Raw genomic sequence first — 225045 nt, 5'->3', positions numbered from 1 at the left:
CAGCGGGTAGAAGGCCGAGTAGCCGAGGCTGAGGGGGAAGTCCGCCTGCGGCGCGAGGAGAGCGACCTTGAACTCGGTCGGGCTCACGACGGTGAGGTCGAGCTGCGAGCTCTTCGCGCCGTCATAGCCCTTGAAGTTCGCGAAGAAGGACGACGCGGTCTGAGCGTTCTTGAGGTCGGCCGCCCAGGCCCACGCCTTCGTGAACGACTCGGCGGTGACCTTCGTGCCGTCGGTGAAGGTCCAGTCGTCGTTGAGCTTGATGTCCCAGTTCTGCTGGTCGTCGGAGGTGATGCTCTTGGCGACCTCGTTGACGATCGCGCCCTTGGCGTCGTAGCTGACCAGTCCGTCGAAGAGCTGCGTGACGATCCTGCCGCCGCCGGTCTCGGTGGTGTCGGACGGGATGAGCGGCTTCTGCGGCTCGGTTCCGTTGGCCGAGATGATCGCGGTCGCGTCGCCGGCCGCGGCCGACTTCGTCGCCGAGTCGCCGCCGGACGAGCTGCAACCGGCGAGGACCATGCTGGCCGCACCCACGATCGCAATGGCGCCGAAGAGCGGGCGCAGACGCTTACCAGTGATTTTCACTGAATGTTCCTCCTGATGGAATGTGACGCACACGAGCCAACGCGCAAGGGGCACGCCGAACGGCTCTGGATAAGAAGACCATAAGTAAACGGTTGCGAAACGCCAAACCGCGAACCAAAGCGTTACGACTTGGAAACACGCGGAGCGCATTTGTTGCGAAGTCGGTCAGTTCCTTGCGTGGATTCGCATTTACGCGCAACAATCCGTCATTTCAGGGAGTATGCAGGTGCGCCCAAGCTTCGCAACTTCCCCGTCATCGTCTGACATCATGGGCCGGTGCCGATCCGCCAGCCGCTGCCATTCCGCCGACCGCTGCCGTTCCCTGTGGCCGAACCGCTGGGCTCCGGAAACACGCGCGGGCGGGTCCGAGCCGAGATCCTCATCGTCCTCGCCCTGTCGCTCGGGGCCAGCGCGGTGTACTCCGTCGTTCAGATCCTCGACCTCCTGACCCGGTCGGCTCCCCTGTCGAACCAGACCGCGCAGCTGAACACCTCGCTCGACAGCCGCGAGATCTTCGACTTCATCTACCAGGTGCTCGGCAACGGCTTCGACCTCGTGCCCGTCGTGCTGGTCGGCTTCCTTCTCTGGAAGACCGCCAGGCCCCACCTCGGGCGTCTCGGCGTCGACTTCTCGCGCTTCGGCAGAGACGCCCTGCTCGGCGCGGCCCTCGCCCTCTCGATCGGCATCCCGGGGCTGGCGCTGTACTTCGCCGGCCGCGCCATCGGGATCACCGTCGACGTCGTTCCCACGAACCTCGCCGCCCACTGGTGGACAGTGCCCGTGCTGCTCTTCTCGGCTCTCCGCTCGGGCATCACCGAGGAGGTCATCGTCGTGGCCTACCTCTTCGCTCGGCTCAAAGATCTGTCGTGGCGGCCGCTCTGGATCCTGCTCGCCGCCGCTCTGCTCCGCGGCACTTACCACCTGTACCAGGGCTTCGGCGCGTTCATCGGCAACGCAGTAATGGGCCTCGTCTTCGGCTGGCTCTACATGCGCTTCGGCAGGATCCTGCCCCTCGTCATCGCGCACTTCCTGATGGATGCGGCGGTGTTCGTCGGCTACCCCTGGGCGGCGGCCGCCTTCCCCGCCCTCTTCGGCAGCTGACACCGCTTTCGCCTCGTGACGCCGGTTATCGCCGGTGTCGCGCGGCGAAAGCGGTGTCGCCCATCGAGTCGGGCGCGCGTCGCTCGGAGCGGTGAGATGCAAGGCGGAGCCCCGGGGGCTATAGCGGAGCTATGCCCCCGGGGCGACAACGTGGCAGATTGCCGCCCCGAGCCTCGCGCGGCGCTAGGCGAAGGCCTCGACCGGTGGGCACGCGCAGAACAGGTTGCGGTCGCCGTAGGCCTGGTCGATACGGCGCACGGGCGGCCAGTACTTCGAGCGGACGAGCGAGCGCACGGGGTAGACGGCCTCCTCACGGCTGTAGGCCTCCGACCACTCGCCGAGGATGACCGACTCGGCCGTGTGCGGGGCGCCGCGCAGCGGTGAGGCGTCGGCTGCCCACTCCCCCGCGCCGACCCGGTCGGCCTCCTCCCTGATGGCGATCATCGCGTCGACGAATCGGTCGATCTCGGCGAGGTCCTCGCTCTCGGTCGGCTCGACCATGAGCGTGCCCGCGACCGGGAACGACATCGTCGGCGCGTGGAACCCGTAGTCGATCAGGCGCTTTGCCACGTCGTCGACGGTCACACCGGTGGCGTCGCGGAGGGGCCGCAGGTCGAGGATGCACTCGTGCGCGACGAGTCCGCCCTCGCCCGAGTAGAGCACCGGGTAGTGGTCGCGGAGGCGCGCAGCCACGTAGTTCGCGGCGAGCACGGCGGCTCCGGTGGCCTCGGTGAGGCCCCGGGTGCCCATCATGCGCACGTAGGCCCACGAGATCGGCAGGATGCTGGGCGAGCCGTACGGCGCCGCCGAGACCGGGACACCGGCGTGGGCGAGCCGCTCCGCGGAGACGCTCCCCGGCCGCCGGTCGGCCTGCTGCGCCAGCGGGTGCCCCGGCAGGAACGGCGCGAGGTGCGCCTTGGCCGCGACCGGGCCGACGCCGGGGCCGCCCCCGCCGTGCGGGATGCAGAACGTCTTGTGGAGGTTCAGGTGCGACACGTCGCCGCCGAACTCGCCGAAGCGCGCGTAGCCGAGCAGCGCGTTGAGGTTGGCGCCGTCGACGTAGACCTGGCCGCCGGCCGAGTGCACGGCGTCGGTGATCTCGCGGATGTCGTGCTCGTACACGCCGTGCGTGGACGGGTACGTGATCATGAGGGCGGCCAGTTCCTGCGCGTGCTCCGACACCTTCGCTCGGAGGTCGGGCAGGTCGACGTTGCCGAGCTCGTCGCACGCGACCACCACGACACGGAGCCCCGCGAGCACGGCGCTGGCGGCGTTGGTGCCGTGCGCCGACTGCGGGATCAGGCAGACCGTGCGCGCGTCGTCACCGCGCGAGAGGTGGTAGCCGCGGATCGCGAGCAGCCCGGCGAGCTCGCCCTGACTGCCGGCGTTGGGCTGCAGCGAGACGGTGTCGTAGCCGGTGACCTCGGCGAGCCAGCCCTCGAGCTGCCCGATGAGGCCGAGGTAGCCCTCGACGTCGGAGGTCGGCGCGAACGGGTGGATGTTCGCGAACTCCGGCCAGGTCACGGCCGCCATCTCGGTCGCCGCGTTGAGCTTCATGGTGCACGAGCCGAGCGGGATCATGCCGCGGTCGAGCGCGTAGTCCTTGTCGGCGAGGTGCTTGAGGTACCGCATCATGCTGGTCTCGCTGCGGTGCGTCCTGAAGACGGGGTGGGTCAGGTAGTCGCTGGTGCGCAGGAACTCGCCCGCCAGCGGCGACTCCGCCCCCGCGGGCACCTCGAACCCGAGCACCTCGCCCAGGGCGGCGAGGTCGTCCGCCGTCGTCGTCTCGTCGGTCGAGATCGCCACCGTGTCGGCGTCGACCTCGAGCAGCAGGTAGCCCCTGTCGTGGGCCGCGGCGACGATGTCGTGCGCGCGACCCGGCACCGTCAGGGTCACCGTGTCGAAGAACACGTCGGAACCGGTGGCGAGCCCTGCGGCTTTCGCCGCCGAGCTCAGGTCGACGGCGTGCTGGTGCGTCCGCCCGGCGATGTGCTTCAGCCCCCACGGCCCGTGGTAGACCGCGTACATCGAGGCCATGACGGCGAGCAGCACCTGCGCGGTGCAGATGTTCGAGGTGGCCTTCTCGCGGCGGATGTGCTGCTCGCGCGTCTGCAGGCTGAGGCGGTAAGCGGGGTTGCCGACGGCGTCCTGCGAGACGCCGACGAGGCGCCCCGGCAGCTGCCGCTCGAGGCCGGTGCGGACGGCCATGTAGCCGGCGTGCGGGCCGCCGAAGCCCATCGGCACGCCGAAGCGCTGAGAGGTGCCGACGGCGACGTCGGCGCCGAACTCGCCGGGGGCGACGAGCAGCGTGAGGGCGAGGAGGTCGGCGGCGACGACGGCGAGTCCGCCGCTCTCGTGCAGCCGGTCGACGATCGCGGCTGGGCTCCACACGCGGCCGGAGGCGCCGGGGTACTGCACGAAGCCGCCGAAGGCCTCGGGCACGTCGGCCGGGTCGACGGACGCGAGCGGCAGCTCGACGAGGCGGATGCCGACGGCGGCCGCGCGGCCGGCGAGGAGCGCCTTCGTCTGCGGGAGGGCGTCGGAGTCGACGACGAACACGTCGGAGGACGCCTTCGAGGCGCGGCGCGCCAGCAGCATGCCCTCGACGACGGCCGTGCCCTCGTCGAGCATGGAGGCGTTCGCCGTCGTCAGGCCGGTCAGCTCGGAGACCATCGTCTGGAAGTTGATGAGCGCCTCGAGGCGGCCCTGCGAGATCTCGGGCTGATAGGGCGTGTACGCGGTGTACCAGCTGGGGTTCTCGAGCACGTTCCGCTGGATGACGGCGGGCGTGATGGTGCCGTAGTAGCCGAGGCCCAGGAAGGAGCGGCTGACCGTGTTGCGCCGTGCGATCTGGCGGAGCTCGGCGAGGGTCTCCTCTTCGGAGGCGGGCTCGGGCAGCGACGTCGAGTCGAGGGCTGCCGCGCGGATGCTGTCGGGGACGGCCGTGCGGACCAGCTCGTCGACGCTCGCGTGGCCGGTGACGGCCAGCATCTGCGCCTGCGCCTCGGGCGTGGTGCCGATGTGGCGGTCGACGAACCCGCTCGCCGCGGTGCCGGGGATCAGGCCGCTCATTCGGCGGTCAGGGCGACGTACTCGTCGCGCGAGAGGAGGGCCGGGAGGTCGCCGGAGAGCGTGATCTTCACGAGCCAGCCGTCGCCGAACGGCGCCGAGTTGACCAGGTCGGGGCTGTCGACGACGGCGTCGTTGATCTCGGTGACGGTGCCGAGCACCGGCGCGAAGAGCTCGCCGACCGACTTCGTCGACTCGATCTCGCCGACGACCTTGCCTGCCTCGACGGCGGTGCCCACGGCGGGGAGGTCGACGTAGACGACGTCGCCGAGCTTGTCGGCGGCGTAGTCGGTGATCCCGACGGTCGCGGTGTCGCCGTCGATCAGGAGCCACTCGTGCTCGGCGGTGTACTGGAGGGAGGTGAGGTCTGACACGGTCGGCACCTTTCAGGAGCGCTTGTAGAAGGGGAGCGCGACGACGGTCGCGGGGATCGTGGTGCCGCGGACGTCGACGCCGAGCGTCGTTCCGACGGCAGAGGCGGACGGGTCGACGTAGGCCATAGCCACGGGATGGCCGAGGGTCGGCGAGAGGGCGCCGCTGGTCACGACGCCGACCTCGGCGCCCGAGTCGTCGAGCACGGGGTACTCGGCGCGCGCGGCACGGCGGCCCTCGAGGGCGAGGCCGACGAGGACGCGAGCACCTTCGGCCGGCTCGACGGCATCGCGGCCGACGAAGACGTCTTTGCCGAGGTCGACGACGCGGCCGAGACCCGCCTGGGCCGGCTTCGTGTCGAGCCCGAGCTCGTGGCCGTAGAGCGGCATGCCGGCCTCGAGGCGGAGCGTGTCGCGGCTGGCGAGCCCGGCCGGGACGACCCCACGCGGAGCACCCGCCTCGGCGAGCGCCTGCCAGAGCGCGGGGGCGTCGTCGACGTCGATGTAGAGCTCGAAGCCGTCTTCGCCGGTGTAGCCGGTGCGGGCCAGGAGCACGGGCACGTCGTCGAAGGTGCCCTGCAGGGCGCGGTAGTAGCGGAGCTCGGAGAGCGGCTCGTCGGGGGCGAGGCGGTCGGAGGTGATCAGCTCGTCGAGCACCCCGGCCGACTCGGGGCCCTGGATGGCGATCAGCGCGGTGTCGTCGCTCTCGTCGTCGACCGTCACGTCGAAGCCGTGGGCGCGCTGCGCGAGCGCGGCGAAGGCCGCCTCGCGGTTGCCGGCGTTGGCGACCACCAGGAAGTCGTGCTCGTCGAGCCGGTAGACGACGAGGTCGTCGACGATGCCGCCCGCCTCGGCGAGCAGGAGCGAGTACTTCGCCCGGCCGATCGCGATCGACGACAGAGTGCCGGCGAGGGCGTGATCGAGGAACGCGCCCGCCTCCGGCCCGACGACGGCGATCTCGGCCATGTGCGAGAGGTCGAACAGCCCCGCGGCCTGGCGCACGGCATGGTGCTCTTGGAGGTCGGAGCTGTACCGGACCGGCATCTGCCAGCCGGCGAAGTCGGTGAAGCTGGCACCCGCCGCGACGTGGACGTCGTGAAGGGGGCTGAATCGGGCCTCCGGCGCGTCCGTGGCTGCGACCTCGGCCAGCAGGTCGTCGTCGCGCGGTTCGGATTCGGAAGGCAGTTCGGGTGCGTCGGACATCTCAGGGCTCCGGATGATCGAGGGCAGACGACCGCGGACTCGCAGTCGTGCTCCCCCTCTGTCATAGGCCTGAGAGCTTCACCGCGTCCGTGGTCGCGACTTTCACCGTGGGCGAGGAGCGTGCGACAGCGCGCTCCTGCTTTTCAGAGTGGCCCACACCGCGCGGTACGTCTACCTGAGAGATTGGCGGGGAAGCTTGCTCCTTCGGTGGCCGGCCGCATGGCCGGGCACTCTCCCGCGCAGTGGAAATGGCCCGATGTTCGATTGTGCGTGAAGCCTAGCAAGAGGCGCCGACACCCGGAGGTGCCGGCGCCGCGGCTCAGAAGTTCGGGATGCCCGACGGGTCGACCTTCTTCGGCGCGGCCGGCTCGCCCGAGCCTCCGGCGCCGGCGGCCGCCTGACCCTGCTCCATCGCCTCGAGCATGCCGCGCACGTCGTGGGCGAGCTGCTGCACGCCCTCGGCGAGCATCTCGAAGCCGGCGGTGTGGCCGGGGTTGACGACGAGGCCGGTCCCCTCGGGGATCGCCTGGACGAGCTCGGCGGCGGGCATCTGCACGGCATAGCCCGCGACCTGCGCGACCTGCTCGGGCACGCGGTCGATGTGCGAGAACACGGCGAGCATGGGCATGCCCTCGCGGTCGAACAGCACGGGCTCGAGCGCGTTGAGGTCGTCGGTCACCTCGGTGGCCGTCGGGACGACGATCAGCGCGTTGACGAACTGGCCGATGACCTCGTTCATGTCGCCCTCGCCGGTCTGCCCCTTCAGGATGGACGCCTCGAGGGGCGTGGCCTCGCGCTCGGGCGCGTCGGTGCCGGTCTCGTCGGTGCTCGTCTCGTCGGTGCTCGTCTCGTCGGCAACGGTCTCATCGGCCGCGAGATCAGGAGTCGTGGGGGTGTCTTCAGAGGAAGTCATCGCACCACTCTGCCCGGGATGGGGGCGGATCGCACAATTTCGCGTCGGGCGCTCAGGTGGTACGGCGGTCCGGAGTTCCTGCGCCGCGTGCAACAACGGAGGCCCCGCCCAGGGTCGGGTGGGTGACTGGACGCCCGGGCCCGACGACGCGCCGCCGCCTCGCGAACCCGAGGAGCCCCGATGCGCCCGCTCGTCCGTCGAAGCCTCACCCTGCCGCTCGCTCTGCTCGCCGGGGCCGTGGTCGCCGCGTGGCTGCTCATCTCGCCCGCCGCCGCGCTGGCCCTGATCGCGCTCGCCGTGCTCGAGATCGCGATGGCGGCCGACTCGTCGGTGCCGATGGCGGGGATCGCGTCGCGGATCCATCACCCGGCGAGACGCATATTCCTGTCGGTGGGGCTGGTCGCCGGAGTGCTGGCGATGCGCCTGATCCTGCCGCCCGCCGCCGTCGCGGTGTCGCTCGCCGAGTCGCCCGCCGACGCGGCCGCCGAAGCCGTGCTGCAGCCCAGCCTGTTCGCGGAGCACCTCGCCATGGCGCGCCCCGGGATCGCGGCCTTCGGCGCCGTCTTCATCTGGCTGGTCTTCTCGGAGTACCTCTTCAACGTCGACCGCGCCCCGCGCCGCGCCTGGCTCGGGAGGTTTGAGGCGGTGCTGGCCGTCGTGAGGTTCCCCCGGATCGCCGCCCTCACGATCGCTGCGGGCGCAGGAACTGCCGCCGCCCTCCTCGGCACCCCCGGCGAGCGCGCCGCCATCGCCGTCGGGGGCGCGACCGGCCTGGCGTCGTACCTCGGCGTCAAGCTCGCTCAGGCCTGGGCGAAGCGCGACGCCGCGCCGCCGTGGCGCCTGCACGTGCACGCCGCCACCGTCGTCTTCGAGCGCGGCCTCACGGTGTTCATGCTGTTCGAGATCCTCGACGGGGCCTACACGCTCTCGTCGCCGTCGCCGGAGTCGGGCCTCAGCCAGGTCGACCAGGCGCTCGTCGCCGCGGGTGGAGTCGGGGTCGGCGCGGTCTTCCTCGCCCGCCTGACGGCCACGGTCGACTCCCACCAGGGGCTCACGCGGCTGCGCTACCTCAAGGCCGGGGCGGCCTACGTGCTGGGTGTGCTGTCGGTGCTGCTGTGGGCGAGCCTCGCCGTGCCGATCCCGGCGGCCGTCGCCGGCTGGTTCGGGAGCCTCATCATCGGGGCGGCGCTGCTGTCGTCGCTCCCGCGTCGGCGCCGCGGGGCCCGTGCCGTCTCCCCCGCCTGACCCTCCCGCACCGGTCAGGGGCGGCCGACGATGAGCCGCAGCGAGCCGTCGAAGGACGGCTGGGTGCGCAGGTGCCCGAAGCGGGCGTCCCAGGCGCCGGACTCGAGGTCGGCCGACAGCCGTTCGACGAAGCGCTCCTCGACGCCGGGCTCGACGAAGCTCCACGCCGAGTTCGCGAGGCGCGCGCCCGGCTCGAGCAGCCGCTCGGGACGCCCGTAGTACGCCTCGCCGAACCCGTCGGTGCAGTCGAGCGGGATCGGCAGGCTCGTGACCGACACGTCTCCGCCGAGCAGCTCGGCGACCGCCGCCGGTGCGGGATACCGCGACCCCTCGACCGCGATCACCTCCGGCGCGTACTCGACGAGCCAGAACCGGTCGAGCGCGGCGGGGTCGCACGACAGCAGCACCACGGGCCCGCGGGTGACGCGCCGCATCTCGGCGAGGCCAGCGCCCAGGTCGCCCCACTGGTGGATCGAGAACGTCGACATCGACGCGTCGAAGGACTCGTCGGCGAACGGCAGGCTCTCGGAGGTCGCGTCGACGGCGGGCGTGAGGTCGGGCGGTCGGTTGGCGCGCATCGCCGCGCTGGGCTCGACGGCGGTCACGCCCGGGCGGCGGGGCTCGTACGAGCCCGCGCCGGCCCCGACGTTGAGGATCGTGGCGGCATCGCCGAGTTCCTGCGCGATGGCTCTCTCGATCTGCGGATCGGGTTGCCGGTAGTCGGTGTACCCGCGGCCGATGCGCCCGTAGTCGGCGTCGCCCGCGCTGCCGTCGATGGCGCGCTCGGTGCTCATGCCCCGACCCTACCGATCCGGCTGAGCTCGCCGCGCAAGCAGGGCGCGTGGGTAGGCTGGAAGCGTGAAGCCCCTGACCGAAGACGACATCCGCTCGTCGTTCGTGAACGCCATGCCGGGCGACCTCGAGCGGCTCCCGATCCCGGGTCTCCACGAGATGCTGTGGGAAGAGCGCGAGTTCCTCGGCTGGCGCGACAGCCAGGCCCACCTGCGCGGCTACATCGTCGTCTGGATGGACGACAAGCCGACGGGTCTCGTGGTCCGCACCTCGTCCACCTCGCTGCGCCCCGGCATCGCCGCGATGTGCTCGCTCTGCCACTCGCCGCAGCCGGCCACTCAGGTGCGTCTCTTCACGGCGCCGCGCGCGGGCGAGGCCGGCCTCAACGGCAACACCGTCGGCACCTACATCTGCGAAGACCTTGCGTGCTCACTGCTGATCCGCGTCGCTCCCCCGCACCTGAACCCTCCCGAGCGCATCGCCGAGCGCGCCGCCGGGCTCCTCGCGCGGGTGCAGAACTTCACCGCCGACATCATGAAGACGGCCTGAGCAGGATCTCCCCGGCGGGCTCGCAGTCTGCGGACGTACCCTTCTCGGAAGTTCGAACAGCGTAAGAAGGTCCTGAGATGAACAAGCAGCTCCGTTGGATCCCCGCGATCGCCGTGCCCGCCCTCGTGGTCGCCGGCGCCGTGGCGGTCCCTGCCATGGCCACTGCGTCGGTCAACCTCCCGCACAAGTCGGCGGCGCAGATCGTCGCCCTGGCGCAGAAGAGCGGCGGGTCGTCCTTCTCGGGCACGGTCGAGCAGACCGCAAATCTCGGCCTTCCCGACCTGTCGTCCCTCCAGGGCGCGCAGGGCGGCAGCGGCGACTCCGGCAGCGTGAGCGACATCGTCAGCCAGCTGTCGGGCACCCACAAGGCCCGCGTGTTCGCCTCGGGCTCGACCAATTCGCGCATCCAGACCCTCGACCAGCTGTCCGAGCGAGACGTGATCCGCAACGGGGACTCCGTCTGGGCCTACGACTCGTCGTCGAAGAAGGCCGTCCACGCGACGATCCCGTCCTCGGGCGACCGCTCGCTGCCGAGCGCCGTCCCCTCCTCGCCCACCGACATCGCCGACCAGGTCCTCGCGCAGATCGACGACTACACGACCGTGACCACCAGCAGCAACGTCCGCGTCGCCGGCCAGAAGGCGTACCAGATCACGCTCACGCCGAAGAACGACACCACCACGCTCGTGGGCGACGTGACACTAGCCGTGGACGCCTCGACCGGCATCCCGCTCCGCGCAGCCATCACAGCCGCGGGCCAGAGCGACCCCGCCTACTCGGTCGCCTTCACGTCGATCGACTACTCGACGCCCTCGGCGTCGACCTTCGCGTTCACGCCGCCGAAGGGCACCGCCGTCAAGACGATCACGGCCCCGACGTCGGCCTCGTCGTCGAAGCACTTCGTCCACCCGGGCGCGGTCTCCCGCGAAGACAGAGTCGCAAAGTCCGAGGCCGAGCCGACGGTGACCGGCACCGGCTGGTCGACCGTCGTGGGGCTCACGCTGCCAGCTGGCGACACCTCGGCGCTGAGCGGGTCTCAGGCCGGGATGCTCGATCAGGTCACGACGGCCGTCGCGGGTGGCCGCCTGCTCCAGACCTCGCTCGTGTCGGTTCTCCTGACCGACGACGGCCACGTCTACGTCGGAGCCGTCAAGCCGTCCGCCCTCGAAGCCGCCGCCGGCGAGTAACTGCGACAGGGGTGCCCGACAGCACAGCGCCGAAGAGCTCGGCGAGCACAGAGGCCGCCATCGAGACGACGGCTCTCACCAAGACGTTCGGTCGGCAGCGCGCCGTCGACGGCGTCGACCTGCGGGTTCCTCGGGGCAGCGTCTTCGGTTTCCTGGGGCCCAACGGGTCGGGTAAGACCTCGACGATCCGCATGCTGCTCGGCCTGACGCAGGCGACGAGCGGCGATATCCGCCTGCTGGGTGCGCCGATGCCCGGCGACCTGCGCCGGGTCCTCCCGCGGGTGGGTGCTCTCGTCGAGGGTCCGGCGTTCGCGCCGTTCCTCTCGGGACGCGCCAATCTGCACCGCCTCGACACCGCCGACCGCGACGCCCCGTCGGCCAGCCGCCGCGACAGAGTCGACGCGGCCCTCGACCGGGTCGGTCTCGGACACGCCGCCGACAAGAAGGCGCACGCGTACTCGCTCGGCATGAAGCAGCGCCTCGGTATCGCCGGCGCCCTGCTGATGCCCCGAGAGCTGCTCATCCTCGACGAGCCCAGCAACGGGCTCGACCCCCAGGGCACGCGCGAGGTCCGGTCGCTGATCGGCTCCCTCGCCGACGACGGCACGACCGTGTTCGTCTCGAGCCACCTGCTCAGCGAGATCGAGCAGATGTGCTCGCACGTCGCCGTCATGAGCGCCGGGCGCCTGCTCACCCAGGGCACTCTCGACGAAGTGCGGCGCCACGGTGTCCAGCGCATCGTCGTCACGACGCCCGACGGCGCCGAGGCCGCCGCAGTCCTGGCGGGGCTGGGGCTCGAAGCCGCGACGACGCCCGCCGGAGTCTCGGCCGAGCTCCCCGTCGACGACACCGAGCCCGAGCGAATCACCGCCGCGCTGGTGGCGGCGGGTGTGCGGGTTCGCGGGCTCCAGGTCACCGGGGCCACTCTCGAGGATCGGTTCGTCGACCTGACCGGGGAGGGGTTCGATGTCGCAGGCTGAGGCGCGGGTTCGGGGTGGGCGGCTCGGCCTCGAGTTCCTGCTGTCCGAGATGAAGACGCTGTTCCGCCGCGCGCGGACCATCGCCATGCTGGGTGCCCTGGCGGCGGTGCCGGTGCTGCTCGCCGTCGCCGTCCGCATCACGACCGGCGGTGAGAGCGGTCGGGGGCCGGCGTTCCTGGGCGACATCACGCAGAACGGGCTGTTCGTCGCCCTGACCTCGCTCGTCGTGGCGATCCCGCTCTTCCTGCCGCTCACGGTCGGCGTGGTCGCCGGCGACACGGTGGCCGGCGAGGCCGGGCTCGGGACGCTGCGGTACCTCCTGGTGGCGCCCGCGGGCCGCGTCCGGCTGCTCGTCGTGAAGTACCTCGCGACGGCGGTGTTCTGCCTCGCGTCGACTCTCGTGATCGTGATCGTCGGGGCGGCGATCGGGGCGATCCTGTTTCCGATCGGGCCCGTGACACTGCTCTCCGGTCAGACGGTCGGGCTGGGCGCCTACTTCGCCCGGCTGCTGCTGCTCGCGCTCTACGTGACGGTGTCGATGCTCGGCCTGTCGGCGATCGGCCTGTTCATCTCGACGATGACGTCGGTGCCGGTCGGAGCGATGGCCGCGACGATCGTGCTCTCGACGGTGGCGCAGATCCTGGGGTCGCTGCCGCAGCTGGAGTTCTTGCACCCGTGGCTGTTCACCGACCACTGGCTGGAGTTCGGCGACCTGCTGCGCGCGCCGATCTCGTGGGAGTCGTTCGGAGACAACGCGCTGCTGCAGGCGGGCTACATCGTCGTGTTCGGGTTCCTGGCGTGGGGCCGGTTCTCGACGAAGGACATCCTGAGCTGAGGGGCGGCCGCCCCGCCGCCGTCAGGCCGACTCGCGGCACAGGCAGAACGGATGCCCCGCCGGGTCGAGGTACACCCGGAACGTGTGCCCCTCTCCTTCGGGCAGCCCCGTCGCAGTCGCGCCCGCCTCGACCACGAACGCCTCGGCCTCGTCGAGATCGACCACGTCGAGATCGAGATGGCTCTGCTGCGGCACGGCCCCGTCGGGCCAGGTCGGTGCGACGTGGTCGGGCGCCAGCTGGAAGGCCATGCCCGGCGCGACGCCCTCGGCGGGCCGGATGGTGATCCAGTCGTCGTCGGCGTCAATGAAGTCCCAGCCGAGGATCGTCCGGTAGAAGTCGGCGAGGCCTGCGATGTCGGCGGCGTCCAGCACCGTCAGGTCGAGGCGGATCGAAGGTCGTGTCGTCATGCCCGCAGGGTACGCCGCGGCACACGCCGACGCCGATGGGCCAGCGAACTTCGACGACCCCCTATCGATCGGCGTGACGAATGCTCATACTTGCGATATGTCCAGCGCCGGACCCGAACCGAAGCGCGGGCCGTCTCGCCGGGCGGTCCTGATCGGCGCGGGCGCGGTCGCGCTGGCCGGGGCCGGCACCGGCGCGGCGTTCGCACTGCGTCCACCGGCCGCCACCGAGCAACCCGCCGAAGCGGCCGAGACGGCAGGGCGCCTGGCCACTCGGCTCCTCGACACCCCGGGGTTCACGGTCGCCCACCACGGCGGATCGCGCGACTGGCCCGAGGAGTCGCTGTACGCCTACAAGCGATCGGTCTCCGCCGGCATCAACGCCCTCGAGGTGTCGCTCGCGCGCTCGTCGGACGGCGTCTGGTTCGGCCTCCACGACACCACCCTCGACCGCACGTCGGGCACCTTCCACATCGACGCGGCCGACTACACCTGGGCCGAGATCAACGCGCTCCGCATCAAGCCGCCGAGCACGGGAACTCCCGGCCAGGCGACCCGCGCGTACGCGCGATTCGAGAGCATCCTCGACGCGCACGCGGCGACGCACACGCTCTTCGTCGACCCGAAGGCAGCCGACCCGTCACGCTTCGGCGAGGTGTTCGCGATCATCGAGAAGCGCGTCTCGGCGCCGACCGAGTCGATCATCGCCAAGGGCTACTGCACGAGCATCCCCTGGGCGACGGAGTCCCGCTCGCGCGGCTACCGCGGCTGGGGGTTCTACTACGCGAACGAGATCGCGGCCAAGCCGTCGCTGCTCGCCGACACTCAGGACTACTGGTCGGTGCTCGGCCTCGACTACGGCGGCGCCTCCGGCCAGTGGGCGGCGGTGCGGTCGATGGGCAAGCCCGTGATCGCTCACGTCGTGCCCTCCCTCGAGGCCGCGCGCGCCGCCCTGGCGCTCGGGGCCGACGGGCTCATGCTGTCGGGGGTGGCGGAGACCGTGCCGCATCTGACGGCGGGCGGTGCTCAGTAAGACGACGAAGCGCTCGTTCCTGCGCCCGCATCGTCACCTGAGGCCAGCAGCGCACGCGTACCCGAGACGCCGAGGCGAGTGGCACCGGCGGCGATGTAGCGGCGTGCGTCAGCGAGGCTCCGCACCCCGCCCGACGCCTTGACGCCGAGTCGGCCTCCGACGGTCTGAGCCATGAGCGCGACGGCGTGCTCGGTGGCGCCGCCTGCGGGGTGGAAACCGGTCGAGGTCTTGACGAAGTCGGCCCCGGCCGCCTCGGCGGCCTTCGAGACGGCGACGATCTCGTCGTCGGTGAGCACGGCCGACTCGATGATCACCTTGAGAACCGTGGGCGCAGGAACTGCCGCCCGCACCGCGGCGATGTCAGCCTCGACGGCGGAGAACTCGCCCGCCTTCGCGGCCCCGACGTCGATGACCATGTCGATCTCGTCGGCGCCGAGACGCACCGACTCGGCGGCCTCGAACGCTTTCACGGCCGACGTGTGCTTGCCGCTCGGGAAGCCGCAGACAACGGCGACCTTCAGCCCGCTGCCCTCCGGCAGGGTGACGGGGAGCATCGACGGCGAGACGCAGATCGAGTACGTGCCCAGGTCGGCCGCCTCGGCGATGAGGGCGTCGACGTCGGCGCGCGTGGCCTCGGGCTTGAGGAGGGTGTGGTCGACGATCCCGGCGACGTCGGCGGGGGTGGGCTCGGTCTCGTGGTTCATGCTCCCAGGGTAGCCGGGGCGGCCGACGCTCTTGCGCGAGGTGGCCGTCCGCGTCGCTTCGCGCTGCCCGGCCGCCCGCGAGATGGCCGTCTGCGTCACCCCGGCCCGAGCGCGCCGACGACAAGGGCCACCTCGCGCGCGACAGCGACGCGGCGCGGACAGCAGCCCCGCCGGCGGGCTGCCCGGCCGCCCGCGAGATGGCCCTCGGCGTCGCCCCGGCCCGGGCCCTCCGACGACGAGGGCCACCTCGCGCGCGCGAGCGGCCAAGCCACCACGGAACACCCAGGTCGGCCCGCGCACACTGGCACGGTGCGTGCCCTCCCGCTGATCGCCCTCGCCTCGTCCGCCCTCCTCCTCGCCGGCTGCACGGCCCCGCCGCCGACCGCGGGCCAGACAATGCCGACCGAGACGACATCGGCCTCGACGACAGCCGCCCCGACCGCATCCCCCAGCGCCGACGCCGCCCCGTTCCGCGCCCTCGAGTCCCGCTACTCCGCCCGGCTCGGCGTCTACGCCGTCGACACGGGCACCGGCCGCACCGTCGAGTACCGCTCCGGCGAGCGCTTCGCCTTCGCGTCGACGTATAAGGCCCTCGCCGCGGGCGTCCTCCTCAAGACGCAGACCGATGCCGAGCTCGACGCGGTGGTCCGGTACTCCGCGAGCGACCTCGTCGACTACTCCCCCGTCACCGAGAAGCACGTCGCCAGCGGAATGACCGTCCGCGCGATCATCGCCGCCGCCCTCCAGTACAGCGACAACACCGCCGCGAACCTTTTGCTCGAGCAGCTCGGCGGCCCGGCGAACCTGACCAGCGCGCTCCGGTCGCTCGGCGACGATGTGACGAACGTCGACCGCACCGAGCCCGACGTGAACACCGCGACGCCGGGCGACCCCCGCGACACGACCACGCCCGCCGCCATCGCCGGCGACCTGCGCGGCTTCGTCCTCGGCGGCACCCTCTCGCGGACCCGGGCGCAGGAACTCCGCGACCTCCTTCTCGGCAACACCACCGGGGCGCCCTGGATCCGCGCCGGGGTCCCCGCCGGGTGGCGGGTCGCCGACAAGACGGGGAACGCCTCCTACGGCACCCGCAACGACATCGCGGTGGTCTACCCGCCGACCGGCGACCCGATCGTGCTCGCCCTCCTCAGCGATCGCGGCGTCGAGGGCGCGGCCAGCGACGACGGCCTGCTCGCTGACGCGACGAAGGCGGTCGTCGAGCAGCTCCGCTGAGCGACGACGTCGGCGATCCCCATCGGATAGCGTCCGCCACCCCGGGCAGCCGGCCTTCCCTACGGGTGCCGGATCCCCTCGCCCGCGAGCACGGCCCGGTAGCCCTCGCGGAACGTCGGGTAGACGAAGCGGAACCCCGTCGACCGGAGCAGCGCGTTGCTGATCCGCTTGTCGCCGGCCCCGCGCAGTTCCTTCCGCGTCTCGTCGGGCGGGGCGACCTGGAGCTCGGCGGCCAGGAAGCGGAAGACGTCGCCGAGGCGCGCGGGCTCGTCGTCGACCGCGAGCACGAGAGGCGGCGCCGCCTCGAGCCCGGCGAGATGGACGAGGGCCGCGGCGATGTCGTCGCGGTGGATCCGGTTCGTGAAGGGCGACGCCTCCGGCACGGACGACGCACCGCTGCGCACCTGATCGATCAGGAACTCGCGCCCGGGCCCGTAGATGCCTCCCACCCGCACCACGACGGGGTGCGCTGCCCGCCGGTTCAGGAGAGCCTCGGCCTCCAGCAGCACTTCGGCGGTCGGCGTCGATGGCTGGGCCTCCGTCGCCTCCGTCACCTCCGATCCGTCGTCCACGCCGTACACGGCTGTCGACGACACCAGCAGGATCCGCGGATCGGCCTCCGATGCGTCCACCGCGTCGAGCACCGCTGCGAGCCCGTCGACATAGGTGGCTCGATACGCTTCCGGCGAGCGCTCCCCCGCGGTCAGAGCCACGACGATGACGGTGGTGTCCGGCGGGACGACGAGCCGATCGCTCCGGAGATCGAGCGACACGGAGTCGAGGGCGGCGGGGAGGAGATCGGCCCGACGTCGCACGGCGACGACGTGCTCGCCCTGCGCGACGAAGCGGAGGCCGACCTCGGTGCCGAGGTCGCCGGCTCCGGCGATGAGGATCGTCATGTCGAGGCGCCTAGGCCGCGGTGATCTCGAGCTCGCCGGCCTCGGCGCCCTCGGCGCCGAAGACGACCCGACGGGTGCCGACCTTCTCGGCGAAGAAGCGGTCGTGCGACACGACGACGACCGCGCCGGGGAAGTGCTCCAGCGCCCGCTCCATCACCTGGGTGCTGGCCAGGTCGAGGTGGTTGGTCGGCTCGTCGAGGAGCAGCACCGACGCTCCCGAGAGCAGGCACTGCGCCATCGCGACGCGGGCGCGCTGCCCGCCGGAGAGGTTCTTGATCCGCGACTGCAGGTCGGCCTCCGAGAACTGGAACATCGCCAGGAACCGGCCGACCGACTTGCGGGTCGCCGTCAGCGCCAGGCTGTCGGGCATCGCGTTGACGGCGTGGGTGACCGTGTCGTCGCCGTCGAGCTCGTCGAGCACGCGGTTGTACGACACGACCTTGGCGCCGGCCGACCAGGTGACCGACCCGCGTTCCTGCGCCTCCTCGCCCGTGAGCACCCGCAGCAGGGTGCTCTTGCCGCTGCCGTTGGCGCCGAGCACGACGATGCGCTCGCGTCGATGGACCTCGAACGACACGTCGCGGAAGAGCGTGCGGTCGCCGTACGACTTGGCAAGACCCTCGACGCGGCCGAGCACGTCTTTGACGTGCAGCCCGCCGTAGATCTCGGTGATGATCTGGTCGACGGGGCGCGGCGTCCGCGACTTCTTGATCTTCGCCAGCTCTTTCGACAGGGTCGTGCCCGCCTTCGCCGCCTTCGCGGCCTCGCGGCGGTCGGCGATCCCCTCGGACTCGAAGGCGAGCAGCTCGGACTCGTGCTGGTACTGCGACTCGAGGGTCTTGAGGCGGAAGGTCTTCTGCGTGATGTATTCGGCGAAGTTGCCCGCGTACTCGTGGAGGTGGAAGTTCTCGACCTCGACGATGCGGGTCGCGATGGCGTCGAGGAAGGACCGGTCGTGCGAGACGACGATCGCGCCGCCGCGGAAGTCGCGGAACCACGCTTCGAGCCACTCCACGCCCGCGACGTCGAGGAAGTTCGTGGGCTCGTCGAGCAGCAGCACGTCGGGCTTCTGCAGCACGAGCTTCGCGAGGGCCGCGCGGTTTCGCCAGCCGCCCGAGAGGTCGTCGATCGGGCTCGTGCGGTGGGCGTCGCTGAAGCCGAGCACGCTGAGGGCCGTGTCGATGTGGCGTCCGTACTCCCAGCCGTCGAGACGGTCCATCTCGGCGAACAGCTCGGCCTGGCGGTCGATGAGGCGCGTCAGCTCGTCGCCCGCATCGGGATCGACGGCGACGACGGCGATGCGGGCGTCGATGGCCGCGAGTTCCTGCTCGATGTCGGTGACGTGGGTGAACAGACCCTCGAGCTCCGCGACGATGGTGTTGGCGCCGTTCAGCTCGGAGAACTGCGAGAAGTAGCCGACGGTGACACCTTGCTCGACCGCGACCGTGCCCTCGTCGGGCTGCACCTGCTCGAGGATCAGCTTGAGCAGCGTCGTCTTGCCCGATCCGTTGCGGCCGATCAGGCCGACTCGATCGCCCTGCTCGAGCTTCAGGAAGGCCTCGCGGAGCACGGGACGGTTCTCGAATCGGACGGTGACGTCGTTCAGGCGGAGCAGGCTCATGGACTCAGTCTGACAGGGAACGTATCGGCCCCGGTGCGTGTTGTAGAGACCAGATACCGACCATTGGAGGCACAGTGTCGAACTCATACAGCAAGACCGACGAGGCCGTGAAGGCCCTGAACGCCGAGCAGTTCCGTGTCACGCAGCGGGGCGGAACCGAGCCGGCGTTCGATAACGAGTTCTGGGACCAGAAGGCGCCCGGCATCTACGTGGACGTCGTGACCGGCGAGCCGCTGTTCTCGTCGACCGACAAGTACGACAGCGGCACCGGCTGGCCGAGCTTCACGAAGCCGATCGCGGCTGAGAGCGTCACCACGAAGACCGATCGCAAGCTGTTCATGAAGCGCACCGAGGTCCGCTCGGCGACGGGCGACAGCCACTTGGGCCACGTCTTCCCGGACGGCCCGACGGCCGCCGGCGGCGAGCGCTACTGCATGAACTCCGCGGCTCTCCGGTTCGTGCCGGCGGGGTCGCTCGAGTCGGAGGGCTACGGCGAGTATTCGCACCTCTTCGAGTCGCCGACCACCCCGATCGGCTCATCGGCGCGTGAGACGGCCGTGCTGGCCGGAGGGTGCTTCTGGGGCGCGCAGCAGCTGCTGCGCCGCCGTCCGGGCATCATCTCGACGCGCGTCGGGTACTCGGGCGGCACGCAGGCCAACGCCACCTACCGGCACCACGCCGGTCACGCGGAGGCAGTCGAGATCGTGTTCGACCCGGCGTTGACGTCGTACCGCGAGATCCTGGAGTTCTTCTTCCAGATCCACGACCCGTCGACGAAGAACCGCCAGGGCAACGATGTCGGCGAGAGCTACCGCTCGGCGATCTTCTTCACGTCCGAGGCGCAGCGCGAGACGGCTCTCGACACCATCGTCGACGTCGATGCGTCCGGTCTCTGGCCGGGCAAGGTCGTCACCGAGGTGACACCGGCGTCGGACTTCTGGGAGGCCGAGGAGGAGCACCAGGACTACCTCGAGAAGGACCCGTACGGGTACACGTGCCACTACGTGCGGCCGGGGTGGCGGCTGCCGGCGCGGGATGCGAGCGTCGCGAGCTAGCGCGCGTCCTTCGCTAAGGAACTTCGAGGGGGCGGTCCTTGTCAGCGGTGCTGGCAGGGGCCGTTCTCCTTGTGGAGCGTGCAGGTAGGCGGCGATCTCCTTGCCAGCGTGCGCGCGGTCCTTATCCAAGGCAGCGACAGGCCCGCCCGCGTCAAGCCCGCACCCCCGCGACCAGCAGGTCGAGCAGCCGCCCGATCTGCTCGGGGTCGTCGCTCGTCGCCGTCGACTGGAACGCGCCGAGCAGCGCCGCCGTGACGTCGTCGGCCAGGATGCCTGCGCGCAGCACTCCCTCGTCGGCTCCTGCCGTCAGGTAGCCGTCGACGACGCCGTTGATTCGCTCGCGCGTCGACGGGGTCGCGATCGAGCCCGACGCCCAGCCCGCGCGGAGGACGTCCATCATCCCCCGCTTGGTGGCGACGAACACGGCGTACCGCTCCATCCACAGGCGCAGCGCCCGGTCGGCCGGCCCGGACGGCAGGGTCGCCGGGTCGGTCAGCGACGACAGCTCGGACTCGTACACCGCCTCGACGAGCGCCTCGCGCGTCGGGAAGTGCCGGTACAGGGTGCCGATGCCGACTCCGGCGGCCTTGGCGATGCCCTCCAGCGACACCGCTCGGCCGTCGGCGGCGGCGAAGGCATCGTGTGCGGCGCTCAGGAGGAGCTCGCGGTTGCGCAGGCCGTCGGCGCGCGAGCGGCGGGGGGTGGCGGGGGTCGACTGGGCGCGGGTCGTCTCGGCTGGCAAGCGGAGGCACCTCCGTTAATGCTACGGTGAACAAACCGGAGGCATCTCCGGAACAGCTTCATCTTCGCACACCACGAGAGGACGCACCATGACCAGCACCTCCACCGGCCGCCTCGGCGACCACACCGTCGGCCGCGTCGGCTACGGAGCGATGCAGCTCGAGAAGCTCCGTGACGACCGCCCCGCCGCGATCGCCCTCCTCGAGCACGCTCTCGCGTACGGCGTCGACCACTTCGACACCGCGGAGTTCTACGGAGACGGCTTCGTCAACGGCCTGCTCCGCGAGACGGCGGCGCGATCCTCCGAGGCCGTCGTCGTCACCAAGGTCGGCGCTGCTCCGAGCCCCGGCGGCCCGATCCCGCTCCGCCCCGCGCAGAGGCCCGACGAGATCCGCGACGCGGTCGAGGCCAACCTCCGCAGCCTGGGCGTCGACCGTCTCGACGTCGTCAACCTGCGCCGCCTCGACGTGGGCCCCGGCATCTCGGCCGAGGGCGATCAGGTCGTCGACGTCGACGACCAGCTCGAAGTGCTCGTCGGCCTGCGCGACTCCGGAGCGATCGGCGCCATCGGCCTCTCCAGCATCACCGCCGACACCCTCCGCCACGCGCTCCCCGCCGGCATCGTCTGCGTGCAGAACAGCTACTCCCTGATCAGCCGCGAGGCCGAAGACCTCCTCGACGTCTGCACCGCGAACGACATCGCCTGGGTGCCGTTCTTCCCGCTCGGCAGCGGGTTTCTGCAGGTGCCCAGGGTCGTCGACCGGCCCGAGGTGATCACCGGGGCGCAGGAACTCGGCCTCACCCCGTCGCAGGTCGGCCTCGCGTGGCTGCTGCAGCACTCCCCCACCACCCTCCTGATCCCGGGCCCCGCCACCGTCGCCCACCTCGACGAGAACCTCGCGGTCGCCGACGTGGTCCTGCCGACGTCGCTCGTCGAGGCGCTCGACGGGATCGCCGGCTCTGCCGCAAACCCGACCTAGGCTGGCGGCATGCGCATCGACGACTTCCCGGGTGGGCGCGTGCTGTTCGCCGACGACGACGGCCCGCCGCTCTCGACGGAGGGCGACGCCGTCGACCTCCTCGGCGAGGCGTTCGGTGCGGAGGCCGAGGTCATCGCCATTCCGGTCGGGCGCTTCGAGCCGGCGTTCTTCGACCTGTCGACACGGCTGGCCGGCCACTTCGCGCAGAAGCTCGTGAACTACCGCGTCCGCCTGGTCGTGCTGGGCGACGTCTCGGCGTTCGAGGCGTCGAGCTCAGCCCTTCGCGACTGGATCCGCGAGTCGAACACCGGTTCGAAGGTGTGGTTCGTGCGCGACGAGGCGGCTCTGGCGGCGCGACTCGCGGGGTGACTGACAAGGATTCAGGCCCTGGCCATCCTTGTGAGGCATGCGGCGCGACCGTCTTCTCCTTGTTGGGCGTGCAGATCCGCGGCCGCATCCCTGTGCGCCCGCGGGGCGTCCTCCGCTGAGGATCCCGCGCCTCAGAACCCCACGCGCCGCTGCTGCTGCGGCGGCGCCTCCGGAAACCCGGGCAACCCGAGCGACGAGAGGTCGGGGAACGGGAACTCCGGCACCGGCGGCACGTCGGCGTCGTTGAGGACGATGGGCGCACCTGGCGTCCAGAACAGCCATGAGGCGCTGCCCTCGGCGTCGATCAGGCTGATCTCGAGCGGCTCGCCCGCGGCTGCGGCCGCGGTGAGCTTGTCTTTCAGGTCGACGAGCTGCGACGACGAGATGGCGGTGCGGACTCCGGCGTAGACGATGTGCGGCATGGTCGGAGCCTATGCCTCGACCTGTGGAGGATTCTTCCCAGTCCGCCCAGGGCAGAACGATTGCCACTGGGCCTGTGGAGAACGCCAGCGGACACCGCCGCTCCGACTCCAGGATCGTCGGCATGGGAATTCGCTACTACGCCTATCCGGTCCTCGCCGACGACATCGCGCTCGCTCGCCAGAACCCTCTCGACTACATGAACAACAATCCGATCGTCGACCACGACGATCCCGACGACGACCGCCTGGTTCTGGAGCTCGACAAGTCCTGGCAGTACTTCCAGCGGCTCTTCGTCTGGCCCCACCGCTACCCCGACGACCCGTGTCTGAAGCTCGTGCAGGGCGAGGTGCAGTATCCCAACGGCTATGCGGAGGGGTACCGCTGCCACTACGCCGTGCTGGAGCCCTCCGAGATAGCCGAGATCGCGCTCTGGATCACTCACGTCGACAAGGTCGACGTCCTCGCGATGTTCCTCGCCTCCGAGCGTTGGCGCGGACGAATGGACGACGACGCGGCCGACCGTCTCCGCGAAGACGTCTCGTACGTGGGGCACTACCTCGAGAAGGCGAAGGAGTTCACGGCGCGGACCGCGGCGGCCGGCCACGGCGTGGTCTATCGCATCGGGTGAGCGGGTGCATCGGGTGAACTGGCGCATCGGGTGCGCGGGCGCATCGGGTGCGCGGGCGCATCGGGTGGACTGGCGCATCGGGTGAGCCCGGGGAGCTGCAGTTCCTGCGCCCGTGGCACGGGTGGGCGGCCTCGACGAGGTGCGCCCACCCGGAGGCGGCTACTCTTCGTTCTTCAGGGCGAGGCCGAGCGCGAAGAACGTCGGCGCCCAGTGGCCGACGAAGATGCCCCAGCGGTCGGACTGCGCCTTGTCGTCGGACTTCTTGCCACGCGACACCAGCCATGCGAGCAGGGCGATGATGATGGAGGCGAAGCCGCCGAGGTACATGTGCTCGCTACGGAAGCCGAGGTCGTGGACGAACTTGACGGGGTTCATGGTGGAGCCTTTCGGTTGAGATGGAGCAAGGAGTTGACCCCAGCACACTCCACCGAAGATGTGCGGCTCACCGGATGTACCCGGCGGTCGTCGCGGTCGCGCTAGTGCTCGCCCTTGATGACGAAGAAGGAGCCGCGGATCGTTCCGGCGAGCTTCGACTTCTGGCGCGCGAACTTGAAGCGCTCGACCAGCTCGTCGGGCACCTCCATGCCGTCGGAGAGCTTGATGCCGACGGCGCGCTTGCCGGCGTCGGCCACCGTGTACATGACGTTGATCGAGAGCCCCGACTCGAAGAAGACATATGCCATGCGCATGCCCTCGACCTCGAACTCGGTGACCTCGAGCGGCTTCGACGCGATCTCGATGTCGCGCTCGGTCTTCAGGATGTCGGTGATCCAGGCAAGCGTCTCGGGAGCCTCGTCGACCGTCGACGTGACGAAGACGTGGTCGTGCTTGTTCTTGAAGTAGCGGGCCTCGTTGGCGCGGAGGCCGGCGAGCGCGTCCGCGACCGGCGACGTCTCGAGGCCGGTCGTGGAGACGTTCACGAAGTCGACGGTGTACGGCATGGGGCTCCTCGGTGTTCTCGGTGGGGCAACGCTAGCGCGCCCCCGTGTCGCCGCGTTTCTCGAATCGCGTCGCGTTTCGCGCGTACCACCTAGGGCTGGCCGACGGTCTCCACGATCTCGCCGCCGACCTGCTGCACATCGAACTGGCGCAGGAACTCGCCGTCGACCTCGAACTTCGTCACGTGCCCCACCCCCGACGCCCGCACGTTCCCGTCCCGCGCGATCCGGATCGCGTAGTCCTCGTTCAGCACCGGGTAGAAGATCGGCTGCTCCGGGAGGCGCGGCGGCCACGCTGACCCTCCTGACTCGCGCACCAGCTCGAGCTCCTCGGGACCAGTCGGTCGCCACAGGGACACGGTTGTCGGCTCGTCCTGCGTCATGCCCCCACCCTGGCACGTCGTCTCGCTACAGATGCGAGGGGCGTCTCTGTCCAAAACAGTCCTCACGCCCGAAGTGAACGGTGGTGAGAAGCCTCACTCGGCGGACCAGAGCTCCTCGGCCTCGAGGACCAGATCGATCAGTTGACGCAGGAGACCCCCCAAGGTCGTCGACCTCAACAGGGTGTAGCTGTCGTAATCACCCAGCGGGGCGATCGCCGCCAGTTGCCAGACGGCTGCGACTGGATCGTCCGAGAGCTTGATGTCGTCATCTGACTGGGGCCCCGCGGCGCGAGCAATCAAGCGGCGGACAGCTGCTTCGGCCTGGTCCCGCAGGGGTGCGAGCTTCTCGGACCACTCGAGATCCGGCAGAATCGAGAGCTCGGCCTGCGGGTACGGATCCTCGTCGACCCAACGTTCGACTGTGAACCGCCGGGTCCCCAGGCCGACGATGAACAGGTCGTCGGCGCCCGCGGCGGCGCTCACGAGACGCGCCATAGTCCCGACGGAGGCGCGCTGGTCGCCACCCCCGGCTTCTGATCCGCGCTCGATGAGGACGACGCCGAACTCGGGTTCATCCTCGTCGAGCAAGCGGCCGACCAACGTGAGATACCGAGGCTCGAAGATACGCAGCTGGATGGGCACGAATGGGAACAGCACTGAACCCAGCGGGAACATCGGTGAGACGGCCATAACCCAGTGAAGCACCGCGGACGACGAGTTCACAGGTGCCCGGAGAGCGCTCGTCCACACCGCGAAGAACGCCTAGTTGTTGAAGCGGAACTCCACCGAGTTTCGCCACAAAGAAACGTCTCAATTGGCGCTTTGAATCATGCTCCTCATGACCACAGGGGACTCGAACTCTGCCAACCGTCAGGCACCCCGACGTGCGAGATGGGAACGATCTGAACCGTTGGGAAGCTCTTCATCACAGCAGGCACCAGTTTGCTGCGTCCGAGGCCCAGGCGGTCAGCAAGGAACTGGACGAGCGTGAGCTGCCCGAACGTGCGGCTCCAGTCCGTGGAAACCGCATCGAGATCGGGATGCCGGCCAAGTCGCGGAAGCTTCGGCGAAATGGTGTGGACGCGGTTGAAGAGACGTCCGTGATGGGCACATGTGTTCCGCACGAGGTTGAGGGCTTTGAACCAGCTGGTCAGCTGTGGAGCGGTGAGTCCGCAGGCATCGGCAACCACGTCTTGCGCGTCGCGGGGAGCGAACCCGTAGAGGTAGGTGAGGCTCCCCCAATCCAGAAGCTCTGTCGCCGCCCACACAGGCAGACGTCCTCCGTACTTCTGATTGTGATGCTCCACGAAGTCCTCACGGGATTGGGCGAGCTCACTTTCGTATCGCTGGGGACTGCTGAGGGTTCGGTTGACTCCAATCGGTAGGGGCATTCGCCCTTGCTGGAAGGATGTTCAACATGGTGAAGGCCTATCCACCGGAGTTCCGACGTGACGTGATCGCGGTCGCCCGCCGAGGCGAGGCATCGCATCGACAAGTCGCGAAAGACTTCGGGATCTCCGAGACGTGCTTGCAACGGTGGCTTCGAGTAGCAGACCGTGACGAGGGACTCGATCCGGCGTCAGCGTCAACCGCAGCAGCAAAGGCGGCCGAGCAAGCGGCGCTGAAAGAGGCGCAGAAACGGATCCGGCTGCTCGAGCAGGAGAACGAGATCCTGCGCCGGGCGGCGGCGTATTTCGCCCAGTCTCAACTCCCAAAATGAGTTACCCGCTGGTCCTTGACCTTGCCGCTGACGGAGTCCCCGTCACGGTGGCCTGCCGGGTGCTCGGCTTCTCCAAGCAGGCGTTCTATCGGTGGAGGAGCAACCCGGTCAGTCAGCGCGATTGGGACGACGCCCATCTCACGAACGCGGCTCTCGATGTTCACGAGGACGACCCGACGTTTGGGTATCGGTTCATCGCCGATGAGTTGAAGGCCGCCGGGCATCGGACATCGGAGCGACGTGTCTGGCGGTTGTGCTCCCAGCAGCGGCTCTGGTCGCTGCACTCGAAGAAACGCGGCCTGAACCGCAAAGCCGGCCCACCGGTGCACGACGACAGGGTCAAACGAGAGTTCACCGCTCCGGATGTGAACCGGCTCTGGCTCTCCGACATCACCGAGCACGAGACGGCCGAGGGCAAGCTCTACCTGTGCGCTGTGAAGGACGCCTGCTCCCGTCGGATCGTGGGCTACTCGATTGACCACCGAATGAAAGCGTCCCTCGCTGTCAACGCACTTCGGATGGCTGTCGACCGCCGGAGCCCGGCCGGCACTGTGGTCCACTCCGATCGGGGCAGCCAGTTCAGGTCCAAGACATACGTCCGCGCTTTGAGCGAGGCGGGGCTGCTCGGCTCGATGGGCAGAGTCGGTGCGTGCGCCGATAACGCTGCGATGGAATCGTTTTTCGCGCTCCTGCAGAAGAACGTTCTGAACCAGCGGAAATGGGCTACAAGGGAGCAGCTGCGGCTGGCGATAATCACCTGGATCGAGGCCAGCTATCACCGGAAAAGGCGCCAACGTGGCCTCGGCAAGCTGACACCGGTCGAGTACGAAGCCATAATCAACCCACAGGCCGCAATCGCGGCCTAGGAAACCGAGTCAACTAAACCCTCAGCAGTCCCCTGCACCCACCTGACGTACTGATCCCCTCGTCGCGCGGTGGGACCAAGCTTGGCGGGCTCGAGGTGAGCACAAGGGTCGATCCGCCCCAGCTCATGCCCCAGCAGCGCACGGACAGCCAACTCAATCGGCATCAGCGCGGTGAACGTCGCTGCACGGAGCCGGGCATCGAAGTCATAGAGAGCGACGACGTCACTGAAGCGCGTGCCAGGGTAGAAGTCATCCTGACGCCCACTCGACGACAGCTTCCGGAAGGGATACCAGTAGCCGCTCAGACGGTAATAATTCACCCTACGTAGGGTCGACATTGCGGAGTCGCGGTCGCCCACGTCCATGCCACGACTTTCGAGAAGCGCCACCTGCTCGGCATACGTTTTGTATGCCTTGACGTCTTCTCTCACGAACACCGCCTGACAAAAATGAGGACCGGCCCTGGACCTACCGAAGTAGGCGGAACCGGTCTTAGTGAGTTCAGCTTACGCGAACGAGACCTGGGCGGGCAACTCAGTCATCGACGACCAAACCGGACAACCGCTGCGGGTAGCCACCTCGCATGGATCCAGCTTTCCAGAGACTCAATTCGAGAAGCGGAACTCCACCACGTCGCCGTCCTGCATGACGTACTCCTTGCCCTCGATGCGGGCCTTGCCGTGGCTGCGCGCCTCGGCGATGGAGCCGGTCTCGACGAGGTCGGAGAACGAGATGACCTCGGCCTTGATGAAGCCCTTCTCGAAGTCGGTGTGGATGACACCGGCGGCCTGCGGGGCCTTCCAGCCCTTGCCGATGGTCCAGGCGCGGGTCTCCTTGGGGCCGGCCGTGAGGTAGGTCTGCAGGCCCAGCGTGTCGAAGCCGATGCGGGCGAGCTGGTCGAGGCCCGACTCCTCCTGACCCGTCGACGCGAGCAGCTCGGCGGCGTCCGCGGGATCGAGGTCGATGAGCTCGGACTCGATCTTCGCGTCGAGGAAGATCGCCTCGGCCGGCGCCACGAGGGCAGAGAGCTCAGCCTGGCGCTCGGGCGAGCCGATGACGGCCTCGTCGACGTTGAACACGTAGATGAAGGGCTTGGCCGTGAGCAGGCCGAGCTCGCGGATCGGCTCGAGGTCGATCGTGGTCGACGAGAGGGCCTCGCCGCGCTGGAGCGCGTCGCGGGCGGCGACCGCGGTGTCGTGCACGATCGGCTCGACGCGCTTGAGGCGGAGCTCCTTCTCGTACCGCACGAGCGCCTTCTCGACGGTCTCGAGGTCGGCGAGGATCAGCTCGGTGTTGATCGTGCCCATGTCGGCCGCCGGGTCGACGACGCCGTCGACGTGGACCACGTCGGGGTCGGCGAATCCGCGGACCACCTCGGCGATGGCGTCGGCCTCGCGGATATTGGCCAGGAACTTGTTGCCGAGCCCCTCGCCCTCCGACGCGCCCTTCACGATGCCGGCGATGTCGACGAACGACACCGGCGCGGGCAGGATCTTCTCGCTGCTGAAGAGGTCGGCGAGCACCTGCAGGCGCGGGTCGGGCAGGTTCACGATGCCGACGTTCGGCTCGATGGTCGCGAACGGGTAGTTCGCCGCCAGCACCTGGTTCTTGGTCAGGGCGTTGAAGAGGGTGGACTTGCCCACATTGGGGAGTCCGACGATCGCGATAGTGAGAGCCACGGTCATAGAGCCTAACCGGAGCCGGCCCGACGGGACGGACGGAGGGCCCGCAGGACAGACGGAGGGCCGACCGCGGGACCGCCCGCGTGGGTTCCGGCAATGTCGGCACCCCGTGACACGATGTCGCCATGCCACTCGACTACGTTGCCATCGACTTCGAGACCGCCAACTCGTCCAGTGCCTCCGCGTGCTCGGTGGGCATGGTGCGGGTCAGCGACGCCCGGGTCGTCGATCGCGCGTACTGGCTGATCAAGCCGCCGCCCGGGCACGACGAGTTCAGCGAGTGGAACACCCGCATCCACGGCATCCGGCAGTCCGACGTCATCGACGCGCTGGGCTGGCACGAGCAGCTCGACGACCTCGTCGAGTTCGCCGGCGACGACGTGCTCGTGGCTCACAACGCGGGCTTCGACATGGGCGTGATCCGCGGCGCGTGCGAGGCCACCGGCCAGGAGCCGCCGGCGTCCCGCTACCTCTGCAGCCTCCAGGTGGCGCGCAAGACGTACGCCCTCGAGTCGTACCGCCTGCCGGTGGCCGCCAGGGCCGCGGGCTTCGAGGAGTTCACGCACCACGACGCCCTGGCCGACGCCGAAGCGTGCGCGGCGATCATCGTGCACGCGGCGAAGCGTCACGGCGCGACGACCGTCGACGAGCTGGCCACGGCCGCGGGCGTCCGCGTCAACCTGCTCGAGCCGAAGCGCACCGTCCGCTTCGTGTAGTCGAGACGAGATGTAGTCGAGACAGGACGGCGTCGACACGAGACGGCTTCCAAACGAGACCGCGTCGGGCTCGCAGCGCCGTCGTCACCGCGTGACGCGGATCGTCCTCGACTCGTAGTCGGCGTTCCCATGCCCGTCGCTGACGCGCGCGTAGAACCGGTACACCCCAGGTGTCGCCGGCGCCTTGACCGTGTAGCGCCCGGGTGTCAGCTTCGTGGCATGCGCGGCCGGCGGGATCCCGTTGGCGCCGATCGCCAGGGGCGTGCGCGTGATCGCGTAGGCGATGGCGTCGCGGTCGGGATCGGTGGCGGGAGCCGCCAGGATGAACGTCTTGCCCGCCTTCACCGCGTACGTCGAGAACTTCATCTGCGACACCACCGGCGGCCGGTTCGCCCCGACGCTCCCACCCCACGCCTTGACGAGCGCGTAGTACGACGCCCGCTTGAGGTCACCGGGGCGGAGGCCGAACCAGATCGCGTTCTGGTCGGTCTCGTTCGAGTAGTGGAACATGGTGCCGCCCAGGGCGACGCCCGGGTCGCCGACGATGGCCTTCCATGCGGCGGTGTAGTCGGCGGCGGCGGCCGCATCGCTTGGCTGCGTCGGCTGACCGTTGCGGTCGGCGGGGACCTCCCAGTAGCCGTCCGTACCCGCTTCGGTGAGGATGTACGGCTTCGTGTACGTTCCTGCGCCCCAGGCCTTCTTTACCGACGTGATGCCGCCGTACGTGTTCAGGGCGAAGAGGTCGAGAGACGGGGCGTACTTCTCGTACGCGGGCCAGAACGACGTCTGCGAGTCGGTCGACGTGACCGGGTGGTCGGGGTCGGCCTTGTGGATCGCCTTCGCGGCCTTCTCGATGAACTTCGCGTAGGCGGCCCGCTGGGCGCTCGACGGGAGGTTCTGCATGACCTCGTTGCCGACGTCCCACATCAGCACGGCGTCGCTGTCCTTGTAGAACGTGACGGTCTTGGTGATCTCGCTGATCATCTGCGACTGGTAGGCCGAGTTCGTGGTCCAGTCCTGGCCGTAGTCGATCCAGAAGCCGGCGATGACGCGCAGGTGGTTGTCTTCGGCGGCGGTGAAGAGGTCGTGGGTGGTCGACGAGATGTCGGTACCCCAGTCGCGCACGGTGTTGGCGCCCATCGCGTGCACGTCGGGCAGGTACTTCGCCGGGGCGTTGACCTTGGGATCGTAGGTGACGCCCTTCACCGTGTACGGCTGATCGTCGACCGTGAGCGACCAGTGGCCCGTCGTGCCGGTGACGTGGACGCCCGTCGTCGCAGCGGCGGCGGGCTGCGCGGCGACGAGAGCGGCGGTCCCGAGTGCGAGGGCCGCGGTCGTCGCGATGGCACGCGCAAGCAGAGGGCGGGGCATGGGGCCTCCAGAGTGATCGGTTGACGACCACGCTACGTGCCGCCCCCTCCCCCGTCAGTCCCCCAAAGAGGGAACCGACAGAACCCCGCGCGTCTGAGAGGCGCGGACCGCACCGGCCGCGCATCGCCGATGATAATGTCTGAACAATCGCGCGACGGCCTCGGGCCGCCGCCTGTACCGGGAAGACTCGATGACCGAACACGATGGCGTGCTGCCGCCCGACCTCTTCATGGACCTCGACCGCTCGGGGCCCATGCCGCTCTACTTCCAGGTCTCGAGCCGCATCGAGAACGCGATCGCCACGGGAGTGCTTCCGGCAGGATCGCGCCTCGAGAACGAGGTCGCCCTCGGCGAGCGCCTCGGCCTGTCGCGCCCCACGATCCGCCGTGCGATCCAGGAGCTCGTCGACAAGGGCCTGCTCGTGCGTCGGCGCGGCATCGGCACGCAGGTCGTGCACGGGCCTGTGAGCCGCAAGGTCGAGCTGACGAGCCTGTTCGATGATCTCCGCTCGGGCGACCAGCACCCGACGACGCGCGTGCTGTCGCACAGCGTCCTCCCCGCCGACGAGCAGATCGCCGAGGCCCTGGGCATCGCGGTGGGCGATCCCGTCACGCACATCCGACGCCTCCGGCTGGCCGACGACGTGCCGGTCGCGCTTCTCGAGAACTACCTGCCGACGGTCGTCGCCGACCTCTCGGCCATCGACTTCGAGGAGTTCGGCCTCTACCAGGTGCTGCGCGGCCGCGGCGTGACGATGCGCGTCGCCAAGCAGACCATCGGGGCTCGGGCCGCCGTCGACGACGAGGCGTCGCTGCTCGAGATCGACGAGCACGGGGCCGTGCTGACCATGAGCCGCACGGCCTACGACGCGTCGGGCCGTGCCGTCGAGGTCGGCTACCACTGCTACCGCCCCGACCTGTACTCGTTCTCGATCACCCTCGTCGAGAAGTAGGGGAGCACTCGGACGCGCAATCTGCGGCGTTGTCGCCCCGCCGGCATAGCTTCGCTATTGCCGGCGGGGCTCCGCCTTGCATCTCACGCACCCGAGCACTCCCGCTGATGGCAGTCGGCTACGCCTTCGGGACGGAGAGCTGGCCGGTCATGTACTGGGCGACGCCGAAGCCGAACGACCAGTCCTGCGGGCCGTTCTCGACGTAGCCGATGAAGACGTTCTCGCCCGCGACGCCGACGGCGGCGAGGCCGGTGGCGATGCGGTCGTAGAGCGCCGCCTTCGTCTCGTCGGTGCGGCCGCGCTGGGTGACGATCTGGATCATGACGACGCCGTCGGTGCGCTCGAAGCCGAGCCCGGCGTCCTGCGCGATGATGCGGCTGGCGGGGAGCTCGGTGATGATCTGGAAGCGGTCGCGCACCGGGATGCCGTAGACCTCCACGATCGCCTCGTGGATGGCGTCGGCGATCGCGGTGACCTCCGAGTCGGGACGGCCGGCGGTGACGTCGATTCTGACGAGGGGCATGCGCGCTCAGACCCCCGGCACGATCACGTCGCGCACGAGTGCGTCGAGCTGGGCGTCGGCGTCGAGGAACTGACGGAGCGTCGTGACGGTGGCGCCGAACCGGTCGAACTCGGCCGGCTCCATGCCGTCGACGTCGTAGGCGCGGGTGAAGTCGGGGATCTTCGCACGGAGCGTCTCGATGATCTCCGGGTCGACCGGCACGTCGATGCGGTTCTCGGCGGGGATCTCGTTCGCGTTGATGTCGACCTGCCACTGGAACGGCGGCGACACGACGAGGTCTCCTCCGACGAGCTCCGACCACTGCATGTAGTTGCGGAACCCGGCCGAGAGCACGCGCGACGAGAAGCCGCGCTCGACGAAGACGTGGTGCGCCTTCTTCAGAGCGGCGACGCCGGCCCACTCCAGGTAGCCCGGATCGATGAGGATCCCGTCGCGCTTGGCGACGACCTTCAGCCAGTCGTCGAGGCGTCCGCCCATGATGGTGACGACGTTGCCGAATTCCGTCTTCTCCGGGTGCAGGGCCGCGGGGAGCACGTCGGCGGCCCGGCGGGCCAGGCCGCGTTCGAGAGCCTCGCCGACGGCGACGGCCTGCGGCACCGTGAACGACACGGTCGCGTTGATCGAGACGCCGCGGTACACGGCCTCCTCCATCGCCTCGATGCCGAGCTTCGTGGCGGGGATCTTCACGATGATGTTCTTCGCGAGACCCGAGAAGGAGACGGCCTGCTCGACGAGGGCGTCCTTGTCGCGGTGGAACCGCGGGTCGGTCTGCATCGACAGACGGCCGTTGCGACCGCCCGACGCCTCGAACGCCGGCTCGAGCAGCTTCGCCGCGCCGATCGAGAGCTCCTCGACGGCCTTCCAGCCCAGCTCGGACTCCCCCATCGTCGGGTTCTCGGCGGCGAGCTCGCGCAGGCGCGGGATCCACGTGCCGGGGTCGTTCTTGATGCAGGTAAGGGCGATGACGGGGTTGCAGGTGGCGCCGACGGCGCCGAACTCGGCGATGGAGCGCGCGAGTTCCTGCGGGTCGGCCGAGTCGTTCCAGAGGCTCGTCGGGGTGTCCTGCGCGGCGCGGAGGGTGCTCGGCCGGGTATCGGCGAGAACTGTCGTCATGAGATGTCTCCTTGATCGTGTGAGTCGACCGCGTGCCGGTTACGACAGCGTCGGGCGAGAGGACTGCGGGGTGCGGGTGGCGGCGATCCGGGCTGCGATCTGCTTGCGCTGGAACTTCGAGACCTCGTCGGCGTTCTCGTCTTCGGCGAACACGCTCGACACGGCCACCGTGTCGTCGCGGTCGAAGAATCCGAGGCCGCCCAGACCGCCGAAGAACTCGGCCCAGTCGACGTCGCCGTGGCCGATCGGCAGGTGCTGATGCACTCGCACGGGATTGCCGGGCGGGTTGGTGATGTAGCGGAGCCCGTGCGACCGGTGGTGGTCGAACGTGTCGGCGATGTGCACGAGGCCGATGGACTGGCCGGCCGCCTCGAAGATCGCCGGGGTCTGGTCGCCGTAGTGGAAGGTGTGGCACGAGACGAACGCCATGCCCACCTGCTTCGAGTTCAGTCCGCGGATCACACGGACGGCCTCCAAGCCGTCCTCGACGAAGTCGTCGGGGTGCGGGTCGATGAGCACCCGGATGCCCTCGCGCTCGAACAGGGGCAGGAGCTCCTCCATCGACCAGTAGAACTGGCGCTCGGACTCCTCCTGCAGCTCGGGCCGCCCGGAGAACTCCGTGTTGATGAGGTCGACGCCGAGACGGGCCGTGATGTCGATGACGCGCTTCCACTGCTTGACGGCGGCACGGCGCTCGTCGTCGGACGGACCCGACCAGCGGAGCACCGGCAGCACGGATGCCACCGTCACCCCGGCATTGCGGCAGGCCGCGGCGAAGGCGTCGACGAGGTCGTCGTCGGCCTTCGGGTGCCGGAAGAACGGGATGAAGTCTCTGTGCGGTGTCAGCTGGAGGTGGTCGTACCCGAGGTCGCGGATCTTCTGCGGCAGCTCGAGGAGCGAGTAGTCGTGGTGGAACGGCGTCGGATCGAGGGCGATCTTGACCATCAGGCCGAGACCGCCTCGCGGGCGCCCGTCTCGTAGAAGGCAGGCTTCTCGAGGGCGTATTCGACGACGACCTTCTCGCCCGACGACTGCGCGAGCACACCCGCGTCGGCGACGACGCTGGCGAGGTAGCCGTCCCAGGCCGACGGTCCGTCGATCTCGCCGCGGTGCGCCGCGTCGACCCAGCGCTGGATCTCGACGTCGTAGGCGGCGCCGAAGCGCTCCTTGAACGACGGGGTGACGCTCTGGCCGATCTGGCCCGCGCTGGCGACCTGGATGGTCTCGGCGCGGCCGATCGACGCCACGCCCGACTCGAAGACCGCGTCGGTCGTCACCTGGTAGCCGAACTGGATGTTGACGCTGATCTCGACGATCGCGAGGGTGCCGGACAGCGTCTCGAGCAGGACGAACTGCGGCTCGACCAGGCCGTCGGGCGCGAGCGAGTTGCGACGCGGCTTCTTGACCTCGACCGAGACGATCGGCTCGCCGGCGATGAACGGCACGATGTCGATCTCGTGGATCACCGAGTCGGTGATGAGCGCCGACTCCGAGTAGTTCGGAGGCGTGGACGCGTTGCGATGAGCGCAATGGAGAGCGAGCAGCGACCCGTTGGCTCCCGACCGCACGAGCTCGCGGAGCTGGAGGTAGCCGGCGTCGAAGCGGCGCATGAAGCCCACCTGGATGTGCGGTCGGTCGAGCTTCTGCTCGGCCTCGATGATGCGGAGGCTCGACTCGACGGTGTCGCTCAGTGGCTTCTCGCTCAGGATCGCCAGGCCCTTCTCGAGCGCGGGCAAGATCACCGGCTCGTGCAGGAACCCGGGGGTCGCGATGATGACGGCGTCGATCTCGGTGCCCGCGAGGGCGTCCTCGAAGGCGGCGAACGTCTGGGCGCCGGGCGCGAGGGCCGCGGCGGCGGTGGCGCGGGCGGTGTCGGGGTCGACGACCGCCGTGACGCGGGCGCCGGAGATGCGCTGGGTGATGCGGGCGACGTGGTCGGCGCCCATCATGCCGGCGCCGACGACGGCGACGCGGAGTTCCTGCGTGCTCATGGTTCTCTTCTCTCTCTGGTGCTCTGGATGTCAGCGGGACTAGTTGACTCGGGCGAGGTGGGTGCACCCGAAGATGTGCTCGCGGGTGCGCGTGGCGATGCCGAGCGGCAGGTCGATCGAGGCCACCGGGAACATGTCCTGCTCGACGATCCCGAAGATGTTCGAGTCGAGCTTCGCCACGGCCTCGATGATCGGGGCCAGCGCAGGAACTCCCTTCGGGGGCTCCACCATCACGCCCATCCCGACGGCCTCGCCGAAGGGGATGTCGTTCTTCAGCACCGTGAAGCGGAGGTCGGAGTCGACCTGCTTGAGGTGGAGGTAGCCGATGCGCTCCGGGTACTGCTCGATGAGGCGCACGTTGTCGCCGCCGTAGTAGGCGAAGTGGCCGGTGTCGAGGCACAGGTTGGTGAACTGCTGATCGGTGACCTGCAGGAAGCGCTCGGTCTCCTGGTAGGTGCCGACGTGGCTGTCGGCGTGCGTGTGGAACTGCTGGTGCATGCCGAACTCCTCCAGCAGCGCCTTGCCGAGCTTGTCGTGGCCGGCACCGAGCTTCGCCCACTGCTCGTCGGTCAGGGTGCGCGCCTCGAGCACCTCGTTGGTGGCATCGCTCCGCCAGAGGTCGGGGATGACGACGAGGTGCTCGGCACCGAGCTTGGAGGCGAGGCCGGCGACGTCGAGCGCTTGGTCCCACGCGCGCTTCCACTGCTCCTCGCCCTTGTGGAACCCCGTGAAGACGGTGCCCGCCGAGAGCTTGAGGTCGCGCTTGCCGAGCTCGTCCTCCAGCTGGTGCGGGTCGGTCGGCAGGTAGCCGAACGGCCCCAGCTCGATCCACTCGTAGCCGGCCTTCTGGACCTCGTCGAGGAAGCGGTCCCAGGGGATCTGGCTGGGGTGCTCCGGGAACCACACGCCCCACGAGTCGGGTGCGGTGCCGATGCGGATGCCCTGGGTGTCGGTGACGGTCATGACTGCGCTGTCTCTTTCGTGGTAGGAGGTTGTCGGGGTTCAGCCGAGGAGGGGCCGCTGCTTCGCCTGCTCGACGAGGTAGTCGTCGTAGGCCTTCTGCGTCGAGGGGAGGGTCGAGACCTGAGCGACCGGGACGTCCCACCAGCCGGCGCCGTCGGGCGCGTAGACGAGCGGGTCGCTGTTGATGTGGATCAGGGTCGAGGTCTCGGACGCCTTCGCCGTGGCGAGCGCCGCCGACAGGTCGGCGATCGCGTTCGTCGTCGGCTCGATCTCGATGACGTCGACGCCGTAGCTGCGCGCGTTCATCGCGAGATCGACCGGCAGGATCTCGGAGCCCTGGAAGTCGAGCGTCGCCTTGTCCTGCTTGCGATACAGGGTGCCGAAGCGCTCCGAGCCGACCGTCTCGGAGAGGTGGCCGATCGACGCGTAGCCGTGGTTCTGGATCAGGACGACGATCACCTTGATGCCCTCGGCGACCGCCGTGACCAGCTCGGTGTGCAGCATCAGGTACGAGCCGTCGCCGACCATGATGATGACGTCGCGGTCGGGGGCGCCGCGCTTGACGCCGATGCCGCCGGCGATCTCGTAGCCCATGCACGAGAACGCGTACTCGACGTGGTAGCCGAGGGCGTCGCGGGTGCGCCAGAGCTTGTGCAGGTCGCCCGGGAGCGAGCCCGCGGCCTGGACCACGACGTCGGTCGGGTCGGATGCCGCCTGGACGGCTCCGATGATCTCGGGCTGGCCCGGCAGCGCGAGGCCGCTGGGGAGGAAGGCCTCGTCGACGAGGTCGTCCCACGCGGCCTTCTCGGACGCGATGCGCGCGGCGTAGTCGCTCGAGACGGCGAACTCCGAGAGGCCGTGCGACAGCGCATCGATGCTCTCGCGGGCGTCGGCGATGATCGGCAGCTGCGAGCCGTGCTTGTAGGCGTCGAACGACGCGACGTTGATGTTGACGAAGGTCACGTCGGGGTCCTGGAACGCGGTGCGCGAAGCCGTCGTGAAGTCGCTGTAGCGGGTGCCGATGCCGATCACGACGTCGGCCTCGGCCGCGAGGTCGTTCGCCGCGAGCGAGCCGGTGGCGCCTACGCCGCCGAGGTACTGCGGGTGGTCCCAGTCGAGGGCGCCGCCACCGGCCTGCGTCGTGCCGACCGGGATGCCGGTCGCCGCCGCGAAGGCGCGGAGCTGCTCTTCGGCGCCCGAGTAGAGAACTCCGCCGCCGGCGACGATGAACGGGCGCTCGGCGCCGCGGATCGCGGCGATCGCGCGCTCGAGCGGGCCCTTCTCGGGGACGGGCCGGCGAACGTGCCATTCGCGGGGACGCAGGAACTCGACGGGGACGTCGATCGCCTCGGCCTGCACGTCTTCGGGAAGCGCGATCGTCACCGCTCCCGTCTCGACCGGATCCGTCAGAACGCGCATGGCCGACAGGGCTATCGAGAACAGCTGCTCGGGGCGGACCACCCGGTCGAAGAAGCGGGAGAGCGGCCGGAACGCGTCGTTCACGCTGATCGAGGTGTCGTGGGGCATCTCGATCTGCTGCAGCACCGGGTCGGAGACCCGGGTCGCGAAGGTGTCGCTGGCGAGGAGCAGCGCGGGCAGGCGGTTCGTCGTCGCGAGGGCCGCGGCGGTCAGCATGTTGGCGGCGCCGGGGCCGACCGACGCGGTCGACGCATACGTCGCGCGGCGGCGGTGCATGCGCGCGTACGCGACGGCCTGGTGCACCATGGCCTGCTCGTTGCGGGCCTGGAGGTACGGCATGAGACCGGGCTTGGTCTCGTGCAGCTGCTTGAGCGCCTGGCCGACGCCCGCCACGTTGCCGTGGCCGAAGATGCCGAAGATGCCCGGGATCGTGCGCTCGCGCACATCGCCGTCGACCGTCCACTGGTTGGCGAGGAACTCGACGAGGGCCTGGCCCACGGTCATCCGGATGGTCTGTGCTGGGGAAGTCGTCATCGACCTGATGCTTTCTGGTTGAGCGTGTGCGGCTCTGCGGCGGCGTACGGGAGGCGGGGGTCGGTCTCTTGCTCCGACCATTCGGCGCGGACCCACCCGTGCGCCGGATCGTCGGTGATGTTCCAGACGCGCTCCGGGTCGGGCCCGGCCATCACGTTCAGGTAGTACAGGTCGTAGCCCGGGGCGGCCACGGCAGGGCCGTGGTAGCCGAAGGGCACCAGCGCGATGTCGCCGGTGCGGACCATGGCGTTGATGTCGATCGCACCGGCGGGCGACGAGTAGGTGGCGAACATGCCGAAGGGCTGCGCCTCAGCCGGAGCGGTTGCCCCGCGGGTGACCTCGGACTCGAAGTAGTAGATCTCCTCCAGCCGCGACTCGACGCCGGGCACGGCCTCGTCGTGCTTGTGCGCCGGGTACGACGACCAGTTCTCGGCGGGTGTGATGACCTCGCAGACGATGAGCTTCTGCGCGTGCAGACCCGCGGGCGTGCCGTAGTTGTGCACCTGGCGGGTCGAGCGGCCGGCCCCGCGGATCTCGACCGGGATGTCGGCCCTGCGGAGCACCTGCACCGAGAGCACCTCGGTCGCGGGCGCCTCGGCGACGCCGACCCGGCCCGAGCCGGAGAGGGTCGCCGAGGTGCCGACGCCGAGGTAGGCGACATCGGGCGGACCGTCGAAGACCGAGGCGCGGCCCTCGAGGTCGATCGTGCCGCCGTCGCCGGCGGACGCCCACTCGATGCGGACGTCGCCGGTCAGCGGCACGATCATGCGCTCCCTATCGCCGGCGGTCAGCGTCAGCTCGCCGGCCGCCAGCTCGCCGACCCGGAGGCCGGTGTGCTGCCAGCCTTCGAGGGTGTCGTCGACGACCGACTGCCAGCCATCGCGGGCCAGGCTCTGTGCGGGGTGGAACCAGGTGGTCATGGGTGCGTCACGCCTGGGGGAAGCCGAGGTTGATGCCGCCGTGCGACGGGTCGGACCAGCGCGACGTGATGGCCTTCTCGCGCGTGAAGAAGTGGAACCCCTGCATGCCGTAGGCCTTCGAGTCGCCGAAGATCGAGTCTTTGAACCCGCCGAACGAGTAGTAGGCGACCGGGACGGGGATCGGCACGTTGATGCCGATCATGCCGACCTCGATCTCGTTCTGGAAGCGACGCGCAGCTCCCCCGTCGTTGGTGAAGATCGCCGTGCCGTTGCCGAAGGCGCCCGAGTTGATGAGCTCGACGCCCTCCTCGTAGGTGTCGACGCGGACCACGCTGAGCACTGGTCCGAAGATCTCCTCCGTGTACACGCGGCTGGTCAGCGGCACCCTGTCGATCAGGGTGGGGCCGAACCAGAAGCCGGCCTTGTCGCCGTCGACCTCGATGCCGCGGCCGTCGACGACGACGTCGGCTCCGTCGGCGATCGCGATGTCGACGTACGAGGCGACCTTGTCACGGTGCTGCTCGGTGACCAGAGGGCCCATATCGCAGGATCGCCGACCGTCGCCGATCACGAGCTTCGACATGCGCTCCTTGATCATCGGCACCACCTTGTCGGCTACGTCGCCGACGGCGACGAGAACGCTGATCGCCATGCAGCGCTCGCCGGCCGAGCCGAAGCCCGCGTTGATGGCCGAGTCGGCCACCAGGTCGAGGTCGGCGTCGGGCAGCACGAGCATGTGGTTCTTCGCGCCGCCGAGGGCCTGGACGCGCTTGCCGTTCTTGGCTGCGGTCTCGTAGATGTACTTCGCGATCGGCGTCGAGCCGACGAACGAGATGCTGGCGACGTCGGGGCTGTTCAGCAGGCCGTCGACGGCGAGCTTGTCGCCCTGCAGGACGGTGAAGACGCCGTCGGGCAGACCGGCCTCCTTGAAGAGCTCCGCCAGGAAGATGCTCGACGACGGGTCCTTCTCGCTGGGCTTGAGGACGACCGTGTTGCCGACCGCGATGGCGATCGGGAAGAACCACATCGGCACCATGACCGGGAAGTTGAACGGGCTGATGATGCCCACGACGCCGAGCGGCGACTTGGTCGAGTAGACGTCGACGCCGGTGGACACCTGCTGGCTGAACTCGCCCTTGATGAGGTGCGGGAATCCGGTCGCGAGCTCCAGGACCTCGAGGCCGCGCTGGATCTCGCCCAGCGAGTCGGAGATGACCTTGCCGTGCTCGGCGGTGAGGATCTCGGCGAGCTCGTCCTTGCGCTCGTTGACCAGCTCGCGGAAGCGGAACATGATCTGCTGGCGCTTCGTGATCGACAGGTCGCGCCACTTCGGGAACGCCGCCTTGGCGCTCGCGATGGCGCGGTCGATCTCCTCCTGGCTGGCGAGGGCGACGGTCTTCGTCGCGACGCCGAGCGCGGGGTCGTAGACCGGGGCCGTGCGGCCCGACGAGCCCGAGACGCGCGCTCCGTCGATCCAGTGGGTGATCTCGGGAAGCTCGGTCGCGGTCGCGCCGGCGGTGGGAGCGGTGGTGGTCATCTGCTTCTTCTTTCTGAGCGGAGCGTTCGGTCTAGGCGTTCTGGGCCTGCGCCGGGACAGTGGAGTGGACGAGCCCGGCCGCCGTGTCGACGGCTGCGACGACGTCGTCGTCGGACGGGTAGAGCAGGGTCCGGCCGACGGTGAGGCCGCGCACGCCGGGCTGCGCCAGGGCGGCGCCCCACTTCGCGTAGGTCTCGTCGGGGTTCTCGGCCGGGTCGCCTCCCAGGAGGAGCGTCGGCAGGGTGGTCGCGGCCATCACGCGCTCCATGTCGTCGACGACCGGGAGCTTCAGCCAGCTGTAGGCCGTCGACTCGCCGAGGCCCGACGCGATGGCGACCGACTTGATGACGGCCTCCGTCGAGAGGTCGTTGACGATGCGGCCGTCGACCCAGTTCGACACGAACGGCTCGAGCATGATCGGCAGGTGGAGAGCGGCCGACTCGCTGACGGCACGAGCGGTCGCCTCGATGGTCGTCGCGGTGCCGGCGTCCTCGAGGTTGATGCGCACGAGCAGCTTTGCGAAGTCGAACCCGGCGTCGACGATGCCCCGGGACGAGTAGGCGGTGAAGCGGTCGTCCATCTCGAACGTGGCGCCCTGGAGGCCGCCGCGGTTCATCGAGCCGACGACGACCTTCCCGTCGAGAGCGCCGAGCAGGGCCAGGTCCTCGAGGATGTCGGGGGTGCCGAGCACGCCGTCGACTCCTGGTCGCTCGAGAGCGACTACGAGGCGGCGGAGCAGCTCGCCCCGGTCGGACATCGCCAGCGAGTCGCCGCGGACTCCGAGGGCGCCGCGGGCCGTGTGGTCGGCGGCCACGATGAACAGGCGGCCGTCGCCCTCCAGGAGCGGGCGCCGGACGCGGCTCGCGAGAGCGGCGCCGATCGCCTCCGGCTCGGCGGCGCGGATGTCGCGCAGACGCGCGACCCTGTCGGCGAACGACGAGGATGCGTCAGACATGGAGGGCCTCCTCGAGGACTGCCTCGACCTCGGCCGCGGTGGGCATCGCGGTCGAGCATTCGAAGCGGGTGGCGACGATGCCGCCGGCGGCGTTGGCGAAGCGCAGGACGCGCTCGAGCTCCCAGCCCTGCAGGAGCCCGTGGATGAGGGCGCCGCCGAAGCCGTCGCCCGAGCCGAGGCCGTTGATGACCTTGACCAGGTGGGCGGGTACCTCGATCGACTCGTCGCGCGTCTTGGCGAGGACCCCGCGCGGGCCCCGCTTGACGATCGCGAGCTCGACGCCGCGCTCGAGGAGGGCGTCGGCTGCGCGCTCGGGCTCCGTCTCGCCGACGGCGATCTCGCACTCCTCCCTGTTTCCCACCGCGACCGTGACGTGCTCGAGGGCACGCCCGACCTCGCGGGTGGCCACCTCGGCCGACGACCAGAACATCGGACGGTAGTCGAGGTCGAGGATCGTGAGGGGGCGTCGGCCGCGCGCCTGGTAGGCGACGTGGTGGGCCTATCGGCTGGGCTCCTCGGAGAGGCCTGTGACGGTCGTCCAGAAGACCCGGGCCTGCTCGATGGCGGCGAGGTCGAGCGACTGCACCGTGATCATCAGGTCGGGGGCCTTGGGCGCCCGGTAGAAGTAGAGCGGGAAGTCGTCGGGCGGGAAGATCTCGCAGAACGTGACGGGGGTGTTGAGCCCGGCGACGGTCGAGATGAACTCCGTCGAGACGCCGAGGCGCTCGAGCTCCTTCACGACGTAGCGGCCGAACGGGTCGGCACCGGTGCGGGTGATGACGCCGGACCGGTTGCCGTAGCGCGTGGCCGCGATGGCGACGTTGGTCGCACTGCCGCCGACCGACTTGGAGAACGTCTCGACCTCCTCGAGAGGCACTCCGGCCTGCTGCGGATAGATGTCGACGCCGACCCGGCCCATGGTCACGACGTCGTAGGGGGTACCTGCTGTCTGGGTCATACTCCGATGTACAACTTCCTGTGTGAAGGCGGAACCGTGCTGTGATGTCGAGCGTACACGTCTCTTGCCTTAATGTCAGGACATTAAGCCTCCGGATTGCGAGACCTTTGTCGGTGGGCACTGCCAGACTCCCAGCATGTCCTCCACCGCCGCTCTCTTCCTCGGGCTCCTCGCCGGCGCCGCGCTCGGCATCCTCATCGGCCTCGCGCTGGCGCGCGGCCGCGTCGCCGGCTCCGCGTCGACGGCCGCCGCCCTGCGCGAGCGCCTCGACGCGCAGGAGGCGCAGCACGCCCGGCAGCTCGAGCTGCAGGAGCAACGGGTCGACGAGCTGCACGACCGGCTGATCGCCTCGGCAGAGGCCGAGACGGCGCGTTCGTCGACCGACGGCCGGGTGCTCACCGCCCTGAGCCCCGTGGCCGAGAGCCTCCGTGCCGTGCAGCTCAAGGTCGCCGAGCTCGAGCAGCAGCGCCAACAGCAGCACGGCGAGCTCAGCGAGCAGCTGCGCTCCGCCTCCGAGTCGGAGGAGCGCCTGCGCTCGACGGCCGAGTCGCTGGCGGCGGCCCTCAAGTCGAACAGCACGCGCGGCGTCTGGGGCGAGACGCAGCTCCGCAACGTCGTGCAGGCCGCGGGGCTCCTCGAGCGCGTCGACTTCGACGTCCAGTCGTCGATCGCGGCCGACTCCGGGGCACGCCGCCCCGACATGGTCATCCACCTGCCCGGCGGCAAGAACATCGCCGTCGACGCCAAGGTGCCGTTCACCGCCTACCTCGAGGCATCGACGATCCCGGCCACGGCGACCGGCGCCGACCGTGCACGCCGCGACGACCTGCTCCGCGCGCACGTCAAGGCCGTCCGGGCCCACATCGACGCCCTCGCCGCGAAGGCGTACTGGTCGGGTCTCGACTCGTCGCCCGAGCTCACGATCGCGTTCATCCCGAGCGAGTCGCTCGTGTCTTCGGCGCTCGAGGCCGACCCGTCGATCATGGACTACGCGTTCCAGAAGCGCGTCGCCCTGGCCTCGCCGGTCACCCTGTGGTCGGTGCTGAAGACCATCGCATTCAGCTGGCAGCAGGACGTCGTGACGCAAGAGGCCAAGCAGCTCTTCGACCTCAGTCGCGAGCTGTACGGCCGCCTGTCGACGATGGCCGGGCACGTCGACAAGCTCGGGCGCTCCATCCGCGGCACGGTGACCGACTACAACAGGTTCGTCGGCTCGCTGGAGAGGCAGGTGCTTCCGTCGGCCCGACGGCTGTCGATGCTCGACGAGGCGACTGTGCTGGCACCGGCCGCGCCGATCGACGACCTGCCGCGCGACCTCGCGGCGGTCGAGCTCACTGCCGAGCTCGACCGCGTGCGCGAGAGCTAGAGACCTAGGCCTCGCCGAGCCACTTCGACTCGAGGTGATCGGCGATCACGCGGCGCTGGGTGCCCGAGTGCGAGCGGAGCACCAGCGACTCGGTGCGGATCAGGCCGTTCTTGCGGGAGACACCGGCGACGAGAGCGCCGTCGGTGACGCCGGTCGCGACGAAGTAGGTGTTGTCGCCCGTGACCAGGTCGTCGCCCGTGAGAATGCGGTCGAGGTCGTGGCCGGCGTCGATCGCGCGCTGGCGCTCCGCGTCGTCCTTCGGCTTCAGCTTGCCCTGGATGACGCCGCCGAGCGCCTTGACTGCGCAGGCGGTGATGATGCCCTCGGGGGTGCCGCCGACGCCGACGCACATGTCGATGCGGGACTCGGGGCGGGCGGCGTTGATTCCGCCCGCGACGTCGCCGTCGAGGAGGAGCCGCGTTCCTGCGCCCGCTGCTCGGATGTCGGCGATGAGCTGCTTGTGACGCGGACGGTCGAGGACCGCGATCTGCATCTCTTCGACCGGCATGCCCTTGGCCGCAGCGAGCGCGCGGATGTTGTCGCCGATGGGGAGGCTGAGGTCGATCACGCCGAGGCCCTCGGGGCCGGTCACGATCTTGTCCATGTAGAAGACGGCGCTGGGGTCGTACATCGTGCCGCGGTCCGAGACGGCGATCACGGAGACGGCGTTCATGCGGCCCGTCGCGGTGAGCGAGGTGCCGTCGATCGGGTCGACCGCGATGTCGAACGAGGGGCCGTTGCCGGTGCCGACGTGCTCGCCGTTGAAGAGCATCGGGGCGTCGTCCTTCTCGCCCTCGCCGATCACCACGACGCCGTCGAAGTCGACGGTGCCGAGGAACTTGCGCATCGCATCGACAGCGGCGCCGTCGGCGAGGTTCTTCTCACCGCGGCCGATCCACGGTGCCGCCCGGATGGCCGCGGCCTCCGTCGCCCGCACCAGCTCCATTCCGAGGTTCCGGTCGGGGTGGGTGAACAGGGTGCCAGGATCGCTGATGGTCATGAGGCGAACTTTACCCGGGTCGGAAGTCCGAGCCATTACGCCGTCGCGCGATTGCAGGTGCACACATGTGCAGCGCCGGATCGACCCGGCGAGCGCCCATCGCGCCTCGGTAGAGTGAAACGAGAACGCGCCCGTCATCGAAGGAGAACTCATGCCCGTCGCCACCCCAGAGCAGTACGCCGAGATGCTCGACCGAGCGAAGACGCAGGGGTTCGCCTACCCCGCGATCAACGTCTCGTCGTCGCAGACCATCAACGCCGTGCTGCAGGGTCTCACCGAGGCCGGGTCGGATGGCATCATCCAGGTCACGACCGGAGGCGCCGACTACTTCGCCGGCCAGACGGTCAAGAACCGCGCCGCGGGCGCCATCGCGTTCGCGAAGTTCGCTACCGAGGTCGCCAAGAACTACCCGGTCACGGTCGCCCTCCACACCGACCACTGCCCCAAAGACGCTCTCGACGGCTTCGTCATGCCGCTCATCGCCGCCTCCGAGGAGGAGGTCAAGGCGGGCCGCAACCCCCTCTTCCAGTCGCATATGTGGGACGGCAGCGCGGTGCCCCTCGACGAGAACATCTCGATCGCCGAAGACATGCTCAAGCGCACCAAGGCCATCAACGCGATCCTCGAGGTCGAGATCGGCGTCGTCGGCGGCGAGGAGGACGGCGTCGAGCACGAGGGCACGAACGACGCGCTCTACACGACCGTCGGCGACGTGACCCGCGTGGTCGAGGCGCTCGGCCTGGGCGACAAGGGCCGCTACATCGCCGCTCTCACCTTCGGCAACGTGCACGGCGTGTACAAGCCCGGCAACGTCAAGCTGCGCCCCGAGCTCCTCGGCGAGATCCAGGCCGGCATCGCCGAGAGGTTCGGCACCGCGGCCAAGCCGCTCGAGCTGGTCTTCCACGGCGGATCGGGTTCGTCCGACGCCGAGATCTCAGAGGCCGTGTCGAACGGCGTCGTCAAGATGAACATCGACACCGACACGCAGTACGCGTTCTCGCGCTCGATCGCCGACACCGTGCTCAAGAACTACGACGGGTTCCTCAAGGTCGACGGCGAGGTCGGCAACAAGAAGGTCTACGACCCGCGCTCCTGGGGCAAGATCGCCGAGACCGCCATGGCCGCCCGCGTGCTGGAGGCGACGAAGCAGCTGGGCTCGCACGGCCAGAGCAAGGGCTGATCGCAGGGCTCGTCAGCAGATCCTGCGCAGGATCACGGGGCGGTCGCCACTCGGCGGCCGCCTCGCCTGCGTCCGGTGCGCCCCGTCAGGCCCCGACGAACGACGAGTCGCCCATGACGACGCCCACCACGACCAGTCCGGTCACGACGTTGACGGCGAGTCCGACGATCAGGAGCACGAGCCAGGAGCGCTTGCCCGCCCGGAGCCGGCGGATCGCGACGATCATCGTGATCAGGAAGATCGGCACCGAGGCGGCGGCGCTGACGACCCCGACGAGCTGCAGCGCCGCCGTGCTCTCGAACGCGCCGGAGAGGTACCCGAGGGAGCGGAACTCCGCGACGTAGGTCGTCACGAAGGTGTCGGACTCCAAGGCCGAGCGGACCACGTCGTACAGCCCGTAGACGATGAGACCGAGCGTCGCGAAGCGGTTGAAGGCCGCGTTGCGAAGTGCCTTGGGCGGAGCCCCGGGGACGGGCGCGCCGGTGGGCGGCGGTGCGTCGATGGTCGGAGCACCCGGACGCTGCGGTGCGGCGGAGGCCCTGACTTGCTGCGCCGGTGTCTCGGCTGTGCTCGGCTCAGGCGGCGGAGCGACGGGGCTGACCCAGCCCGGAGGGGCGTACTCGCCGTATTCCGGGGCTGGACGGCCCTCGACCCGGACGGGCTCGGCGGCCGCGGACTGGGGTGTCTCGGCGTGCGCGGTCTGCTCGGGAGGCGTGGTCATCGGGTGCGGCCGCCCAGGGCTCGGGAGTCGACCCCGCCGGTGGAATCCTTGCGCAGCTCTTTCGGGAGCGAGAACATCAGGTCTTCTTCGGCGGTCTTGACCTCGCCCACGTCGGCATAGCCGGCGTCGGAGAGCTCGGCCAGGACCTCGTCGACCAGGACCTCGGGCACGGAGGCGCCGGAGGTGACGCCGACGGTCTCGACGCCGTCGAGCCACTCCTGCTGGATCTCGGAGGAGTAGTCGACGCGGTACGCCGCCTTGGCGCCGTATTCGAGGGCGACTTCGACGAGGCGCACGCTGTTCGAGCTGTTCGCGCTGCCGACGACGATCACCAGATCGGCGTCTCTCGCGACCTTCTTGATCGCGACCTGGCGGTTCTGAGTGGCATAGCAGATGTCGTCGGACGGCGGGTTCTGGATGTTCGGGAAGCGCTGGCGGAGGCGGTTGACCGTCTCCATCGTCTCGTCGACGCTGAGGGTCGTCTGCGACAGCCAGACCAGGTTGTCGGGGTCGTCGACGACGAGCGTGTCTACCTCGCCGGGGTTCTGCACGAGGGTGGTCCGCTCGGGAGCGTGGCCCATGGTGCCCTCGACCTCCTCGTGGCCGGCGTGGCCGATGAGGATGATGTGCTGGTCTTGCTTCGCGAATCGGATGGCCTCGCGGTGCACCTTGGTGACCAGCGGGCAGGTCGCGTCGATGGACAGCAGACCGCGGTCGTCGGCGCCCTTCACGACGGCCGGCGAGACGCCGTGCGCGCTGAAGACGATGTGCGAGCCCTCGGGTACCTCGTCGACCTCGTCGACGAAGATGGCGCCCTGCTGCTCGAGCGTGGCCACGACGTGGACGTTGTGCACGATCTGCTTGCGGACGTAGACCGGCGAGCCGTAGTGCTCGAGGGCCTTCTCGACGGCGATCACGGCGCGGTCGACACCGGCGCAGTAGCCGCGGGGGGCCGCCAGGAGCACGCGTTTGCGCCCGATGACGGGGGTATCCTTTAGCCTGTTGCGCACCGCGGGAACACGCGGTGTCGGAAGGTCGATGGCGAGAGCGCCATTCGTAATTCGGCTCACGGAGTGATTCTAGGCGGGCCTGGTCCGACCGGCCTGAGAGTCTCTCGACGCTGGCGCCCAGGAGGAGCTTCTTTGACGATCGTCACCCCGCCTCCCACAGCCGACGCGCCCTGGCCCGTCGGGCTGCTGGCGGCCAAGGTCCGCGACTGGATCGACCGCCTCGGCACGGCCTGGGTCGAGGGCGAGATCACGCAGTGGAACAGCTCCGGCGGCAACGTCTACGGCAAGCTCAAAGACCTCGAGCAGGACGCCACGGTCTCGTTCTCGATCTGGTCGAGCGTGCGGGGCAAGATCCCCGACGACCTCAAGCAGGGCGACCGGGTCATCGCCGCCATCAAGCCCAACTACTGGGTTAAGGGCGGATCGCTCACCATGCAGGTGTTCGACATGCGGCACGTCGGTCTCGGCGACCTGCTCGAGCGGCTCGAGCGCCTGCGTCGGCAGCTCGCGTCCGAGGGGCTGTTCGATCCGGCTCGGAAGCGGCGACTGCCCTTCCTCCCTCAGTGCATCGGCCTCGTCACCGGCAAGGACAGCGACGCCGAGAAGGACGTGCTCCGCAACGCCCAGCTGCGCTGGCCCTCGGTGCGGTTCAAGACGATCCACGCCGCCGTCCAGGGCGAGCGCATGCCGAGCGAGGTGACCGCGGCGGTGAAGGCGCTCGACGCCGACCCCGAGGTCGACGTCATCATCGTCGCCCGCGGCGGCGGCGACTTCCAGAACCTGCTCGGCTTCAGCGACGAGGGGCTCCTTCGCGCGGCCGCCGCCGCGACGACGCCCATCGTCAGCGCCATCGGCCACGAGGCCGACCGCCCGCTGCTCGACGAGGTCGCCGATCTCCGCGCCTCCACGCCGACCGACGCGGCCAAGCGCGTCGTGCCGGACGTCGGAGAAGAGCTCCTGCGCGTGCAGCAGGCCCGCGGGCGCATGGCCGGCCGCCTCACGCACCTGATCAACGGAGAGATCGACCGGCTAGGCCAGATCCGCAGCCGGCCCGTGCTCGCCCGCCCGCAGACTCTCCTCGACATCCGCGCCGACGAGCTGGTCCGGTACGTCGCCCGGAGCGAAGAGCTCCTGCGACGCGCAATCGAGCGCGCCGGCGTCCGGGTCTCGGAGCTCGCCGCCCAGCTCCGCGCCCTCTCGCCCGAGTCCACGCTCCAGCGCGGCTACTCGATCGCCCAGCTCCCCTCGGGCGCGGTGCTCCGCGACTCGTCCGAGGCGCCGCCCGACACTCCCCTGCTGCTGACCCTCGCCTCCGGCTCGCTCGACACCGTCAGCCGAGGGCCTCGCACCGACGGCGCCTCGGATGGCGCTCCCACCCCCGCTCGATAGGATTTCACCGTGGCAACCTCCCCCGTCTCCGATGTCGCCGATCTCCCCGCCGTCTCCTCGTACACCTACGAGCAGGCTCGCGACGAGCTCGTGACCGTCGTCAACGAGCTCGAGCAGGGCGCTTCGACGCTCGAGCGGTCGCTCGCCCTCTGGGAGCGCGGCGAGGCCCTCGCCGCCCGGTGCGAAGAGTGGCTGCAGGGCGCCAAGGAGCGCCTCGAGAAGGCGCGCTCGAGTGCGGTCGCCGAATGAGCGACATCCCGCCCCCTCCTCTCGGCAAGCAGCGCGCGCCCCGCGTGGTCGCCGAGCTCGGCCGCCCCGAGACCCCCGGCGAGACGGCAGCCCGCAAGGCCGCGAGCTCGCGTGCGCATCGCGAGAACCAGACCGCCTTCAACCTGACCATCGCGATCATCGTCTCGGTGGCCATCGTCGTCCTGCTCGTTCTGGTTGTGCCCCGTGACGACGGCTCGCACCTGCAGGTCGTCGACTACCAGAAGGTGGCCTCCGAGGCGCAGCCCCAGCAGACCGAGAAGCTCGCCGCACCCGCGATGCCCTCGAAGTGGACGTCGAACCGCGCCGAGATCGCGCCCGCGGGCGCCGACGGCGTAGCCACCTGGTACGTCGGCTTCCTCACCCCCGACACGCAGTTCATCGGCCTGACGCAGGGCTTCAAAGCGAATGCGACGTGGGTCAGCAACAAACTCGACGAGGCACGCAAGACCTCCGAGAAGACCGTCGGCGGCGTGACCTGGACCGTGTACGACCAGCGCGCCGAGAACAACACCGGCAACAACGCGTACGCGATGGTCGCGACCGAGGGCGACTCGACCGTCGTCCTCGCCGGCACCGCCAGCGACACCCAGTTCGACCTTCTCGCCACCCGCGTCGCCGCGCAGCTGGCCGGCTGAGCAGCCGACGAGCCGAGCCCCCCGACCCTCCCGATCCCGACCCCTGGAGAGCCCTCGTGACCGACACCACAGCCACCCCGACCCCCGGCACCGCCTGGAAGGCCATGTCCGCCGGCAACGTGCGGTTCGTCGAGGGCCGCCCCGAGCACCCGCACCAGGACGCCGACCGTCGCTCCCTGGTGGCCTCCGGTCAGAAGCCGATCGCGGCCGTGTTCGGGTGCGCTGACAGCCGCCTCGGCGCCGAGATCATCTTCGACAGCGGTCTCGGCGACCTCTTCGTGGTGAGGAACGCCGGTCAGGTCGTCGGCGACAACGAGATCGGCTCGCTCGAGTTCGCTGTGACCGCTCTGAAGGTGCCGCTGATCGTCGTGCTCGGGCACGACAGCTGCGGTGCCGTGGCCGCCGCCATCGCGTCGATCGATGCTAACTCCGAGTCGCAGTCGTTCTACCTGCAGCGCCTCGTCGACATGATCGTGCCCTCGGTCAAGCGGGCGCACCGCGAGCTCGCGGATGCCGCGGGCGCTCTCGATCCGCGGGAGGTCGGCCGGCTGCACATCGAGGCGTCCGTCGGCGCTCTCCTCGAGCGCTCGATTGTGATCTCGGACGCAGTCGCCAGCGGTAGATTGGCAGTCGTCGGAGCCAACTACGACCTCGCCAACGGCCGAGTCGACTTCCACACGGTCGTCGGCGATCTCTGAGGCCCGACCCGCACACCACACCCCCTGACGGAAGGACCACAGCGACGTGACCACCACCGAGACCACCGCAACGCCCGACTCGACCTCGAGCGGCGCCGCCGGCGAGTTCCGCATCGAGCACGACACGATGGGCGAGGTGAGGGTCCCGGCCAGCGCCCTCTACAGTGCCCAGACGCAGCGCGCCGTCGAGAACTTCCCGATCTCGGGTGCGGGGCTCGAGCCGGCGCAGATCGTCGCCCTCGCGCGCATCAAGCGCGCGGCCGCGATCGTCAACGGCGAGATGGGGATCCTCGAGGGCCCCATCTCAGCGGCGATCGCCGAGGCGGCCGACCTCATCATCGGCGGCTCGCATCACGACCAGTTCCCTGTCGACGTCTATCAGACCGGCAGCGGCACCTCGTCGAACATGAACATGAACGAGGTGCTCGCCACGCTGGCCTCCGGAATCCTCGGCTCGCCGGTTCACCCCAACGACCACGTCAACGCGTCGCAGTCGTCGAACGACGTCTTCCCGACCTCGGTCCACGTGGCCGTCACGGGCGCCCTACTGCACGACCTCGTCCCCGCTCTCGACCACCTCGCCCTCGCCCTCGAGAAGAAGGCCGACGAATGGAAGGGCGTCGTCAAGTCGGGTCGCACCCACCTGATGGACGCCACGCCTGTCACCCTCGGCCAGGAGTTCGGCGGCTACGCCCGCCAGATCCGCCTCGGCATCGAGCGCGTCACCGCGACGCTCCCCCGCGTCGCCGAGGTGCCGCTCGGCGGCACGGCCACCGGCACCGGCATCAACACGCCCATCGGCTTTCCGCAGCGCGTCATCGCGGCCCTCGCGGCCGACTCGGGCCTGCCCGTCACCGAGGCGCTCGACCACTTCGAGGCCCAGGGCGCCCGCGACGGCCTCGTCGAGGCGTCCGGCGCCCTGCGCGTGCTCGCCGTGAGCCTGACCAAGATCAACAACGACCTCCGCTGGATGGGCTCCGGCCCCAACACCGGCCTCGGCGAGCTGCACATCCCCGACCTCCAGCCCGGCTCGTCGATCATGCCCGGCAAGGTCAACCCCGTCATCCCCGAGGCGGTGCTCATGGTGAGCGCCCGCGTCATCGGCAACGACGCCACCATCGCCTGGGCGGGCGCCTCAGGGGCCTTCGAGCTCAACGTCGCCATCCCTGTCATGGGCACCGCGCTGCTCGAATCGATCCGCCTGCTGTCGAACGCGACCGTCGCTCTCGCCGACAAGGCTGTCGACGGGCTGATTGCCAACGTCGAGCACGCCCGCGCCCTCGCCGAGTCCTCGCCGTCGATCGTCACGCCCCTCAACCGCATCGTCGGCTACGAGGCGGCGGCGAAGATCGCCAAGCACTCCGTCAGCGCGAAGATGACCGTGCGCGAGGCCGTCATCGACCTCGGATTCGTCGAACGCGGCGAGGTCACCGAGGAGCAGCTCGACAAGGCGCTCGACGTGCTCAGCATGACCCACCCGGGCTGAGCCGAGCCGTCCCGGAAAGCGCCGCGACCGATGGGCGTCCACTGGGGCTGCCCGTGCGCCCCCGGAACCGCCGTTCCAGGGCACTCCGTCGTCACGGTGCGAGGGCAGCGGCCAGCCAGAAGCCCGCGAGAACGGCCGGGCCGTACGGCACCACGGGCGGCGCCGGGCGCCGGCGCCGGGACACGACGAGGGTGACGAGACCTGCGACGCCGCACCCGACGAGCGCGACGGCGGCCCCGCCCGGCCACGCCGACTGCGCCCCGCAGGCGACGGCGGTGGCCAGCTTGACGTCGCCCATCCCCACGGCGCCGCGGGAGGCCGCCAGGCAGCCGACGGCGGCTGTGGCGACCACGACGCCCAGCGCGACGGCGGCGGCCGACGGCGGCCAGGCGCCCGCGACGACGGCCACCACCCCGCCGACCGGGGCGATTGCCAGAGCAGGATGCGTCACGGCGTTGGGGAGGCGGAGCGACGCGACATCACTCCGCACCAGAAGCGGCGTCGTGAAGGCCAGCCACACGGCCAGCGGAAGCGCCGCCACTGGCAGGGAGACGCTCACGCCGAGCAGGGCGAGGATGACCAGGGCGTCGACGAGGGGATGCATGCGTCGACCGTAGGAGCCGGCGATGCACCCCCGGTCACCCCGGGCTCGATCTGTGGAGAGCGGCCCCTGGTCCTGCCTGTGTGCACACAGTCCTGCTCGTGTGAGCACAGCCCTGCACTGTGCAGGAGACCCGAGGCCGCCCGACGGCGACTAGGCCAGCTCGTTCGACTCCAGCAGCTCGGTGACCAGCGCGGCGATCGCCGACCGCTCCGAACGCGTCAACGTCACGTGGGCGAACAGGGGGTGCCCCTTGAGCGTCTCGATGACCGAGGCGACTCCGTCGTGGCGTCCGACCCGCAGGTTGTCGCGCTGGGCGACGTCGTGCGTGAGCACCACTCGCGAGTTCTGGCCGATGCGCGACAGGACCGTGAGCAGCACGTTGCGCTCGAGCGACTGGGCCTCGTCGACGATCACGAACGCGTCGTGCAGCGAGCGACCGCGGATATGCGTCAGCGGCAGCACCTCGAGAATGCCCCGCTCGACGACCTCGTCGAGAACGTTCTGAGACACGATCGCGCCGAGCGTGTCGAAGACGGCCTGCGCCCACGGGTTCATCTTCTCGCCTGCGTCGCCCGGCAGGAAGCCGAGGTCCTGGCCGCCGACCGCGTACAGCGGCCGGAACACCATGATCTTCTTGTGCTGCTGCTTCTCGAGCACGGCCTCCAGGCCCGCGCAGAGGGCGAGCGCCGACTTGCCGGTGCCGGCGCGGCCGCCGAGCGAGACGATGCCCACCTCGGGGTCGAGGAGCAGGTCGATCGCGAGGCGCTGCTCCGCCGAGCGACCGTGCAGGCCGAAGACGTCGCGGTCGCCGCGCACCAGGCGCACGTGCCCCTTCGAGACCACGCGGCCGAGGGCCGAACCGCGATCGGAGTGCATGACGAGACCCGTGTTGACCGGCTGCTCCGCGGCAGGCGTCGAGATGTGCTCGTCGTCGTACAGCTTCGCCATCTGCTCACTCGAGATGTCGACCTCGGCGAGCCCCGTGTAGCCGGAGTCGACGATCTGCTCGGCCCGGTACTCCTCGGCCGCGAGACCGATCGACGCCGCCTTGACCCGCAGCGGGAGGTCTTTCGACACGACCACGACCTCGAGTCCGTCGTTCGACAGGTTCGACGCGACGGCGAGGATCCGGGAGTCGTTGTCGTCGAGACGGAGCCCCGAGGGCAGCACGGTCATGTTCGAGTGGTTCAGCTCGACGCGGAGCGAACCGCCCTTGCCGACCTCGACCGGAAAATCGAGGCGGTCGTGCTTGACGCGGAGCTCATCGAGCAGGCGGAGAGCTTGACGTGCGAAGTAGCCGAGCTCGGGGTCGTGACGTTTCTTCTCCAGTTCGCCGATGACGACGACCGGGATCACGACCGACTGCTCCGCGAAGCGGAACATCGCCTGCGGATCGCTGAGCAGAACCGAGGTGTCGAGAACGTAGGTCTTCTGGCCGGTCTTCACCCCCTCGGCGCTGGTGGTGGGGGTTTCTGCGACGTCGTATGCGGTCACGACCGACTCCATCTCCGGGTGCGGTGGGCACTCGGTACCTTCCCTCAAGACGGCCGTGGAGCAGTTTCGAAACGAACTTACGTGGCCGTCTCGATCAGGTGCCTTACCTGATGGGTTGAAGCTACGTCAGCCCACCGACATCCCACAAATGCGACACGCTGACGGCGGGGTTACGAGCAGATTAACCCCCGTCACAGGCGTCACAGGGCGCAGGAACTCGCGCCCCGCCGACGCGAGGGCCGGCGTTCCTGCGCGCCCGTCAGTACTGGATCGCCGACCCGTACGAGGTCAGCGCCCCGCGGAGGGCCCCGAGGGTCTCTTCGCCGGTGGACACGTGCACGCTGAGGCGCACGAGCCCGTCGCGCACGGTCGCGGTGACGCCGTGGTTGATGAGGGCGGCGGTGAGGGCGGTGACGTGACCGGCCTCGGGCTGGAGGACGACGATGCCGGCGCGCTCGGTCTCGTCGCGCGACGAAACGACCGGGATGGCGAACTCGTCGGCGATGTCGATCACGGCCGAGACGGTGAGGGCGATGGCGGCGGCGATCTGCCCGACGCCGGCGTCGGCGATGCCCTCGAGTGCGGTCGCGAACCGAGCCTGCGCGATCGGGTCGCAACGGGTCACCTGGAAGGCCGCGGCGCCCTGGAGCGGCGGCGGCACCTCGTCGTACGAGCCGCCGAGCGGGACGATCGTGCCGCTCACGCCGCTGATCAGAGGCACGAGATCGGTCGCGGCACGCTCGCTGAGGCCGAGGAAGCCGGTGCCCCAGCCGGCGCGGACCCACTTCTGGCCCCCGGCGACGACCACGTCGGCCACCTCGTACGGCGCCTCGGTGACGCCGAAGCCCTGGATCGCGTCGACGATGAGCAGGCGGTCGCCGATGACGTCGCGGATGCCCTCGAGATCGACCTTGTAGCCCGTGCGGTAGTCGACGAGGCTGACCGCGACGGCGGTCGTGGCCGGCGTCAGGTTGTCGCGGACGACCGACGGAGTGACGACGCCCGCCGGGGGCTCCATCGTGATCTGGTCGAGCACGTGCAGCGCCTGAGCGGCGCGCTGTGCGGCCACCGGGATGCTCGGGTACTCGCGCGCCGAGTACAGCACCTGGCCCGACAGGCCGAACATCGCGTGGAAGAGGCCGATCGAGGTGTTCGGCTGGAACACGATGCGCTCGGTCGGGAACCCGGTGACGCGGCGAACCGCCTCGCGCACCCGGATGTCCTGTTCGTCGAAGACGTTCGCCGCGCCGTAGCGGGCGCGCACGTGGATCTCGTCGAGGGCCGCCTGCTCCGCCACCACTGCGCGGCCCATGGGGCCGAACGAGGCGAAGTCGAGGTAGCCGGGGTCTTCAGAGAAGCCGTCTCTGTAGTCGTCGATGCTGCTCAATCGGGCTCCTTGCTGAAAACTGAACCTAACTACCGTACCTGCGATGGCGGTTGGCGAAGTCTCGCACGGCTCGGAGGAAGTCGACCTCGCGCAGATCGGGATAGAACGCCTCGACGAAGTAGAACTCGCTGTGGGCGCTCTGCCACAGCATGAAGTCGCTCAGGCGCTGCTCGCCCGAGGTGCGGATCACGAGGTCGGGATCGGGCTGGCCGCCGGTGTAGAGGTGGTCGGCGATGAGCTCGGGGGTGAGCACCTCGGCGAGGTCGTCGATGGTACCGCCGCCCTCTCCGTGAGCGCGCACGATGCTGCGCATCGCGTCGGCGATCTCGCGACGGCCGCCGTAGCCGACGGCGAGGTTGACGTGCAGGCCGGTGTGGTCGGCAGTGCGCGACTCGGCATCGTGGAGGGCGTCGACGAGCGACCCGGGCAGCCCGTCGACGGCTCCGACGTGCTGCACGCGCCAGTCGCCGGTGCGCGAAAGGTCGTGCGCCAGCTCCGAGATGATGTCGACCAGCGCCTCCAGCTCGGCGTCGTGGCGGTTCGTGAGGTTGTCGGCCGACAGGAGGTACAGCGTGACGACCTTGATGCCGAGCTCGTCGCACCAGGTCAGGAACTCGCGGATCTTCGCCGCACCCGCCCGGTGGCCGTGCGCGGCCGTCTCGAGCATCCGCTGCTTCGCCCAGCGCCGGTTGCCGTCGACGATCATGGCGACGTGGTGCGGCAGCTCCAGGCCCGCAAGGCCGCGCCGGATGCGACGCTGGTAGAGGCGGTAGGCGAACCCGCGGCCGACCGGGTTCTCGCCCGCGTCGCCACCCGTGGTTCGTCGCCGTGTCGTCACGAAGCTACGGTAGCCCACCCGCCAGTGAGTCGGCGTCGGCCGTCGGGTGGACCCGGGTCGTCCGTGCGGACCCCCGCGCCGGCACCGCAGCCATTATTGCCGCAGGGCTTCGTGCGGCAGAATCCGCGACGCCCGAGCGGCCGCGAGCACTCCTCCGAGTGCCCCGATCGCCATCCCGCCGAGAACGGCGAGCGGCGCGAGACGGAGGTCGAAGACGGGGATCCACTGCCGTGCGATCGTGATGCCCAGGATCCCGGCCACGCCGACCGCCAGGCCCGCGAGACCGCCGATCGCGCCGATGATCGACGACTCCGCGAGCACCAGCCCGGAGATGTGCACCGGACGCGCCCCGACGGCTCGACGCAGACCGAACTCGGCCCGGCGCTCGAGCACGGACAGCACCATCGAGTTGCCGAGGCCGACCACCGACGCGAGGACCGCGAGTCCCGTGAACGCCAGGAGCGTCGAGCGGACGTCGCTCTGGATGTCGGCCCGCAGCGTCGATGGATCGGGTGGCGCGTCGACCGCGACCGCTGACGGGGTGTACGGATCGATCGCCAGCGAGACCTGCGACGCCACCTGCTGAGCGGCACCGGGCCGCACGGTCACGAACGCGTAGACCTGGCTCGACTCAGCCGGAAGCCCCGCCGAGGTCGGCAGCAGGACGGAGCCGGTGAGTGTCGGGATCCGGGAAGACGAACGCAGGACGCCGACGACGATCGCTCGTCGTCCCGCCACGGTGATCGCCGGCCGCGCGTCCACGCCGGCCAGCTCGAGCTGCGCGGCGAGGTTGCGGCCGATCACCACCTCGCCGTTGTCGAGAGCCCGCGGGTGCCCGTCGGCCCACCGGATCGACGCATCCGTGGCCGACAGCCCGGCGTCCTCCGTGCTGTACCCGCCGGCCTGGAGCATCGGCCGCCGCGGCGATGCCTGGACGTCGACACCCCCGTGGTCCGTGACGATGCCGACGGCATCCACCCCGGCGAGCGCCCGGAGCCGAGCCGGCATTCCGTCGACGTCCGCTGCGGGCGACAGGTCTCCGTCACCCCACGACGCTGTCACAGCGCGGTTCGCGTGGGCGTCGAACGTGTCGGCGACCTGCGATGAGGCCGAGGCGGAGATGCCCAGCGTCGCGACGGCGAGCGCGACGCCGACGGCCACGGCCGCGACGAGGCCTGCCGTGCGGCCGGCCCGCGACAGCACCGACGCGCGGGCGTCGGCGAGGAGGTCGCGAAGCCGCAGGCGCGAAGCCCGTCCCGCCGGCGCGGGCACCTCCGGCAGGTCGCGCCCCGGCGGGGTGGCCCCGCGCTCGGTCAGCTGGCCGTCGTTCATGGTCAGCCGCCGCTCGGCCTCCGCCGCGACCTCGGGCGAGTGCGTCACCAGGACCACCGTCGCGCCCCGCTCGTGCACCGACCGCAGGCTCTCGACGATCCGCTGGCTGTTGGCGCTGTCGAGATTGCCTGTCGGCTCGTCGGCGACGAGCACCGGAGCGTTCGTCGCGAGGGCGCGTGCGATGGCCACCCGCTGGCGCTCGCCGCCGGAGAGGTCGGCAGCGCGCTTGTCGGCGAAGGCGGACAGCCCCACGGCGGCGAGTGCGGCAAGCGCCGCATTACGGCGCTCGGACGGCGTGACCGCTCGGTACAGCAGCCCGAGCTCCACGCTGTCGACGACGGGACGCCGGTCGAGAAGGTGGAAGCTCTGGAAGACGAACGCGAACGTGTCCGACCGGAGCTCGGCCAGCCGCCCCGGCGACGCCGACATCGCATCGATGCCGTCGATCGAGTACGTTCCCGCGTCGGGGCTGTCGAGGAGTCCGAGCGTGTTGAGGAGCGTCGACTTGCCTCCGCCCGACGGCCCCTCGATCGCCACGAACTCTCCCGAGCGGATCACGGCAGAGACACCGGCGAGCGCCTCCGGGCCGCCGGGCTCGTAGCGCCGCCGCACCGAGTGCAGGTCGAGATCGACCACCTCAGTCCACCCGCACGAGGTCGCCGGTCTGCAGCATCCCCCTCGTGGTCGGCACGACAGCGCTCTGGCCGCCGAGCTGCCCGGCCTCGTCGACGGGCACCCGCACGAAGCCGCCGTCGGCGAGGCGCTTGCGGACGTGGCCGCCGGCGGTGCCGCCCGTCACGACGGCCGTGCTGGGAACGAGGAGGGAGTTCCTGCGCACGACTTCGATGTCGAGCCTCAGGAACGCCCTGCCCGCCGCAGAGGAGATGGTCGCACCCGCCGCCGTCGGGGCGAGCTCGATCGTCGACTCGCCCTGTTTCGCGGCGTCGTCGACCCGGGTGACCTTCACGGGAGCGTCTTTCCCGGCCGCCGTCAGCGTGCCGGTCATTCCGGCCCGCACCCGGACGCCGACGGTCGAGGGGACCTCCGCCACCGCGATCATCTCGCCGCGCTCGACGACGATCTCGGTCTCGTCGTCGACGGATGCCCCGACCCCGGGCCCCGTGACGAGGTGGGCGCGATCCGTCGCCATGACGACGAGCTCGGCGCGCGGGATGACGATGTGGGTCGTCGGCGGTGAGGACTCTGCGTCGCTGGCACCCGCGTCGGCCTTCGCCGGGGCCGGGTCGGCGACCTCGTGGGCCGGGTATCCGATCGCACGGTAGAGATCGCGGGCAGCGCGCTCGGTACCCGTGCCGAAGACGCCGTCGGCCGGCACCGCGAAGCCCGCGGCGGTGAGGCCCTGCTGCAGCTGCCGCACGTCGGGCCCGCTCCGTCCGGCTTCGAGGTCGCGGTAGAAGCGGAAGGCTCCGGGCATCGCGACGATCGGGCGACCGTTCACCTCGAGCAGGCTGTGCCCGGCGACGACCTCCTGGCCCGCAGGAACTGGCGTCCCCGTCACCACGGCCGGCGCCTCCGCCGCTGTCAGCGCGAGCCGCTCCCGCGCCGCGCGCCTGACGGTGGCCTCGCTCGTGATCGTGTCGGCCAGGTCGCCCCGCGTGACCGCGGCCGTCACAGGCTGCTTCGGCGGAGCCGATGCCGCCGCTTCCCGCTGGGCGGGCGACTGCACCGCGGATGCCGCCGCCCAGCCGCCGCCGAAGACGGCGGCGGCCACGAGGGTGGTGACGCCCACCCGCGCGAGGCGTCTACTTCGAGGGCGCATGCTCGGCGATGTACTCGTGGACGCGCGCGTTCTTCGCATCGATCTGCGCCTTCACGCGGAGGAGCTTGTCGGCGTTCTTCTCCACTAGCTCCTGCTGAAAGGCCCACTCCGTGTCGTAGATCGTCTTCGCGTAGCCGCTCGACTCCTGGCATCGTGCGTCGAACACCGCGATGCGGATCTCTTCGGCCGAGGCGTCCTCGGTCGGCAGGATGTCGCCGGACAGCCCGAACCTCGCGTTCAACTCATCACTCGGTGGGCCCGACGGCGACGCGTCCAGGCCGCTGATCCCGAGCGGCTTCATGCACTCGCGCCACCGCGCCGTCGCCGCCTTCACCTCGGGGTCGACGAGTGTCGCGTCGTACGCGTCGACGGCGAGCTCCGTCGCGTACTGCTCGATCTGCTGTTCGGTGCCCAGCTCCTCTCGCGCGTCACCCAGGCACTTCGAGAAAAGGCGCTCTCCTTCTGGCGTCAGCTCCGGCCCCTCGAAACCCCGCCGGATCTCCTCGGGAGTCATCCCGCCCGTGCCGACCTGCTGGTGATAGCCGAACTGCCGCGCTGTGCTCTCGTCGAAGAGGAGCCTCGTCACGGTGTTCCAACTGGCATTGCCGTCCTCGCGAAGCGTGCGGTGCTCGACAGGGTACTCGAGCCCCTTCTCTGCGAAGCACTTCGAGATGAACACATTCTCGGCATACATCGTGTTGTCGGACTCGCTGTCGGCATACGCGTCGGTCGGCATGAGGTAACGGGCCTGGTTCTTCTCCGGGTGCTCGAGAGATCTGCCGCCAGACCCGGAGGCGCAGCCGTTGAGCACCCCGGTCGCAATGACGATCGCTGCCACCCCGGCCAGACGTCGTCTCATTGGACGAACATGCTCGAGCTGATCCGGTCGTTGAAAACCTTCTTTACAGTGCCATTGGCATCGGCGAGATTCTTGTCGCCGTTCTGCCGCTCGAGCAGGATCGAAGGACCTGTGAAGTCTTTGTGCTGCCAGAATTTCGCCCTGTTGTACTGACCGTTGTTGTAAAGGGACGACGCGATGTCGTTGGCGTGCCGGTAGCCGACGTCGCCAATGAGAATCGCGGCATAGCTGTCGATTCGGTGCGTGAACGAGATCCGATCTCCGCCGTAGTTCTTGTCGCGCCAGATGCAGGCGGACCCCTTCTTGCACGACGCAGGAGCCGGCGACACGGCCCGGGCTTCCAGGGAGTCCGAGGCAGTCGAGGCGCGAGCTGATTCACTTACCGCGATTGGGCCGGCGACCAGAGCGACGATTGCAGCCACAGCGAGCAGTGGACGTTTCATTGAGGTTCCTTTGGGGGGGGGGAGGAGGATAGAAAGGCAGCGAGATCCGCTACCCCAGCACGAACTGCGCCGAGCTCACCCGGTCGTTGAAGTTGACCGGGACGGTGCCGGTCGAGTTGTTGAGGTTGCTGTCGCCGTAGCCCGGCAGCAGGCGGAACGACGGCCCGTTGTAGTTCTTGTCGGCCCAGAACTGCGCCGTGTGCGTGCGGCCGTTGTTGTACGCCGACGACGTCGTGTTGTCGGCGTTCGCGCTGCCGGGCCCGGCCACGAGAACCTTCCTGAGGTCGGGGATCCCGTACTCGAACGCGACCTGCGTGCCGCCGTAGCTGTGGTCTCGGAACACGCACGCGTAGCCCTTCCCGCAGCTCGCCGGGGCTGCCGAAGGCGCCGCGACTGCTGGTCCGGCGACGAGAACGACTGCGGCGGCAGCAGCCGCCACGGCGATTGCGATTCGGACTGTGTTCATCTACGGCCTCCTGGAGCCTCGGTAGCGGTGGTGCGGGATGGCGCGAGCCGGTCTATGACCCGTGCGATCCGCTTCTTCTTCTCTTCGATCTCGACCCGAGAGCGCTCGAGCTCGTCAGCGTTAGCGAGCACGAGCGACTCCTGCTGGCTCCACTCCCCTGCGTAGTACGCGTCCCGGTACCCGCTCGTGACCCGGCACGTGGCGTCCGCGACCGCCAACTCGACCTCGGCGGAGGAGGGAGCACTGCCTCGGTCGGCCTGGCCCGCCAGGCCGAAGCGCTCCGAGACGGAATCGCTGGGCATGTCGACAGGACGTGTTCCGAGGTCGCTTACCCCGTGCGGGGACATGCACATGGCCCACCGGTCGGATGCCTCCCTCACGGCGGCCGAGGCGGAAGTCGCGTCGCGCGCCTCCGCGACGAGTGCCTGCGCCAGGGGGATCTCCGGATGATCGGTGACGAGAACGGTGCGAGCCTCGTCCAGACATGCCGCGGAGACAGCGTCTCGGGCGGTCTCGCGGCTCGGAGACTCATCGGACCTCGGCGCCTGGTGGTAGCCGAAACGAGCCGCGATCTCCTCGGAGAAAGGCGTCAGCCCGGCCGCACTCGTCGTTCTGGCCTCCGCCGTGGTCGGCGGCCGGGAAGGCACCGGCCGATCGATCCCCTTCGATCTCAGGCACCGCGCGACGAGCAGCGCGTCCGCGTAGCGCTCGTCCGCCGACGAGTCGTCGACGTACCGGTCGAGCGGAAGGCGCCAGCTGTCGACGTCCATCCCGGCAGCCGCAGAAGCGCGTGCCGACGACGCATCCGGGGCGCTGGCCACCACTGCGATCGCGCCACCCACGAGGGCGAGGGCGGCGGCAGAGGCGGCGGCAACGCGAACAGACATATCGATCTCCTAGACAGCCTCGTCGGCGAGGTAGGTCCACACTAGAGAATTCGAAATCTCACATGCAAATGAGACAATGCCTCAGCTGGCAGAGCAAGGCGAACGGCCAGCCGCGCGCCCTACGCTCGGCCCATGACGGTCATCCCCTCCGCCCTCGAGGTCAAGCCCACCTGGCGTGGCTGGATCCACGCCGCCACCTTCCCCGTGGCCATCGCTCTCGGCGTGCTGCTGGTGTGCCTCGCCAACGGCGCTCCCGCCAAGGCCAGCACTGCGATCTACTTCGGCACGTCGCTCCTGCTCTTCGGCATCTCGGCGACGTACCACCGCTTCAACTGGAAGCCCAAGGCCAAGCTGCTGCTCAAGCGGCTCGACCACTCGAACATCTTCCTGCTCATCGCCGGCACCTACACGCCGATCGCCGTGCTGAGCCTCGACCGTCCGCAGGCCACGACGCTCCTCTGGATCGTCTGGAGCGGCGCCCTGGCCGGCATCGCCTTCCGCGTCTTCTGGACCAGCGCACCCCGCTGGCTCTACACGCCGCTCTACGTGCTCCTCGGAGTCGGCGCGCTTCTCTTCGTCCGCGAGATGGTCGCGAACAACCCGGCGTCCATGATCCTGGTGCTGACCGGCGGGCTCCTCTACATCATCGGAGCCGTCTGCTACGGCACGAAGCGCCCCAACCTCGTGCCCGGCGTCTTCGGATTCCACGAGCTGTTCCATGCGCTCACGGTGGCGGCGTTCCTGTGCCACTGGACCGCCGTGCTTCTCGTCGCGATCTGAACCGCGCCGTGAGCGGGCAGTGCCCGATGCGAGAAATCAGGGGCGCAGGAACCGCGACCCCGCCACCTACTTGACGTCGCCCCCGCGCAGCTCGTCGTCGAGCCCCGCCGCAGCGCGTGCGGCCTCGTCGCGCTCCCGCTCGATCTGCTCGCGCACCTCTCCGCGGTACCGCGTGCGGCGCACCCGTCGGGTCATGTCGATGATCAGGAAGACGGTGGCCAGCCCGATCCCGAAGATGGCCAGGAAGCCGATCCAGCCGGGTGTGACGAGGCTGTCGGGCACGGCCTGCCCACTGGGAGACGGGACGCCCGTCTCGGCCAGGACGGTCGTGATCACGGCTGCGAGCATCATTCGGCGATCCCTGCGAACAGGTCGGTCTCGGGCAGCGTCGACTCGACCTTGGAGTCGACGAGCTGGAAGTCCTCGGTCGGCCAGGTGCGGGCCTGGAGATCGCGCGAGTGCAAGAAGAAGAATCCGGTCGGGTCGACCTGGCTGGCGTGGGCGATCAGGGCGGCGTCGCGCTCCGCGAACGAGTCCGCGACGTTCACGTGCGTCGTCGACAGGTCGGGCCGCTCGCCCCAGCGCTCGAACATCTCGTCCATCTGCTTCAGCACCTCGGAGTCGGGCGTCTCGTCTTTGATGACGTCGTAGATCGCGCGCATCTTGGTGGAGTTCATGATGCGGTCGTAGTAGAGCTTCGACGCCTGCCAGGCGGGCCCGGCGTCGGGGTACCTCGCCGGATCGCCGGCGGCCTCGTAGGCGGCGACCGAGACCTCGTGCGTGCGGATGTGGTCGGGGTGCGGGTAGCCGCCGTTCTCGTCGTAGGTGACGATGACGTGCGGCTGGAAGCGGCGGATGATGCGCACCAGGGGCTCGGCCGAGATCTCGACGGGGATCGTGGCGAACGAGTTCGGCGCCAGCGGCTCGCCCTCTCCGGGCAGCCCGGAGTCGGCGTAGCCGAGCCAGATGTGCTCGACGCCCATGACCTCCTGCGCTCGAGCCATCTCGTACACGCGGAGGCCTGCGATGTCGCGCTCGGCGTGGGCCTTCGCCTCGAGGTGCTCGTTCAGGATCGAGCCCTGCTCCCCGCCGGTGCAGCTGACGACGAGAACCTCGGCGCCCCGCTTGCGGTAGTGGGCGTACGTGGCGGCACCCTTGCTCGACTCGTCGTCGGGATGGGCGTGGACTGCCAGCAGGCGCAAGGGCACGGGGTTACCTCGGATCTTGATCACGGCCAGCGTTGCTAACCTTCTCCCAAGGATAATCGGACGGAGTTCCACGGTGGCCCCCACCCCCTCGACTACGAGTGAGCGCGACTCGCGACCCGCCGACTCCGCTCTCGACCGGCGCTACGGGCGCACACGCGCGTTCCGACTGCGTCGTCGCTGGATCGCCGCGATCGTCGGCGGCGCGTTCGTCGTCGTCTTCGGTGCCTGGGTGATCTTCGCCGCGTTCGACGGCACCAGCGCCTCGATCGAGACCGACGACGCTGGCTACGTCATCCACGACGCCCACTCGGCGACCGTTCGCTCCGAAGTCAGCGTCGCGCCGGGTACGAGGGTCGACTGCGCCATCCAGGTACTCAACTCCGGCTTCGACGTGGTGGGCTGGAAGGTCGTCCACTTCCCCGCCTCGACCAGCCAGTCGAACACCTACACGACCGACCTGAACACGATGAACCGCGGTGTCACGGGCTTGATCGACAAGTGCTGGCTGCCATAAGCTCGTCTGATCGACCTCGAGACCGGCCACACGGCCGGTCTCGTTTTTTAGGCCTGGCCTGCAGACTTGCACGCCACGGCAACCGTTTCATGGGAGTACCGATGAGCAACGCCGAATCGACCACCTGGCTCTCGCAGGAGGCCCACGACCGCCTGGTCGCCGAGCTCGAGACCCTGAGCACCTCGGGTCGCGACGAGATCGTCGGCCGCATCTCCGCCGCGCGCGAAGAGGGCGACCTGAAAGAGAACGGCGGCTACCACGCCGCGAAAGACGAGCAGGCCAAGCTCGAAGCGCGCATCCGCACGCTGACCAACCTGCTGAAGACCGCCACCATCTCGGAGGGTGCGGCCGACACCGGCATCGTCGGCCCCGGCATGCTGATCACCGCCACGATCGCCGGCGACGAGTCGACGTTCGTGCTGGGCAGCCGCGAGATCATCGCGCCCGGCAGCGACCTCACCGTGTACAGCCCGACCAGCCCGCTGGGTGAGGCGATCACCGGCAAGAAGTCGGGCGAGAGCACCAGCTACACGGCGCCCAACGGCAAAGACATCGCGGTGTCGATCAGCAGCGTCGAGCCCTACGACGGCTGAGCCGCGCTGACGCGAGAGGGGCCCGGGTTCGCGAACCCGGGCCCCTCTCGCGTCAGCGCGGGTTACGAGTCGACGCGCACCGGCGTGAAGCCCGCGTCGGCGAGCCGGGCGAGCACCTGCTCAGCGTGATCCGGCCCGCGCGTCTCGACGCTGAGCTCGAGCTCGACCTCGCTGATCTGGAGGCCGCGGCCGTGGCGGGTGTGCAGCACCTCGACGACGTTCGCGTTGGCCTCGGAGATCAGTTCCGAGACACGGGTGAGCTGGCCGGGACGATCCGGCAGCATCACCCGGAAGTGCAGGTAGCGGTCGGAGGCCGCGAGGCCCCGGCTGATGACGCGCTCCATCATGAGCGGGTCGATGTTGCCGCCCGAGAGCACGATCACCGTCTTGCCCAGCGCCTGCACCTGCTCGGTCAGCACGGCGGCGACGCCGACGGCACCCGCGGGCTCGACGACCTGCTTGGCGCGCTCGAGCAGCACCAGGATCGCCTTGGCCGTGTCGTCGTCGCCGACGGTGACGACCTCGTCGACCACCTCGCGCACGATCTGCCAGTTGAGCTCGCCGGGCTTGGCGACGGCGATGCCGTCGGCGATGGTCGGGGTCGGCACGACGCCGGTGCGCTCTCCCAGCTTCATCGACACGGCGTAGGGCGCCGAGTTGGCCGCCTGGACGCCGATGATTCGGATGCTTCCGCCGGTCTCGCGCCGCGTCTGCGTGATGGCGCTGGCGACGCCCGAGATGAGGCCGCCGCCGCCGATCGCCATGATGATCGTCTCGACGTCGGGCACCTGGTCGAGGATCTCGAGGCCCAGCGTGCCCTGGCCGGCGATGACGTCGGCGTGGTCGTACGGCGGGATGAAGACGGCGCCGGTCTGCTCCGAGAAGTCCCGCGCGGCGCGGAGGGCGTCTTCGACCGAGTGTCCGCTCAGCACGACGTCGGCGCCGTAGTCGCGCGTGGCCTGCAGCTTCGGCAGGGCGACGCCCACGGGCATGAAGATGGTGGCCGTGATGCCCAGCTCGCGGGCCGCGAGAGCGACGCCCTGAGCGTGGTTGCCGGCCGACGCGGCGACGACGCCGTTGGCCTTCTCATCGGCGCTCAGCTGCGAGAGGCGGTTGTACGCGCCGCGGATCTTGTACGACCCCGTGCGCTGCAGGTTCTCGCACTTCAGATAGACAGGCGTGCAGAGAACGGCGCTCAAGAACGACGAGCTCTCCATGGGCGTCACGTGTGCCACCTGCGAGACGCGTTCCCGCGCCGCATGGAAGTCCGCGAGCGTGGGTCCGGCAAGGATGACGTCAGGCATGGGAAGAGTGTACGGCTCGAAAGGGTGCAGGAACCCCCGCCCGATGTCACTGGTTCCCCCTAGTCTCGGGGCGTGTCGAAGTCCGTCGTCTCCCCCGCCCTCGCCCGTCGCATCGCCCTCGCCGCGCAGGGGTTCGGCCAGACCCCGGCGGCCGCAGTGGGGACGCGTCAGCTCAACCTGGCCATCGACCGCCTGGGCATCGTCCAGATCGACTCCGTCAACGTGTTCGAGCGCAGCCACTACCTCCCGCTGTACGCCCGACTGGGCGCCTACGACCGGTCCCTGCTCGACCGGCTGACCTTCGCACGCGGCGGCCGCTACGTCGAGTACTGGGCGCACGAGGCGGCCTTCCTGCCGACCGAGTCCTGGCCCCTCTGGCGCTGGCGGATGCACGACTACCGGGCGAAATGGGAGGCCGACGAGACGTCCTTCTCGCGCACGAATCGTCCGATGCTCGACTGGCTGCTCGACGAGCTGCGCTCGACGGGGCCGCTGCCGGCGAGTGCCATCGAGGCTGACTTCATGGGGCAGGAGGGTTCGAACGTCCGCCGCGGCCCCTGGTGGGGCTGGAGCGACGTGAAGCGCGGCCTCGAGGTGCTGTTTCGCACCGGCGAGGTCGTGAGCGCCGGTCGCAGCCGATTCGAGCGCGTGTACGGCCTGCCCGAGCAGGTCCTGCCCGCCGAGATCGCGTCGCGGGAGGTGTCGCGGGCCGACGCCCACCGCGAGCTCGTAGCTCGCGCCGCGGCCGCCCACGGCATCGGCACGGCGTCCGACTTTGCCGACTACTACCGGCTCAAGGCCATCGACGTCATCCCCGCGCTCCGCGAGCTCGAAGACGCCGGCATCGTCCAGGAGGTCGAGGTGCCCGGCTGGAAGCGCAAGGCGTTCCTGCACACCGGTGCGCGACTCCCCCGTCGCATCGCCTCCGACGCGCTGCTGTCGCCGTTCGACCCGATCGTGTGGGAGCGCGCTCGCGCCGAGCGGATGTTCGGCTTCCACTACCGGATCGAGATCTACACGCCGCAGCCGAAGCGCGTCTTCGGCTACTACGTGCTGCCTATCCTCCAAGACGAGGCTCTGGTCGGCCGCATCGATCTGAAGTCCGACCGGCAGGCGGGCATCCTGCGCGTCCAGGCCGCGTGGCACGAGGCCGGGCAGGCGGTCGACGTGGAACGGCTCGCGGCGCTCCTCCGGCGTACGGCGGCGTGGCAGGGGCTCGGCGACGTCGAGGTGACCGGGCGCGGCGACCTGGCGCCGGCAGTGGCGTCGGCGCTGCGGGCCGCCTGACGTCGGTACGGCGGGGCTGGGCAGTTCCTGCGCCCTGGTTCTGCGCGTCGCACCGGCCGTGCCAGGCCCGCCGGATCGGCAGGAACCCGCCGTCTGTTCGACGGGAATGCGCCGAATCGGCGGGTGCCCGTCGAATTCGCGGCTAGAAGGTGCCTGCGCTCGACCGCAGCCGCTCGACGCGCTGCTCGATCGGCGGGTGCGTCGAGAAGATGCGCGACATCAGGCCCGGTCGGGCCGGGTCGCTGATCCACAGGTGGGCCATCGACGAGTTCTGCATCAGCATCGGCCGCCCGTAGGCGCCGAGCTTCTCGAGCGCCCGGGCCAGGCCCTCGGGGTAGCGGGTCGTCAGGGCTCCGGTGGCGTCGGCGAGGTACTCGCGCTGGCGCGAGACGGCGGCCTGGACGCCGGCGGCCGCCAGGGGCGCGACGATCATGCCCGCGAGGCCGAGGATGATCATGACGGGGTTGCTTCCGCCCCCGCCCTCGCGCCGGTCGTTGTTGCTCCCGCCGAACATGGCGCCGAAAAACGACATCCGCACGAGGACGTCGGCGAGGAAGCCGACGGCCACCACCAGCCCGAAGACGATCGTCGACACGCGGATGTCGTAGTTCTTGACGTGGCCCATCTCGTGCGCCATGACGCCCTCGAGCTCAGCGTCGTCCATGATCTCGAGCAGGCCGGTCGTGGCGGCGACGACGGCGTGCTGCGGGTCGCGCCCGGTGGCGAAGGCGTTGGGTGCGGGGTCTTGCACGACGTACACCTCGGGCATCGTCATGCCCATCGTGATCGAGAGGTTCTCGACGGTTCGATACAGGCGAGGCTCTGTCGTCGCGTCGATGCGGATGCCGTGGCTCATCGCGATGGCCTGGCGCGAGGCGAAGAAGTACTGCACGAGGGCGTAGAGGGCGGCCACGACCAGGACGGTGAAGCCGATGGAGGGGTTGCTCCAGATGGCGCTGGCGGCGAAGCCGAGACCACCGATGATGACCAGGAAGATCAGGATGATGAAGACGGTGTTGCGCTTGTTCCGCGCGACGGCGTTGTACATGGGGCGTCTCAGCCTCGCGTCAGAACTGGACGCGCGGGGGCTCGGCGATCGCCGACGGCTCGGAGACCTCGAAGAAGTCGCGGTTCGTGAAGCCGAGGCGCTTCGCCACGAGAGTGTTCGGGAAGACGGTCGTCTTCGTGTTGAACTCGCGGACCCCGCCGTTGTAGAAGCGGCGAGCGCCCTGGATCTTGTCTTCGGTGTCGACGAGCTCCGACTGAAGCTGGAGGAAGTTCTGGCTCGCCTGCAGCTGGGGGTAGTTCTCGGCGACGGCGAAGATGCTCTTGAGCGACTTCTGCAGGTGCCCTTCGGCGACAGCGGCCTCGGCGGGCGACGAAGCACTCAGAGTCTCGGCGCGGGCTTTCGTGACGCTTTCGAACACGCCCGACTCGTGCGACGCGTATCCCTTGACCGTGCTGATGATGTTGGGGATCAGGTCGCCTCGTCGCTTCAGCTGCACCGTGATGTCGCTCCACGCCTCGTCGACACGCACCTTCAGCGTGACCATCGAGTTGTAGGTCGCCCAGAAGTAGATGCCGACGATGACGAGCAGCAGGACGACGATGCCTACCGCGATGAGAATGCCGATGAGGGCGGAATCCATGCTCGAGTTGCTCCTTGTTGATTCGGCATTCACTATAAACGGGCGGGGTGCGGCCTTCATGTGGCCTGGGCATTCTCGGAGCCAACTCACGAAGTGGCAGACCGCGCAATCTAACGATTGGTGAAACTTTTCGCGGTTCAGCCCTGGGGTGGATTGACTTGTACCCCGCTCCTTGGCTTACTGGGTGACAGTGCTCACCGACACGACCCCCAGCTCCCGATGCTCCGCGGCCCTCGCCGGTCCGCGTCGTCGCCGTGCCCGAGTGGTCGGCCTCCTCGGCCTCGCAGCTCTCGCCGGCCTCGTCGGGGCACTCGTGCTCGGCCAGTTCCCGGCCATCGCCGAGCCGGCCGCCGGCCCGAACCCGGGTGGCTCGGCGGCTCCCACGCTCTCCCCGGTCACGCCCACGATCACGGTCGCCGACGCTCCGTCATCGACGACGCGCGCGACCGGCACCGCGACCCCCGGAGCGAGCCTCCGCATCCTCGACCCGACGCACCCCGCCTCGTCGCTGTGCACGACCACAGCGGCGAGCGACGGCTCCTGGTACTGCTCGGTGACCGTCTCGAGCGGTGCCGATCAGCGCCTGACCCTCCGCGACCTCACGAACACGCAGTTCGCCGACGTCATCTCCGAGCCGTTCTCGATCCTGGCGGCCCCCGCCGTCTCGACGTCGGCCGGTGTCTCGGTGGGCGCCCGGCTGCAGGGCACGGCGTTCGCCGGCGCGACCGTGACGCTGACCCTCGTCGAGGGCGGCTACAGCACCGAGGTCAGGACGACCGTCGCCTCCGACGGCTCGTGGTCGAGCGTGCTGCCCGCGTCGACCGTCCCGACGGGCACGTACTCGGTCACCGGCGTCCAGTCGTCGACGGCCGTGCCGAAGGTGCCCGTGTCGAGCGCGTCGTCGCCGCTCTCCGTGTCGATCGACCGCGAGGCCCCGCCCGCCCCGCGGCTCCTGCACCCCGCCGCCGGGTCGACGGTCTCGACGCAGCCCCTCACGTTCGACGGCAACGGCCAGAACGGCGCGACCGTCACCACCTACGTCGACAGCAACCCGGTCTGCACCGCGGTCGTGAAGAACGGCTACTGGAGCTGCACCTCGGCCGGGCTCCTGCTTCCCTCCGGTACGCGAAGCGTCCAGGCCGCGCAGCGCGACGCCGCCGGCAACTACGGCGCACCGAGCGCTGCCGTGAAGGTCGACTTCGCCAAGGCCACCCCGTCGTCGACGCCGTCGGCCCCCTCGACGAACACGCCGGGGCAGGCACCGGGCAGCGGCCAGACGCCGAGCGACCCCGGCTCCTCTTCGACCGCCGCACCGAGCGTGCCCGGCGGCGGCGGGTCGACCGGCGGCGGCTCCGGCAGCGCAGGAGGCCCGGGCTCCGGCGGGGCTGTCCCCGGTGACGGCGGCGCAGGAACTCACGGCTCGGCCGCCGCACCGGGCTCCGCCCTGTCCGAGGCCTCCTCCTGGACGGCCTCGACGGGCTTCGGCCGCAGTCTGCCGACCCTCTCGGAGAGCGTGGGCGGCTCCGCGTGGGCGTGGGCGCTCCTTCTCGGGCTGGTCTTCGTCGCCCTGGTGCTCGCTCCGATGAGGCTCGCCGCGTCGGCGCTCGGCGGCCGCCTCGCGATGCGGGCCCGGCACCTCACCGGCCGCAACCGCTCCCGCCGCGACGACTCCGCGCAGCCTGCGCTCTCTCCGGCCGCCGCCGTGGCCACCGCCCTGGCGGCGGGCGCTCTCCTCGTCGCCCTCGCCGCCGGGGTCGACGACCAGGTCCGCTACGTCCGCCTCGCCGTGGCCATCGTCATCGGGCTCGGCCTCATCAACGGGCTCGGCATCGTCCTGCCAACGTGGATCGCCGGGCGCCGACTGGGCCTGCGCCTGCGTCTCACCCTGTCGCCCCGCCTGCTGCTGGCCGCGGCCCTCGCCTGCCTCGCGACGCGCATCCTCGACCTCGACCCGCCGATGGTGCTGGGCGTGCTCCTCGCGGCCGGCCTGGTCGACACCGCCGGGCGCGACCTCGATGAGATCGGCGACGTGCGGCGCGGCGGAATCGTCGCCACCGCGCAGCTCGGCAGCCTCGCCCTCGTCTCGCTCGTCGCCTGGGTCGCCCACGGCCTCGTTCCCGCGGGCAACGCCGTCTTCGCCGTCGAGATCACCCGCGAGACGCTGGCCACCGTGTGCCTGGCGGGCCTCGGGTCGCTCATCGTGCTGCTCGTGCCCGTCGGCAGGCTGCCCGGCCGCGCGCTCTACTCGTGGTCGAAGCCGACCCTCGTCGGGCTCGCGATCGTCGGGGTGGCCGCCGCCACGGTCGTCTACGCCGGGGGCCCTGCCGAGGCCTTCCCCATCGGCCCGCTGGTCGTCGCCGCGATAGCGTTCGCCGTGGTCGCCCTCGGCGCGTGGGCGTGGGTGCGGTTCGTCGAGCCGGCGACCGACGACTACGTCTGACCTCGCGCTCGCGGTGCCCCCGCAGGGGTTCGAACCCTGACTGAAGCGATTTTAAGTCGCCTGCCTCTGCCAATTGGGCTACGGGGGCGCGGGCTTCCAGCGTAGGGGACGCCCGGCCTCCCGCCGCCGCACCACGATCCGGACTCAACACCACCCCGGCCGCGCTTCGACCCACGATCGGGACTCGGCACCACGCGAAGCCGTGGTGCGGAGTCCCGATCGTGGTGCGAGCGGCCGGGGGATGTATCGCACGCAGGAACGCCCCGCCCGACCGATGTCGACGCGGGGCGTTCCGGGAGCTGACAGCTACTCGGCGACCGGAGCCTTCTTGGCGGCGGCCTTGCGGGCCGGAGCCTTCTTCACGGGCGCAGCCTCGGTGGACGAGTCGGCCGGCGTCGCGTATGCGGGACCAGGGGCGTCCTTCGGCGCACCGATCTCGGGCGCCGGAGCAGAGGCCTCGGCCGGGGCGGCCGGCTTCGGGCGCGACGCAAACTCCTCGAAGGCCGCACGCGGCCTGGTCACGTTGTCGAGCGAGGCGATGTCGCGGCCGAGGATCATGTTGTTGGCCCAGCCGGTGACGACGCGAATCTTGCGCTCGAACGACGGCATCGCCATGCCGTGGTAGCCGCGGTGCGCGGCCCAGGCCGGGAAGCCCTTGAGCGCGAACTTGCCGCTCTGGAAGACGCCGATGCCGAGACCCAGGCCCGCGACGGCGCCGAGGTTGTCGTGGCGGTAGTCCTTCGTGTTCTCGCCGCGGAGCACCGCGGTGATGTTCTTAGCGAGCTGCTTGCCCATGCGGACGGCGTGCTGCGCGTTGGGCACGCAGAAGCCGCCGACGCCGGCGCCGGTGAGATCGGGGGTCGCTGCGACATCGCCGCAGGCCCACGCGTCGGGGACGACGGTGCCGTCTTCGGCGACGATGCGGAGGTCGGGCTGCACGGTGATGCGGCCACGGGCCTCGAGCGGGAAGTCGGTGCTGCGGACAACGGGGTTCGCCATGACGCCCGCGGTCCAGATGATGAGGTCGGACTCGAACGACTCGCCGGTGGAGAGCTCGACCTTGCCGCCGACGGCGGACTGGAGCTGCGTGTCGAGGTGCACGATCGCCTGGCGCTCGGCGAGGTTCTTCAGCACCCAGTGGCTGGTCTCGAGGGCGACCTCGGGCATGATCCGGCCCATCGCCTCGACGAGGTGGAAGTGCGTGTCGTCGATGGTGAGGTTCGGGTAGTTCTTGAGGAGGTCGGTCGCGAAGCTGCGGAGCTCGGCGAAGACCTCGATGCCGGCGAAGCCTCCGCCGACGACCACGGTCGTGAGCAGGCGGTCGCGCTCGGGGCCGGCGTCGAGGTTCGCCGCCTTCTGGAAGTTGGTGAGGAGCTTGTCGCGGATCGCCTCGGCCTCTTCGATCGTCTTGAGTCCGATGGCCTCGTCGGCGACACCCGGGATCGGGAAGGTGCGCGACACTGCGCCGGCCGTCATGACGATCTGGTCGTACTCCATCTCCCAGGCGTCGCCGACCTCGGGGGTGATGGTGGCGGTCTTGGAGGCGTGGTCGACCTTGGTCACCTTCGCGGTGACGACGTTGGTGCGCGTGAGGTGACGGCGCAACGACACGATGGCGTGGCGGGGCTCGATCGAGCCGGCGGCGACCTCGGGGAGGAAGGGCTGGTAGGTCATGTACGGCAGGGGGTCGACGACCGTGACATCCGCCTCGCCCTTGCGCAGCCACTTCTCGAGCTTCCAGGCGGTGTAGAAACCGGCGTAGCCGCCGCCGACGATCAGGATTTTGGGCACGAGGGATTGACTCCTTGGTAGGTGTGGACGAGAAACAGGCTAGTGCCTGTTGCGTAAGCGTTTGAAATGCCGAACGGCCCCGATGACGACGGCGATCACACTGACACCGAGACCAGCGTAAACCGCCAGCGGGATGGCAGTGGAGCGCAGCTCCTGGGTTGACGGGGGGAACCCAGCGTTTCCGTCCCTATTGGCGACAGCTGTCGTCGGCGTCGCCGTCACAGGAGCCGAGGGCTCGGGCGACGAGGTCGGGATGGGCGCGGCCTCGGCCCGACGGTGCAGCCGCACCCAGTCGGTCAGGCTGCCGAGAGGGTTCTCGGTGGCGTGGGCGACGTCGCGCGTGACAGCCGCCTCGGCGTTCACCAGTCCGTGCCCGTAGATCGGCCCGGGCGACGGGCTGCCTTTCGGCGTCGCCGTCGAGACGATGCGCTGGATCACGTCATCCGCGCTGATGCCGGGGTGCGCCGCGATCACGAGAGCGGCGATGCCCGAGACGAGCGGGGCCGCACCGCTGGTTCCTGACCAGAGCAGGTACTGCCCACCGGGGCCGACGCCGACGAGGCCTTCGCTCGGTGCGGCCACGCCGATGGTGATGCCCTGGCTCGACGCGTCGAACGAGGCGTTCTGCGACTGGTCGACACCGGCCACGGCGAGCACGCCGGGCATGGTCGCCGGCGCTCCGACCTCGTCCGTGCCGCTCCCCCGGTTGCCTGCGGCAGCCACGACGACGACGTTCTTCTTCATCGCGTAGAGGAACGCGGAGTCCCAGCTCTGCGGCCAGTCCAGCGTGTTGCGCGTCAACGACATGTTGATGACCTTGGCGCCGTGGTCGACGGCCCACCGCACCGCCTTGGCGATCTGGTCGTCGGCGTCCGTGGCCTGGGCGCCGAACCCGACGGAGATGCTGAGCACCTGGGCGTCGGGTGCGACGCCGATCACGCCGGTTCCTGCGCCCGTGCCCCTCCCGACGAGAAGGGAGGCGACGAGCGTGCCGTGCGCGGAGTCGTCGCCGATCGGGGTCTGGCCGTTCGCTCCGCCCGACCCCGAGAAGTCGGTGCCGCCCGCGACGGCGCCCTGCAGCTCTCGGACGCTGCCGTCGACGCCCGAGTCGATGACGGCGATCTTCACCCCCTCGCCGCGGGTCGTCGCCCACGCCTGCTCGATGCCGTAGTCGCTCAGCCAGTACTCGCGGTCGCGGATCGAGTCGGCCGACGCCGCCGAGGCCGGCAGCAGGAGGGCAAGGGCGACTGCGGCGACGAACGCCACGATGGCGCTCCCCCGGCGCATCCGATCAGCTCTCGAGGAGGTAGTCGTCGCAGGTGCAGACGTCAGGGCTCCAGGTCGCGCGCTCGAGGGCGAGGTCGCCGAACGGGTTGACGCCGGGGCCGGCGGCCAGCGCGTGGCCGGCCAGCGCGTGCAGGCACTTGATGCGCTGGGGCATGCCGCCGGCGGTCACGTGCGCGATCTCGTCGACGTGCTCGATGCTCTCGCGGTCGGCGAGGTAGGCCTCGTGCGCCGCGGCATACTGCTGCTTGAGCTCGGGGCTCGATGCCATCTGGTCGGTGAACTCGGCCATGACGCCGTTCGCCTCGAGGGTCGAGATGGCGGCGGTCGCGCCCGGGTGGCACAGGTAGTACAGGGTGGGGAACGGCGTCCCGTCGGCGAGGCGCGGCTTCGTCGAGACCACCGTGGGGTTGCCGCAGACGCACCGCGCTGCGATGCCGATCACGTTGCGCGCGGGGCGGCCGAGCTGGGCGGACACGATCTGGATGTCGCGCTCGGCGACGGCGGCGAAGGGAGGCGTGGTCATTTCGCCACCAAGCCTAAACGCTACTTCTTGCCGCTGATGTCGGGGGCGACCAGCTTCGTCGCCGGCTCGTCGGTCAGCCCCGCATCGAGGATCGACGCCTGCATCGCGCTCACCCAGTCGACCGTCGGGGTCTGGATGTCTCTGGTGATCTTCGTGCCCGTCGACGTGGTCGACGTCGTGCCGCTCGACTTTGAGTCGTCCATCACCAGGTAGCTGTACTCGCCCGGGTAGACGTAGAGCAGGCGGTCGCGGGCCTGCGCCTCGATGTAGGCCGGGTCGTTCCAGCGCGCGACGTCGTCTTTGAGGTCGTCCACGTTCTGCTTCTGCTCGTCGACCTGCCCCTGCAGCTGCGTGATCTGCTGCTGCTGCTGGATGAGCGTGCGCAGGCTCGGGGCCAGGATGACGATGAAGAGCACGATTATCACGAGCATGAGCAGACTGAAGCCGGAGAACCGCATGCCGCGGAGCCACCCGCCGGCGGCGCTCTCCATCGCGGGCAGGCTGACGGGGACGCGCTTGACGGGTGCCCGCCTGTCGGACGCACTGCGGGTGCGGGGTGTCTCGGCCATGCTCCGACCCTAGGCGACCGTTCCGGCTTCTCGAGCCGCTGCGGCGGTGGGTCGCTGAGAGTGATCTGGGCGCAGGAACTGCCACCCCGCCGCCGACACGGCGAAGGCCCGCCCCGCGACGTGCGCGGGGCGGGCCTGCCGGTGCTCGTGACTACGCCGTGAAGCGCGGGAACGCCGACGCGCCGGCGTAGATCGCGGCCTCGCCGAGCTCCTCCTCGATGCGGAGCAGCTGGTTGTACTTCGCGACGCGCTCGGAGCGAGCCGGGGCGCCGGTCTTGATCTGGCCGCCGTCGGTCGCGACCGCGAGGTCGGAGATCGTGGTGTCTTCGGTCTCGCCCGATCGGTGCGACATGACCGTCTTGTAGCCGGAGCGCTGAGCGAGCGCGACGGCGTCGAGGGTCTCGGTCAGCGTGCCGATCTGGTTGACCTTGACGAGCAGCGCGTTGGCGGCGCCGTTCTCGATGCCCTTGGCGAGGCGCGTCGGGTTCGTGACGAACAGGTCGTCGCCCACGATCTGGGTCTTCGAGCCGATGACGGACGTGAGGTGAGCCCAGCCCTCCCAGTCGTCTTCGTCGAGGGGGTCTTCGATGGTGACGAGGGGGTACGAGGCCACGAGCTCCTCGTAGTACGACGACATCTGCTCGGCCGACTTCGCGGAGCCCTCGAAGGTGTACGAGCCGTCCTTGAAGAACTCGCTGGAGGCGACGTCGAGGCCGAGCGCGATGTCTTTGCCGGGGGTGAAGCCGGCGGTCGTGATCGCCTCGACGAGGAGGTCGAGCGCGGCGCGATTGCTCGAGAGGTTGGGCGCGAAGCCGCCCTCGTCGCCCAGGCCGGTCGAGAGACCCTGAGACTTGAGCAGGCCCTTGAGCACGTGGTAGGTCTCGGTGCCCCAGCGGAGCGCCTCGGAGAACGTCGAGGCGCCGATCGGCAGGATCATGAACTCCTGGATGTCGACGTTGCTGTCGGCGTGCGAGCCGCCGTTGATGACGTTCATCATCGGCACGGGCAGCGTGTGCGCGTTCGGGCCGCCGATGTAGCGGAACAGCGGCAGGTCGGCCGAGTCGGCTGCGGCACGGGCGACGGCGAGCGAGACGCCGAGGATGGCGTTGGCGCCGAGGCGGGCCTTGTTGTCGGTGCCGTCGAGGGCGATCATGGCGCCGTCGATGACGCGCTGGTCGGTGGCGTCGAGGCCCTCGATCTCAGGGCCGATCTCGTCGATGACGGCGGCGACGGCCTTGAGCACGCCTTTGCCCTGGTAACGGGCCTTGTCTCCGTCGCGGAGCTCGTACGCCTCGAAGGCACCGGTCGATGCGCCGGACGGCACTGCGGCGCGGGCGACCACGCCGTCGTCGAGCAGGACTTCGACCTCGACCGTGGGGTTGCCCCGCGAGTCGAGGATTTCGCGGGCGCCTACGGCGTCGATTGCTGCCACGGAATTACTCCTTCGGTTGACTGACTACGAGGGCCGCGAGCGTCACCGGCGCTGACCCGGCCCCAATCCTACCCACCGGCCTCATCGGGGAGGAGACGTTCTCCACAGGCCCCGCTCGGCCGTAGCCGCCCCGTCTAGCTGAGCGGCTTCCACTCCAAGGGCGCTGCCGCATCGGCGAGGGTGGCGAAGCGCGTGTAGCCGAGCTCGGCCAGGCCGGCGAGCTGGTTCTTGAGGTTCTTCGCGCGCCTGTCGAGGCGCACCCGGGTGCCGTCGGCGGCGAGCTCGTGCTGGAGGCGCACCAGCTCGGCGGGTGGGACTGTGGCGTCGTAGAGGATGACGGAGCCCTCGGCCGAGCCGCCGGGCAGCTCGACGAGGTCGACGAGCCGCTCGAAGCCGAGCGAGAAGCCGGCCGCCGGCACGTCGGCGCCGAGGAACCGCCCGATCATCCCGTCGTAGCGCCCGCCGCCGCCGAGCGAGTAGCCGAAGTCGGGGTGGGCCACCTCGAAGATGGTGCCCGTGTAGTAGCCCATGCCGCGCACCAGCGTCGGGTCGAACTCGAGCCGGGCGTCCGGAAGCGCCTCGCGCAGCGACAGCAGGTCGCCGAAGGCCTCGGCGTCGAGCCAACGAGCACCCGCCGAGGACTCCCAGGTGGCCCCCGCCAGCTCCGCCAGCTGCGCCGCGAGGTCGTCGGTCGGGACTCCGATCTCGGCCAGCTCGCCGACGACGCCGTCGATCCCGATCTTGTCGAGCTTGTCGATGATCACCAGCGCGGTGTCGAATCGCGCCGTCGGCACCTTCCAGTGCGACAGCAGCCCGAGGAGGATGCGCCGGTCGTTGATTCGGATGGTGGTGCCGACGAGGCCGAGGCGCCCGAGCACCTCGGCGGTCGCGCTGATCAGCTCGATCTCGGCCATCGGGCCGGCTTCGCCGATGATGTCGATGTCGCACTGCACGAACTGGCGGTAGCGACCCTTCTGCGGACGCTCTGCGCGCCACACCGGGGCGATCTGGATGGCGCGGAAGACGGTCGGAAGCGTCGCGCGGTGGGTGGCGTAGAACCGGGCGAGCGGCACGGTGAGGTCGAAGCGGAGGCCGAGATCGGCGAGGTCGAGCGCCGTTTCGGCGCTCTGCAGCTTCTCAGTGCTCAGGCCGCGCTTCATGATCGCGAAGGCGAGCTTCTCGTTGTCTCCGCCGAGCCCGGCATGCAGCCGCGAGCTCTCCTCGACGACGGGCGTCTCGATCTCGTCGAAGCCGTACGAGCGATAGGTCTCGCGGATGGTCCCGAGCACGAGATCGCGCCGTCGCTTGTCGGCCGGGAGGAAGTCGCGCATTCCGCGGGGCGGGTTCACGGGAGAGGGCATGCATCAATCCTCCCAGATGGGCGGATGAAGCCGTGACTTGTCTCCATGTAACATGTCATGTACGCTGGGTGTCGCCCGCATGGCAGAGCAGCAGACACGAGTCGCCCCTTCCTCGTGACTGCTGCTCCCCGAGACCGACGAGCGCGAATCGGGTTGCGCGCTCGTCTGCCTGGCGGCTCGTCCCTTCCCTGCGGCGACGATCCCGGCCAGGCTGGCGGTGCCCCGCGCTAGAGCGCGGGGCACCGTTCATCTCACGGCTGACAGGTCAGACGGCCGCGGCGGCCGTCGCCCGCACTCGTGCCGCGAACGCGCGCACGTGGAGGCGGAACGCCGCCGTTACCCGCTCGGTGTCGCCCGTCGCCAGAGCGTCGTACTGCAGCCCGTAGATCGTGTCGGTGAACAGCCGCGACTCCACGTCGGCGACGTCAACGTCGAGGCCGCGCGCGATGCACCAGTGCTTGGTGAAGGCCTGCCACCGCGACACGGCCGAGCGCGCGATCCCGCCGGCATCGCCGTCGATCATCTCCAGCATCGCCGCCTCGTACTCGAGGCGCATCAGCTGCAGGTTGTACGGCGTCGATACCTCGGCCCAGGCCGTCTCGATGAACTGGAGCCACGCAGGCTCGTCGAGGTCGACCGGGTCGACGGCCAGGAGGGCGTCCTGGCGGGCGACGATCGCGCGCACGATCTCGTCGACGAGCTGCGCCCGGTTGCCGAAGTGGTAGACGAAGACGTACGTGCTGACACCGAGGGCCTCGGCCAGCGTCCGGAACGACACGGTCGCGAGCGTGCGGCCGGCGAGATGCTCGAGAATCCGCCCCAGGAGCTCCGGCTTGCGAGTGGGGTCGGGTTTCCGGGGCACGAGCCGTCCTTCACGATTGCCCGCTTCCGGAGACCCTGCGCCCCCGAGCAAGCTGAATCACGATAACAGAGCAGTCGCACACGAAAACGACCTGGTGAAATACCGAGAATGTTCAGATGACATTTCAGTCTGGTGTAGAGTGATCACGTCGCGCTGAACAAGCGCGATCGGGTCGGCTGATCACTGATCCGGGCGGGGTCCCCTCTATTCGGGTTGTGGGGCGCCCCGCCACTCTTCTTCTCCGCGCAGCGACTTTTCTCGGGTGCGCAGCGACGTTTCTCGGGCACGCAGCGCCTGCTCGCGCTCACGCAGAGCCTCGCGCAGAGCCCGTTCCGCATCCCAGCCGCGAGCCGATGCCTCGTCGACCTCGGCGAGCAGGTGGCGTCCCCAGTCGAGCTCGGTGTCGGCGGCAAAGGTGCCGCGTCGAGTTCCTGCGCCCCTTGCCTCGCCTGCGCGACCCGCGATCTTCTGAACGCGCGACAGCGCCGGGAGTCCGAGAGGGACCCCGTCGAACGCGCTCTCGCGCCCCGCCTTCTCGACGGCCTTCGCCGCCGACCAGAGCCGGACGATGTCATCGACGTCGGCGGCTGTGTCCGGGCCGAACACGTGCGGGTGCCTCCTGCGGATCTTCGCGTCGACGTCGTCGACGACCTCGGCCAGGCCGAAACCCTCCCCCGCGCGCTGGGCGATACCGGCGTGGAGCACCACCTGGTACAGCACGTCGCCGAGCTCCTCGCGGAGATCGTCGGCCGAGCCCGCCTCGATGGCCTCGACCAGCTCGTAGGACTCCTCGAGCAGGTAGGTCACGAGCGAGGCGTGAGTCTGGGCGCGGTTCCACTCGCAGCCGGGCGGGTCGAGCAGATCGTCGACCGTGTGCTGAAGAGCCTCGATGGCCGTGCCCGCGTCGTGGTCCGTCACGTGTCTCCTGTCCCAGCCGATGTCGGTGGTCTCACGATAGAATGCTTCTCGGTGAGTCGGGAAGTCTGGTCGACGCTTCCCCCGTCGACCCCTTCTCAGGGCTCGACCTCATCAGTCAGGACTCCATGAGCTCTCTCTTCCGCTCGGAGCGCGCGTCCGCGGGCATTCTCCTCGGCGCCGCCGTGCTCGGCCTCCTCCTCGCGAACCTCGCCACCGGGCCCGCTCTGCTCGACATCAAGGCCTTCCACTTCGGCTTCCCGTCCATCGGGCTCGACCTGTCGGTGGGGCACTGGATCTCGGACGGCCTCCTCGCCCTCTTCTTCTTCGTCGTCGCCGTCGATCTCAAGCACGAGCTGGTGCGCGGCGACCTCAACTCGGTGTCGAAGGCCCTCGTGCCGGCGATCGCCGCGGTCGGCGGCGTGATCGTCCCGGCCGGCGTCTACCTGCTCGTCACGGCCGGCACCCGGTACTCCTCGGGCTGGCCGGTGCCGACCGCCACCGACATCGCCTTCGCCCTCGGCGTCCTCGCGGTCTTCGGGTCGGCGTTGCCGGGTCGCATCCGGGTGTTCCTGCTGGCGCTCGCCGTGCTCGACGACCTCATCGCCATCCTGATCATCGCGGTGTTCTTCACCCACGGCAGCAACCTGCTGTTTCTCGCGCTCGGCGTCGTGGCCGTGATCGCCACCTTCGCCGCGGGCAAGCTGCTCGGCCGTCGCACGGGCGCCGCCGGCGTCGCCGTCGTCGTGATGATCACCGTCCTGGCCGTCGTCACCTGGTACCTCGTCTACCGCTCGGGCGTGCACGCGACGATCGCCGCGGTCGCCGTCGGCCTGGTGCTGCCGCTCGGTCCGGCCCGCAAGGCCGTCCACGCGCTCGAGCCGTTCACCAACGGCATCGTGCTGCCCGTCTTCGCCTTCGCCGCCGCGGCGGTCGTCGTGCCGAGCGTCGGGCTCGGCGAGCTCAGCCCCGTGTTCTGGGCGATCGTCATCGCGCTCCCCGTCGGCAAGCTCATCGGGATCACTCTCGCCGGCGGGATCGCCTCCCGCATCTTCCGCAACCCCGACCCGGCCCGCCGCAGTCAGACGCTGTCGATGGTCGAGATCGTCACCGTCGCGATGCTGGGCGGCATCGGCTTCACCGTCTCGCTCCTCATGAACGAGCTCGCCTTCAAGCAGTCGGAGGAGATCGTCGACGAGGGCACGCTCGCCGTGCTCCTCGGCTCGGGCATCTCGATCGTCATCGCGGCCGTTCTGGTGAGCATGCTCAAGCGCGCGCACCAACGTCGCGTGCGCTGAGCCCGGCCCGCGCCGCGCCCCGCCGAGCGCCGCCCCTCGCGCCCGCCGCGTTCCTCGCGTCCGCCGCGTTCCTCGCGTCCGCCGCGTTCCTCGCGCCGGCGCGCTCCTCGCGCCCGCCGCACCTCACCGGGCCGCAGGCCGCAGGCCGCAGGCCGCAGGCCGCAGGCCGCAGGCCGCAGGCCGCAGGCCGCAGGCCGCAGCGGCGAGATAGCACTTCTCGTCGCCCGCCGGGTCAGACCCGACGCCAATCGCGATCTCGCGCCCAAGCCAGCCGCGCGGCCGCACCGAGCGCGTGGACTCTGCAGCCGACCGCGTCTCTCCGTGCCGATTCCGAGGGGCAGCCCCGGGCGCAGGAACTCCGGACCCGCCGCCCGACCGCCCCACGACGCGGCCGCGAGATCGCACTTCCCGTCGCCGCCCCGGGTCGGACCCGACGCGGATCGCGATCTAGCGCCCCGCAGGTCGCGCGCCGCCTACCCCGGCGACGGCGCCGCGCTGCCGGCCGGCTTCGCCGGCGCCGCGTCGTAGATCGCGGTGAGCAGCTGCTCGACCCACTCGATCAGCTCGGCGTCCGGCAGGGGCTCGCCGTTCTTCCGCGGCATTGGCACCGACACGGACTTCGTCTGCGCGAAGTAGCGGCCGCCGGGGAACAGCCGGCCGAGGCGGAGCTGGACGGAGTCGGGGAGTTCCTGCGCCGCCACCCGGAGGTTGGAGCCCATGGCGACGACTTCGCTCAAACCCGTCTTCTGGGCCATGCGGCGGAGGCGCGAGACCTCGATGAGCGCGAGCACCTCGGCGGGCGGCTCGCCGTACCGGTCTTTCATCTCGTCGAGGACGGAGTCGATCTGCTCGTCGGTGGAGGTCGGCGACGAGGCGGTGGACAGCTTCTGGTAGGCCTCGAGGCGCAGGCGCTCGCTCTCGACGTAGTCTTCGGGGATGTGGGCGTCGACCGGCAGCTCGAGCCGCAGCTCGGTCTGGCCCTCGGCCACATCGCCGCGGAACGCATTCACGGCCTCGCCGATCATCCGCAGGTAGAGGTCGAAGCCGACACCCGCGATGTGGCCCGACTGCTCGCCGCCGAGCAGGTTTCCGGCGCCTCGGATCTCCAGGTCTTTCAGCGCGACCTGCATGCCCGCGCCGAGCTCGTTGTTGGCGGCGATCGTCTCCAGGCGGTCTTGAGCCGTCTCGCTGAGCGGCTTGTCGGCGTCGAAGAGGAAGTACGCGTAGCCGCGCTCGCGCCCCCGGCCGACGCGGCCGCGGAGCTGGTGCAGCTGCGAGAGGCCGTACCGGTCGGCGCGGTCGATGATCAGGGTGTTCGCGTTGGCGATGTCGAGACCGGTCTCGATGATGGTCGTCGAGACGAGCACGTCGAACTTGCGCTCCCAGAAGTCGACCATGACCTGCTCGAGCGCCGACTCGGGCATCTGCCCGTGAGCGACGGCGATGCGCGCCTCGGGCACGAGCTCGGCGAGCTGGGCGGCGATGCGGTTGATCGACGAGACGCGGTTGTGCACGAAGAAGATCTGACCCTCGCGCAGCAGCTCCCGCCGGATGGCGGCGGCGATCTGGCGGTCGCTGTTCGGCCCCACGAAGGTGAGGATCGGGTGCCGATCTTCGGGTGGCGTCGCCAGCGTCGACATCTCGCGGATTCCCGTGACCGCCATCTCGAGCGTGCGCGGGATCGGCGTCGCGCTCATCGCGAGGATGTCGACGTTGGTCTTGAGCTTCTTCAGCTGGTCTTTGTGCTCCACGCCGAACCGCTGCTCCTCGTCGATGATGACGAGGCCGAGGTCTTTGAACGCGAGGCCCTCGGTCAGGATGCGGTGCGTGCCGATGACGATGTCGACGGTGCCGTCGCCGATGCCCTTGATCGTCTCCTTCGACTCCTTCGCCGACTGGAAGCGGCTGAGGGCGCGCAGGTGCACCGGGAACCCGGCGAAGCGCTCCGAGAAGGTCTCCATGTGCTGCTTCACGAGCAGTGTCGTCGGGACGAGCATGGCGACCTGCTTGCCGTCTTGCACGGCCTTGAAGGCGGCACGGATCGCGACCTCCGTCTTGCCGTAGCCGACGTCGCCCGAGATGAGGCGGTCCATCGGGATGGGCCGCTCCATGTCGGCCTTGATCTCGTCGATGGTCGTGAGCTGGTCGGGCGTCTCGGCGAACGGAAACGCCTCTTCGAGCTCGCGCTGCCACGGGGTGTCGGGGCCGAACGCGTACCCTTTCGAGGCCATGCGCGCGGAGTAGAGCTTCACGAGCTCGACGGCGATGTCGCGGACGGCCTTGCGGGCCTTGCCCTTGGCCTGAGACCAGTCGCTGCCGCCCATCTTGCTGAGCTTCGGGGCCTCGCCGCCGACGTAGCGGCTGAGGAGGTCGAGCTGGTCGGTCGGCACGTAGAGGCGGTCGCCCGCCTGGCCGCGCTTCGACGGCGCGTACTCGAGCACGAGATACTCGCGGTTGTGCTTGACGGCGTTGCGGCCGCCGGTCGACACCTCGCGGCTGGTGAGCTCCAGGAACCTGCCGATGCCGTGCGTGGAGTGCACGACGATGTCTCCGGCCTTGAGCTGCAAGGGGTCGACGACGTTCTTGCGTCGCGAGGCGAGCTTCTTGACCTGCCGCGACTCGTAGCCGGCGGCCCGGCCGAAGAAGTCGGACTCGCTGAGCACGGAGAGCTTCGCCGACGGGATCTCGAAGCCGGCCTCGACGCCGGCGGTGACGAGGTGCGCGACGCCGGGTTCGGGGTCGGCGGGCAGGGACTCCTGAACGCGTGCCGCGACGCCGAGCTCGGCGAGCACGTCGCGGGCGCGGTCGACGAGCCCGGTGCCGCGGGCCGTGACGACGACGGTCCAGCCCTCGGAGACGCGCTCGGCGACGTGCAGGGCGGCGCCCTCGGCGTTGCCGGCGAAGCTGGGGACGGTCTCGGCGTCGACGCGGCGGTAGTCGCCGGCGGCCTCGATCTTCTCTTCGTCGGTGAGCACGAGACCCGAGTCGAAGCCCGAGATCGACCACCAGGCTCGGCCGTCGGCCTTCAGCCGCAGGTCGCCGACGGTGAGGAAGTCGCCCGAGTCGAGGTCGATCGGGGCCTCGGCGCCGGCGGTGGCCGCGATCCAGGCAGCCTGCAAGAACTCGCGGTTCGTCTCGGCCAGGCTCTTCGCCCGCGACACGACTCGCTCAGGAGACAGCACCGCGATGGCCGCACTCTGCGGCAGATAGTGCGTGATCGGCACCAGGCGGTGCACCAGCGCCGGTGCCAGCGACTCCATGCCCTCGACGGGGATCCCCTGGCCGAGCTTCTCGAGCATCTGCGCCAGGCTCGGGAACTCGTGCTGCATCTCGCGCGCACGCTGTCGGACGATTTCGGTGAGCAGCATCTCGCGACTGGGCGGCAACTCGACCTCGGTCACCTCGGAGTCGAGGCTGCGCTGGTCGGCCACGGAGAACGGACGGATCTGGTCGACCTCGTCGCCGAAGAAGTCGACGCGGACGGGGTGCTCGGCTGTCGGCGGGAAGACGTCGAGGATGCCGCCGCGCACGGCGAACTCGCCGCGTCGCGTGACCATGTCGACGCGGGCGTAGGCGAGGTCGACGAGCTGCGTGGCGATGCCCGACAGGTCGTGGCCGCGCGTGCCGGTGGCGAGCACGACGGGGTCGACGTCGGCGAGGTTGTCGGAGAGGGGCTGGAGGGCCGCCCGGACGCCGGCGACGACGACGAGTGGCGGAGTTCCTGCGACCTTCTCGGTCTTCTCCCACTCCGCGAGGCGCCGGAGAGCGCGGATGCGCTTGCCCACGGTCTCGGCGCTCGGGCTGAGGCGCTCGTGGGGCAGGGTCTCCCACGCGGGGAACTCGAGCACCTCGGCCTCGGGGATGTAGGAGGAGATCGCCGAGCGGACTGCCTCGGACTCCCGGCCCGTCGCGGTGATGACGAGGAGGCACTGGGGGGTCTGGCGCTGCGGCCCCTCCCGGCTGGAGAGGAGCCCGGCGAGCAGCGGAACGCGCAGCCCGTCGACCACGGAGAAGTCGCTCGATCTCTCAGCCCCCTCGAGGGCGTCGCCGAACGTCGAGGCGCGCGAAAGCGCAGGAATCAAGCCCTGGAGGATCACTCGTACGAGTGTACGCAGGCCCTCCGACACCGGCCCCTGGCTCGACGGTCAGCGGCTGCACGAGAAAGTGCGGATTTGTGCCCCAAAATGTCCGCATTTTGATGTTGACATCGGCAAATTAGGACACAAGTATTTCCTTTTACATTCGCATTTCACACATAGATCGGATCGAACTTGCTCATGTCAACCCTGACACCCGTCAGTTCTCAACTCCACCAGACCGTAAGAGTCGACAGGGTCGTCTTCCTGATCGTCATCGCAATCGCCATCGTGATCGCCATGGGGTTCATGGCGGCATTCATCTACTACTGCCAGACGAAAGGTGCCTGGCCCGCCTTGGACATGCCCAGCTTCTCGTCCGGTGGCACCTGGAAGCTCTACTGCCGCAAGTGAATCGACCCACCGCCCAGAGGGAAGTCCTCCTCGAGGTCACGCAGCTCGGAAAGCTATACGGAAAGTCGGCGGTTCTCGCCGGCCTCGACCTCACGGTCAGGGCCGGCGAGGTCCACGGCCTGCTCGGGCCGAATGGATCGGGCAAGACCACCGCGCTCCACGCCATGACCGGCCTGGTCGCGGCCGACTCGGGGACCGTGGATGTCGTCTGCGTCCCCATCGCCACGCCTGGTGCGCGGCAGCTGATCGGCTTCGCACCAGACGACCTGCCGCTCCCGCAAGCGATGACTGCCAGCGAATTCCTCGACCTGCACGATGCTCTTCGCAAACGGGATGACCGCGACACAGCCCACAAGATCAGCCGCCTGCTCGACCTGGACATCAGTTCTCGTCGGCTCATCGCCCACTACTCGCACGGTATGAAGCGAAAGCTGCATCTCATCGCGTCGATGATGCACGTCCCCGACGTCCTCTTCCTCGACGAACCGTTCCGCGGCCTGGACCCTCGAACCGGCGCAGTCCTCCGACAGCTCATTACAGCCCTTGCCCACGCTGGCAGCGGCGTAGTCGTCGCGACGCATGACATGCTGCGTGCCGAGCGGGACTGCGACAGCGTGACGATCCTGGCCGACGGCATGGTCCTTGCTAACGGGAATCCCCAGGCGCTCATAGCAGCGTCACCCTCCGCGATCAATCTCGAGGAGGTTTTTCTTGAGAAGACGATTCGCCCCGACGGCTCCGACCAGTCGGCACGGGTCATCGCCTCCCTCTTCGCCGACACCGAAGGACAACCATGCCCCGCACCGCACGCCTAGTGCTGAGCGCACTCACCGGATTGGCCGGTGGCGCCGCGATCGTCTTCCTCGTCGTGATGGCGTGCGTTGTTCTCGCCTTCGGAGCAGAGACGGATGTCGCCTTCCCCGGGTTGTTCCGAGCGTGGTTCAGCACCGAGAACGACCTTCCCGCCATCAACTTCACTCCGAACGGCACTGGCACGATCATTGCCGTCCTTCTGATCGCAGGAGCCACGACGGCGGTGACAGCATGGCGTACGCGACCCCGTCGCCCGGGCGACGACTCCTCGACGATGCGCTGATCGTCGCCGCCTTTATCGCCCGGATGACGATTCGCGAGATCGAAACCGCCCTCTCGGTGACGCGACGGCAGATGGCCGTCGTCGGAACCACGATCGCCTTACTCTGGATAGCGCTCGGCGTGCTCCTCTCCGCCAGCCTCATCGCGCAGATCGATGGTGCCGCCCCCGGCCCACTCCGAACCCAGTTCCTCGCGACGACACTCGCATCCGCCATGGCGACAACCGCGCTCTTCACGACGGTCCTGCGGCTGACGATTCCGGCTCGGACCGACTCTCAGACACTCCTGGCTCTGCTTCCGATCTCCCGTCGCGCCGCCGGTCTCGGCGAGTTGCTACCGCCCGGGGGCGCCGCCGTCCTAGGTAGCTTGGTGCTCGCCTCCCCGTCGTTCGGGGTGGCCTGGCTTGTCGCGGACGAGGGCCACGCTTTCGGCGGAAGCATCGCTGCCATCGTCGCAGTCTGCCTCACCACGGTCGTGGCGACGTTCGTCACATTCTCCGGCCTCGTCGGCCTCCTTGCCGTGTGCCGACTTCCGAACGTCTTCCGACCGGCGATTGCGGGAACCATCCTCATCTCGATCAGCGTGGCTGCAACTGCATCAGAGCTCTTCTCGACCGCTCTCCGACCAGTGTGGAGCAGGCACGATGCCTTCTTCGCAAATCGGGTTGTGGCGCAGCTCGTGGTCGCACCGCGAGATCATGGGATCTGGATCGCTGCCGTCGGATGGGCGGCCGTCGTTATCGCCATGCTCGTCGGGTGGAGCGTCATCCCGAAGGGCAGATCCGAATCGACCTTCCTCCCCCTGCCGCCGCGTCTCCCCCGGCCGCGAGGCCCCCGGCGCGCCCTCGCCACATTCGAATTCGCGTCTTTCGCCCGCAACCCGCAGACGGCCATGACCGTCGTCGCCGCAATCGCGACGGTCATGGCCGCTCTCGGGCTGAGGGTCGATGATCGGATGGCGACCATCAGCGGCGCGTTGCTCGGGGCCGCGCCCGTGATCCCCTTCGCACTTGCCGTGGGGGCAACCGGACGAACACTCACGACACGCTGGCTCCCCACCCAGCTCGGAGCAGATCCTTCTGAGTCCTTGCGCGCAAAGGTCTGGACATACGCCGGCGTCGGTGTCGCCGCCGCCATGACCGTCCTCTTGCTGGAGGTCACTCTCGGCATCCTCCCAGACCTCGCTTGGACGACGATTCCCGCCCGGTGCGGCCTTGCGCTCGGCGGGGGCCTGTTGGCCGGCGCCCTCATCCCGATCAGTGAGACGCAATCGCTGACGACGACCCTCGCCAGCTTCCTGGCCCTCGTCTTGTTCGCGATCCCATCGACCGGAATCGCCTATGTCCCCGAGGGGCTGGCGACCGAGGTCAAAGATCTGACGTTGGCAGGGGTTGGCGCGATCTACCTGATCGGCTTCGCAGCATTGGGTCAGCGAGACACCACGTGGAGCGGCAGTGCAGATCAAGCGTGACGTCCAGCCCAGAGGTGGTGTAGTGGTCATCGGGGCTCATTACGCCGACGAGTCGAAGAAAATGCAAGCGGCTAAGGCGGACCTCGACCTAGCGCGTGAACTCGGCCTCGTGACCGTCACGTGGGGACTGGCGCGACGCGGGCGACGCCCACGCCTCCTTCGGCTCGTTGCAACGCGCAGTGTCGACCTGCCGACAGGGATCCTCCCAGCGGTGGTGACGTCGCTCGCGGTCCAGGCGAGGGGGTCGAGCGCGGCCGCCACGATAGCAGTTCTGACAGCTACCGTAGGACTCCTCACCGGCTTCTTCGGGGTGACGGCATCGGGTATCGCCATGGCCGCACTCGCGGCCTCCGTCATCGTCCACGAGACCGGCCACGTCGTGGTGTACCGACTCGTGGCCCCTATGAACGCCTGGGGCACGATAGTGAGAGGCATAGCGGCCGGCCATCTCGTGCGCATGCCCCTCGGCGCCCGTGCTGACATCCTCGTCGCGTGCGGAGGCGCCGGCGCGGTGGTCGCGGGGACATTGCTGTTCCTCCCACTCGCACTGGTGTCACCCATGATTCCGGTACTGTGGGGTGCGATAGCCGGGGGCCACGCGCTGAGCCTGCTCGTCCCTGTGGGCGACGGGGCGACGATCCGAAAGACATTTGCTCGACCATCGCGGCCACTGGCCGAGGGCGAGCCGAACGGCCGGAACTAGCCCGCAGCGCGGACCTAACTCGCCGTGTGGAACCGGAGCTGCGCCGCAGTCAGACCGTCGGTCGCGATGAGCTCGACCGCGTCGGCCGCCTCGTCGAGGAGGTTGGGGAGCGTCTTGCGCTCGGTGGCGCTGAAGTCATGCAGCACGAAGTCGGCGGCGTCCTGCCGACCGGGGGGACGGCCGATGCCGACCCGCACCCGGAGGAAGTCCTTCGAGCCGCACGCGGAGATGATGTCGCGAAGGCCGTTGTGGCCTCCGTGCCCGCCGCCCTGCTTGATCTTGAGGGTGTCGAACGGGATGTCGAGCTCGTCGTGCACGACGATGAGCCGCGACACGTCGAGGTCGTAGAAGCGCAGCAGGGCCGCCACCGGCGGGCCGGACACGTTCATGAACGTGGTGGGCTTCGCCAGGACGAGCCGAGGGCCGCCGGGGAACGAGCGTCCCTCGGCGACCGTCGCCTGCGTCTTGTGGGTCTTGAAACCCGAGTGAAGCCGGTCAGCGAGCAGCGACAGCACCATCTGGCCGACGTTGTGCCGGGTGGACGCGTAGCCGGGCCCGGGGTTGCCGAGCCCGACCACGAGCCATCTGTTGTCGTCCAGGACTGCGCCCTTCGCTGATCCGCCTTCGGGATGTGCCGTTGCGAGAACCTACTCGGAGCGCTCTTCGTCTTCGATCGAGGGCACGTCGCCCTCGGCAGCGACCTCGTCCTCCGCAGCCACCTCGGCGCGAGGGAGGCTGATGATGACGACGAGCGACTCGGGGTCGCTGATCAGCTTGGCGCCGGACGGTAGCTCCACGGCCGAGGCCAGGATCTGGGCGCCGTCCTCGAGGCCCTCGATCGAGACGACGACGTTCTGCGGGATGTGGGTGGCCTCGACGTCGAGCAGCAGAGTGTTCGACTCGATCACGTGGATCGTGCCGGGGTAAGACTCGCCCTCGATGTGAACGGGGACCTCGACCTCGACGCGCTCGCCGGCGCGGACGATGACGAGGTCGATGTGCTCGATGATCTGGCGGACCGGGTCGCGCTGGATGTCCTTGACGAGGGCGAGCTGCTTGGTGCCCTCGATGTCGAGCTCGAGGACCGAGTTCGAGCGGCGGGTGATCAGCATGGTCTCGTGGCCGGGCATGGTCACGTGGACCGGCTCGGTGCCGTGGCCGTAGATGACGGCGGGGATCTTGTTGACGGCGCGGATCTTGCGGGCCGCGCCCTTGCCGAAGCTCGTGCGGATCTCGACGGACAGCTTGTTGTCGTCAGACATGTGTGTCTCCTTCTGGAAGTGGTGGGCTCTCGTGGAGCCCGGGAATTCAACTCGAACGCATCAATAAGCGTGAGGAAAGACAGGGACTGTCCGCCCACCGCGTCGATAACGGGTGCACCGCACCCCTCGCCGAAGTTCGGGTAGGAGTCTACGGCACGTTCACCGGATGGTCGAACCTCGTACTGCCAGACCCTGGCTGTCCGCCCAGAAGCGTGGATAGATTGTCCGTACTTACTGTGAAGGAGGCACCGTGGCCGAACACGGAGAGACCGCAAAGGCGAACATCGGCGTCGTGGGGCTGGCCGTCATGGGCTCGAACCTCGCCCGCAACCTCGCCAGCCGAGAGGGCAACACCGTTGCCGTCTACAACCGCTCCCCCGAGCGCACCGACCTGCTCATGGACGAGCACGGCGACGCCGGGTTTATCGCGTCGAAGTCGATCGAGGACTTCGTCGCCTCGCTGTCGAAGCCCCGCACGGCGATCATCATGGTCCAGGCGGGCCGTGGCACCGACGCCGTTATCGGCCAGCTCGCCGACCTGTTCGAGGAGGGCGACATCATCGTCGACGGCGGCAACGCCAACTTCCACGACACGATCCGCCGCGAGCACGACCTGAAGGAGAAGGGCCTCAACTTCGTGGGCACCGGCATCTCGGGCGGCGAGGAGGGCGCGCTCAAGGGCCCGTCGATCATGCCGGGCGGCAGCGCCGAGGCCTGGGAGACGCTCGGCCCGATCCTGAAGTCGATCGCCGCGGTCGCCGAGGGCGAGCCGTGCGTGACGCACATCGGCACCGACGGCGCCGGGCACTTCGTCAAGATGATCCACAACGGCATCGAGTACGCCGACATGCAGCTCATCGCCGAGTCGTACGACCTCCTCCGCCGCGTCGGCGGCCACGACCCCGACGCGATCGCCGCCGTGTTCGAGGAGTGGAACAAGGGCGAGCTCGAGTCGTACCTGATCGAGATCACCGCCGAGGTGCTCAAGCAGAAGGACGCCGAGACCGGCACCCCGCTCGTCGACCTCATCCTCGACGAGGCGGGCTCCAAGGGCACCGGCGTCTGGACCGTGCAGAACTCGGTCGGCCTGGGCGTCCCCGTCGGCGGCATCGCCGAGGCCGTGTTCGCGCGCGCCGTGTCGTCCAAGCCCGACCAGCGCGCCGCGGTGCAGAAGACGCTCAAGAACCGTCCCGACATCCAGGAGGCCGGCGAGGGCTTCGAAGACGACGTGCAGAAGGCGCTCTACGCCTCGAAGATGGTCGCCTACGCTCAGGGCTTCGACGCGATCATCGCCGGGGCCAAGGAGTACGGCTGGGACATCGACAAGGGCGCCGTCGCCAAGATCTGGCGGGGCGGCTGCATCATCCGGGCCCAGTTCCTGAACCGCATCGTCGACGCCTACGAGAACGACTCGACCATCGCGACGCTCCTCGAAGACGAGTACTTCGCCAAGGCCGTGGCCGACGGCGAGGATGCCTGGCGGCGAATCGTCGCCAAGGCCGCCCTGTCGGGGATCCCCGTTCCCGGCTTCGCGTCCGCGCTCAGCTACTACGACTCGCTCGCCTCCGAGCGCCTGCCCGCGAGCCTGATCCAGGGCCAGCGCGACTTCTTCGGAGCGCACACCTACAAGCGCATCGACAAGGAGGGCACCTTCCACACGCTGTGGTCGGACGACCGCAGCGAGGTGGCACAGGACCCTTCGACGCACTAGAGGCAGATCAGAGAAGAGCACGGGCGGCGGGCGCAGGAACTGTCCCGCCGCCCGTCCGTCTCACACCCGCGCGAGCAGCTCCGTCGTCGCCCGTGCCGCCGCTTCCGCGACGCCGACCTCGTCCACCGTCGTCAGGCGGCCGTCCGTGACGACGCGGTCGCCGCCGACGAACAGTCCCGCCACCGGCGGCATCGACGCCAGGCCGAGAGCTGCGACCGGGTCGACCAGGCCGGCGAACTCGACGCCCGAGACGTCCCACAGCGCCAGATCGGCCAGCTTGCCGACCTCGATCGAGCCGAGATCGGCGTCTCGTCCGAGCACCCGGGCGCCGCCGATGGTCGCGATGCGGAGTCCGTCGCGCACGCTGAAGCCGTCGGCCCCGGCGCGGAGCCGGTTCATCAGCACGGCCTGGCGGATCTCGGTGCCGAGCTGGCCGGACTCGTTCGAGGCCGAGCCGTCGACGCCGAGGCCGACGGGAGCCCCGGCGGCGAGCAGCTGCGGGATCGGCGCGATCCCCGCGGCGAGGCGCGCGTTGGAGGACGGGCAGTGCGCGCTGCCGGTGCCGGTGGCGCCGAAGCGGGCGATCGCGTGCTCGTCGAGGTGGACGCTGTGCGCCATCCACACGTCGTCGCCGAGCCAGCCGAGATCATCGAGGTACTGGGTCGGCGTCTTTCCGAAGCGCTCCTGGCAGAAGGCGTCCTCTTCGACGGTCTCGGAACCGTGCGTGTGCAGCCGCACCCCGAGCGAGCGCCCGAGCACGGCGGCCTCGCGCAGCAGGTCGGACGTCACCGAGAACGGCGAGCACGGCGCCAGCGCGATCTGCGTCATGGCGTCGGGAGACGCGTCGTGGTACTTCTCGACGGCGACCGCGGACGCCTCGAGGGCGGCGGACGTGGTCTCGACGGCGAAGTCGGGCGGGAGGCCGCCGGCCGAGCGTCCGAGGTCCATCGAGCCGCGGGTGCCGTGGAGCCGGATTCCGACACGGGCCGCCGCCCGGACGATCCCGCCGAGGATGTCGCCGGATCCTGCGGGGAAGACGTAGTGGTGGTCGGCGGCGAGGGTGCAGCCCGATTTGGCGAGGACGGACAGTCCTGCCTCCGCGCCGGCCTCGACGAGCGTCTCGTCGATGCGCGCCCAGGTCGGGTACAGCGCGACCAGCCAGTCGAACAGGATGGAGTCCTGCGCGATGCCGCGCGTGAGCCACTGGTACAGGTGGTGGTGGGTGTTGACGAGTCCGGGCGTCAGGAGACGTCCGCGAGCGTCGATGCGCTCGACGGTCACGCCGCCCGACGCCTGGGCGGCCCACTCCGGGGCGGGCCCGTCGCCCACCGCGACGATGCGCGAGTCGTCGACGACGACGTGGCCCGCCGCGAACTCGGAGCCCGCCGCGTCGACCGTCGCGACATAGGCGCCCTCGAAGACGAGGCGCCGGGTCACGCCAGCCACGCCGCGATGCCGGCGACGGCCTTCTGCTTCACGACCTCGGACGCCCCGCTGCACTCGATCGACGAGAGCGCGCACGCGGCGAGCTCTTCGTCGCTGAGGCCGAGCACATCGCGGCAGAGCTGGTACTCCTCGAGGATTCCGGGGCCGAACAGCACCGGGTCATCCGCGTTGATCGAGCAGCGCACGCCGGCGTCGAGCAGCGTCTTCAGCGGGTGCGCCTCGAGGGTCGGCACCACGCCGAGCAGCAGGTTCGACGTCGGGCAGAGGTCGAGGCAGGTGCCGTCCTGCGCGAGGCGGGCGACGAGCTCGTCGCTCTGCACGGCGGTGGCACCGTGCAGGATGCGGTCGGCACCGAGCACGTCGAGCGCCGACAGGATCTCGTCGGGGCCGGCCAGCTCGCCGGCGTGCGGAGTCGCGAGGAGACCGGCCTCCTTGGCGATGCGGAAGGCCTCCTCGAACTGCGCGGCGGGGTGGCCGCGCTCGTCGTTGGCGAGACCGAACGAGACGACGCCGCGGCCCGCGTAGGGAGCGACCGTCTTCGCGTAGGCCACTGCCTCGTCAGGACTCTCGACGCGGTCGGCCGTGATCATGTAGCCGACCTCGACACCCCACTTGGCGCCGTACTCGCGGGCCTTCTCGATCATGGCGGCCAGGGCCAGCTCGGTCGAGCCGAAGGTGTCGATGTAGAAGTGCGGGCTCGCGCCGAACTCGGCGTAGGCGACGCCGTCGCGAGCGCAGTCCTCGATCGACTCCTCGATCAGGCGGAACAGGTTCTCCTTGATCGACAGCACCTGCAGCATGCCGCGGTAGGTCTGGCTGAAGTCGCTGAAATCGTCGAAGTGATCGGGGACGCTGACGTCGACGCCCTCCGCCGCCCCCATCTCGGCGAGGGTCTCGGGCCGGATGGCCGCCTCGTGGTGGATGTGGAGGTGGGCCTTCGGGAGGTCCTTCAGGTCGCGGACGGCGACGAGGTCGCGGACGGCTGCGGGTGCTTCGGTCATTCGGGTGCTCCTTGGGTGCGAGCCCCGCCGCCGACGAGGGCGTCGAGGAATGCTCGGTGGAATGCGTCGTTGTCGACGGTGAGGACGGCGATCGTGTCGGGGACCTCGTCGATCGCCCACGGCACCGGGGTGCCGTCGGCGGCGGTCATGATGCGCGCCCGGACCGTGAAGCCGTCGTCGGTGATGTTGACGGGCCCGCTCGCCGACTCGGCGATCCACTCGGGGCGGACCGTCAGGGCTGCGGCGAGTCCGTCGTGCACCGGGCTGACGCGGCGACCCCAGGCGAACTGGTAGAAGTCGAGGTACGACTCCAGGATGTCGGCGGCGAAGGTGCCGGTCGGGGTGCCGGAGGCGTGCAGGGCCTTGATGTCGGCCTCGTCGGTGAAGACGGTCCCCGTGGCATTCACTCCCACCATGACCCGGCGGGTGGCCGGTGCGGAGAAGACCGCCTTCGCCGCCTTCGGGTCGTTCTGGATGTTGGCGTCGAACATGTGGCTGGCGCCGAGCTCGGGGAAGGGCCCGCTGCCGCCCATGATCGTGACGGACCGGAACTTCGTCAAGAGCAGGGGATCCTGCGCCAGTGCCAGGGCCAGGTTCGTCAGGGGGCCGAGCGTGAGCAGGTCGACCTCGCCCGGGGCGTCGTTCGCGGACTTCACGAGGTGCTCGGCCGCCGTCAGCTCGAGGAGCACCTCGGGGAGGAGGCGCGTCTCGACGACGTCGCCGAGGCCGTCGTGACCGTGGACGTAGTGCGCGATGTGCGCCTCCGCGGCGAGCGGGCCGGCGGCCCCCCGGGAGACGGGCGTCAGAGGCCGGCCTCCGAGGCGCGTGACGTGGCCGATGTTGCGGAGGGCGTCGTCGACGACGCAGTTGCCGTAGACGGCGCTGATGCCGACGATCTCGACATCCGGCTGCGCGGCGAGGAAGAGCAGGGCCAACGCGTCGTCGATGCCCGTATCGGTATCGACGTGGACGGTGCGGGTCACTTCGTGACGGCCTTTCCGGCGTCAGGGCCCCACTTGGCCAGGACGGCCGTCTCGACGAAGGTCGCGATCGTGTAGAAGAGCACCGACAGGGCCGTGACGATCACGCCGATGGCCCAGATCTGGCCGTAGTCGAACTGCGCCTTGGCGCTGGTGACCGCGGCGCCGAGCCCCTGGTACGTGAAGAGCCACTCGTAGAGCATCGCACCCGTGATCGCACCGGGGACGGCGATCCGCATCGAGGCGAAAAAGTGCGGGAGCGCCGTCGGGATCGCGACGCGGCGCATGATCGTCCAGCGGTTGCCGCCGTAGACGCGGATCAGGTCGACGGACTGCGCGCTGACCGAGTTGAAGCCCAGCGTCAGATTGACCAGGAGCGGGAAGAAGACGACCACGCCGCCGACGAAGGCGGCCGTGACCCAGCCGACGCCGAAGATCAGGAAGATGACGGGGGCCATGGCCAGCAGCGGCACGGTGCGGAGCACCATGGCGATCGGCATGAACATGAACTCGAGCGGGCGGATCAGGGTGAAGGCGATCGCGATGACGACCGACCCCCCGACGCCGAACACGAAGCCGATGAGAGAGTGGAAGAGCGTCTCGCCGCTGAGGCCCACGAGCACCTCGCGGTTCTTCGAGGCGTCGTTCGCGGGGGTGCCCGCGCTGTCCACGAACAGGTAGCGGTACACGTCGAGCGGCGTCTTGGCGATCAGCGGATTGGCGTGCAGCGCAATCAGGGCGAGCTGCCAGGCGATGCAGATGAGGATCAGCGAGATCGCGATCGTCAGCACGGTGCGCCCGACGCGGCGCCCGATGAACCGGGCGGTGGACGCGCTCGCCGTCGTTGTCACGGGAGCGCGACGGGCGGTGGTGAGTGCGGTGGCCATCAGAACCCTCCTCCAGCACGGGCGTCGCCGGCCGACCAGGGCGCCACGAGGCGTCCGATGCGTCCGATGACGAAGTAGGCGAGGCCGGCCACGCCGGCGCTGATGAGCGCGACCGCCCAGAGCTTCACCGAGGCGGCGGTGGCCGTCGCAGCGAGCAGGAGGATGCCGATGCCGGAGTCGACCCCGATGAGGAAGTACTCGCCGAGGACGGCGCCGAGGAACGCCGCGGGCGCCGCGAGCTTGAGGGCGGCCATGATGCTCGGGAGGGCCGCGATGAGGCGCACCTTCACCAGCACGGTGAAGCGCGAGCCGCCGTAGGCGCGGATCACGTCGATCTGAGTCTGGCTGGCGGCGTTCAGGCCGAGGATCGTGCCGACCACCGTCGTGAAGATGACACTGAGCGCCGCCAGGAAGATCGACGTCGTGCGGCTGCCGGCCGGCATCAGCAGGGTGACGATCGGGGCGATCGCAGTCAGCGGGATGCATGTCGTGACCACCGCGAGCTGCGTCGACATGCCCTCGAACCAGGGGAAGACCAGCACGAGCGCGGCGAGCACGAGCGCGATGACGTTGCCCCAGAGGAAGCCCCAGCCGGCGCTGGCCGCGGTCTTGGCGATGGCGTTCCAGTAGACCGAGTCGGTCAGGTCGTGGAAGAGCTGCGCGAAGACGAGGCCGGGCTGCGGCACGCTGCCGGTGACCTTGAAGATCGTGACGGCGACGATCTGCCAGACGATCAGGATCACGACGATGCCGACGACGGCCCCGACCCACGGCGGCATGGCGTGGAACGTGCCCATGACGGAGCGGCGGGTGCGTCTGCTCGTCTCGGCGTCGAGCGCGATGCTCTGCGAGAGATCGCGTTCGTACTCTCTCCTGATGTCAGTCATCGGTCGCCGCCCCGTGCGCTCCGAAGAGGATCTCCGAGATCTGGTCGACGTAGGCGTGGAACTCGGGGGTGCGGGTCAGCTCAGGGAGGCGCGGGCGCGGAAGGTCGATCTCGACGACCTCGGCGATGCGTCCGGGGCGAGCGCTCATGACCGCGACGACGTCGGAGAGGAAGACCGCCTCCGAGATACCGTGCGTCACCATGAGGGTGGTCGAGGGCTTCTCGGTCCAGATGCGGAGGAGCTCGACGTTCATGCGCTGGCGCGTCATGTCGTCGAGGGCGCCGAACGGCTCGTCGAGGAGCATGATCGTCGGCTGCACCGCGAGGCAGCGGGCGATCGACACGCGCTGGCGCATTCCGCCCGAGAGCTGGGCGGGCTTGGCGTTCTCGAAGCCCTTGAGGCCGACGAGGTCGATCAGGTCGTCGATGAGGCCGGGTTCGGGGGTGATGCCGGCCACCTCGAGGGGCAGCCGGATGTTCTTGGCGACCGTGCGCCAGGGCAGCAGCGCGCTGTCCTGGAAGGCGATGCCGGTCTCGTGGCTCTTCTGGACCTCGGCCGACGACTTGCCGTTCACGACGACGGAGCCGGTGGTCGGGGTCTCCAGCCCCGCCAGGATGCGGAGAATCGTCGATTTTCCGCATCCCGACGGGCCGAGGAGCGTGAGGAAGGCATCCTTCTTCGTGCCCAGGTTCACCTCGGACAGCGCCTGCACCGACTTGCGGCCGAGCTGGAACGTCTTGGTGAGTCCCTGAATGTTGATGCCGGTCGCGAGGTCCGGCGAACCGGCCGGGTCGTTCGTGGCGAGGGCGAGCTGAGTACTGGGCATGAAGGACATCTCTACTGGAGCGGAGCTATCAGGAAGCCGGGATCGTGAAGGAGGTGATGAGGTCGGGGTTCTCCTTGTAGACCTCTTTCAGGATCGAGAGGTCGAAGAGCTTGTCGGCCGTGATGGTCGTGCCCATGTCGCCGAGCGACTTGATGGTCTCGGAGACGAGCTCGTCGGTCATCGTGAAGAGGCCGTTCGAGTTGACGTCGTCGGTGAGGACGAGGCTGTTCTGCGCCGTCATCTCCTTGACCTGCTCGGCCTGGTCGAGGTCCTGGTCCTTGCCGTACTTCTCGACGGCGTACTTCGCGCTCTGCTCGGGGTCCTTGACCGCGTCGGTCCAGCCCTGGATCTCGGCCTTGAGGAAGGCCTTGAGGGTGTCGCGCTTGTTGTCGATGGTGTCCTGCGTGACCGTGAAGGTCTCGGCGACGAACGGGAGGCCGTTGTCGGCGAAGCCCAGGGTGACGGGCGTGAAGCCGTCGGCCTCGGCGAGAAGCGGCTCGTTGGTGAGGTACGACATGTGCGCGTCGTACTTGCCGGCCTCGAGGGGGGCGATGTCGTACTGCGTGGTGACGAGCGTCACGTCGGAGGTCGTCAGGCCGTTGGCCTTGAGGAAGCCCTCGAAGGTGGTCTGGTTGCCGCCGGACTGCACGCCGATCTTCTTGCCCTTGAGGTCGGCGACCGTCTTGATCGGCGTCTTCTCCTCGAGCGACAGGAGGCAGAAGGGGTTCTTCTGGTACGTGGTTCCGATGATCTTCAGGGGTGCGCCCTTGAGGATCGCCGGGGCCGTGATCGACGGGCCCGACAGGCCGACGAGCGCCTGGCCGGCGACGAGCGCCTCTTCGGCACCGGTCTGGCCACCACCGGCGAGGAGCGTGACGCCCTTGAAGCCGGCCTTGGTGTAGTAGCCCTTCTCGGTGGCGAAGTACTCGCCGGCGAACTCGATGTTCTTGATCCACGAGAGCTGGACGGCGATGGTGCCGAGGCTTCCGGCGGCGGCGGCTCCGCCCGACGACGAGGTCGACGAGGGGCTGTCGGTGGAGCACGCTGCGAGGAGCGCGGTGGTTCCGGCGACGAGGCCGACGGTTCCGCCGAGGCGGAAGAACGCGCGACGGTCGAGGTCTTTCTTCAGCACGGGCGGGGCAGAGAAGGCGCTCATGGGCACTCCAAGGGGCTAGGTGTCTCGGGAAGTGGGGATCGTTCGGGGCGAGTTTGTTTCCGCTGCATGCCCTGGCATCAATCCGTGATTCTCGGAACGCTAGACGGCGATTGTTACCCCCGTATTTCGGGAGTGTTGCCGTCGTCGCATCCTCGGCGAACCGTTAGCGTCGCTTCCATGAACGAGCACCCGACGCCGGATCCGACCGGGCGCCGCGACGATCTCCTCGCGAAGATCGTCGACCACGTCATCGACCACGGCATCGCGCAGATCACCTTACGCAGTTTGGCGACAGCTGTCGGTTCGAACAACAGGATGCTGCTCTACTACTTCGGCAGCCGCGAGGAGCTCATCGTCACGGCCCTCCACGGCGCCGAGTCGCGCTTCCCGACGATGGCCCGCGTCGCCGAGCTGCTCGACGACCGGTCGCTCTCGCTCGCCGAGCGGATCGGCAGCGCCTGGGACGTCATCGCGCTCCCCGAGAACCTCCCGTTTCACCGGCTCTTCTTCGAGATCTTCGGCCTCGCCGGCTTCGAGCGCGAGAGGTTCGAGGCGCTGCTCGGTCTCATCGGCACCGAGTGGGTGCAGCACGTGGCCGCGGCCTTCGAAGACGCGGGGCTCTCCGCCGACGAGGCCCTCGACGCCGGGCACGAGACGGTCGCCCTGTGGCGCGGACTCCAGGCCTCGCTCCTGAGCCTGGGCGATGGGGCCGTGGTCCGCCGGGCCGCGGCGAACGCTCACGCGGGCCTCGTGGCCCGTGCGACCCGGCCCTGACCCGATGGATTGTTAAGTCTCTGTTTCGTGGCTGGACTTGACCTGAACCACTTGGTTCACTGATCCCATGAAGCAGATCCACCTCGGCGTGTTCGAAGTCGCCTCCCCCCAGGTCGGCGGTACCCGCAGCTGGTTCCACCCCCGCAGCGACTCCGTCCGCTACCGCGAGCTCGACCTCTGGATCGGCATGGCGAAAGTCCTCGACGCCGCCGGCTTCGACTTCCTGTTCTTCGCCGACGGCTTCGGCTATCCGTCGATCGACGGCGACCTCCCCGAGATGGCGGCCCGCGGCGGCATCAACTTCGCCGGCATCGATCCTGCGCTCCTGATCCCCACACTGGCCCGCGAGACCTCGCGCCTCGGCTTCGTCGTCACCGCCGCCACCGGCCTCGACCACCCGCTGCAGACCGCCCGCCGCTTCGCCACGCTCGACCACCTCACCGGCGGCCGCGTCGGCTGGAACATCGTCACGGGCGGCTCGGCCAACACGGTCGCCGAGCTGTTCGGCCACACCGAGATGGTCAAGCACGACGACCGCTACGACCAGGCCGACGAGTACCTCGACCTCGCCATGACCCTCTGGGAGGGATCGTGGGAGGACGACGCCTACATCGGCGACAAGGAGACGCAGGTGCTCGCCGACCGGTCGAAGATCCACCGCATCACCTTCGAGGGCAAGCACTTCCGCTCCGACGGCTACTTCACCTCGACGCCGTCGCCGCAGCGCACCCCGGTGCTGTTCCAGGCCGGCACCTCGGCCCGCGGCCGCGCCTACGCCGCGCGCAACGCCGAGGGCGTGTTCGTGCAGTACACGACCGGGCCCGCGACCAAGGCCAACGTCGCCGACATCCGCGCCAAGGCGGCAGAGAACGGACGCGACCCCGCGTCGATCGTCACCATGATCGGCCTCTCGGTCACCGTCGCCCCGACGAGCGAGGAGGCCCACCGCCTCCGCGCCGAGTTCGACGCCATGCAGAGCGACGAGGTGGTGGCTGTGCTCTACGCCGGCAACACCGGGATCAACCTGCTCGACCTCGACCCGGAGCGCGACCTCACGCAGCTCCGCGACGACGGCGGCCAGATCGGCCAGATCGCGCAGAGCAACATCGACAGGTTCCTCCCCACCGACGGATCGAAGCCGCCGACGGTGCGCGAGATCCTCGACGACCTCAAGGGCAAGGGCACCCGCGGGCTGCAACTCGTCGGAGACCCGATCGAGGTCGCCGACCGGCTCGAGCAGATCATGGACGAGACCGACCTCGACGGCTTCATGATCGAGCCGCTCTTCGGCACGGCCGACTGCGTCGACTTCGCCGAGCTCGTGGTGCCCGAGCTCCGTCGCCGCGGTCGGATGCCCGCCGAGCCGCTGGAGGGAACGCTGCGCGAGCAGGTGCTCGGGCGCCCCGGAGCGCATCTGTCGGCCGACCACCCGGGCCGCCGGTTCAAGGTGACGCCGGCGCCCGTCGGGGCGTAGTCGGCGACGGCGCTGCCGACTTCCCCAGATCGGGGCACCTCGACGCCGCGGTCGCCCAGATCGGGGCAACTCGCCGAGGGCGTCAGACGGTGGCGGCCCAAGCGCGAAGGGGCGCGTACAGCTGCTCGAACGTCGGCGCCCGGTACGACGGCGCGGCCTCGGCGGCGGCGAACCGCTCGATGAGCGCCGTCACCGACCCCTGCTCGGCGGCGGGAGCCAGATCGTTGCGCCAGATGTCGCCGACGCTCAGCAGGCGCTCCGGAGCCTCGGCCAGGCCGTGCGCGGCGCGGAGCCTCGTCAGGATCGGGCCCATGCCCGCGGGCTTGCCAGCGCTGGTGACGATCTCGTCGAACACGCCGTCGAGGCCGAGGTGCACGAGCTGCGCCTCCACGCCGGTCGCCGTCGCGTTCGTGACGAGCACGGTGATCGCGTCGATCTCGCGCAGGAACTCGCCCACCCCCTCGGGGGCCCACGTCTTCAGGCGACCCTCCGCCAGCTCGACGCGGCTGGCCTCGTACGCGGCTCCGAGCTGCGCCGGGGTCGCCCCGAGCTCCGTCGCGAGCGTGGCGGCGGCCGCGTAGCCGTCGGCGGCGTCGACCACGGAGTCGAGGTGAGCGGCGCGAGTTACTGCAGACGAACGCAGCCCTGCAGACGAACGCAGCCCTGCGACCTGCTCATCTGGGCCGCGCAGGAACTGCGCCACCGTCGCCTCGACCACCCGCCGCGGCGCTGGCAGCGCCTCGTCGAGGTGCCGCGCGTAGCTGAGGACGGGGTCGTCGCCGAGGCACACCGTGCCGTCGAAGTCGAGCACGACGAGCTTCGGCAGCGCAGCTTCAGAGGCCACGGGCTAGGCGGCTCCGTCGAACATGGACGTGACCGAGCCGTTGTCGAACACCTCGTGGATCGCCCGCGCGATGAGAGGTGCGATCGGCAGCACGGTCAGCGTCGGGAACTTCTGGTGCTCGGTGAGCGGCAGGGTGTCGGTGACGACGACCGAGTCGATGAACTCGTTGTGGAGGATCTCGGGCGCCGGGTCGGAGAAGACGGCGTGGGTCGCGGCGACGATGACGCCGAGTGCGCCGGCCTTCTTGAGGGCCTCGGCGGCCTTCGCGATCGTGCGGCCCGTGTCGATGAGGTCGTCGACGAGCAGGCACACGCGCCCCTCGACCTGGCCGACGATCTCGTGCACCGAGACCTCGTTCATGACGCGGGGGTCGCGGCGCTTGTGGATGATGGCGAGCGGGGCGCCGAGCTTCTCGCTCCAGATGTCGGCCACCTTGACGCGCCCCATGTCGGGCGAGACGACGGTCAGCGTGCTCGCGTCGAGCTTCTCCTGGAAGTGCTTGAGCAGCACGGGCATCGCGAAGAGGTGGTCGACGGGGCCGTCGAAGAAGCCCTGGATCTGCGGGGCGTGCAGGTCGACGCTCATGATGCGGTGCGCGCCGGCGGCCTTGAACAGGTCGGCGACCAGGCGGGCCGAGATCGGCTCGCGGCCGCGGCCCTTCTTGTCTTGGCGCGCGTAGGGGTAATAGGGAGCGACGACGGTGATCCGCTTGGCCGAGGCGCGCTTGAGGGCGTCGACCATGATGAGCTGCTCCATGAGCCACTCGTTGATCGGGCGGGTGTGCGACTGGATCACGAACGCGTCGGAGCCGCGGACGCTGTCGTCGTAGCGGGCGTAGATCTCGCTCGACGCGAAGGTGCGAGCGTCGGTGTGAGTGAGCTCCGTGCCGAGCTCTCCCGCGATGTCGATCGCGAGCTGAGGGTGTGCGCGGCCTGTCACCAGCACGAGTCGGTTCTCGCCGGTGATCTTGATTCCGGACACGTCACTCGCTCTCTGGCCGTGAGGCCTCGGCACTGGCCCGCTCGGAGGGAACGGCTGCCGATTCGTCGTCTCGTGCGGCGGCTGCGGCCTGGGCCCCAGCCGAACCGGGGTGCTTGGCCTCGGTCCATCCGCTGATGATGCGCTGCGGAGCGACAGTGAGGGCCAGCGAACCCGCCGGCACGTCTTTGCGCACGACTGCTCCGGCCCCGGTCGCCGCTCCGTCGCCAATCCTAACGGGCGCGACGTAGACCGTGTGCGCGCCTCCGTGCACGTGGGAGCCGATGACTGTGCGGTGCTTGTCCACGCCGTCGTAGTTCGCCGTGATCGACCCGGCACCGAGGTTCACGCTCTCTCCGACCTCGGCGTCGCCGACATAGCTGAGGTGCGGCACCTTCGAGCCGCGCCCGATGTCGGCGTTCTTCGTCTCGACGAATGCGCCGATCTTGCCGTCGGCCCCGAGGATCGTGCCGGCCCGCAGATACGAGAACGGACCCACCGTGGCACCGGCGCCGATCACGGCGAGCGTGGCGTCCGTGCGCTTCACGGTCGCGCCCTCGCCCACCTCCGTGTCGACCAGGGTGGTGTCGGGGCCGATGATCGCGCCGGTCTCGACGACGGTCGCCCCCTTCAACTGGGTTCCCGGCAGGATCTCCACATCGGCGGCGAGGCTCACGTCGCGGTCGATCCACGTGGTCTGGGGGTCGAGGATCGTGACGCCCTCGCGCTGCCAGTGCTCGACGATCCGGTCGTTGAGCCGGCGGGCCGCCGCGGCGAGCTGCACGCGGTCGTTGATGCCCTCGACGCGCCACGACTCCGAGACCGGGAGCGCAGCCACGACACCGCCGTTGACCGCGACCAGGCCGACGATGTCGGTGAGGTACTTCTCGTTCTGGGCGTTCGCGGCCGTGACGAACTGGAGGTGCCGGCGGAGCGCGGCGACGGTGAACGCGTACGTGCCCGAGTTGATCTCGGTGACCGCGAGCTCGTCCGCCGATGCGTCCTTCTGCTCGACGATGCGCGTCACCGAGCGGCCCTGGCGGATCACGCGGCCGTAGCCCGTCGGGTCGGCGACGATCGCGCTCAGCAGCGTGACCTCGGCCGCCTGCTCGCGGTGCAGCTCGAGCAGGGCCGAGACGCTGGCGAGGTCGAGGAAGGGGACGTCGGCGCTGACCACGACGACGTCGCCGTCGAAGTCGGCGGGGAGCTGCTCGACGGCCTGCTCGACGGCACGGCCGGTGCCGGGCATCTCGTCCTGGTCGACGAATCGGGCGTGCGGCGCGGCCTCGCGGACGCTCTCGGCGACGACCTCGCGGTCGTGACGCACCACGACGAGCAGGTGCTCCGGCTCCAGCGCGCGGGCGGTCTCGAGCACGTGGTGCACGATCGGCATGCCGGCGAGGCGGTGCAGCACCTTCGGGGTGGAGGACTTCATGCGCGTGCCCTGCCCAGCGGCGAGGACGATGACGGCGAGTGGGGGCACGGTTTCTCCTGAGGTCGTCGGGTTCCGGACGCCGGATCAGCTTACGGCGCGGCGGCCGTGGGGCCGCGCAGGGACGTCGACCTGCAGATCCGGGCCCGGGGCGTCCTGAGCTTCTCCGACCGGGCCGAGCCCGATGGGCCTCCTGTCAAGGGGTAGGCGAGTTCGGCCCGGCGACGAGGGCGACGAGAATGCTGGACCCATGAGCCAGTACGACAAAGTCGACCCCGTTTCCCTCTACCCGGCCCCGCCGTTCCCGAAGCAGGAGCAGTCGCTTCCCGGCGGCGCCTGGAAGATGGACCCGAGACCGGACCACGGCGAGAGCAGCTACGTCGGGCTCGGACGCCTGAAGGGATTCCGCGGCGTGGTCACGGGCGGCGACTCCGGCATCGGACGAGCAGCCGCGATCGCCCTCTCCCGCGAGGGAGCCGACCTCGTCATCGGCTACCTTCCCGACGAGCAGACCGATGCCGAGGAAGTCCGCGATCTCCTCGAGGGCGAGGGGCGCCGGGCGATCCTGTTCCCCGGCGACATCTCGGACGAGCAGTACTGCCACGACCTCGTCGAGAAGGCCGTCTCGGAGCTCGGCGGGCTCGACACCCTCGTGATGGTCGCCGGCCGCATGGACAGCAACGACGACATCCTCACGCTGACCACCGAGGCGTTCGACTCGACCATGAAGACCAACGTGTACTCGCTCCTCTGGCTGTGCCAGGCGGCGATCCCGCACCTGGAGCCCGGCTCCAGCATCGTCACCACCGGGTCCGTCCAAGGCGCGGAGCCGTCTCCCGACAAGATCGACTACGCGGTCACCAAGGGCGCCATCGGAGTCTTCACGGCCGCCCTCGCTCAGCAGCTCGCCCCCAAGGGCATTCGCGTCAACTCCGTCGCGCCCGGCCCCGTCTGGACCCCGCTGCAGCCCGGATCCGACGACGCCGAGACCGTCTCCTCGTTCGGCGAGCAGGCCCCGTACGGTCGTCCGGGACAGCCGGCGGAGCTCGGCGCCGCGTACGTCCACCTCGTCAGCCCCGAATCCAGCTACACCTCCGGGGCCACGATCACCATCGCCGGCGCCACACCCGCCTACTGAGCAGCAGATCTGCAGAGAAGGAAGCCGACGCGATGAGGATCACCTACGACACGGAGACCGACTCGATCTCCGTCCCCGGTCTCGATGCCGAGCAGAACGAGCTCCTGCAGCGTGAGCTGTCTGCCGCCCTGTATCGGAACGAGCCCGTGCAGGCGGTGGCCGCCACAATCATGGCGGCGGCACGGCGCTTTTCCGGCGAGAGCTGACCGCTCGCTCGGCGAGGTGTTCGGCTTATTCGCGGATGCCAGTGGTGGTGCGGATCGCGGATGCCCATGACTCCGGGCATTCCACGGGTATCGGGAAATCATTCCACGCCCCGACTTGGACGCGACGGTGAAGCGCATAGGGGCGGCGGTGGGCACGCTCACCGGTCGAGGGTGGCAGGTGTCGGATGTCGACGAGTCCGGTGTCGGAGCGGCTACACACGGACGAGCTAAAGTCCCTCATCACGAGACTCACCCTGTGGCTCAACGGCGAGGCAGACGTGACCCTCGCCCGGGCATCGTTCGCCGGTCCGATCGACGAGGTGCCGTGGCCCGAACTACTCGGAGAAAGCAGCTCGGAGTTGCTTCGAATCGAGGCGTTTAGGTTCACTGCGGGGCGTTGACCGCGCCGGTGTAGGCGCGGCGGACACCTGTTAGGGCGTTCGACCTCCAGGGCCGAGGCAAGGTCGGTGCGTACGCCTGCGGTCTCGCCGCGCACGCGGCCGTTCGGGTCAGTCCTCGACGTCAGCGGTGAGGGAGACTTCGCTTTCGATGACGATTTCGTCGGCATCTGGCGCGCTGGCGGAGACGGTCCGCCACGCTTTGGGGGCCGGGCCGAATGCGATCCGGCTCGCGCGCACGGCGGTTTCCGCGAGGGCCAGGTTGGCCCCACCACCGATGGCGGCGCCGATCCCGAAGGGCACGACTTTTCCGAGGACGATAATGCCCTGCTTGGACCCGTACTTCGTGACAAAGTTCGTACCGAGAACCCGGTTAATACTTTTGAGCGTCTTCACGGGGATCTTCTCGACGATCGTTTTTGCCCAATGCTTGCCGGTCCGCTCAGACATCTTTCGCACTGTCTCGCCGCCGGAGGTGCCGACCATGATGCCGATGACAATGGTCCGACGACGTTCCAGGTCTGCGATTGGAACGCCGTGGACCTCTGCGACGGAGAGCACGAAAAGGGCCGTCATTTCGAGCGACGTGACCATTTCGCCACCGGCCATCGCGAGGCCAAGACCGAGGCCTACGCCGGGTGCAGCGGCGCCAGCGCCGACCGCGGCACCGGCTCCGGTCTGGGCGGCGCGATACATGCGTTCGAGAGTCCTGATGACATCGGCGGGCGACGCATCGGGATTCCTCTGTCGAGCGCGCCCGATGTTCCGTTGGATCGCGCCGACTTGCAAGTTGAGCGCTCGATCGAGCGCGGACTCAAGCAGCCGGACAGGTGCGATCTTTCGGCCCTCGCCGGACGCACGTTTTTCTTCCGTGCTGCTCATGCTGCCCCGAGTTGACATACGAATACTCCGACCGATCGGTCATTTGCTCCCGAGCCTAACTAAGTGCGCGGACCCACTGCGTGCCGTGAGCACTGCAAAGGGCTTTCGCAACTCCAGCACCGAGACACCGGTTCGGTGCGGCCCGACAGCCCGCAGAGGGTCACAGGCTGAGGACGTCGACCTCGCCCTTGGGGGTGACCCATTCGGTGCGCTCCCACCCGCTGTCGCTGCTCCACATCAGAGCGCCGAGGCCGGGTACGTCGCCTGCGATCCACACGTGGGTGATGCCGTCGGGCAGGGCGGGGTCATCTAGTGGCGGTGAGGGGCGCTCGTGGCGCCAGCCGGGCGCCATCATCACGTCGATTAGGTCGCTCAGGTCGGGGTCTTCGTAGGCAAGCAGGTCCATGGCGTCTGACTCGAACAACAGCGCCCCCAGGACTGCGGCTGCGGAGCCAATCGTCGCCCAGATGAACGCGTGCCGTTCCGGGCCGCCCGCGCGCAGGAGTTTCGGCGCGACGTCGCTCTCGCGTTCGAGGACACCGGTGACCCAAGATGCGACCGAAACCGGGTTCTCCCACGACGCCCATCCCTTCGGGTAGATCCGGATCATCGCCTGGTCATCGTCATCGTCGAGGACGCTGACCGCGGCGACTCCGAGCGCGTCCAGGGCTTTCAGGAGCGGCGCGTTTCCCGACTCCGCAGCCCACCCGTCGGCGGGGAAGACACCACGACTGAACGACTCTGGGTCGACACCGTTCAGGAGGCCGGGCAGGGTGCTGCGGAGCCGCTTGACGTCGGCGTCGTGCCGAACGGAGACGTGCCACCCGGGTTGGCCGGCTTCGAGGTCGAGGATGCGCCCCATCTTCCGAAGCGCGTCGGTCTGTTGCCGGTGATCCACGTCGTTGTCGCTGACCACTTCGATCGGGATGAGCGTGCCGTCGACGTCGTGGATCATGGCGTCGACCTGACCGGGTGCGGTGCCATCGTCGGTTCGCTCAACAGTGGTGTCCAAGTGCTCGGCGACGATCTGCCGCGCCCATCGTTCCTGGCGTCTCTCGGGCCGCGGGGTACTCGTCACAATAGACTCCCGTGGGCCGTCGTCTTAGCGCGCATGGGGTCACCGTAACTCTCGGTCTCGATATAGAGCAGTCATCGCTCACAGAGCATGGGACCAAGGCACGAGGAGGTTGGGCCCGAAGAAATTCTCGACGACTCCTGTCGATGTTCGACGACTCGTTCGGCATCCGTGTCAAAAACCCCTAATCGCCTCGAACTATGAAGTCGACGATTCCTGCATAGAGGCCGAGCTAGGGCGTCTTAGCTAACGCCTCTATGGCGTCGAGCACATCGCTCCATCTGGCGTAGTCGGCCGTCTTGGCGTGTTTCTCTAGCCAAGCGGGGAATTCCGACTTTCCGCGCGGCGTAAAGTCGTACCGATATTCGCCGCCCACTTTAGTTTTAGACTTGAGCACGATCTCCTCGCCAAACGAGTCAACAAACTTCTGCATGAGCGGAGCGGTGAACAGCCATTCACTTTCGGCGTCCTCAAGGCCTCCGAGGTACTTTGAGTATTCGAGAACGAGTTTCTTTTCGAAGCCAAATCGGTTCCGCATGAGGTCACGCGCCGAACGACCTTCCTTGTCCGAATCAAAGAGAGCCGCAATCGTCTGGTTGGCTTCCGCTTTGAAGAGGACCGCTTGAGCCACGGCGGAATGCGCCCCTGTGCACGCAACGACGGCGACCTCGTTAAATATGTCGGTACGACCCATAGATTTCGCGGCCAGTTCGAGGAACCGCTTGTCCGTTTCACCCTCGACCACGAGGAGCACCTTGCTTGCGGCAGGAACTGAGTTGTATCGGTCGAGCAAATCTGGCACGACGGCATCAACGAACAAGCCCGATAGGACCTTGGCGTGTGAATTCGTCCCAGCCGCAGTTCCGAGCACCCTCGAAATTCCGTCACTTACACCTTTTTCCAGAGCGACGACTTGAGAGTTTTCCGACCGGGACACGATAAATGGTGAGTGCGACGTGACGAGAAGCGTGACGTCGTCTCGCTCGGCGAGTTTCTCCAGATCGCCTCGAAGGTTTTCTTGCGCGGCAGGGTGAAGGAATGCTTCCGGCTCTTCGAGAGCGAAGATGATTGACTGCCGGCTCGCCTCACTCAAATATCTGAGGAGCGCCACCAGAACGCCTCCAGCCACTCCAGTTCCTTTAGCGGACAGGTCCGTTTCGACGGAGTCCTTCAGCCTGATACTAATATTTGACAGAGTCTCTTCAAGAGACGTTACCGAAGGGAGAAGGGAGAAGGGAGACGCCTGTTAGTTCGGGAAAGAGCTTCTGACTTAGCACGAGAATCTTCGCGGTCATTGGAGCCAGAAGGCCATCTTGCAATCGTTGCGCGTAATCGACACGAGCCTGCTCAGATTCGGCATACTTGTCACCCAGTTCTTCCCGGAGAACCGAGTGAAGAATCTCGCGGAATTGTCCAACAAGGAGAGCCTCGATACTTTGGCCGCTTTCGACGGCGACAAAGCGCACCATCTTGCGAAATTGCTTTAACGCCCTGTCGTTTAGCGCGGAATCACCACGGCGCCCGCCTGCACCTTTCGCTGCGAAATACTCCTGTCGGACAAGACCAGTATTGCGACTGCCCCGATACGAGACGACAAATCGAACCTCATGATCATCGGCGTAAGTTGCGCTGCCCGCGCCTACTACCGTCTCTTCGTACTCCTGGAGGTAGCGCCTAAGAGTCTTCTCGGAGCTCGTCTTACCATTTGGGACTGCTGAGGGTTCGGTTGACTCCAATCGGTAGGGGCATTCGCCCTTGCTGGAAGGATGTTCAACATGGTGAAGGCCTATCCACCGGAGTTCCGACGTGACGTGATCGCGGTCGCCCGCCGAGGCGAGGCATCGCATCGACAAGTCGCGAAAGACTTCGGGATCTCCGAGACGTGCTTGCAACGGTGGCTTCGAGTAGCAGACCGTGACGAGGGACTCGATCCGGCGTCAGCGTCAACCGCAGCAGCAAAGGCGGCCGAGCAAGCGGCGCTGAAAGAGGCGCAGAAACGGATCCGGCTGCTCGAGCAGGAGAACGAGATCCTGCGCCGGGCGGCGGCGTATTTCGCCCAGTCTCAACTCCCAAAATGAGTTACCCGCTGGTCCTTGACCTTGCCGCTGACGGAGTCCCCGTCACGGTGGCCTGCCGGGTGCTCGGCTTCTCCAAGCAGGCGTTCTATCGGTGGAGGAGCAACCCGGTCAGTCAGCGCGATTGGGACGACGCCCATCTCACGAACGCGGCTCTCGATGTTCACGAGGACGACCCGACGTTTGGGTATCGGTTCATCGCCGATGAGTTGAAGGCCGCCGGGCATCGGACATCGGAGCGACGTGTCTGGCGGTTGTGCTCCCAGCAGCGGCTCTGGTCGCTGCACTCGAAGAAACGCGGCCTGAACCGCAAAGCCGGCCCACCGGTGCACGACGACAGGGTCAAACGAGAGTTCACCGCTCCGGATGTGAACCGGCTCTGGCTCTCCGACATCACCGAGCACGAGACGGCCGAGGGCAAGCTCTACCTGTGCGCTGTGAAGGACGCCTGCTCCCGTCGGATCGTGGGCTACTCGATTGACCACCGAATGAAAGCGTCCCTCGCTGTCAACGCACTTCGGATGGCTGTCGACCGCCGGAGCCCGGCCGGCACTGTGGTCCACTCCGATCGGGGCAGCCAGTTCAGGTCCAAGACATACGTCCGCGCTTTGAGCGAGGCGGGGCTGCTCGGCTCGATGGGCAGAGTCGGTGCGTGCGCCGATAACGCTGCGATGGAATCGTTTTTCGCGCTCCTGCAGAAGAACGTTCTGAACCAGCGGAAATGGGCTACAAGGGAGCAGCTGCGGCTGGCGATAATCACCTGGATCGAGGCCAGCTATCACCGGAAAAGGCGCCAACGTGGCCTCGGCAAGCTGACACCGGTCGAGTACGAAGCCATAATCAACCCACAGGCCGCAATCGCGGCCTAGGAAACCGAGTCAACTAAACCCTCAGCAGTCCCTATCCGATTTGAGTTCTGGTCAACGTGCCCTATTCGGGTGCGGGCGCTACTGCGTCTCGGATAACTAAGGTGGCCTCAACCGGTGGGTGCACTGTTACTCGGCAGGATGAGTGGTGGAGGTGCGTATGGAATACACGGCGGAGCAGGAACAGGCGATCTGGGCGGGCTGGCGGCAGGGTGAGTCGTTCCGGCGGGTGGGCGATCGGGTGGGCCAGCCGGCGCATGCGATTCAGTACTTCCTGCGAGGTCATGGCGGCATCAAGCCGGTGACGTCTCGGCGAGACCATCGTCATCTCACCGGGCACGAGCGGGAGGAGATCTCCCGCGGCATCGCTGCCGGCTGGTCCGTGCGCAGGATCGCTGCGTCTTTGAGGCGTCCGCATTCGACCGTGTCCAGGGAGGTCGCCCGCAACGGTGGGCGGGCCGACTACCGTGCCGCCGCTGCGGACCAAGCAGCCCAGACTCGAACAAGCGGCCCAATCCGACCCGGCTGCGCGAGCGGCCTCAGCTGTTGAAGGTCAGGAAAGCCAAGCTAGAACTGGGTTGGTCGCCTGAGCAGATCGCTGCCTGGCTGAAGCTAACCTTCCCCGACGACCCGACGATGCGCCTGTCCCACGAGGCCATCTACCGGTCGATCTATTACGTCTACCGCCGCAAGCTTGACCGCGGCATGTCGCAGCATCTCCGCTCTGGACGCACCATCCGGCGGCCACGGCGCGGGAAGCGAGTATCGGGCCGAGGGCGGCTGAAGAACATGGTCCCGATCACCGCCCGCCCCGCCGCCGTGGAAGACCGCCTGCAGGCCGGCCACTGGGAGGGTGACCTCGTCATGGGGAAGCGGCCCTCCGCCGTGGCGACACTGGTCGAACGAAGCACCCGCTTCGTGAAGGTCATTCCCCTGCCCGACGGTTACAAAGCGGACGCTGTCCGAGTCGCCGTGACAGCGGCATTCGACGACGTCCCGGAAAGCCTACGGCGGCCACTGACCTGGGACCGACGCCGCGAGATGGCCGAGCATCAACAGCTCGCCACCGACCTCAAAATGGACGTCTACTTCTGCGCCCCAGCCAGCCCCTGGCAACGCGGATCCAACGAAAACACGAACCGTCTGCTTCGCCAATATCTCACGAAGGGATCCGACCTCCGACGGTTCTCCAACGTCGACCTCGAAGCCATTGCAACCCGTCTCAACGATCGGCCCCGGCAAGTCCTCGACTGGGCCAGCTCGAAGGACCGCTACAGGGCCGAATCGTCGCCCGCTACTCTCAAATTAACGAGCGGTGCATCGACCAGTTGTGGCCACCGTCCTCGACAAGTCGGAATGCAGCTCCACGGCGACTTGACGACGTGTCGATGAGCCGCGCCCGTCAGCCGTGGACCGGTGCCTCGCGGTTTCGAATCCGCTAGGCGGACTTCGGTTCACGCCGCCGCGCCGGGCTCTTTCGCCTGGTCCACCGCCCGTCACCTTTCCGATGAGCCGCATTGGACACGTCATGGGAGCATTGCCGGCAGCCGACCGCGCCGCGAGCGATGTGGTTGTCAGGCCGCTGGCCGAAGGCGCCGTGGGTCGGGCAGACGACGGTGATTGGCGACTTCATGTCTATGAACTCCATCAGGGAGTAGTCGAAGCGACCCCCGTGGTGTTCGGCCGCCTGGACCAGGAACTTCGCGCCGCGGGCTTCCGAACTGGCATTAGCGCGTCCTGCGCAGTCACGGCAACCTTGCGCGGCGTGCTGATTCTTGGTCGTCCGTCGGCGGTGTTCGCTGGGCTGCATGCGGAACGGCCCGTGGTGAGGGCAAATGATGGTGACCGGGGTGGATCCGTTCACGTACTGGTCGGCGACGTGCCGGTAGTCGTACCTGCCGTCATGAATCGTCGTGACGGTGGCGATGAAGTCGGCGGCGCGTTCTTCTCGGGTGGCGGTTCGAAAATCCATGGGTGCTCTCCAAGATCGGTTGTCTTGGTGACGTATGCCGCGGCCCCGACACCAGCGGGGAGTCCGCACCTCCGGAGGGGGCGAACGTCTCCGAACCAGCCCCGTCCCGAGCGTTTCACCTGTCGGTCCCGCTCCTGCCGGCGAGCCTGCATAGCGATTGGCATGACACCGATTCATGCCGAAACTTTTGACCATCTCCGGAACGCCACCGTCTCTGCGGGTCTCGTCCAGCCAGACGGATCCGACATCGTCACGGTCACCGACGGCCTCGCGGGTCGCCCGATGGGCGCCGCCTACGGTCGCCCCTTCCTGCGGTCGGGTTTGAGGCCCGATTGTTCCCACCACCGATGCTGGGAGCCGACACCTCTGACCCGACTCACCCCACTCGCCAAGCGCACCGACGGCGACGGCGACGGCCCCTATGTTCGGCAGTTGCGAGACGAACCACGCAGGGCACTAGCCCTGTACCGCCCCGGGATGCCTCCGGAGAGATGGCAGTCCATCCGAGCATTCGTGGATGATGCCGTCGCCATCGCCGCGCCCGCCTGTCACTACCTCGCCGAGCGGCTCCTCGTCGTGTTCGCGCAGTACGTCGACTGGGTCGTCAACGTGTGCGGCTACGCCCTCAACGAAGAGGCGGTGTTCCATCCGGTGATGATCCGCCGGTACGTGTCCCGCACCGACATGTCCTGGAAGGACAAGACCCGGCGCGACTACCGGTCCCTCCTTCTCCGAATCTCCGAGGTCATCGTCCCCGACGCGGGCGCCGTCCCGTTCGCCGCTCTCAACGGACAAGCGGTCACGACTCCGTACACTGACCTGGAGCTGTCGCTGCTCGAGGCGTGGGCGCGTGGTCAGTCCACTGAGGCGCGTCGGCGCGGCGCCGGAGCGGTACTGGCCCTGTGCGCCGGCGCCGGTCTCGAACCCTACGACGTCCAGAACCTTCACCAATCCGACATCCAAGTCAGCAGCCGAGGCGTCACCGTCCGCACCCCGGGGAGCGTTCCGCGGCAGGTCCCCGTCCTTCGCCGGTGGGAGCCGCTCCTGCGGGATGCCATCCGAGCGCTCGACTCGGACGCGTTGGTCCTCGGTAGAGGGGACCGGGACACCACGTTCAACGTGGTGACCGGGTTCCTGCGGAAGACTAGTCGCAGCGCGGAACCCGATCTGATGCCGGTCCGGATGCGGACCACTTGGCTCGTTCACCACCTCGCCGCGAAGACGCCCGCGAACCTCGTCATGGACGCCGCGGGCCTCAGCAAGGCCGAGCACCTTGTCGGGCTGCTGCGCCACGTGCCAGACCTGAACAACACAGTCGAGCGAAAGCGGATAATCGCCGAGACCCGTGTCGGATCGTCGTGCCAGTCATAGGACGCGAAATGGTGCCGATCGAAGGGCGCGTTCGCGCGCGGGATCGAGTCTTCCCGAGCCGGCGAGGCTTCGCTGCAGGGCGACCCATCTACCTAGGCTTACCTCCTCGTGATCGATTGACCGGCGGCGGGGTGCGCGGCCGTGTGTGGCCCAGAAGCGCTGGTGAGCGTCGAAGGACGCCTGCCAGGCGTCGATCCGTGGTCGCCACGAGAACCCTGGAACCGCTTCAAGGCGGCGGCGCTGGTAGGTGCAGAAGGAGTCGGCGATCTGGCGGAAGTATGCCAGCACGTCGACGAGGGTCTGCTCCTCGGTGACGGCTCTTGGCCGGTGAGAGTCGGCGCGCGGGAAGTGGCCCTCGCGGGAGACGAACTCGTCGAGGCTTTTCGCCCGGGCGTTCCAGCGGGCGACGTACGTTTCGGGCTTGTCGTCGTGCCCTGTCTCCGCGAGGTAATAGCTGAGGCCGCGGCGCTGATCGTGGGTCAGGCCAGTGACGCTGATGCCGGCGAGGTGTCGGTACTCGTCGTGCAGGGCTTGGAGGGCGGTGTTCGGGGTAGGCAAGGTGTCCTCTCCGAGACCGGCGGTCGGTCTCGGAGCGGATATGCGCGGATGGCATCGTCATCGGGGAGGCCCTGCGGTGCGTCGATGACTTGAGTCCGCTAACAGGACGACATGCGTCGCCCGGATCACTACGGTTGCCCGGGTCCGCACAGCAGAGAGCAACCCCATTTCCGTGCACACCCACCGGCGCCCCAACACGTCGTCGACGACCGGCAACTCGAGGTGCGCCGAGATGCTCTTTACCCTCAGAACGGGGGGCGAATGGCATGGAGGCGGACAGCGCGATGCTTGTGTTCATGCGGATCGAGGGCCTTCGAATCTGAAATGGACGATCTCAGCTCCCGACAGGGCCGACCGGTCCGGCATAGCCCAGCCATGCACATCATTCACGCCCTCATCCGCACCACCACGCAGCTCCTCCGGCTCCTGGTCGGGCTGCCCATGAGCACCGACTACCGCCCCGCGTTCTCCACCGCACGGTGGGCCGTCATCGAGCGGCTCGTCACCGACGCCGCATCCATGACGTCACTTGCGACCTACCACACCGACCGTGGCCTGATGGCCGTCGCCGCACCCTTCGCCGACTGGGTCGTCAACGTCTCCGGCTACCCTGCGAAAGACATCGTCGTCTTCCACCCCGTCATGGTGCGCCGGTACATCTCCCGCACCGACGTGACCTGGACGGACACCACGCGTCGTTCCTACCGGTCCGTGCTGATGCGCATCTCCGAGACCGTTAACGTCACCGCGAACCCAGTCCCGTTCTCGCCCACCTCCGCGCAAGAGGCTCTCGCCCCCTACACGACCATCGAACTCGACCTCCTCGAAGCATGGGCCCGCGGACAGGCGACCGCCGCGCGCCGCCGTAGCGCCGGAACCGTCCTCGCGCTTTGCGCTGGCGCCGGACTCAAGCCCAACGAGCTCCTCCAGGTTCGACGCCGCGACATCATCATCGACGAGACCGGCATCCAGGTCATCGTCACGCCTAAGCCCCGAATCGTGCCCGTTCTGGCTCGCTTCGAAAATCTGCTCCGCGAAGCCATCGCCGATGTCCCCGACGACGTCTGGGTGTTCGGGTCTCCCAAGCGCACCCGGCACGGCATCAACACCGTCAACATGTTCATCCGCGACACCCAACGCTCCGCCGAACCCGACCCCGTCACCACCCGCATGCGGAACACATGGCTCATCACCCACCTGGCCGCACGCACCGACCTCCGCTCGCTCATGGCAGCCGCCGGCGTAACCAAGTTCGACAACCTCGACCTCCTCACCACCTATGTCCCCGCCCTTGACCCGGCTGAGTACCAGCGTCAGCTCCGCACGGAGGTCGCACGATGACCGCGCCGCTCGCGAAACACCACGATGCCGACAAGGTCGACGAGTGGTTCGAGAAGTCCTTCGGCATGACCATCGTCAAGTGGACCGAGCTCAGCAACAGGCGCCCTGTTTCCCGGGCCCTCAGGGAGGTCGAGCTCATCTTCGACCGTCGAAACATCCAAGGGCTCATCGATGGTTTCAAACGCGAAGTCCTGAAGTCCAACGCCGGCCAAAAGTCGAAGGTCAGCGAGGCAGCGGCCTTGATGTTGCTATTCGTGTCCATCCGCGCCGGCAACAAGATGTCGCTCATGGGTGCCGTCAAGATGTTGATGAACATGTCCCGAAACCAGCGGCGCCGCCTCGGATTCCGCTATTTCAGCGAGGACCATCAGGACCTCATGTACGACCGCGTCTGGGCCGCCCTCGCCCGGTTGCGTCAGCTCCTGGACGATGAACCCGGCAACCGCAATGAAGCGACGCCGGCACCCAAGTACCTCAAAGACGTCGCCGACCGCGACCCCATCGAGATGGCTCGCCGCCGCCGCCGACGCACCATCCTGATGAACGAGCTTCTACAGGGCTCTGTCGACCTCCTCGCCGACGAGGTCCGTGACCGTCACGCTGGCGTCGTCGCCATCGACGCGACGTTCCTTAGCCTCGCCGGACGCCAGAAACTCGCGGAGAACATGGGAGCCGGCGACTCCGCCTGCACGAATCACGGAGGCGGCTGGTACGTACGCGAACGCGACCACAAAGCAACCAGCGCCACTCTCAAGACGGCCCAATACGGAATCGAAATCGAGCTCGCCATCTGGGCGCGCAACAGCCCCGACGCCGACATGGACTTCCCGCTCCTCTTCAGCGCCATCGGCGACCACAAACCCGGTGAGCTCAAAGGCGCCGGCCGCCAGCTCCTCGACATCATGCTCGCAAACGGCATGAAAGTCACCACACTCGGGGCCGACCGCGCCTACACGCCTAACGCCATGCCCGAAGACCTGCAACTCCCCTTCATCCAGCACGGCGTAAACCTCGTCATGGACTACGGCATCAAGCAGCTCGGCATCCAGGCTTACTGGACCGACGGACGACACAGCCTCGTCATGTGCGACGGCTCCTGGTACCCCAACACGATGCCAATGCACCTTCAGCTCTGCGAGGAGACCTACGCGAAAGCAAAGGTCACCGCTGAAAACCTCAAGAAGAATAAGAAACTCGTCGCCGCAGCAACAACGAAAGCCGACGCGCATGACCTCGTCGTGAAGCAACGAGAAGAGCGCGGCAAATTCCGCCTGACGCCCCGTAGCCGCCACGCCGCAGACGGTTCGCGCCAGTACTCCTACCCCCGAACTGAGCGAAGCGGACCGCTACTACGTCAACGAACACGGCGAAGTTATCGAGTACAAGTTCCCCGGAAAGACCGTCAAGGTTCCGGGCGTCATCGGAACGACCCCGAGGGCGAAGAGATTCGCACCCACCTCAAGTACGGCCAGGAGTACGAGTTCAAATCGGAGAAGTGGCGTCGCATCTACGGCCTCCGCAACACCATCGAGTCCGGAAACGCGTCCATCAAAAACGAAGAGGAACTCGCCCTCGGCAACAAGATGCAGCGCCTCGTCCGCGGACCTTGGTTCGCCGCGCTGTGCGCCGCCATGGCCGCCGCATGCGAGAACATCGACCGAATCGTCGACTGGTACCAGGAGCGCCTCGGACTGGCCCACCGGAACCAGAAGAACCGGTCACACCCAAGCGTTTACAAGATTCGCAACTCCGAAGAGTACCGAGCCAGCCGACGCCGCGCCTACAACGCTGTCGAACCGCCCGACGAAGGCATCGCGGCCTGAGCGGCCGCATCCCGAACTGAATAGCACCACCCGCAACCGGCAAAACACCCCGCGCCCGGACCGATGCCCCCTGCCGAATTTCGGTCAGGGGGCATCGTTATGTCTCCGCGCAGTTGCTCTGCCGCCCGACAACGTGCAGATTAACCCGCTGAGGCGCGCATTTACGGCAAACGGAACTGCCCAAAAGCCGTCTTCTCGAATAGACCAAATGGATTTTCGATGAAGACCGAATTGCCCTCGGCTCCGCCTCCAGGACTCGAACCTAGACCTAACAGCTCCAAAGGCTGTCGTGCTGCCATTACACCAAGGCGGATCGCGCGCTCAGGCGCCGAATCAGTCTGCCAGATCGCGCCTGTGCCGGCGCGCGGAGCGGCTCGCGCGGTGTAGGCGGGTGCTGGTCGGTACGGGCACGCCCCCGGAGGCCCGCCCGAGCCGACCGGCACCCGCCGAAGCACCCCGCCGACACGGCGGGCACGGCCATAATGGCAGGATGCTCGAACCCGACGCCGAGGGCACGCACGACGAGGTGGACCGCATCGTCGCCGCGTGGAACCGCGAGCGCCCCGACCTCGACTTCGCGCCCCTCCACGTGCTGTCGCGGGTCGGCCGCATGTCGAAGCACCTCGACCGGGCACGCCGCTCCGCTTTCGCCGCGAGCGAGCTCGAGTCGTGGGAGTTCGACGTGCTCTCCGCCCTTCGCCGCGCCGGCGCCCCCTACGAGCTGTCGCCCAAGGCGCTCCTGACGCAGACCCTGGTGTCCAGCGGCACCATGACGAACCGCATCGACCGCCTGAAGACCCGTGGGCTCGTCGATCGGCGCACCGACCCGAGCGACGGGCGCGGAATCCTCGTGCGGCTCACGCGCGAGGGCGGGCGGGTCGTCGACGCGGCCATCGAGAAGCTGGTCGAGGCAGAGCAGGAACTCCTCGTCGACCTCTCCCCCGACGAGCGGCAGGCGCTGGCGGGGTTGCTCCGGGCGCTGTCGCTGAGCCTCGGGGACTGAGGCCGGCCGTTCCTGCGTCGATTCAGCCCTGTGCAGGGCCAAGCCGCTAGCCCTCGAGCTTCTCGCTGACGGCTAGCCAGGCGAGCTCGAGCTCCTCGGCCTTGGACTCGACCGCGGCGACCTGCTTCTGGAGCTCGCCGAGCCCGGCGTAGTCGTTGGGGTCGTGCGCAGCGAAGGTGTCGAGCAGGGTCTGGCGTTCGACCCCGGCCTTCTTGAGGCGGCGGTCGAGGGAGGCGAGCTCCTTCTCGGCGTTGCGCTTCTCGGCGCCCGACAGCCCGGAGGCCTTCGCGGCGGCGACCACCGAGGCACTGGCCCCCTGGGTGGCGGTGGGCCGGTCGGTCGCCTCGCCCTGACCGTCGACGGCTTCGCGGCGGATAGCCAGGTACTGGTCGACTCCGCCGGGGAGGTGCTGCATGCGTCCGCCGATGACGGCGTACTGCATGTCGGTGACGCGCTCGAGCAGGTACCGGTCGTGCGACACGACGAGGAGAGTGCCCGGCCAGGTGTCGAGCAGGTCTTCCATCGCGGCGAGCATGTCGGTGTCGAGGTCGTTCGTGGGCTCGTCGAGAATCAGGACGTTCGGCTCGTCGAGCAGGATCAGCAGGAGCTGCAGGCGGCGCTTCTGGCCTCCCGACAGGTCTTTGACGGCTGTCTGGAGCTGCGGCGTGGTGAACCCGAGGCGCTCGAGGAGCTGGCCGGGCGTCATCTCCTTGCCGCCCGAGACGTACGAGGTGCGGTAGCGGCCGACCACGGTGTTGACCCGCTCGTCAGCGAACTCGGCCAGGTCGGAGAGCTGCTGGTCGAGAATCGCGAACTTGACCGTCTTGCCGCGCGTGACGCGGCCTGCCGTGGCCTCGACCTCGCCCGTGACGAGCTTGAGCAGCGTCGACTTGCCGGCGCCGTTGACGCCGAGGATGCCGGTGCGCTCCCCCGGTGCGATGCGCCACTCGATGTTCTTCAGGATCTGCCGCTCGCCGTACGACACGTCTGCCTCGATGATGTCGACGACCTGCTTGCCCAGGCGCGACGTCGCCATCTGGCTCAGGGCCACCTTGTCGCGGACGGGCGGCTCGTCGGCGATCAGCGTCTCGGCGGCCTCGATCCGGAACTTCGGCTTCGCCGTGCGGGCCGGAGCACCGCGGCGGAGCCAGGCCAGCTCCTTCTTCATGAGGTTCTGGCGCTTGGCCTCCGTGACCGAGGCCGAGCGGTCGCGCTCCACGCGCTGCAGCACGTACGCCGCGTAGCCGCCCTCGAAGGGCTCGACGATGCCGTCGTGCACCTCCCACGTGTCGGTCGACACCTCGTCGAGGAACCACCGGTCGTGCGTCACGACGACGAGCGCGCCCTGGTTCGACGACCAGCGGCGCTTGAGGTGCTCGGCCAGCCACGCCACGCCCTCGACGTCGAGGTGGTTGGTGGGCTCGTCCAAGAACAGGATGTCCCAGTCGCCGACGAGCAGGGCCGCGAGCGCGACACGGCGGCGCTGGCCGCCGGAGAGGTCGTTGATCGTGGAGCCCCACGGGATGTCGGTCGCGAGACCGGAGATGACGTCGCGGATGCGCGAGTCGCCGGCCCACTCGTGCTCCTCGCGGTCGCCGACGATGACCTCGCTGACGATGGCGTCGAGGGGCAGGATGTCGCGCTGGTCGAGCACGCCCATCGTGACGCCGCGGCGGGTCGTGACCCGGCCGGAGTCGGGTTCGAGCCGCCCCGCGAGGATGGAGAGGAGCGTCGACTTGCCGTCGCCGTTGCGGCCGACGACGCCGATGCGCGAGCCTTCGTCGATGCCGAGGGTGACGCCTTCGAAGACGACGCGGGTCGGGAACTCGAGGTGAAGCGCTTCTGCGCCGAGGAGGTGTGCCACCTGACAAGGGTAGGCGGTATCGGCCGGCGGTCCGACCGGCTGGGCGCTGCGGTGGCGGAACGGGCTCGCGGCCGCGGGGGCTGGGCCCGCTGAATCGGCAGGATCCCGCCCGCGCGACGGCGGGCGCGAGCCGAGACGGCGGGGCTCCGCCCGGCGGCACGGGCTGACGCCGACCCCCGACCTCTCAGCCCAGCGACGCCACCCACTCGCTCGATCCGTCGGCGAAGTCCTGCTTCTTCCAGATCGGCACGCGCTTCTTGATCTCGTCGACCAGGGCGCCGCAGGCCGCGAACGCCTCGGCGCGGTGCGCGCTCGACACGGCGGCGGCGAGCGCGACGTCGCCGATCATCAGCGCGCCGACGCGGTGCTCGACGGCGATGTGCACGCCGGGGTGGGCCTTCGCGACCTCGGCCGCGACCTCTGCCATCACGTGACCGGCCGTCGGATGCGACTCGTACTCGAGCGCCGCCACCTCCCGGCCGCCGTCGTGGTCGCGGACCACGCCCTCGAACGTGACCACGGCACCGGCGTGCGCGCGCCGCACGAGGTCGGCGCAGTCGGAGACGCTCAGCACGTCGGACGTGACGCGAGCCTGCAGGACGGACGATTCAGCCATGGTCGCTCCCGGTGATCTGGTCGAGCAGGTGGTCGAGCACGGTATCGAGCACCGCCAGGCCATCCTTCACCCCGCCGGGCGATCCCGGGAGGTTGACGATCAGCGTGCGCCCCGCGACGCCGACCACGCCGCGGCTCAGCATCGCCGTGGGCGTGACCGCCAGGCCACGGCGCCGCAGCTCCTCCTCGACCCCGGGCAGCCGCTTGTCGAGCAGGGGCAGCGTCATGTCGGGCGTCGCGTCGGTGGGCGTCACGCCGGTGCCGCCGGTCGTGACGACGAGGTCGACAGGCTGCGCGATGCCGGCGATCAGAGCCCGACCGACCGGTTCGCCGTCGGCCACGATGGCCGGCTCGTCGACGGCGAAGCCCCGGTCGCGAAGCCAGCGCAGGATCCCGGGGCCGGTGCGATCCTCAGCCGTCCCGGCCGCTGCCCGCGTCGACGCCACCACCACGAGCGCCGTGCGAGGCTGACCGAGCGGGGTCGCCGGGGTCGACTCGGCGGGGTCGCCCGCCGTCATGCCCGGCTCCAGTCGCCGCTCTTGCCACCCGACTTCTCGAGCACCTTGATCTCGCCGATCTCGGCGAGCTTGTCGACGGCCTTGATCATGTCGTACAGGGTGAGCGCCGCGACGCTGGCGGCGGTGAGCGCCTCCATCTCGACGCCGGTGACCCCGCGCGTCGACACGGTCGCCATGACGGTGACCGAGTCGCCCTCGGAGGTGAAGTCGACGGTTACCGATCCGATGGGCAACGGGTGGCACAGCGGTATCAGCGTCGACGTCTGCTTCGCCGCCATGATCCCGGCGATGCGGGCCGTGCTGAGCGCCTCGCCCTTGGGCAGGCTGCCGTCGACGATCCGGGCGACGACGTCGACGCGGGTGCGGAGCACGGCCTGCGCGGTCGCGATCCGCTTCGTCTCGGCCTTCGCCGTCACGTCGACCATGTGGGCGCTGCCGTCGGCGCGGACGTGCGAGAGGGCGGGCTGCGGCGTTCCGGGAGGCGTGGTGTCAGTCATCGAGCGCCCACACTACGACCTCGTCGCCGGCCTCGACGCGGCCGACGTCGACGGGGATGTGCGCGAGCACGGTGGCCTGCGCGTACTGGTGGAGGAGGTGCGACGACGGGCCGCCGACGAAGTGGACGAGCCCGGCGGCATCGAGGCGGGCTCGACGGAGCTGGTGCTTGCCTGGAGGAGAGTCGGCACCCTCGGCGAGGACCGCCGTCGCGTCGCGTCGCGGGAGCGCCCTGCGGGCCCCGGCGGCGAGAGGCACCCGCAGAAAAGCCTCGAACGAGATCAGTGCGCTGACGGGATTCCCCGGGAAGCACACCACCGGCAGCGAGGCCTCGCCGACGGGGAGGGTACCCCACCCCTGCGGGCCGCCGGGCTGCATGGCGACCGAGCCGAACTCGATGCCACGGGGCTCCAGCGCCTCGCGGACTACCTCGTAGGCACCGGCGCTCACGCCGCCGGTGGTGACGACGAGGTCGAACGCCGGGCCGTCGGCGGTGGCGAACCCGTCGAGCAGCGCCAGGAGGGCGTCGACGGCGTCGGGCACCTGGAACACCTCGACTCGAGCCCCGAGATCGGTGAGGGCGACGCTGAGAGATGCCGCGTTGGCGTCGTGGATCTCAGCGGCGGCGAGCGCGGACGCAGGTGCCGGCCCGGACGCAGGTGCCGGCCCGGACGCAGGTCTCAGTGCGGGTGCCGATGCGGGTGAGGCCTCGACCCGCAGCTCCGACCCCGTCGAGACGACCGCGACGCGCGGCTGGGCGACGACGTCGACGGTGGCGACCCCGGCCGAGGCGAGCACGCCCCAATGAGCCGGGCCGAGCACCGTGCCCGCGGCGAACAGCAGATCGTTTCGGCGGACGTCGGAGCCTGCGGTCCGCACGAACTGCCCGGCGGGCGCGTGCGGGAGCACGACGTCGCCGTGCTCGCCCTCGGGAAGGAACCGCGGCGGGTCGGCGACCTCGATCTGCACGACCGCGTCGGCACCATCGGGGATGGGTGCGCCGGTCATGATCGGGGCGGCGGTGCCGGCCTCCAAGGGTGGGGGTGCGACGCCGGCCGGGATCCTGCGCCCGATCGTCAGGGCTCTCGGCCCGTCGGCGAGCTCGCGGCTGCGAACGGCATAGCCGTCCATCTGCGAGTTGTCGAAGGGAGGGAGGTCGATCGGAGCGACCACGTCTGCCGCGAGGACCCGCCGTCGGGTGGAGCTGTCGCCGCGGGCCAGCAGGTGTGAGTCGACGCTCAGGGTCTCGGTGGAAAGCCCCTCGAACACCCGCGCCACCAGCCCGGCGACGGCCTCGGCGTGCTCTTCGATAGTGCGCACTCGCGCCTCTCTTTCATCTTCGGCCGGGCTGCTCCCGATAGTCTCGCATCCATGACATCGGTGCCTCGTGAGTTATCCACAGACGCCCCGGCGAGCGGCTCCGCGCCGCGCGTCGACATCGCCGTGATCGGCGGATCGGGGTTGTACTCGCTGTTCCCCGAGGCCGAGTCGCACGTGATCGACACCCCGTACGGGCCGACCTCGAGCCCCGTCACGATCGGCGAGATCGGCGGCAGGCGTGTCGCGTTCCTGACCCGGCACGGCGGCGACCACTCGGTGCCGCCGCACCGCATCGGCTATCGCGCCAACATCTGGGCGCTCGCGTCGCTCGGCGCCAGGGCCATCGTCTCGTCGTCTGCCGTCGGCGGCGTCCACCCCGACTACCCGCCGGGAACGCTGGTCGTCACCGACCAGTTCATCGACCGCACCTGGGGACGCGCCGACACCTTCTACGACGAGGGGTCGGTGCAGCATCTCGCGGCGGCCGACCCGTTCGACCCGATGCTCCGGTCGCTCGCGGTCGACGCGCTCGCCGCCGAACTGGGCTCGTTCGCTCCCTCGGGCACCTGCGTCGTGATCCAGGGACCCCGGTTCTCGACGCGCGCCGAGTCGGTGATGTGGCGGCAGCTCGGCGCCCACACCGTCAACATGACGATGGCGCCGGAGGTCCCGCTGGCGGCAGAGCTCAACATCGGCACCGTCAACCTCTCGTTCGTCACGGACAGCGACGCGGGTCTGGCGCCGTCCGACGACGACGAGACCGACGGCGATGCGGTTAGCGCCGAGCTCGTCTTCTCCCGCCTCGCCGACGCGCAGCCGCGCATCGTCGCCGCCATCGAGCGGATCGTCTCGTCGATCCCCGCCGACTACGCGTCGCGCGAGCTGATCGCACCGGCCGCTGTCGCCGAGGTGCTGGCTCGGCCGGTCACGCGCTGATGCTGCTCGTCACCGGCGGCGCCGGGTTCATCGGCAGCACCATCGTCGAGGCGGCCCTCGCCGCGGGGCACAGCGTCCGCGTGCTCGACAGCCTGCGCTCCGACGTTCACGGCGCGAAGCCCGAACCCGACCCGCGCGTCGACTTCGTCGAGGGAGACGTCCGCGACCACGCCGTGGTCGACGCCGCCCTCGACGGCATCGACGCCGTCTGCCACCAGGCCGCGAAGGTCGGGCTCGGCGTCGATTTCCAGGACGCCCCCGACTACGTGTCCTCGAACGACGTCGGCACGGCCGTCGTGCTCGCCGCCATGGACCGTGCCGGCATCGACCGCCTCGTCATCGCGTCGTCGATGGTCGTCTACGGCGAGGGCGCCTACCGCGGGCCGTCCGGCATCGTCCGACCGGCAGCCCGCCGTATCGGCGACCTCGACGCCGGCGTCTTCGACCCCCGAGACGCGGCCGGAGACCTCCTGACGCCCGAGCTCATCAGCGAGGACGCCCCCCTCGACCCCCGCAACGTCTACGCGACGACCAAGCTGGCGCAGGAGCACCTCGCCACCGCCTGGGCCCGCTCCACCGGCGGGCGTGCCATCGCCCTCCGCTACCACAACGTCTACGGGCCCGGCATGCCGCAGAACACGCCGTATGCCGGCGTGGCCAGCCTCTTCCGCTCCGCCATCGAGCGCGGCGAGGCACCGCGCGTCTTCGAAGACGGAGCACAGCGCCGCGACTTCGTGCACGTCCGCGACGTCGCCTCCGCCAACCTCGCCGCGCTCGACGCCACGAAGGCCCAGGAGCCGCGGACCTTCCGTGCCTTCAACGTGGGGTCAGGCGACGTCCACACGATCGGAGAGATGGCAGCCGCCCTGTCGCGGCACAGCGGAGGGCTCCCGCCGGTCACCACAGGTGAGTACCGCGCCGGCGACGTCCGCCACATCACGGCGTCGTCGGCTCGCCTCCGTCGCGAGCTCGGCTGGGCACCGGCGGTCAGCTTCGACGAGGGGATGCGCGAGTTCGCGTCCGCGAGCCTGCGCCCGTAGCCCGGAGTCGTCGTCGCGACTTCGCCGCGGGGTCGTCCGCCGACGCTGCCGACGAGTCGCCCCACAGCAGCGAGCTAGCCTACGACCCGCCGCGGCACGATGAGGTCGAAGCGACAGCCTGCGCCCGTGTTCTGCACCCGCACACGACCGCGATGCGCGGTGATGATTCCCTCGACGATCGCGAGGCCGAGCCCGGCACCGCCGGAGGCCCCGGGCGTCCGAGCCTTGCCGGCCTGCCAGCCGGGCTCGAAGACCCGCCCGAGGTCGGCCTCGTTGATGCCGCCGGCGGCGTCGCTGACCGACAGCACGACGTCGTCGCCGTCGACCGCGACCGCGAGCTCGATCTCAGCGCCGACGGGCGATAGCCGCACGCTGTTCATGATCAGGTTGGCCATCGCCCGGGTGAGCTCGTCGGGGTCGGCGTCGAGGGTGACGTCGGCGACGTCGCGCGCCGCGAGCACGACGCCGCGCGCGCTGGACACGGGTTCGAGCTCGGTCACGATGTCGTCGAGCAGCTCGGTCGTCCGCACCTTCTGCACCGTGAGCTTGAGAGCGCCGGCGTGGATGGTCGACAGCTGGAAGAGGTCGTCGACCATGCCGCCCAGCTTGTCGACCTGGGCGAGCATCTGCTGGTGGTATCGCGCCGGGTCGGCGACGATTCCGTCCTGGAGGGCCTCGGCCATGGCGCGGAGCCCGGCGAGCGGCGTGCGGAGGTCGTGCGAGATCCACGCGACGAGCTCGCGCCGCGCGGACTCGGCGCGGGCCTCGCGATCGCGCGACTCGCGGAGTCGGGAGTCGGAGGCGGCGAGCTCGCGAGCGAGGGCCGCGAACTCGTTGGCCACCGGGGCGGACGCCGGCTCGAGGGAGTCGGCCGAGCCGGACCCGACTCGCTTCGCCTGCGCGATCAGCTCGCGGCTGTTGCGGACCAGCGTGAACCCGAGCACCAGGGCCAGCCCCAGCGAGACGACGCCCGCCACGGCCGCCACCCACAGGAAGAGGTGGAAGTCATGCGCCGAGAGGTACATCTGGTCGGCGGCGACGACCATGCCGCCGACGAGGGATCCGATGGCGGCCACCGCGACGATCGCGATCTGCGCTACGAGCGAGACGCGTCGGAGCAGCCGCAGCACGAGGAGCGCGACGATGCCGACGACGAGGGCGGCGCCCAGAGCCCAGGCGGCGAGGTGGACGAAGTCGAGAGCGGTCACGCCGCGACCGCCGCGTCGGGCACGAAGCGGTAGCCGACGCCCCACACAGTAAGCAGGTGCACGGGTGCAGCAGGGTCGGCCTCGACCTTCTCGCGCAGGCGCCGCACGTGGACGGTGACGGTGGACAGGTCGCCGACCTCCCACTCCCACACCGCCTTGAGCAGCTCCTCGCGGCGGAACACCTGGTCGGGGTGTCGAATCAAGAACGCCAGCAGGTCGAACTCCCGCACGGTGAGCACGAGCCGCCGCCCCTCGACCGAGATCTCGCGCTGCGACACGTCGAGCCGGAAGACGCCCTCCACGACCACGGCCTGAGGCTCGAAGGGCGCAGTCGTGCGGCGCAGCACGGCATCGACCCGGAGCATCAGCTCGCGTGGCGAGAACGGCTTCACGAGGTAGTCGTCGGCCCCGGCCTCGAGCCCGTCGATGCGGTCGGCCTCTTCGCCGAGAGCGGTGAGGATGATCACCGGCACGTCGGTGAACGCGCGGATGCGACGGCACACCTCGAGCCCGTCGACGCCGGGCAGCATGCGGTCGAGCAGGATCAGATCGGGCCGGTTGTCGCGGACCCGGGCCACGGCGGACAACCCGTCGGCGACAAGGGCGGCAGCGTGTCCGCGCGACCGGAGGTACGAGACGACGACCTCCGCGACGATCGGATCGTCTTCGACGACGAGCACACTCCGGCCCGGAGCAGGGGTGACGGCCACGACGGGACTCGGAGCAGAGAAGGACACGTCTGATATTTTACGTCCGCTTCCCGAGAGCAAAGCCGATTTCCGCAGATGTCCAGGTTCTGTAATGATTCCGGCGGCCTTCGGCTCGACAAGACACCTACTGTCAGGGAATGTCCACCATTCCCACCGGAAGCGGGTCGGCTCCGAACTACCACCACGGCGCCACTGGGGGGCCGAGAAGAACCGGAGTTCCCATGAGCACCATCCAGGTCGACGTGATCCTGCCCTGTCTCGACGAAGAAGCGGCGCTGCCATGGGTGCTGTCGCGGCTGCCCGAGGGCTACCGCGCGATCGTCGTCGACAACGGGTCGACCGACCGCTCAGCGGCTGTGGCGCAGGAACTCGGCGCCACCGTCGTCCATGAGCCCCGCCGCGGCTTTGGCGCCGCCGCGCACGCCGGGCTGACTGCCGCGACCGCGCCCTACGTCGCCTTCTGCGACGCCGACGCCTCCATGGACCCCGCCGACCTGCCCGCGCTCGTCGCGCCCGTCGTCACCGGTGCCGCAGACCTCACTCTGGGCCGCCGGCGCCCGACCCGGCGCGGTGCCTGGCCCGTCCACGCCCGCCTCGCCAACTTCGTCCTCGCCCGGCTCATGCGCCGCGCCTCCGGGCTCCGCCTGCACGACCTCGGCCCGATGCGGGCCGCCCGCCGCGACGACCTCCTCGCCCTCGACCTCCGCGACCGCCGCAGCGGCTACCCGCTCGAGATGGTGCTGCGGGCGACCGAGTCCGGCCTGACCGTTCTGGAGCTCGACGCCCCCTACTCGCCGCGCGTGGGCCGCAGCAAGGTGACCGGCACGCTGCGCGGAACGATCCGGGCCGTCCAGGACATGTCTGCGCTCCTGCGCGAGCAGCGCCCCGTCGCCACGGCGCCGGTCCGTGCCGAGTCCCGCGAAGGAGCCCTCCGATGAGCGCGGCCCCACTCATCACGGTCGTCGTGATCGCCAAGGAATGCCTGCCCGGCCGCGTCAAGACCCGCCTGCACCCGCCGCTCAGCCTGGAGGAGGCAGCCGTCCTCGCCTCGGCCAGCCTCTCCGACACGCTCCAGACGGTGGCCGCGCTGCCGGCGGCCCGACGCATCCTCCTCTTCGACGGCGTCACTCCCCCGCCCGACGCCCACGGCTTCGACGTCGTCCCGCAGGCTTCCGGCGGTCTCGACGAGCGCCTCGCCGCGGTCTTCGACCTCGTCGACGGCCCCCTGCTGCTGGTCGGCATGGACACCCCGCAGCTCACCCCGTCGATGCTCGCGCCCGTGTTCGAGCCGTGGCCCGACGGAGTCGACGCGTGGTTCGGCCCCGCCAACGACGGCGGCTTCTGGGGCATCGCCCTGTTCGAGCCGACCGGTGACCTCGTCCGCGGCGTGCCCATGTCGCAAGACGACACCGGCCGCCACCAGCTGGACCGACTCGCCGAGTCCGGCCTCGGAGTGGGCTTCCTGCAGGAACTCACGGACGTCGACACGATCGATGACGCCCGGGCCGTGTCCGCGGCGGCGCCCACCACCCGCTTCGCAGGCACCTTCCGCGATCTGGCGACCACCGCAGTTCCTGCGCCCCTCGCTTTCGCCGACGCCTCGACCGACGGTCGAGCCACCCTGTGAGCATCGCCGAGATCGGCCGCGAGGCCACCTTCGGGGCAGGTGGCTCCGAGCCCTACGCGCATGCCCTGCGCCGCGAGGGCCGGCTTCAGCTGGTGCGCGACGCCGGCGCCGTCATCGACTCGTACGACCTCGGCCGCTGGATGGCCGACGCCGATGCCGTCGACCGCGCACTGCTGGCCGCCGAGGCCGGGCCCGTGCTCGACATCGGCTGCGGCCCCGGGCGCATGGTCGCCGCGGCCGTCGACCTCGGCTTCGTCGCCCTCGGCGTCGACGTGTCGCGTGCAGCCGTCAAGGTCGCACGCCGCGCGGGGCTTCCCGTGCTGGCCCGAAGCGTCTTCGACCGCCTGCCCCGCGAGGGCCACTGGAAGACGGCCCTTCTGATCGACGGCAACATCGGCATCGGCGGCGACCCCGCCGCCCTCCTGGCACGCTGCGCCGAACTGCTCGACCGCCGAGGCGCGGTCGTGGTCGAAGCGCAGCCCGTCGACTCCGTCGACGACGTGTTCACCGCGTCGGTCCGAGACGACGAGGGCCGCACGAGCTCGACGTTCCCGTGGGCCGAGGTCGGCTCCGAGGCGCTCACCCGCCACGCCCACCGCGCGGGCCTCGAGCTCGACGACGTGTGGCGTGCCGACGGCCGCGTCTTCTGCCGCCTCACGCCGACCCGCCGCTGACGCAGGCGCGGCAGGCGCGCCTGCCCCGCCCAGGCTGGTGAGGGGTCGCTACTTGCTCTCGAGGGGGTGCTCGCCGACAACGAGCGACTCTTCACCGCCGGTGGCGGGGGGGGGGGGGGGGGGGGGGCGCCGCGCAGGGGCGCGAGGCGTTGCGCGCGCCACGCCACGACGCGACGTCAGGCCAGCTTGCTCGCACGCCGCGCGCGCACCCGCAGGTACACGATGACGCTCAGCCCGACGATGACGGCGATGGCGGCCCAGAGCAGCGCCAGCCGAGGCGCATAGTCGAAGGGCAGCACGGTCGGGTTCTTCGGGATCTTGGCCTTGCGGATGATCTCCGGTACGACGACGAGGGTGAAGATCGATCCGACCACCACGCCCGCCTGGATGATCGCGAGGACTCCGCCCGGGACCCTGCGCCCGGCTCGCCTCATGACCACGCTGATCGCGACGACTGCCGGAGAGATGATGCCGTCGTGGATGATCACGGCGCCGATCAACCAGGTCAGCAGCCCCCAGATGCTCTTGGGCTTCACGGTGTCGACCATGACCCAGGCCCCCAGCAGGATCGCCAGGGCTCCGGCGATGATGAGCACCGTGCGCACGACACGGGTGCCGCGCCCCACCCTCAGCTCGACGCCGTCGGCCGGTGCGGCGGTCATGCGATCACCTCGATCGAGCTCAGCCATTTGGTCTGCAGGACGCCCGGGCGGCCGGGCGCGATCATGCGTGCGGGATACCCGTGGTCGATGTCGAGCCGCTTGCCGTTGAGCTGGAGCGCCACGAGCGTCGTGGGGTCGTTGACGTATTCGCGACCCATCAGCGTCACGCGGTAGCCGCCCTTCTTCTCGAGGCTGGTGATGCGCAGGCTCTCGGTCTCGGTCGCCCCGACCGCAGCGACAAGGTCGCGGAGGCGGACGCCCGTCCAGTGGCCCATCTGGCTCCAGCCCTCGACGCAGGAGATCGGAAGCGACTCGGCGGACTGCGGCATGGCCTCGAGGTCGTCGAGAGAGAAGGTCGTGGCCTCGCCGTTGCGCATGAGCGTGAGCACCCAGCTCGGGTCGGTCGCCGTCTCGAGCACCTGCGCCGCCTTGGCGGTGCGATTCACGGGCAGGTCGTTCGGACCGATGCCGTTCTTGCGGGGCGCGAAGACGTTGATCGGGCCGAGGGCGGTGATGGACTGGCCGCCCGTCAGAGCGACGAGACCCACGGTCGTGCCGCCGACGGCGGCGATGAAGCCACGCCGGGAAGTCTTCTTCTCGACCTCCGGGGTGCGGTCGATCCAGTCGAAGATGCGCCCGACGAAGCCGCGCGGGGGCCGGGACTCGACGACGGCGCTCGAGATCTCGGCCGGGAACACGACATCGGGGTCGCGAAGCGCGTCGGCGTCGTAGTCGAGGGCGGCGAGGCGCTCGCGGGCGACGTGCTCGCGCGACGCCGGCACGATGTCGTCGGCGAGCGGGATGAAGTCGCCGTTCTCGTCGTAGCTGTCGCGGGCCCGCCAGTAGCGCTGGATGACCGGCAGCTTGACGCCGATGTGGACGGCCAGCGAGCCGATGATCACGTAGGCGAGCGCGTAGTGAACCTGCTTGAACGGGAACGGCCACGGGTAGTACTGGAAGGTGTTGAGCAGGCCGGTGAAGATCTGCACGAGCGAGGCGGCGACGAACAGAGCGATCGACGCGCGCTCGAGCACCTGCAGGGGCGTCTTGATCGGCGGCCACTGGAACAGCTGAGGGAAGACGGCGTAGAGCTTGGCGAAGAGCAGGGGGAAGCAGGCGATGCCGGCGGTGATGTGGATGCCCTGGGTCCAGCGGTAGAGCGAGACGGGACGCGTCGGGAAGCGCATCCACGACGCCGGCTCTTGCAGGAAGTGGCTGTACAGCCCCGTCAGCAGGCAGATCAGGAAGGCGAGGCCCAGGAGTCGACCGACAGCCACGGCCGTCCGCGCGTTGCGGTTCGGCGAGGTCATCGACCGCCGGAGGCCGTACATCAATTCGCGCATGCTGTATCTCACCACGAACGGTCCTCTCGTCGAGCCGATCTGCTCGAAACGTCACCGTCGCGTAAGGAGTTCGGACCCGCGGTCGGACTCGGTAGGGCAGAGTTGTCGCCGTGCGCACCTTCCTCGCCGTCCTGGCCTCTGCGGTCCTCGCGGCGACCGTCGGCTGGGGCGTCACCCACCTCGGCTTCTACGTCGCCGGCGTCGGCCACACCTTCCAGGTCTGGACGCTGGCGTGCTGGGCGCTCTTCGCCGCGGCCCTCCTCCTCCTGCGACGCGTTCCGGCCCGGGCCGCCACCGCGGTCGTCCTCGTCGGCGCCGCCCTGATCGGCGGTGCGGCGATCGCCGGCCCGCCGAACACGAGCACCGACTCCGCCCGCTACGCGTGGGACGGAATCGTTCAGGGCCACGGCATCTCCCCCTTCGCGCACGCTCCCAACTCGGCGGTGACGCGCGACCTCAAGCCCGACTGGCTCTTCCCCGCCCCGACGACGGCCGCCGACGGGACGCAGGAGTGCACCGGCACCCGTGTCTTCACGACGCACGAGAAGGGCACGCACGACCTCCTCTGCACGACGATCAACCGACCCCGCGTGTTCACCATCTACCCGGCAGCGGCCGAGCTGTACTTCGCCGCCGTCCGGGCCGTCGTCCCGGTGACCGCGGAGTACTGGCCGTTCCAGCTCGCGGGCCTGATCCTGAGCCTCGGCGTCACCGTCCTGCTCCTGGCGCTCCTGCGCCGCCGGGGCCTCGACCCGCGCTGGGCCGCCCTCTGGGCCTGGTGCCCCCTGGTCGCGTCCGAGGCCGTGACCAACTCGCACGTCGACCTGCTGGCGGCCGTGGCGGGGCTGGGGGCGACCGCGCTCGTCGCGAGCAACAGGCGATGGCGCGGCGGAGCCGTCCTCGGGGTGGCGATCGCGGTCAAGCTGTTCCCCGTCGTGGCCGCGCCGGCCCTGCTGCGGCGCAGGCCGGTCGGCGTCGTCGTCGGCGCGATCGCCGCTTTCGCACTGCTCTACGTGCCCTACGTCATCTCCACCGGCCCGAAGGTCATCGGCTTCCTGCCCGGCTACCTCATGGAGGAGGGCGTCGACGACGGCTCCCGCTTCGCCCTCGTGTTCCTCTTCGTCCACGGCAAGGCGACGACCGTCGCGGCCGTGCTGATCCTCCTCGTAGTGGCGCTGATCGTCTGGCGCACGACCGACCCCGACAACCCGTGGCTCGGCCAGCTCGTCATGATCGGCGCGTTCCTGCTGGTGCTGAGCCCGCGCTACCCCTGGTACGCCCTGCTGCTCGTGCCGTTCGTCGCGATGACGGGCCGCTTCGAGTGGCTCGGCATCGCGCTGGCGATCTCGATCCGGCAGTTCTGGCCGTACGCGTACGTGCGTGCGTGGACTCTCGGCGCAGCTCTCGTCATCATCGTGGCGATGGCGATCTGGCGGTCCGGCCCGGGCTGGCGGGGCCGTATCCGCGATCGTGCGCGCGACGAGTGGCACCTGCTCCTGCCCGCGCGACTCCAGCGCCGCTAAGGTCGGGCCATGCCACAGATCAGGATCTCCGAGGCCGCCCGCTATCTCGGCGTGAGCGACGACACCGTCCGCCGCTGGATCGACAACGGCACGCTCGACGCCGAGAAGGGCCCGAACGGCCGCACCGTCATCGACGGCCTCGCGCTGGCGAAGCTCGCTCAGAAGAACGCCGTCCTGCCCGAAGACACCTCCGACATCGGCCGCTCCGCGCGCAACCGCTTCATGGGCCTGGTGACGAACATCGTCATGGACACCGTCATGGCTCAGGTCGAGCTGCAGTGCGGGCCGTTCCGCGTCGTCTCGCTGATGAGCAGCGAGGCCGTCCGCGAGCTCGGGCTCGAGCTCGGCTCCGTCGCGATAGCCGTGGTGAAGGCGACGACGGTCATCGTCGAGACCCCGCCGCAGAAAAACTAGCCGGGCGACCAAACCGTTCTCGGGCGGGTGTCGAACTCATCACTGCGAATCACTGATCAGATCGCACCCCTCTCTGCCGGCGAGAGACCCGAAGCCGGCTGACCATCCCAGCAGTACGGAACCACCAGCATCACGGAATCACCAGCAAGACCGCTCCACCAGCGCCACACCGGATCGGTGAACGCCCGGCGGCCCGCAGCGAACAACTCGCGTTGCGGTCCCCGGGCGTTGCTCGTTGACGGGGTGCCGTCTCTTACGACCTCGTGACAAAGATCCCCAGGGCGCAGGAACTTCGACCCGCCTCGTTTAGGCTCATCCAATGGTCGTCTCTCTCGGAATCCCCACCCTCCCCGGGCGGGTGCACGGCGCGACCGACGGGCGCCCCGCGACTCCCGGCCTCGTCGACCGCTTCGGCCGCACAGCGACGGATCTCCGCGTCTCCCTGACCGATCGCTGCAATCTGCGCTGCACCTACTGCATGCCCGCTGACGGCCTGCCCTGGCTCGATCGCGAGCAGGCGCTCAGCGCCGACGAGATCGTCCGCCTCGTCGAGATCGGCGTGCGAGACCTCGGTGTGCGCCAGGTGCGGTTCACCGGCGGCGAGCCGCTGCTCCGCGCCGACCTCGTCGACATCATCGCCCGGTGCGCCGCCCTCGAGCCCCGCCCCGAGCTCTCGCTGACCACCAACGCGATCGGCCTCGCGTCGCGTGCGGAGTCGCTCGCGGCCGCCGGTCTCGACCGGATCAACGTGTCGCTCGATTCGCTCCACGCCGAGACGTTCATGAAGGTGACGAGGAGGCCGTTCCTCGAGCGCGTCCTCGAGGGCGTCGACGCCGCTGCCGCCGCAGGCCTCGGCCCCATCAAGATCAACGCCGTCCTGCTGCCGGGCGTCAACGACCACGAGGCGCCGGCGCTGCTGCGCTGGGCGCTCGAGCAGGGCCACGAGCTGCGCTACATCGAGCAGATGCCCCTCGACGCCGACCACACCTGGAGCCGCTCCAGCATGGTGACGGCGGCCGACGTCCGCGCGCTGCTGGCACCGCACTTCAGCCTCGCCCCCGTCGAAGCGCCGCGCGACGGCGCACCCGCCGAGCGCTTCACCGCGACGGCGACCGACGGCTCGGGCCTGACCGGCACCGTCGGCATCATCGCCTCGGTGACCGAGCCCTTCTGCGTCGACTGCCGCCGCACGCGGCTCACGGCCGAGGGCAGCGTCCGCAGCTGCCTGTTCTCGCACACCGAGACCGACCTCCGCGAGTCGCTGCGCTCCGGCGCCGACGACGCGGCGATCGCCGGGCTGTGGCGCGGCGCGATGTGGCAGAAGCCGGCCGGGCACGGGTTGGACGACCCCTCGTTCGTGCAGCCGGCCCGCTCGATGAGCGCGATCGGCGGCTGAGCGTGGCCGTGACGGTGACCCTGCGGTTCTTCGCCGCGGCCAAGGGAGCGACCGGGCTCGACGAGATCGAGTGCGTGTCGGCGGAGGTCCCGACGCTGGGCGAGCTCGTCGACGCGATCCTGCCCGCGGCCGGCACCGACCCCGACGAGCTGGAGCGCATCTTCACTCGCTGCTCGTTCCTGGTCGACGGTGTGACGACGCGAGATCGGGCACAGCGCGTCCCCGGCGGTGCCGTCGTCGATGTCATGCCGCCCTTCGCCGGAGGCTGAAGCAGACCAACACAGTGCCGGAGGCTGAAGCAGACGAACACAGTGCCGGAGGCTGAAGCAGACGAACACCAGACCGGCACCGGCCCCTCAGCCGCGCAGGTTGGGCCTGAACCCGTCGGGGTCGATGTCGCCGAGCGGCAACGGCACGCGGCCCGTCCCGGCGGTGGGCGAGGCGGCACCGGCGAGGGCGGACGGCCGCAGGGTCCAGCCGAGCATGCCGCGGGTGAGCACCGTGACGTCGTACCCCTCCTGAGCGAGGAGCCGGGCGGCGGCGCGCGAGCGCGGCTCGCGCGCGCAGTACACGACGACGGGAACAGCCGGATCGAGCTCGGGCCGCACCGGCGTGGTCGAGCCGAAGCCGGCGGCGAGCACCGAGCCCGGGATCGCCTCGACGTCGTGCTCCTGCCGCTCGCGCACGTCGACGAGCGCGAAGTCGTCGGTACCGGCCGCTCGGGCGGCCAGGCGAGACTCGAGGGCGTCGGCGGCGATCACGCGCACCTGCGCCTCGGGCTGCGGGGCGGCGTGACGCGGGGTGCCGAGTTCCTGCGCCCTGGTCGCCTGTCGCTCGGGCGAGCGCACGAGGCGGCTCTCGCGCCAGGTGCCGGTGAGCGCGTCGATCGTCGCGATCCGGCCCAGCAGCGGTTCACCCGCTCCGGTCACGAGCTTGAGCACCTCGGACGCCATCACAGACCCCACGGTGCCGCAGAGGGGGCCGAGGACCCCGACGTCGGAGCACGACTCGTCGAACCCGTCAGCCGGGGGCTCGGGGTGCAGGTCGCGGTAGTCGACGCCGCGGCCGTCGGGGGCGGCGTCCCAGAAGACGCCGACCTGGCCGTCGAACCGCGAGACGCTGGCCCAGACGACCGGGAGCCCGCGCTCGGCAGCGGCATCGGCGACGACGTAGCAGGTGTCGAACGAGTCGCTCCCGTCGACGACGATGTCGTAGTCGTCGAAGATGCTCGCAGTTCTCTTCTCGAGCAGGAACGCGTGCACGCGCACGTCGACCGAGGCGTTCGCGGCACGCACCCAGTCGGCCGCCGCCCTCGCCTTCGGTAGCCCCACCTGGTCGGGCCGGTACAGCACCTGCCGCTGCAGGTTCGAGACGTCCACGACGTCGTGGTCGACGATTCCCAGAGTTCTGACACCTGACATCGCGAGATACTGGATGACCGGAGAGCCGAGGCCGCCTGCGCCCACGACCAGGACACGCGCCCGGCCGATGCGCTGCTGGCCGTCGAGACCGATCTCAGCCAGTCGTGATGTGCGTGTGTAGCGTTCGACCTCTGGCAGGCCGCCCGCCGAGGGGCTCGTCTGCTCCGAACGTCCATCATCAGCGCTCGCGCCGTCACCGCCAGCACCCACCAGGGGAGGAAGCCGCACCATGACCGACCTCCTCGACTCGCGGACCGCTGCGACACCCACTGTACGACGCCGGTCGTTGCGTCCTGCTGGGTGGTACCGCGACGTGCGAGCGCGCCGGTTCGGAGACGCCGGGATCGCCGGGGCGTTCGCGTTCCTGCTCTCGGTGGCCTTCTCGTGGGTGCCGTCGGTGTGGTTCGACGAATCGGCCACGGTCGTGTCGGCGACGCGTTCGTACAAGCAGCTCTGGGCCGAGGTGCAGACGGTCGACGCTGTGCACGCCACGTACTACGGGCTGATGCACGGGTGGTTCGACCTCGTCGGCTACACGCCGTTCACGCTGAGGTTTCCGAGTGCTGTCGCCACGGGACTCGCCGCGGCGCTGGTGGTGCTGCTCGCCGCGCGGTTGACCGACAAGCGCACGGGCCTCGTCGCGGGCCTCGTGTTCGCTGTGCTCCCCCGCGTGACGTGGATGGGCGCCGAAGGTCGTTCATACGCGACCGCGACCCTGCTCGCCGTCGCGCTGTCGCTGGTGCTGATGCACGCCACGACGAGGCCGCGGCCGTCGAAGCGTCTCTGGGTGCTCTACGGCGTTCTCGCCCTGGCGGCCGGCATGGTCTTCCTCTACGTCGCGCTCGTCGTCGTCGCGCACGGTCTCACCCTCGCGCTCTGGGCTCTCCGCAGCCGTCTGCACGACCGGGAGACACCGTGGCGCCAGGCCCTCGGCGGCTGGGTGATCGCCTCGGCGGCCGCGGCGCTCGCGCTGATCCCTCTCGCTCACCTCGCCAGCTCGCAGTCGCGCCAGATCAACTGGATCCTGCGGCCCGGCTGGAACGTCTTCCCGAACGTGCTCGGCTGGCAGTGGTTCATGGCCAACTGGCAGCTCACCGCCGTCGCCTGGGCGCTCGTCGTGGTCGGAGTCGTCTCGGTGCTGCGCCGGGGTGCGCGTCATAACGCGCCCAACGTGCTCCAGGTCGTCGTGCCGTGGATGGCTGTGCCGACGGTGGGGCTCATCGCCGTCTCGATGGTCTCGAACCCGGTGTACTCGCCGCGTTACGTGACGTTCGGCGCTCCGGCCGTCGCGATCCTGATCGCCGTCGGGCTCACGGCGCTCAGCCGCCGCCGCTTCATTGCGGCCGGCCTCGTCGTGCTGATCGCCCTGACCGCCCCGAGCTACGTGAGCCAGCGCCAGCCCGAGGCGAAAGACAACTCGTCATGGGCCGAGGTGGCCGACCTCATCGCGCATGAGCGGTCGCTCGAGCCCTCGGGCGGCGACGACGCCATCATCTACGGCCACCTGCGACGCCATGCGGCCGCGTCGGCGCGCAACATCGCGTACACCTACCCCGACGCGTTCGCCGGCCTCACCGACGTCACCCTGAAGAAGCCCGCCGCCGAGACCGGCAAGCTCTGGGAAGACCGGTACGCGCTCGCCGACACGATCGAGCGGGTCGACGGCCACGAGTACGTGTGGCTCGTCACCAGCGACAAGCGCGACATCCGGCCGGCCGTGACGCAGGCGCTGGCCGATGAGGGGTTCCGCATCGAGAAGCAGTGGCACCTGACCTACGTCAACATTGTGCGGTACAAGCTCGGCTGATCGAGTGTCGGTGCCGATCGCGGGTGTTCGTGCCGCCCGCGGCTGTGGGACGCCGAGCCGAGCTAGTCGGCGACGACCCGCGCGCCATGTACCGGCCCCGTCGCCCGCACGACGTCGAGCCCGGAGGCGCTGAGCGCGATCTGCAGCTCGAGGGCTCCGTCGAGGTCGGGCGCCAGGAAGGCGACGGTCGGCCCGGACCCCGAGACGACGCCGGCGAGGGCGCCGTTCTGCTCGCCGAGCTCGAGCACGTCGGCGAGACCGGGCTCGAGGTGCAGCGCGGGCGCCTGGAGGTCGTTGTGCAGGACGTCGGCCAGAAGCGCGGGGTCGCCGGCGCGGAGGGCCTGGAGCACGCCCGACTCCACCCGCGGCGTGCGCACGACCGGGCTGATGTCGGCGCGGTGTCGGTTGCGGTGCTCGTCGAGCTCCCGGTAGACGGCGGGCGTCGAGAGGCCGAAGTCGGCCAGGGCGAGCACCCACTGGAAGCTGCCCTGTGCCAGCGCCGGGCTGAGCTCGTCGCCGCGCCCGGTTCCGATGGCAGTGCCGCCCATCAGGGCGAAGGGGACGTCGGCCCCGAGCTGGGCGCCGAGACGGAGGAGCTCGTCGCGCGAGAGCCCCGTGCCCCACAGGGTGTCGCAGGCGAGCAGCGTCGCGGCCGCGTCGGCGGACCCTCCGCCCATGCCTCCGGCGACGGGGACGTTCTTGTCGATGACGAGCTCGACGCCGCCGCGATGGCCGGTCGCCTTCGCCAGCAGCTTGGCCGCGCGGATCGCCAGGTTGGTGTCGTCGACCGGCACGCCTGACAGGTCGATGCCGGCGTGCACCGACGTGAACCGCACCGTGAAGGCGTCGGCCTCGGCGGCGCGCACGTCTTCGTACAGCGAGACGGCCTGGTAGGCCGTCGCCAGCTCGTGATAGCCGTCGTCTTGCAGGTCGCCGACGCGCAGGTAGACGTTGATCTTGCCTGGCGCACGAGTGTGGACCACAGTCGGGCTCCCCACGGACGTCATACGTCCAACCTACCGGGAGACGGAGGCCTCTCGTGCCGACGGCGACTCCGCACGCACCAGCGGGATGACGTCGCGGGCGAACCGCTCCATCTCCTCGACCTGGGGCGAGAACTGCAGCAGCAGCGTGTCGACGCCGGCGGCCTCGAACTCGAGGATCCGGTCGGCGACCTGACGCGGCGTGCCGATGAAGCCCGGGCGGAGTCCGCGATTCGACACCGAGTAGTCGCGCAGGTCGGGCTCGTGCTCGAGGTGCGACTGGGCGACGAAGTCCTGGTACGACTCGTACGCGGCGCCATGACTCACGTCGGTGATGCGCGCGAGCTCCTGCTCCGCCTCCGCCTCCGTGTCGCGGACGATCGCGTACGCAGCCATGCCGAACGCCTCGAACGGCGTCGCGCCGGCCTCGGCGCGCTTGGCCTTCATGTCGTCGACCTTGGCGCGGAGCTCGTCGACGGTTCCGCCGTGCGTCAGGTAGGCGTCGGCGAACCCGACGATCGCGGCCTTGCCGGCCGGGCTCTCGCCACCGGCGTAGATACGCGGCTGAACGTGGGGCTTCGGCTCGAGGTGGGAGCGCTCGAGGTCGTAGTAGTCGCCGTGGAAGTCGAAGGGCGTCTCGTTCCACAGACCCTTGAGGATCGAGACGAACTCCGACGTGCGAGCGTAGCGATCGTCGTGCTCCGAGAAGATGCCGCCGTACTGCCGGGCCTCCTCGGCCCACCACGCCGAGACGACGTTCAGCGTGAAGCGGCCGTTCGACACCTCGTCGATGGTCGCCGCCTGCTTGGCGGTGACGGCCGGAAGATGGTAGCCGGGGCGCACCGCGACCATCAGCTCGAGCTTCTCGGTCACGGCGGCGATCGACGCCGTCAGCGCCCACGCCTCGAGCGACGGGGCGGCGACGCCCTTGATGTCGTTGAGGTTGAGCTCGGGGATCAGGGTCAGGTCGAACCCGACTCGCTCAGCCGTCTGCACGACCTTCTTGACGTAGTCGAAGGTGACGGGCATCTGCTCGTCGTCGACGTTGCGGAGCCAGCCGCCGAAGATCGGGGTCCAGAAGCCGAACCTCACGCGAGGACCTCGACAGGGGCCGTCTCCGGGTAGGCGGCCGCCAGCTCGCGCCCGAGGAAGCGCGCGATCTCGCGCGGCCCGGACAGCGTCGCCGCGGCCTCGACCTCCGGGTTGTAGTTCGTGTTCGTGTTGACGTCGTAGACCACCGTGCGGCCGTCGGTCGTCTCGATGAACTCGATGCCGGCGATCTCGATGCCCTGATCGCGCAGGAACTCGGGAAGCCGCCGGACCAGCGGGTGCTCGGCGATCGGCTCGCCGCCGGCGGTCCTCTCCCGCAGCGCGAAGAGCGGCGCCTGTCCGGGCAGCGCGCACGCGTCGGCGGGGCAGAACTCGAAGGTGCCGCCGGAGGTGTCGACGCGGACGGCGTAGACGAACTGCGAGTCGACGAATTCAGCCCTCGTGACGAAAGACTCGGCGCCGACCAGGAGTTCCTGAATGAGAGTGATGCCATCGGGAGACGACTCGAAGTCGTCGGACTCGACCCAGGCGGCGAACTCGGCCTGGTCGTCCCAGCGCCGCACGCCCAGGCCCTTGCCGCCTTGGTTGTGCTTCGAGATGAAGGGGATGGCGAACGTCGCGGCGGTGGCCGCGAGGTCGCGGGTGCCGAAGACGGCCTTGGTCTTCGGCACATCGAAGCCGAGACGCTGGAGGGCGAGGTGCTGCTGCACCTTGCTGACCTCGATGTCGATGACCTTCCGCCCGTTGACGACGCGGCGACCGGCGGCCTCGAGCCACGACAGGGTCGCCCGCGTGTACTCCTTCGAGAACTCGTTGCCGCGCGTGTGGGCGCTGGCCGACATGCGCGACCAGTAGATGCCGGGGGCGGGCTCGGCAGTGAGGTCGATGGCGCCGTCGGTGAGCAGCAGCTGCTCGACGGGGACTCCCTCGAGCTCGAAGGCTCGGGCCAGCGGCGGGAACCACTCGGGGTTCTCGTGGATCACGTACACGGTGGGCTGATCGGTCACCCGCTCAGCCTAGGCACTCCCCCCGAGAACCGCAGAAGTGTTTCGCCGCGCTACGCGTCGCCCGTCGCTCTCGGAGGCGCGACGGGCAGACTGACGGCATGGCACGTCTCCAGCACTTCGGATGGTTCTTCGGCCGCGGCTTCGGGCCGCAGGGATGGCTCCGGCCGGACTGGCACTGGAACCTGCGGTGGGACCGCCCGGGGCTCTACCAGCAGTCGGCCACGGAGCTCGAGCGCGCCGGCCTCGACCTGCTGATCATCGAGGACAGCCTCTCCCCCGGCCCGAAGGAGCAGCTCGACCTCCGCGTGCGCGGGGCGCTCGGCGCCCCGAAGCTCGACCCGCTGCAGCTGACACCGTGGCTGTTCGCAGCGACGGAGCACCTCGGCGTGGCCCCCACGGTGAACGCCGGGGTGCTCCCGCCGTACCTCGCCGCCCGCAGCTTCGCGACCCTACAGCACCTGAGCGACTACCGCGTCGGCATCAACGTCGTCACCGACGTCAAGGGCAGCCGCCACTTCGGCATCCCCGAGCTCGACCACGACGCCTCGTACGACCGCGCCGAGGAGTGGATGCATGTCGTGCGCCGCCTCTGGCACAGCTGGGCCGACGGCGCCGTGGTGGAGGACACCGAGACGTGGCGCTACGCCGACGGCGCGAAGCTCGACGCGTTCGAGCACCGCGGCGAGTACTTCTCGCTCGACGGCCCGCTCAACGCCCCGCCCTTCGACGGGAACGAGGGCGGCAAGGCCGATGGCGACCCCCTCATCGTGTCGCCCGGCGGCTCGGGGCGCGGGCTGGAGTTCGCCGGGCGCAACAGCGACGTGCAACTCGCACTCGCACGGCTCGACGTGGAGACGGTTCGGGCCTACCGGGCCCGGATCCATGAGGCCGCGCGGGCGCAGGGCCGAGTTCCTGCGTCCCTTCGAATTCTCTTCGTGCTGACGCCCGAGATCGTCGCCTCGACGGAGGAAGCCGATCGACTGGTCGCGGCGAGCGCGCACCCGAGCGACTCCGACCTGCACGAGGTGATCGAGCGGCAGTCGATCATCACCGAGACCGACCTGACCGGCCTCGACCTCGACAGGCCGCTCGACCTGGCCGTGTTCGGGCAGCACGTGTCGAAGGGCAGCATCGGCGGGCTCGTGGGCAACGCTGACCCGGCGACTCCGCTGCGCGAGCTGTTCACCGCGAAGTACCGCAAGGGGCGCATCAGCGACGGCACGGGCTTCGTCGGGACGGTCGGCGAGATCGCCGACTTCATCGAGGAGCTCGGAGACGACGCCGACAACGACGGCTTCATCTTCAACGGCGACCTTCACCCGGCGACGGTGCACCGGACCCTCGATGCGCTCGTTCCGGAGCTGCGGCAGCGCGGGATCCTGCGGCGCGAGTTCGGCGGAGGCGGGCTGCGCTCGAACCTGCTCGACTTCTAGCTCCGGGCCCTGTCCGCCCTTCGACCCACCTCCGGGGGACAGATCACCCCTGTTCGAGGGTCGCATTCCGCCCGAAAGCGAAGTACTGTCGCAGAAACGGCTACCCGAGCCGCCCTCGCTTCGACCCGCTTCCCGACGGACCGCCCCTTACCCAGGCGTGCCCGGCGGGGCGAACGAGTCAACCGAATACACATCTCTGAGGCACACTTGTCTTTCCTGTCCCGAAACAGGAGATTGCCCGCAGTCGTGGCCGCCGTAGCGCTCGTCGCCGGCAGCCTCCTCTCTGCGGGTGCCGCGCATGCGGACTCCGCTCCCACCACCCCGAGCTCCACGACCCCCGCCACCGTCACCGCGGACTCTCTGACAGCGCCGCAGATCAACGGCGTCGTCTGGACGCAGCTGATCGTGGGCAACACCGTGTACGTCGGCGGCTCCTTCACCAAGGCCCGCCCCTCCGGATCACCCGCGGGCGTGAACGAGGTCGCGCGCTCGAACATGCTGGCCTACGACGTGCGCACCGGCGTGCTGCTTCCGGCGTTCGCGCCCAAGGTCAACGGCCAGGTCCTGGCCATCGCGGCAACGGCCGACAAGAAGCACCTCTACATCGGCGGCGACTTCACGAAGATCGGCACGGCGAAGCGGAGCCGCGTCGCCGAGATCGGCGGCACCACCGGAAACCTCGTCGGCGGGTTCGACCCGGCGGCGAGCGGGACCGTCCGCTCGATCGTGCTGCGCGGCAGCTACCTCTACCTCGGCGGCTCGTTCGCGAAGATCAAGGGCAAGGTCCGCACGCAGATCGCCGCGGTGAGCCCGAAGTCGGGGTCGCCGTCGTCATGGGCGCCGAAGCTGGCCGGCGGCCAGGTCACGTCGATCGCGATCTCGCCCGACGGAAAGAAGGTCGTGCTCGGCGGCAAGTTCACGTCGACGAACGGCTACGGACGCAGCATCAAGAGCTCCTACAGCGGCTACGGCATGTCGGCCGTCTCGCGCTCCACCGGCAAGTCGATGCCGTGGCCGGTGAGCAAGCTCGTGCAGGACGGCGGCCTGAACGCCGCCATCACCAGCTTGAGCTCGTCGTCGGCGGGAGTGGTCGGAAGCGGCTACGTGTACGGCGTCGGCGGGAACCTCGAGGGCGCCTTCCGCGCCGACTGGAACGGCAACCTCGTCTGGCTCGAGGACTGCCACGGCGACACCTACTCGTCGGTGATCGTCGGGAGCATCGTCTACACGGCAGGCCACGCGCACTACTGCGGCAATCTCGGCGGGTTCCGCGAGAGCACTCCGACCATGCACTACCCCGCCCTGGCCTTCACGATGGCCGCGACGCAGAAGCTCACGAACAACGGCTCGAAGAACTACGCCGACTTCTCGGGCAAGCCCGCCCCGACGCTGCTCGACTGGTTCCCGACCATGTCGATCGGCACCTACACCGGTCAGAGCCAGGCGGCCTGGAGCGTGACCGGCAACTCGAAGTACGTCGTCTACGGCGGCGAGTTCCCGACCGTCAACGGCGTCGCCCAGGAGGGCCTGGCCCGGTTCGCAGTGTCATCGCTCGCATCGAACTCCGCAGGCCCCCAGGCGTCGGGGGCGACGTTCGTGCCCTCCGCGGTCTCGTCGCGCGCCGGACAGGTAACCGTCAGCTGGCCCAGCAACTCCGACCCCGACAACGCGACTCTCACGTACACGCTCTACCGCGACAGCGACTACGACCACCCGGTCACGTCGATGACGTCGAACTCGACCTTCTACTACCGGCCCTCGCTGCAGTTCGTCGACACCGGGGTCACCGCGGGGCAGACGTACTCGTACCGCGTCCGGGCGACCGATCCGTTCGGCAACAGCGTGCTCGGCGACGCGATCAGCGTGACGGTGGCGAGCGCGACGACGACCGGGTACGAGGGGGCGGTCTTGCAAGACGCCCCGGTCGATTTCTGGCGCCTCGGCGAGGGCGCGACCGCACAGGCGACCGACTCGACGAGCAGGTCTCCGCTGGTCGTGTCGGCGGTCTCGTCCAGCGGGCGCTCCGTCGAGACGGCGACTCCCCCGGTCATCGGCACCGGTTCGAGCTACGGGCACTCGCGCGACGAATCGACTCCCGCCATGAAATCGCTGACCATCGAGGCCTGGTTCAAGGCCGCCAAGGGCGGCTCCGGCACGATCGTGGACTTCGGCAACAACGCGACGTTCCTGTCGAGCGTCGTCGACCGCAGCCTGGTGCTGCAGTCCAACGGCACGCTGACGTTCGGCGTCCGCAACCCGGGCCGCGTCGCCGTCGCGACCTCGAAGTCGTACGCCGACGGCAAGTGGCACCAGGCGGTGGTCACCGTGTCGACGACGTCGATGCGCCTCTACGTCGACGGCAGGCAGGTGACCGGCAAGAGCGGCACGTTCGCCATGTCGAAGGCATGGGGCTACTGGCGGGTCGGCGGAGACTCGGCATGGCCGGGGCCGCGGTTCTTCGTCGGGAGCATCCGCGACGTGTCGGTGTACTCCTCGACGCTCTCCGCCGATCGCGTCGCCGCTCACTACGCCGCAGCGGACGTGAATTCCTGAGATTTCTTCGGCTAAGGGTCGCGCTGGACGCGGTTCAGAGCCTAGGATCGCGGCAACCACCAGACCACGCTCACTGAGGAGCGTGTCACGACGAACGCTGAGCACAGCGTCCGGGGCCCGAAACCCGCCAGCACCACCGCACAGGCACCACACCACTCGATCACACCCGAGGCCACCCATGCGCCGTCTGCTTCGTCCTGCCCCCGCGTCCGCCGTCATCGCGACCGCCGCTCTCGTCTTCGCCGGCCTCGCCGTGGCGTCACCGGCCCTCGCCGACTCGGCGCCGGTGTCGCCGACCGATCCGACGACGCCGACCACCGTCACCGCCGACGTGCTCGCGACGCCTCAGATCAACGGCGTCGTCTGGACGCAGGTCATCTCGGGCAGCACGGTCTTCGTCGGCGGCAACTTCACGAACGCCCGACCCGCCGGCTCCGCGGCGGGAGTCAACACGGTGAGCAGGAACTACCTGCTGTCGTACGACATCACGACCGGGGTCCTGGGCACCGGCTTCGCGCCCTCCGCCAACGGCCAGGTCAAGTCGGTCATCGCCTCCGCCGACGGCAAGTACGTCTACGTGGGCGGATCGTTCACCAGCATCAACGGCGTGACGCGCAACCGCATCGCCAAGCTCGACGCCGCGACCGGGGCCGTCGTCACGGCGTTCAACCCGAACGCCGCGTACACGGTGAACGCGCTCGCGCTCTCGGGCAACACCCTCTACCTCGGCGGCGGCTTCACCGCCGTCGGCGGCCAGACCCGCTCCGACCTCGCCGCCGTGGACGCCACGACCGGTGCCGTGAAGTCGTGGGCGCCGTCGGCATCCGGCGGCCAGGTCACCGGGCTCGCCGTCTCGCCCGACGGCGGCAAGGTCGTCGTCGGCGGCGCGTTCACGACGCTCAACGGCTCCAGCAACCCCGGCTACGGGCTCGGCGCCGTCGACGCCGTCAGCGGCTCCCTCCTGCCCTGGGCCGTCAACTCGGTCGTCCGCGACGGCGGCACCCAGTCCGGCATCACCAGCATCACGTCCGACGCCGACGGCGTGTACGGCAGCGGCTACGTCTTCGGAGCCGGCGGCAACGTCGAGGGAGCCTTCCGCACCGACTGGAACGGCAACCTCATCTGGCTTGAGGACTGCCACGGCGACACCTACTCGGTCGCTCCGACCGACAATGCCGTGTACGTGGCCAGCCACGAGCACTTCTGCGGCGACCTCGGCGGCTTCCCGCAGAACAACCCCTCGTCGACGTGGGTCTTCCACCGCGGCACCGCCTTCAGCAAGGCCGCCACGCAGACCCTCGCTGCCAACCCGATCGGCGGCTACGCCAACTTCGCCGGCAAGCCCGCCCCGTCGCTCCTGAACTGGAACCCCGACCTCGTCGCCGGCTCGTTCACGGGCCAGACGCAGGCGGCCTGGAGCGTCGCGGCGAACAGCAGGTACGTGCTCTACGGCGGTGAGTTCCCCACGGTCAACGGCGTCGCCCAGCAGGGGCTCGTGCGGTTCGCCGTTCCGTCGATCGCTCCGAACAAGGCCGGCCCGCTGGCCACCGGATCGAGCTTCACGCCGAACCTCATCTCGACGGCGCCCGGCAAGGTCAAGGCCTCGTGGCTCGCGAACTCCGACCGCGACAACGGCACGCTGACCTACAGCCTCTACCGCGACGGCGGAGCCACCCCGGTCTTCACGACGACGCAGTACTCGACGACGTGGTCGAAGCCGCAGATGGGCTTCACCGACAACGGCCTCGCCGCCGGCTCGACGCACAGCTATCGCCTGCGCGCCACCGACCCCTTCGGCAACACGGTCCTCGGCGACAGCGTCTCCGTGACCGTCGCGTCGAGCTCGCCCACGGGGTACCAGGCCCGCGTGGTCTCTGACGGCGCTTCGAACTACTGGCGCTTCGACGAGTCGGGCGCGAAGGTCCGCGACTTCATCGGCTACTCCGACCAGGTGGCTCAGTCCGGCGTGACGAAGGGCACCGCCGGCGCGACGATCGACGGCGACACCGCGGCTGCGTTCGACGGCAGCTCCACCGGCTACTCGGCGACTCAGGCCAAGGTGGCCGCGCCGCAGACGTTCTCGCTCGAAGCCTGGTTCAAGACGACCAAGTCAGGCAGGATCGTGGGGTTCGGCGACCTCAACGTCGGCACGTCGCTCAACTACGACCGGCAGCTCTCCGTGAACTCGTCGGGCCAGCTGACCTTCGGCGTCTACGACGGAAGCAGCCGGACCATCTCGACGGGCGGGACCGTCACCGACGGCGCGTGGCATCAGGCCGTGGGCACCTTCGGCTCGGGGAGCATGGCGCTCTACGTCGACGGCGCCCTCGTCGGCACGAAGACCGGCATCGGCACCGCTCAGTCCTATGACGGCTTCTGGCGGGTGGGCGGCGACTCGACGTGGTCGGGGTCGCAGTTCCTCACAGGCTCCATCGACGACGTCTCGGTGTATCCGAGCGCGCTGACGGGCGCGCAGGTCTCGGCGCAGTACGCGGCCGCCAAGACCGGGGCCGGCGGAACCCCTGCCAACGTCTCGCCGACGGCGTCGTTCACGAGCACCTCGTCGGCTCTGACGACCTCGGTCAACGGGACCGGGTCGTCCGACCCCGACGGATCGATCGCATCCTTCGCCTGGACCTTCGGCGACGGCGGCACCGCGACCGGATCCTCGGCGTCGCACACGTACACCGCCGCCGGCACCTACACGGTCACCCTCAAGGTCACCGACAACCAGGGCGCCACAGGCACCACCTCGAAGAGCATCGCGGTGACTGCGCCGACCGGCGGCGGCACCCAGCCGATCGCCCAGGACACGTTCGCCCGGACGCTCACCGCCGGCTGGGGCACGGCTGACGTCGGTGGCGACTGGACGCGCGCCGGAACCAACTCCAACCTCTCCGTCGGCGGCGGAGCGGGCTCGATCCTGCTCACCGGACCCGGCCAGCAGATGGGCGTCTACCTCGGCTCCGTCGCGCAGACGAACGTCGACCTGACGACGCAGTTCTCACTCGACAAGGTCGCCACGGGCGGAGGCACCCAGGTGACGCTGCAGGGCCGCCGGATCGACTCGTCGACCGACTACCGCGCCACGATCGCGCTCAAGGCCGGCGGCGCGGCAACCGTCTCGCTGGTCGGCGCCGGGACGACGATCGCCGCGCCGGTGACGGTGCCCGGCACTCTCGCCGCCGGTACCGGGCTCAGCGCCCGCCTGCAGGTCACCGGCACCGCGCCGACGACCGTCCGGGCCAAGGTCTGGCTCACCGGCCAGGCCGAGCCGACGGCGTGGACGGTCTCGGCGACGAACTCGGCGGCCGGCCTGCAGGTCCCGGGAGCGGTGGGGATCGTCGCCTACGAGTCCGGCTCCGCGACCAACGGCGCCCAGACCCTGAAGTTCACGGCGTGGAAGGCCGCGACCCCCTAGTCGCGAGCCGCGCGACACTCCCCGATCGGGGCGACTCGACGGCCACGCCGCCCCGATCGGGGCGGGCGGCCGATCAGGACAGGGCGACGACGACCCGCTCGAGCGCCCGCCGCACGTCGGCGACGCGCTCCGGCAGGCGGATGCCGCTCTGCGCGATCGTCACGGCGCACCGCGAATCGCGAGGAACGCCGACGCGCAGCTCGAGGCGGTCCCCCGCGGCGAGCTCCCAGACGGCCTGGCAGCGCTCCGGCAGGCGGTGCACCTCGACGGGCTCCGACTTCGCGAACGCCGCCACGCGCACGAGCGCCTCATCGAGGAGGGCCACCTGGGCGCCGCGCACGCTGCGGCTCACGGACACGGCGAACGTCCCGTCATCCTGCTCGCCCGGAAGACGGATGCCGCGCTCGCGCTGATAGCGGACCGCGACCGACTCGGCGCCCCACTCCGGCGCCTCGTAGACGTCGACGAGCAGCGCCACGATCTGGTCGTGCGAGAGGCGGGTGGCGGCCTCGGCGTCGAGGATCTCGAACCACTCGGCGACGCCGCGCCCGCTCCGCGCCGCCAGCTTGGCGTCGCTGGTCGTGCCGGCGACGCCCTCGGCCCGCGCCGACTCGGCCGCACGATCCGCTCGGGGCGCGCCGGACTCACGGCGGCGCTTGGGAGACACGGCTACTCGCCCGCGTCGGCCAGCCGCACTCGGGCGATGGCCAGGAAGTCGTCGACGGTCAGCTCTTCGCCCCGGCCGGTCGCCGGGAGCCCAGCGCGCTCGATCGCGTCGGACGCCTCGGCCGACGACCCGAACACGACCGAGAGCGACTGACGCAGCATCTTGCGGCGCTGCTGGAACGCGGCGTCGACGAGCTCGAACGTGACCGCGCGCTCCGCCTCCGTGCCCTTCGGCTCGCGCCGGTCGTAGGCGACGAGGATGCTGTCGACGTTCGGCACCGGCCAGAACACCTGGCGGCTCACCTGCCCGGCGGTCGACCACGCTCCGTACCAGGCGGCCTTGATGCTGGGCGAGCCGTAGACCTTCGAACCGGGGGTCGCCGCGAGCCGCAGGCCGACCTCGGCCTGGACCATGACGAGCCCGCGCTCGAGTGAGGGGAAGTGCTCGAGGAAGTGCAGCAGCACCGGCACCGAGATGTTGTAGGGCAGGTTGGCCACGAGGTGGGTGGGCGGCGACGGGAGCTCCGTGACCTTCATGGCGTCGGCGACGACCACCGTCAGGTCGGCGTCGGGCTGGAGCAGCCGGACCGTCTCGGGGAGCTGCTCGGCGAGGCGCTTGTCGATCTCGACGGCCGTCACGACCGCCCCTGCCTCGAGCAGGCCGAGCGTCAGCGACCCGAGTCCCGGGCCGATCTCGACGACGGCCGCGCCGCTCGGCACCGTGGCCGCCTGGACGATTCGGCGCACGGTGTTGCCGTCGTGCACGAAGTTCTGGCCGAGCTTCTTGGTCGGCTGGATGCCGAGCAGGTCGGCGAGGTCGCGGATCTCCGCCGGCCCGAGGAGGGTGGACGCCACGTCAGGCCTCGATCGTGATGGGCTCGGACTCCCACGTGCCGTACACCAGCTCGGTGGTGGAGGTGATCTGGGCGGCGAGCAGCCCGACGTCGGTGCCGAGCGTCTCGGCCATCGAGCGGAGCGTGTGCGGTATCAGGTACGGCGAGTTGGGTCGGCCTCTGAATGGCGACGGGGTCAGGAACGGCGCATCGGTCTCGACCATGATCAGGTTGCGGGGCGCGGCCACCAGTGCGTCGCGCAGCGGCTGCGCGTTCTTGAACGTCACGGTCCCGGCGAACGACATGTACCAGCCGTTCTCGGTGCACACCGCGGCGAGCTCGGGCCCGCCCGAGAAGCAGTGGAACACGGTGCGCTCAGGGGCGCCGACGCGCTTGAGCGTCGCGACGACGTCGTCGTGCGCGTCGCGGTCGTGGATCTGCAGCGCGAGGCCGTGCTTCTTCGCGATCTCGATGTGCGCCTCGAACGACTCGATCTGGGCCGCCCGGCCCTGCTCGACGGGAATCCCACTCTCGCCGAGGCGGAACCAGTCGAGCCCGGTCTCGCCGACAGCCCGCACCCGCGGCCGACCCGCGAGCTCGTCGATGACGGCCAGGGCATCGTGCAGCTCGCCGCGAGCTGCCAGACGCGGCGCCTCGTTGGGGTGCAGGGCCACAGCGGCGAGCACACGCGGCTCCCGTGCGGCGATCTCCGCCGACCAGACGGAGGTCGCGACGTCGTTGCCGACCTGCACCACGCCGCGGATGCCGACGCTCGAAGCCCGGTCGAGGTGCTCGCGGTAGTCGAGCCCCTCTCCGTCTTCGATCTCGAGGTGCGTGTGGTTGTCGTACACCGGCACGGTCAGAGCCTGGGGCAGCGGCGGATAGGTCAGATCTCGCTTCTGGCCACCCGATTCGTCCGTCCGCCTCCGGATGAAGGTGCCGTCGTCGCTCACGCGGTCGCGACCTCAGGCTGCTCGATGCGCGGGAACAGCGTCGACGGCAGCGGCACGACGGCGGGCGCCGCCGACCACTCGGCCGCGCGGTCGATGTTCTGGCTCGTCAGCTCGCCCTGGCCGATGGACTCCCAGAGCTTGTGGGCGGCGTCCGGGATGAACGGGCTGAGCAGCACCGTCAGCGTGCCGAGACCTCGGAGGGCCGTGCCGAGCACGGTCGCCAGACGGTCGCGGGTCGCCTCGTCTTTGGCGAGGACCCAGGGCTCCTGCTCGGTGATGTAGCCGTTGAGCGCGTCGACGAGCTCCCAGACCGTGCTGACGGCCTCGTTGATGGCGAAGCGGTCGATCGCGGCATCGGCGCCGGCCGTGACGCGGAGCTCGGTCTCGCGGATGGCGAGGTCGGCCTCGGTGAGGTCGCCGATCACCGGCACGGTGCCGTCGAAGTAGCGCGTGATCATCGCGATGATGCGCGATGCCAGGTTGCCGAAGCCGTTGGCGAGCTCGGCCTGGTAGCGGGCCGAGATGTCTTCCCACGAGAAGTTGCCGTCCTGGCCGAAGGTGATGGCGCGCATGAAGTAGTAGCGGAACGCGTCGACGCCGAACGTCTCGGTGATCTGCTGCGGTGCGATGCCGGTCAGCTTCGACTTCGACATCTTCTCGCCGCCGACGAGCAGCCAGCCGTGGCCGAAGACGTGCTTCGGCACGGGTAGTCCGGCCGCCATGAGCATGGCGGGCCAGATGACGGCGTGGAAGCGCGCGATGTCTTTGCCGACGATGTGGGTCGCGGGCCAGCGCCGGTCGAAGTTCTCGTCGTCGACGCCGTAGCCCACGGCGGTGACGTAGTTGAGGAGGGCGTCGAACCAGACGTAGACGACGTGCTTGTCGTCCCACGGGACCTTGATGCCCCAGTCGAACGAGGCGCGCGAGATCGAGAGGTCGCGGAGGCCCTGCTTGACGAACTGGACGATCTCGTTGCGCACGCTCTCGGGCTGGATGAAGTCGGGCTGCGACTCGTACAGGTCGAGGAGCGGCTGCTCGAAGTCGCTCATGCGGAAGAAGTAGTTGCTCTCCTTGAGCAGCTCGACGGGCTTCGAGTGGATCGCGCAGACCTGCTGCCCCTCGAACGGACCGGTGCCGTCGACGAGGTCGGACGCCTGCTTGTACTCTTCGCAGCCCACGCAGTAGAAGCCCTCGAACTCGCCCTGGTAGATGAGGCCGTCGTCGTAGAGCTTCTGCAGGAAGAGCTGCACGCCGGTCTCGTGGCGCGCGTCGGTGGTGCGGATGAAGTCGTCGTTGCGGATGTTGACCGTCTCGAGCAGCGGGATCCACGACTCCTCGACGAGCTTGTCGGCCCACTCCTTGGGAGTGACGTCGTGGCTGGTGGCCGTACGCAGGATCTTCTGCCCGTGCTCGTCGGTGCCCGTGAGCAGCCAGGTGTCGTCGCCGCGCTGGCGGTGCCAGCGTGCGAGCACGTCGGAGGCCACCTCCGTGTAGGCGTGACCGATGTGCGGGACATCGTTGACGTAGAAGATGGGAGTGGTGATGTAGAAGGACTCGCCGGCGGGCATGTCGTCCATCCTAAAGCGCCCGCTCCCCCTGTGGCGCCCGCCCGTGGTGTCGGCGGGTGCTGGTCGGCTCGGGCGGGGCGCCGGAGACCCGCCCTACCCGACGAGCTCCCGCCCATCCGACTGTCCACAGGGTGCGCACTCTCCACAGATGCTCGAGGCGCAGGATTCGCGCGCGGTACGCCGACCACGATTGCGGGCATGGAGCCCATCCCCCTTCGCACGAGCGCGAACCTCGCGGGCGCCGGCGTCGCCCGCTGGCAGCAGTCGCGAGCCGTCGACCGCGCTCACCTTCACCGCGTCCGCCGCGGCGTCTACGCCGATGGCGCCGCCTGGGCCGCGCGACCAGCCCGTGACCGATTCGCTGCGCTCGCCCGGGCGACCGCTCTCAACCGCCGGAAGCCCCTCGTCTTCAGCCACGTGACGGCCGCGGTCCTGCTCGGGCTTCCGCTCGTGGGCCCGCTGCCTTCGCGCGTCGACGTGCTGATGGTCGGTGCGTCAGGAGGCCGCTCCGATCCGGGGCTGCTCGCTCACCGGCGGGCGGTCGCGCCCGATCTGGCAGACGCCGACGGCCTCGTCGTCACGTCTGTCGCGCAGACGCTCGTGGACGTCGCTGCGACATCCCGTCTCGGTCGATCGCTGCCGATGCTCGACGAGGCGATCCGCCGGGAGTGGGTGACAGCAGCCGACCTGATCGCCCTCCTCGAAGACGGCCCGCCGATCCGGGCCCACGCCCGTGTGCGTCGCGCGATCGAATGGGCGGACGGCCGAGCGGCGAACGCCGGCGAGTCCCTGAGCCGGGCCGTGATCCTCGAGGCAGGTCTTGCGGCGCCCGATCTGCAGCGCGAATTCCAATTGCCCGACGGCACCAACGCATTCGTCGACTTCTACTGGGAGGAGGTCGACCTCATCGGCGAGTTCGACGGCTTCCTCAAGTACGCGCGCGCCGACGGATCAGGCGATGCCGACGCCGTGTGGAAGGAGAAGCGTCGCGAAGACGGGGCGGGTGTCCCGCTTGCCTAGCGTGAACCGGCTCGTTCGCTTCGGCGGGGTCTGGTCGCAATGGGCGCCTCCCCGGAGACCCGCCGGTTCCGACGAACTCCCGCCGAACCGAGCACGAGGCCAGCGCGGGGCGCGGGGCGCGCACGGTCAGCGCGCGGCGAGCGCGCCCTCGTACAGGTCGCGCTTCGACAGCCCGGTGGCGCTGGCCACGTCGGCGGCGGCGTCCTTGAGCCGATCGCCCGACGCGACGGCGGCGAGCACGAGCGCGACGCCGGCGGCCAGGTCGACCTCGGTCTCTTCGGCACCCTCCGCGACGACGCAGATCTCGCCGCGCACCCCGTCGGCGGCCCAGGCGGCGAGCTCGGCGGCCGTGCCGCGCTTGACCTCCTCGTGCAGCTTCGTGAGCTCGCGGCAGACCACGACGCGGCGCTCGGCCCCGAACTCCGCGGCCAGATCGACGAGCGAATCGGCGAGCCGGTGCGGCGACTCGAAGAAGACCATCGTGCGGCGCTCCGTGGAGATCGATCGCAGGAACTTCCTCCGGTCACCCCCCTTGCGCGGCAGAAAGCCCTCGAACGTGAACCGGTCCGTCGGCAGTCCCGACACGGCGAGCGCCGTCAGCACCGCGCTCGGCCCCGGGATCGCCGTCACGGTGACCCCGGCCGCCGACGCCGCCTCGACGAGCGGGAACCCGGGGTCGCTGATCGCGGGCATGCCGGCGTCGGTGAGTACCAGCACGTCGCCGGCGCGCGCGAGCTCGACGACCTCGTGCGCCTTCTCGCGCTCGTTGTGCTCGTGCAGGGCGATGAGGCGGGGCCGGTTCTCGACGCCGAGGGCGCGCATGAGGTGGATCGCGGTGCGGGTGTCTTCGGCGGCGATGACCTCGGCGTTCTCGAGCGCCTGCACGAGGCGCGTGGAGGCGTCGCCGAGGTTGCCGATGGGTGTTGCCGCGAGAACGATCACCTGCCCATTCTCCATGGCTCGGCCATTTAGACTGCCCGGATGACCGATCGGCCCGTGAACGACTTCGACGAGCTCGTCGGTCACGCGACGGCTCCGGTCGAGGCGCCGGCGCGCGCGCCGCAGCACTCTCCGGTGCGGGTGGCCCGGCTCGCGCCCCTGGATGCGTGGTGGGGTCGCGTGCTCGCGACGCCCGCGCGGCAGCGGGCCTGGCGGTGGGGCGGGCCGTTCCTCGTCACGCTGGTCGCCGCGTTCCTGCGCCTGTGGCATCTCGGCCACCCCGACTCGCTGGTGTTCGACGAGACCTACTACGTCAAGGACGCCTGGACCCTCCACAACCTCGGCTACGAGGCATCATGGCCGGGCGACGTCGACGCCAAGTTCGCGGCCGGTCAGACCGACGTCTTCTTGCGGTCGGCGGAGTTCATCGCGCACCCGCCGCTCGGCAAGTGGATCATCTCGCTGGGCATGGCCGTCACGGGGCCGGACAACCCGGCGGGCTGGCGCCTCAGCACGGCGGTGGTCGGCATTATCGCGGTGCTTCTCGTCACGCTGATCACGACCCACCTGCTCAAGTCGACGGTGCTCGGCGTGCTGGCCGGCTTCTTCATGGCGATCGACGGCCAGGCCATCGTTCTGTCGCGGGTGTCGCTGCTCGACAACTTCGTGATGTTCTTCGCGCTGCTGGCGTTCGGCGCGATCCTGCTCGACCGGCATCGAACGCAGCGGCGGCTCGACGCGTGGGTCGCGAAGCGGGACTCGCAGGGGCGCGATCTCGCGTGGGGCCCGGCGCTCTGGAACCGGCCGTGGCTGGTCGTCGCGGGGCTGATGCTCGGAGCCGCGACGGGCGTGAAGTGGAACGGCGCGTTCTTCCTCGCCATCTTCGCCGTCTACACGATCGCCGTCGACATGGCCGCCCGCCGACGCATCGGCGTCGAGTTCTGGGGCACGGGCACCATCTTCCGGCAGGGTCCGGTGTCGTTCCTGCTGATGGTGCCGATCGCCGCCGCCACGTACATCGCGAGCTGGACCGGCTGGTTCGTCACGAAGGGCGGCTACTACCGCACCTGGGTGGAGGACGGAGGCGATCGCTGGAAGGGCGCGCTCGCGTGGGTGCCCGACGTCGTGCAGAACTTCTGGCACTACCAGGCCGGCATCTACGCGTTCAACGTCGGGCTCTCGACGCCGCACCCGTACCAGGCGAACCCGCTGCTGTGGCTGCTGATGCAGCGCCCGACGAGCATGTACTACCTGGGGCTCTCGGCCGGCCAGGACGGCTGCGCGTCGGACCGCTGCGGCCAGGCGATCACCGGCATCGCGAACCCTCTCATCTGGTACGCCGCCGTCGCCGCGTGCCTCTACCTCTGCTACCGCCTGGTGCGCTACCGCGAGTGGCACGTCGGGGCGATCCTGATCGGGGTGGGCGCGGGCTTCCTGCCGTGGCTGATGTACCTCGACCGGACGGTCTTCCAGTTCTACACGATCGCCTTCGAGCCCTACCTGATCATGGGGCTGGCCGCCGCGCTCGGGGTGATCCTCGGCCGGCGGACCGACGATATCGACCGGCGACTCAGCGGCATCCGGGTCGTGGGGATCGTGGTGATCCTGTCGATCGTGCTCAGCGTCTTCTACTACCCGATGTGGACCGCGATCCAGGAGAACTGGTCGTTCATCTCACTGCACTACTGGATCCCGAGCTGGAAGTAGCGAGGTCGGCCGCAAGAGCCGCAGCCGTGGTGACGGGGAGGGCGCACACGAAGTCGCGGCAGAGGTACGCGGTCTCGTCGGCACCCGGCCGCGCGTCACGGCTCTCGAACAGGTCGAACCCGGCGGCGGCCCACCTGGCGGACTGCGCGGGAGTGACGACACCGACGACGCGGCCCGGGCGGCGAGCGGCGCGCGCGACGGCCGCGACCTCGCCGGGGGCGTCCGCCACGACGACGAGCTGCTCGGCAGGCGCTGCGAGAGCTGCCGCGACCGAGAGCGACGCACCGAACGCGGCCGGATTCTGCACCGCCTGCGCGGCGATCGACCCGATCGCTCGAGCGGCAGCCTCGCGCAGCCGCGGTGAGTGCGACAGCTGAGACAGGGTCAGGGCCGCCGACGCCGCGGCGCTGAGGCCCGACGGGTAGGCGCCCTCCGACGGATCGGCCCGCAGCCCGAGCCCCTGGGCCGCCAGCACGGGGTCGCCCTCCCCGGGAGCCGCGAACACCCGGTCGTCGTCGACCAGGCACGCCTCGACGAGGTCGCGCCCCGCCACCGCGTACGACTCCTGGCCCGACGCCAGCGCGAGCCGCAGCAGCCCGTCGGCGAGCATCCCGTAGTCCTCCAGGGTCGCCACGGCGTCAGACGCACCCCGCTCGGTCGCGATCCGGCGGAGCGTCCCGTCATCCTGCTGGTGCGTCCGCAGCACGCGGTCGGCGGCTCGCCTCGCCAGCTCGACCCAGTCCGTCCGCCCGTGCAGAGCCCCCGCCTCGGCGAGCGCGCCGATCGCGAGACCGTTCCAGCCGGCGAGCACCTTCTCGTCGACCTTCGGGGCCACCTCCTTCGCTCGCTCAGCCGCCGACAGCGCGTAGTAGCCGCCCTCCCCCAGCGGGCTCTCGCTGTCCTGGGCCGAGCCGAAGCCGCCCTCCTCCCTTTGGAGCACGGCGCGCAGGAACTCGGCGACTCCCGCCGCCGTTGCCACGTCGCCGAGCCGCGAGTACGCGTCGAGCAGCAGCGCGTTGTCGTAGAGCATCCGCTCGTAGTGGGGCTCGTGCCAGTCGTGCCGCACCGCGTACCGGAAGAAGCCGCCCTCGACGGCGTCTCGGAGCGGCGACGCCGCCATCGCCCCGAGGGTCCGCGACACGAGGGCGCCTGCCTCGGCGCTGCCCCCGGCGGCGAGATCGAGCAGCAGCAGCTGCACCGGGGCGATGGGGAACTTCGGAGCACGCCCGAACCCCCCGCTGACGGGGTCCTCGGCGGCGGCCAGCTGCGCCACGACCCGGTCGAGGTCGGCGGGGGTGGGTGGAGTTCCTGCACCCTGGGGCGCTGAAGCGGCTCGGAGCGCGGCGGCGATGTCGGCCGCATTCCGGTCGACCTCGTCGCGGCGGTCGGTCCAGGCGTCGAGCACAGCGTCGAGCACCTGCCGGAACGACGGGTGCCCCTGCACCGGGACAGGCGGGTAGTAGGTGCCCGCGTAGAAGGCGCGGCCGGTCGGCGTCACGAAGACCGTGAGCGGCCAGCCGAGGCTCTCGGTGAAAGCGCCGGCGGCCGCGAGGTAGGCCGCGTCGACGTCGGGGTGCTCCTCGCGGTCGACCTTGACCGCGACGAAGCGCTCGTTCACGAACGCCGCGACGACCTCGTCGGAGAAGGTCTCGCGCGCCATGACGTGGCACCAGTGGCAGGTCGAGTACCCGATCGAGACCAGCACCGGAACATCGCGCCGCGCTGCCTCGTCGAACGCGTCGGCACCCCACTCGCGCCAGTCGACGGGGTTGTCGGCGTGGCTGCGGAGGTATGGGCTGATGGCGTTCGCGAGGCGGTTCGGCACGCGCTCACGCTACGCGCGTCGGCGCGCTCAGGCGTCGACTGTCGTTACCTCCACCTCGCGGTACGGCTCGCCGACGTACTCGCTCAGCGGCCGGATCAGCGCGTTGGCCGACCGCTGCTCGACGACGTGGGCCGTCCAGCCGGCGATGCGCGCTGCCACGAACAGCGGCGTGAACACCGGGGTGTCGAAGCCGAGCAGGTGGTACGCGAGCCCCGAGGGGTAGTCGACGTTCGGCTTGAGGTTCTTCCGCTCGAGCACGCCGCGCTGCAGCGCCTCGTACAGCTCGCCGAGCCGGTCGCTCTCCGACCCCGGCCGCGCCTCGAGCAGGCGCCCGAGCGCCTCCTCCATCGTCGGAACGCGGCTGTCGCCGTTCTTGTAGACGCGGTGCCCGAACCCCATCAGCGTTCGCTTCTGCGCGAGGGCCTCGTCGAGCCAGGCGTCGACCCGGTCGGCATCGTGGATCTCGTCGAGCAGCGCCAGCGCCATCTCGTTCGCGCCGCCGTGCAGCGGCCCTCGCAGGGCTCCTACGGCCCCGACGAGAGCGCTGTGCAGGTCAGACAGGGTGGACGCGATCACCCGCGCCGTAAAGGTCGACGCGTTGAACGAGTGCTCCGCGTAGAGCGTCATCGACACGTCGAACGCATGCACGTCGGCCGGGTCGGGCTCCTCGCCGAACACCAGCCAGAGGAAGTTCGCCGAGTAGCCGAGGTCGTCGCGCGACTCGAGCGGCTCCTGGCCCCGACGCCGGCGCTGGTCGTACGCGATGACCGCCGGAGTCTGCGCCAGAACCCGCAGCGCCCGCTCGTACGTCTGGTCGGAAGTGGGCGACGCCGGCTCCGAGTCGTGGGCGCCGATCGCGCTGATGGCGGTGCGCAGCACGTCCATCGGGTGCGCCGACCGGGGCAGCGAGTCGACCGCCGCGCGCACGTGCGGGTCGAGCGCCCTGGCGCCTCGCTCCGAGCGCAGGAACTCGGCCCTCTCGCCGTCAGAGGGAAGCTCTCCGCGCCAGAGCAGCTGCACGACGTCCTCGAACGGGACGTGCCCCGCGAGCTGCTGGACGGGGTAGCCGCGGTACAGCAGGGAGTTCGAGGCGGCGTCGACCTTCGAGACGGTGGTCTCGTCGACGACGACTCCGTTGAGTCCCTTGTGGATCTCGGTGTCGGACATGATCACTCCTTCGTGACGGTGAACGTGAAGACCTGATCGTCGAACTGCGAGTAGCCCTCGTAGTCGATCAGGTCGTAGAGGTCGGCTCGGTGCTGCATGCGGTGCAGGAGCGACTCCTGCGTGCCCGCCGCCGCGATCTCGGCGAGTCCGCGGTCGGCCTCGCCCATCGCCAGGCGCAGCAGGGTCACCGGGTAGATGACGATCTTGACGCCGGCACCCTCGAGCTCGTCGGCGGTGTGCAGGCGGCCCTTGCCGAACTCGGTCATGTTGGCGAGGATCGGCACGTCGAGCGCGTCGGCCATCGCCTCGAACTCGGCGAGGCCGTCCAGCGCCTCCGGGAAGACCGCGTCGGCGCCCGCGTCGACCAGCGCCTTCGCGCGGTCGACCGCCGCCGCCATCCCGTCGACCGACCGGACGTCGGTCCGGGCCATGATGAGGAGGTTCGGGTCGCGCCGCGCATCGACTGCCGCCCGGATCCGCTTCACCGCGGTCTCGGTATCGACGACGCTCTTGCCGTCGAGGTGTCCGCAGCGCTTCGGATTGACCTGGTCCTCGATATGGAGGCCGGCGACCCCGGCGTCCTCGATCGCCTGCACCGATCGGGCGACGTTCATCGGCTCGCCGAAGCCGGTGTCGGCGTCGACCAGCGCGGGCAGGTCGGTCATGCGGGCGATCTGCCCGGCCCGGGTCGCGACCTCGGTCAGGGTGGTGAGGCCGATGTCGGGCAGGCCCAGGTCGGCGCTGATCACGGCTCCCGAGACGTAGACCCCGTCGAACCCGTGACGCTGGATCAGGCGGGCGCTGAGCGGATTGAAGGCACCCGGCAGCCGGAGGAGGCCCGGACCGTCGAGAGCGCGCCTGAGGCCGAGCCGTTTGTCGGCCGCGGCGACGGTGGAGTACAGCACTAGAGCAACCCTTCGGTCGGGGCGACCTGCGCCAGGTGCGCGGGCGGGGGCGTGACGCTGAGCCCGGACAGGTCGTCGGCGCTCAGCTCGGGGAGCCGCTGGGCCAGGTCGAGGAACGCGTCGACCGTCGCCGGCTCGAGCACCCCGTCGGCCAGCGACCGGAACTTCGCGACGTAGTCCGCCCTCCCGAAGGGGCGGGCCCCGAGCGGGTGGGCGTCCGCGACGGCGATCTCGTCGACGACGGTCTCGGAGTTCCTGAGCCGGATCTCGATTCGCCCGCCGAACGCCTGCTCGGCCGGATCGAGGGAGTGGTAGCGGCGGGTCCACTCGGGATCCTCGACGGTCGAGATGGAGCGCCAGAGCCTCACCGTGTCAGGGCGGCCGGCGCGCTCCGGGAGGTAGCTGCGCTCGTGGTGCCACTCGCCGTCCTGGAGCGCGACGGCCACGATGTAAGGGATCGAGTGGTCGAGCGTCTCGCGGCTGGCGGTCGGGTCGTACTTCTGCGGGTCGTTCGCTCCCGAGCCGATCACCCGGTGCGTGTGGTGGCTCGTGTGCAGGACGATGCTCTCGACGGCGTCCGGATCGCGGAGCTCGGGGCGCTCGCGGCCGAGCCGCCGGGCGAGGTCGATCCAGGCCTGCGCCTGGTACTCGGCCGAGTGCTCCTTCGTGAACGTGTCGAGGATCGCCCGCTTCGGCTCGCCGGGCAGCGGCAGCGGAACGGAGTACGACGCCTCCGGGCCGTCGAGCAGCGTGGCGATGACTCCGTCTTCACCCTCGTAGATCGGCGACGGGCTGGTCTGGCCGCGCATCGCCCGGTCGATCGCCTCGACGGCCTGCTTGCCGGCGAACGCGGGCGCGTACGCCTTCCACGTCGAGATCAGGCCCTTACGCGACTGCCGGGTGGCGGTGGTCGTGTGGAGCGCCTGCCCGATCGCCTGGTAGATCACCTCGGGATCGAGCGAGAGCAGCGTGCCGATGCCCGCCGCGGCGCTCGGACCCAGGTGGGCGACGTGGTCGATCGTGTGCCGATGCAGGCTGATAGCCCGCGCCAGGTCGACCTGGATCTCGTAGCCCGTGGCGATGCCGCGGATCAGCTCGGCGCCCGAGCGGCCGGCGTGCTGGGCCACCGCGAGGATCGGCGGGATGTTGTCGCCCGGGTGCGAGTACTCCGCCGCCAGGAACGTGTCGTGGAAGTCGAGCTCGCGCACGGCGACTCCGTTGGCCCACGCCGCCCACTCCGGAGTGAACCGGAGGTGCTGCGCCGTGCCGAACACGGTCGAGCCGCGGTGCCGGTCGCCCCGGCGTCCGTCGATCGGGTGCGCCTCGGCCTGCGAGCGAGCGGCGGCGACCGGGGCGCGCCGCAGGGATGCGGTCGCGACGGCGGCGTTGTCGATGATCCGGTTGATCACCATCTCGGTGACGTCGTCGTCGACCGGCACCGGGTCGGCCGCCACCCGGGCGAGGTGCCAGGCGAGCTCCTCCTCCCGGGGCAGGCCGTCGCCGCTCGCGTGGACCCGGACCTCGACGGCTTCCGTCATGCGTGCTGCGGGGCGAACCGCGTGACCAGCTCGCGCTTGAGGACCTTGCCGCTCGGGCCGAGCGGCAGGGCGTCGAGGACGTGGACGATGCGCGGGTACTTGTAGGCCGCGATCTCGTCCGAGACGAAGGCGACGAGCTCCTCGGGCGTCGCGGTGCTTCCCGGCCGCAGCACGACAGCGGCCTCGATCTCCTGGCCGTGGGTCTCGTGCGGCACGCCGAACACCGCCGCCATGGTGACGTCGGGGTGCGCCGCCAGCACCTCCTCCACCTGACGCGGGTACACGTTGTAGCCGTTGCGGATGATCATGTCCTTAGTGCGGTCGACGATCGTGAGGTAGCCGTCGTCGTCCTTCGTGCCCAGGTCGCCCGTGCGGAACCAGCCGTCGACGATCGCCTTCGCGGTGTCCTCCGGGCGGTTCAGGTATCCGTTCATGATGTTGTGGCCGCGGATGACGATCTCGCCGATCGAGCCGTTCGGCATGAGAACGATGGAGTCCTCGACCGCCGAGTCGGCGATCTCGACGTCGACGCCCCAGATGGCCGTGCCGATCGTTCCCGGCCGGGGCGGCACCCCGACGTGGTTGAAGGTCGCCACCGGCGACGTCTCGGTCAGGCCGTAGCCCTCGAGGATGTCGGCACCGTAGACGTCGCGGAACCGGTCGATGATCGCCACCGGCAACGCTGCGCCGCCGGAGATCGCGTATTTGAGCTTCGGCCGAGCCTCGGTGCGCGTCGCGGCGTCGAGCAGCGCCATGTACATCGTCGGGACGCCCATGAAGATGTCGCAGCCCTCGTCGACCATGACCTTCAGCGCCGTGTCGCCGTCGAACTTCGGGACCATCACGACCGTCGCTCCCGCGCGGAATGCCACGTTCATCGTGCACGTCTGCCCGAACGTGTGGAACAGCGGGAGCGCCCCCAGCAGGCGGTCGCCCGTCGTGATCTTGAACGTGCTCAGCAGCAGCGTGCTCGTCTGCTCCAGAAGAGCGAAGTGCGACCCCTCGGCGCCCTTCGGCTTGCCCGTCGTGCCGCTCGTGTAGAGGATCGTCGCGGTGTCGAACGGGTCGCGCGGCACGTAGGTGTCGATCGGCTCGGCCGCCTCCGCGAGCGCCTCCAGCCGGTCGAACCCGGTCTGCAGGTCGGCAGGCGCCAGGACCGTCACGACGTCCACTCCGGCCAGGCCGGCGCCCGGCCCGCCCTCGCCGAGCAGCGGAGCCGCGCACACGAGCATCGTCGAGCCGCTGTCGCGCAGGACGTACTCGATCTCGTGCTGCTTCAGGAGCGCGTGGATGGGAACGGCGACCGCTCCGAGCGACAGGACCGCGTAGTAGACCCGCGGGAAGTCGGCGACGTTGGGCACCAGCATGGCCACCTTGTCGCCTTCCCCGACTCCCTTGGCCCGGAGCGCTCCGGCATAGGCCCTCGTCTGGGCCCACAGCTCGGCGTACGTCGTCTTCTGCGGACCGACCGTGACGGCCACCGCGTCGGCATACCGGTCGGCGGACTCCTTCAGGATGGCGGCGACGGATGCGCTGGCGCGGGTGATGGGAGCGGCGGCCTGATCATGGTGCTGAGTACTCATCGGTGGTCCTCTTCGTCTTCGTTGACGACTCGGGTTCGAGCGGTGAGGGAATCATACGTCCGAGCCCCGCCGCAGACCACAGGTGTACTTCAGCCTCGCCCGCCGCCCACCCGCTCGCCCGCCCGCACCGCCGACCGCTCTGTCGGTCAGCACCGCGTGATTCGCTCGGACCGGGACCTCAGGGGGTGGAGTCGACGTGGCTCTGGCGCGCCCGGCGGGCCGCGGCGGTGGCCGCATCGACGTGAGGCGCCAGCCACGGCCACGCGAACCAGACGCCGACGGCGACCGTGGCGAGGGTGCTCACGCGGCTGAAGAGGTACAGCGGCGTCGCGACGACCTGCAGTCCGTCGACCGCGAGCGCGGACAGCACGCCTGCGAAGGCCACGATCACGACGTCGAGGACGACGTGCAGGAGCCCGAGCGCAGCCAGGACGCCGATGCCGACGACCGGATACCGCGTCGAACGGGCGTCCCGCACGAGCAGGACCGCGGCGATGACCAGCAGCACCAGCGGCAGGTAGATCGTGTAGCCCGGCCCCGGAAACACGATGCCCCATGAGTACGGCAGTGCCGAGACCAGATACAGCAGCAGGGCGAATCCGGCAGAGACCACGACGAGGTACTGCACGGCGATCGACGATCCCAGCACGCCGGGCCGACGCGCGTGGCCGCCGACGGCAGGGATGCCGAGAGCGAGGGCCACGAGGCCGCCGGCCAGCAGGAGGGCGGCGAGCAGGTGCAGCACGACCGCCGGCGGACCGAGCGTCGGAGTCAGCTGGAGGAGGGCCGACAGGGCGATCGCGCCTCCCCCGAGACCCGCGGTGATGTGGTCGACGTCGGTGTCGCGCAGCTTGATGCTCATCCATCGAGAATGCCATGCATTTCACATTCCCGGAAGTCCCCGTCGCCTCCGGGACGCCAGCAGCCGACGTAGAATGAGAGGCTCATGATCCCCGCCATCACCTTCCCCCCGGAGCTGCCCGTCTCGCAGCGCCGCGACGACATCGCCGCGGCCATCCGCGACAACCAGGTCGTCATCGTGGCGGGCGCCACCGGCTCGGGCAAGACGACGCAGCTTCCGAAGATCTGCCTCGAGCTCGGGCGCGAGATGATCGGCCACACCCAGCCCCGCCGCATCGCCGCCCGCACGGTCGCCGAGCGGATCGCCGACGAGCTCGGCGTCGAGATGGGCGGCCTCGTCGGCTACCAGGTGCGATTCACCGACCATGTGAGCGACGACACGCGCGTCAAGCTGATGACCGACGGCATCCTGCTCAACGAGATCCACTTCGACCGCGACCTGACGAAGTACGACACGATCATCATCGACGAGGCGCACGAGCGCAGCCTCACCATCGACTTCCTGATCGGCTACCTCAAGCAGCTCCTGCCGCGGCGCCCGGAGCTCAAGCTCATCATCACGAGCGCGACGATCGACCCCGAGTCGTTCTCGAAGCACTTCGACGGCGCCCCGATCATCGAGGTCTCGGGCCGCACGTTCCCGGTCGAGGTCCGCTACCGCCCGCTGGTCGCCGACGACGCGGGTGCGAACGACCAAGGCGAGGACGACGACTTCGTCGCCGATGGCCTTCTCGACGACCGGGACGCTGTGCCCATGACGCCTCGACCGCCTGGCGGCGATCGAGACGTGCTCCAAGGCATCAACGACGCCCTCGACGAGCTGGCGCGCGAGTCGTCCGGCGACGTGCTCGTCTTCTTATCGGGCGAGAACGAGATCCGCGACGCCGATGAGTCGATCCGCGGCCGCAACCTCCCGCACACCGAGGTGCTTCCCCTCTACGGCCGCCTGAGCGCCGCCGACCAGCACCGGGTGTTCGAGACGAGCCGCACGCCGGGCACCCGCAGAAGGATCGTCCTGGCCACCAACGTCGCCGAGACCAGCCTCACGGTCCCCGGCATCCGCTACGTCATCGACGCCGGCACGGCGCGCATCAGCCGCTACTCGACGCGGGCCAAGGTGCAGCGCTTGCCGATCGAGGCCATCTCGCAGGCGAGCGCCAACCAGCGCTCGGGCCGCTCCGGCCGCACCAGCGACGGCATCGCGATCCGCCTCTACAGCGAGGACGACTTCGCCAAGCGTCCTGAATTCACCGAGCCCGAGATCCTGCGCACGAATCTGGCGGCCGTGATCCTCCAGATGATCTCGCTCGGACTGGGCGACATCGCCGGCTTCCCGTTCTTGCAGCCGCCCGACTCGCGCGGCATCAAAGACGGCCTCGACCTGCTCCGCGAGCTGAGCGCGGTGAACGAAAAGGGCGACATCACCCGCATCGGCCGCCAGATCACGCGGCTGCCGATCGACCCGCGGCTCGCCCGCATGGTGCTCGAGTCGAAGCAGCACGCGACGACCCGCGAGGTCATGGCCATCGTCGCCGCGCTCAGCATCCAGGACCCGCGAGAGCGCCCCCTCGAGCGCCGCGCGCAGGCCGATCAGCAGCATGCGCGGTTCGCCGACCCGAGCGGCGACTTCCTGACCTTCCTGAACCTCTGGAACTACCTCGAGGAGAAGCAGAAGGAGCTCGGCTCGAGCGCCTTCCGCCGCCTGTGCAAGGCGGAGTACCTCAACTACCTGCGGATCCGCGAGTGGCAGGACGTCTACCGGCAGCTGGTCCGCGCATCGAAGACGCTGGGGCTGCACGTCGGCGAGCCGAGCGCCAACCCCGACGGCGTGCACAAGTCGCTGCTCGCGGGCCTGCTCAGCCAGATCGGCCTGAAGGACCTGCAGAAGAAAGACTATGTGGGCGCTCGCCAGTCGCGCTTCGTGATCTTCCCGGGGTCGGCGCTTGCGAAGAAGCAGCCGAATGCGATCATGAGCGCCGAGCTCGTCGAGACCAGCCGCCTCTTCGCTCGCGTCAACGGCTCGATCGATCCGGCGTGGGCGGCCCCGATCGCCGGCGATCTCGTCAAGCGCAGCCACTCCGAGCCGCACTGGGAGAAGAAGCAGGGCGCCGTCGTCGCGTTCGAGCGCGTCACTCTCTACGGCGTGCCGATCATCCCGAGGCAGCGGGTCCAGTTCAACAGGATCGACCCGGTCTACGCTCGCGAGCTCTTCATCCGGCACGCCCTGGTCGAGGGCGACTGGGAGTCGCATCAGCGCTTCCAAGACGCGAACGACGCCCTCATCGACGAGCTGACCGAGCTCGAGGAGCGCACGCGCCGTCGCGACGTGCTCGTCGACGGCGACGCGGCGTTCGAGTTCTACCACCGCCGGGTGCCGGCCGACGTGTCGACGACGCGCGGCTTCGAGGGCTGGTGGCGCAAGGCCCGCGCCGAGACGCCCGAACTCCTGACGATGAAGGCCGAGGACCTCCTCGGCGACGAGGAGGCCGAGGTCGACGAGACCGCCTATCCGTCGATCTGGCAGCAGGGCGACCAGCAGCTCACCCTCCGCTACCGCTTCGAGCCGGGCTCGCACGACGACGGGGTGACCGTGCTCGTGCCGCTGCCCCTGCTCGCGACCCTCTCGCCCGCCGGGTTCGACTGGCAGGTGCCCGCCTTCCGCGACGAGCTCGTGACGGCGCTCATCAAGTCGCTGCCGAAGCAGATCCGCAAGAACGTCGTGCCAGCCGCCGACTGGGCGGCGAAGATCACCGCCGAGCTCCCCGCGACCCCCGCGCAGGAACTCCCCGATCCGTTCACGACCACCGTCGCGTCGGTGATCAAGCGCCTCACGTACGCGCCGATCACGGGCGACGACTTCGATGTCTCTCGCCTCCCAGCGCACCTCCGCATGACCTTCGCCGTGGTCGACGAGCGGGGGCGCGTGGTCGGCATCGACAAAGACCTCGGCGCCCTGCAGACGTCGCTCGCCGCCGACACCCGCCGCAGCGTGGCACGCGCCACCGAGACGCCGCGCGCCCAGACGACGATTCAGCGCGACGGCATCGCGAAGTGGGACTTCGACGACCTCCCCGCCTCCGTCGACACCCGGCACGGCGAGACGACGATCCGCGCCTATCCCGCCCTCGTCGACGACGGCACCAGCGTGTCCATCCAGCTCATGGCGACGGCGGCCGACCAGGCCCTCGCGACCCCGAAGGGCGTGCGGCGACTCCTGATGCTCGGCACGCCGTCGCCGGTCGCGTACGTGCAGCAACACCTGACCAGCCCCGAGAAGCTGATCCTCGCGACCAGTCCGTACCAGAACACGGCGGCGCTCTTCGCGGACTGCCTGACGGCGGTCGTCGACGACGTTCTGTTCCGCGTGAAGCCCGACGGCATGGTGCTGACGAAGAAGGAGTTCGAGACGGTCCGCGACCGCGTCTCGGCCGCCGTCATGGACAGCATGTTCCAGACGGTGTCGCTCGTCGCCCGCACGCTGACGGCGGCGCGTGACGCAGACAAGGCGCTGAAGCAGGCGACCAACATGTCGCTGCTTCCCGCCCTGACCGACGCGCGCGAGCAGCGCGAGCGCCTGATCTACCCGGGCTTCGTGTCACGCACCGGCCTGGCGCAGATGCAGCGCGTACCCGTGTACCTCGTCGGCATCCAGCGCCGCATCGTCAAGCTCCTCGAGAATCCGGCGCGCGACCGCGCCTGGATGGTCGAGGTGCAGCAGGCGACGCAGCGCTACGTCGACGCCGGCGGCGCGTTCCCGCCGGCGATCGGTGCCGCCGCGCCGCTCGTCCGCGCCCGGTGGATGCTCGAGGAGTTCCGCCTCTCGCTCTTCGCGCAAGATCTGCGCCCGAGCGAGTCGGTCTCGCTGCAGCGCATCGCGAAGGTGCTCGCGACGGCCTAGCCCGGCCCCCGCCGGCGCGCCGGCGCGCGCCGCCCCGCGCCGCCCCGCGCCGGCCCGCGCCGGCCCGCGCCGGTGAGGAGTCGCTCGTTGTCCGCCCGCGGCCAATGGCGAGCAAGCAGCGACCCCTCACCCGACGAGCCGCGTCGGCGTAGGTACAAGCACCCCCGCGAGCCGGCGACACCCGCCGCGCTACTGTGAGGCGATGCGCGCAACCGTCCGAGACGTGGCGACCCTGGCCGGGGTGAGCCCGAAGACCGTCTCCAACGTGATCAACGGCGTCGTCTTCGTGCGCCCCGAGACGCGCGAACGGGTCGAGCTCGCGGTCGCCGAGCTCCAGTACGTTCCGAACCTCAGCGCGCGAGGTCTCCGGAACGGGCGAACGGGCGCGATCGCCCTCGCCTTCCCCGACCTCAGCATGGAGTACAGCGCCGAGATGCTCGACCAGTTCGTCGAGGTGGCCCACGAGCAGGGCTGGTCGGTGCAGCTCGAGCAGACCGGCAAGCGGCCCGAGCGCGAGCGGGAGCTCCTGTCGCGGGGTCGCGAGCACCTGATCGACGGCCTGGTGCTGAACCCGGTCAACCTGGAGTCGAGCGCGATCGTCGGCACCGACGACCTGCCTCCCGTGGTGCTGATCGGCGAGGTCGAGCAGGATCTCGTCGACCGGGTCGCCGTCGACAGTGTGGCCGCGGCACGCGACATGACCGCTCACCTGCTCTCGCTCGGCCACCTCCGGATCGCCGTGGTCGGAGCCGACGGACCCGATTTCGACACCGCCTCGGCTCGCGCCCGGACCCGCGGCTACCGGGAGGCTCTCGCCGAGGCGGGCGTTCCGCACGACCCCGCTCTCGAGCTCGTCGCCGACGACTGGGTACCGGGTGTCGCCGAAGCGGCGATCGTGCGGGCCCTCGATGCGGGCCTCGAGATGGACGCCGTGTTCTGCTTCACCGACTCGATGGCCAACGGCGTGCTGAGCGCTCTATTCGAACGCCGGATCCGGGTTCCCGAGCAGATCGCCGTCGCCGGGTTCGACGACGTGCACAGCGGCCGGTACGCATCCCCGCCGCTGACGACGGTGTCCTTCGACAAGCGGGCCTTCGCCGAGACCACGCTGTCGCTTCTCTCCGATCGCATCGCCGACCGCGCTCTCGCGCCCCGTCGGATCTACATTCCGCATCAGATCGTGATCCGCGCATCGACCGTTTCGGCGTGAAGACGCGCAGACTTCCGTCAAGAAGGTCTTGACGCCGCGTTACAACGATGTAATAGTCATCTTCTACGAAGCCCGGCCACCCGACCGCGGCATCGTGCAATCACTTGCACTGTCACACCGACGAGGAGGTCGAAATGGCGACAGCGAACGCATTTTCACGACGAGCATTCCTGGGCGGCGCACTCGCTGCCGCAGGCACGGTCGCACTGGCAGGCTGCGCGACCAGCCCCATCGGCGCCGGCCTGGTCGGCAGCCCGCTCAACCCCGACCAGCTGATCTTCTGGAACCTGTTCGGCGGCGGTGACGGCAGCCGCATGCAGACCATGGAGGCCGGCTACGAGAAGCAGCACGGCGGCTCCGGCGCGCTCCAGGCCACGGTCTTCGCCTGGGGCAACCCGTACTACTCGAAGCTGACGCTGGCCACCGTCGGCAACAAGCCGCCGGACGTCGCGGTCGCGCACCTCACCCGCGCGAAGCCGCTGTGGGACGGCGGAATCCTCGACCCGATCACCGACGCCGACCTCGCGTCGGTCGGCCTGTCGTCGACCGACTTCAACCAGGCCTCGTGGGACGCCCAGAAGACCGACGGCAAGAACATCGCCATCCCCCTCGACACGCACCCGCTCGTGATGTTCTTCAACTCCGACGTCGTCGGCAAAGCGGGCCTCCTCGACTCCGACGGCAAGCTGAAAGACCTCACCGGGCTCGACGCCTTCGAGTCGGCCCTCGCCGCCATCGCCAAGGTCACCGGCGGAACAGCGATCACGGTCGGAAACGTCAACGAGAACGCCACCCCGTGGCGCGTCTTCACGACGCTATACCACCAGATCAACGGCGTCTCGCCCTTCCTCTCGGACAACGGCGCGAAGATCTCGGTCGACGAGGACGCCTTCGTCAAGGTCCTCACGAAGATCCAGGAGTGGGTCAAGAAGGGCTGGCTGAACAAGGGCCTCGACTACGCCGGAGCCCAGACGCAGATGTTCACCGGGAAGGCCGGCTTCTACCTCGAGGGCGAGTGGGAGATCACCACCGCGCAGTCGATCAAGGGCCTGAAGTTCGGCATGGTGCCGATCCCGAACCTGTTCGACAAGCCGGCCGCGCAGGCCGACTCTCACACGTTCGTGCTGCCCCGCAAAGACCGGACGCCCGAGCAGCGCAAGCAGGCGATGACCTTCATCAAGTCGATGCTGGACCAGAGCCAGACCTGGGCGATGGGCGGCCACGTTCCTGCGTACCTCCCCACCCTCGACAGCTCGGCGTACAAGGCGCTCGAGCCGCAGGCCGACTACGCGTCGGCTGCCGGCTACGCGATCTACGACGATCCGGCCTGGTACGGCGGCTCGGGCTCGACCTTCGAGAACACGGTCGGCGCGCAGCTGGGCCTCGTGCAGCAGCTCGCCGTCTCGCCGCAGGGCGCGCTCTCGGCCATCAAGGGCCAGCTCAAGGTCTACACGAACACCCCCAGCCCGCTCTGATCCCCCTCTCTCTTCCCGACCCTGGAGGTACAACGACGTGACCGCCGCACCTGCTCTCACCCGCCGCTCGCAAGCGGCCGCACCGAAGGCCCGACGCAGCATCGGGTCTGCCCTGGCCCGAGGCGAGGGACGAGGAGCCTGGCTCTTCCTCGCCCCGTTCGGCCTGTTCTACATCGCCTTCCTGCTCGGACCCGCCGTGTGGATGCTCATCTCGAGCTTCTTCAACACGTCGACCGTGCGGACCGGACTCGGCTCGTTCGCCGGCTTCTCGAACTACGCCGAGATGCTGACCCGGGCCGACTTCTGGAGCGCCATGTGGCACACGCTCCAGTTCACGCTCTACACCGTGCCGCCGCTGGTCATCATCGCGTTCGTGTTCGCGATCCTGACGAACCGGGTGCGTCGCGGTCAGTGGTTCTTCCGTCTGGCGTTCTTCCTGCCCTACATCCTCCCGTCGGCGACGATCTCGCTGATCTGGCTGTTCATCTTCACGCCGGGCTCCGGCCTCTGGGCGACGGCGCAGGGCTGGGTCGGCATCACGGCCGGCAGCGGAGTCCTCGCCGACCCGAAGACCGCGATGATCGGCATTGCGATCGCAACGGTGTGGTGGACCCTCGGATTCAACTTCGTGCTCTACCTCGCCGGCCTCCAGGAGATCCCGCGCGAGCTGTACGAGGCCGCGGCCGTCGACGGCGCATCGAACTGGGAGCAGATCCGCTACATCACCCTTCCCCTCCTCAACCGCACGACGACCCTCGTGATCCTGCTTCAGATCATCGCCAGCCTCAAGATCTTCGACCAGGTGTACCTGATGACCTCGGGAGGGCCCGGTATCTCGACGCAGGTCGCACTCGGCCTGGTCACCAACACCGGCTTCACCGACAACCGGCTCGGAGCGGCCAGCGCCGCCTCCGTCCTCCTTCTCATCGTGATCGTGGCCATCGCCGTGATCCGCCAGCTCATCGAGCGCGCAGCAGAACGAAAGGCGGCCTGATCATGGCGATCACCGACGCACCCCGCCGGCCGAAGTCCCCGATCTCGGGCGCAGCTCCCGCACCCCGCCCGACCGGCGCCCGCGTCGGCACCAGCGGCAAGACGTTCGGCATCGTCTCGGCGATCGTCCTCACCGTCTTCGCCATCATCTGGCTGATCCCGAGCCTCTTCGCCCTGAAGACCTCGCTCTCGGACAACGGCGTGGCCGCGCTCGGAGCCCCCGAGATCCTGAAGAACTGGAACCCGACGCTGCACTCGTACGCGTCGCTGTTCCAGGCCGGAGACATCTGGAACTGGTACCTCGCCTCGGGGATCACGTCGGTCATCACCGCCGCCCTGACCGTGCTCTTCGCCTCGATGGCCGCGTTCGCGCTGTCGCGGCTGAAGTTCCGCGGCTCGAACCTCGCGCTCCTGGCGATCCTGTTCGGAATCATGATCCCGACCCAGGTGCTGATCATCCCGATCTTCCAGGAGCTCGGCGCGGTCAACCTGCTGAACACCTACTGGTCGGTCATCTTCCCGCAGGTGCCCGCAGCCATCGCCGTCTTCATCTTCAAGCAGTTCTTCGACGGCATCCCCCGCGAGCTCGAGGAGGCGGCGCGCATCGACGGCGCCGGCCTGTGGAAGGTCTACTGGTCGGTCATCATGCCGCTGTCGCGTCCCGTCATCGCGGCCGTCGTGATCCTCACCTTCGTCGGGGTCTGGAACAACCTGCTCCTGCCCCTGTTCGTGCTCTCGAACCCGAACCTGATGACCATTCCCGTCGGTCTCGCGACCGTCCAGGGCAGCTTCGGCCAGCGCTACGCCGACATCCAGGCCGGCGCCCTCCTGGCCGCCCTGCCGCTGATCATCCTGTACCTGGCCTTCCAGCGTCAGATCGTCGAAGGCGTCACCGGGTCGGGCCTCAAGGGCTGACCTGCGCCGCTCCACCGATTCGAGAGGGGCGCGGGCGACCGCGCCCCTCTTCCACACCCCCACACGTAAGGATTCCCATGCCCTCCGCCCGCATTGTCATCGACCGCGACTTCACGATCGGACCGGTGCCCCGCCGCCTCTTCGGCTCATTCGTCGAGCACATGGGCCGCTGCGTCTACACCGGCATCTACGAGCCCGGCCACGCCGAGGCCGACGACCGCGGCTTCCGCCAGGACGTCCTGGAGCTCGTCAAGGAGCTCGGCCCGACGGTCGTCCGCTACCCCGGCGGCAACTTCGTCTCGGGCTACAACTGGGAGGACGGCGTCGGCCCGGTCGAAGACCGCCCGCGCCGTCTCGACGGTGCCTGGCACACCGTCGAGACCAACGCCTTCGGCCTGCACGAGTTCGTCGAGTGGTCCAAGGAGGCCGACGTCGAGGTCATGGAGGCGATCAACCTCGGCACCCGCGGCGTCGACGCGGCCCGCGAGCTCGTCGAGTACGCCAACCACCCGGGCGGGACCGCCCTCTCGGACCGCCGCATCGCCAACGGCGCGAAGGACCCGTTCGACATCAAGCTCTGGTGCCTCGGCAACGAGCTCGACGGTCCCTGGCAGATCGGCCACAAGACCGCCGACGAGTACGGCCGCCTCGCGCAGGAGGCCGGCAAGGCCATGCGCTTCGTCGACCCGTCGATCGAGCTCGTCGCGGTCGGCTCGTCGAACTCGGGCATGCCGACCTTCGGCTCGTGGGAGCACACCGTCCTGTCGCACGCGTACGACGAGGTCGACTACATGTCGATGCACGCCTACTACCAGGAGCACGACGGCGACGCCGCGTCCTTCCTGGCCTCGTCGGTCGACATGGACTACTTCATCGAGTCGGTCGTCGCGACCTGCGACGCGGTGCGCGCCAAGCGCAAGGCCAAGAAGTACATCAACCTCTCGTTCGACGAGTGGAACGTCTGGTACCAGTCGGGCCTCGACACCGACGACCAGCCCGACGCCGTCTCGCAGTCGTGGCGCGAGCACCCCCGCCTCATCGAGGACGCCTACAGCGTCACCGACGCGGTCGTGGTGGGCACCCTCCTCAACTCGCTCCTCCGCCACGGCGACCGCGTGTCGATCGCGAACCAGGCGCAGCTCGTCAACGTGATCGCGCCGATCCGCTCCGAGGAGAACGGCCCGGCGTGGAAGCAGACGATCTTCTGGCCCTTCGCCCGGATGGCCGCACTGGCGCGGGGCGAGATCCTGCGCACGTCCGTCATCAGCGACAAGGTGGCGGCAGGAACGTTCGGCGACGCCGACGCGGTCGACGTCTCGGCGACCTATGACGAGGAGTCGGGCAAGGTCGCGTTCTTCCTCGCCAACCGCGGGCTTGACGAGGCGGCGTCCGTCGACATCGCGCTCAACGGCTTCGCCGGCGGACGGGTCGTGCGCGCCGAGCTGCTCGAGGTGCCCCAGGGCGGCTCGCGCCACACGGCGAACACGCTCGAGGCTCAGGACTCCGTGGGTCTGGTGCCGCTCGAGGGCGTGAGCGTCGACGGCTCGGGCGTGAGCCTCTCGCTGCCGGCCCTGTCGTGGGCGGTCGTCGAGGTCGAGGTCTCGCGGGCCTAGCTGTCGGCCCGCTCGAACGGCTTGAGCATGATGTGCAGGCCGACGAGGCCTTCGGTCGCGTGATCGAAGGCCTCGGGCACCGTGCCGATGATGCGGAAGCCGAGGCTCGTCCAGAGCTTCACTGCGGCGGTGTTCGTCTCGACGACGGCGTTGAACTGCATGCTCCGGTAGCCGTCGGCGGCCGCCGCGGCGACCACGTGCTCGCCGAGCGCGCGGCCGATGCCCCGGCCCGCCGCCTCGGGCGCGACCATGAAGCTCGCGGTCGACACGTGCGACCCTCGCGCCGGGCGGTTCGGCCCGTAGTGCGCCGAGCCCAGCACGGTGCCGCCGGCCGGTGCACCGTCACTGCGCGGCCCGCCGTCGTCGCGTGGTGCAGTGCCGTCGTCCTCCACCGCGACGACGACCGTGTGGCCGGGTGCGAACCACTGCGCGATCGCCGTCTCCATCGGCTCGTCCGGGAGCGAGTACGTCTCGCCCGCCTCGGCGATGACGCGGTAGAAGGGCCAGATCGCGGGCCAGTCGGCTTCGGACGCGAGGCGGATGCGCATGCTCCGAGCGTAGCGGCGCGGCCGGGTGCCGCCCGGGCACGGCAGGATGGACGCATGCTCCTCACCTGCGACGACGTCTGGTTCGGCGGCTGGCGCGGGCCCAGCACCCTCGTGGTCACCGGCGGGCGGGTGGAGTTCGGGGGCCCGGTAGTTCCTGCGCCCTCTGCCGCGTCAGAGCCCGAGGCCCACATCCCGGGCGTCGTGCTCGCGCCCTTCACCGACTCGCACGTGCACCTCGGCCTCGTCGACGCGGGGGCGCTCGTCGCGGGAGGTATCGGCCGGGTCGTCGACCTGGGCTGGGACCCCGAGGTCGCAGGAACGTGGCCCTCCCTCACGCGCGACCCGGCGAGCGCGTGGCCGGAGGTGTCGGTCGCCGGGCCCCTCCTCACGGCGCCGAACGGCTACCCGTCGCGCTCGGGCTGGGCGCCCGACACCGCCTCCGTGGCCGTGGCGGCTGCCGACGACGCCGATGCGGTGGTCGACGGCGTGGCCAGGGCCGCCGCCTCGCTCGTCAAGATCGCACTGAACACAGACGCAGGGCCGGTGTGGGACGACGCCACGCTCGATGCCGTGGTGGCCGCCGCGCACGCGCGAGGGCTGCCGGTCGTCGCGCACGCGCAGGGCCTCGGCCAGGTGCGGCGCGCCGCACGAGCCGGGGTCGACGCCCTCGCGCACACGCCGTTCTCGGAGCGCCTCGACGACGACCTGATCGCCGACCTCGCGCGCTCGATGGCGTGGATCTCGACGCTCGACATCCACCGGGGCACCGCGGCTCAGGACATCGCCGTCGACAACCTGGCCCGGTTCCATCGCCTCGGCGGGGCCGTGCTGTACGGGACGGACCTCGGCAACGGAGCGCTGCCGCCCGGCCTCGACGGCCGCGAGATCGCCGCCCTCGCCGCCGCCGGCCTCGGGCTCGACGACGTCGTGCGCGCGCTGACGCCGGGGAGCGGCGAGACCGGGTTCGACACGCGTCTCGTCACCTGGCTGCCGGCGCGGCCGACCCGGCTCGAGGACCTCGCTCGAGCCGCCGTCCTGTCCCCACCCGCCCTCCTCTCACTGGCAGACGAACAGGAGCTCGCCGAATGACCGATCTCGACACCACCGACCCCCTCGCCGCGTACGTCGACCGCTTCGTGCCCGCCGTCGGAGTGACCGCCTACCTGGACGGCAACTCGCTCGGCCGACCGCTGCGCGCGACCGCCGACCGGATCGCCGGCTTCGTCGCGCACGACTGGGGCACCCGCCTCATCCGCTCGTGGGACGACCGGTGGATGGACCTCCCCACCGTCGTCGGCGACCGCATCGGCGCGCTCGCCCTCGGCTCGGCCGCCGGCCAGACCGTGGTCGGCGACTCCACGACGGTGCTGCTCTACAAGGCCCTCCGCGCCGCTCTCGAAATCGGGCAGCGCGCCGGACGACACGAGATCGTGCTGGACGACGACCAGTTCCCGACCGACCGCTTCGTCGTCGAGGGCATCGCCCGCGAGCGAGGTGCGACGGTGCGCTGGATCCACGTCGACCCGGATGCCGGCGTCACGCCCGCACTCGTCGGCGACGCTGTCGGACCCGGCACGGCGGTCGTGCTGCTCAATCACGTGTCGTACCGGTCGGGGTTCCTGGCCGATCTGCCGGCGATCACCGCGATCGTCCACGACGCCGGGGCCCTCGTCGTGTGGGACCTCTGCCATTCGGCCGGCGTCGTGCCGATGTCGCTCGACGAGGCGGGCGCCGACCTCGCGGTGGGCTGCACGTACAAGTTTCTGAACGGCGGACCAGGAGCCCCGGCGTTCCTCTTCGCGCGGGCCGATCTGCAGGCGCGACTCGAGCAGCCGATCCAGGGATGGATGGGCGCAGCCGACGTCTTCGCGATGGCGGCGTCCTACGAGCCGGCGCCGGGCATCCGCCGGTTCATCAGCGGCACCCCGCCCGTCCTCGGCATGCTGCCCATGCAGGACATGCTCGACCTGATCGAGGAGGTCGGCATCGACGCGGTGCGCACCAAGTCGCTGGCGCTGACCGATCACGCGTTCGCCCTGGCCGACGAGCACCTCGCCCCGCTCGGCGTCGTCACCGCCACTCCGCGCGACCCTGCGGTGCGCGGCAGCCACGTGACCCTCCGCCACCCCGACTTCAAGGCGCTCCTCCCCCGCCTCTGGGACGCCGGCGTGATCCCCGACTTCCGCAACCCCGACGCCCTGCGCCTCGGGCTCTCACCGCTCTCGACGTCGTTCGCCGAGGTCGAGGCGGGCGTTGCGGCGGTGCGCGAGGCGCTCGCCTCGGGCGCGGCCTGACGGCCGCGGCGCTGCTGCGCTCGGCGGCGCGAGATGGCCCTCGTCGTCGCCAGCGCTCGGTCCCGCCGACGGCCACGGCCATCTCGCGAGGCTCGACGTGCCTCAGCGGCGGGTCACGCCCTCGCCTCCCAGGTCGATCCGCGAGTCGCACCACGACGCAAGATCGACGTCGTGCGTGACCACGACGATCGCTGCCCCGGCAGTGCGCAGCTCGTCGAGCACGTCGACGGCTCGGCCTGCGTTCTCCGCATCGAGCGCCGAGGACGGCTCGTCCGCGAGGACGATCCGCGGGCGGCGCAGGAGCAGTCGCGCGAGAGCGACCCGCTGCTGCTCGCCGCCGCTCATCGTGTGCGCTCGCCGTCGGTTCGCGCCGGCGAGCCCGACGCGGTCGAGCGCTGCCGACCGTCGCCGAGCGCGCTCGGAGCGGCTGATCCTGCTGCCGATCAGCCCCAGGTCGAGGTTGCGATCAACGGTCCACGAGCCCTCGAGCCCGTAGTCCTGGCGGAGGTGAGCGACTACCCCGCGAAACAGAGCGCGGCGTCGGCTCTCGTGGGGGCGAGTGACGTCGTCGCCCTCGACTCGAAGGCTCCCCGCGTCGAAGCGGTCGACCAGGCCGAGACAGTCGAGCAGGGTCGACTTGCCGGAGCCGCTTCGGCCCCAGATGGCGATGCTCTGCCCCGCGGCGACGTCGAAGGACAGGTCGCTCCACAGGGTGTTCGCGCCGCGCGCCTTCGAGACTCCGGAGACGGAGAGGGCTGGGTCGGTCATCGGAGATTCCTTTCGGTGCGGCGTTGCGCGCCCAGCGCCAGAGCCACGATCGCGGCATCGGCGACCACGCAGAGGGTCATCGCCCACCGGACGCCGTCTGCACTCGAGCCACGGGAGAAAGCAGCGACCAGGATCGCCGCGCTGAGCACGGCCAGGCAGACGAGTGCCGGTGTCATGACACGGAAGAGCGTGTCGCCGTGGATGAACCGAAGAGCGACCGCACGCCGGCTCCGCTGAGCGACGACTGTCGCCAGGACCAGGGCGGACAGGACGAGCGAGACGATCGCCACGCCTCCGATGAAGAGGCTTGCTCTCACTGTCACGGACTGCTCGGCCAGCCGGTCGGCGGCGAGATCCTTCACGGATTCGATGGCGCCGATCTGGTCGGTGAGGCCCGCCGCGTCGATCGCCGCCTGAATGGAGGCGGGGTCGTCGAAGAGGATCTCCGCCGAGGTAACAGTCGAGCTGAGCCAGTTGTCGGAGAGGAGCGTGGCCTCGGACGGCAGCACGGCGATCACCGGCTCGGTGAGCGAACTGCGAGACACGACCCATGTCTGGAATGAGAAGATTTCCTGGTCTGACGCGATCGGAATCACGTCTATAGCCGGTGCCTCGCGGCCGTCACCTGCCTCGGAGCCGACCTGATAGCTGATCCAGCTTCTGTACTCGGCCACGATCTGGGCGCTCTGTTCCACAAGGGTTTCGGGGATGAGTAGCGTCAATGAGGTGTCGGGCAGATCCGACGCGACCACTGCCGAACCGTCGGATCGATTGACTCTTACTTCGTCGAGGTAGCGGTCCGTGACGATGAGGCTGTTCCCCCTACCTGGTGAATAACCGTCGTCGGGGTCCATCGGAGTGAAGGTGATCATGGCGCGTCCACCATCGAGTTCCGTTCGAATAATCCGGGCGACGACCGACTCGCTTTCGTCGAATTCGGCTGGTTGTGAGCGAAACGACAGCGCGAAGTAGTCGCTGACCGAATCCCACTGCTGCCGCTCGCGCGTGTTCGCCGCAACCGTGCCGGCCGCAAGAACCGTGGGGCTCAGGGTCGTCAGGACAAGAAGAAGAATGCTCGCGTGCACGCCGGCCGCTCCGACCACGATCCGTCGGGACGGCGCCCTGACCGCTAGGACCGAGGCGAGACCGGATCCCGTCGTGGTGACAACCGCGGCGGCGGTGAATGCCATTGACACAATGCAGATGGCGCCGCATGCCACTCCGGCTGCCACACCTAGTCGCCCGATCTGGGCACCCCCGTTGTAGGCGACGATGGCGACGAATCCCAGAACGCAGGCGCCGACGGCCGACACCGCGCCCGTCAGCCCGGTGATAAGACTCTCGTGAATGACGATGACGGATCGGGACCGCCCTGCCAGACGTGCAATGGCGGCTCGCCGACGGCTGGAGACGGCGTCGAAAATGCAGCCCAGGGCGAGCATGAGAACAGCGGCAAGGCTGACTGAGACGATCGGGACCTCGTCGGCAATCCAGAACCCGATACCCACCACCCCGAAGGGAAGCGTCGAGACCGACATGCCCCGGGCGTTGAGCGCGAGGGCGTAGGCGTCAGCGCCCTCTTCACCCGCGTCAGTCACGTACATACCGTCGAGCTCGGCATCGGGGAGTTCGCTGCCGTCGGCGAACACCGTCCTCTGCGATCGGCTGAAGTCGGGATAACCGTCAGTCGATGCCGTAGCCAGGGCCGTTGCTGGTTCCGAGTTGATGATGAAGAGCTTTCGCGAGGTCGCACCATCAGTGGCGGCTGTCACGCTCTTGTAGAGCGTCAGGTGCTGGCGCCGCGCCTCGTCGATCATGAGCTGTCGGGCCTCGGACCGGGTCCGACCGTCGCCCTTGTCCCAGACGGTCACGACCGTCTGAGTGCCGCGCGGCGCGAGCTCGTCGCTCGTCCGCACGAAGAAGAACGCCATAAGCAAGGCGAGCACGATTGCCGCCCCGACGCTGATTCGCAGAGCCATCCCAACCCTTCTCCGAGAGCCGGCCGCCTCGGATGGCGGCCGGCTCATGTTCACTTGACGAATCGGTAATACGCGGAGTTCCCGCTCCACGTCTTCTTGACTGTGGCCTTCGACGTCTGACCCTTATTCGTGTCGTCGGTCCTGAATGTCTTTCCGGTTCCGTTCTTGACAGTCGATCCGTGCTTGCGCGTTTTGTGGAAAAAATTCGAGTAGGCCTCGTTGTTTGTTCCGTACGTCCAGGTGCCACCGCCCTCCGGCGTGACGACGTAGTTGATCGAAACCCTGCTGTCATCGAAGTTGACAGAGCCCGACGCTGCCGAAGGAGCCGGTGTCACTGCGGACGCAACCTCGGGTGCGGCCAGGACCGACCCCGCGGCGAGTCCGACGACAAGGGCGATGGAATGAATTTTCATAGTTCTCCAAACGAATGTAAATACTAGAATTCCACACACTACACAGACCTGTGCACGCGCCCAAATCACCGTGCCAGGGTGGACACATGACCACCGGAGACGCCTTCGAACCCGACCAGCGCTACGCCGCCAACGCCACTTCGTTCGGGGCCGCGGCCGAGGTGTACGAGCGCGGGCGGCCGTCCTACCCGGCCGCGGCCGTCGACTGGCTGCTGCCCGAAGGCGCACACCACGTGGTCGACCTCGGCGCCGGAACCGGCAAGCTGACGCGGATGCTCGTCGACCGCGTGCCCCTGGTGACGGCTGTCGAGCCCTCCGAGGGCATGCGCGAGCAGCTGGTGCGGTCGGTCCCGGGCGCCCAGGCGCTACCAGGATCGGCCGAGCGGCTGCCCCTGGACGGCGAGAGCGTCGACGCGATCTTCGCGGCGCAGGCCTGGCACTGGGTCGACGTCGACCGGGCTGTGCCCGAGGCTGCCCGAGTGCTCCGGCCGGGCGGCGTGCTCGCTCTGCTCTGGAACATCCGCATCGTCACCGACCCGTGGATGATCGCCCTCGACGAGATCATCGCCCCGGCCAGCGAGAGCGACGCCGAGTCCGAGAGCCCTCGCGTCGGCCCCCCGTTCTCGGAGATCGAGCGCCGCGACTTCGGGTGGGTCAACGAGATCACGCCCGACGAGGTGATCGACATGGTCGCCTCGCGCAGCTACATCCTGACCCTCCTGGAGGGCGAACGGCTCGAGCAGCTCGAACGGGTGCGGACCCTGCTGGCGACGCACCCCGACACGGCAGGCCGGGCGACAGTGGGCGTCCCGTACGTGACGCGGTGCTCGAAGGCGACGCGTCTTGCCGGGTGACCGGCCCGAGTTCCTGCACCCTGGCCCTAGGCTCGGAGCATGAACCCCCGACGCACACTGGCCGCCTCGGCCATCGTCGTGATCGTCGTCGCGTTCGTCGGGGTCGGCGTGGCCGCCGCCCTGGTCGCCGGACGCGAGCTATCTAAGACCGACCCTGTGCAGAGCGTCACGCCCACGCCGTCCGCCACGGTGGCACCCTAGGGGCATGACCGTCACGCTCGAGCCCATGCCCGCCGACCGCCGCACCCCGTGGCTCGACCGGTCGCGGTCCGAGTACATCGAATCGCGGCAGAAGGCCGGCGAGACGCTCGGACAGGCCACGGCGAACGCCGACAGGTCGTTCAGGACGTACTTTCCCCACGGCGTACCAGCGGCGGGCCAGCACGTGTTCGACGTCGTCGCCGACGGTGCGCCGGTCGGCATCCTGTGGATCGGCGTCATGGACTCCGCCTCGAACGACTGGTGGGTCTTCGACGTCGAGATCTCCGAGTCGGAACGCGGTCGCGGCTACGGCCGGGCCGCGATGCAGCTCGCAGAGACGACGGCGCAGGAACTCGGCGCAGCCTCCATCGGACTCAACGTGTTCGGCTACAACACCATCGCCCGAAAGCTCTACGAGTCGCTCGGCTACGAGACGACGTCCGTGCAGATGAAGAAGGGGCTCTGACGGATTCGGAACGGTATTCGGCCCGCGCTGAGGCAGCTGAGCACGCAAGAAGGGCGCCGGCTGTGCCGACGCCCTTCCCTGCTAGGTGATACTTCGCCGCCCGGGTAAGCGGCTCTTCCCTGATCCCAAGTGTCTGGGCTCCCTCAGGGGCTTGTGTTCGGCCTGAACGAGACGGTTCTAGAAGTCCCAGTCCTCGTCTTCGGTGGTCTCCGCCTTGCCGATGACGTACGACGAGCCGGAGCCGGAGAAGAAGTCGTGGTTCTCGTCGGCGTTCGGGGAGAGCGCCGAGAGGATCGCGGGGTTCACGTCGGTGACGTCCTTCGGGAACATCGGCTCGTAGCCGAGGTTCATCAGCGCCTTGTTGGCGTTGTAGTGGAGGAACTTCTTGACGTCCTCGGTCAGCCCGACCGAGTCGTAGAGGTCTTGCGTGTACTGCACCTCGTTGTCGTAGAGCTCGAACAGGAGGTTGAACGTGTAGTCCTTGATCTCCTGCTTGCGCTCCTCGCTGGCGCCCTCGAGCCCCTTCTGGAACTTGTAGCCGATGTAGTACCCGTGAACGGCCTCGTCGCGGATGATGAGGCGGATCATGTCGGCGGTGTTCGTCAGCTTGGCACGCGACGACCAGTACATCGGCAGATAGAAGCCCGAGTAGAAGAGGAACGACTCGAGCAGCGTCGAGGCGACCTTGCGCTTCAGGGGGTCGTCGCCCGTGTAGTAGTCGAGGACGATCTGGGCCTTCTTCTGAAGGTTGACGTTCTCCTCCGACCAGCGGAACGCGTCGTCGATCTCGGGCGTCGACGCGAGCGTCGAGAAGATCGACGAGTAGCTCTTCGCGTGCACCGACTCCATGAACGCGATGTTCGTGTAGACGGACTCCTCGTGCGGGGTGATCGCATCGGGAATCAGGCTGATAGCCCCGACGGTGCCCTGGATCGTGTCGAGCAGGGTGAGGCCCGTGAAGACGCGCATCGTCAGCTGCTGCTCTTCGGGAGTCAGCGTGTTCCACGACTGGACGTCGTTCGACAGCGGGATCTTCTCGGGGAGCCAGAAGTTGTTGACGAGCCGGTTCCAGACCTCGACGTCTTTGTCGTCGTGGATGCGGTTCCAGTTGATCGCGCTCACGGCCCGCACGAGCGGGATCTGCCGGCTCGTGGAGGGAGTGGGCCCGAGGGCGTGGGCCGGGTCTGTAACAGTCATTCTCGAGTTCCTGAATTCTTATCGGTGTCGACGGTCACAGCATGCACGAGACGCAGCCGTCGACCTCGGTGCCCTCGAGCGCCATCTGACGGAGACGGATGTAGTAGATCGTCTTGATTCCCTTGCGCCATGCGTAGATCTGGGCCTTGTTGATGTCGCGGGTGGTCGCCGTGTCTTTGAAGAACAGCGTGAGCGAGAGGCCCTGGTCGACGTGCTGCGTGGCCGCGGCATAGGTGTCGATGATCTTCTCGGGGCCGATCTCGTACGCGTCGGTGTAGTAGTCGAGGTTGTCGTTGGTCATGAAGGGCGCGGGGTAGTACACGCGGCCCAGCTTGCCCTCCTTGCGGATCTCGATCTTCGACGCGATCGGGTGGATCGACGAGGTGGAGTGGTTGATGTACGAGATCGAACCGGTCGGCGGGACGGCCTGGAGGTTCTGGTTGTAGATGCCGTGCTCCATGACGCTGGCCTTGAGCGCGCGCCAGTCGTCCTGCGTCGGGATCTCCACGTTCGCGTCGGCGAACAGCTTCGCAGCGCGCTCGGTCGACGGGATCCACTCGGACTCGGTGTACTTATCGAAGAACTCGCCCGACGCGTACTTCGAGTCGTCGAAGCCGCCGAACTTCACCTTGCGCTCGATCGCGATCTTGTTCGAGGCGCGCAGCGCGTGGAACAGCACCGTGTAGAAGTAGATGTTCGTGAAGTCGATGGCCTCTTCGGTGCCGTAGTGCACGCGCTCACGGGCCAGGTAGCCGTGGAGGTTCATCTGGCCGAGACCGATGGCGTGCGAGGAGTCGTTGCCGACCTCGATGGAGCGGACCGAAGTGATGTGGCTCATGTCGCTGACGGCGCTGAGCCCGCGGATGGCGGTCTCGACGGTGCGGCCGAAGTTGTCGCTGTCCATCGAGAGGGCGATGTTCATCGACCCGAGGTTGCAGGAGATGTCCTTGCCGATCTCGTCGTACGAGAGGTCTTCGTTGAAGGTGGTCGGCGTGTTGACCTGCAGGATCTCGGAGCAGAGGTTCGACATGTTGATCCGGCCTTTGATCGGGTTGGCCTTGTTCACCGTGTCCTCGAACACGATGTAGGGGTAGCCCGACTCGAACTGGATCTCGGCGATGGTCTGGAAGAACTCGCGAGCGTTGATCTTCGTCTTCTTGATGCGAGCGTCGTCGACCATCTCGCGGTACTTGTCGGTGATCGAGATGTCGCCGAAGGGGACGCCGTAGACGCGCTCCACGTCGTAGGGCGAGAACAGGTACATGTCCTCGTCCTTCTTCGCGAGCTCGAACGTGATGTCGGGCACGACGACACCGAGTGACAGCGTCTTGATGCGGATCTTCTCGTCGGCGTTCTCACGCTTCGTGTCGAGGAATCGCAGGATGTCGGGGTGGTGCGCCGACAGGTAGACCGCGCCGGCGCCCTGGCGTGCGCCCAGCTGGTTCGCGTAGCTGAAGCTGTCTTCGAGAAGCTTCATGACGGGGATGATGCCCGAGGACTGGTTCTCGATCTGCTTGATCGGCGCGCCGGCCTCGCGGATGTTCGAGAGCGACAGGGCGACGCCGCCGCCGCGCTTCGACAGCTGGAGCGACGAGTTGATGCCGCGCGAGATCGACTCCATGTTGTCTTCGATGCGCAGGAGGAAGCAGCTGACGAGCTCGCCGCGCTGGGCCTTGGCCGTGTTGAGGAAGGTCGGCGTGGCCGGCTGGAAGCGGCCGGCGATGATCTCCTCGACGAGGTCGATCGCGAGCTGTTCGTCGCCCTGGGCGAGACCGAGGGCGGTCATGACGACGCGGTCCTCGAACCGCTCGAGGTAGCGCTTTCCGTCGAAGGTCTTGAGCGTGTAGGAGGTGTAGTACTTGAACGCGCCGAGGAACGTCTGGAAGCGGAACTTCTTCGAGTACGCGAGGTCGTTGAGCTTCTCGATGAACTCGAACGAGTACATGTCGATCGTCGCCTGCTCGTAGTAGTCGTTCTCGACCAGGTAGTCGAGACGCTCCTTGAGGTTGTGGAAGAAGACCGTGTTCTGGTTGACGTGCTGCAGGAAGTACTGCTTGGCCGCCTCGCGATCCCTGTCGAACTGGATCTCGCCGTTGCTCCCGTAGAGGTTGAGCATGGCGTTCAGCGCGTGGTAGTCCATACCCGCGTTTGGCCCCGCGATTACCTCGAGGTCATCGACTGCTGCGTCCAAAATTGGTCCAATCCTTCTTGTACTGCTCGTACGTCGTCCGGGGTGCCGAAGACCTCGGCACGGTAGAGGAGGGGCACTCCGCACTTGGCGCTGACGATCTCGCCGGCCAGGCAGTAGCCCTCTCCGAAGTTGGTGTTGCCCGTCGCTATGACTCCGCGGATGAGGTCTCTGTTGACCTCGTCGTTCAGAAAGCGGATGACCTGCTTGGGGACGGCGCCTCGCCCTTCGCCTCCGCCGTAGGTGGGGAGGACGAGGACGAAGGGGTCACGGGCGTGGAGCGGCTCGTCGGTCGGGAAGAGCGGGATCCGCTCGGCCGGGAGGCCCAGCTTCTCGACGAAGCGCGCAGTGTTGCCCGACACGCTCGAGAAGTAGATGAGGTGAGTCACGACACTCCTCCTCGGGGTGGTTTCAGAACTACGCGATGGCGGCTGCGAGGCCGGCGATCTTGTCGGGGCGGAAGCCGCTCCAGTGGTCTTCGTCGGTGACGACGACGGGAGCCTGCAGGTAGCCCAGGGCCTTGACCGTCTCGAGGGCCTTGTCGTCGACGGAGACGTCGAAGACCTCGTACTCGATGCCCTTGTTGTCGAGAGCGCGGTAGGTGGCCGTGCACTGGACGCAGGACGGCTTCGTGTAGACGGTGATGGCCATGTTCTCCCCTAGAAAAACGACGGTTCGCGGACCCGCGAATGCCTGCAAGGGCTTCTGCGGGGTGTGGTTGGTGCTGCGGATCGATACTACATCTAGGGGCCGACATTGGAAGGCACCACTAGATCCGGTGTTACACGGCTGTAATTACGATCGCCGGATTATCCACAGGGGGTTGTGCACAGTTGGGAGCGCTTATCCCCGGAAAATCGGCTTTCTCCACAGCCTCCTCCCCACCCCCGACACTCGAAACTGTGGATAACTCGTCGCGCCCCCATTTCGGGGGTGCGGCGTGTCGCGTGAATCGCCCCTCCGACCTTCTCGGGCATCGGCTCGAGCCGTGAGATCCGTCAACGCCTCGACACCGGACCAGGAGGCATCTAGGATGCATATACGGGTCGGTGACAAGAACGCCACGGGTGTTCTTCCCTTCGGGATAGCCGACCTTTTACCTGCCCGGAATCGACTGCCCGAGATCACCGGACCTGCTTGGCGAAGGCGAGCAAGGACACGTCGGCTGCCCAAGGAAAATGGCGGAACTCCTGCCGCGGAAGAACGACCTGCTCGAGGTGATGGCAATCCTTTCCTTGGACGACGCTCCGCTGGATAGCCCACAGCGCGTAGTCAGCCATCTGCAAGCCCGCTGACGAGGAGCTCCGCCAGATATGCGGTCGCATATCCCGCTTGTCGGCGAACTGCGCGCACACATCCGCGAGGGCATTCCATACCGCTTCCTGCCTGGCCCCCATGTCAATGTGGGCTGCGACCACATGCACCGTGTCGCCCGGTGCAGACAAACGGGGAACCGCGGCCTTGAGGTGCACGTAGAGCGTGTATTTATAGAGCCAGATCTTGGGACGTTCGCGCACCCGAGGGAATGCATTCGACTTGGCCATGAACGTCGACGCGAATCGGACATCGGTGCGACCCAGACCTCAAAGAAGGCCTGCCTGGTGCCGGGAGAATCGTTGTAGGCGTGAAAGCCGGCCGTAAGTGCTTCTCGGGACGCTCGCGCCAGGACAGACTCTTCAAGGAATTGTGCTTGAGACCCTCGAATCGAGGCGCTGCCGAACGCGAAGTACGGCGACTTCGATTTGGTCGGCTCGAAATCCACCGTTCCCGACTCATCGAGATAGATCCAGATCTCAGACACAACTAAGCATTCTGTGCATCAGATCAACATATCAAGGACCAAGGTGAGTCTCGCAGAGCGTGGCCCCCCTTCCGTAGACTGGTCACCTCGTGGGCGCCTATTCCAATCTTCTGAAGACGCCGGGGGTCGCGCGGATCATCGCCGCGCAGCTGACCGCCCGGTTCCCGTTCGGCATGCTCTCGCTCGCCTTCCTGCTCCACGTCGAGCACGTGACGCACTCGTACGGCGCCGCGGGGATCGTCCTCGCCGCCACGAGCGTGGGCCAGGCGATCTCGGGTCCGCTCACCAGCCGGTGGATGGGCATCTGGGGCATGCGCCCGGTGCTGCTGCTCACGCTGGCCGTCTGCTTCGCGAGCCTCATCGTCTTCGCGCTCGCCCCGCTGACACTCCCCCTGTACATGGTGGTCGGCTTCGTGGCGGGCCTGAGCGTGCCCCCGGTCCAGCCGGCCGTGCGCACGATCTACCCGAAGATGGTCAACTCGAAGCAGCTGACGCCGCTCTTCTCGCTCGACGCCTCCGCGCAGGAGATCATCTGGGTCGCCGGCCCCGTCATCACCACCTTCGTCGGCACGCAGATCGGCACGACCTACGCGATCCTGACCGCGGCCGCCTTCCTCATCGGCGGCGGCATCTGGTTCATCGCCTCGCCCGAGGTCGGCCAGGTGCGGATCCCGAAGAGCAAGCGCTCGTTCGGCAAGGTGCTGGCCCGACCGACGGTGCTTCTGTCGACGATCACCGGCTTCCTCCTGATCGGCACCTGCGCCGCCGTCGAGGCCGGCGTCATCTCGGCGTTCGGCGACGGCAGCCCGAACTCCGGCTTCGTGCTCGCCGTCTTCGCGATCGGCTCGCTCGCCGGCGGCCTCCTGCTCGGCCATCTCCCGGTCGGTCCGTGGTCGCTGCCGATCCGCATGGTGATCGTGTTCGCGGGCATCGCGCTCACGATCTTCATACCGACGTCGTTCGTCTGGCTGTGCGTGACCCTGCTCATCGCCGGCGTCGGCATCGCGCCCGCCCTGGCCGTGATGTTCGCGATCATCTCGTCGAGCGTGCGCTTCAGCGACACGGCCGAGGCCTACGGCTGGGCCGGTACCGGCCAGCTCATCGGAGCGGCGATCGGCTCCGCCATCGCCGGCGCCCTGATCGACCAGACGGGCACCGTCGGCGGGCTCTACGTCGCTGCGGGCTTCGCGCTGCTGGGCGTCCTCGTGCCCACGCTCTTCCAGCGCGTGCTGCCCGACCTCCGCGGCACGGATGCCGGGCCCCTCGCCGACACGGAGCCGGTGCCGATCCAGGCGAGCTGACGTCGCGTCGGCGATAATCGACACATGGCGAACGACGTGGTCCCTCGGATCCGACTCAACGACGGCAACTCGATCCCGCAGCTCGGGCTGGGGGTCTACAAGGTCGACGACGACACCGCCGAGCGGACGGTCGCCACGGCCCTCGACGCCGGCTACCGCCACCTCGACACGGCCGAGTACTACGCGAACGAAGCCGGCGTGGGCCGCGCCCTGGCAGCCTCGGGCCTCCCTCGCGACGACGTCTACGTCACCACCAAGGTGTGGAACGACCAGCAGGGCTTCGACTCGACCCTCCACTCGTTCGACCGTAGCCTCGAGAAGCTCGGCGTCGACTTCGTCGACCTCTACCTGATCCACTGGCCGGCACCACGTCAGGACCTGTACGTCGAGACGTACCGCGCCCTCGAGCGCATCCGCGAGGAGGGACGAGCCCGCTCGATCGGCGTCTCGAACTTCCAGGTGCATCACCTCGAGCGCCTCCTCGGCGAGACCGACGTCGTGCCCGTGCTGAACCAGATCGAGGTGCAGCCGTGGCTGCAGCAGACCGAGCTTCGGGCCTTCGGTGACGCCCGCCACATCGCGACGGAGGCGTGGTCGCCGCTGGCGCGCGGGCGGATCCTCGACGAGCCCCTCCTCACCGGCCTCGCCGAGAAGCACGGCGTCTCGACCGCTCAGCTCGTGGTCCGCTGGCACCTCCAGTCGGGGCTCGTGGTGATACCGAAGTCGGTGACGCCGTCGCGCATCGCCGAGAATCTCGACGTGTTCGGGTTCGAGCTCTCCGACGACGAGATGGCGACGATCGCGGGTCTCGACTCGGGCGAGCGCGTCGGGTCGCACCCGGACGAGGTGGGCTAGCCGGTCGACGGCGCTGCCCTCTGATCGGAGCATCGGCTCGAGCCCGGTACCGTTGTGGGGCACCCCGAGAGCTAGGAGCACCATGACGATCAGAGCCGCCGCAGACGGATCCGCCCTCGGCAACCCCGGGCCCGCCGGCTGGGCCTGGTACGTCGACGACGAGCGCTGGGCGGCCGGCGGCTGGCCGCGCAACACCAACAACGTGGGCGAGCTCACGGCCGTGCTGGAGCTGCTGCGGGCGACGGCCGATGAAGACGACGACCTGCTGATCCTGTGCGACAGCCAGTACGCCATCAAGGCGTGCACCGAGTGGCTCACCGGCTGGAAGCGCAAAGGCTGGCGCAAGGCCGACGGCAAGCCGGTGATGAACGTCGAGATCATCAAGGAGCTCGACGAGGCTCTGCAGGGTCGACGGGTGAAGTTCGAGTGGGTGCGCGGGCACGTGGGCCACGTCATGAACGAGGCCGCCGACATCCGGGCACGGACGGCCGCCGAGGCGTTCCAGCGCAAGACCGCCGTGCCGCACGGACCCGGCTGGCCCGACAAGCCCGTGACGACGGTCAGCGACGCTGCCGCCGTCGACCCGGCGCCGCCCGCGACGCTCTTCTAGGCGCCGACCGGCCCGACGGCCGTGACCCGCAGCACCGCCTGGCCCTGCTCGTTCGACTCCGCCAGGTCGACGGTGCCCGAGATGCCCCAGTCGTGGTCGCCCTCGGGGTCGTCGAGGATCTGCCGCACGGTCCATGCGGTCGCGCCCTCGTCGATGACCAGGAGGGACGCGCCTCGAGCGGCCGGGCCTGTTCCGATCGTGTCGTACTCGTCGTAGTAGCGGTCGAGGGCCGCGCCCCACGCGTCGGCGTCGAAGCCGGCGGCAGCGTCGAGCTCGCCCAGTGCATCGGCGTCGTCGCGGGCCGCGAGCTGCACGCGACGGAACAGCTCGTTGCGCACGAGCACTGTGAAGGCCCGGTGGTTGGCCGTGAGCGTGCGGAGGGTGGGCGGCACGATGGCGTCGTGCGAGGCGACCTCGGTCGGATTGACCATCTCCTCCCACTCGTCGAGCAGCGACGAGTCGACCTGCCGCACCAGCTCGCCGAGCCACTCGATGATGTCGAGCAGCTCGTCGGTCTTGGCCTCGTTCGGGATCGTCTGGCGCAGCGCCCGGTAGGCGTCGGAGAGATAGCGCAGGACGAGCCCCTCCGAGCGCGCCAGCCCGTAGAAGTTCACGTAGTCGCCGAATGTCATGGCGCGCTCGAACAGATCGCGAACGACGGCCTTGGGCGACAGCTCGAAGTCGCCGATCCACGGCTGCGAAGCCTTGTACGTCTCGAACAGGGCGCCGAGCAGCTCGTCGAGCGGCTTTGGCCAGGTGACCTCCTCGAGCAGCTCCATGCGCTCCTCGTACTCGATGCCCTCCTGCTTCATCGCGGCGACCGCCTCGCCCCGCGCCTTGAACTGCTGCTGCGACAGGATCGGCCGCGGGTCGTCGAGGGTGGACTCGACGACGGACACCATGTCGAGCGCGTAGGTGTCGGACTCGGGGTCGAGCACCTCGAAGGCGGCGAGCGCGAACGGAGACAGCGGCTGGTTGAGGGCGAAGTTGGGCTGCAGGTCGACGGTGAGGCGGATGGTGGGGCTGCCCGTTCCTGCGGGATCGGGGATCTGCTCGACCACCCCCGACTCGCGGAGGCTGCGGTACAGCGAGATGGCCTGCCGGGCCAGCGCGTACTTCTGAGTGCGCGTCGAGTGGTTCTCGAACACGAGCGAGCGCACGTTGGCGAAGACGTCGCCGCCGCGCGCGATCACGTTCAGCATCATCGCGTGCGTGATCTGCATGCTCGACGACAGGGGCTCCGGCTCGGCCTCGACGAGCTTGAAGAACGACGGCTCGCCCCACGAGACGAAGCCCTCGGGCGCCTTCTTGCGCACGATCTTGCGCTTCTTCTTGGCGTCGTCGCCGGCCTTCTTGATCTGCTGCAGGTTGTCGATCTCGTGCTCGGGAGCCTGCAGGGTGACAGTGCCGGCCGTGTCGTAGCCCGCACGCCCCGCGCGACCGGCGACCTGGTGGAACTCCCGCGCGCTCAGCTGGCGCATGCGCGTGCCGTCGAACTTGGTGAGCGCCGTGAGCAGCACGGTGCGGATCGGCACGTTGATGCCCACGCCGAGCGTGTCGGTGCCGCAGATCACCCGCAGGAGCCCGCGCTGGGCGAGCTGCTCGACGAGGCGGCGGTACTTCGGGAGCATGCCCGCGTGGTGGACGCCGATCCCTGCCCGCACCAGGCGGTTAAGGGTCTTGCCGAAGCTGGTCGAGAAGCGGAACCCCGCGATCAGCTCGGCGATCTCGTCGCGCTGCTCGCGCGTGGCGACCTTGATGCTCGACAGCGCCTGCGCCCGTTCGAGCGCTGCGGCCTGCGAGAAGTGCACGACGTAGATCGGGGCCTCGCCGGTCGACAGCAGCTCCTCGACCGTCTCGTGCACCGGGGTGGTCGCGTAGAAGTAGTGCAGCGGCACCGGTCGCTCGACCCCGGTGACCAGGGCGACCGGCCGACCCGTCCGTCGGCCGAGGTCGTCGCTGATGGCCTCGACGTTGCCCAACGTGGCCGACATGAGCAGGAACTGGACCTCCGGCAGCAGAAGCAGCGGGACCTGCCACGCCCACCCGCGGCTCGGGTCGGCGTAGAAGTGGAACTCGTCCATGACGACCTGCCCCACCTCGGCGGCCGGGCCGTGGCGCAGAGCCAGGTTGGCGAGGATCTCGGCCGTGCAGCAGATGATCGGGGCGTCGGAGTTGACCGACGAGTCGCCGGTGACCATGCCGACGTTCTCCGGGCCGAAGAGGTCGACGAGCTGAAAGAACTTCTCGCTCACCAGGGCCTTGATCGGTGCCGTGTAGTAGCTGCGCTTGCCCGTGGCCAGGGCGACGAAGTGCGCGCCGGCCGCGACGAGCGACTTGCCGGTTCCGGTCGGGGTCGAGAGGATCACCGAGGCGCCCGACACGAGCTCGATCATGGCCTCGTCTTGGGCGGGGTAGAGGGGGCGGCCCGACGACTCGGCCCAGGTGGCGAAGTCCATGTAGACGGTGTCGGCGTCGAACTCGCCGTCGCCCTTGGTGTCGTTCGGCCCGTAGTACTGGGACAGCAGCGCGGCAAGGGGGTACGTCGGCATGATCCCCCTATCCTCGCAGGCCTACTCGGAGCGCGCGGCGCCAGCCGCCTCTTCAGCACGAGAGATCCCTCGGTCGGACGGTGCCGAGGGCACGGATCTCACGAGCGGCAGCGTCGGCGGCCGACCCCGCGGCAAAGCCGCCGAGGCAATACAGAGGGATGCGCCCCCTGCTCGACGAAACAAGTTTCGGAACGGAGGGCGCATCGCACGCCCCTGGTGATGCCATGCGAGCGGAATCGGATCAGGTGACTGCCGCGCACATGGAGCCAGATGGTGGACGTGTTGCCTCGGTAACCAGCCGAGAGCTTTATCAACCTATATGCCAACGCATGCGAAGTGCGGGTGAAAACCGGGTGATAGACAACTCGGTCCACGGGCATAACTGCCTACGCGGGGTACGTAATTCGTCATTCGGGGCACAGGATCGATCTTCTCGTGCTCTACCCGGTGGTCGTCGAACCACGGGAGCACGCCTCCGCTACGGTGAAGACGATGCCGCGGTACCCACCGCACTCCCCCACCGAGCTCGAAGGACCGACAATGCCGTCACCCGAAAACCCCGTCCGCGTCGCCGTCACCGGAGGCTCCGGCAAGCTCGGCCGCGCTGTCGTGCGCGACCTCGCCGAGCACGGCTACGACGTCGTCCTGCTCGATCGCATCCCGTCGCCCGAGCCGGTCCCCGGCGTGCAGTTCACTCGGGTCGACCTGACCGACTTCGGCCAGGTGCTGCAGTCGCTCACCGCGATCGACGACCGGTACGACCACGTCGACGCCGTCGTGCACCTGGGGGCGATCCCCGCGCCGGGGCAGGTGCCGAACGCCGCGCTGTTCACCAACAACGTGACCTCGTCGTACAACGTGTTCGCCGCAGCCAAGGCCGCGGGTATCCGCAATGTCGTCTGGGCGTCGAGCGAGACCCTGCTGGGGCTGCCGTTCGAGGTCGACCCGCCGTACATCCCCGTCGACGAGAAGTACGCCGTTCGCCCCGAGTCGTCGTACTCGCTCGGCAAGGCCGTCGACGAGGAGATGGCCCGACACTTCACCCGCTGGGACCCTCAGCTCAAGATGTTCGGCCTCCGCTTCTCGAACGTGATGGACGACGGCGACTACGGCGCGTTCCCGTTCGACGACGACGCCGCGTCGCGGTCGTTCAACCTCTGGTCGTACATCGACGCCCGCGATGGCGCGCTGGCCGTCCGTCTCGCCCTGGAGTCCGACCTGACCGGGTTCGAGGCCTTCGTCATCGCCGCGTCGGACACCGTGATGACGACGGACACCGCCGTGCTGGCCGAGGAGTTCCTCCCCCACGTCGAGCGCCGCGCGTCGATCGAGGGCACCATGCCGCTGCTGTCGAGCGACAAGGCCCGCGACCTGCTCGGCTTCGTGCCGCAGTTCTCCTGGCGCGGCTGGGGGGAGCGGGTCGGCCGCTAGGCCGCCCCGCCCTGAGGCGCGTCACAACCGCAGCATGCCCGTCGCGACGAGCTCGCGCACCTGAGGCAGGAGCTCGGCCCGCAGGTCGGCCTCGGGTGCGTCGAGCAGCTGCGCCAACGCACCCACGATGGCCCCGACGCTCAGGTCGCCGTCGCAGGCGCCGACGAGCGCGCTGAGCGCCGTGCCCGAGTCGACCGAGCGCGCGAACCCGCCGCCCTGCTTGAGGGTGATCACCGTCGGGTCGTCGTTGCCCGGCCAGTAGTGGCGCTCCTCGGTGACGTCGCCGGCGACGCGCAGTGCCGCGGCTGCCAGGGCGTCGTCGGGGAGGTCGCGGAGGGCGTCCTGGGCGGCCAGACACTCCAGGATGTGCGGCGCGAGGCCGGCGGCGACGGGGGCGAGGAGCCGTTCGATGCGCGGTGGGGCGGCGGCGTGGAGTTCCTGCGGTCGTCTGAGGGTGATGTAGCCGAACCCGATCTCGCTGACGCCCCGCTCGTCGAAGTCGTCGAGCCATGCGCCGTAGAGCCGCTCGAAGTCGGGCGTACCCGGACGCGTGCCGCCGTCGCGGATCCACGTCTCGGCATACGCCGCAGGGTCTTGAGTCTCTCGCTCGACCGCCCAGACGTCGACGGGCACGCCGCCCTGCTCCGCCCAGTCGGCCACCGAGTACGCACCCCGCTTCGCCCCCTGCCCCGTCTCCCAGTTGCCCAGGAACTGGCCCACCCCGCCCGGCGTCAGGTGGCGCCCCGCCTCGGCCACCACGCGCGCCACGAGGGCGTCGCCGACCATGCCGCCGTCGCGGTACTCGTAGGCGGGCACGCCCTCGGTGCGCGGCGTGATGACGAACGGGGGGTTCGACACGATGTGGTCGAACGTCTCGCCGGCGACCGGCTCGAACAGGCTGCCGAGGCGGAACTCGATCCCGTCGACCAGGTTGAGCTCGGCGTTGAAGGCCGCGAAGTCGAGGGCACGCTGCGAGATGTCGGTGGCGACCACGTGACGGGCGTGGCGGGCCGAGTGCAGCGCCTGGATGCCGCAGCCGGTGCCGAGGTCGAGGGCCCGGTCGACCGGGCGCGGGATCATGAGCGAGCTCAGGGTGGCCGAGGCGCCGCCGATGCCCAGCACGTGGTCTTCGCGCAGGGGCCCCTGCAGGGCGAGCTCGCCGAGGTCGGAGGCGATCCACCAGTTGGCCTCGCCTGCGGAGTCGGTGAACGAGTAGGGCCGGAGGTCGACCAGTGCGCGAACCCGACGGTCGTCGTCGGCGGCGACGAGGCCGAGCTCGGTGGCTCCTGCCAGCCCCAGCTCGGGGAGGGCTGCCGCCACGTCGGCGGCGGGCTGCGGGTACCCGAGAACGAAGAGCAGGGCCAGCGTGTCGGATCGGCGCTCGGCCTCCGACGCGGGCGTGCGGCTCGCGAGGGCCCGGCGGGCAGCCACGCGCTCGCCCCGGAACAGCGCCGCGCCGCCCGACGCACCCCAGGCTCCGGCGCCGCTCAGGCGGGCGACGGTGAAGAGCGACGAGCCGAGGTCGGATCGGAGGCGGGCGAGCAGGGCAGGGCGCGAAGCGGGAGGCACGCGACCATCCTGCCGCACGGCGGGCCGGGGCCCGGGCTTTCGTCTGGAGCCGCTTTCCCTGGGCGTGAATTCACGCCCAGGGAAAGTCTCTCCAGACCACTTCACCGTCCGGCGACTTCACGTGTGGTCGAGGTCATGCGCGACCGCTTCAGGCTCGCGTGGAGTCACGCCGAGCGAGGTCACTCAGACGGCACCAGGCGACCCCGGAGGAACGGCAGCAGCGGCGCCCGATACCGCAGCGGCCGGCCGTCGACGGCGATCTCGGCGGCGCCGAACCGCCACACCCGGTTGAAGAGGTAGACGCCCACGATGGCCCCGGACTCCACCTGCCACGTACCGGTGCCCCACTGCGCAGGATGCCCCCGCCCGCCGACGACCACGGTCGGCTTCGGGAACCAGCCCACGGGCGGCTTGGTCAAGGTGAGCTCGATGCGAGCGGCGTCTGCGGCGGTCACCGGCTCAGGCTACCGGCCACGCGATCGGTCGACCGCACCGGGATCAGGTGACCGGCGCGCCGACCTTCGCGACGAACTCGTGCACGACGGACGTGAAGCGCTCGGGGATGTCGTCGGCGACGTCGATGCCCTCGTCGCCGAAGCCGTACAGCTCGACGCTGGGCGGCGCGACCTCGAACGCCGAGCGGGTGTCGGCGTCGAGCATCTCGCGGTCGCCGGTGAGGAAGAGCACCCGCACGGTCACGGCGTCGAGGAGGGCGCGGTGGTCGGCACGGCCGACGGCGTTGTGCCCGTCGGGGCGGTGGTGCCCGGCGACGACGTACTCCATCAGCGAGCGGGCCATGACCCAGCCGTCATTACCCGGCGTCGCCCACCTCTTGCGGCGGTGCCACCAGTCGGCGACATCGTCGACGTAGGTGTCGTCGAAGACCGGCGGCGGCTCGCTCGCGAGGAGGGCGGCGTGCTCCGGGTCGACCATGGCGTAGCCCCAGACGGCGACGGCCGAGACCCGCGACGGGTCGGCGACCGACATGGCGACGCCGACCGACGAGCCGGTGTGGTGTCCGACGATCGCGACCCGGACGACGCCGAGCTGGTCGAGGGCGGCGAAGAGGGCGGCGGCGTAGTCCTCGAGCTCCGGGGCCGTCGGCATCGGATCGGACATCCCGTACCCGGGCAGGTCGACGGCGATGACTCGGTAGCCGCGATCTGCGAACCGCGGGATCACCGCCTCCCACATCTGCGACGAGCTCGGCACCTGGTGGATCAGCAGCAGGGCGGGGCCGTCATCCGGGCCGGAGAGCCGGACGTGAAGCTGCCCGTGCTCGAGGTCGACGTAGTGCTTCGTGACCGTCGGTGTCGTCATGTCTTCGACGCTAAGCCCGGCGCATTTCGCCCCGGCTCGTCGAACGTTGCCGCTTCGTTACGCCGGCGCCCAGACGAGCACCGACGCCTAGGAGAAGCACGTCCAGGACCACCACGCAAAATGGCCCTCCCGAGAGGGAGAGCCATTTGCATCGTGGAGCCTAGGGGATTCGAACCCCTGACCTTCTCATTGCGAACGAGACGCGCTACCAACTGCGCCAAGGCCCCCAACTGCTTTTCAACGATATCAGACCGTCGGGATCGCTCGTGACACCACGGGCTGTCGTCGTCAGACGGCGCGGCGGCGGCGAAGCACCTCATCGAGCCGGAGCTCTTCGAGAGCCTCCTCGTCGACGTAGCCCATGCGGGCGAAGGGGCTCGAGGGGGCGGGCGGCTCCACGGGCGCGGGGGCCGGCGCAGGGGCGGCCCGGACGACGGGAGCGGCAGGCGCAGCGGGCTCGCGGTGGCTCTGCAGGGCCGCCTCGGCCCGGGCGACCTCGCGGAGCGCCTCGCGCTGGGCCTCGAGGCGCGCGGCCTCCTGGCCCTGGCGGACCTGCTCGGCGGCGGCCTCGCGAAGGGCCTCGGCATCGGCGGACGTCGTCGGCGACCCGGCGACGGCGGAGGAGCGTGCCAGCGCGCGACCGGCGCCACGGCGCATGTACAGCGGGCGCGGAAGCGGCACGGGCGTCCACTCGCGTTCAGCCGCGATCGGCGACTCGGCGGCGGGAGCCTCGACGGTCTGCCGTGGCGCGAAGTCCTGGAAGGGCTGGGCGACGGGAACCGCGTCGCTGACCCCCGGGGCGGCGATCGTCCGGCGGGCGCGGGCCCGCGAGACCTGGGCGAGCTGGCCGAGGACGAGGAGGGAGCCGGCGGTGGCCAGAGTTCCTGCGACCATCAGCGGCCACGCCGAGGCGATCTGCACCGCACCCGCGACGACGGCTACGAGGCCGAGCACGAGCAGGAGGGTGGTGGCGAGACGGGTGCGCCGGAGCCGACGCGCGGCCAGGGCGGGGTCGCTGTCGGCGGCGCGCAGGGCAGGACCGGTGGCGGCGAGCTCGCGGGTGATGGCCCGCTGCCGGGCGGCCTCGTGAGCACGGCGGATAGCCTCGCGCTTGGCCTCCTCGGTGCGGAGGATGCGCTGGGCCGTGGCGACGGACTTCGCGTTGGCCTCGACCTGGAACTCCTCGGGCACCTCGGCGGTCTGCGCGAGGATGCGGAGCGTCTGCTGGAGGCGGATCGCGTTGCGCTCGGTCGCGAGGTACTGCTGACGACGGGCCCATGACGGGATCAGGTAGACGAGCCAGAGCACGGCGACCAGCCCGAGGACGATGCCTCCACCCCATGACCCGATTCCCATGTGGGACAGGGTAGGAGCCACTCGCCTCCGACCCGCGGCTATCGCGGGGTGTGTTGGCTTTCTTCGAGCGCGGACGGCGGGACGCTGCCCTGGCCGGGCGGCACACGGCCTTCGTGCCAGCGGCGCAGGACGCCCTCGGGCACCTCCTCGGCCACGAGCGCGAAGCAGAAGTGGTCGCGCCAGTCGCCGTTGATGTGGATGTAGCGGCGACGGAGGCCCTCGTACCGGAACCCGAGCTTCTCGACGACTCGGAGGCTGGGGTGGTTCTCAGGCCGGATGCAGATCTCCATGCGGTGGAGACCCAGGCGCTGGAAGCAGTGGTCGGTCGCGAGGGCGACGGCCGTCGGGGTCGCATCGTTGCCGGCGGCCTGCTGGGTGACCCAGTAGCCGATGGTGGCCGAGGCGAGAGACCCGTAGGTGATCCCCGAGACGTTCAGCTGCCCGACGAACTGCTGGTCGAGCTCGATCGCGAACGGGAGGCCGAGCCCCGCGCGCGCATTGGTCTGCAGCGAGCGGATGCTCGATCTCACGTCGATCGTGGTGAAGCCGTGGGGGTTGGTGGCCTCCCACTGCCGGAGCCAGGAGCGGTTGGCCGCGAGGGCACGATCGAGATCGCGCGTGTCACGCAGCCGCAGGGGTCGGATGCCGACCCGCCCCGACACCAGCGTGGGGATGGTGGTCACTTGTGATTGCCAACTTCAGGAAGGGTGGACGGCCCTGCGATCGCGCAGGGCCGCTACGGCTACTTCTCCAGGCCCGAGGCGAACTCGAGGATCCACGCCTTCAGGTCTTCGCCGAGGTCCTCGCGGTCGCTGGCGAGCTGGATGATCGCCTTGATGTAGTCGAGTTTGTCACCCGTGTCGTATCGGCGTCCACGGAAGACGACTCCGTACACGCCGCCGGTCCACTCGTCGGCCGCCGCCATCTTCTCGAGGGCGTCGGTCAGCTGGATCTCGCCGCCCTTGCCGGGGGCCTGCTTCTCGAGCACGTCGAAGACCTCGGGGCGCAGCACGTAGCGGCCGATGATGGCCAGGTTCGACGGGGCCTCGCCCTGCGGGGGCTTCTCGACGAGTCCGGTGATCTTCACCACGTCGTCCTCGTCGGTCGCCTCGACCGTGGCCACGCCGTAGAGGTGGGTCATGTTGTCGGGGACCTCGAGCAGCGCGACGACGGAGGCGTTCTTCCTGCCCTGCACCTCGATCATGCGGCTGAGGAGCGGGTCGCGGGCGTCGATGATGTCGTCGCCGAGGAGCACGGCGAACGGCTCGCGGCCGACGTGCATGGAGGCGCGGAGCACGGCGTGGCCGAGGCCGAGCGGGTCGCCCTGGCGCACGTAGTGCATGTCGGCGAGGTCGGTGGACTGGTTGACCTTGGCGAGCTTCTCGTGGTCGCCCTTCTTGCGAAGGGTCTCCTCGAGCTCGGACACGTGGTCGAAGTGGTTCTCGAGGGCGTTCTTGTTACGCCCCGTGATCATGAGCACGTCGGTGAGTCCGGCCGCGACGGCCTCCTCGACCACGTACTGGATGGCCGGCTTGTCGACGACCGCGAGCATCTCCTTCGGGATGGCCTTGGTTGCGGGAAGGAATCGTGTTCCCAGCCCTGCTGCGGGAATGACGGCTTTTGAAATGGTGAATCCCATGCCGCTCAGCGTATCTATTCGTCACGTTACGTGGCGGTTAAGATTGCGGGCATGACCGATCCCGTAGGCGATGCCAAGCGCGTGCTTCGCAAGGAATTACGCTCCCGACGCCGCGCAATGACTGAATCCGAGGGGGTCTCAGCAACTGAGGCGCTCACGACGCACCTGGTCGGCTTGGCCTCCGAACTGGGGGTGTCGTCGATGGCCGCCTACCTCTCGGCGATCAACGAGCCGAACACCCGGCCCTTCCTGAACTGGGCCAACGAGCAGGGCATTCGCGTGCTCTTCCCCATCACCCGGGCCGACGGACTCCTCGACTGGGCCGTCTCGACCGACTTCGAGTCCGAGACGGAGGGGCTGTTCGGTCTGCCCGAGCCCGTCGGCGAGATCCTGAGCCCCATGGCCATCAACGACGTCGACCTCATCATCGTGCCGGCCGCCCAGATCGACCACTCCGGCATGCGGATGGGCTGGGGAAAGGGGTACTTCGACAAGACCCTCGGGTCGATGGCCCGGCGCCCGCCGGTTTATGCTGTGGTGTTCGACTCCGAGTACGTCGAGTCGGTGCCCAGCGAGCGGCACGACCAGCCCGTCGACGGCGTCGTCACCCCCTCGGCCGTCCACCGGTTCTGACCCCCTTCTCTCCCTGAGGACCCTGTGCCCACCTATAGCTACCGCTGCACCGAGTGCGGCAACGCGTTCGACATCCAGCAGTCCTTCTCCGACGACTCCCTGACCGAGTGCCCCGTCTGCGGCGGCAAGCTGCGCAAGATCTTCTCGGCCGTCGGCGTGACGTTCAATGGCTCCGGCTTCTACCGCACCGACTCGCGCGCCAAGCCGGCGGGAGGGTCGGAGTCGTCGGGCTCATCGAACTCGTCGGGCTCATCGAACTCGTCGGGCGGTTCGTCGTCGTCGGGCTCGTCTTCCGAGTCCAAGGGCGCAGGAACGTCCGGCTCCCCCTCGAGCACCCCCGCCGCCCCGGCCTCCAAGCCGTCGGGCTCGGCCTCCTCCTCCGGCGGTTCGACTTCGTCGTCCTGACACCGATACGCTCCTCGTGGTTGAGTCGACGGAGATTCGCGTCCTGATCCCCGACCCGAAGGAGCACCCGTGAAGGGCTTCAAAGAGTTCATCCTGCGCGGCAACGTCATCGACCTGGCCGTCGCCGTGGTCATCGGCGCTGCGTTCACCGCCATCGTCACCTCGCTCGTGACGAACATCTTCAACCCGCTGATCGGCGCGCTCTTCAATGCGTCGATGCTCGACGAGGCCCTCAAGGTCGACATCCCGACCGTCGCCGGCGGAAAGCCGGCGACGCTGATGTTCGGCGCGGTCATCGGCTCGGCGATCAACTTCATCATCATCGCGGCGGTCGTCTACTTCTGCCTCGTCCTGCCGGTCAACTCGCTTCTTAAGCGGGCCTTCGCGAAGCAGCAGCAGGAGGAGGGCAAGCCTCAGGACACCCCGCCGACCGACGTCGAGATCCTCAGCGAGATCCGCGACCTGCTCCGCGCGCAGAACACGTCGCTCAGCGACACGCACGGCACGCACGCCGCCGAGGTGACGCCGCCCACGGCGACCGGCACCACCGGAGTCCCCGGGATGCCGTCGGCATAGCCACGCCCCTTCGCGCCAAATGCCCCGAGGGCCATCTCGCCGCGTCCCCCGTGGGTGCGACCGTCCGCAGGACAGATCTCACGAGCGGCAGGCACTGAGGCCGAGCCCGCGGCGCCAGCCGCCAGGACTACCAGTGGGGAGGCTTGTCCGCCTTCAAGCGCTCGTCGTTGGCCGAGCTGTCGACGCGGCGGTCGGACGGCGCGGGCGTGGGGTCGGTGCCCGGGGCGGGCTGGGTCGTGACTCGGCGGCCGCGCCGGCGGAGGCCGTGGACGGCGGGGGCGGGGAGTTCCTGCGCCCCATCGCCCTCGGCAGGCCTCTCGTCGGGTGACACGGGCTCAGGCGTGGTTGACGTGCCCGCGAGCCGACACGACGGGGACGGGCTGGGCGTGCGTGGCGCCGATGCCGAGGACGTCCGCGATCCGTGTGGCGACCGCGTCGGGATCGGTGAACAGCTGGAAGGCGTGCACGCGCACGTAGTGCCAGCCGAGGCGGCGCAGGATCTCGGGTCGCTCGCGCAGCGACTCGCGGAGGCTCGACTCGACGAGGGTGGAGTCGGTCTCGATGGTGACGCAGACTCCGTCGTTGGCGCAGACGAGGCCGAGCTTGCCACGGTGCCCGAGGGCGACCGGGATGCCCTTGGCCTCGAGGCGGCGGGCCAGGTCGACGAGCATCGGGTCGGAGTCGTCGGGCACGTGCTCGGCCGACGTGCGCACCTGGACCTCGGTCAGGATCTCGGCGAGGGCGACGGTTCCGTGGCCCATGCGCCCGGCGTCGATGTCGCTCGGCTGGAAGCAGGTGACGATGACCATCGACCGGCGGGCCCGCGTCATGGCGACGGCGAGGAGCCGTTCGCCGCCGGGCTGGCCGAGCGAGCCGAAGTCGCTGAGCACGCGGCCGTGCGGGGTGCGGCCGTAGCCGATCGAGAAGATCACGTGGTCGCGGCTCTGGGCGACGCTCTGCTCGAGGGTCGCGATCGTGAACGGCTCGCGGCGCTCTCCGATGACGAACTCCGTCAGGTCTTTGTGACCCGAGATCGCCGACAGCACGGCCTGCTGCACCCGGATGGCGTGCTTGGCGCTGGCGGTGATGACCATGAGCGACTCGGCAGGGCGCGTGCGGGCGTGATCGACGACGAGGGCGACGACGCGGTCGACCTCGGCTTCGACGCTCTCGACGGCTCCGGACTCGGGGTCGGGCACGGCGGTACCGCCGCTGACGTAGTCGAGCGAGATGCTGCCGTGGCCGAGAAAGCTGCCGGCCCAGGGAAGCGACTCGATGCGTCCGCCGTAGAAGCGGCGGTTGACGAGCTCGGCGAGGTCTTCGCCGCCGGCGCGGTAGCTGCGGGTGAGCGACAGCGTGGGCAGCAGGGTCGAGAGGCGGGCGAGCGCCGATTCTTCGTGGAGGCGCTCGAGTCGCGACTCGGCGGTGGCGACGGCGTCGAAGTCGTCGGCCGAGTCGGCGGCGTGCGGCTTGCGCGCCACGGGAGCCTCGTCGACGAACGGCGGGATCGCGATCGAGAAGTCGGAGGGCGTCTCGGTCACCGGGTCGCCGAAGGCCACCGTCTGCCGGCCGCGGCGGATGGCCCCGACGTTCTCGGCCAGGGTCGTGGCTCCGGCGTCGACCAGGATCACCGTGTCGAACGGGACCGTGTCGGCGATGCGGTGCACCTCGTACGGCGACGCCAGCCAGACCGGCGCGACCGAGCGCGCGAGGTGCGGCGCGGCGTCCTGCAGCAGGCGGCTGGTGACGTGGTCGTGTCGCAGGAGCTGCTTGAGCTGGGTGGCCTCCTCGGGCCAGTCGACCAGGCCGAGCTTCCAGTTCTCGGCGAGCTGCCACCCGAGCTGCTGCGCGCTGCCGGCGGCGTGGGCCTCGTCGACCAGACGGAAGTCGGCCTCGAGGCGGTCGAGCATCGCGGTGTTGGCGCCGAGCAGGGCCCGGTCGGCCTCGAGCAGCGACTCGAGGGCGGAGCGCCACCAGGCGAGCTCGAGCTCGGCCGCGACCTGCGTCTCGGGCACGTGGCGGTTGGCGAGGTCGGTGACGAGCGGCGCGAGCTCCAGGTCGCGGAGCGTCGTCATGAGCTCCGTGCGCTCCTGCAGGTTGTTCAGAACGTCGCTGTCGGCGGCGAGCACCTCGAGCTTCTGACGCAGCTCGTCGATGCCGATGGCCTCGAGCAGGTCCTCTCCGGAGAGGCCGAGCGGCTTGTCGAGCTGGGCGAGATTGTCGGCGACGTGCTTGTAGAGCGCGATGGTGTCGGTGACGCCGGTCGGCACCTCGGGCGGCGTGCCCGCGGCGACGTAGCGCTGCCAGAGGATCCGCTGCTGCTGCACCTTCTGGAGGGCCTCGTGGAGGTCGGGCACGTGCATTCCCGGGCGGACGTACTCGCGGGCGAGCTTCTTGAGGCGTCGCCGATCGCCGCCCGACATCCGGTCGGACGACGTGCGGCCGCTGGTCGCCTCGATCAGCTCGGTGACGCTTCGCTCGAAGACCACGGGCAGGAACTTGTCGAGAGTGTCGCGCACGTCGGCCAGCAGTCGCAGGTAGATGCCGAGCTCGTGGATGCTGACGTAGGGCCGCATCCGCGTCGACCCGACGACCTCGTTGGCGCGCTCGAGCAGGTGCGGCACGTCGCGGTGGTAGAGGTTCTTAGCGAGCTGGTGCGCCTGCCCGGCCGTGACTCCGCCGGAGCTGCCGTCGTCGAAGCGCGCGCCGTACCAGGGCGAGTCGCCCGGTCCGTACAGGAACTCGCCGAGGTTCGCCGCACCCACCATGGTCTCGGCGACCCGGCCTCGGCCCTCCACCATCGACTCCACGCTGTGGCGGCTCAGGCGCGCGGTCGTGGCCGGCGCCGCGGGCAGGAGCGCGAGGCGCGCGAGCTCCGTGAGGCAGTCCAGCACCGAGACGCCGAGCACGGGGTCCTGGCGCGAGAGGGCGCCGCGGTAGTCGACGAGCACGCGGCGAAGGCGCACGAGGGCGTCGTCGACCTCGGCCATGCCGGCCTGCTTCGCCTTCTCGTTGCGGCCGATGGCGCGGATCACGTCGCGACGGAGCGTGGCCGGCGACACGGCGACGCCCGGCAGGCCGATCTCGGTGAGGCGCGAGCCGATGCCGCGCAGGGTGGCGCGGCGGGCGCTGACCACGAGCACGCGCTTGTTCTGCGCGACGAGCGTGCCGATGGTGTTGACGATGGTCTGGGTGCCGCCGGTGCCGGGCAGCGTCTTCACGACAACGGAGTTGCCGGCGGTGATCTGCGCGACCACGCTCTCCTGCTCGGGGTCGGCGTCGAGCAGGAGCGTGTCGGTCTCGGGGCTGCGTTCGTCCTGCGGCGTCGGCGAGACGGGGCGGTACGACGAGCGGATCTGCTGCTGCGCGCTCGGGTTGCCGGCGAGCGCGTCGAGCACGGGGTGGCTGAGCTCGCGGGCGTCCTCGACCATGAGGTCGGCGACGGCGGCGAACGACGAGACGACCAGGCGGGGCTGCACGGTGAAGTCGTCGATGTGGGCGGTGAGGCCTCGGAGGCGGTCGATGACCGGGTTCGGCGTGAACGAGCCCTCGCGGTCGGCGAGCGCGACGAACGCTCCGGCGTCGAGCGAGATGCCGAACTGGTCGTGGAGCGCGTCGGCCAGCGCCGGGTTGAGGAACGGCGAGCCGAGCAGCTTGACCTCGAAGTCGCGGCCGGATCGGCGGATCGCGAGCGGACGCAGGAGCAGCGGGGCCCGGTACGACTCCCCCGCGAACACCCACTGCGCGATGCCGATGGCGAGGTGCACCGAGTCGATGCCGCGGACGGTGGAGAGCTCGAGCCCCTTCGCCGCGATCTCGCCGGCGGCGACGCGGGCGGAGCGGAGCGCGAGGTCGTCGCGGATCAGGCTCGACAGGAAGGTCTTCTTGCCGGTGATGAACTGGGCGAGGCCGCCGGGGTGCGTCGTGCTCAGCTCGATGCGGGTGCGCGGGGAGTCGCGGAAGTGGAGGAGCGTGGACTCGCCGCCGACGTCGGCGAGGCGCGACCGCCAGGAGTCCCACGTGGGCTGGGCGACATTGCCGACCGACAGCGTCGGGTCGCCGAGGCTCAGGGTGTGGGGCATCGTGGCAGGACCAGCGGACGGCGCACCGGACTCTTCTCCGTCGCCGCCATCCTGCTCACTGTCAGCACGCCACACACCTCGACCTTAAGGCGTCGCGCTGGGGAATGCCGGGAGGACGGGCGGGTTTCTGCCAGGCCGAGCCCGACGAGTGCCCGACGGTGATCGTTTACATATCGGTTCGTAGGCTAATATGCGCATATAAACCCGACTTCGCCCCGTACATGTAGATGACTTGGAGTCCCGTGCCGTTCGAACAGAAGTACACGCCGGAGACGCGCGAGGCTTCGCTGGCCCGCGTGCTCGAGCGCCGCGAGGCCGAGCCGGGCAACCGCGCGATCATCCGCGAGACCGCCGAGGAGTTCGAGGTCGGCGAGCAGTCGCTCCGCGGCTGGATCCGGGTCCACGAGAAGTTGACGACGCCGGAGCCCGAGGCTGCTCCGGAGGCGGCCGCCGCTGCCGACGAGCCTGCTCCCGAAGCCGTCGCCGCGCCCGAGGCGCCCGTGCGCCGCGGCCGTCCGCCGGCCAGCGCGGCTGCCGACTCCCGGGTGGCCGAGCTCGAGGCCGAGGTCGCCAAGCTCCGCCGCGATCGCGAGACTCTCAAGAGCGCTCTGGCCGTCCTGCTCTCGGAGTAGTTCTGCTCCTTCCGGTGCACCCCCGCCGGCCCTAGGCTGAGGCCAGCCGGCCACGGCGGTCGGTGAGATCGTCCGAGAGGTGCGCCATGGCCAGCAAGTTCGTCCTCACCAGATCCGACTCCGGCGCGTTCCACTTCACCCTCGTGGCCTCCAACGGCGAGGTCATCGCGTCCTCAGAGATGTACTCGACGAAGGGCGGCGCTCAGAACGGCATCGACTCGGTACGCCGGGCGGCCGCCGACGCCATCGTCGACGACCAGACCGGGTCGAACTGAGCGGCTTCTGACCGCTGACTCTCGACGCCGAAGGACGCCTGCGCCACTCGAGCTCCCGCAGCGCTACCGTCGGGGCATGGCGTCGCCCTACGAGATGGTCCTGGGAGCCGAGCTCGGTGCGCTGCACCCGCTGCTGCGGGCGTACTTCGGCGCGATCCCGGACGGGTCCGTCGGGCGCGGCCACGGGGTGTTCGACGCCGTCGGGACGCCGCGGCGGTGGCTGTGGCCCGTGCTGGCGCTGCTCGGCCTCGAGGGCGTCGCCTTCCCGGTCTGGGCGACGGACGTCCCGTTCGACGTCGAGAACCGGCCGATCCGCCTGGCCGACGGCACGATCGGGGTGGCTGCCGTGCGGACGTTCCACCTGCCCGGCCGCACGCGGCGCATGGTCGACGCGATCACGGCCGAGGCGCGTGGGCTCGTCGACCACCTCGGCCCGCACGGCCTGGTGAGTGCCGACCTGGAGGCCGGCGTGCGGGATGGCGCGCTGACGATGCGCAGCGTCGGCGTGGGGGTCGGAGGCGGGCGCGCGCGCCTCGAGTTCCTGCGCCCTCTTGCACCGAGGGTGGTGCTGACCGAGCGCTTCGACGACGACCGCGAGCAGCAGCACGTGTCGATCGTGCTGACGATGCCGATCATCGGAAAGATCTACGAGTACAGCGGGTATTTCGAGTACGCCGTGGTACCGGAAACGTCATAGCAACGGGGGATCTATTTACATGAGCACATATCGAGAACGTATCGTCATCGCGGGCGCTTCGGGCTTCATCGGGCGGCACCTCGCCGAGGTGTACCGCAGCCGCGGCGCCGACGTGAAGCTGATCGGCCGATCCGGTCCGGATGCGCGCTGGGGCGACACGGCGGCCATCACGCGGCTCGTCGACGGCGCCGACCTCGTCGTCAACATGGCCGGCAAGAGCGTCAACTGCCGGTACGACGAGGCGAACCGGAGCGAGATCCTGCGGTCGCGGATCGACACCACCCTCGAGCTCGCTGAGGCGATCCGCGCCGCCGCCACGCCTCCGCCCCTCTGGCTGAACTCGTCGACCGCCACGATCTACCGCCACGCCGAAGACCGCCCCATGACCGAGGCGACCGGAGACATCGGATCAGGCTTCTCGGTGTCGATCGCCACGACCTGGGAGTCCGCGTTCTTCTCGGGCGACCTGCCGGGCACCAGACGCGTCGCCCTGCGCATGGCCATCGTGCTCGGCGACGGCAGCGCGCTCGTGCCCCTGATCAACCTCGCCCGGTTCGGCCTCGGCGGCCCGCAGATCGACGGCCGCTGGCCGGCGTCGGCGGCGCGGACGACGGCCGGCACCTACCACGCGTTCGGCGCGAGCCGGGGCCGCCAGAAGTTCAGCTGGGTTCACATCGACGACGTCGTCGGGAGCATCGACTTCGTTCGCGACCACGCCGACATCGACGGGGTCGTCAACGTGTCGTCGCCGAACCCGAGCGACAACCGCTCGATGATGCGCGATCTCCGCCACGCGCTGGGCGTGCGCCTCGGCCTGCCGGCGACGCGATGGATGCTGGAACTCGGGTCTGCCGCGATCCGCACCGAGGTGGAGCTCGTGCTGAAGAGCCGGTGGGTCGTCCCGGAGAGGCTTCAGCAGGCCGGGTACCGGTTCGAGTACCCGTACCTCGACGTGGCGCTCAAGGCGATCGTCGCGGAGCGGGGGGCGGCTTCGTAGGGGTCGCGGGTCGCGCGCCGGGCCCCGAGTCGCGAGGTGGCCCTCGCCGTCGGGTCCGAGCCGCCGGCGCGACGCCCAGGGCCATCTCGTGGAGTCGGGGCGGTGCGGGCGCGCGCGGCACCTCTCGCGAGGTGGCCCGCGCCGTCGGGTCCGAGCCGCCGCCGCGACGCCCTGGGCCATCTCGCCGCGGGCCCGCCCGCGGCTCACACCCCGACGGGCTCCGGCATCGCCAGCTCACGCTGCACCGACAGGGCGAGCTCGCGCAGCAGCACGAGGTCGACGCTGTCGGCGGTGCGCGGGTTCGGGTCGGTGACGCACAGGGCGCCGATGCGGACGCCGTCGGGAGTCTCGACGGGGTGCCCCGCGTAGAAGCGCACGGCCGGGTGCGTGACGAAGCGGTCGTCATGCCAGACATCGGGCACCACGAACGGCACGCCGCTGGTGATGGTCACGGCGCACATGGCCCCGCGGAGCGGGACCTCGGTCATGCCGACGCCCGAGTACGACTTGTTGAAGAGGCGGTCCTCGTCGACGATCGAGAACGCCGCTCCGGCCGTTCCGAGCAGGATGCGGGCGCGCTCGGTGATGTCGTCGAAGCGCTTCTCGGGCGGGGTGTCGAGGATTCCGAGCGAGCGGATCGCGGCGAGGCGCAGGTCGTCGCTCTGCGGCTGGTTGCGGTTGCCGCGAGCCGTGCGGCCTCGCACGACGTGCTGGTCGAGGAGCGGCGCGAGCAGGTCGGCGTGCGCGGCGGCCCACAGCCGGAACCCGGCTGCGGCACGACTGCCGGCCCCGGTGCCCTGCGCAGGCCCGTCGAACACGGGCAGCTCGGGCGGCACCACGAAGTGGATGCGCTCGCGCTCCTCGCACAGGTGGCGCGACACGCGGTCGAGCTGCGCGGCGTGACGATCGACGATGCCGCCCTCCCTGACGCTGAAGGCGGGGATGGAGCTGGGGCGGTGGACTCCGACGACGAGAATCTCGGCGTTCTCGTGCGCGTGCGCCTGGATCGTGTCGAGCAGCTCGGCGAGGCCGCGCTTCCAACGGGTCGGCGACATCAGGCGGAGGGCGTCGCTCACGCCGAGGATCACGACGATCGCATCGTAGATTCCGAGGCGCTCGGTGGGGAGGGCCGACGCCGCCGACTCGATGGTGAGCTTCGGGTCGGCGACCGCGTCGACGTCGACGCCGCGGCCGGTGTGCGCCGAGATCTTCCGCGCGAGCTGGCCGGGCAGCGCGAGGTCGTGGCTGCGGACGCCCCAGCCGACGGCGGCGCCGTTGCCGAAGACGAGGATGCGGTCGGGGTCGATTCCGGGGGCGTGCGCGCGAGGCGCATCGTCGGGTCGCGGCATGGAGAGGCGTCCGCCGACGGCGCCGTAGCGGCTGCGGAGGAACGGGAGGACCGCGTGATGAAGGATCGACTGCACGGTTCACACTGTCCTCGCCACGACAGGTGTCGATCAATCCCCACTAGGGGAGTCCGCACATGTGCGGACCCGGCCCCGCCCCACCGCGCCGCACCAGGCGAAAGTGAGCCGCGTGTTGCGACCGGGGCCGAGCGGCGCTGACGGCTACCGTCGGGGCGTGACCACCACCGAGGCGCACCGCGAGCACGCGCACGGCACCCGCGCGGGCGGCGGGCGGCTGCTGGTGGCGGGGGTGGGCGCGATCGTCGTCATCGCGCTGGCGCGGATCGGGACGGCGACGCTTCCGGCCGGGATCCTGCCCGACCGCCTGCAGGACTTCGTGACGCTGACGGTGAGCGTCGTCGTGGAGTCGATGCCGTTCGTCGTGCTCGGGATCCTGCTGTCGATCGTCGTCCAGGTGTGGCTGCCGGCGGGGTTCTTCGCCGCGTGGCTGCCCCGCAACCCGGTGGCGCGTCGGGCAGTCGTGTCGCTGCTGGGCGTGCTCCTGCCGGTGTGCGAGTGCGGCAACGTGCCGCTGGCGAGGGGGCTGGTCGCCAAGGGGTTCTCGGTGTCCGATTCGATGACCTTCTTGATCGCGGCTCCGATCGTCAACCCGATCACCATCGTGACGACGTACCAGGCGTTCGGCTGGAGCGACGGGATCCTGGTGTCGCGCATCGTCGGCGGCTTCCTGGTCGCGAACCTGCTCGGCTGGCTGTACTCGAAGCACCGCGACCAGGACGCCCTGCTGACGACGGCGTTCGCGCGCGAGTGCCGGATGCCCGCCGGGAGCCACGACGGCCACTCGCACTCGCGGGTGGGGTCGTCGGCGGGGCTGTTCCGGCGCGAGATGACGACCATGCTGCCGGCGCTCCTCGTCGGCGCGGCGGTAGCCGGAGGCGTGCAGACCCTGGTGCCTCGCAGCGTCCTCCTGACCCTCGGATCGAATCCGGTGTGGTCGATCCTGGCGATGATGGCGCTCGCGTTCGTCATCTCGATCTGCTCGAACGTCGACGCCTTCTTCGTGCTGCCGTTCGCCTCGACCTTCCTGCCGGGCTCGATCGTCGCCTTCCTGGTGTTCGGGCCGATCGTCGACATCAAGATGCTGACACTGCTGCGCACCACCTACCGCCCGGCGGTGCTGGCGCAGATCGGCGTGGTCGTGGGGCTCGTGGCAGCGGTGCTCGGCCTGGTGGTGAACCAGATTGCGTAGCCGCAGGAACTGGCCCGGCCTCGCCCTCACCCTCGTGATCGGCACTGCGACCCTGTGGCTCGCCGCCACCGGTCAGCTCGTCCTCTACATCCACCCGCGCTACGTCGTCTTCACCGTCGTCATGACGCTCTGCGGCATGGGGCTCGCCCTCGTGGCGCTGGCCCGCGGCGGCGACTCCGACGAGCCCGACGAGCACGCCGCAGCCGACGGCGGCGGGGCCGGCGCCGCCGACCTCCCGAGATCCCGCCGCCCCTCCCCCGTCGCACTCGGCGCCGCCCTCGTCGTCGCCCTCATCGCCGTCGCCCTCGTGGTCCTGCCGCCCGCCGTCCTGAGCAGCGCCACCGCCTCCACCCGCGGCCTGGGCGCCGCCGTCACGACGACCGGGAGCATCCGCACCGACGGCGCCACGGCGAAGTACACCGTGCTCGACTGGGCGTCGAAGCTCCGCGCCTCGACCGACATCGGGTCGTACGAGAACGAGAGCGTCGACGTCACCGGATTCGTGAGCCCGTCGCCCGACGATCCCGACGACACCTTCTACGTGACCCGCTTCGTCATCACCTGCTGCGCCGTCGACGCGCAGCCGGTCGGCGTGCCCGTGTACGCGCCGGGCTGGAAGGACTCCCTCGAGGCCAACCAGTGGGTGCGCATCCAGGGGGCGTTCGCCACGAACCCGAGCGCCGCGTCGTCGGCCACGATCGCGCTCGTCCCGCGCGCCGTCTCGAAGATCGACCAGCCGCATGATCCGTACCTCTACTGAGCCGCGCACCGACGAGGCTCCGTCGAACCGCTCGTTCGTGCGGACCTTCGCGGTCACGATCGCCGTGCTCGCCCTGCTCTGCGCGGGCCTCGTCGCCGTCGCGCACAGCCAGGGGCCGAGGCTGAGCGAGACGATCGTCGACGGCCGGGCCGTCACGCTGCGGGCCGACCAGCAGGCACGGGTCTTCCTCGACGAGTCGGTCGCGACGGTGAGGGCGGAGCAGGTGGCCGTGTCGCCGGCGGCCCGCTTCGCCGTGACCACGCAGGGCACGGTGGTGGCCGTGCAGTTCCTGCACCGGTTGGACTACGACACCCGGTACCGGGTGACGATCCGCGGCGTCACGAGCGTGTTCGGCTCGCGCGCGGCGACGATCTCGACGGAGTTCACGACCGGCAGGGCTCAGGTGCTGACACTCGACCGGAATCCGGCGGGGCAGGATCGCATCGTCCGTGCCTCCGTGAACGCCGTCGGCCGCTCGGTCGTCTACCAGGCGCGGCGGATCCAGGCGTACGCGCCGATCGGCTCCGACCTGGTCGTCGTCTCAGACGACCGCCGCACGTCGCGGATCACCGTCGTCTCGAGCGACGGGACGACCGAAGACCTCCTGCTGCCCGGCCCGGGGCTGGTCACCGGATTCGCGCTCGACGCGCCCACGGGAGTGCTCGTGTTCCGGTTCACGGCGCGGGGCACAGCGACGAAGCTGTACACCATCTCGCTCACAGGAGTCCACACGTCGGCGCCCTACGCGGGCTCGACGCTGCCCGCGGACGACGCGAGCCAGGGCGCCGCGCCGAGCCTGGCGGCCGACTCGCGCTCCGTCGTCGTGAGCGGGCGGACCGTCTACACGGCCACGAAGGGCGCCCGGCTGTCGCAGCTCGGGTCGTCGCCGAACGGGCAGTTCGTCACCGTCGTCAGCGCCCCCGCGAGCGCCGCCTCCGACCGCTCCACGATCGATCCGGCGCCGGTGGGAGCGACCACCCTCGTCGTCGACCGCTCGTCGGGCGCCGTCGTGGCGAGCTTCGCCGGGTCGAGCCTGCGCTGGGGCTGACGCGCCCGCTGGCGGCTGCAGGCTGCCGGCTGCCGGCTGCCTGCTGCCTGCTGCCGGCTGCCGGATGCCGCTAGGCCCGTCGAATCGGCTCGGCCCCGCCCCCTTTCTGGCGGGTTCGAGCCGCTAAAAAGGGCGCAGGAACTCGAGGCGGTCACCGCCCTCAGATTGTCTAGCAATCTGCTAGATTGCCTGGCAATGGACAGAGACGTATCGATCGCGCGCGTACCGGCCTCGGTGGCCGAGTCGCTGCGCTCCGACGTGCTCGCCGTGCGCATCCGACCCGGCGACGCCGTGACCGAGGCGTCCGTCGCGAGCCGGTTCGACGTCTCGCGGCCCACGGCGAGGCTGGCCATCGACCAGCTCGTGAACGCGGGCCTGCTGCGGCGCGAGGCCAACCGCGGCGCGCGCGTGCCGGCACTGAGCCGCGCCGACATCGTCGACCTGTACGACAACCGCGCGCTCGTGGAGGGCGCCGCCCTTCGGGCGCTCGCCGAGGGTGGGGCAGTTCCTGCCGATGCGGTCTTCCACAACCGCGCCCTCGCGGACGCTCCTGACGAGGCGCCGTTCGCCGCCGACGACATCGCCTTTCATCGGGCGCTCGTCACGGGACAGTCGAGCCCGCGACTGAGCCGCATGCACGAGAGCCTCATGGGCGAGATCGAGCTCTGCATCGGGCAGGTCGCCGCGAACTCCCTCTGGCGCCCGGCCGACATCGCGGCCCAGCACGCCCGGGTGCTCGACGCCGTCGTGGCCGGCGACCCCGAGCTCGCCTCCCGCCTCGTGCGCGAGCACATCCTCACCTCGCGCGATCGCCTCATCGATCACGTCGACCGCACCCGCTGACACCACCCACACCCTGGAGGCACCGCAATGACGCAGCGACAAGTTCCGAAGCCCAAAGAGCTCCTCGAGTACATGCAGTTCAAGAAGCCCGACCTCGACTTCAAGCGCAGCCGCCTGCAGTCGGCTCTGACGATCGCCGACCTCCGCACGATCGCGAAGCGCCGCACCCCGAAGGCGGCGTTCGACTACACCGACGGATCGGCCGAGGGCGAGATCTCGATCAGCCGCGCCCGGCAGGCGTTCGAAGACGTGGAGTTCCACCCGCAGGTGCTCCGCGACGTCGCCGACGTCGACACCACGACGACCACCTTCGGCGCCGCCTCCGCGCTGCCGTTCGGCATCGCCCCGACGGGCTTCACCCGCCTGATGCAGACCGAGGGCGAGACCGCCGGGGCCGGGGCTGCGGGTGCCGCGGGCATCCCCTTCACCCTGTCGACCCTCGGCACGACCTCGATCGAGAACGTCAGGGCCGCCAACCCGACCGGCACCAACTGGTTCCAGCTCTACGTGATGCGCCAGCGCGAGATCTCGTACGGCCTGGTCGAGCGCGCCGCCGCCTCCGGCTTCGGCACCCTCTTCTTCACCGTCGACACTCCCGTGGCCGGTGCCCGCCTCCGCGACAAGCGCAACGGCTTCTCAATCCCACCCCAGCTCACGCCCGGGACCGTCCTGAACGCGATCCCCCGCCCGTGGTGGTGGTTCGACTTCCTGACCACGCCCAAGCTGGAGTTCGCCTCGCTCGCCTCCACCGGCGGCACCGTCGGCGAGCTGCTCGACTCGGCGATGGACCCCACGATCGACTTCGACGACCTCACGATCATCCGCGACATGTGGCCGGGCAAGCTCGCGATCAAGGGCGTGCAGAGCGTGGAGGACGCGAAGAAGTTCGCCGACTTCGGGGTCGACGGCATCGTGCTGTCCAACCACGGCGGGCGTCAGCTCGACCGCGCGCCGATCCCGTTCCACCTGCTGCCCGAGGTCGTGAAGGAGGTCGGGAGCGACGTCGAGGTCGTCGTCGACACCGGCATCATGAACGGCGCCGACATCGTGGCGTCGATCGCGCTCGGCGCCAGCTTCACCCTCGTCGGGCGCGCCTACCTCTACGGGCTCATGGCCGGCGGCCGCGCCGGGGTCGACCGCATGATCGCGATCCTCTCCGACGAGATCCGCCGCACGATGAAGCTGCTCGGGGCGCACTCGCTCGAAGAGCTCACGCCCGCGCACGTGACGCAGCTCGAGCGGCTGGCGCCCCGCGCGCGCAGCTGAGCGGCGGCGCTGCGGGCGGGCGGCGGCGCCGCCGCCGCCGGCCGCACCGCCGCCACCCGTGCTGCTCGCCGGAGACGACGGGGCGGGCAGGCCGGGCGGGCGGCCGGCGGCCGGGCCGGCGGCCGGCGGCCGAGCGGGCCGGCGGCCGGCGGCGGGGCAGGCCGGGCGGCGCTAGGCGCGACGCGCGGCGGACGGCTCGTACCGCACCGGCGGGAACGCCTGCCGCACGAGGTCACGCAGCGCCTCCAACGACGACCCTGCCGGCACCAGCCCGGCAGCCAGCGCCTGCACCAGCACGTTGCCGATAGCGGTGGCCTCGACGGGCCCGGCGAGCACCGTGCGTCCGGTGCGGTCGGCGGTCAGCCGACAGAGCAGCTCGTTCTGCGAGCCGCCGCCCACGACGTGCACCGTCGTGATGGTGCGCCCCGAGAGCCGTTCCGCCTCGTCGAGCGTCGCCGCATACGCCGCCGCCAGCGACTCGAGGATGCTGCGGACCACCTCGGCGCGCGTGGTCGGCGCCGCGATGCCGTGCTCCTCGCACCAGCCGCGGATCCGCGCCGGCATGTCGCCGGGCGCGGTGAAGCGGTCGTCCGACGCGTCGAACACGGCGACCGGCCCGCTGACCTCGGCCGCGGCGGCGAGGAGCGACGCGAGGTCGCTCGACCGCGTGGCGTCCGTGCCCGCGGCGGCATCCCAGGTGCGCATCGACTCGCTCAGCAGCCAGAGCCCCGAGATGTTCTTCAAGAAGCGGATCCGCCCGAAGGCGCCGCCCTCGTTCGTGAAGTTCGCGGCACGCGCGGCTTCCGTGATGACGGGCCGCTCGAGCTCCAGCCCGACGAGCGACCAGGTGCCGCTCGAGATGTAGGCCGCGTGCTCGTCGGCGAGCGGCACCCCGACGACCGCCGAGGCGGTGTCGTGCGAGCCGACGGCTGTGACCGGGATCTGCCGGCCGCCTGCGATCGACGCCGCGAGCTCCGGCGTGAGGGCGCCGATCGCCGTGCCCGGGTCGACCAGCGGCGCGAACAGCGATGTCGGCAGCCCCAGCGTGTCGAACAGCCCGGCATCCCACTCGCCGGTCGCGGCGGCGAGGAGCCCCGTCGTCGACGCGTTGGTGCGCTCGGTCACGTCGACGCCGGTCAGCCAGTGCCCGATCAGGTCGGGCACCAGCAGCACCCGATCGGCGAGCGGCAGCACCCCTGCCTCCCGGTCTGCTGCCAGCTGGAAGACCGTGTTGAACGGAAGGTGCGCGAGGCCCGTCCGCCGGTACAGCTCGTCGGCCGGCACGGCCCGGTGCACCGCCGCGACGCCCGCTTCCGAGCGCGCGTCGCGGTAGTGGTACGGCACACCCAGCAGGCGTCCCTCGCGCTGCAGGCCGTAGTCGACCGCCCACGAGTCCACCCCGATGGAGGCGAGCGCAGGAACTCCGGCCACCGCCTTCGCGAGCCCCTCCTCGATGGCCGCCCACAGCCCGAGCACATCCCAGTGGAGCGACGCCGCGCCGGGGCCTTCGGTGAGGCGCACCGGGCGGTTGGGGAAGCGCGCGACGTGCTGCAGCCGCAGCCCGTGCGCCCCGATGTGCCCGAGGATGGCCCGGCCGCTGGTCGCACCGAGGTCGACCGCGGCCACCGAGCCGCCCGAGGGGGTCGTCATCCCCGACCGCGTCGTCATCTCAGGAAGGCTGCGGCCACCCCGGCGTCGACCGGGATGTGCAGGCCGGTCGTGTGCGACAGGTCGCCGGCGGTGAGCACGAACACGGCGTTGGCGACGTGCTCGGGCAGGACCTCGCGCTTCAGCAGGGTGCGCTGCGCGTAGTAGGCGCCGAGCTCCTCTTCGGGCACGCCGTAGACCGCTGCGCGCTTGGCGCCCCAGCCGCCGGCGAAGATGCCCGAGCCGCGGACGACGCCGTCGGGGTTGATGCCGTTGACCTTGACCCCGTACTCGCCGAGCTCGGCCGCGAGCAGGCGCACCTGATGCGCCTGGTCGGCCTTCGTCGCGGAGTACGCGATGTTGTTCGGGCCGGCGAACACCGAGTTCTTCGACGAGATGTAGATGATGTCGCCGCCGAGCTCCTGGTCGATCAGCACCTTCGCCGCCGCCCGGGAGACGAGGAACGACCCCTTCGCCATCACGTCGTGCTGGAGGTCCCAGTCGGCGACCGTCGTCTCGAGCAGCGACTTCGACAGCGAGAGGCCGGCGTTGTTGACGACGAGGTCGAGGCCGCCGAAGGCCAGGAGGACTTCCTGGATGCCGGCCGCGATGTCGTGCTCGGAGGTCACGTTCGCCTGGACTCCGATCGCGACGTCGGTCGATCCGAGCTCGGCGGCCGCGGCCTGGGCCTTGGCGAGGTCGAGGTCGGCGATGACGACGCAGGCGCCCTCCTCGGCCAGTCGGGTCGCGATCGCCTTGCCGATGCCGGACGCCGCGCCGGTGACCAGCGCGATACGGGTGGCCAGCGGCTTGCGCGCCGGGCGGCGGTGCAGCTTCGCCTCTTCCAGAGCCCAGTACTCGATCCGGAACTTCTCGGACTCGTCGATCGGGGCGTACGTCGAGATCGCCTCGGCTCCGCGCATCACGTTGATCGCGTTGAGGTAGAACTCCCCCGCGACGCGGGCGGTCTGCTTGTCGGCGCCGTACGAGAACATCCCGACGCCCGGGATCAGGACGATCGCAGGATCCTGCCCGCGGATCGCCGGCGACTCCGGCGTCGCGTGACGGTCGTAGTAGGCCTGGTAGTCGGCGCGGTACTCGGCGTGCAGCTCCTTCAGGCGCGCGATCGACTCGTCGACCGTCGCGGACGCCGGGAGGTCGAGCACGAGCGGCTTGACCTTGGTGCGGAGGAAGTGGTCGGGGCACGACGTGCCGAGGGCGGCGAGACGCGGGTGCTCCGACGAGCGCAGGAACTCGAGCACCTCGGGAGCATCGGTGAAGTGGCCGACCTGCGGGTGGTCGGTGGAGACGAGACCGCGGAGGGCCGGCGCGAGGGCGGCCGCACGGGTTCGGCGGAGTTCCTGCGCCAGATCGGCGTAGCCGTCGAGCTCCGGGCCGAACGGCTCGGTGCGTCCGTGCTCGGCGATGTAGGCGGCGGCGGTCTCGATGATCCAGAGCGAGTTCGCCTCGGCCTCGTCGGAGGTGTCGGCCCAGGCCGTGATGCCGTGGCCGCCGAGGATCGTGCCGATCGCCTGCGGGTTGGCCTCCTTGATCGCGGCGATGTCTTCGCCGAGCTGCCACCCCGGCCGACGCCACGGCACCCAGACGACCCGGTCGCCGAAGATCTGCTTCGTGAGCGCCTCGCCGTCGGCGGAGGTCGCGATGGCGATCCCCGAGTCGGGGTGGAGGTGGTCGACGTGCGCCGCGTCGACCAGGCCGTGCATGGCCGTGTCGATAGACGGCGCCGCGCCGCCCTTGCCGTGGAGGGCGTAGTCGAAGGCGGCGACCATGTCGTCTTCGGAGTCCACGCCTCGATAGACGGAGCGGAGCGAGCGCAGCCGGTCGAGCCGGAGCACCGCCAGGCCCTTCTCGGTGAGGGTGCCGAGGTCGCCGCCCGAGCCCTTCACCCAGAGCAGCTCGACCGGCTCGCCCGTGACCGGGTCGACGGCCGTGCCCTTGGCAGAGGTGTTGCCGCCGGCGTAGTTGGTGTTCGCCGGGTCGGAGCCCAGGCGGTTGGAGCGCCCGATCAGGTCGGCGGCGGTCGTGGTGGTGCCCGTCGTACTGTCGGGTGTGGTCGTCGTCATGGCCTCAGGCGCTCCAGCTCAGCTGCTTGCCGCCGACGCGCTCGGCGGCGATCTTCTCGGCGTGGCCGGACTCGGCGTACGCCCTCATCGGGTCGGCGGGCAGGCCTCGCGATTCACGCCACTCGGCGAGTGCCGGGCGGACGTCGGTGTAGAAGGCGTCCATCAGGATGCCGTTGGCGCCGAGCACGTCGTGCGATGCCTGCGCGGCGGCGAGGGCGACGCGGTCGACGAGCAGGGCGCGGGCCGTCATCTCCTGGACGTTGAGCACGGAGCGCATCTGGCCGGGGATCTTGTCTTCGACGTTGTGGCACTGGTCGAGCATGAACGCGACGGGCGAGTCGGGCTCGAGGCCGCCGCCCTGGATCACCTCGAACAGGATCCGGAAGAGCTGGAACGGGTCGGCGGCGCCCACGATCAGGTCGTCGTCGGCGTAGAAGCGCGAGTTGAAGTCGAACGAGCCGAGCTTGCCGAGGCGCAGCAGCTGCATGACGATGAACTCGATGTTGGTACCGGGCGCGTGGTGGCCCGTGTCGAGGCAGGTGTAGGCCTTCGGGCCGAGGGCGCTCACCTGGGCGAAGCTGGTGCCCCAGTCGGGAACGTCGGTGTGATAGAACGCCGGCTCGAAGAACTTGTACTCGAGCACGAGGCGCTGCTCGTCGCCGAGCTGCGAGTAGATCTCGGCGAGGCTTGCGGCGAGGTTGTCCTGGCGGGTGCGGAGGCTGTCCTGGCCGGGGTAGTTGGTGCCGTCGGCGAGCCAGATCTTCAGGTCGCGCGATCCTGTCTCGGTCATGATCTCGAGGCAGCGGAGGTGGTGGTCGATCGCACGGCGGCGGACTGCCGGGTCGGAGTGCGCGAGGGAGCCGAACTTGTACTCCTCGTCTTGGAAGGTGTTCGAGTTGACCGTGCCGAGGCTGACGCCCAGCGACTCGGCGTGCGCCTTGAGTGCCGACCAGTCGTCGACGAGGTCCCACGGGATGTGCAGCGCCACGCTCGGCGCGAGGCCGGTGAGCTCGTTCACGGTGGCGGCGTCGGCGATCTTCTCCTCGGGGCTGCGCGGGGTGCCCGGCGTGCCGAAGACCTTGAAGCGCGTGCCCGAGTTGCCGAACGCCCAGGACGGCAGCTCGATGGCCTGCCGCTCGAGGGTGGAGGTGATGTCAGCGAAGGTTGTCATGCGCTTTCTCCTTGGTGCGAAGACGGGGTGGATGGGATGAGTGCGGCGAGCTGGTCTTCGAGGTGGAAGACCTCGGCGAGTTCGGTGGCGGTCTGGTCGGCACGGCCGTCGAGGCCGTCGAAGAGGTCGCCCATGTGGCGCTCCCAGGTCGCGGCGACCTCGGAGTGCGCGAGGTAGCGGTCGGCCTCGAGCACCGAGTCGACCTCGTAGTAGCCGACGAGCAGGCCGTCCGGGTCGAGGAAGAGCGAGTAGTTGCGGCGGCCGGCACGCTCGATCTCACGGAGCATGTCGGGCCACACCGCCTCGTGCCGAGCGCGGTACTCGGGGATGCGGTCGGGTGCGACCCGCAGCCGGAAGCACACGCGGGTCATCGTCGGCTCCCTGCGCGGTCGCGGATCGGGCGGACGGTGCCGGTCTCGGTGGTCGCCGTGCCGTAGCGCTCGGCCTCGATCTCGTCCAGCGTCTTGCCGCGGGTGTCCGGCGCCCAGATCGTGCCGACGAGGAACGACACGGCGAGCAGGCCGATGATGAGGCCGCCGAGCGCCTGGAGGCCGATGTCGGCGAGCAGCAGCGGGAACCAGATGCTGAGCAGGCCCACGGCGACGCGGGCGGCGAGGAACAGCACGCCCTGCGCGCTGGCGCGGTAGCGGGTGGCGAAGAGCTCGCTCGTCCAGAGACCGTAGAAGGCCTGCGCGCCGATGCCCGACGAGATGCCCCAGGCGATGGCGAAGAAGAGGAGCGTGCCGAGGTTCGCGGGTGCGTAGATGAGGGCGGCCCAGGCGATGATCGCGAGAGCGGCTCCGATGGCGAAGAGCACCCGGCGGCTCATCCGGTCGGCGAACCGCATGAAGCCGAAGTAGGTGACGGCGACCGTGCACGCCCAGACGAGGATCTGCAGGAGGTACTGCTCGGTCACGCTCGTGACGCCGGTGGCGCTGTAGACGCGGGGCTGGAAGATGCCCGCCTGGCCCGCCACGGTGTTCCAGAGCGCGTAGACGCCGAAGAGGAAGAGGAGCGCCGTGAGGTTCTTCCTGTTGGTGAAGAGCAGCTTGAACCCGCTGAAGAAGGGGGCGGCGGCGGTCGTCTTCGCTCGCTCCTCCTTCCAGAGGGTCGACTCGGGGAGGCCTCGTCGCAGCCACCAGACGACGGCCGCGACGACGAAGAGGTGCGCGAAGATCAGGCGGCTGCCGAGGAGGCCGAGGGGCGCCGCCGCGATGGCGAGGGCGAAGCCGACCATCGGGCCGACCGACCAGGCGAGCTGGGCGGTGCCGACGTGGGCGGCGCGCTTGCCGGGAGGGGCCTGCTCGGCGATGTAGGTCCATGACGCCGGGACCCCGGCGCCGACGGCGATGCCGGTGAGGATGAAGCCGATCAGCAGCATGGCGTAGCTGCCGGCGAAGACGGCCAGCACGATGCCGAGCATGTAGAGCAGCAGGTCGTAGGTGTAGATGAACTTGCGGCCGTAGCGGTCGCAGAGCGGCCCGCCGATGATGGCGCCGGCGGCCGCGCCGAACGCGTTGGCGCTGAGGCTCGCGAGCAGGCCGACCGCGAGATCGCCGATGTGGAACTGCGCCTGCCAGAGCGCGAGGCTGGTGGCGATCGCGATGATCGACCCCGACTCGATGTAGTTCGACATGGCGACCGAGACGGTCGCCTTCCAGCCGGTGGTACTGGTGCTTCCGATTCGGACCGTCATCGGCCCCTCCGTCCATCGTCGTTGACAGTTCACGGGTTGTGGCCCGGGACGGTCGCCCGGGAGCTCGGGTTCGATCCGCTGCCGTGCACGACGACAGTTGAATCGTTTCATAACCATAGCCGCCGACAGGGTTCGCCGCAATCGCGAATCGTGCCCTACGCTCACAGCCATGATGGAGTCCGCGAGCGTCCGCGACGTGGCCGCGCTCGCGCAGGTCTCCGTCGGCACGGTCTCGAACGTGCTCAACCACCCCGAGAAGGTGTCCGAGACGACGGTGTCCCGAGTGCAGAGCGCGATCCGCGAGCTCGGCTTCATCCGCAACGACGCCGCGCGCCAGCTCCGCGCCGGCCACAGCAACGCGATCGGCCTCGTGATCCTCGACGTCACCAACCCGTTCTTCACCGACGTCGCCCGCGGTGCCCAGCAGCACGCCGCCTCGTTCGGCAAGTCCGTGATCCTCGGCTCGAGCGACGAGAAGCCCGACCTCGAGCGCTCGTACCTCGACCTCTTCGAAGAGCAGCGGGTGCTAGGCGTGCTCCTCTCCCCCGTCGGCGAGGTGACGTCCCGGCTCGAGCGGCTGCGGTCGCGGGGCATCCCGGCCGTCCTCGTCGACCGGATCATCCCCGATGCCGTGGCGAGCTCTGTGTCGGTCGACGACGTCGCCGGGGGCCGCCTCGCGGTGCGGCACCTCATCGAGCAGGGTGCGAGCCGGGTGGTCTTCGTCGGCGGGCCCTTCGGCATCCGGCAGGTCTCCGACCGTGCGGCCGGCGCCTCGACTGTGGCGCAGGAACTCGGCGTCCCCCTCGAGATCATCGCCACCGACGCGCTGTCGATCCCGGAGGGGCGCCGCGTCGCGTCGGAGCTCCTCGTCCGCGAGCCGGCCCGGCGCCCCGACGCGGTCTTCGCCGCCAACGACCTCGTGGCCATCGGCCTTCTGCAGACGTTCTTCGCCGCCGGGGTGGCTGTGCCGCGTGACATCGCCGTGATCGGCTACGACGACATCGGCTTCGCCGCGACGGCCGTCGTGCCGCTGTCGTCGATCAGCCAGCCGAGCGCGCTCATCGGCCGCACCGCCATCGACCTGGTGCTCGCCGAGGCGGCGTCAGGCGACCCGGCCGACCGGCAGGCGATCGTGTTCCAGCCGGAGCTGGTGGTGCGGGACAGCACGGCGTAGGGCTACGGCTCCAGCGGCACTGTCATGAGCGACTGCAGGTAGCGGCGCACCTCGACGCCCATGTCGACCGAGTCCGAGTCGAGCAGCCACTGCACCTGGAGGCCGTCCATCAGGGCGATGAGCGCACGAGCCGACCCCGCAGGGTCGACGCCGTCGACGAGTTGCCCGGTGCGCTGCATGACTTCGAGGGAGGTCGTGACCATGCCGACGCTCCACTGATAGCGGTTCACGAAGTACGCGTGCGCGGGATGCTCGGCGGAGGTCGCCTCCGCCGACAGCACGCAGTGCAGCTCGACGAGGCCCCGGATCGTGGCGTTGTAGTCGGTCAGCTCGGCGAGGCCGCGGATCGTCTCGATCCCGGCGTCGACGTCGAGCGGCACGCGACTCCGGGCGTCCTCGTCTCGGAGCTCGAGGACACCGGCGAGCAGGTCGCTCTTCGAGGGGAAGTGGTGGAGCAGGCCAGCCTGGCTCATGCCGACCCGGTCGGAGATCTCGCGGATGGAGCCGGAGCGGTAGCCGGAGCTCGCGAACACCGCGAATCCTGCCATCAGGATCTCTCGGCGACGCTGGGCCGTCTTCGCGTATGCGCCGCGCTGCGCCCCGGGGACGGACATGTCGTGATCCTATGCGAGAAGAGAGGGGGCGCACCGCCCCGGACGGCCGATCGGCGCGTCCGGGGCGGTGTCTCAGGAGGAGATGACGAGCGTCTGCGTCAGGGGCAGGTCGACGACCGACGCGCCCACGTGCAGCTCGAACTCGCCGGGCTCCTGGTGCCAGCCGCCCTGCCAGTCGGCGAGGAGGCGTACCGGGAACTCGACCGTGGCCCGCTCGGTGGCGCCCGCGTCGACGACGACGGGAGCGAAGCCGACGAGCCAGCGCACCGGGCGCTCGATCGCCGAATCGGTCTTCGAGGCGTAGACCTGGACGACCTGCTTGCCGCGGCGCTCCCCCGTGTTCGCGACGTCGACGGTGACCGTGACGGTGTCGCCGACGGCAGCGGTCGAGGTGGCCGCCGCATTCGAGAGCTCGAACGTCGTGTAGCCGAGGCCGAACCCGAACGGGAAGGCAGGCTCCGTGCCGGCGCGGAGCCAGGCGCGGTAGCCGATGTGAATGCCCTCGTCGTAGTGAAGAGCGCCGGCCTCGGGGGTGACGTCGAGCACGGGGACGTCCG

Annotated in this window: 210 protein-coding genes, 3 tRNA genes, 2 pseudogenes and 1 riboswitch (2 of these 216 cut by a window edge); of the genes and pseudogenes, 87 read left to right on the top strand and 128 right to left on the bottom strand. The window is 69.6% G+C overall.

Features of this window, described 5'->3' with window-relative positions:
- Positions 1–582: the start of a peptide ABC transporter substrate-binding protein gene (locus AC3CBB_RS01670; protein ID WP_370454090.1), read on the bottom strand. Its footprint begins 1056 nt before the window's first position; the window shows 582 of its 1638 coding nt (coding positions 1–582); its start codon is at positions 580–582; the stop codon falls past the left edge of the window.
- 324 nt (positions 583–906) lie between these two features.
- On the opposite strand from AC3CBB_RS01670, the gene AC3CBB_RS01665 reads away from it, so the two are divergent.
- Complete coding sequence (locus tag AC3CBB_RS01665) at positions 907–1683, top strand: CPBP family intramembrane glutamic endopeptidase (RefSeq protein ID WP_488625746.1); 777 nt, start codon at positions 907–909, stop codon at positions 1681–1683.
- Between the two features lie 183 nt (positions 1684–1866).
- Here AC3CBB_RS01665 and gcvP read toward each other — a convergent pair whose 3' ends face one another.
- The 4 genes from gcvP to AC3CBB_RS01645 form a co-directional block, all read right to left on the bottom strand.
- A complete protein-coding gene (gcvP, locus tag AC3CBB_RS01660; protein ID WP_488625745.1) occupies positions 1867–4755 on the bottom strand; it encodes an aminomethyl-transferring glycine dehydrogenase in 2889 nt (962 codons plus the stop codon).
- Positions 4752–5126 (bottom strand): glycine cleavage system protein GcvH, encoded by a 375-nt coding sequence (gene gcvH, locus AC3CBB_RS01655; protein ID WP_488625744.1) that lies wholly within the window; start codon positions 5124–5126, stop codon positions 4752–4754. Before gcvH ends, gcvP begins: the two co-directional genes overlap by 4 nt.
- A 12-nt stretch (positions 5127–5138) precedes the next feature.
- Entirely contained in the window at positions 5139–6326 is a 1188-nt protein-coding gene (gene gcvT, locus AC3CBB_RS01650; RefSeq protein ID WP_488625743.1) for a glycine cleavage system aminomethyltransferase GcvT, read from the bottom strand.
- 153 nt (positions 6327–6479) lie between these two features.
- A riboswitch (glycine riboswitch) is annotated at positions 6480–6574 on the bottom strand.
- 71 nt (positions 6575–6645) lie between these two features.
- Positions 6646–7239: an SseB family protein gene (locus AC3CBB_RS01645; protein WP_488625742.1), complete on the bottom strand. Its 594-nt coding sequence runs from the start codon at positions 7237–7239 to the stop codon at positions 6646–6648.
- Between the two features lie 180 nt (positions 7240–7419).
- Here AC3CBB_RS01645 and AC3CBB_RS01640 point away from each other — a divergent pair, with 180 nt between their 5' ends.
- Positions 7420–8484, top strand: coding sequence for a DUF475 domain-containing protein (locus tag AC3CBB_RS01640; protein ID WP_488625741.1), 1065 nt, complete (start codon positions 7420–7422; stop codon positions 8482–8484).
- 14 nt (positions 8485–8498) lie between these two features.
- Here the strand turns inward: AC3CBB_RS01640 and AC3CBB_RS01635 are convergent, their stop codons facing one another.
- The gene (locus AC3CBB_RS01635; RefSeq protein ID WP_123506214.1) at positions 8499–9278 is read right to left on the bottom strand and encodes a class I SAM-dependent methyltransferase; all 780 of its coding nucleotides are present in this window, start codon (positions 9276–9278) and stop codon (positions 8499–8501) included.
- A 64-nt stretch (positions 9279–9342) separates the two neighbouring features.
- Between AC3CBB_RS01635 and AC3CBB_RS01630 the strand changes: the two genes are divergently transcribed.
- The 4 genes from AC3CBB_RS01630 (at position 9343) to AC3CBB_RS01615 (ending at position 12827) form a co-directional block, all read left to right on the top strand.
- Positions 9343–9825 (top strand): FBP domain-containing protein, encoded by a 483-nt coding sequence (locus AC3CBB_RS01630; protein WP_123506215.1) that lies wholly within the window; start codon positions 9343–9345, stop codon positions 9823–9825.
- A gap of 77 nt (positions 9826–9902) precedes the next feature.
- The gene (locus AC3CBB_RS01625; protein ID WP_488625740.1) at positions 9903–11012 is read left to right on the top strand and encodes a LolA family protein; all 1110 of its coding nucleotides are present in this window, start codon (positions 9903–9905) and stop codon (positions 11010–11012) included.
- An 11-nt stretch (positions 11013–11023) separates the two neighbouring features.
- Entirely contained in the window at positions 11024–11992 is a 969-nt protein-coding gene (locus tag AC3CBB_RS01620) for an ABC transporter ATP-binding protein (protein WP_123506217.1), read from the top strand.
- A complete protein-coding gene (locus tag AC3CBB_RS01615) occupies positions 11979–12827 on the top strand; it encodes an ABC transporter permease (RefSeq protein WP_488625739.1) in 849 nt (282 codons plus the stop codon). Before AC3CBB_RS01620 ends, AC3CBB_RS01615 begins: the two co-directional genes overlap by 14 nt.
- A gap of 21 nt (positions 12828–12848) precedes the next feature.
- On the opposite strand, the gene AC3CBB_RS01610 is transcribed toward AC3CBB_RS01615, so the two are convergent.
- A complete protein-coding gene (locus AC3CBB_RS01610; RefSeq protein ID WP_488625738.1) occupies positions 12849–13235 on the bottom strand; it encodes a VOC family protein in 387 nt (128 codons plus the stop codon).
- 97 nt (positions 13236–13332) lie between these two features.
- Here AC3CBB_RS01610 and AC3CBB_RS01605 point away from each other — a divergent pair, with 97 nt between their 5' ends.
- Positions 13333–14265: a glycerophosphodiester phosphodiesterase family protein gene (locus AC3CBB_RS01605; protein WP_488625737.1), complete on the top strand. Its 933-nt coding sequence runs from the start codon at positions 13333–13335 to the stop codon at positions 14263–14265.
- Here AC3CBB_RS01605 and deoC read toward each other — a convergent pair.
- A complete protein-coding gene (deoC, locus tag AC3CBB_RS01600) occupies positions 14259–14969 on the bottom strand; it encodes a deoxyribose-phosphate aldolase (RefSeq protein ID WP_488625736.1) in 711 nt (236 codons plus the stop codon). The genes AC3CBB_RS01605 and deoC overlap by 7 nt on opposite strands.
- A 309-nt stretch (positions 14970–15278) precedes the next feature.
- Here deoC and bla point away from each other — a divergent pair, with 309 nt between their 5' ends.
- Complete coding sequence (gene bla / locus AC3CBB_RS01595; protein ID WP_488625735.1) at positions 15279–16202, top strand: class A beta-lactamase; 924 nt, start codon at positions 15279–15281, stop codon at positions 16200–16202.
- A gap of 59 nt (positions 16203–16261) precedes the next feature.
- Here the strand turns inward: bla and AC3CBB_RS01590 are convergent, their stop codons facing one another.
- Positions 16262–17101 carry an NAD-dependent epimerase/dehydratase family protein gene (locus AC3CBB_RS01590; protein WP_488625734.1) on the bottom strand — a complete coding sequence of 280 codons (840 nt, stop codon included), beginning with the start codon at positions 17099–17101 and terminating at the stop codon, positions 16262–16264.
- Positions 17102–17111: 10 nt separating this feature from the next.
- Positions 17112–18722, bottom strand: a complete 1611-nt coding sequence (locus AC3CBB_RS01585; protein ID WP_488625733.1) for an ABC-F family ATP-binding cassette domain-containing protein — start codon at positions 18720–18722, stop codon at positions 17112–17114.
- Between the two features lie 74 nt (positions 18723–18796).
- Between AC3CBB_RS01585 and AC3CBB_RS01580 the strand changes: the two genes are divergently transcribed.
- Positions 18797–19777 (top strand): bifunctional methionine sulfoxide reductase B/A protein, encoded by a 981-nt coding sequence (locus tag AC3CBB_RS01580; protein WP_488625732.1) that lies wholly within the window; start codon positions 18797–18799, stop codon positions 19775–19777.
- A gap of 151 nt (positions 19778–19928) precedes the next feature.
- Here the strand turns inward: AC3CBB_RS01580 and AC3CBB_RS01575 are convergent, their stop codons facing one another.
- Positions 19929–20519, bottom strand: coding sequence for a TetR/AcrR family transcriptional regulator (locus AC3CBB_RS01575; protein ID WP_488625731.1), 591 nt, complete (start codon positions 20517–20519; stop codon positions 19929–19931).
- 88 nt (positions 20520–20607) lie between these two features.
- On the opposite strand from AC3CBB_RS01575, the gene AC3CBB_RS01570 reads away from it, so the two are divergent.
- Positions 20608–21498 carry an aldo/keto reductase gene (locus AC3CBB_RS01570; protein WP_488625730.1) on the top strand — a complete coding sequence of 297 codons (891 nt, stop codon included), beginning with the start codon at positions 20608–20610 and terminating at the stop codon, positions 21496–21498.
- A gap of 9 nt (positions 21499–21507) precedes the next feature.
- Entirely contained in the window at positions 21508–21867 is a 360-nt protein-coding gene (locus tag AC3CBB_RS01565) for a DUF4180 domain-containing protein (protein WP_488625729.1), read from the top strand.
- 131 nt (positions 21868–21998) lie between these two features.
- Here the strand turns inward: AC3CBB_RS01565 and AC3CBB_RS01560 are convergent, their stop codons facing one another.
- A complete protein-coding gene (locus AC3CBB_RS01560; RefSeq protein ID WP_123506226.1) occupies positions 21999–22289 on the bottom strand; it encodes a hypothetical protein in 291 nt (96 codons plus the stop codon).
- A 122-nt stretch (positions 22290–22411) separates the two neighbouring features.
- On the opposite strand from AC3CBB_RS01560, the gene AC3CBB_RS01555 reads away from it, so the two are divergent.
- Positions 22412–22918 (top strand): DUF1877 family protein, encoded by a 507-nt coding sequence (locus AC3CBB_RS01555; protein ID WP_488625728.1) that lies wholly within the window; start codon positions 22412–22414, stop codon positions 22916–22918.
- 159 nt (positions 22919–23077) lie between these two features.
- Here the strand turns inward: AC3CBB_RS01555 and AC3CBB_RS01550 are convergent, their stop codons facing one another.
- The 5 genes from AC3CBB_RS01550 to AC3CBB_RS01530 form a co-directional block, all read right to left on the bottom strand.
- On the bottom strand, positions 23078–23293 hold the full coding sequence (locus tag AC3CBB_RS01550) for a hypothetical protein (RefSeq protein ID WP_123506228.1): 216 nt from the start codon (positions 23291–23293) through the stop codon (positions 23078–23080).
- Positions 23294–23394: 101 nt separating this feature from the next.
- On the bottom strand, positions 23395–23859 hold the full coding sequence (locus AC3CBB_RS01545; RefSeq protein ID WP_488625727.1) for a phage tail protein: 465 nt from the start codon (positions 23857–23859) through the stop codon (positions 23395–23397).
- An 89-nt stretch (positions 23860–23948) separates the two neighbouring features.
- Positions 23949–24239, bottom strand: coding sequence for a hypothetical protein (locus tag AC3CBB_RS01540; protein WP_488625726.1), 291 nt, complete (start codon positions 24237–24239; stop codon positions 23949–23951).
- Between the two features lie 93 nt (positions 24240–24332).
- A complete protein-coding gene (locus AC3CBB_RS01535) occupies positions 24333–24914 on the bottom strand; it encodes an LON peptidase substrate-binding domain-containing protein (RefSeq protein ID WP_488625725.1) in 582 nt (193 codons plus the stop codon).
- Positions 24915–25075: 161 nt separating this feature from the next.
- A complete protein-coding gene (locus tag AC3CBB_RS01530) occupies positions 25076–25630 on the bottom strand; it encodes an Abi family protein (protein ID WP_488625724.1) in 555 nt (184 codons plus the stop codon).
- Between the two features lie 26 nt (positions 25631–25656).
- Between AC3CBB_RS01530 and AC3CBB_RS01525 the strand changes: the two genes are divergently transcribed.
- A protein-coding gene (locus tag AC3CBB_RS01525; protein ID WP_488624446.1) for an IS3 family transposase occupies positions 25657–26825 on the top strand; the annotation gives its coding sequence in 2 pieces (ribosomal slippage) (positions 25657–25945 and positions 25945–26825; 1170 coding nt in all).
- Here the strand turns inward: AC3CBB_RS01525 and AC3CBB_RS01520 are convergent.
- Complete coding sequence (locus tag AC3CBB_RS01520; RefSeq protein WP_488625723.1) at positions 26822–27256, bottom strand: Abi family protein; 435 nt, start codon at positions 27254–27256, stop codon at positions 26822–26824. The genes AC3CBB_RS01525 and AC3CBB_RS01520 overlap by 4 nt on opposite strands.
- Before the next feature lie 174 nt (positions 27257–27430).
- The gene (gene ychF, locus AC3CBB_RS01515; RefSeq protein WP_488625722.1) at positions 27431–28504 is read right to left on the bottom strand and encodes a redox-regulated ATPase YchF; all 1074 of its coding nucleotides are present in this window, start codon (positions 28502–28504) and stop codon (positions 27431–27433) included.
- A gap of 128 nt (positions 28505–28632) precedes the next feature.
- Here ychF and AC3CBB_RS01510 point away from each other — a divergent pair, with 128 nt between their 5' ends.
- Entirely contained in the window at positions 28633–29223 is a 591-nt protein-coding gene (locus AC3CBB_RS01510; RefSeq protein ID WP_488625721.1) for an exonuclease domain-containing protein, read from the top strand.
- An 84-nt stretch (positions 29224–29307) separates the two neighbouring features.
- Here the strand turns inward: AC3CBB_RS01510 and AC3CBB_RS01505 are convergent, their stop codons facing one another.
- Complete coding sequence (locus AC3CBB_RS01505; protein WP_488625720.1) at positions 29308–30594, bottom strand: glycoside hydrolase family 2 TIM barrel-domain containing protein; 1287 nt, start codon at positions 30592–30594, stop codon at positions 29308–29310.
- Between the two features lie 190 nt (positions 30595–30784).
- Between AC3CBB_RS01505 and AC3CBB_RS01500 the strand changes: the two genes are divergently transcribed.
- Positions 30785–31546 (top strand): GntR family transcriptional regulator, encoded by a 762-nt coding sequence (locus tag AC3CBB_RS01500; RefSeq protein ID WP_123506232.1) that lies wholly within the window; start codon positions 30785–30787, stop codon positions 31544–31546.
- A 118-nt stretch (positions 31547–31664) separates the two neighbouring features.
- Here AC3CBB_RS01500 and AC3CBB_RS01495 read toward each other — a convergent pair whose 3' ends face one another.
- The 10 genes and pseudogenes from AC3CBB_RS01495 to iolC form a co-directional block, all read right to left on the bottom strand.
- The gene (locus AC3CBB_RS01495; RefSeq protein WP_488625719.1) at positions 31665–32069 is read right to left on the bottom strand and encodes a tautomerase family protein; all 405 of its coding nucleotides are present in this window, start codon (positions 32067–32069) and stop codon (positions 31665–31667) included.
- 6 nt (positions 32070–32075) lie between these two features.
- A complete protein-coding gene (locus tag AC3CBB_RS01490; protein ID WP_488625718.1) occupies positions 32076–33182 on the bottom strand; it encodes a transaldolase family protein in 1107 nt (368 codons plus the stop codon).
- Positions 33183–33221: 39 nt separating this feature from the next.
- Positions 33222–34127 carry a sugar phosphate isomerase/epimerase family protein gene (locus AC3CBB_RS01485; protein ID WP_488625717.1) on the bottom strand — a complete coding sequence of 302 codons (906 nt, stop codon included), beginning with the start codon at positions 34125–34127 and terminating at the stop codon, positions 33222–33224.
- Positions 34127–35173: a Gfo/Idh/MocA family protein gene (locus tag AC3CBB_RS01480; protein ID WP_488625716.1), complete on the bottom strand. Its 1047-nt coding sequence runs from the start codon at positions 35171–35173 to the stop codon at positions 34127–34129. The genes AC3CBB_RS01485 and AC3CBB_RS01480 overlap by 1 nt, the downstream gene beginning before the upstream one ends.
- Before the next feature lie 39 nt (positions 35174–35212).
- On the bottom strand, positions 35213–36136 hold the full coding sequence (locus AC3CBB_RS01475; RefSeq protein WP_488625715.1) for a sugar phosphate isomerase/epimerase family protein: 924 nt from the start codon (positions 36134–36136) through the stop codon (positions 35213–35215).
- Between the two features lie 39 nt (positions 36137–36175).
- Positions 36176–38089, bottom strand: a complete 1914-nt coding sequence (gene iolD, locus AC3CBB_RS01470; RefSeq protein ID WP_488625714.1) for a 3D-(3,5/4)-trihydroxycyclohexane-1,2-dione acylhydrolase (decyclizing) — start codon at positions 38087–38089, stop codon at positions 36176–36178.
- A complete protein-coding gene (gene iolB / locus AC3CBB_RS01465; protein WP_488625713.1) occupies positions 38086–39009 on the bottom strand; it encodes a 5-deoxy-glucuronate isomerase in 924 nt (307 codons plus the stop codon). Before iolB ends, iolD begins: the two co-directional genes overlap by 4 nt.
- A 7-nt stretch (positions 39010–39016) precedes the next feature.
- Positions 39017–40546 carry a CoA-acylating methylmalonate-semialdehyde dehydrogenase gene (locus tag AC3CBB_RS01460; protein ID WP_488625712.1) on the bottom strand — a complete coding sequence of 510 codons (1530 nt, stop codon included), beginning with the start codon at positions 40544–40546 and terminating at the stop codon, positions 39017–39019.
- Positions 40547–40577: 31 nt separating this feature from the next.
- Positions 40578–41501, bottom strand: coding sequence for a class I fructose-bisphosphate aldolase (locus tag AC3CBB_RS01455; protein WP_488625711.1), 924 nt, complete (start codon positions 41499–41501; stop codon positions 40578–40580).
- Positions 41494–42459, bottom strand: a pseudogene (gene iolC, locus AC3CBB_RS01450) (5-dehydro-2-deoxygluconokinase). The gene AC3CBB_RS01455 and the pseudogene iolC overlap by 8 nt, the downstream one beginning before the upstream one ends.
- A gap of 136 nt (positions 42460–42595) precedes the next feature.
- Here iolC and AC3CBB_RS01445 point away from each other — a divergent pair.
- Complete coding sequence (locus tag AC3CBB_RS01445; protein ID WP_488625710.1) at positions 42596–43825, top strand: DNA recombination protein RmuC; 1230 nt, start codon at positions 42596–42598, stop codon at positions 43823–43825.
- 4 nt (positions 43826–43829) lie between these two features.
- Here the strand turns inward: AC3CBB_RS01445 and glpX are convergent, their stop codons facing one another.
- Positions 43830–44825 carry a class II fructose-bisphosphatase gene (gene glpX / locus AC3CBB_RS01440; RefSeq protein ID WP_123506244.1) on the bottom strand — a complete coding sequence of 332 codons (996 nt, stop codon included), beginning with the start codon at positions 44823–44825 and terminating at the stop codon, positions 43830–43832.
- Between the two features lie 151 nt (positions 44826–44976).
- On the opposite strand from glpX, the gene fbaA reads away from it, so the two are divergent.
- Positions 44977–46005 (top strand): class II fructose-bisphosphate aldolase, encoded by a 1029-nt coding sequence (gene fbaA / locus AC3CBB_RS01435; RefSeq protein WP_488625709.1) that lies wholly within the window; start codon positions 44977–44979, stop codon positions 46003–46005.
- 85 nt (positions 46006–46090) lie between these two features.
- Here the strand turns inward: fbaA and AC3CBB_RS01430 are convergent, their stop codons facing one another.
- Entirely contained in the window at positions 46091–46726 is a 636-nt protein-coding gene (locus AC3CBB_RS01430) for a DUF6264 family protein (RefSeq protein WP_488625708.1), read from the bottom strand.
- Positions 46723–47736 (bottom strand): 4-hydroxy-3-methylbut-2-enyl diphosphate reductase, encoded by a 1014-nt coding sequence (locus AC3CBB_RS01425; RefSeq protein ID WP_488626772.1) that lies wholly within the window; start codon positions 47734–47736, stop codon positions 46723–46725. The genes AC3CBB_RS01430 and AC3CBB_RS01425 overlap by 4 nt, the downstream gene beginning before the upstream one ends.
- Before the next feature lie 132 nt (positions 47737–47868).
- On the opposite strand from AC3CBB_RS01425, the gene xseA reads away from it, so the two are divergent.
- The 5 genes from xseA to AC3CBB_RS01400 all read left to right on the top strand — a co-directional run bounded on the left by xseA (position 47869) and on the right by AC3CBB_RS01400 (position 52214).
- The gene (gene xseA / locus AC3CBB_RS01420; RefSeq protein ID WP_488625707.1) at positions 47869–49125 is read left to right on the top strand and encodes an exodeoxyribonuclease VII large subunit; all 1257 of its coding nucleotides are present in this window, start codon (positions 47869–47871) and stop codon (positions 49123–49125) included.
- Positions 49126–49134: 9 nt separating this feature from the next.
- Positions 49135–49374 (top strand): exodeoxyribonuclease VII small subunit, encoded by a 240-nt coding sequence (locus tag AC3CBB_RS01415; protein ID WP_123506248.1) that lies wholly within the window; start codon positions 49135–49137, stop codon positions 49372–49374.
- Entirely contained in the window at positions 49371–50030 is a 660-nt protein-coding gene (locus tag AC3CBB_RS01410) for a DUF4245 domain-containing protein (RefSeq protein WP_488625706.1), read from the top strand. The genes AC3CBB_RS01415 and AC3CBB_RS01410 overlap by 4 nt, the downstream gene beginning before the upstream one ends.
- Before the next feature lie 104 nt (positions 50031–50134).
- Positions 50135–50728 carry a carbonic anhydrase gene (locus AC3CBB_RS01405; RefSeq protein ID WP_488626771.1) on the top strand — a complete coding sequence of 198 codons (594 nt, stop codon included), beginning with the start codon at positions 50135–50137 and terminating at the stop codon, positions 50726–50728.
- Positions 50729–50774: 46 nt separating this feature from the next.
- The gene (locus tag AC3CBB_RS01400) at positions 50775–52214 is read left to right on the top strand and encodes a class II fumarate hydratase (protein ID WP_255410950.1); all 1440 of its coding nucleotides are present in this window, start codon (positions 50775–50777) and stop codon (positions 52212–52214) included.
- 91 nt (positions 52215–52305) lie between these two features.
- Here AC3CBB_RS01400 and AC3CBB_RS01395 read toward each other — a convergent pair whose 3' ends face one another.
- From AC3CBB_RS01395 to AC3CBB_RS01350, 10 genes are all read right to left on the bottom strand, one after another.
- Positions 52306–52818: an A24 family peptidase gene (locus AC3CBB_RS01395; protein ID WP_488625705.1), complete on the bottom strand. Its 513-nt coding sequence runs from the start codon at positions 52816–52818 to the stop codon at positions 52306–52308.
- A 150-nt stretch (positions 52819–52968) separates the two neighbouring features.
- The gene (phoH2, locus tag AC3CBB_RS01390; RefSeq protein WP_488626770.1) at positions 52969–54324 is read right to left on the bottom strand and encodes an RNA 5'-3' helicase PhoH2; all 1356 of its coding nucleotides are present in this window, start codon (positions 54322–54324) and stop codon (positions 52969–52971) included.
- 247 nt (positions 54325–54571) lie between these two features.
- On the bottom strand, positions 54572–55699 hold the full coding sequence (locus AC3CBB_RS01385; protein WP_488625704.1) for an aminotransferase class V-fold PLP-dependent enzyme: 1128 nt from the start codon (positions 55697–55699) through the stop codon (positions 54572–54574).
- Between the two features lie 25 nt (positions 55700–55724).
- Positions 55725–56537: an isoprenyl transferase gene (locus AC3CBB_RS01380; protein WP_123506541.1), complete on the bottom strand. Its 813-nt coding sequence runs from the start codon at positions 56535–56537 to the stop codon at positions 55725–55727.
- A gap of 93 nt (positions 56538–56630) precedes the next feature.
- A complete protein-coding gene (locus AC3CBB_RS01375) occupies positions 56631–58505 on the bottom strand; it encodes an ABC transporter ATP-binding protein/permease (RefSeq protein ID WP_488625703.1) in 1875 nt (624 codons plus the stop codon).
- 1 nt (position 58506) lies between these two features.
- On the bottom strand, positions 58507–59619 hold the full coding sequence (locus AC3CBB_RS01370; protein WP_488625702.1) for a peptidoglycan-binding protein: 1113 nt from the start codon (positions 59617–59619) through the stop codon (positions 58507–58509).
- Between the two features lie 13 nt (positions 59620–59632).
- Positions 59633–60508 carry a hypothetical protein gene (locus AC3CBB_RS01365; protein WP_148061192.1) on the bottom strand — a complete coding sequence of 292 codons (876 nt, stop codon included), beginning with the start codon at positions 60506–60508 and terminating at the stop codon, positions 59633–59635.
- Complete coding sequence (locus AC3CBB_RS01360; protein WP_488625701.1) at positions 60505–60951, bottom strand: peptidase inhibitor family I36 protein; 447 nt, start codon at positions 60949–60951, stop codon at positions 60505–60507. Before AC3CBB_RS01360 ends, AC3CBB_RS01365 begins: the two co-directional genes overlap by 4 nt.
- A 49-nt stretch (positions 60952–61000) precedes the next feature.
- Positions 61001–61417: a peptidase inhibitor family I36 protein gene (locus AC3CBB_RS01355; RefSeq protein ID WP_158614218.1), complete on the bottom strand. Its 417-nt coding sequence runs from the start codon at positions 61415–61417 to the stop codon at positions 61001–61003.
- Positions 61414–62304: a hypothetical protein gene (locus AC3CBB_RS01350; protein WP_488625700.1), complete on the bottom strand. Its 891-nt coding sequence runs from the start codon at positions 62302–62304 to the stop codon at positions 61414–61416. Before AC3CBB_RS01350 ends, AC3CBB_RS01355 begins: the two co-directional genes overlap by 4 nt.
- 132 nt (positions 62305–62436) lie before the next feature.
- On the opposite strand from AC3CBB_RS01350, the gene trhA reads away from it, so the two are divergent.
- Positions 62437–63084 (top strand): PAQR family membrane homeostasis protein TrhA, encoded by a 648-nt coding sequence (gene trhA / locus AC3CBB_RS01345; RefSeq protein WP_123506258.1) that lies wholly within the window; start codon positions 62437–62439, stop codon positions 63082–63084.
- Positions 63085–63150: 66 nt separating this feature from the next.
- Here the strand turns inward: trhA and AC3CBB_RS01340 are convergent, their stop codons facing one another.
- A complete protein-coding gene (locus tag AC3CBB_RS01340; protein ID WP_199738259.1) occupies positions 63151–63435 on the bottom strand; it encodes a hypothetical protein in 285 nt (94 codons plus the stop codon).
- Positions 63432–64316, bottom strand: coding sequence for a mycothiol conjugate amidase Mca (gene mca / locus AC3CBB_RS01335; RefSeq protein WP_488625699.1), 885 nt, complete (start codon positions 64314–64316; stop codon positions 63432–63434). Before mca ends, AC3CBB_RS01340 begins: the two co-directional genes overlap by 4 nt.
- A 49-nt stretch (positions 64317–64365) precedes the next feature.
- Here mca and AC3CBB_RS01330 point away from each other — a divergent pair, with 49 nt between their 5' ends.
- Both AC3CBB_RS01330 and greA read left to right on the top strand, forming a co-directional pair.
- On the top strand, positions 64366–64806 hold the full coding sequence (locus AC3CBB_RS01330) for a DUF4307 domain-containing protein (protein ID WP_488625698.1): 441 nt from the start codon (positions 64366–64368) through the stop codon (positions 64804–64806).
- Between the two features lie 101 nt (positions 64807–64907).
- Positions 64908–65399: a transcription elongation factor GreA gene (greA, locus tag AC3CBB_RS01325; protein WP_233579994.1), complete on the top strand. Its 492-nt coding sequence runs from the start codon at positions 64908–64910 to the stop codon at positions 65397–65399.
- Positions 65400–65461: 62 nt separating this feature from the next.
- On the opposite strand, the gene ilvA is transcribed toward greA, so the two are convergent.
- Positions 65462–66703: a threonine ammonia-lyase gene (gene ilvA, locus AC3CBB_RS01320; RefSeq protein ID WP_488625697.1), complete on the bottom strand. Its 1242-nt coding sequence runs from the start codon at positions 66701–66703 to the stop codon at positions 65462–65464.
- A 72-nt stretch (positions 66704–66775) separates the two neighbouring features.
- Between ilvA and AC3CBB_RS01315 the strand changes: the two genes are divergently transcribed.
- Positions 66776–67990 carry a winged helix-turn-helix domain-containing protein gene (locus AC3CBB_RS01315; protein WP_488625696.1) on the top strand — a complete coding sequence of 405 codons (1215 nt, stop codon included), beginning with the start codon at positions 66776–66778 and terminating at the stop codon, positions 67988–67990.
- A 142-nt stretch (positions 67991–68132) separates the two neighbouring features.
- Here AC3CBB_RS01315 and AC3CBB_RS01310 read toward each other — a convergent pair whose 3' ends face one another.
- Positions 68133–69038, bottom strand: a complete 906-nt coding sequence (locus tag AC3CBB_RS01310; protein ID WP_488625695.1) for a M48 family metallopeptidase — start codon at positions 69036–69038, stop codon at positions 68133–68135.
- A gap of 19 nt (positions 69039–69057) precedes the next feature.
- The gene (locus AC3CBB_RS01305; protein ID WP_199738261.1) at positions 69058–69639 is read right to left on the bottom strand and encodes a LemA family protein; all 582 of its coding nucleotides are present in this window, start codon (positions 69637–69639) and stop codon (positions 69058–69060) included.
- A 184-nt stretch (positions 69640–69823) separates the two neighbouring features.
- Between AC3CBB_RS01305 and AC3CBB_RS01300 the strand changes: the two genes are divergently transcribed.
- Complete coding sequence (locus tag AC3CBB_RS01300) at positions 69824–72079, top strand: hypothetical protein (protein WP_488625694.1); 2256 nt, start codon at positions 69824–69826, stop codon at positions 72077–72079.
- Positions 72080–72093: 14 nt separating this feature from the next.
- On the opposite strand, the gene AC3CBB_RS01295 is transcribed toward AC3CBB_RS01300, so the two are convergent.
- From AC3CBB_RS01295 to AC3CBB_RS01255, 9 genes are all read right to left on the bottom strand, one after another.
- Positions 72094–72167 (bottom strand) — tRNA-Leu (locus tag AC3CBB_RS01295).
- A 218-nt stretch (positions 72168–72385) separates the two neighbouring features.
- Positions 72386–73870: an NAD(P)/FAD-dependent oxidoreductase gene (locus tag AC3CBB_RS01290; RefSeq protein WP_488625693.1), complete on the bottom strand. Its 1485-nt coding sequence runs from the start codon at positions 73868–73870 to the stop codon at positions 72386–72388.
- Positions 73871–73909: 39 nt separating this feature from the next.
- Positions 73910–75157 (bottom strand): S8 family peptidase, encoded by a 1248-nt coding sequence (locus AC3CBB_RS01285; RefSeq protein ID WP_488625692.1) that lies wholly within the window; start codon positions 75155–75157, stop codon positions 73910–73912.
- 4 nt (positions 75158–75161) lie between these two features.
- A complete protein-coding gene (locus AC3CBB_RS01280; RefSeq protein WP_488625691.1) occupies positions 75162–75680 on the bottom strand; it encodes a DUF501 domain-containing protein in 519 nt (172 codons plus the stop codon).
- Between the two features lie 20 nt (positions 75681–75700).
- A complete protein-coding gene (locus AC3CBB_RS01275; protein WP_488625690.1) occupies positions 75701–76249 on the bottom strand; it encodes an FtsB family cell division protein in 549 nt (182 codons plus the stop codon).
- A gap of 151 nt (positions 76250–76400) precedes the next feature.
- Positions 76401–77681: a phosphopyruvate hydratase gene (eno, locus tag AC3CBB_RS01270; protein ID WP_488625689.1), complete on the bottom strand. Its 1281-nt coding sequence runs from the start codon at positions 77679–77681 to the stop codon at positions 76401–76403.
- A gap of 134 nt (positions 77682–77815) precedes the next feature.
- A complete protein-coding gene (hisS, locus tag AC3CBB_RS01265) occupies positions 77816–79042 on the bottom strand; it encodes a histidine--tRNA ligase (RefSeq protein WP_488625688.1) in 1227 nt (408 codons plus the stop codon).
- Between the two features lie 265 nt (positions 79043–79307).
- Entirely contained in the window at positions 79308–79904 is a 597-nt protein-coding gene (locus AC3CBB_RS01260; RefSeq protein WP_488625687.1) for a TetR/AcrR family transcriptional regulator, read from the bottom strand.
- Between the two features lie 204 nt (positions 79905–80108).
- The gene (locus AC3CBB_RS01255) at positions 80109–80822 is read right to left on the bottom strand and encodes a MazG nucleotide pyrophosphohydrolase domain-containing protein (protein WP_488625686.1); all 714 of its coding nucleotides are present in this window, start codon (positions 80820–80822) and stop codon (positions 80109–80111) included.
- Between the two features lie 125 nt (positions 80823–80947).
- Between AC3CBB_RS01255 and AC3CBB_RS01250 the strand changes: the two genes are divergently transcribed.
- Positions 80948–82117 carry a Na+/H+ antiporter NhaA gene (locus tag AC3CBB_RS01250; RefSeq protein WP_488625685.1) on the top strand — a complete coding sequence of 390 codons (1170 nt, stop codon included), beginning with the start codon at positions 80948–80950 and terminating at the stop codon, positions 82115–82117.
- Between the two features lie 473 nt (positions 82118–82590).
- Here the strand turns inward: AC3CBB_RS01250 and mfd are convergent, their stop codons facing one another.
- Entirely contained in the window at positions 82591–86214 is a 3624-nt protein-coding gene (gene mfd / locus AC3CBB_RS01245; RefSeq protein WP_488625684.1) for a transcription-repair coupling factor, read from the bottom strand.
- Between the two features lie 180 nt (positions 86215–86394).
- On the opposite strand from mfd, the gene AC3CBB_RS01240 reads away from it, so the two are divergent.
- Genes AC3CBB_RS01240 through AC3CBB_RS01220 form a run of 5 tightly spaced genes read left to right on the top strand, consistent with a single transcriptional unit; the run spans position 86395 to position 89875 of the window.
- The gene (locus tag AC3CBB_RS01240; protein ID WP_488625683.1) at positions 86395–86607 is read left to right on the top strand and encodes a hypothetical protein; all 213 of its coding nucleotides are present in this window, start codon (positions 86395–86397) and stop codon (positions 86605–86607) included.
- Positions 86604–87422, top strand: a complete 819-nt coding sequence (locus AC3CBB_RS01235) for an ABC transporter ATP-binding protein (RefSeq protein ID WP_488625682.1) — start codon at positions 86604–86606, stop codon at positions 87420–87422. The genes AC3CBB_RS01240 and AC3CBB_RS01235 overlap by 4 nt, the downstream gene beginning before the upstream one ends.
- Entirely contained in the window at positions 87401–87703 is a 303-nt protein-coding gene (locus AC3CBB_RS01230; protein WP_488625681.1) for a hypothetical protein, read from the top strand. The genes AC3CBB_RS01235 and AC3CBB_RS01230 overlap by 22 nt, the downstream gene beginning before the upstream one ends.
- Entirely contained in the window at positions 87652–89172 is a 1521-nt protein-coding gene (locus AC3CBB_RS01225; RefSeq protein WP_488625680.1) for a hypothetical protein, read from the top strand. The genes AC3CBB_RS01230 and AC3CBB_RS01225 overlap by 52 nt, the downstream gene beginning before the upstream one ends.
- Complete coding sequence (locus AC3CBB_RS01220) at positions 89156–89875, top strand: hypothetical protein (RefSeq protein WP_488625679.1); 720 nt, start codon at positions 89156–89158, stop codon at positions 89873–89875. The genes AC3CBB_RS01225 and AC3CBB_RS01220 overlap by 17 nt, the downstream gene beginning before the upstream one ends.
- 14 nt (positions 89876–89889) lie before the next feature.
- Here AC3CBB_RS01220 and pth read toward each other — a convergent pair whose 3' ends face one another.
- Together pth and AC3CBB_RS01210 are read right to left on the bottom strand one after the other, a co-directional pair.
- Complete coding sequence (gene pth, locus AC3CBB_RS01215) at positions 89890–90474, bottom strand: aminoacyl-tRNA hydrolase (RefSeq protein ID WP_123506274.1); 585 nt, start codon at positions 90472–90474, stop codon at positions 89890–89892.
- A gap of 48 nt (positions 90475–90522) precedes the next feature.
- Complete coding sequence (locus AC3CBB_RS01210) at positions 90523–91137, bottom strand: 50S ribosomal protein L25/general stress protein Ctc (protein ID WP_123506275.1); 615 nt, start codon at positions 91135–91137, stop codon at positions 90523–90525.
- Between the two features lie 250 nt (positions 91138–91387).
- On the opposite strand from AC3CBB_RS01210, the gene gndA reads away from it, so the two are divergent.
- Complete coding sequence (gndA, locus tag AC3CBB_RS01205) at positions 91388–92848, top strand: NADP-dependent phosphogluconate dehydrogenase (protein WP_488625678.1); 1461 nt, start codon at positions 91388–91390, stop codon at positions 92846–92848.
- 60 nt (positions 92849–92908) lie between these two features.
- Here gndA and AC3CBB_RS01200 read toward each other — a convergent pair whose 3' ends face one another.
- Genes AC3CBB_RS01200 through AC3CBB_RS01170 form a run of 7 tightly spaced genes read right to left on the bottom strand, consistent with a single transcriptional unit; the run spans position 92909 to position 100031 of the window.
- On the bottom strand, positions 92909–94294 hold the full coding sequence (locus AC3CBB_RS01200) for an 8-oxoguanine deaminase (protein ID WP_488625677.1): 1386 nt from the start codon (positions 94292–94294) through the stop codon (positions 92909–92911).
- Complete coding sequence (gene add / locus AC3CBB_RS01195) at positions 94282–95295, bottom strand: adenosine deaminase (protein ID WP_488625676.1); 1014 nt, start codon at positions 95293–95295, stop codon at positions 94282–94284. The genes AC3CBB_RS01200 and add overlap by 13 nt, the downstream gene beginning before the upstream one ends.
- Positions 95292–96278, bottom strand: a complete 987-nt coding sequence (locus AC3CBB_RS01190; protein WP_488625675.1) for a nucleoside hydrolase — start codon at positions 96276–96278, stop codon at positions 95292–95294. The genes add and AC3CBB_RS01190 overlap by 4 nt, the downstream gene beginning before the upstream one ends.
- Positions 96275–97162, bottom strand: coding sequence for an ABC transporter permease (locus AC3CBB_RS01185; protein WP_123506279.1), 888 nt, complete (start codon positions 97160–97162; stop codon positions 96275–96277). Before AC3CBB_RS01185 ends, AC3CBB_RS01190 begins: the two co-directional genes overlap by 4 nt.
- Positions 97162–98049: an ABC transporter permease gene (locus tag AC3CBB_RS01180; RefSeq protein ID WP_488625674.1), complete on the bottom strand. Its 888-nt coding sequence runs from the start codon at positions 98047–98049 to the stop codon at positions 97162–97164. Before AC3CBB_RS01180 ends, AC3CBB_RS01185 begins: the two co-directional genes overlap by 1 nt.
- Positions 98042–98875, bottom strand: coding sequence for an ABC transporter ATP-binding protein (locus AC3CBB_RS01175; RefSeq protein ID WP_233579996.1), 834 nt, complete (start codon positions 98873–98875; stop codon positions 98042–98044). The genes AC3CBB_RS01180 and AC3CBB_RS01175 overlap by 8 nt, the downstream gene beginning before the upstream one ends.
- A 28-nt stretch (positions 98876–98903) precedes the next feature.
- Positions 98904–100031, bottom strand: coding sequence for an ABC transporter substrate-binding protein (locus AC3CBB_RS01170; RefSeq protein WP_123506282.1), 1128 nt, complete (start codon positions 100029–100031; stop codon positions 98904–98906).
- 177 nt (positions 100032–100208) lie between these two features.
- Here AC3CBB_RS01170 and AC3CBB_RS01165 point away from each other — a divergent pair, with 177 nt between their 5' ends.
- Together AC3CBB_RS01165 and AC3CBB_RS01160 are read left to right on the top strand one after the other, a co-directional pair.
- Positions 100209–100805, top strand: coding sequence for a TetR/AcrR family transcriptional regulator (locus AC3CBB_RS01165; protein WP_488625673.1), 597 nt, complete (start codon positions 100209–100211; stop codon positions 100803–100805).
- 67 nt (positions 100806–100872) lie between these two features.
- The gene (locus AC3CBB_RS01160) at positions 100873–102279 is read left to right on the top strand and encodes an NtaA/DmoA family FMN-dependent monooxygenase (protein ID WP_488625672.1); all 1407 of its coding nucleotides are present in this window, start codon (positions 100873–100875) and stop codon (positions 102277–102279) included.
- A gap of 82 nt (positions 102280–102361) precedes the next feature.
- Here AC3CBB_RS01160 and AC3CBB_RS01155 read toward each other — a convergent pair whose 3' ends face one another.
- The 3 genes from AC3CBB_RS01155 to glmU are packed head-to-tail and all read right to left on the bottom strand — an operon-like array spanning position 102362 to position 105584.
- Positions 102362–103123 carry an HAD family hydrolase gene (locus AC3CBB_RS01155; RefSeq protein ID WP_488625671.1) on the bottom strand — a complete coding sequence of 254 codons (762 nt, stop codon included), beginning with the start codon at positions 103121–103123 and terminating at the stop codon, positions 102362–102364.
- A 3-nt stretch (positions 103124–103126) separates the two neighbouring features.
- A complete protein-coding gene (locus AC3CBB_RS01150; RefSeq protein ID WP_123506286.1) occupies positions 103127–104104 on the bottom strand; it encodes a ribose-phosphate diphosphokinase in 978 nt (325 codons plus the stop codon).
- 1 nt (position 104105) lies between these two features.
- The gene (gene glmU, locus AC3CBB_RS01145; protein WP_255410951.1) at positions 104106–105584 is read right to left on the bottom strand and encodes a bifunctional UDP-N-acetylglucosamine diphosphorylase/glucosamine-1-phosphate N-acetyltransferase GlmU; all 1479 of its coding nucleotides are present in this window, start codon (positions 105582–105584) and stop codon (positions 104106–104108) included.
- Positions 105585–105783: 199 nt separating this feature from the next.
- Between glmU and AC3CBB_RS01140 the strand changes: the two genes are divergently transcribed.
- Positions 105784–106671, top strand: a complete 888-nt coding sequence (locus tag AC3CBB_RS01140; protein WP_488625670.1) for an SDR family oxidoreductase — start codon at positions 105784–105786, stop codon at positions 106669–106671.
- A gap of 32 nt (positions 106672–106703) precedes the next feature.
- A complete protein-coding gene (locus AC3CBB_RS01135) occupies positions 106704–106877 on the top strand; it encodes a hypothetical protein (RefSeq protein ID WP_488625669.1) in 174 nt (57 codons plus the stop codon).
- 509 nt (positions 106878–107386) lie between these two features.
- Here the strand turns inward: AC3CBB_RS01135 and AC3CBB_RS01130 are convergent.
- The 4 genes from AC3CBB_RS01130 to AC3CBB_RS01115 all read right to left on the bottom strand — a co-directional run bounded on the left by AC3CBB_RS01130 (position 107387) and on the right by AC3CBB_RS01115 (position 110701).
- On the bottom strand, positions 107387–108157 hold the full coding sequence (locus AC3CBB_RS01130) for a hypothetical protein (RefSeq protein ID WP_488625668.1): 771 nt from the start codon (positions 108155–108157) through the stop codon (positions 107387–107389).
- Positions 108158–108317: 160 nt separating this feature from the next.
- Positions 108318–109112 (bottom strand): hypothetical protein, encoded by a 795-nt coding sequence (locus AC3CBB_RS01125; RefSeq protein WP_488625667.1) that lies wholly within the window; start codon positions 109110–109112, stop codon positions 108318–108320.
- Between the two features lie 352 nt (positions 109113–109464).
- A complete protein-coding gene (locus tag AC3CBB_RS01120) occupies positions 109465–110418 on the bottom strand; it encodes an ATP-dependent nuclease (protein WP_488626769.1) in 954 nt (317 codons plus the stop codon).
- Between the two features lie 16 nt (positions 110419–110434).
- Positions 110435–110701: a hypothetical protein gene (locus AC3CBB_RS01115; protein ID WP_488625666.1), complete on the bottom strand. Its 267-nt coding sequence runs from the start codon at positions 110699–110701 to the stop codon at positions 110435–110437.
- A 306-nt stretch (positions 110702–111007) separates the two neighbouring features.
- On the opposite strand from AC3CBB_RS01115, the gene AC3CBB_RS01110 reads away from it, so the two are divergent.
- Positions 111008–112176, top strand: a protein-coding gene (locus AC3CBB_RS01110; protein ID WP_488624446.1) for an IS3 family transposase whose coding sequence is annotated in 2 segments (ribosomal slippage) — positions 111008–111296 and positions 111296–112176 — 1170 coding nt in all. Because the reading frame shifts where the segments join, the coding sequence is not laid out codon by codon here.
- A 157-nt stretch (positions 112177–112333) separates the two neighbouring features.
- Positions 112334–113565, top strand: a pseudogene (locus AC3CBB_RS01105) (IS30 family transposase).
- A gap of 46 nt (positions 113566–113611) precedes the next feature.
- Here the strand turns inward: AC3CBB_RS01105 and AC3CBB_RS01100 are convergent.
- Positions 113612–114145 carry a DUF723 domain-containing protein gene (locus tag AC3CBB_RS01100; RefSeq protein ID WP_488625665.1) on the bottom strand — a complete coding sequence of 178 codons (534 nt, stop codon included), beginning with the start codon at positions 114143–114145 and terminating at the stop codon, positions 113612–113614.
- A gap of 513 nt (positions 114146–114658) precedes the next feature.
- Between AC3CBB_RS01100 and AC3CBB_RS01095 the strand changes: the two genes are divergently transcribed.
- Positions 114659–115516 (top strand): hypothetical protein, encoded by an 858-nt coding sequence (locus tag AC3CBB_RS01095; protein WP_488625664.1) that lies wholly within the window; start codon positions 114659–114661, stop codon positions 115514–115516.
- On the opposite strand, the gene AC3CBB_RS01090 is transcribed toward AC3CBB_RS01095, so the two are convergent.
- Positions 115511–116074, bottom strand: a complete 564-nt coding sequence (locus AC3CBB_RS01090; RefSeq protein ID WP_488625663.1) for a helicase associated domain-containing protein — start codon at positions 116072–116074, stop codon at positions 115511–115513. The genes AC3CBB_RS01095 and AC3CBB_RS01090 overlap by 6 nt on opposite strands.
- Before the next feature lie 375 nt (positions 116075–116449).
- Here AC3CBB_RS01090 and AC3CBB_RS01085 point away from each other — a divergent pair, with 375 nt between their 5' ends.
- Positions 116450–117415, top strand: coding sequence for a hypothetical protein (locus AC3CBB_RS01085; RefSeq protein WP_488625662.1), 966 nt, complete (start codon positions 116450–116452; stop codon positions 117413–117415).
- Complete coding sequence (locus AC3CBB_RS01080) at positions 117412–119238, top strand: hypothetical protein (protein WP_488625661.1); 1827 nt, start codon at positions 117412–117414, stop codon at positions 119236–119238. Before AC3CBB_RS01085 ends, AC3CBB_RS01080 begins: the two co-directional genes overlap by 4 nt.
- Positions 119239–119479: 241 nt before the next feature.
- Here AC3CBB_RS01080 and AC3CBB_RS01075 read toward each other — a convergent pair.
- Positions 119480–119551, bottom strand: a tRNA-Gln gene (locus tag AC3CBB_RS01075).
- Between the two features lie 177 nt (positions 119552–119728).
- On the opposite strand from AC3CBB_RS01075, the gene AC3CBB_RS01070 reads away from it, so the two are divergent.
- Entirely contained in the window at positions 119729–120241 is a 513-nt protein-coding gene (locus AC3CBB_RS01070; RefSeq protein WP_123506288.1) for a MarR family winged helix-turn-helix transcriptional regulator, read from the top strand.
- 46 nt (positions 120242–120287) lie between these two features.
- On the opposite strand, the gene AC3CBB_RS01065 is transcribed toward AC3CBB_RS01070, so the two are convergent.
- The 5 genes from AC3CBB_RS01065 to AC3CBB_RS01045 form a co-directional block, all read right to left on the bottom strand.
- Positions 120288–122105 (bottom strand): ABC-F family ATP-binding cassette domain-containing protein, encoded by a 1818-nt coding sequence (locus AC3CBB_RS01065; protein ID WP_123506289.1) that lies wholly within the window; start codon positions 122103–122105, stop codon positions 120288–120290.
- A gap of 184 nt (positions 122106–122289) precedes the next feature.
- A complete protein-coding gene (locus AC3CBB_RS01060; RefSeq protein WP_488625660.1) occupies positions 122290–122721 on the bottom strand; it encodes a molybdenum cofactor biosynthesis protein MoaE in 432 nt (143 codons plus the stop codon).
- Positions 122714–123238 (bottom strand): molybdenum cofactor synthesis domain-containing protein, encoded by a 525-nt coding sequence (locus AC3CBB_RS01055; RefSeq protein WP_488625659.1) that lies wholly within the window; start codon positions 123236–123238, stop codon positions 122714–122716. The genes AC3CBB_RS01060 and AC3CBB_RS01055 overlap by 8 nt, the downstream gene beginning before the upstream one ends.
- Positions 123235–123735: a cyclic pyranopterin monophosphate synthase MoaC gene (moaC, locus tag AC3CBB_RS01050; RefSeq protein ID WP_123506292.1), complete on the bottom strand. Its 501-nt coding sequence runs from the start codon at positions 123733–123735 to the stop codon at positions 123235–123237. The genes AC3CBB_RS01055 and moaC overlap by 4 nt, the downstream gene beginning before the upstream one ends.
- The gene (locus tag AC3CBB_RS01045; RefSeq protein WP_488625658.1) at positions 123728–125053 is read right to left on the bottom strand and encodes a molybdopterin molybdotransferase MoeA; all 1326 of its coding nucleotides are present in this window, start codon (positions 125051–125053) and stop codon (positions 123728–123730) included. Before AC3CBB_RS01045 ends, moaC begins: the two co-directional genes overlap by 8 nt.
- A 51-nt stretch (positions 125054–125104) precedes the next feature.
- On the opposite strand from AC3CBB_RS01045, the gene AC3CBB_RS01040 reads away from it, so the two are divergent.
- Together AC3CBB_RS01040 and AC3CBB_RS01035 are read left to right on the top strand one after the other, a co-directional pair.
- Complete coding sequence (locus tag AC3CBB_RS01040; RefSeq protein ID WP_488625657.1) at positions 125105–125989, top strand: MTAP family purine nucleoside phosphorylase; 885 nt, start codon at positions 125105–125107, stop codon at positions 125987–125989.
- Positions 125989–127029, top strand: a complete 1041-nt coding sequence (locus AC3CBB_RS01035) for an NAD-dependent epimerase/dehydratase family protein (protein ID WP_488625656.1) — start codon at positions 125989–125991, stop codon at positions 127027–127029. Before AC3CBB_RS01040 ends, AC3CBB_RS01035 begins: the two co-directional genes overlap by 1 nt.
- 74 nt (positions 127030–127103) lie before the next feature.
- Here AC3CBB_RS01035 and AC3CBB_RS01030 read toward each other — a convergent pair whose 3' ends face one another.
- Together AC3CBB_RS01030 and AC3CBB_RS01025 are read right to left on the bottom strand one after the other, a co-directional pair.
- Positions 127104–128237, bottom strand: coding sequence for a sensor histidine kinase (locus AC3CBB_RS01030; protein WP_488625655.1), 1134 nt, complete (start codon positions 128235–128237; stop codon positions 127104–127106).
- Positions 128234–128974, bottom strand: a complete 741-nt coding sequence (locus tag AC3CBB_RS01025; RefSeq protein ID WP_488625654.1) for a response regulator transcription factor — start codon at positions 128972–128974, stop codon at positions 128234–128236. The genes AC3CBB_RS01030 and AC3CBB_RS01025 overlap by 4 nt, the downstream gene beginning before the upstream one ends.
- Positions 128975–129168: 194 nt before the next feature.
- Here AC3CBB_RS01025 and AC3CBB_RS01020 point away from each other — a divergent pair, with 194 nt between their 5' ends.
- The 3 genes from AC3CBB_RS01020 to AC3CBB_RS01010 are packed head-to-tail and all read left to right on the top strand — an operon-like array spanning position 129169 to position 131248.
- On the top strand, positions 129169–129885 hold the full coding sequence (locus AC3CBB_RS01020) for a glycosyltransferase family 2 protein (RefSeq protein WP_488625653.1): 717 nt from the start codon (positions 129169–129171) through the stop codon (positions 129883–129885).
- The gene (locus AC3CBB_RS01015) at positions 129882–130574 is read left to right on the top strand and encodes a TIGR04282 family arsenosugar biosynthesis glycosyltransferase (RefSeq protein WP_488625652.1); all 693 of its coding nucleotides are present in this window, start codon (positions 129882–129884) and stop codon (positions 130572–130574) included. The genes AC3CBB_RS01020 and AC3CBB_RS01015 overlap by 4 nt, the downstream gene beginning before the upstream one ends.
- The gene (locus tag AC3CBB_RS01010) at positions 130571–131248 is read left to right on the top strand and encodes a methyltransferase domain-containing protein (protein WP_488625651.1); all 678 of its coding nucleotides are present in this window, start codon (positions 130571–130573) and stop codon (positions 131246–131248) included. The genes AC3CBB_RS01015 and AC3CBB_RS01010 overlap by 4 nt, the downstream gene beginning before the upstream one ends.
- A gap of 176 nt (positions 131249–131424) precedes the next feature.
- On the opposite strand, the gene AC3CBB_RS01005 is transcribed toward AC3CBB_RS01010, so the two are convergent.
- Positions 131425–131910 (bottom strand): hypothetical protein, encoded by a 486-nt coding sequence (locus AC3CBB_RS01005; RefSeq protein WP_488625650.1) that lies wholly within the window; start codon positions 131908–131910, stop codon positions 131425–131427.
- Entirely contained in the window at positions 131907–133268 is a 1362-nt protein-coding gene (locus AC3CBB_RS01000) for a molybdopterin-dependent oxidoreductase (RefSeq protein WP_488625649.1), read from the bottom strand. The genes AC3CBB_RS01005 and AC3CBB_RS01000 overlap by 4 nt, the downstream gene beginning before the upstream one ends.
- A 95-nt stretch (positions 133269–133363) precedes the next feature.
- Here AC3CBB_RS01000 and AC3CBB_RS00995 point away from each other — a divergent pair, with 95 nt between their 5' ends.
- The 4 genes from AC3CBB_RS00995 to AC3CBB_RS00980 all read left to right on the top strand — a co-directional run bounded on the left by AC3CBB_RS00995 (position 133364) and on the right by AC3CBB_RS00980 (position 136855).
- Positions 133364–134776, top strand: coding sequence for a glycosyltransferase family 87 protein (locus AC3CBB_RS00995; protein ID WP_123506302.1), 1413 nt, complete (start codon positions 133364–133366; stop codon positions 134774–134776).
- 9 nt (positions 134777–134785) lie between these two features.
- Positions 134786–135190 carry a TOBE domain-containing protein gene (locus AC3CBB_RS00990; RefSeq protein ID WP_488625648.1) on the top strand — a complete coding sequence of 135 codons (405 nt, stop codon included), beginning with the start codon at positions 134786–134788 and terminating at the stop codon, positions 135188–135190.
- A 319-nt stretch (positions 135191–135509) separates the two neighbouring features.
- The gene (moaA, locus tag AC3CBB_RS00985) at positions 135510–136586 is read left to right on the top strand and encodes a GTP 3',8-cyclase MoaA (RefSeq protein WP_488625647.1); all 1077 of its coding nucleotides are present in this window, start codon (positions 135510–135512) and stop codon (positions 136584–136586) included.
- Positions 136587–136594: 8 nt separating this feature from the next.
- Positions 136595–136855, top strand: coding sequence for a MoaD/ThiS family protein (locus AC3CBB_RS00980; protein ID WP_488625646.1), 261 nt, complete (start codon positions 136595–136597; stop codon positions 136853–136855).
- An 87-nt stretch (positions 136856–136942) separates the two neighbouring features.
- Here AC3CBB_RS00980 and AC3CBB_RS00975 read toward each other — a convergent pair whose 3' ends face one another.
- Complete coding sequence (locus AC3CBB_RS00975) at positions 136943–138145, bottom strand: ThiF family adenylyltransferase (RefSeq protein WP_488626768.1); 1203 nt, start codon at positions 138143–138145, stop codon at positions 136943–136945.
- 91 nt (positions 138146–138236) lie between these two features.
- Between AC3CBB_RS00975 and AC3CBB_RS00970 the strand changes: the two genes are divergently transcribed.
- Positions 138237–139814: a glycosyltransferase family 39 protein gene (locus AC3CBB_RS00970; RefSeq protein ID WP_488625645.1), complete on the top strand. Its 1578-nt coding sequence runs from the start codon at positions 138237–138239 to the stop codon at positions 139812–139814.
- A gap of 62 nt (positions 139815–139876) precedes the next feature.
- On the opposite strand, the gene AC3CBB_RS00965 is transcribed toward AC3CBB_RS00970, so the two are convergent.
- Genes AC3CBB_RS00965 through AC3CBB_RS00955 form a run of 3 tightly spaced genes read right to left on the bottom strand, consistent with a single transcriptional unit; the run spans position 139877 to position 142854 of the window.
- The gene (locus AC3CBB_RS00965; RefSeq protein WP_123506308.1) at positions 139877–140821 is read right to left on the bottom strand and encodes a 4-(cytidine 5'-diphospho)-2-C-methyl-D-erythritol kinase; all 945 of its coding nucleotides are present in this window, start codon (positions 140819–140821) and stop codon (positions 139877–139879) included.
- A 9-nt stretch (positions 140822–140830) separates the two neighbouring features.
- A complete protein-coding gene (locus tag AC3CBB_RS00960) occupies positions 140831–141889 on the bottom strand; it encodes an LLM class flavin-dependent oxidoreductase (protein ID WP_123506309.1) in 1059 nt (352 codons plus the stop codon).
- Complete coding sequence (locus AC3CBB_RS00955; RefSeq protein ID WP_488625644.1) at positions 141886–142854, bottom strand: ATP-grasp domain-containing protein; 969 nt, start codon at positions 142852–142854, stop codon at positions 141886–141888. Before AC3CBB_RS00955 ends, AC3CBB_RS00960 begins: the two co-directional genes overlap by 4 nt.
- Before the next feature lie 98 nt (positions 142855–142952).
- Between AC3CBB_RS00955 and AC3CBB_RS00950 the strand changes: the two genes are divergently transcribed.
- From AC3CBB_RS00950 to AC3CBB_RS00940, 3 genes are all read left to right on the top strand, one after another.
- Positions 142953–144287, top strand: coding sequence for an LLM class flavin-dependent oxidoreductase (locus tag AC3CBB_RS00950; RefSeq protein WP_488625643.1), 1335 nt, complete (start codon positions 142953–142955; stop codon positions 144285–144287).
- A 246-nt stretch (positions 144288–144533) separates the two neighbouring features.
- On the top strand, positions 144534–146840 hold the full coding sequence (locus tag AC3CBB_RS00945) for a LamG domain-containing protein (protein ID WP_488625642.1): 2307 nt from the start codon (positions 144534–144536) through the stop codon (positions 146838–146840).
- Positions 146841–147018: 178 nt separating this feature from the next.
- The gene (locus AC3CBB_RS00940) at positions 147019–150261 is read left to right on the top strand and encodes a LamG-like jellyroll fold domain-containing protein (RefSeq protein WP_488625641.1); all 3243 of its coding nucleotides are present in this window, start codon (positions 147019–147021) and stop codon (positions 150259–150261) included.
- 73 nt (positions 150262–150334) lie between these two features.
- Here AC3CBB_RS00940 and AC3CBB_RS00935 read toward each other — a convergent pair whose 3' ends face one another.
- From AC3CBB_RS00935 to metG, 4 genes are read right to left on the bottom strand one after another with little or no spacing between them, the layout of a single operon-like run.
- Positions 150335–150928, bottom strand: a complete 594-nt coding sequence (locus tag AC3CBB_RS00935) for a hypothetical protein (RefSeq protein ID WP_123506314.1) — start codon at positions 150926–150928, stop codon at positions 150335–150337.
- Positions 150929–150930: 2 nt separating this feature from the next.
- Positions 150931–151782 (bottom strand): 16S rRNA (adenine(1518)-N(6)/adenine(1519)-N(6))-dimethyltransferase RsmA, encoded by an 852-nt coding sequence (rsmA, locus tag AC3CBB_RS00930; protein WP_488625640.1) that lies wholly within the window; start codon positions 151780–151782, stop codon positions 150931–150933.
- Between the two features lies 1 nt (position 151783).
- Positions 151784–152713, bottom strand: coding sequence for a TatD family hydrolase (locus AC3CBB_RS00925; protein WP_488625639.1), 930 nt, complete (start codon positions 152711–152713; stop codon positions 151784–151786).
- Positions 152710–154281, bottom strand: a complete 1572-nt coding sequence (gene metG / locus AC3CBB_RS00920) for a methionine--tRNA ligase (RefSeq protein WP_488625638.1) — start codon at positions 154279–154281, stop codon at positions 152710–152712. The genes AC3CBB_RS00925 and metG overlap by 4 nt, the downstream gene beginning before the upstream one ends.
- Before the next feature lie 198 nt (positions 154282–154479).
- On the opposite strand from metG, the gene AC3CBB_RS00915 reads away from it, so the two are divergent.
- Complete coding sequence (locus tag AC3CBB_RS00915) at positions 154480–155301, top strand: hypothetical protein (protein ID WP_488625637.1); 822 nt, start codon at positions 154480–154482, stop codon at positions 155299–155301.
- Between the two features lie 126 nt (positions 155302–155427).
- Here AC3CBB_RS00915 and rsmI read toward each other — a convergent pair whose 3' ends face one another.
- Complete coding sequence (gene rsmI, locus AC3CBB_RS00910; protein WP_488625636.1) at positions 155428–156243, bottom strand: 16S rRNA (cytidine(1402)-2'-O)-methyltransferase; 816 nt, start codon at positions 156241–156243, stop codon at positions 155428–155430.
- Between the two features lie 39 nt (positions 156244–156282).
- Between rsmI and AC3CBB_RS00905 the strand changes: the two genes are divergently transcribed.
- Complete coding sequence (locus AC3CBB_RS00905) at positions 156283–157947, top strand: dolichyl-phosphate-mannose--protein mannosyltransferase (protein ID WP_488625635.1); 1665 nt, start codon at positions 156283–156285, stop codon at positions 157945–157947.
- Here AC3CBB_RS00905 and AC3CBB_RS00900 read toward each other — a convergent pair.
- The 6 genes from AC3CBB_RS00900 to AC3CBB_RS00875 all read right to left on the bottom strand — a co-directional run bounded on the left by AC3CBB_RS00900 (position 157910) and on the right by AC3CBB_RS00875 (position 165827).
- Complete coding sequence (locus tag AC3CBB_RS00900) at positions 157910–159772, bottom strand: thioredoxin domain-containing protein (protein ID WP_488625634.1); 1863 nt, start codon at positions 159770–159772, stop codon at positions 157910–157912. The genes AC3CBB_RS00905 and AC3CBB_RS00900 overlap by 38 nt on opposite strands.
- A gap of 27 nt (positions 159773–159799) precedes the next feature.
- On the bottom strand, positions 159800–160939 hold the full coding sequence (locus AC3CBB_RS00895; RefSeq protein ID WP_488625633.1) for a bifunctional 2-methylcitrate synthase/citrate synthase: 1140 nt from the start codon (positions 160937–160939) through the stop codon (positions 159800–159802).
- Between the two features lie 2 nt (positions 160940–160941).
- On the bottom strand, positions 160942–161844 hold the full coding sequence (gene prpB, locus AC3CBB_RS00890; protein ID WP_488625632.1) for a methylisocitrate lyase: 903 nt from the start codon (positions 161842–161844) through the stop codon (positions 160942–160944).
- Positions 161844–163382, bottom strand: coding sequence for an MmgE/PrpD family protein (locus tag AC3CBB_RS00885; RefSeq protein ID WP_488625631.1), 1539 nt, complete (start codon positions 163380–163382; stop codon positions 161844–161846). The genes prpB and AC3CBB_RS00885 overlap by 1 nt, the downstream gene beginning before the upstream one ends.
- Positions 163379–164965 carry a long-chain-fatty-acid--CoA ligase gene (locus tag AC3CBB_RS00880; RefSeq protein WP_488625630.1) on the bottom strand — a complete coding sequence of 529 codons (1587 nt, stop codon included), beginning with the start codon at positions 164963–164965 and terminating at the stop codon, positions 163379–163381. Before AC3CBB_RS00880 ends, AC3CBB_RS00885 begins: the two co-directional genes overlap by 4 nt.
- A 178-nt stretch (positions 164966–165143) precedes the next feature.
- Positions 165144–165827, bottom strand: coding sequence for a hypothetical protein (locus AC3CBB_RS00875; RefSeq protein ID WP_488625629.1), 684 nt, complete (start codon positions 165825–165827; stop codon positions 165144–165146).
- 84 nt (positions 165828–165911) lie between these two features.
- On the opposite strand from AC3CBB_RS00875, the gene hrpA reads away from it, so the two are divergent.
- The 6 genes from hrpA (at position 165912) to arfA (ending at position 175930) form a co-directional block, all read left to right on the top strand.
- Positions 165912–169724, top strand: a complete 3813-nt coding sequence (gene hrpA, locus AC3CBB_RS00870) for an ATP-dependent RNA helicase HrpA (RefSeq protein ID WP_488625628.1) — start codon at positions 165912–165914, stop codon at positions 169722–169724.
- Positions 169725–169926: 202 nt separating this feature from the next.
- Positions 169927–170934, top strand: a complete 1008-nt coding sequence (locus AC3CBB_RS00865; RefSeq protein ID WP_488625627.1) for a LacI family DNA-binding transcriptional regulator — start codon at positions 169927–169929, stop codon at positions 170932–170934.
- Positions 170935–171068: 134 nt separating this feature from the next.
- Positions 171069–172409 carry a type 2 periplasmic-binding domain-containing protein gene (locus AC3CBB_RS00860; protein WP_488625626.1) on the top strand — a complete coding sequence of 447 codons (1341 nt, stop codon included), beginning with the start codon at positions 171069–171071 and terminating at the stop codon, positions 172407–172409.
- A 37-nt stretch (positions 172410–172446) separates the two neighbouring features.
- Positions 172447–173403, top strand: a complete 957-nt coding sequence (locus AC3CBB_RS00855; RefSeq protein ID WP_158614223.1) for a carbohydrate ABC transporter permease — start codon at positions 172447–172449, stop codon at positions 173401–173403.
- A 2-nt stretch (positions 173404–173405) separates the two neighbouring features.
- Positions 173406–174317: a carbohydrate ABC transporter permease gene (locus AC3CBB_RS00850; RefSeq protein ID WP_488625625.1), complete on the top strand. Its 912-nt coding sequence runs from the start codon at positions 173406–173408 to the stop codon at positions 174315–174317.
- Positions 174318–174394: 77 nt separating this feature from the next.
- Positions 174395–175930: an arabinosylfuranosidase ArfA gene (arfA, locus tag AC3CBB_RS00845; protein WP_488625624.1), complete on the top strand. Its 1536-nt coding sequence runs from the start codon at positions 174395–174397 to the stop codon at positions 175928–175930.
- Here arfA and AC3CBB_RS00840 read toward each other — a convergent pair.
- On the bottom strand, positions 175927–176478 hold the full coding sequence (locus AC3CBB_RS00840) for a GNAT family N-acetyltransferase (protein ID WP_488625623.1): 552 nt from the start codon (positions 176476–176478) through the stop codon (positions 175927–175929). The genes arfA and AC3CBB_RS00840 overlap by 4 nt on opposite strands.
- 54 nt (positions 176479–176532) lie before the next feature.
- Here AC3CBB_RS00840 and AC3CBB_RS00835 point away from each other — a divergent pair, with 54 nt between their 5' ends.
- Together AC3CBB_RS00835 and AC3CBB_RS00830 are read left to right on the top strand one after the other, a co-directional pair.
- Positions 176533–177567, top strand: coding sequence for an amidohydrolase family protein (locus tag AC3CBB_RS00835; protein WP_488625622.1), 1035 nt, complete (start codon positions 176533–176535; stop codon positions 177565–177567).
- Positions 177564–178772, top strand: a complete 1209-nt coding sequence (locus AC3CBB_RS00830; protein WP_123506339.1) for a kynureninase — start codon at positions 177564–177566, stop codon at positions 178770–178772. Before AC3CBB_RS00835 ends, AC3CBB_RS00830 begins: the two co-directional genes overlap by 4 nt.
- Before the next feature lie 102 nt (positions 178773–178874).
- Here AC3CBB_RS00830 and AC3CBB_RS00825 read toward each other — a convergent pair whose 3' ends face one another.
- Genes AC3CBB_RS00825 through AC3CBB_RS00815 form a run of 3 tightly spaced genes read right to left on the bottom strand, consistent with a single transcriptional unit; the run spans position 178875 to position 181932 of the window.
- Positions 178875–179540 carry an ATP-binding cassette domain-containing protein gene (locus AC3CBB_RS00825; RefSeq protein WP_488625621.1) on the bottom strand — a complete coding sequence of 222 codons (666 nt, stop codon included), beginning with the start codon at positions 179538–179540 and terminating at the stop codon, positions 178875–178877.
- Positions 179537–181519: a hypothetical protein gene (locus tag AC3CBB_RS00820; RefSeq protein ID WP_488625620.1), complete on the bottom strand. Its 1983-nt coding sequence runs from the start codon at positions 181517–181519 to the stop codon at positions 179537–179539. The genes AC3CBB_RS00825 and AC3CBB_RS00820 overlap by 4 nt, the downstream gene beginning before the upstream one ends.
- Before the next feature lie 50 nt (positions 181520–181569).
- Entirely contained in the window at positions 181570–181932 is a 363-nt protein-coding gene (locus tag AC3CBB_RS00815; protein WP_488625619.1) for a lactococcin 972 family bacteriocin, read from the bottom strand.
- A gap of 86 nt (positions 181933–182018) precedes the next feature.
- Here AC3CBB_RS00815 and AC3CBB_RS00810 point away from each other — a divergent pair, with 86 nt between their 5' ends.
- From AC3CBB_RS00810 to AC3CBB_RS00800, 3 genes are read left to right on the top strand one after another with little or no spacing between them, the layout of a single operon-like run.
- Positions 182019–182786, top strand: a complete 768-nt coding sequence (locus AC3CBB_RS00810) for a class I SAM-dependent methyltransferase (RefSeq protein WP_488625618.1) — start codon at positions 182019–182021, stop codon at positions 182784–182786.
- 39 nt (positions 182787–182825) lie between these two features.
- Positions 182826–182987 carry a hypothetical protein gene (locus AC3CBB_RS00805; RefSeq protein WP_488625617.1) on the top strand — a complete coding sequence of 54 codons (162 nt, stop codon included), beginning with the start codon at positions 182826–182828 and terminating at the stop codon, positions 182985–182987.
- A gap of 4 nt (positions 182988–182991) precedes the next feature.
- Entirely contained in the window at positions 182992–183453 is a 462-nt protein-coding gene (locus tag AC3CBB_RS00800; protein ID WP_488625616.1) for a GNAT family N-acetyltransferase, read from the top strand.
- 177 nt (positions 183454–183630) lie between these two features.
- Here the strand turns inward: AC3CBB_RS00800 and nrdF are convergent, their stop codons facing one another.
- The 5 genes from nrdF to AC3CBB_RS00775 all read right to left on the bottom strand — a co-directional run bounded on the left by nrdF (position 183631) and on the right by AC3CBB_RS00775 (position 188382).
- On the bottom strand, positions 183631–184650 hold the full coding sequence (gene nrdF / locus AC3CBB_RS00795; RefSeq protein WP_488625615.1) for a class 1b ribonucleoside-diphosphate reductase subunit beta: 1020 nt from the start codon (positions 184648–184650) through the stop codon (positions 183631–183633).
- A 34-nt stretch (positions 184651–184684) separates the two neighbouring features.
- Complete coding sequence (nrdE, locus tag AC3CBB_RS00790; protein ID WP_488625614.1) at positions 184685–186790, bottom strand: class 1b ribonucleoside-diphosphate reductase subunit alpha; 2106 nt, start codon at positions 186788–186790, stop codon at positions 184685–184687.
- Between the two features lie 20 nt (positions 186791–186810).
- Positions 186811–187227, bottom strand: coding sequence for a class Ib ribonucleoside-diphosphate reductase assembly flavoprotein NrdI (gene nrdI / locus AC3CBB_RS00785; protein WP_123506348.1), 417 nt, complete (start codon positions 187225–187227; stop codon positions 186811–186813).
- A gap of 28 nt (positions 187228–187255) precedes the next feature.
- Entirely contained in the window at positions 187256–187489 is a 234-nt protein-coding gene (nrdH, locus tag AC3CBB_RS00780) for a glutaredoxin-like protein NrdH (RefSeq protein WP_123506349.1), read from the bottom strand.
- A 473-nt stretch (positions 187490–187962) separates the two neighbouring features.
- Complete coding sequence (locus tag AC3CBB_RS00775; protein ID WP_488625613.1) at positions 187963–188382, bottom strand: DUF3800 domain-containing protein; 420 nt, start codon at positions 188380–188382, stop codon at positions 187963–187965.
- 346 nt (positions 188383–188728) lie between these two features.
- Here AC3CBB_RS00775 and AC3CBB_RS00770 point away from each other — a divergent pair, with 346 nt between their 5' ends.
- The 3 genes from AC3CBB_RS00770 (at position 188729) to AC3CBB_RS00760 (ending at position 191405) form a co-directional block, all read left to right on the top strand.
- Positions 188729–189940, top strand: coding sequence for an MFS transporter (locus AC3CBB_RS00770; protein ID WP_123506351.1), 1212 nt, complete (start codon positions 188729–188731; stop codon positions 189938–189940).
- 24 nt (positions 189941–189964) lie between these two features.
- A complete protein-coding gene (locus AC3CBB_RS00765) occupies positions 189965–190795 on the top strand; it encodes an aldo/keto reductase (RefSeq protein ID WP_488625612.1) in 831 nt (276 codons plus the stop codon).
- Positions 190796–190877: 82 nt separating this feature from the next.
- Positions 190878–191405: an RNase H family protein gene (locus tag AC3CBB_RS00760; protein WP_488625611.1), complete on the top strand. Its 528-nt coding sequence runs from the start codon at positions 190878–190880 to the stop codon at positions 191403–191405.
- Here the strand turns inward: AC3CBB_RS00760 and AC3CBB_RS00755 are convergent.
- Complete coding sequence (locus AC3CBB_RS00755) at positions 191402–193864, bottom strand: DEAD/DEAH box helicase (protein WP_488626767.1); 2463 nt, start codon at positions 193862–193864, stop codon at positions 191402–191404. The two genes, AC3CBB_RS00760 and AC3CBB_RS00755, sit on opposite strands and share 4 nt — an antisense overlap.
- Positions 193865–194497: 633 nt before the next feature.
- On the opposite strand from AC3CBB_RS00755, the gene AC3CBB_RS00750 reads away from it, so the two are divergent.
- Positions 194498–195388: an NAD-dependent epimerase/dehydratase family protein gene (locus AC3CBB_RS00750; protein WP_123506355.1), complete on the top strand. Its 891-nt coding sequence runs from the start codon at positions 194498–194500 to the stop codon at positions 195386–195388.
- 21 nt (positions 195389–195409) lie between these two features.
- On the opposite strand, the gene AC3CBB_RS00745 is transcribed toward AC3CBB_RS00750, so the two are convergent.
- From AC3CBB_RS00745 to galU, 7 genes are all read right to left on the bottom strand, one after another.
- Positions 195410–196957, bottom strand: a complete 1548-nt coding sequence (locus tag AC3CBB_RS00745) for a DUF7059 domain-containing protein (protein ID WP_488625610.1) — start codon at positions 196955–196957, stop codon at positions 195410–195412.
- A gap of 179 nt (positions 196958–197136) precedes the next feature.
- Positions 197137–197412: a hypothetical protein gene (locus tag AC3CBB_RS00740; RefSeq protein WP_488625609.1), complete on the bottom strand. Its 276-nt coding sequence runs from the start codon at positions 197410–197412 to the stop codon at positions 197137–197139.
- A 43-nt stretch (positions 197413–197455) separates the two neighbouring features.
- The gene (locus AC3CBB_RS00735; RefSeq protein ID WP_488625608.1) at positions 197456–198277 is read right to left on the bottom strand and encodes an alpha/beta fold hydrolase; all 822 of its coding nucleotides are present in this window, start codon (positions 198275–198277) and stop codon (positions 197456–197458) included.
- Positions 198278–198431: 154 nt separating this feature from the next.
- Positions 198432–198504, bottom strand: a tRNA-Ala gene (locus AC3CBB_RS00730).
- Positions 198505–198565: 61 nt separating this feature from the next.
- Positions 198566–199633 carry a DUF3040 domain-containing protein gene (locus AC3CBB_RS00725; RefSeq protein WP_488625607.1) on the bottom strand — a complete coding sequence of 356 codons (1068 nt, stop codon included), beginning with the start codon at positions 199631–199633 and terminating at the stop codon, positions 198566–198568.
- Between the two features lie 38 nt (positions 199634–199671).
- The gene (locus tag AC3CBB_RS00720; RefSeq protein ID WP_233579998.1) at positions 199672–200316 is read right to left on the bottom strand and encodes a GNAT family N-acetyltransferase; all 645 of its coding nucleotides are present in this window, start codon (positions 200314–200316) and stop codon (positions 199672–199674) included.
- A gap of 59 nt (positions 200317–200375) precedes the next feature.
- Positions 200376–201272 carry a UTP--glucose-1-phosphate uridylyltransferase GalU gene (gene galU, locus AC3CBB_RS00715; protein ID WP_488625606.1) on the bottom strand — a complete coding sequence of 299 codons (897 nt, stop codon included), beginning with the start codon at positions 201270–201272 and terminating at the stop codon, positions 200376–200378.
- A 51-nt stretch (positions 201273–201323) separates the two neighbouring features.
- On the opposite strand from galU, the gene AC3CBB_RS00710 reads away from it, so the two are divergent.
- The 3 genes from AC3CBB_RS00710 (at position 201324) to mscL (ending at position 202886) form a co-directional block, all read left to right on the top strand.
- Positions 201324–201905, top strand: a complete 582-nt coding sequence (locus AC3CBB_RS00710; protein ID WP_488625605.1) for a 5-formyltetrahydrofolate cyclo-ligase — start codon at positions 201324–201326, stop codon at positions 201903–201905.
- A gap of 24 nt (positions 201906–201929) precedes the next feature.
- Positions 201930–202310, top strand: a complete 381-nt coding sequence (locus AC3CBB_RS00705; protein WP_488625604.1) for an FmdB family zinc ribbon protein — start codon at positions 201930–201932, stop codon at positions 202308–202310.
- Between the two features lie 69 nt (positions 202311–202379).
- Positions 202380–202886: a large conductance mechanosensitive channel protein MscL gene (mscL, locus tag AC3CBB_RS00700; RefSeq protein ID WP_123506363.1), complete on the top strand. Its 507-nt coding sequence runs from the start codon at positions 202380–202382 to the stop codon at positions 202884–202886.
- A gap of 127 nt (positions 202887–203013) precedes the next feature.
- On the opposite strand, the gene AC3CBB_RS00695 is transcribed toward mscL, so the two are convergent.
- The gene (locus AC3CBB_RS00695; RefSeq protein WP_488625603.1) at positions 203014–203217 is read right to left on the bottom strand and encodes a hypothetical protein; all 204 of its coding nucleotides are present in this window, start codon (positions 203215–203217) and stop codon (positions 203014–203016) included.
- 4 nt (positions 203218–203221) lie between these two features.
- Positions 203222–207043 (bottom strand): AAA family ATPase, encoded by a 3822-nt coding sequence (locus AC3CBB_RS00690; protein WP_488625602.1) that lies wholly within the window; start codon positions 207041–207043, stop codon positions 203222–203224.
- A gap of 167 nt (positions 207044–207210) precedes the next feature.
- Here AC3CBB_RS00690 and AC3CBB_RS00685 point away from each other — a divergent pair, with 167 nt between their 5' ends.
- The 4 genes from AC3CBB_RS00685 to AC3CBB_RS00670 all read left to right on the top strand — a co-directional run bounded on the left by AC3CBB_RS00685 (position 207211) and on the right by AC3CBB_RS00670 (position 209569).
- Complete coding sequence (locus AC3CBB_RS00685; protein WP_199738263.1) at positions 207211–207600, top strand: hypothetical protein; 390 nt, start codon at positions 207211–207213, stop codon at positions 207598–207600.
- Between the two features lie 86 nt (positions 207601–207686).
- Positions 207687–207875 (top strand): YegP family protein, encoded by a 189-nt coding sequence (locus AC3CBB_RS00680; RefSeq protein WP_123506366.1) that lies wholly within the window; start codon positions 207687–207689, stop codon positions 207873–207875.
- Positions 207876–207951: 76 nt separating this feature from the next.
- Positions 207952–208572: a DUF4166 domain-containing protein gene (locus AC3CBB_RS00675; protein WP_488625601.1), complete on the top strand. Its 621-nt coding sequence runs from the start codon at positions 207952–207954 to the stop codon at positions 208570–208572.
- Between the two features lie 19 nt (positions 208573–208591).
- Positions 208592–209569, top strand: coding sequence for an epimerase (locus AC3CBB_RS00670; protein WP_488625600.1), 978 nt, complete (start codon positions 208592–208594; stop codon positions 209567–209569).
- A gap of 203 nt (positions 209570–209772) precedes the next feature.
- On the opposite strand, the gene AC3CBB_RS00665 is transcribed toward AC3CBB_RS00670, so the two are convergent.
- The gene (locus AC3CBB_RS00665; RefSeq protein WP_488625599.1) at positions 209773–210993 is read right to left on the bottom strand and encodes a GAF domain-containing protein; all 1221 of its coding nucleotides are present in this window, start codon (positions 210991–210993) and stop codon (positions 209773–209775) included.
- A 157-nt stretch (positions 210994–211150) separates the two neighbouring features.
- Between AC3CBB_RS00665 and AC3CBB_RS00660 the strand changes: the two genes are divergently transcribed.
- From AC3CBB_RS00660 to AC3CBB_RS00640, 5 genes are all read left to right on the top strand, one after another.
- The gene (locus AC3CBB_RS00660) at positions 211151–212185 is read left to right on the top strand and encodes a permease (protein ID WP_488625598.1); all 1035 of its coding nucleotides are present in this window, start codon (positions 211151–211153) and stop codon (positions 212183–212185) included.
- Positions 212178–212945 (top strand): TIGR03943 family putative permease subunit, encoded by a 768-nt coding sequence (locus AC3CBB_RS00655; RefSeq protein WP_488625597.1) that lies wholly within the window; start codon positions 212178–212180, stop codon positions 212943–212945. Before AC3CBB_RS00660 ends, AC3CBB_RS00655 begins: the two co-directional genes overlap by 8 nt.
- Positions 212926–213993, top strand: coding sequence for a hypothetical protein (locus AC3CBB_RS00650; protein ID WP_488625596.1), 1068 nt, complete (start codon positions 212926–212928; stop codon positions 213991–213993). Before AC3CBB_RS00655 ends, AC3CBB_RS00650 begins: the two co-directional genes overlap by 20 nt.
- Before the next feature lie 195 nt (positions 213994–214188).
- Positions 214189–214836, top strand: coding sequence for a GntR family transcriptional regulator (locus AC3CBB_RS00645; RefSeq protein ID WP_488625595.1), 648 nt, complete (start codon positions 214189–214191; stop codon positions 214834–214836).
- A 27-nt stretch (positions 214837–214863) separates the two neighbouring features.
- Positions 214864–216102, top strand: coding sequence for an alpha-hydroxy acid oxidase (locus AC3CBB_RS00640; RefSeq protein ID WP_488625594.1), 1239 nt, complete (start codon positions 214864–214866; stop codon positions 216100–216102).
- 171 nt (positions 216103–216273) lie between these two features.
- Here AC3CBB_RS00640 and AC3CBB_RS00635 read toward each other — a convergent pair whose 3' ends face one another.
- From AC3CBB_RS00635 to AC3CBB_RS00615, 5 genes are read right to left on the bottom strand one after another with little or no spacing between them, the layout of a single operon-like run.
- Positions 216274–217752 carry a rhamnulokinase gene (locus AC3CBB_RS00635; protein WP_488625593.1) on the bottom strand — a complete coding sequence of 493 codons (1479 nt, stop codon included), beginning with the start codon at positions 217750–217752 and terminating at the stop codon, positions 216274–216276.
- Between the two features lie 14 nt (positions 217753–217766).
- Positions 217767–219833: a bifunctional aldolase/short-chain dehydrogenase gene (locus AC3CBB_RS00630; protein ID WP_488625592.1), complete on the bottom strand. Its 2067-nt coding sequence runs from the start codon at positions 219831–219833 to the stop codon at positions 217767–217769.
- A 4-nt stretch (positions 219834–219837) separates the two neighbouring features.
- Entirely contained in the window at positions 219838–221004 is a 1167-nt protein-coding gene (gene rhaI, locus AC3CBB_RS00625) for an L-rhamnose isomerase (protein WP_488625591.1), read from the bottom strand.
- Positions 221001–221375, bottom strand: a complete 375-nt coding sequence (locus AC3CBB_RS00620; protein ID WP_488625590.1) for an L-rhamnose mutarotase — start codon at positions 221373–221375, stop codon at positions 221001–221003. The genes rhaI and AC3CBB_RS00620 overlap by 4 nt, the downstream gene beginning before the upstream one ends.
- Positions 221372–222700 carry an MFS transporter gene (locus AC3CBB_RS00615; protein ID WP_488625589.1) on the bottom strand — a complete coding sequence of 443 codons (1329 nt, stop codon included), beginning with the start codon at positions 222698–222700 and terminating at the stop codon, positions 221372–221374. Before AC3CBB_RS00615 ends, AC3CBB_RS00620 begins: the two co-directional genes overlap by 4 nt.
- A gap of 169 nt (positions 222701–222869) precedes the next feature.
- Between AC3CBB_RS00615 and AC3CBB_RS00610 the strand changes: the two genes are divergently transcribed.
- Entirely contained in the window at positions 222870–223874 is a 1005-nt protein-coding gene (locus AC3CBB_RS00610) for a LacI family DNA-binding transcriptional regulator (RefSeq protein WP_488625588.1), read from the top strand.
- 2 nt (positions 223875–223876) lie between these two features.
- On the opposite strand, the gene AC3CBB_RS00605 is transcribed toward AC3CBB_RS00610, so the two are convergent.
- Both AC3CBB_RS00605 and AC3CBB_RS00600 read right to left on the bottom strand, forming a co-directional pair.
- Entirely contained in the window at positions 223877–224488 is a 612-nt protein-coding gene (locus tag AC3CBB_RS00605) for a TetR/AcrR family transcriptional regulator (RefSeq protein ID WP_123506378.1), read from the bottom strand.
- A gap of 72 nt (positions 224489–224560) precedes the next feature.
- On the bottom strand, positions 224561–225045 hold the end of the coding sequence (locus AC3CBB_RS00600; RefSeq protein ID WP_488625587.1) for a beta-glucosidase family protein. Its footprint extends 1978 nt past the window's final position; 485 of the gene's 2463 nt are visible here — the last part of the coding sequence; its start codon lies off the right edge, out of view; it ends in the stop codon at positions 224561–224563.

It is taken from the genome of Frondihabitans sp. OV104 (assembly GCF_057787745.1).
This window is presented reverse-complemented; position numbering and strand designations above follow the sequence as displayed.

Coding starts and splice junctions, on each gene's coding strand:
- AC3CBB_RS01550 (WP_123506228.1), bottom strand. CDS start 23,293: ATGAACCCCGTCAAGTTCGTCCACGACCTCGGCTTCCGTAGCGAGCAC.
- AC3CBB_RS00820 (WP_488625620.1), bottom strand. CDS start 181,519: ATGGCTCTGCGAATCAGCGTCGGGGCGGCAATCGTGCTCGCCTTGCTT.
- AC3CBB_RS00735 (WP_488625608.1), bottom strand. CDS start 198,277: ATGACGACACCGACGGTCACGAAGCACTACGTCGACCTCGAGCACGGG.
- AC3CBB_RS00605 (WP_123506378.1), bottom strand. CDS start 224,488: ATGTCCGTCCCCGGGGCGCAGCGCGGCGCATACGCGAAGACGGCCCAG.
- AC3CBB_RS01100 (WP_488625665.1), bottom strand. CDS start 114,145: ATGGATTTTCGAACCGCCACCCGAGAAGAACGCGCCGCCGACTTCATC.
- AC3CBB_RS01305 (WP_199738261.1), bottom strand. CDS start 69,639: ATGGATTCCGCCCTCATCGGCATTCTCATCGCGGTAGGCATCGTCGTC.
- AC3CBB_RS00765 (WP_488625612.1), top strand. CDS start 189,965: ATGGCGAACGACGTGGTCCCTCGGATCCGACTCAACGACGGCAACTCG.
- AC3CBB_RS01055 (WP_488625659.1), bottom strand. CDS start 123,238: ATGACGGCGGGCGACCCCGCCGAGTCGACCCCGGCGACCCCGCTCGGT.
- AC3CBB_RS01115 (WP_488625666.1), bottom strand. CDS start 110,701: ATGGTGCGCTTTGTCGCCGTCGAAAGCGGCCAAAGTATCGAGGCTCTC.
- AC3CBB_RS00775 (WP_488625613.1), bottom strand. CDS start 188,382: ATGGCCAAGTCGAATGCATTCCCTCGGGTGCGCGAACGTCCCAAGATC.
- AC3CBB_RS01535 (WP_488625725.1), bottom strand. CDS start 24,914: ATGTTCCCGCTGGGTTCAGTGCTGTTCCCATTCGTGCCCATCCAGCTG.
- AC3CBB_RS01275 (WP_488625690.1), bottom strand. CDS start 76,249: ATGGCCGAGACACCCCGCACCCGCAGTGCGTCCGACAGGCGGGCACCC.
- AC3CBB_RS00840 (WP_488625623.1), bottom strand. CDS start 176,478: ATGCGCATCCGCCTCGCGTCCGAAGCCGACTGGCCCGCGATCTGGCCC.
- AC3CBB_RS00915 (WP_488625637.1), top strand. CDS start 154,480: ATGGAGCCCATCCCCCTTCGCACGAGCGCGAACCTCGCGGGCGCCGGC.
- AC3CBB_RS00635 (WP_488625593.1), bottom strand. CDS start 217,752: ATGACGACCCCCTCGGGCGGCTCGGTGGCCGCGGTCGACCTCGGTGCG.
- iolD (WP_488625714.1), bottom strand. CDS start 38,089: ATGACGACTTCCCCAGCACAGACCATCCGGATGACCGTGGGCCAGGCC.
- AC3CBB_RS01560 (WP_123506226.1), bottom strand. CDS start 22,289: ATGCCGCACATCGTCTACGCCGGAGTCCGCACCGCCATCTCGTCGTCG.
- AC3CBB_RS00830 (WP_123506339.1), top strand. CDS start 177,564: ATGACCGATCTCGACACCACCGACCCCCTCGCCGCGTACGTCGACCGC.
- AC3CBB_RS01645 (WP_488625742.1), bottom strand. CDS start 7,239: ATGACTTCCTCTGAAGACACCCCCACGACTCCTGATCTCGCGGCCGAT.
- AC3CBB_RS01605 (WP_488625737.1), top strand. CDS start 13,333: ATGTCCAGCGCCGGACCCGAACCGAAGCGCGGGCCGTCTCGCCGGGCG.
- AC3CBB_RS01230 (WP_488625681.1), top strand. CDS start 87,401: ATGCCCCGCACCGCACGCCTAGTGCTGAGCGCACTCACCGGATTGGCC.
- AC3CBB_RS00680 (WP_123506366.1), top strand. CDS start 207,687: ATGGCCAGCAAGTTCGTCCTCACCAGATCCGACTCCGGCGCGTTCCAC.
- AC3CBB_RS01170 (WP_123506282.1), bottom strand. CDS start 100,031: ATGAGCGCCTTCTCTGCCCCGCCCGTGCTGAAGAAAGACCTCGACCGT.
- AC3CBB_RS01140 (WP_488625670.1), top strand. CDS start 105,784: ATGAGCCAGTACGACAAAGTCGACCCCGTTTCCCTCTACCCGGCCCCG.
- AC3CBB_RS01160 (WP_488625672.1), top strand. CDS start 100,873: ATGAAGCAGATCCACCTCGGCGTGTTCGAAGTCGCCTCCCCCCAGGTC.
- fbaA (WP_488625709.1), top strand. CDS start 44,977: ATGCCCGTCGCCACCCCAGAGCAGTACGCCGAGATGCTCGACCGAGCG.
- AC3CBB_RS00810 (WP_488625618.1), top strand. CDS start 182,019: ATGACCACCGGAGACGCCTTCGAACCCGACCAGCGCTACGCCGCCAAC.
- AC3CBB_RS00860 (WP_488625626.1), top strand. CDS start 171,069: ATGGCGACAGCGAACGCATTTTCACGACGAGCATTCCTGGGCGGCGCA.
- AC3CBB_RS01210 (WP_123506275.1), bottom strand. CDS start 91,137: ATGTCTGACGACAACAAGCTGTCCGTCGAGATCCGCACGAGCTTCGGC.
- AC3CBB_RS00865 (WP_488625627.1), top strand. CDS start 169,927: ATGCGCGCAACCGTCCGAGACGTGGCGACCCTGGCCGGGGTGAGCCCG.
- hrpA (WP_488625628.1), top strand. CDS start 165,912: ATGATCCCCGCCATCACCTTCCCCCCGGAGCTGCCCGTCTCGCAGCGC.
- AC3CBB_RS00850 (WP_488625625.1), top strand. CDS start 173,406: ATGGCGATCACCGACGCACCCCGCCGGCCGAAGTCCCCGATCTCGGGC.
- AC3CBB_RS01085 (WP_488625662.1), top strand. CDS start 116,450: ATGCACATCATTCACGCCCTCATCCGCACCACCACGCAGCTCCTCCGG.
- AC3CBB_RS01185 (WP_123506279.1), bottom strand. CDS start 97,162: ATGGCCACCGCACTCACCACCGCCCGTCGCGCTCCCGTGACAACGACG.
- AC3CBB_RS00640 (WP_488625594.1), top strand. CDS start 214,864: ATGACGCAGCGACAAGTTCCGAAGCCCAAAGAGCTCCTCGAGTACATG.
- deoC (WP_488625736.1), bottom strand. CDS start 14,969: ATGAACCACGAGACCGAGCCCACCCCCGCCGACGTCGCCGGGATCGTC.
- AC3CBB_RS00615 (WP_488625589.1), bottom strand. CDS start 222,700: ATGACGGTCCGAATCGGAAGCACCAGTACCACCGGCTGGAAGGCGACC.
- AC3CBB_RS01310 (WP_488625695.1), bottom strand. CDS start 69,038: ATGTACAACGCCGTCGCGCGGAACAAGCGCAACACCGTCTTCATCATC.
- AC3CBB_RS01175 (WP_233579996.1), bottom strand. CDS start 98,875: ATGCCCAGTACTCAGCTCGCCCTCGCCACGAACGACCCGGCCGGTTCG.
- moaC (WP_123506292.1), bottom strand. CDS start 123,735: ATGACTGACACCACGCCTCCCGGAACGCCGCAGCCCGCCCTCTCGCAC.
- AC3CBB_RS01280 (WP_488625691.1), bottom strand. CDS start 75,680: ATGACCACGCCTCCCTTCGCCGCCGTCGCCGAGCGCGACATCCAGATC.
- nrdH (WP_123506349.1), bottom strand. CDS start 187,489: ATGGCCATCACCGTCTACACGAAGCCGTCCTGCGTCCAGTGCACGGCC.
- AC3CBB_RS01485 (WP_488625717.1), bottom strand. CDS start 34,127: ATGGTCAAGATCGCCCTCGATCCGACGCCGTTCCACCACGACTACTCG.
- AC3CBB_RS01555 (WP_488625728.1), top strand. CDS start 22,412: ATGGGAATTCGCTACTACGCCTATCCGGTCCTCGCCGACGACATCGCG.
- AC3CBB_RS01640 (WP_488625741.1), top strand. CDS start 7,420: ATGCGCCCGCTCGTCCGTCGAAGCCTCACCCTGCCGCTCGCTCTGCTC.
- AC3CBB_RS01545 (WP_488625727.1), bottom strand. CDS start 23,859: ATGCCGTACACCGTCGACTTCGTGAACGTCTCCACGACCGGCCTCGAG.
- AC3CBB_RS00675 (WP_488625601.1), top strand. CDS start 207,952: ATGGCGTCGCCCTACGAGATGGTCCTGGGAGCCGAGCTCGGTGCGCTG.
- glpX (WP_123506244.1), bottom strand. CDS start 44,825: ATGACCATCAGCGATCCTGGCACCCTGTTCACCCACCCCGACCGGAAC.
- AC3CBB_RS01460 (WP_488625712.1), bottom strand. CDS start 40,546: ATGACCACCACCGCTCCCACCGCCGGCGCGACCGCGACCGAGCTTCCC.
- AC3CBB_RS00990 (WP_488625648.1), top strand. CDS start 134,786: ATGCCACAGATCAGGATCTCCGAGGCCGCCCGCTATCTCGGCGTGAGC.
- AC3CBB_RS01445 (WP_488625710.1), top strand. CDS start 42,596: ATGTCCTCCACCGCCGCTCTCTTCCTCGGGCTCCTCGCCGGCGCCGCG.
- moaA (WP_488625647.1), top strand. CDS start 135,510: ATGGTCGTCTCTCTCGGAATCCCCACCCTCCCCGGGCGGGTGCACGGC.
- AC3CBB_RS01530 (WP_488625724.1), bottom strand. CDS start 25,630: ATGCCCCTACCGATTGGAGTCAACCGAACCCTCAGCAGTCCCCAGCGA.
- AC3CBB_RS01035 (WP_488625656.1), top strand. CDS start 125,989: ATGCTGCTCGTCACCGGCGGCGCCGGGTTCATCGGCAGCACCATCGTC.
- nrdF (WP_488625615.1), bottom strand. CDS start 184,650: ATGACTGTTACAGACCCGGCCCACGCCCTCGGGCCCACTCCCTCCACG.
- AC3CBB_RS01355 (WP_158614218.1), bottom strand. CDS start 61,417: ATGAACACAGTCCGAATCGCAATCGCCGTGGCGGCTGCTGCCGCCGCA.
- AC3CBB_RS01005 (WP_488625650.1), bottom strand. CDS start 131,910: ATGACCGCCGCACCGGCCGACGGCGTCGAGCTGAGGGTGGGGCGCGGC.
- AC3CBB_RS00630 (WP_488625592.1), bottom strand. CDS start 219,833: ATGACGACGACCACACCCGACAGTACGACGGGCACCACCACGACCGCC.
- AC3CBB_RS00965 (WP_123506308.1), bottom strand. CDS start 140,821: ATGACGTCCGTGGGGAGCCCGACTGTGGTCCACACTCGTGCGCCAGGC.
- AC3CBB_RS01565 (WP_488625729.1), top strand. CDS start 21,508: ATGCGCATCGACGACTTCCCGGGTGGGCGCGTGCTGTTCGCCGACGAC.
- AC3CBB_RS01615 (WP_488625739.1), top strand. CDS start 11,979: ATGTCGCAGGCTGAGGCGCGGGTTCGGGGTGGGCGGCTCGGCCTCGAG.
- AC3CBB_RS01405 (WP_488626771.1), top strand. CDS start 50,135: ATGTCCGCCGGCAACGTGCGGTTCGTCGAGGGCCGCCCCGAGCACCCG.
- AC3CBB_RS01455 (WP_488625711.1), bottom strand. CDS start 41,501: ATGTCTGACGCATCCTCGTCGTTCGCCGACAGGGTCGCGCGTCTGCGC.
- AC3CBB_RS01505 (WP_488625720.1), bottom strand. CDS start 30,594: ATGCCCCGCCCTCTGCTTGCGCGTGCCATCGCGACGACCGCGGCCCTC.
- AC3CBB_RS01625 (WP_488625740.1), top strand. CDS start 9,903: ATGAACAAGCAGCTCCGTTGGATCCCCGCGATCGCCGTGCCCGCCCTC.
- iolB (WP_488625713.1), bottom strand. CDS start 39,009: ATGACCACCTGGTTCCACCCCGCACAGAGCCTGGCCCGCGATGGCTGG.
- AC3CBB_RS01495 (WP_488625719.1), bottom strand. CDS start 32,069: ATGCCCCTCGTCAGAATCGACGTCACCGCCGGCCGTCCCGACTCGGAG.
- AC3CBB_RS01080 (WP_488625661.1), top strand. CDS start 117,412: ATGACCGCGCCGCTCGCGAAACACCACGATGCCGACAAGGTCGACGAG.
- AC3CBB_RS01015 (WP_488625652.1), top strand. CDS start 129,882: ATGAGCGCGGCCCCACTCATCACGGTCGTCGTGATCGCCAAGGAATGC.
- phoH2 (WP_488626770.1), bottom strand. CDS start 54,324: ATGGAGTCGGTCGTGACCGCATACGACGTCGCAGAAACCCCCACCACC.
- galU (WP_488625606.1), bottom strand. CDS start 201,272: ATGGGATTCACCATTTCAAAAGCCGTCATTCCCGCAGCAGGGCTGGGA.
- AC3CBB_RS01500 (WP_123506232.1), top strand. CDS start 30,785: ATGACCGAACACGATGGCGTGCTGCCGCCCGACCTCTTCATGGACCTC.
- AC3CBB_RS00645 (WP_488625595.1), top strand. CDS start 214,189: ATGGACAGAGACGTATCGATCGCGCGCGTACCGGCCTCGGTGGCCGAG.
- add (WP_488625676.1), bottom strand. CDS start 95,295: ATGACCGAAGCACCCGCAGCCGTCCGCGACCTCGTCGCCGTCCGCGAC.
- AC3CBB_RS00670 (WP_488625600.1), top strand. CDS start 208,592: ATGAGCACATATCGAGAACGTATCGTCATCGCGGGCGCTTCGGGCTTC.
- AC3CBB_RS01570 (WP_488625730.1), top strand. CDS start 20,608: ATGACCAGCACCTCCACCGGCCGCCTCGGCGACCACACCGTCGGCCGC.
- AC3CBB_RS01395 (WP_488625705.1), bottom strand. CDS start 52,818: ATGCATCCCCTCGTCGACGCCCTGGTCATCCTCGCCCTGCTCGGCGTG.
- ilvA (WP_488625697.1), bottom strand. CDS start 66,703: ATGCCTGACGTCATCCTTGCCGGACCCACGCTCGCGGACTTCCATGCG.
- nrdE (WP_488625614.1), bottom strand. CDS start 186,790: ATGGACTACCACGCGCTGAACGCCATGCTCAACCTCTACGGGAGCAAC.
- AC3CBB_RS00750 (WP_123506355.1), top strand. CDS start 194,498: ATGCCGTCACCCGAAAACCCCGTCCGCGTCGCCGTCACCGGAGGCTCC.
- AC3CBB_RS01040 (WP_488625657.1), top strand. CDS start 125,105: ATGACATCGGTGCCTCGTGAGTTATCCACAGACGCCCCGGCGAGCGGC.
- AC3CBB_RS01510 (WP_488625721.1), top strand. CDS start 28,633: ATGCCACTCGACTACGTTGCCATCGACTTCGAGACCGCCAACTCGTCC.
- AC3CBB_RS01135 (WP_488625669.1), top strand. CDS start 106,704: ATGAGGATCACCTACGACACGGAGACCGACTCGATCTCCGTCCCCGGT.
- AC3CBB_RS01250 (WP_488625685.1), top strand. CDS start 80,948: ATGAGCTCTCTCTTCCGCTCGGAGCGCGCGTCCGCGGGCATTCTCCTC.
- AC3CBB_RS01070 (WP_123506288.1), top strand. CDS start 119,729: ATGCTCGAACCCGACGCCGAGGGCACGCACGACGAGGTGGACCGCATC.
- AC3CBB_RS01125 (WP_488625667.1), bottom strand. CDS start 109,112: ATGATCCACGACGTCGACGGCACGCTCATCCCGATCGAAGTGGTCAGC.
- AC3CBB_RS00815 (WP_488625619.1), bottom strand. CDS start 181,932: ATGAAAATTCATTCCATCGCCCTTGTCGTCGGACTCGCCGCGGGGTCG.
- AC3CBB_RS00880 (WP_488625630.1), bottom strand. CDS start 164,965: ATGAGTACTCAGCACCATGATCAGGCCGCCGCTCCCATCACCCGCGCC.
- AC3CBB_RS01410 (WP_488625706.1), top strand. CDS start 49,371: ATGAGCGACATCCCGCCCCCTCCTCTCGGCAAGCAGCGCGCGCCCCGC.
- AC3CBB_RS01475 (WP_488625715.1), bottom strand. CDS start 36,136: ATGACCGTCACCGACACCCAGGGCATCCGCATCGGCACCGCACCCGAC.
- AC3CBB_RS00805 (WP_488625617.1), top strand. CDS start 182,826: ATGAACCCCCGACGCACACTGGCCGCCTCGGCCATCGTCGTGATCGTC.
- AC3CBB_RS01285 (WP_488625692.1), bottom strand. CDS start 75,157: ATGCGCCGGGGGAGCGCCATCGTGGCGTTCGTCGCCGCAGTCGCCCTT.
- AC3CBB_RS01635 (WP_123506214.1), bottom strand. CDS start 9,278: ATGAGCACCGAGCGCGCCATCGACGGCAGCGCGGGCGACGCCGACTAC.
- rhaI (WP_488625591.1), bottom strand. CDS start 221,004: ATGACAACCTTCGCTGACATCACCTCCACCCTCGAGCGGCAGGCCATC.
- AC3CBB_RS01130 (WP_488625668.1), bottom strand. CDS start 108,157: ATGAGCAGCACGGAAGAAAAACGTGCGTCCGGCGAGGGCCGAAAGATC.
- AC3CBB_RS01340 (WP_199738259.1), bottom strand. CDS start 63,435: ATGATGCTCGCAGCCGTGATCACGACCGTCCTGGCCGAGACGGGCGTC.
- gcvP (WP_488625745.1), bottom strand. CDS start 4,755: ATGAGCGGCCTGATCCCCGGCACCGCGGCGAGCGGGTTCGTCGACCGC.
- AC3CBB_RS00885 (WP_488625631.1), bottom strand. CDS start 163,382: ATGACGGAAGCCGTCGAGGTCCGGGTCCACGCGAGCGGCGACGGCCTG.
- AC3CBB_RS01180 (WP_488625674.1), bottom strand. CDS start 98,049: ATGACTGACATCAGGAGAGAGTACGAACGCGATCTCTCGCAGAGCATC.
- hisS (WP_488625688.1), bottom strand. CDS start 79,042: ATGCCCTCTCCCGTGAACCCGCCCCGCGGAATGCGCGACTTCCTCCCG.
- AC3CBB_RS01225 (WP_488625680.1), top strand. CDS start 87,652: ATGGCGTACGCGACCCCGTCGCCCGGGCGACGACTCCTCGACGATGCG.
- AC3CBB_RS00725 (WP_488625607.1), bottom strand. CDS start 199,633: ATGGGAATCGGGTCATGGGGTGGAGGCATCGTCCTCGGGCTGGTCGCC.
- AC3CBB_RS01430 (WP_488625708.1), bottom strand. CDS start 46,726: ATGACCACGCCTCCCGAGCAGACCGCGCACGCCGAGACACCCCAGTCC.
- AC3CBB_RS01585 (WP_488625733.1), bottom strand. CDS start 18,722: ATGAGCCTGCTCCGCCTGAACGACGTCACCGTCCGATTCGAGAACCGT.
- trhA (WP_123506258.1), top strand. CDS start 62,437: ATGACGGTCATCCCCTCCGCCCTCGAGGTCAAGCCCACCTGGCGTGGC.
- AC3CBB_RS00875 (WP_488625629.1), bottom strand. CDS start 165,827: ATGAGCATCAAGCTGCGCGACACCGACGTCGACCACATCACCGCGGGT.
- greA (WP_233579994.1), top strand. CDS start 64,908: ATGAGCAACGCCGAATCGACCACCTGGCTCTCGCAGGAGGCCCACGAC.
- AC3CBB_RS01590 (WP_488625734.1), bottom strand. CDS start 17,101: ATGACGATCCTCATCGCCGGAGCCGGCGACCTCGGCACCGAGGTCGGC.
- AC3CBB_RS00940 (WP_488625641.1), top strand. CDS start 147,019: ATGCGCCGTCTGCTTCGTCCTGCCCCCGCGTCCGCCGTCATCGCGACC.
- AC3CBB_RS00610 (WP_488625588.1), top strand. CDS start 222,870: ATGATGGAGTCCGCGAGCGTCCGCGACGTGGCCGCGCTCGCGCAGGTC.
- AC3CBB_RS00905 (WP_488625635.1), top strand. CDS start 156,283: ATGACCGATCGGCCCGTGAACGACTTCGACGAGCTCGTCGGTCACGCG.
- AC3CBB_RS01020 (WP_488625653.1), top strand. CDS start 129,169: ATGAGCACCATCCAGGTCGACGTGATCCTGCCCTGTCTCGACGAAGAA.
- AC3CBB_RS01365 (WP_148061192.1), bottom strand. CDS start 60,508: ATGAGACGACGTCTGGCCGGGGTGGCAGCGATCGTCATTGCGACCGGG.
- AC3CBB_RS00825 (WP_488625621.1), bottom strand. CDS start 179,540: ATGACCGACCCAGCCCTCTCCGTCTCCGGAGTCTCGAAGGCGCGCGGC.
- AC3CBB_RS00710 (WP_488625605.1), top strand. CDS start 201,324: ATGACCGATCCCGTAGGCGATGCCAAGCGCGTGCTTCGCAAGGAATTA.
- arfA (WP_488625624.1), top strand. CDS start 174,395: ATGCCCTCCGCCCGCATTGTCATCGACCGCGACTTCACGATCGGACCG.
- AC3CBB_RS01060 (WP_488625660.1), bottom strand. CDS start 122,721: ATGGCTGAATCGTCCGTCCTGCAGGCTCGCGTCACGTCCGACGTGCTG.
- AC3CBB_RS01540 (WP_488625726.1), bottom strand. CDS start 24,239: ATGACGCAGGACGAGCCGACAACCGTGTCCCTGTGGCGACCGACTGGT.
- AC3CBB_RS01610 (WP_488625738.1), bottom strand. CDS start 13,235: ATGACGACACGACCTTCGATCCGCCTCGACCTGACGGTGCTGGACGCC.
- AC3CBB_RS01165 (WP_488625673.1), top strand. CDS start 100,209: ATGAACGAGCACCCGACGCCGGATCCGACCGGGCGCCGCGACGATCTC.
- AC3CBB_RS00800 (WP_488625616.1), top strand. CDS start 182,992: ATGACCGTCACGCTCGAGCCCATGCCCGCCGACCGCCGCACCCCGTGG.
- AC3CBB_RS00755 (WP_488626767.1), bottom strand. CDS start 193,864: ATGGACTTCGCCACCTGGGCCGAGTCGTCGGGCCGCCCCCTCTACCCC.
- AC3CBB_RS00970 (WP_488625645.1), top strand. CDS start 138,237: ATGACCGACCTCCTCGACTCGCGGACCGCTGCGACACCCACTGTACGA.
- AC3CBB_RS01360 (WP_488625701.1), bottom strand. CDS start 60,951: ATGAAACGTCCACTGCTCGCTGTGGCTGCAATCGTCGCTCTGGTCGCC.
- AC3CBB_RS00950 (WP_488625643.1), top strand. CDS start 142,953: ATGGCACGTCTCCAGCACTTCGGATGGTTCTTCGGCCGCGGCTTCGGG.
- AC3CBB_RS01240 (WP_488625683.1), top strand. CDS start 86,395: ATGTCAACCCTGACACCCGTCAGTTCTCAACTCCACCAGACCGTAAGA.
- AC3CBB_RS00760 (WP_488625611.1), top strand. CDS start 190,878: ATGACGATCAGAGCCGCCGCAGACGGATCCGCCCTCGGCAACCCCGGG.
- AC3CBB_RS01350 (WP_488625700.1), bottom strand. CDS start 62,304: ATGTCTGTTCGCGTTGCCGCCGCCTCTGCCGCCGCCCTCGCCCTCGTG.
- AC3CBB_RS00835 (WP_488625622.1), top strand. CDS start 176,533: ATGCTCCTCACCTGCGACGACGTCTGGTTCGGCGGCTGGCGCGGGCCC.
- AC3CBB_RS00650 (WP_488625596.1), top strand. CDS start 212,926: ATGATCCGTACCTCTACTGAGCCGCGCACCGACGAGGCTCCGTCGAAC.
- metG (WP_488625638.1), bottom strand. CDS start 154,281: ATGCCCGCCGGCGAGTCCTTCTACATCACCACTCCCATCTTCTACGTC.
- AC3CBB_RS01490 (WP_488625718.1), bottom strand. CDS start 33,182: ATGACGACAGTTCTCGCCGATACCCGGCCGAGCACCCTCCGCGCCGCG.
- AC3CBB_RS00620 (WP_488625590.1), bottom strand. CDS start 221,375: ATGACCCGCGTGTGCTTCCGGCTGCGGGTCGCACCCGACCGCATCCCC.
- AC3CBB_RS00895 (WP_488625633.1), bottom strand. CDS start 160,939: ATGTCCGACACCGAGATCCACAAGGGACTCAACGGAGTCGTCGTCGAC.
- gcvT (WP_488625743.1), bottom strand. CDS start 6,326: ATGTCCGACGCACCCGAACTGCCTTCCGAATCCGAACCGCGCGACGAC.
- AC3CBB_RS01480 (WP_488625716.1), bottom strand. CDS start 35,173: ATGAGCACGCAGGAACTCCGCGTCGCCGTCGTCGGCGCCGGCATGATG.